The sequence below is a fragment of the Salipiger bermudensis genome, assembly GCF_017309175.1.
Taxonomy (GTDB): domain Bacteria; phylum Pseudomonadota; class Alphaproteobacteria; order Rhodobacterales; family Rhodobacteraceae; genus Salipiger; species Salipiger bermudensis.
The window spans coordinates 112,005-283,641 of record NZ_JAEKJV010000006.1 but is presented as its reverse complement, the minus strand read 5'-3'; the positions used below and the strand labels follow the sequence as shown (position 1 = coordinate 283,641).

Here is a 171,637-nt window from a genome sequence, read left to right as displayed (position 1 = left end):
GCTGGCCCGATACGGCTGCGCTGTGTGAGGGCTACACCGCATCGGGCCAGCTACCCGGGCGCTCCAAGGGGGTCATTTTTGGATGCCGATAGGGGGTCACGATTGGCTGCCGATTGACAGGCCGCGGCAAGCCGTGGCGGGCGCGCCGTGGTGATTGGCGGTGGCCTTCTTGGTTTGGAAGCCGCCGCCGGTCTAAAGGCGCAGGGCATGGACGTCACTGTCCTGCACCTGATGCCGACCCTGCTTGAGCGCCAGCTGGACCCGGCCGCAGGCTACCTGCTCCAGAAGGAACTGGAAGGTCGCGGGATCGACGTCCGCTGTGGCGCCAACACCAAGCTGATCCTCGGCATGGACAAGGTCGAAGGTGTCGAGCTGGAAGATGGCGAGGTCATCGACGCGTCCCTCGTCGTCATGGCTGTCGGCATCCGCCCGAACACCGCACTCGCCAAGGACAGCGGTCTTGAGGTCGGTCGGGGCATTGTCACCGACGCGCAGATGCGCACCTCCGATCCGGACATCCTGTCTGTCGGCGAATGCGTCGAGGTCGGCGGCATGGTCTACGGCCTGGTCGCACCGCTCTACCAGATGGCGAAGGTCGCCGCAGCGACCCTGACCGGGGAGGCCGCCGCCTTTGCCCATGCCGAGACGCCGACCAAGCTCAAGGTGACCGGCATCAACCTCTATTCCGTCGGCGATTTCGGCGACGGCCCGGACCGTGAAGATGTCGTCCTGCGTGACGCCGCACGCGGCAGCTACAAGCGGGTCATCCTGAAGGACAACCGCGTGATCGGTGCCGTGCTTTACGGCGATGTGGCCGATGGCATGTGGTTCAACGAGTTCCTGAAATCGGGCGAAGATGTCAGCGAGCTCCGCGATACGCTGATCTTCGGCCAGGCGCACCAGGGGGGCGGCGTTGCCGCCGATCCGCTGGCCGCCGTGGCCAACCTGTCGAGCGATGCGGAAATCTGCGGCTGCAACGGCATCTTCAAGGGAAAGATCGTCGATGCGATCAACGAGAAGGGCCTGACCTCGCTGGCCGAGGTTCGGGCACACACCAAGGCGTCTGCCTCCTGCGGAACCTGCACCGGTCTGGTCGAAAGCGTCATCGCGCTGACCCTTGGGGACAGCTTCGAGAAGAAAGCCGAAGGCATGTGCGGCTGCACGACACTTGGCCACGGCGAGGTTCGCCGCCTGATCGTCGCGAAGGGGCTGAAGTCGATCCCCGCGGTCATGCAGGAACTGGAATGGGCCACCGCCAACGGCTGCGCCAAGTGCCGCCCGGCGTTGAACTACTACCTGCTGTCCGACTGGCCGACCGAATACAGGGACGACCAGCAGTCGCGCTTCATCAACGAACGCGTGCACGCGAACATCCAGAAGGACGGCACCTATTCCGTCGTTCCGCGGATGTGGGGCGGGATGACCTCTGCCGACGAACTGCGCGCCATCGCCAATGTCGTCGACAAGTTCAACATCCCGGATGTGAAAGTCACGGGTGGCCAGCGGATCGACCTGCTGGGCGTCAAGAAGGAAGACCTGCCCGCCGTCTGGTCTGATCTGAACGACGCGGGCCTCGTTTCCGGCCACGCCTATGCCAAGGGTCTGCGCACGGTGAAGACCTGCGTCGGGTCGACCTGGTGCCGCTTCGGGACGCAGGACAGCACCGGCCTCGGCATCAAGCTCGAGAAGTTCCTCTGGGGATCGTGGACGCCCGCGAAGGTCAAGCTGGCCGTGACCGGCTGCCCGCGGAACTGCGCGGAAGCCACCTGCAAGGACATTGGCGTGATCTGCGTCGATAGCGGCTATCAGATCGTCTACGGCGGCGCGGCGGGCCTGCACATTCAGGGCACGACGGAGCTGGGCACCGTGAAGACCGAGGAAGAGGTCCTCGAGATCGCGGGCGCCCTGACCCAGATGTATCGCGAGCAGGGCTTCTACCTTGAGCGGGTCTACAAGTGGGCAGACCGCGTCGGCTACGACACCGTGAAGGCCGCGATCTTCGACGATCTCGCCTCGCGCCGCGCCTACTACGACCGCTTCGTCATCTCCCAGGAAAACTCCCAGACCGATCCCTGGTCCGAGCGCGTCTCTGGCGTCGACAAGCACGAGTTCAACCCGATGGCCGTCTTCGGCAAGCCCGCAACCACCAAGATGGAGCCCGCAGAATGAATGCCATGTCTCAAAATGATCTCGACTGGCGCCTGATCGGCACCATCGACGACATCCCGCAACAGGGCGCCCGCTGCGTCGAAAACGGCGACACCAAGATCGCCGTCTTCCGCACCGCCGCCGACGAAATCTTCGCTCTCGAAGACAACTGCCCGCACAAGAACGGGCCGCTTAGCCAGGGGATCGTGCACGACGGTTGCGTGACCTGCCCCCTGCACAACTGGGTCATCTCGCTCTCCACAGGTTCGGCGCAGGGCGCCGATGAGGGCCGGTCCGCAACCTTCCCCGTCCGTCTCGACGGTCGGGACATCTACTTGAACCTGAACACGTCCCTTTATTCTGGCGCCTGACCTCAGGTCCTGCAACTCTCTGAAAGGAATACGAGAAATGTCGTATGTTACCCCTAAGGAATTCGCGGTCAAAATGGTCGACGCCGGCGAATCCAAAATCTTCATGTCCACCAAGGACACCCTGATCCGCGCCTTCATGGCCGGCGCCATTCTGGCCCTCGCGGCAGCTTTCGCCGTGACCATCGCTGTCAACACCGGCAACTTCCTTGTGGCCTCGCTGCTCTTCCCGGTCGGCTTCTGCCTGCTCTACCTCATGGGCTTCGACCTGCTGACCGGCGTGTTCACCCTGGCCCCGCTGGCCGTCATCGCGAAGCGTCCGGGCTGCACCTGGGGCGGCGTGTTCCGCAACTGGGGCCTCGTCTTCACCGGCAACTTCGCCGGCGCAATGACTACCGCCATCCTGATGGCCGTTGTCTTCACCACCGGCTTCTCGGCTGAACCGAACGCCGTTGGTCAGAAGATCGGCACCATCGGCGAAGCCCGGACGCTCGGCTATGCCGCTGCCGGCGGCGCAGGCCTGCTGACCGTCTTCGTCCGCGCAATCCTGTGCAACTGGATGGTCTCCACCGGCGTCGTCGCCGCAATGATGTCGACCTCCACCTCGGGCAAGATCATGGCGATGTGGATGCCGATCCTGGTCTTCTTCTACCTCGGCTTCGAGCACTCGATCGTGAACATGTTCCTGTTCCCCTCGGGCATCATGCTGGGCGGCCAGTTCACCTGGGCAGACTACTTCATCTACAACGAGATCCCCGTCGTTCTGGGTAACCTCGTCGGTGGCCTGACCTTCGTGGGCGCCATGATCTACGCAACGCACTTCCGCGAAAGCCCGAAGCGCAATGCAAACCGCAACGACGACGTCGCAGGCGTCCCCGCGGAATAAACCTCCCTGTCCTGGCCCCGCGCAAGCGGGGCCATTTTCCGTTCCGGAGAGTGACATGCCCAAGGATACCAACGCCCCCGCGACCCTTGCGGTTACGATCGGCCAGTATTCCGATGCCGGCGCCAAACCGGAGAACCAGGATTTCCACGGCGCGCTGATCCCCGAGGGGTCAAGCCTCGCCCTGAAGGGCATCACCCTCGCCGTCGCCGACGGGATTTCATCCTCGAAGGTCAGCCGCGACGCGGCGGAGACCGCGGTCAAATCCCTCCTGACCGATTACTACGCGACCCCGGATGCATGGACGGTCAAAACCGCCGCAACCCGGGTGATCGCTGCCACCAACGCTTGGCTCCATGGGCAGAACACCTCGGTCGAGGATGTGAATGCGGGCCGCGTCTGCACCCTCTCGGCGCTGATCCTGAAGGGCCGCGAAGGCCACATCTGCCATGTCGGCGACAGCCGCATCAGTCGCCTCTCCGGCGCGAGCCTTGAGCCGCTGACCGAAGATCACCGTGTCACCCTGTCTGCGGATGAAAGCTATCTCGGCCGCGCTCTGGGAGCAGAGCAGACCGTCGATATAGACTACAGCCGCGTGCCGCTGAAGCCGGGGGACATCTTCCTCCTGACCACGGACGGCGTGCACGAGTTCATCACCGCCACCAAGCTGCGGCAGGCTCTGGAGGCGTCGACCCTCGACGAGGCTGCACGCTATCTCGCGGATGTAGCGCGCGTCGCTGGAAGCCAGGACAATCTCACGGTGCAGATCGTCCGTATCGACGGCCTGCCAACCGGTTCTGTCGATCTGGACATCGACGCGCCGCGCCTGCCGGTGCCGCCTCTGCCGAAGTCCGGGGACGTGATCGACGGCTTCCGCATCGAACGCCAGATTCACGCGACTGCGCGCAGTCATGTCTTTCTCGCCACCGCCCCCGACGGCCAACGGGTCGCGTTGAAGATCCCCGCGACCGATACCGCCCTCGACGTCGACTATCTGCGTCGCTTCGTGCTCGAGGAATGGATCGCCCGGCGGATCAGCTCATCACATGTGCTCCGCGCCGCCGACACGCCGGAGAGGCGCACCGCGCTCTACGTTGTGACAGAGTTCGCCCCCGGCGTGACCCTACGACAGTGGATGACGGACAACCCACGCCCGACGCTCGATCAGGTGCGCGACATCATCGGCCAGATCGCCGCCGGCCTGCGGGCTTTTCACCGGCGCGAGATGGTGCATCAGGACCTCCGGCCCGAGAACGTCATGATAGACGACATCGGCACCGTGAAGATCATCGACCTCGGCTCGACCTCCGTCGCCGGGGTGGAGGAAGCAATGCCAGGTATGCTGGGAGACCTTCCGGGCACCTACCAATATACCGCCCCGGAGTATTTCTCGGGCGATCCGATCAGCTGGCGTTCGGACCAATACGCCCTGGGCGCAATCGCCTACGAGATGCTGACCGGCCGGCTGCCCTATGGCACGCAGGTCGCACGCATCAGCAATCGCCGGGACCAGATGCGGCTGACCTATTCTCCGGCCCGTGACGACGACAGCCCTGTGCCCGCCTGGATGGACGAAGCCCTGCGCCGCGCCACCCATCCCGACCCCTTGCGCCGCTACGACGCACTGTCAGAGTTCGTGACCGACCTCACCCGCCCCGGCGCCACCTGGAGCGCCACGCGGCACGTGCCCCTGGCCGAACGCAATCCCGTCCGTTTCTGGCAGTCCGTCTCGGCGATCCTCGCCGTGCTCTGCCTCACCCTTGCCGCCCAACTGGTCGGCTGACCCAACCTCGGAGGACTATCATGAAAGACCTGTCACTGACCCAAGACCTCACCAAGGAAGACGTCACCGTCCTGATAATCCGCGCCAAGAAGAAGGCCGGGCTGACCTGGGAAGGCATCGCCGAGAAAATCGGGATGTCTCCGGTCTGGACGCATTCCGCCGCAATGGGAATGAACGCTTTCACCGAAGAGAAGGCCAAGGCGCTCGTCGTCCTGCTCGACCTGCCGGAAGAGGCCATCGACGCCATGGTCGAAAGCCCCACAAAGGTCTGGGAGCAGACCGTGCCGACCGACCCCTGCATCTACCGCCTCTACGAAATCGTCGGCGTCTATGGCCCCACTATCAAGGCGCTGATCCACGAGAAGTTCGGCGACGGCATCATGTCCGCGATCGACTTCGACATGACGGTCGAGCGGGTCGCGAACCCGAAAGGCGACCGGGTCAAGATCGAGATGTCCGGGAAATACCTCGGCTACAACGCCTGGTAGGACTGACCGCGGGCCGCTATCGCGGCCCGCTGATCCAGCGAACGGTGCCTTACCCGAACCTGGAGAGACGGCATCCAGAGATTTGGCCTTTTGTGCGGACGCAGCGAATGACAGCTTCCCACCCTTTTCTTCCAAATGGTAGCGAGGTCGCCGCAAGGCGTGAGGATGCGCGTCGCAAGGCAGGAAGCTCCTGCGCAACTGACGCGCGCAGCCAATGAGTGTATTCTGCCACTTCTCGTGAAAAGAGGGAAACTGCTGCGAGGAGCAACTGCGCTTCCATCCTCGCTGTGAAAAGAGTAGACTTCGGAAAGGATGAGGCACTACCAGTAGCGGTTGCGGGTGATGGTCTGACCGCGAAAACCTTTGTGCGTAGTCCACGAAATCCTTTGTGCGCAAAGGGTCATCTAATCCATTGAAATTATAAAGGCGACGGCGAAGCACTACGCGCGCGCCTACAGCCGGTTCCGAGCCGGAAATGCCAAGGGCCGCCCGGTTGGGCGGCCCTTTTGCGTGGTTTGATAAGAGCGAGAGCTCAGGATGCCTCGGTCTCGAGCGCGGCGCCCTGCCGCTCGATGCTGCCGGCGATCAGGGCCGGTGTGTCGGTCCAGGCGATGAAGGGCGGAAGCATCGGGCCGTCGAAGCCGGCGGCGGCGAGCGCGGCGGGCACATCGTCTTCCATGTGACCCGATTGCTGCGCGAAATAGGGCAGGCAGATCGCCTGACCGAGCCCTTGCGCCACGTCCTTGAGAAACGGCGGTTGTTCGATGAACCCGGTGCGTGTTGCGGTGAAGCCCATTCCAGAATGCAGCGCGCGCGCAAAGCCGTAGGCGCTGTCGGCGCTGGTGCGCGAGATCGCGCTGCCATGCGCGGCGACCACCAGCGCGGTCTCGGACGCCTCCCAGCCCTTCTGCGCGAGCTGCGCATGCAGCTCGGTCCGGGCGCAGGCGACAAGCCCGGGCTCGACACCGAACGGCTCCAGCATCCGCAGGCCGAGCTCGCGCGCCTTCTTGGCCAGCACCTGCCCGGTGAACCAGCCCCGCGCCATGAAGAACGGGTAGATCAGAGGCCTCCCGAGTTCGCCGATCTCGGCTTCGAGCCGGCCCTTCGCGGCCAGTGTCGCGCTGCCGATCCGCCAGCCGTCCATGTGGGCCTCGACGCTGCTCGCCAGAGCGCGGAGCGCCACCTCCTGCGACTCCGGGTCTGACGGGCTGCCATGCGCAACGATCACGGCGCTGCGGGGAACTGGGCTATGAGCCATGTTCTGTCGGTATCCTCTGTGCTGTAGGCCCGGCAGACCCTCCTCCGATCCACCGGTGAGTGGTCGATGCTAGACGATTCGATCCATTCCGTCGCCCTGCCGAAACTGAAATTTCCGCGAGACGGCCCGGCTTGCCTTTTCTCTGGGCAGGGGAACCGGCCTTAACCCGGGGCGTTAACCAACGGTTTCAAGTGGAGGTCACGGTGCCTGCCGTCCGCAACGTCTGTATCATTCTGAACGAACGCTCCGGCGATCATGCCGAGGGCGATCGGCGCGCCCGTCTCTCTGCCTTGCTCGACGAGGCTGGTATAGCCTCGAAAATCGCGGTACTGGAGAGTGGCGACGACATGGTCGCCTTCGCACGAAAGTCGCTCGAGGAGAGCGGCGCAGACATGCTGGTCGCGGCGGGGGGCGACGGCACCATCGCCGCTGTGGCAGCCGCCAGCCATGATGCGGGCGTGCCGATGGGGGTGATCCCGCAGGGCACCTTCAATTACTTCGCGCGTGGCCTCGACATTCCAGAGGACATGGAAGGCGCCATCGACGTGCTCGCCTCGGGGAGGTTGCACGACATGCCGCTGGGCGAGGTCAATGGCGAGGTCTTCCTCAACAATGCCAGCCTCGGAGTCTATCCGCTGATCCTGCATCGCCGCGAGAGCATCTACAATCGCTGGGGCCGGTCGCGGCTCGCGGCTTACTGGTCGGTGCTTCTGGCGTTGACCGGGTTCCGCCGCCCGCTGAAGCTCCGGCTGACGCTCGATGGTCGCGAGATGAAACTGCGCACACCGCTCGCCTTCGTGGCCAACAGCGCCTATCAGCTTGAGCGCTTCAACCTCGACGGGGCCGATGCGATCCGCGATGGGCGCTTCGCACTGTTCACCGCCAAGGGCGAGCGAAGCATTGATCTGGTGCGCACAGCCCTGAAACTGGCCGGCGGCGCGGCGCAGAAGGGCTCTGATTTCGATCTTCAAACCGCGCGTGACATCACCATCCACACCGGCCGCAAGCGCACGCTGGTGGCGCGGGATGGCGAAAAGGCCCTGATGGAGACACCGATCCGCATCCGTCTGCGCGATGCGCCGCTGCGGGTGATGGTGCCGGAGGGCCGGGCCACCGAATGACCCGTATCGTTCATATCTCCGACCTGCATTTCGGTCGCACCGATGTGGAATTGCTCGACCCTCTGGTCGATGCGGTCAACGCCACGCAGGCGGATCTCGTGGCGGTGACAGGCGATTTCACCCAGCGTGCGCGCAACAGCCAGTATCGCGACGCGCGCGCCTTCCTCGACCGGTTCGAGGCGCCCTGGCTGGCGGTGCCTGGCAATCACGACATCTCGCTCGACAATCTCTGGCTGCGCTTGATGCGGCCTTTCAGGCGGTACAGAGACCATATCTGCAACGACCTCTTCCCGGTTCATCGCGGCGACGGCTTTGTGGCGGTCGGGTTGAACACCGTCGATCAGTACCGTTGGCAGCGTGGACGGATCCGCTGGCGGCAGATGCGCAACGCATGCAAGATCTTCTCGGACAGCGACGAGGCGATCCGCGTGGTGCTGGCGCATCACCCGTTCGAGCAGGACCAGGACGTGAAGAAAAGCCTGATGCCCAAGGCCGAGAAGGCCATAGAGCAACTGGCGGAGTGCGGCGCGCATCTGGTGCTCTCGGGTCACCTTCACCGTTGGCGGGCCGAGCCCTTCCTGTCGCGCAAGCACGGTGCGCAGGTTCTGCAGATCCATGTCGGCACCGGACTGTCGACGCGCTTGCGCGGGCAGGAGAACGACTTCGCGGTGCTCGATCTTGACGCCGACGAGGCCAAGGTCACGCGCATGGTGGCGCGAGGCGAGCAGTTCGTTCCGGCTGGCTCCCGCAGTTTCCAGTTCGGCGAGGAAGGCTGGTGCGATTGCCAAGACGCGAGGTCACTCGGAACCGGCAGGGGGCTGTAAGGGTTTGTCTTGGAATACATTTCAAGAGGCCATTGGATGACCAAGCCAGACGCCGACATGAAAGACCCCCCGAGCCGTCCCCGTGATGTCCGCGCCGGCCCCGGTGATGCGGGTGCCAGCGACCGACCGGTTCACCGCGAGGAGACGCCGCAGGACCGCCGCGACGGAAATCGCGCCACGCGGTTGTTCCTTTGGCTTGTCGGAGTCGGGTTCATCACCGTGTTCGTTCTGAACATCGTCGCGCTGGTCTGACGCTGCCAGGCGTCTCTATTCTGGCAGATTCGTCTCTATATCGCCCCGATCACGCCGACCGGCACCAGCGCAGCCGTTGCAATCGCGATGCTGCCAAGCAGGGCGAACAGGCCATCTCGGGCCAGCATCGCGGTGGCGAGCAGCGTCACGGCGCTGCCGAGCAGCGACGACGAGAACGGCACGATCTCGAGGAACGGCATCGCGAAACCACAGAGCATGCAGAGCAGCTGCAGCCATTTCCGCATTGGCGCCGTCAGGAAGACCGGAAGCCTGTGACGGCTGTGCCGGTCGATCCAGGCGCCGACCCCTCTCATCTTCTGCACAGCGGTCCGCGCCTTCGGCCCGTCGATCTTCATCCTCATCAGCATGTCGGGCAACCACAGGTGTTTGCGCGAGATCAGCATCTGGGCCGAGATGAAGGCGATGGTCAGGCCGCAGACCGATGAGAAAAGCGGAATTCCCGAAAGCGGCGAGACCACGAGCAGGGACGGAACCATCAGAGCGGGGAGGAACGAGCTCTCGCCGAATTCCTCGAACAGGTCGCGCAGCGAGACGTTGTCCCGCTTCACGACGGCATCAAGCCGGTCGACGATTTCGCCCACCGGCTGGTGTCCACTCTGCGCATCCATGCCTTCTGGCCCTTCCTGTTGCCGCATCCAACGCTTCGACAGCGCCCGCGGTTCCCCGCCGGGGCAGCGCTTTGCCGGCATCGTGCCGTTTCTGACGCTTCCAGCGGGCAGGACGAGATCGTATCGCGTCAATGTAGCGCGAAATACAGTCAGCCTGAAGGAACAAAGCCCGTCAGCCGAAGTTGTCCTCGCATGAAAAGGCCAGCCATCGTCTCCGACACCGTGCTGCGCGTCTCGACGGTGATCATGGCGTCTGGCGTGCTGCTATTTGGGCTCAAGGTAGCCCAAGACATCTTTGCGCCGCTGACGCTGGCCATCGTGACCGGGGTGATCTTTGCTCCGCTCGCGGACCGGCTGGAACGGCTGGGCCTGCCACGCGGGCTGGTGGCGATGGGGCTGATCATCGGCATCTTCTTTGCAATCGGCGCGCTCGCCTATCTGGTCGAGCCCTACATCACCACGTTGATCGACCGGTTGCCCTCGATCAAGTACGAGATCCGCAAGCTGTTCATCGAATACCAGGGCCTGATCCAGGGCTTCGACGAGATGAACAAGGAGGTCGAGGCGGCGCTTGGCAGCGGTGGCGAGCAGAAGGAGGCCGCCGACATCCCGGGCCTGACGGATGCCATGTTCCTGGCCCCGCAGATCCTCGCGCAGATGCTGATCTTCCTCGGCGGGCTATTTTTCTTCCTGCTCACCCGCAACGAGATCTACCGATACATTTCGGCCAAGATCGGCACTGGCATGGATACGCCCAAGCTGCTCGAGCGGTTTTGCGATGCCGAGGCGATGGTGTCGAAGTATTTTGCCGCCATCTCGGTGGTCAATGCCGGGCTTGGCATCGCCGTTGGCACCGCGCTGATGCTGCTCGGCCTGCCCGGGGCGGTGGTCTGGGGCATCGCCGCGATGCTGCTGAACTTCGTGCTCTATCTCGGACCGGCGGCGCTCGCTGCGGGGCTGCTGCTGGCGGGTGTGGTCAACTATGATGGCCTGATGACCTTTGCGCCGATGGCGATCTACCTGTGCTGCAACATGACCGAGGCGCAGTTCGTGACGCCGACGCTGATCGGCCGGCATGTGCAGATCAACCCATTCCTGATCTTCGTGTCGCTGATCTTCTGGCTCTGGTTCTGGGGCCCGCTGGGTGGCATCGTCGCCATCCCGGTCACGCTGATCCTGCTGCGCCTGTTCGATATTCTGGGGGACACCTCCGTGTCCGCCAAGCCGATCTTCGGACAGGCCTGAAACGGCCTCACCGGCGACCACGGTTCACCCGTCGGGCCATTGCCCGTCGGGTTTTTTCGTGTCCGGGCATCGGGCGAAGAAAAACCCCGCTCTCCGGGGGGAGAGCGGGGCGGGGACAGGTGCGGGCCGCTTGGGATAGTCGGGACAGGGACACGGCCCGCGAAGGGACAGGACGAAACAGGCGTCCTTGAGAACAGAACGCCGACCCTCTGGGGTTGTTCCGCGAGGACTAGGAAATTTCAGCGTTTTTCTTGCGGCGCTTGTCGAGTTCGCCGTTCAGCTGGGCGCCAAGCAACGTGACCAGCGCGCTGACATAGAACCACAGCAGCAGCGCCACCACCGCACCGAGCGAGCCATAGACCTCGTTGAGGCGGTCCACGTTGCGCATGTAGATCGTCAGCGCCACCGATCCCGCCGCCCAGGAGAGCAACGCCAGAAGCGCGCCGGGGGTGAACCAGCGCATGCGCCGGCTGCGGCGGTTGGGGCCGTAGCGATAGAGCAGAGCGATGGCGAAGAACACCACCGCCAGCAGGATCAGCCATTTGACCAGGCTCACGGCGATCTCCACATGCATCGGCAGGCCGATGAAGGCGATCGCTGCCGGGAGGATCACCACGGCGGCAAAGGCGACCAGCGCGGTGAAGACCAGCAGCACCGTGAGCAGGAAGGCCACCGCGATGCGGCGGATGGCGTTCTCGCGGTGCGGCGCTTCGCTGACCGCGTTCAGCCCACGGATCAGCGCGGCGATCGAGGCGCGCGATGACCAGAGGGCCACGACGATCGAGATGATCGAGGCCCATTGCAGGGTCGAGCGATTGGCCGAGATAAGCTGGGTGATCTGGGTCTCGAGCAGCACATAGGCCTGTTCGGGCATCATCTCGCGCAGCAGCTCCATCTGCTCGGAGATCGCCACCGGATCGGCCCAGTAGCCCCAGATCGCGATCACCGCAGAGATGGCGGGGAACAGCGACAGGAAGGCGTAGAACGCCACCCCGGCCGAGATCAGACCGAGATTGCGCTCGTCCATGCGCTGCCACGTGCCCCAGAGCGCGTGCAGCCAGTCATGCAGGCTGAGCTTTTCCCGTTGCGGAGGCGCCGCGGGAGCGGTGTCGGTCAGTGTCTCGCTCATGCCGACAGCTTGTGCGCGTTGCGCAGCGATCGTCAATGTGCGCGCGGCTGTGGCCGGGGTTTCCGTCCCGGAGCGCGGCAAAATCGTCTCTCAACCGGTTCTTAAACCGAATCCGGGAGACCTCTGGCGACGCCCTCGCAAAGGATTCTCCGCCATGACCGGTCTCTTCGGCCCGATGCTATCCGTTCTCACGCTCCTTGCGGGCCTGCTCGCGGCGATGCCGGGTCAGGCCGCGCCGCAACACGCCGCCTATGCCGGGCCCGTGCGGGTGGTGGGCGATGACGGCGGCGGGCGGCTGCGACCTCGGCTGGCCGAGGTGCGTCAGCTGCGTGCCAGCGGGGTGCGGGTCGAGATCCGGGGCGACTACTGCCTCTCGTCTTGCACGCTGTATCTCGGTGCCGGGAATGTCTGCGTGCGGTCCGGAACGTCGTTCGGCTTTCACGGTCCGACCTATCTCTACGAACCGATCCGCTATGATCGGTTCGACTACTGGTCGCGTCGCATGGCGGCACATTACCCGCCCCAGCTGCGCCATTGGTTCCTGAGCCGGGCGCGTTTTGTCACTCACGGCTATGTCACGCTCAGCGGGGCGGATCTCATCCGCATGGGGGTGCCACGCTGCCGTGGCTAGGCCGGCGTCGCTTCGGGATCAGTTGTCGCTCGGCGCTGGGGCCTCGGTCTCGTCCGTCTCGCCGGTCTCGTCCGGCGCATCGGTCTGAACCGGGGTCGCCGTGGTCAGGACGCCGTTGATCCAGTTGCCCTCGGCCTGCTCGCCGGTGGCATAGCGCAGAACGCCTTCGCCCTGCCGCTTGCCGTCCCTGAACATGCCCTCGTAGACGTCCCCGTTGGCATAGGTGGCAATGCCCTCGCCCTCGAAACTGCCGTTCATCCACTGGCCCTCGTAGCGGAAGCCGTCGGGCATCACGATGGTGCCTTGCCCGTGGCGCTGGTCCTCGCGGAAATCGCCGGTATAGACCGCGCCGTCGGCATAGGTGGCCGTGCCCTCGCCGTGGCGCTGGTTGTCCTGCCAGTCGCCCTCGTAGGTGTAGCCGTCAGGATAGGTGATCTTGCCCGTTCCGTTGTAGCGCGCGTTGCTGAACTCACCCTCGTAGACCACGCCGTTGGGATAGGTGGCCCGGCCGCTGCCCTCGATCACGCCATCGACCCAGTCGCCCTCGTAGGTCGAGCCGTCCGGATAGGTGGTCTTGCCGCGCCCGTTGGCGAGGTCGCCACGGATCTCGCCTTCGTAGACCGAGCCGTCGGGATAGGTCACGCGGCCGTCCCCCTCGATCTGGCCCGCCACCCAGTTGCCCTCGAGCCGGTAGCCGTCGGCCCCGGTGAAGCTGCCATAGCCCTGCCGCTGGTCGTTGTTGAATTCGCCCTCGTACACGTCGCCGTTGGCATAGGTCTCCTTGCCCTGCCCCTCGCGGCGGCCATCGACCAGCTCGCCCTCGTAGACATCGCCATTGGGCAGGCTGAGCTTGCCCTGACCGTCCTGCTGGCCGTCGCGCCACATGCCCTCGTAGACCAGCCCGTCCGCCATCGTCAGCGTGCCCTGGCCGGACCGCTTGCCGTTGGCGACCCGACCCTCGTAGACCGAGCCGTCCGGATAGGTGATCGAGGCGTTGCCTTCCTCGATTCCGTTCACCCAGTCGCCCTCGTAGCGATAGCCGTCCGGCGTGGTCATCACGCCGCGCCCGTGGTGCAGCGCATTGCGGAACGAGCCCTCGTAGCGGGCACCGTTGGCGTAGCGGATCACGCCCTTGCCGGTGATCTTGCCGTCGAGCCACGAGCCCTCGTAGACGCTGCCGTCACCCAGCACGATGCGACCGACGCCCTCGGGCTTGCCCTTGGCGAACTGGCCCTCGTAGACCGCGCCGCTGGGATAGCGGGCGGTACCCTCGCCGGTGATCTCGCCCTCGACCCAAGCGCCGGAATACTCGAATCCGTTGGGCAGGCGGTAGGTGCCGGAGCCGTGGCGCAGCCCGTCGCGGAAGGTGCCCTCGTAGACCCCGCCATCGTCGAACTGCTTGGTGATGATCTCGTCGCTGTCCTGCGCCAGCGCGGTTCCGGCGAACGCCAGAATGGCGGCGACGGCAGCGAGTTTTCTGCCTGCGCGTGTCATGTGTCGTACCCTGCCGGATGGCCCCCTTGATCTGCCCGAACCGTATCCAAGCCCCTGCAACGTGACAATCTCTTTTGCCCGGCCCGCTTTTCCTCCGGCGTGGTTCTGCTATGTCGGCACGAGGATGTGACTGAAAGGAACAGGGCACATGGCCGATCGCTTCCGCCTGACCATCGCGCAGCTGAACCCCACCATGGGAGACCTCGCCGGCAACGCCGCGCAGGCGAAGGACGCCTGGGAGCAGGCCAAGGCCGCCGGGGCCGACATGGTGGCGCTGCCCGAGATGTTCATCGCCGGCTACAACGCGCAGGACCTGCCGATGAAGCACGCCTTCACGCTCGACTGCATGGCGGCGGTCAAGGCGCTGGCGGAAGACTGCGCCGACGGTCCGAGCCTCGGCATCGGGTGCCCATGGGTCGAGGGCACCGAGCTTTACAACGCCTACATCATCTGCCGCGGCGGCAAGATGGTGACGCAGGTCTTCAAGCATCACCTTCCGAACTACAACGTGTTCGATGAGCTGCGGATCTTCGACAGCGGCCCGATTGGCGGCCCCTACGCGGTGGGCAACACCCGCATCGGCTCGCCGATCTGCGAGGACGCGTGGTACGAGGACGTGGCCGAGACGCTGGCCGAGACCGGGGCCGAGTTCCTGCTGGTCCCCAACGGCTCGCCCTATTTCCGCAACAAGTACGAGACCCGGCTCAACAAGATGATCGCCCGCGTGGTCGAGACCGGCCTGCCGCTGATCTACCTCAACATGGTGGGCGGGCAGGACGACCAGATCTTCGACGGCGGCTCCTTCGTGCTGAACCCGCACGGTGCGGTGGCGCTGCAGCTTCCGGTCTTCGAGGAGGCCATCGCGCACGTCGATCTCGAGCGCACCGAGGATGGCTGGCGTGCGCTCGAGGGCGATTTCACCACCCATCCCGACGCAATGGAGCAGGATTACCACGCCATGGTGCTGGCCCTGCGTGACTATTGCCGCAAGACCGGCTTCGGCAAGGTGCTCTTGGGCATGTCGGGCGGCGTCGACTCGGCGCTGGTGGCGACCATCGCTGTGGATGCGCTGGGGGCCGAAAACGTGCGCTGCGTGATGCTGCCGTCGGAATACACCTCGGAGCATTCGCTCGAGGATGCCAAGGCCTGCGCAGAAAACCTCGGCTGCCATTACGATTTCGTTCCGATTACCCCGGGCCGCGACGCCATCACCGAGACGCTTGCGCCGCTCTTCGAGGGCCGCGATGCCGACCTCACCGAGGAGAATATCCAGTCGCGCCTGCGCGGGCTGCTACTGATGGCGATGTCGAACAAGTTCGGAGAGATGCTGCTGACCACCGGCAACAAGTCCGAGGTGGCGGTGGGCTATGCCACGATCTACGGCGACATGTCGGGCGGCTACAACCCGATCAAGGATCTCTACAAGACCCGCGTCTTCGATATCTGCCGCTGGCGCAATGCCAATGCGCGACCGTGGATGATGGGCCCCGAGGCGGCGCCGATCCCCGAGCGCATCATCACCAAGCCACCCTCGGCCGAGCTGCGCGACGACCAGAAGGACAGCGACTCGCTGCCCGACTACCCGGTGCTCGACGGCATTCTGCAGATCCTTGTCGACGATGACGGCTCGATCGCCGATTGCGTCGCGGCGGGTTATGACCGCGCCGATGCCAAGAAGGTCGAGCACCTGCTCTACATCTCGGAATACAAGCGCTTCCAGTCGGCCCCCGGCGCGCGCCTGTCGAAGCGGGCGTTCTGGCTCGACCGGCGCTATCCCATCGTCAACCGCTGGCGCGATCCGAGCTGAGGTGGCGGTCGGGGCGCGGGTTACACCAAGGTTAAAGTTTCACGAGGGTTAAAGGGCCGCGCTGGCGGGCGTGCCCGGCATGGCCACCGGATGCCGCGGTCGGGATCACTTCGCGACCCGACCCTGCGCACGGCGCGCCCGCGCTGGGACGCGGGTGGCGATCATGCATCAAGCATGGCCACCGGGTGCCGCGGTCGGGATCGCTTCGCGACCCGACCCTGCGCACGGCGCGCCCGCGCTGGGACGCGGGCGCTGGGCTCGGCCCGCTCGCATCTCAAACGCTTCCCCGGAGCCTTTGCCGGGCTTTGCCCGGGCCGATGCTCACTCCCACCACCGGTCGATCGTGGCGATGTCGTCGTCAGACCAGCCGAAGTGATGCGCGAACTCGTGCACGGTGACATGGATCACCAGATCCTCGAGCGCGATATCGCCGCGGTCGCGCCATTCCGCGAGAATCGGTTCGCGGAACAGCCAGACGCGGTCCGGCCAGGGCGAGGGATCGCTCACCGAGCGCTCGGTCAGCGGGATGCCCTCGTAAAGCCCCGTCAGATCGAGAGGGTTGTCGACCTCCATCTCGGTCAGCACGTCTTCGGGCGGCCAGTCGACAACCTCCACGAGCACCTCCGCCGCGCTCCTGCGGAACGGTTCGGGAAAACTCTCGATGGCGCGCTGGGCCATCTCTTCGAAGGCGGCGAGGTCGGATCTGCTCATGCCCGTGGGTATGGCCTTGCGGCGGACGAAGGAAAAGGTCGCATTTCGCCCGTCCTGTCGCGAATGGCGCAGATCGCGGCCGGCGGCGCGCTAGAGCAGGCGCTTGTTCAGCCAAAGGCCCCGCCCATGCTCACCGTTCACCGGATTCCCGCCGCCTTTTCCGAGATCGACTGCGACCGCATCATCGACCTGTCCCGCACTGCGCACAGCGCTGATGCACGGCTCGTGGGCCGCAATCAGGATCACAACCTGCGCCGCGCCGATCTGGTCTGGCTCGACGACGTCGCCGGCGCCGAGTGGGTGATGGAAAAGATCATCGAGCTGGTGCGTCAGGCCAACCGCGCGGTCTATGGCTTCGACCTTGATGCCTTCGACGAGAGCGCGCAGGTGGCGCGTTACGGGGCCGAGCGGCAGGGCCATTTCAGCTGGCATTCCGATGTCGGTGACGGCCGGCTTGCCGCGCGCCGCAAGCTGACCATGGTGGTGCAGCTCTCCGAGCCCGGGGCCTATCGCGGCGGCGCGCTCGAGGTGATGCCATCGGCGCACACCGTCGAGGCCGAGCGCGCGCGGGGCAGCGCCACGCTGTTTCCCTCATACCTGTTGCACCGGGTGACCCCGGTCGAGGCCGGCGAGCGCCACTCGATGACGATCTGGGCGCACGGGCCGGCCTTCCGCTAGATCCGCCATGACATGCATGTTCCGCCGCCGGCGACAGGCGCGATGCGCAGATCCGAAGCCTAGAACCCGATCAGGTTGGCCTCGGTGATCGCCTTGCGGACAAAGGCGGCGCGGTCGGTCTCGGGCACCCAGTCGAGCATCGCCTTCGGCTTGTCGTTGGCGAAGGGGGAGAAATGCGCCCGGCTCTTCCAGTCAGCCAGCGACGGGCGCACCACGCCGTGCTTGCGCAGGGCGTATTTCTTCAGCCCGTACTTCACCGCGTCCGACAGGTAGAAGGCGGTGAGGTTGCCGCTGCTCACCCGGATGCGGGCGCCAAGTGCCTCGTGGATGGCCGCGAAATAGCCGCGCGCCGAGAGCATCGGCTCGCCGATCAGGTTGAAGCTCTCACCCACCGCCGAGGGCCGCGCCGCCATCCGCACCAGCCCGTCGGCCACGTCATCGATCAGCACGAAGGGCAGGATGTTGTCGCCCGGCCCCCAGATCCGCACCGCGCCGGCACCGTGCCAGCGCCCGATGCCCCAATGCTGCAGCGGGCCGCCATGGCCCACCACGATGCCGGGCCGCGCGATGGTCAGCGGCAGGCCGCGCTCGCGATGGAGTTTCATCAGCTGGCGCTCGCACTCGGCCTTGGAGCGGGCATAGAGGTTGCGGTCGGTCATGTCGTCGGGGAAGGTCGTGTCCTCGGTGATGGTCTGGCTGCCATCCGACATGTCGTAGCTCGCGATGGTGCCGGTATAGACCAGACGCTTCACGCCGGCCTTTTCGCAGGCCATGCCGATGCGCGTGGCGACGCCCACGTCGTTGATCAGCGCCTCCGACCAGGTCTTGTCCATCGACTTGGCGAGGTTGAAGACCACGTCGATGCCCTGCATCGCCTCCGTGAGCCCGTCGAGATCGTGCAGCGAGACGCCCACCGTCTCGACCTGATCGGGCAGGTCGGGGAAGGGGCCGGAGCGACCGCGAGAGAGCACCCGCACGTCATGGCCGTCGGCCACCAGCCGCCGGGTCAGCGCGCGCCCGATGAAGCCGGTGCCGCCGATCACCATGGCCGTGGGTTTCGGCTGGCGGGTCTGCACCGCCGGGGCCTTCACCGCCAGCGTCTCGGGCGGCAGCAGCGCCAGCGCGTCGTCGAGCGCCTGCATCACCGTGACCGCGCTTTCGCCGCTGAACCGGGCGTCCTGCGCCTTGCTCATGTCCTGGTAAAGCGCCGCGTCCATGCCGCGGAAGCTCAGCGCGTAGGGACCTTTCTGGTTCAGCGAGACCGCCTGCCGCCAGGCGTTGACGCTGCCCTCGCGCAGGTGCTGCCAGCCGAGGTCGAGCTGCTTGCGCAGCGGGTTCACGATCAGGTCGGAGCTGTTTTCGCGCTCGAGGATCAGCACATCCGAGGCGAAGTCGAGCCGCGCCCGCCCCGAGGAGCCGCGCAGCGTCACCGAGCGATCGTCCTGCGTCTCGACCAGCGAGACGGTGAGGGTGATCTCGACCTCGCCGGCGCGGGCGAGGATGCGGAAGGCCTGCGGGCGCGGATCATTGCCGGGCAGGTCGACCGGCTTGCTGGCCTCGGCAAAGGTGATCTCGGGCGTGCCGAAGAGATCGACGGCGAAGGCCATCAGGTGCGGACCGACCTCGAGCAGTAGGTTTTTCGGCGCGCGCAGAAGCCACAGGTTGAACGGGCCCGAGCGCAGCGGCGACAGCGGCAGCGCATAGCTGATCTCGCAGGCCGAGACCCGGCCCAGATCGCCATGCAGCATCATCTCCTTGAGTCGCACGTAGGACGGCAGGCCGAGGAAGTTGTGCCCGGCATGGAAGCGCTTGTCTGCGGCCTGGGCGGCGGCAAGGATCTCGCGCGTGTCTTCGGCGCTTTCCGCCACCGGCTTCTCAACCAGCACGTGCAGCCCGGCCTCGAGGCACTGGATCGCCAGCGGCTTGTGAAGCTGTGGCGGGGTGAGGATGTGCACCGCCTCGCAGAGCCCGCTCTCGATCAGCGCCTCGACGCTGGTGAAGGGCTGGGCGCCATAGGCCTCGGCCATGCCGCGGGCGGCGGGCTCGGACAAATCGCAGACCGCCGCGACGGTGGCGGAGGGCGTGGCGGCAAGCGCATCGGCGTGCCAGGTTGCGATATAGCCGGCCCCGATCAGGCCGACGCGGAGAGGTTCGGACATGGAAACGTGCCTCACTTGTACTCGATGATGCGCATCTGCGCGTTGCGGCGGCGGCGCCAGTGATAGGTCGCCATGCCGATCACGTTCGGAATCTTCGACAGCGTCAGCAGGACGCTGTGCCGGTAGGCCTCGCGCCTTGGCAGCCCCTCCCGGATCAGGCCGCGCGCGGTGCGATGGTAGTTCAGCGCGTAGACGCAGAGCCCGGCCACCGGAAAGCCCCACCAGATCAGCGCGCCCAGCAGGATGAAGAGCGGTAGCGCAAACCCGTAGACCAACGCCCGCTGACGCTCGCGCCGGAAATACTCGGGATGCAGGTGACCCACCTGGGCAAAGCCGTGGCCGGTGCGCACGGCGCGGGTCCACCACTGGCCGAAGCGATGGGTGTCGGCGTCGTGGCGGGTCATCTCTTCGGGGATGCGCTCGAGCCGCCAGCCGGCCTTGCGCAGCCGGGTGCAGAACTCGTCATCCTCGGCGGCGATCACGGTCGGGTCGAAGCCGCCCACGGCGCGGAAGGCCTCGGCCCGGACCAGCATGTCGCCGCCACAGGCAAGAATCTCGCCCGCCGGGCGGCGCCATTCGAAATCGGCAAGCTGGTTGTAGAGCGAGGCGTCGCGGTGGATCTCGGCGCGCCAGCCGGTGACCATGCCAAGCCGGGGATTGGACCTGAGAAAAGCGCGGGCGCGGTCGAGATAGCCCGCCACCAGCGTGCAGTCGCCATCGATGAACTGCACGAATTGTGGATCCCCGAGCGCCTCGAACCCGGCATTGCGGGCGCGCGCGGCGGTAAAGGGCGTGGCGAGGTCGAGCTCGACCACCGTGGCGCCCGCCTTGCGCGCCGCGGCCACGCTGTCATCGGTGGAGCCGCTGTCGACATAGACCACCTGCCGCGCCTGCCCGGTCACAGAGGCCAGCGCCGCCACCAGCCGCGCGCCCTCGTTGCGCCCGATCAGCACCACGTCGACCGGGGGCATCTCCGGGGTCATTCCAGCACCTCGCGCTTGGCCGGGCTGTCGCCCTCGGCATAGGCGGTGAAGAGATGCGACAGCCGCGCGGCCTCGATATGGATGTTGAACTCGGACTCGACGGTGGCGCGGCCCACCGCGCCCATCACGCGGCGCTGGTCCGGGCTGGCAAGGAGCTGCTCGATGGCCTGCGCCAGCGCGGGCGCATCGCCCGGGGGCACCAGCACACCGTTCTCCCATTGCGTCACCAGCTCGGGGATGCCGGCGATCTGCGTGGCGACCACCGGCACGCCCGCCGCCATCGCCTCCATCAGCACCACGGGCACGCCTTCGGCAAAGCTCGGCAGCACGAAGACATCGCTTTGCGACAGCGCCTCGGCCACCTCGGACTGGCCTTGGTAGCCGAGAAACACCACCGTCTCGCCCAGCGGCTTGGCCCGTTCTTCCAGTACCGCGCGCTCGGGGCCGTCGCCGATCAGCGCAAGCCGCAGTTGCGGGTGGCGCGCCTTCAGCGTGGCCACCGCGTCGAGCAGGATCGGCACGCCCTTCACGCCTGCCAGCCGGCCCACGAAGAGCAGCGTCTGTCCGGTATGCGGCGCGGTGTCGTAGCGCACCGGGTCGATGCCGCAATGCACGATATGAAGCTTGTCCCAATGCGCCGCGTCGGCAAAGCACATGAGTTGCGAGCGGCAGTATTCCGAGATGCAGGCGACAAAGCGCGCCCGCGCGGTCTTTTCGTCGATGCGCCAGTGGTGCGGCTCGAAGAAGATGTCGGGGCCGTGGATGGTGAAACTGTATGGGATGCCGGAGAGCTCGCTGGCCAGCATCGCCACGGTGCAGGACGCCTTGGCGATGTGGTTGTGCAGATGCGCGACGCCTTCGCGCTTGAGGCGGTCGGCCAGCACCGCCGCCTCGAGGAAGTAGATCAGGTTGTAGAGCCGACCCTTGAAGCCCTTGGGGGCTGTCCGCCACGCCAGCCGCAGCGCGCCGAGGTAGCGCCCGGGGCGCAGGGCGCAGCCGAGATGCGCCTTGAGCAGGCGCAGCGGGTTCTTCGCCGCGCCGATGACCTTGAAGGTGCTCGCGTGCTCTGCGCGCTGTTCGGGGCCGACCAGATGCTCGGCGCCGGTGGTGCGGATCGAGCAGGTCAGCACCTCGTGGCCGAGATCGCGCAGCGCCGCCACCTCGCGCTGGATGAAGGTGTCCGAGGCGCGGGGATATTCCCCGGTCAGGTAGGCGAGCTTGGGCAGGCTCATGTCTCGCTCTCCAGCGTGTGCTGCAACAGCGCCTCGAAAGGCGCGTCGTCTCGGCCGCCAAGGCTCGCACGAAGCGCGGTGTTGGGCCAGCGCAGCGGCATGATGCGGGCGCGCAGCACCGGCTCGCGCAGCAGGCCGGGCAGGCGGCGTTCGAAGCGTTTCAGCGTTCGCGTGAGGGTCAGCCACAGCGTCCACGGCACGTCGATGGCGGCCCTGGGCCAGCCCGCCGCCTGGCGGTGGGCGGTGACGAACCGCGCCCGCGTTGGCAGATCGTCGTCGATCACGTTGAGCGCGGTCATGCCCTGCGGATCGGTGAGGGCGGCCGAGACCAGCGCGCGCGCCACGTGTTTCACGTGAACCAGCGGCAGCGCGCCGTCGGAGGCCAGCGTGACCTGCAGCGGCCCGGCCCAGAAGCCGTTGAGCGCGTGCCACGTCCGGCCCGGTCCCCAGACCGCGCCCGGCCGCATCAGCCAGAGCGGCTGCAGCGCGCCCTGACAAAGCACCTCCTGCGCCAGCTTCGACTCGGCATAGCTGTCCTGTGCGTGGCCCGGGCGGTTGAGCGGGCTGCGCTCGGTCACCGTGTCGCCCGGGGCGAGCTTGCTCATGTCGTAGACCGCGATGGAGCTGACGAGCACCAGCCGGATCTCCTTGGGCAATGCTGCGAGCAGGTGGCGGCTGGCCGCCAGAGTGTCGGCCTCGATCGCCGCGCCGTCGCCGCCCAGATGTGCTGCCGCGTGGATCACCGCGTCGCAGCCCCTGAGCGCGCGGCGCAGGGGCATCAGCGACGACGGCTCAGACAGATCCGCTTCCACCACGGTCACGCCGTCATCGTCGGCCCATTCGGGGGCGACGCTCTTGCGCACCAGTGCCACCACATCGAGCCCGCGCGCGCGGGCCTCGGCCACAGTGGCGCGCCCGATGAAGCCGCCTGCGCCGGTGATCAGGATGCGGCACGCCTCGCCCTTCACCTCGCCCATGGCATCGGCTCCATCGGATCGCAGCGCGTGGTCATGCGCTGGGCGCCGCTCGTCTCGCCGGCGTTCTGCATCGCCAGCGTGACCTCGGTCATGTGCAGGGCGAACGCTGTCGACAGGCGGCAGGGGCGGTCCTGCTCAAGCGCCTCGAGCATCTCGGCCGGACCCAGCATGAAGTTCATCGCCGCGGCCCCCCAGCGCTTGACCTTGGGGTGGGTCGCCCGCCCCAGTTTCACCCGGCGTGGGAAGGGGCTCTCGACCAGTTTCCGGCGCAGGTTCATGCGCTTGGCATAGGTCACCTTGGCGCTGTTGTCCCACGCGGCGTCACAGCGTAGCACGCCGCTGTCACCGATGATCCTGATCGAGTGATCATGCGGCGCGACGATCGAGCAGGTCAGCCGCGTCACCGGGCCGGTCTCGAAGAACAGCGTGGCAATGCTCAGGTCGGGCGCCATCGGGCCGGTGCCGGTCTTGTCGGGGATGGTCTCGGCGCTGGCCGCGACCACCGTGCGCACCGAGCCGAACCACGAGATCAGCCAGCTCAGGTAGTAGCCCGCGTGCTCGAGCGTGCAGCCGGTGCGGAACTCGTCCTCGTAAGGCCAGGGCGCGCCGGTCTCGGAGAGCCACTTGCGATAGGCGGCTTGCGGTACGAAGCCGTCGTCGAGCTCGGCATAGATCGCACGCGGCGTGCCGGCGATGCCCTTGCGCAGCGCGTAGCCGAGGGTCTGCGCCGTCTCGCCCAGCACCGAGCAGGGCGCCGAGGCCAGCAGCAGGCCGCGCTTGGTGGCCAGCGCACAGAGCGCCTTGGCTTCGTCCAGCTCCATCGCCAGCGGTTTTTCCGAATACACGTGATGCCCGGCCTCGAGACAGGCGCGGTTCAGCTCGTAGTGGGCCGAAGGGTTGGTGAGGTTCAGGATCACCCCACCCTCTGGCGCATCGGCAAGAAACGCGGTCAGCGAGGTCTTCTTCGGGAGACGCCAGTGGGCGCAGAAGCGATCCAGCCGGGCGGCATCGCGGTCATAGACGCCGACGACCTCGATGCCCTCCATTGCCTGCAGCGAGCGCAGGTAGAGGTCGGCCACGAACCCGCAGCCGAGGATCGAGATCCGTCGGGTCATGGGGCGCGCCCACGGTCGGGCGCGTCGAGGATGGCCCCGCAGGGGCGGGGAGGGGAAAGAACGGACATCAAAATGCTACTCACGACTCCTGAACAGGCCGGTTGTTTCCGTTGAACAGACAATTTTGACGATAATTCGGCAGGTCCCGTGGATATGCCGGCAAAGCGCACCGCAGATGGAAAACCTCGCCGCGTGCGACCCGCGAGACACGGTTCACGGGAATTCGCCACAATATGGGCCTCCGCCAGCCACAGTTATGCGGTATGACAGAGGGCAGGGTGTGTATTGGATGCGACGATTTATGGATTTCAAGGTGTCCGGCGAGAGGGTTTCGGTCAATGTCCCGACCTGGGCCGTGTTGCAGGCCCGCGTGACCGAGCGTCTTGCCCAACGTCAGGGCTTCGCCCTTGCCACGATCAATCTCGACCATCTTGTGAAACTGCGCCAATCACCGCAGTTCCGGCGCGCCTACGCGGCGCAGGATTTCGTCACCGCCGACGGCAACCCGATCGTCTGGATGTCGTGGCTGGCCAAGCGCCCGGTCGAGCTGATCCCGGGCTCGGACGCGCTGTTTCCGATCGCGCGCATCGCCGCCAAGCAGGGCGTGAGCGTGGCGCTGGTGGGCAGCACGCAGCCGGCGCTTGCTGCCGCCAAGAGCTATCTCGAACGCGAAGTGCGCGATCTCGAGGTGGTGGCCACCGTCGCGCCTCCGATGGGGTTCGACCCGACCGGCGCACAGGCCGACGCGATCTTCGAGCAGATCGGCGCCTCGGGCGCGGGGCTGTGCTTCATCGCGCTGGGCGCCCCCAAGCAGGAAATCTTCGCGGCCGCCGGACGCCGCAAGCTGCCGCATATGGGCTTCGCTTCGATTGGTGCGGGGGTCGATTTCCTTGCCGGCACCCAGACGCGGGCGCCGGAATGGGCGCGGCGTTTCGCGGTGGAGTGGCTGTGGCGCGCGCTGAGCAGCCCGAAACGATTGCTGCCGCGCTACGTGAAATGTCTGGCGATCCTGCCGGGGCAGGTGTTCGCGGCGATGCTGCAGCGCTTCCGCACGCCGCAGCACTGAAGCGCCTCAGACCAGGCGGCGCGGCCTGCGCCGCCGCAGCAGAAGCAGATCCTTCAGCTTGCCCTTGAGGCCGCGCGGCGGCAGCACCTCGGTCTCCTGCTCGAACACGGCTCCGGCCCCATGGAGGAAGACCCGCCGCTGGCCCTTGAAGGCGCGTGATATGGCGCGGCGGAAGGTGCGGCGCCGTGGCAGAAGCTCGGGTGATAGGTGTATTCGACCGACAAGAGCCCGGGACGAGCGGGGTCGTAGGTCACGCGGTTTTCGGCATAGGGCAGATCCTCCATCAACCCGTTGCGCTCGGCCCGGTTGACGGCACGCCCTGCTCGAGGAACAGCACCTTTTATCCGGCCTCGGCAAGCGCCCGCCCCACCGTCCCGCCACCGATGCCGGTGCCGATGACGTCCCAATTGCCCTCCAGCGCGCTCACGAGCCGGTGCCGCGGTCGCCGGAAAAGACCGGCGCGAAGAGGTCCCGCAACGCCAGCGCGGCGGCGTTGGTGAGGTGGTTGTTGTCGAAGTAATAGCCCGTGTCGCCGTTCAGCGCGTGGCAGGCACCCTCGTCGCAAAGCCGCGGCCAGGGGTCGATCCAGCGGATCGCGCCGTCCTCGGCCATGGCGCGCCACGGTGCCTCGGCAGGGGCGATGCGCTGGGCAAGGGCGGTGCGCGAGATGCTGGTCTGCGTGACCGCCTCGCGCGCCAGCGGCCAGCCCTCATGCGCTGCCTCGCGCGCGGCGAGGCGGCTGTCGTATTGCGCGATCTCGGGCGGCTGGCGCAGCACCACCACCTCGTCGAACGGGTCGAGCAGCCGGGCGACTGTGGCCTTGGCCGCCGCGGCGACGATGTCGGATTGCCGGGCGTCGAGCCGGGTGGGCGCTTCGAGCGGGTGCACGGCGATGGTGTTCCCGGCGTCGCGCCCGATGCCGGTGCCGTTGGCATAGTAGCTCCAGCGGCCGATCAGCAGCACGGTTTCGAGGCTCGGCAGGCGCTGGAAGCTCTGGCCGATCTGCAGGTTGGCATTGGTGCAGGCGGTGTCCTGCGCCAGGGTCGCCGCGCTCTCGACCTTGCGAATGCCGAAGAGCGGCGGGCAGCCGGCGCGCCAGATGATCAGGCCGGGGCGGCCGGCCTCATGCGCGGCGAGGTCGAGCCCCTCCTTGACCGCACGCACGTGGCTGTCGCCCCAGACCAGCACCTCCGGATCGCCCTCGGGGCCGATGGGGCAGACCTCCAGCCCCATCAGAGGACCTTCGGAGGGGGTGCGGCATCGGCTCCAGTCCTGCAGGAAGTCGCCCGAGGCCGCGATATGGATGCGGGTCTCGGGGCCGAAGCGGTTCGGCAGCCCGTCATTGACATAGAGCCACGCGCCAAGCGCCAGCGTGGCGGCCGAGGCCGTCGCGGTGCCGCCGAGGATCACGAAGCCCGGCACCCGCGCGCGGCGCACCGGTGTCTCGACATAGCGCCATGACAGCCACGCCAGCCCCACCGACAGCGCCATCCACAGCACCGCCTCCCACAGCCCGGCATATGCGCCACGGAGGTAGAGCGACAGCACCAGCACCGGCCAGTGCCAGAGGTAGAGCGAGTAGGAGATCTTGCCGAAGAACACCGCCTCGCGCGTCGAGAGCATCCGGTTGACCGGGTTCTGCCCGCGGCCATTGGCAAGCAGGAGCACCGTCCCGAGCACGGGAAGCAGCGCCAGCAGATCGGGGAACAGCGGCCCGGCGGGGATCAGCAGGATCGAGCCCGCGACCAGCATCAGCCCGGCCAGGCTCAGCACCGTGTGGCCGCGCCAGCGCCGCCCGCTCTCACAGCCCCAGATCGCCAGAAGCACACCGCTCAGCAGCTCCCACGCACGGAACGGGAAGAGGTAGAAGGTGGCGGTCTGGTAGGGCGGGGTGAGCCAGGCGCAGGCAAGGAACGAGGCGATCCAGCAGCCCACCAGCGCCGCCAGCAGGGCGCGGCGGTTGCGCGACAACAGCAGTATGAGCAGCGGCAGAAAGATGTAGAACTGCTCTTCGACCGCGAGCGACCAGGTGTGCAGCAGGGCCTTTTCGTCCGAGGCGGTGTCGAAATAGCCGGCCTGACCGAAGAACAGCACGTTCGAGAGATAGATCGTCGCGGCAATGAGCTGCTTGCCCAGCTCGCGGAACTCGAACGGCAGCAGCAGTGCCCAGCTCAGGACGGCGGTGACCAGCACCATGGTGAAGAAGGCCGGGGCGAGGCGGCGGCAGCGGCGGATGTAGAAGTGGCGCAGCCAGATGCGCCCGGTGGCATCATATTCACGCCAGAGGATGCCGCCGATCAGGAAGCCGGAGATCACGAAGAAGATGTCGACCCCGACGAAGCCGCCCTCGAGACCCGGAACGCCGAAGTGATAGAGCACCACGGCCAGCACGGCGATGGCGCGCAGACCGTCGATATCGCTGCGATAGGGCAGCGATCCGGGGCTTCGGTCTTCACGGTCCGATGCGTCTTGCATGGGTGCGGACTGTTTCATCACTCGAAATCCGGGTTCTCCGGGAACACTGGCACAACGACACGTGTGGGTCGCGCCCTTGGCTGCCTATCAAGGGCAACTGGGGCGAAATAAAGGCGCGGCCGCACCGGGACGGACGCTAGGGCGCAAAGGTTGCGCTTTGGTCAACGCCGTCCGGCCCTAGAAAACCTTCGGCGCGGGGGCTGGCCGCCCGCTGCACACCCAGTCATAGACCTGCGCCACCTGCGCGGCCTTGCGCGCCCACGTGAAGTGGCTGGCGACGCGCGCCTGTGCCGCCGTGGCCATCGCCGGCAGGCCGGAGGGGTCGTCTGCCAGCCGCGCCAGTTCGGTCGCGAAGCCGGCGATGATCTCGGCGCGGGTGCCGCAAGCCACCTTGAGCCCGGTGCCCGGCACCACGAGCTCTGCGGGGCCGGCATAATCGACGATCAGCGGCACCACACCCAGCGCCATCGCCTCGAGCACCACGCCGCCGCCGAATTCGCGGATCGAGGGGAAGGAGAGCAGGTGGCAGCCGGCCATGATGTCCTGCACCTCCTCGTGCGGCTTCCAGCCGTGGAAGGTGACCGCGCCGCCGGCGCCGAGCGCTTCGGCCTGCGACACGAGATCGGGCATCATCGGGCCGTCGCCGATGATCTCGAGCTGCATCCGGCCGTCGCGAAGCAGCGGCGCGGCGGCCTCGAGCAGCATGTCCGGCCCCTTGTAGGGGACCAGCCGTCCGACGAAGCAGGCGCGCAGCCCCTCGGGCGCGGGCGTGGCGGTGCGATTGAATCGCGCCGGATCGATACCGTTTTCCGGGAGGTAGAGGGTCTTGGCACGGTGCTTCGACGGAATCTCGCTCTCGGTGTGCCGCGAGCCCACGAGGATGGCGGCGGCGTGTTCGAGCGTCGCGCCGCGGGCCGGCAGCAGCTTGTAGGCCGAGCGCAGGTAACTCAGCCATTCCTTCTCGCGCCGTCGCTCGGCCTCGAAGCCCTTGGGCCACGGGACGCCACCGTTCAGAGGGCCTAGCACGAAGGGCACACCGGCGCGCGCGCAGCGCTTCGCCAGAGTGGAGGAAATCGTCGGCGACAGCGGCGTGATGCGGTGCATGATATCCCAGCTGCCGGCATTGATCTCGGCGCCGAAGCGCTTCCAGACCAGCCGCTCGAAATGCGGATAGCTGAGGGCGTTGATCGCCTGCACCATGGTCCAGCCCTTGCCCTCGCCCATGCGGAGCCTTTCGGCGAGCTGCCACATCGGGCGCGCGAAGGCCTCGGAATCGATGGCGGTGAAGTCGGTGCCCTCGGTCAGACCCGCGCGCAGAAAGGCGTCGCGGTTGCGGATCTGGGTGACGATATGCACGTCGGCCACCGCGCGCAGGGCCGAGGCCAGCGACCAGCCGACCAGCGGCACGCTCACCCATTCGGGGTTGGCCGCCTCGGCGATGGCGAGGACGCGGGGTCGGGAAGTCTCAGCCATGCGTGGGCCTCACAGGATGGATTGCCATTCGAGCTTGCGCCTCGAGGTCGTTCGCGCCAGACGCCGCATGGACTTCATGCGCTCGGCATAGCCGGTCAGCGCCCCGGCAAGCAGCCATGTCAGGGGTGTCAGGGTGGCGTTGGGGATCAGGTCCGCGACGTTGACGGCCAGCATCAGCGACAGCGGCGCGATGAAGGGCGAGATATGGTCGGCGCCGCCGTTGCGGCTTTCGCGCCAGAGCAGGAAGATCGGCAGCACCAGCAGTCCGAACTCGGCAAGGAAACCGATCCAGCCATAGACCCCGATGATGATGACCCAGCGCCCGTCGGCGACAGTGAGAATGACGCCCGAGACCGGATCGAGGATGTGGTTGCGCCCCCAGCTGCCCCAGCCGGACACCGGTTTCTCGGTCGCCCGGTCGAGCAGGATCCGCTCCTGCCCGAAGCGGAACTCGAGCGAGCGCGCACGGTCTTCGTCGAAGCTGGCGGCGGCGGCGAGGATGCGGTCCTCGGGGATGATGTTGGCGCCTTTCATGACCGGGTAGGCGATGGCCAGAAGGCCGAGCAGCAGGGCGATGCGGATCTGCATCTGCCGGCTCAGGAACAGCAGGCAGGGCAGGGCGGCGGAGGCGAGAAGCAGCGCGCCCAGCGATTTCGACGCCACCAGCACGAGCAGCAGGTAGAGCGCGCAAAGCAGGGTTCTGAGGGTGTTCAGCCGGCTGTCCTGCCGCCACAGGGCGAAGGCCGCGATGGCGGCGGTCATGATGAAGAACGAGACCCAGAGCCCGTGATAGAGGAACACCACCGGGCGGTAGCCGCCGCCGCGGACCGACTGGGCGAAGGAGTGCTGATAATAGCCGTAGATCCAGTTGTTGAGCTGCGGCGACAGCCGCAGTTCCACCAGCATGGGCAGCGAGTAGATCAGCCCGCAGACCATCAGCGCGACGAGGAAATAGCGTTGCGAGCCGCCGTCGGCGAGGTACTGGCGCGCCATCAGGAAGGGCATCACAAGCATAGCCTGTTGCAGCATCAGGGCGATGGCGTCCTTGATGCCGAGGCCGGGCAGGCCGACCTGGCCGTAAAACACCGGCTCGGTATTGGTCAGGGTGGTCAGGATCGGGATGAAGATGAACACGCCAAGCAGCACGCGCGCCAGTCGGGATTGCGGGATCAGCAGGCCCTGCGGTCCGAACTTGACCAGACAGATCATGAAGGCGGCGAGCGCGGGGATGGTGTGCTTCGACATCGGCGGCATCAGCGGCAGGTCGAAGGCGGCGGGCGGTTCGGGCAGGAACAGGTAGCCGAGCATCAGCGACAGGATCAGCGCCCGATCCGCCGGCAGGCGTCGGAACAGGGCGATCGTCACCACCGGCCAGAGGGCCAGCATGAGGTAGGCGAGAGGGTTCGGCATACTCGTGCTTCGCAGATCGTTACGCGGCGCTCCGTGACCCCCACATGCCCCGGATTGCAGGGCGACCATAGCAGCGGGGCCGGCGCTTGTCGCCCTCCGGGATGGCGGCGAGGCAGCGGGCTGGCAGATATGGCACAGCCGGTCAGATGCTACGCAATGGTCCATGACGCGACACCTTTCGGCCAGATTGCACCGGCATCTGCCAAGGTGGTATGAGAGAGACCCGGGAGGTCAGTGGTGAGTGAGCAGCGTTTGAAGATCGCCTATCTCTGCGATTTTTCCCCGCTCGACAGGTTCATGTATTCGGGCGGCAACGCCCACATGTACCATGCGCTGCAGCGCCATGCCGGCGAGGTGACGATCCTCTCCAGCAGCTGGGGATTGGCCGAGCCGGTGCGGCGCGGGATCGCGCGCCTGTCCTACCCGATGCAGATGCGGCTGCGCTGGCGGCTGCATCTGGCGCTGGCCCCGGTGATCGCCCGCAAGGTCCGGTCAGAGCTGTCGCGTGGGCGCTATGATGTGCTTTTCGGCACCTACGCGTTTCACGCGCTGCATCGGGTAAGACCGCCCTATCCGCTGGTCACCGCGTTTTCCTCGGATGCGACTCAGACGATCTACCGGAAGTCCGAGATCGGGGCACAGTTCGAGTCCAGGTATCCGGGCGGACGGGCGCTCGACAGCTGGGTCGAGCGCTGCGAGGCCGAGGTGTTTCGCAGCACCGATTTGATGTTCTGGCCCTCGCAATGGCTCAAGACCGCTGCCGACGACCGCTACGGGCTCGATCCGGAACGATCGCTCATGGTGCCGTGGGGCGCCGGGATCAAGACCGTGCCGTCGGTCCGCCCGTCGACCTTGGGGCGCGGCTTGCCGCTGCGGCTGCTGCTGATCGGGCGGGACTGGTTCGCCAAGGGCGGACCGATCGCCTTCGATACGATGAAGCTCCTGCGCGGGCGCGGCGTCGATGCGCGCCTGACGGTGATCGGCTGCGAACCGCCGGACTTCCATCGCAACGAATGGGTCACGGTGTATCCGCAGCTCGACAAGGCCAAGCCCGACGAGATGTCGGTGTTCGAGCAGGTCTTTGCCGAGGCGCATTTCCTTGTCCAGCCGTCCTACGAAAGCTACGGGTTCGCCTTCTGCGAGGCGTCGGCCTACAAACTCCCATCGCTCTGCCTGAACGTCGGCGGCGTGCCGGTGCGCGACGGTGTCAACGGTCACGCGCTGCCGCCAAAGAGCGGACCGCCGGAGTTCGCGGCGCTGATCGAGCGCTATCTCGAGGCGCCGGAGGAGTACGATGCGCTGGCGCGGAGCGCGCGGCAGGAATTCGAGGACCATCTCAACTGGGACGCGTGGGGCCGGACCGTGGCAGAGCATCTGCGCGCAGGCGTCGCGCGGCTGCGCGGGCAGGGAGCGGACAGCGAGCGCAGCTCTGCAACGCAAGGCGCGGCGGTCGATGCGGCGCGCGCGGGGGCAGGTGGACCCGATCGCCGCACGGCGCAGGGTGGGCGCGGCGGCTGAGCCCGGCGCCGACTGTGGCATCGACGCCGCAGCCCGTGTCCGCAATGCCACTGGTCAGGGTGCGAGCGCTGGCCTAGCTTTCCCGCAAGGAGAGCAGCCAGCGGATGAGCGACCAGCCGACCATCGACCTGAGCCCGCAGATCTCGGACGAGGTGCGCCAGACCACCTGCTACATGTGCGCCTGCCGTTGCGGCATCAACGTGCACCTCAAAGAGGGGCGGCTCACCTACATCGAAGGCAACCGCGACCACCCGATCAATCGCGGCGTGCTCTGCGCCAAGGGCGCCGCCGGGATCAGGCAGGTGATGTCACCGGCCCGCCTGCGTGCGCCGCTGCGCCGGGTCGGGCCACGCGGCTCGGGGGACTTCGAAGAGATCAGCTGGGAAGAGGCGTTGGAGACCGCGGTGTCGTGGCTGAAGCCCCTGCGCGAAAGCGCGCCGGAAAAGCTTGCCTTCTTCACCGGGCGCGATCAGTCGCAAAGCTTCACCGGCTGGTGGGCGCAGCAGTTCGGCACGCCGAATTTTGCCGCGCATGGCGGATTCTGCTCGGTCAACATGGCGGCGGCGGGGATCTACACGCTGGGTGGATCGTTCTGGGAGTTTGGCGCGCCCGACTGGGAGCACGCCAAGCTGCTGCTGCTCTTCGGGGTGGCCGAGGATCACGACAGCAACCCGATCAAGCTCGGGCTGGCCAAGCTCAAGGCGCGCGGGGCGAAGATCGTCGGCGTGAACCCGATCCGCTCGGGCTACAACGCGACCGCCGATGAATGGGTCGGCATCACCCCGGGCACCGACGGCCTGTTCATCCTGTCGCTGGTGCACGAGCTGTTGCGCGCCGGCAAGATCGACCTCGACTTCCTCGCCCGCTTCACCAACGCGCCGGTGCTGCTCGACAGTGACCCGCGATCCGAGACGCATGGCCTCTTCCTGCGCGACACCGAGGGGCGTCCGCTTGTCCTCGACCGGCGCACCGGCAAGCCCGCGCCGTGGGATGGAGAGGGGGTAGAGCCAGACCTGCGCGGGCGTCTGCGCCGCGCCGGGGTCACCCATCGCTCGGTGATGCACGAGTTGGCCGAGCGCTATCTCGATCCCGCCTACGCGCCCGAGAAAGTGGCGGAGCGCTGCGGCGTTTCTGCCGCGCAGATCCGGCGTGTGGCGGCGGAGCTGGCGCGTGCCGCCTTTGACGATCCGGTGGTGCTTGACCGGCCGTGGACCGATTTCCGCGGCGTCGAACACCAGACCATGCCGGGCCGCCCTGTGGCGGTGCACGCCATGCGTGGCATCTCGGCCCATGCCAACGGCTTCCAGACCGCCCGCGCGCTGCACCTGCTGCAAAGCCTGCTGGGCGCCGTCGAGACCCCCGGCAGCTTCCGCTTCAAGCCGCCCTATCCCAAGCCCGCAGAGGCGCACCCGCGCCCGCAGTTCCGCGCCACCCCCGGCCAGCCGCTGGAGGGCCCGCATTTGGGCTACCCGCAGGGGCCGGAGGATCTGGCGCTGCAGGACGACGGCAGCGCGGCGCGGATCGACAAGGCCTTCACCTGGGAGAACCCGCTCTCGCCGCACGGGCTCATGCACATGGTGATCTCGAACGCCGCTGCGGGCGATCCCTACCGCATCGACACGCTATTTCTCTACATGGCCAACATGGCGTGGAACTCGGCGATGAACACGCGCGGCACCATGGAGATGCTCACCGCGCAGGACGAGGACGGCGACTACATCATCCCGCGCATCATCTACTCCGACGCCTACAGCTCGGAGATGGTGGCCTATGCCGACCTGATCCTGCCCGACACCACCTATCTCGAGCGCCACGACTGCATTTCTCTGCTTGATAGGCCGATCTCGGAGCCCGACGCAGCGGCGGACGCGATCCGCTGGCCGGTGCTGACGCCCGACCGTGACGTGCGGCCCTTCCAGTCGGTGCTGCTCGACCTTGGCGCGCGGCTGGGCCTTCCGGGCATGACCGAGCCGGATGGCTCGGCCCGCTATGCCGATTACGCCGACTACATCACCAACCACGAGCGCAAGCCCGGCATCGGGCCGCTGGCCGGATGGCGCATGGGGCCGACCGGGCTGACCCACGGGCGTGGAGAGCCGAACGCGGCGCAGCTCGAGAGCTACATCGCCAATGGTGGCTTCTTCACCGCGCATGTCCCGCCGGAGGCCGCCTATTACAAGCCTTGGAACCGTGCCTACCAAGACTGGGCGGTGGAATTCGGCCTCGCGGAGACACCGCAGCCCTACCTGATCCAGCTCTGGTGCGAGCCGCTGCGGCGCTTCCAGCTGGCCGCAGAGGGGCACGGGCCTCAGCAGCCGCCCGAGCACCTGCGGGGGCGCATCTGCGCCACGCTCGACCCTCTGCCGATCTGGTACGCGCCGCTCTCGGATGCAGTCGAGGATCCGGCCGAGTTCCCCGTCCATGCGCTGACCCAGCGCCCGATGGCGATGTATCATTCCTGGGGCAGCCAGAACGCGTGGCTGCGCCAGATCCACGGCCAGAACCCGCTCTACCTGCCGACCTACTGGTGGCAGAAGCTCGGGCTGCAGGATGGCGACTGGGTACGCGTCACCTCGAGCCATGGCGGCATCACCGTGCCGGCGGCGCACATGGCAGCGCTCAACCCCAGCACGGTCTGGACGTGGAACGCCATCGGCAAGCGCAAGGGGGCGTGGGCGCTCGATCCAGATGCGCCCGAGGCCACCAGGGGCTTCCTGCTCAACCACCTGATCCACGAATTGCTGCCCGAGCGCGGCGATGGGCTGCGCTGGGCCAATTCCGACCCGGTGACCGGGCAGGCGGCGTGGTTCGACCTGAGGGTGAAACTGGAAAAGTCGGCCGCACCAGAGGAAAGCCAGCCGGCTTTCGGCCCAATGCACTCTCCGATCCGCCGCCATACGGGGGATTGTTGATGTCTTCGTGTGCCTGTGCCCTCTCATTTGCGCATTGTTTCGAAATTAAGGCCAAACTTCCGCCGCAATTTCCATGCAACTTCCCCGTGCAAAGACGGCAGGGCAGAGCAGATGAACGAACAGGATACACACCCCACCGGGCATCGGACCGGCGCCTATACCGGCGAGGGGATCTGGTCCTACTGTCCATTTCGCGAACAGGCGCGCGAGCTCTCCGTGGCCCCGGCGCTTGCGGCGCAGCTTCAGCGGGCCGAGGATTTCTGCCGCGACCGTCTTCCCGATCTTTTCGAGCACACCGGACTCTCGGCCCCGGGCGGTATGTGGCAGGTGTTTCCCGACCGCCAGCTCTTCAAGCTCACCACTGTCTCGGGGCGCAGCTGGTACGCACGTTATGCACTGCTCGCCTCGTGGCGGGCCGCAAGCCACAGCTGGCTCTGGAGCTGGGCCTTCCCGCCCGCGTGGAACACCCAGCCGGAGCTGCTTTCAGTGGCGCAGCGGATGCGGCTGGAGGGCGCGCGCGAGGGCTGGGATCTGCTGACCGAGCCGTCGCTTCTGGCCAACGAGGACGAAGCCTGGCGCCTTGGCGCGCTGGCGGCTCAGAGCGCCGGAAAGCCGCTGGTCTATTGCGCCGGGGTCGGAGGCGGCATGACCCATGTCTACGCCATCGACACCCCCTCCTGGATGAGCTGACCTCGCGCGCGCGGGGCGTGGCATGACCGCGTTGCCCGAAAAAACCGAGCGCACGCTCGGGCTGGTGATCGACCTCGACACCTGCGTCGGCTGTCACGCCTGCGTTGTCGCCTGCAAGGGCTGGAACGATCAGGGCTATGGCGCGCCGCTGTCGGATCAGGACCCGCAGGGCGCGGCGCCGCAGGGCACCTTCCTCAACCGCGTGCACAGCTACGAGGTGCTGCCCGAGAGCGGCCCGGCACAGCACGTGCATTTTCCCAAGTCCTGCCTGCATTGCGACGATGCGCCCTGCGTCACGGTCTGCCCCACGGGCGCCAGCTACAAGCGGGTCGAGGACGGCATTGTTCTGGTCGAGGAAGAGGCCTGCATCGGCTGTGGCCTCTGCGCCTGGGCCTGCCCCTATGGCGCGCGCGAGCTCGATCTCGCCGCCGGGGTGATGAAGAAATGCACCCTCTGCGTCGACCGCATCTACAACGAGGCCCTGCCCGAGGAAGATCGCGTGCCCGCCTGCGTGCGCACCTGCCCGGCCGAGGCGCGTCATTTCGGCGACCTTGCCGACCCGGAGAGCGATGTGTCGCAACTGGTCGCGGCGCGCGGCGGCCTTGATCTGATGCCCGAGCAGGGGACGAAACCGGTCAACAAGTACCTGCCCCCACGACCGCGCGATGGCTGGGGCGAGGACACCGACGTCCTGGCGCCCTTCCTCGAGCCGGTGGCCGAGGAGCCGCAGGGCTTTCTGGGCTGGCTCGACCGCACGCTGGGGAAGCTCTGATGCACCCGGCGCCGTCGATCATCCTGTTCACCACGCTCTCGGGGCTTGGCTTCGGGCTCTTGATCTGGCTTGGCGTCGATCCGACGCCGCTCACGGGCTGGGTGGCCTTCGTTTTCTACGCCATCGCCTATGCTCTGGCGCTGTCGGGCCTCGCCGCCTCGAGCTTCCATCTCGGTCGGCGCGACCGGGCGTTCAAGGCGTTCCGCCAGTGGCGCACCAGCTGGCTCTCGCGCGAGGCCTGGCTCGCGGCGCTGGCGCTGGGCGTCTCCGGGCTCCATGCGCTGGGCCTGCTCTTCGGGATCGCGCAGTTGCCGCTCGGCTGGCTGAGCGCGGCGCTGTCGCTGGCCACGGTCGCGGCAACGGCGATGATCTATGCCCAGCTCCGCACGGTGCCGCGCTGGTACCACTGGTCGACCCCGATCTTGTTCATCGCGCTGTCGCTGAGCGGGGGTGCGCTGCTCTCGGGCCGGGTGGAGATTGCCAGCGGCCTGCTGCTGCTGACCGGGGCATTGCAGTTCTGGGTCTGGTATGACGGCGACCGCCGCTTTGCGCGCTCGGGCACCACGCTTGCCAGCGCCACAGGCCTCGGTGAGCAGGGCGTGCCACGGTCGCTCTTCCCGCCGCACACGGGCAGCAACTACCTGCTCGACGAGATGGTCTACGTGGTGGCCCGCCGCCACGCGCTGAAGCTGCGCTCCATCGCGCTGGTTTTTATGGTGCTGTTGCCGGTGCTGTTGCTGCAACTGCCGATGCCGCATCTCTTCGGCCTGCTGGCGCTTGCGTGTCACCTTGCGGGGGTACTCACCGCGCGCTGGCTGTTCTTTGCAGAGGCCGAGCACGTGGTCGGCCTCTACTACGGCAAGCGCTGAGGCTCAGCCCTTGCGGCGGAAGAAGCCCTTGAGGCGGCCGCCGGCCTCGTCGAGATTGTCGCCCATGTCGTCGAGCACCGGGTCGATGCGCGCCTGGCGGAAGCGCCGCCAGCGCACGTAGAGCGCCCAGACCACCGCGACGAGCAGGGTCAGGAGGATGATGTTGAGCCACGGGATGATGCGCACGTCGGGCCCGTCCACCGGGCGCAGGCTCACCACGTTCGGGTAGACCGAGAGGAACTCGTTGCGCCAGCCGTAATGCCGGATCACCACCCATTGCGGCGCGGCGGCGGTGGAGCGCAAATCGGCGGCCTCGGCCTGCAGGTTCGCTGTGTCGAACTTGAAATAGGGCGGCCAGCCCCAGCCGGTATCCTCGTTGCGGTAGACCATCACGTCGTCATCGTTCAGCCGGGTCTGGATGAAGAACACGTCGCGGCCGGTGACGTTGAGGGTCTCACCGGTGGCGGCGTTCGACCAGAACAGGCTGTTCTCGCCCGGATCGATGCGCTTCTCGTAGGTGTCACTGATCCGCGCGATGTCGTGCTGCGGCAGGGTGTAGTGCAGGAAGGCCGCGACCAGCGCCCAGAACAGCACGATGATGGACCATTTCACGTAGCGCATGACGACCTCCTAGTGGAAATTGGTCAGATAGACGATCAGCCCAATAAGGCAAAGCGGAACGACATACACCCCCAGGATCAGTTTGCGCCGCAGGGATTGATCGTATTCCGCGAGCCCGGCCTCGACGAAGGCCGCGCGCCCGCCCGGGCCTTGCGCCTCATCCCACTCGGCCTCGAGCTTGCGACGCCGAACACGGCGCGACCAGAGCGACAGGGCGGCATAGATCACCGTCAGCACGACGAAGCCGATTCCCAACAATCGCAACAGTGCCAGCATGGCAGGATCCTCCGGCGGGCCTCGCGCGGCCTGCCTCACCTGACCTGCCGGGGGCGTGAAAATCAACCGTCGCTGTGCCGGCCTGGCCCCGGTCGGGAAATCCGCATCTTGCCAGACGGGCCGCTGGCGGGGCACCTTTGCGCCGTTCGCAATTCCATTTCAGGCCAAGATATCATGATCCGCACCTTTCTTTTCGCGCTTCCTGCGAGCCTCGCGCTGCTCGCTGCCCCGGCCTCCGCCGACGAGATCGCCGAAACGCTGCAATCGGCACTCGACGCCTACCAGGAGGGCGATGTGCAATACGCGCTGGAAGAGCTCGACTACGCCCGCTCGAAGCTTCTGGAGATGAAGACCGACGCGCTGGGCGCCTTCCTGCCCGAGGCCCCCGAGGGCTGGACACGCGAGGTCGACACCGAGGCCAACGCGGCGATGGCGATGATGGGGGGCGGCGTGGCGGCCGAGGCCGAGTACAACTCGCCGGAAGGAGAAAACTACACGGTGCAGATGTTCGCCGACAATCCGATGGTCGCGAGCATGTCCGCGATGATCATGAATGCTGGCGCCATGGGCCTGAAGACCGAGCGCATCGGGCGCCAGAAATTCGCCCATCAGGACAGCCAGACCATGGGCCTGATCGAAAACCGGATCCTTCTGCAGGTCGAGGGCCCCGAGGCCGGCACCCGCAAGATGCTGCTCGAGGCGATGGATTTCGACGCCATGGCCAATTTCGGCGGCTGACCAGCCGGCCCGCGCCGCCGTGCCCGGGCGTCTCTGCTCCCGCCCGGGTGGCCCGAGCCATCGCGATATCGCGGGACGGCGCCCGGCCGCAGCGGTCGGCCTGCCTCCGGCGGGAGTATTTTTGACGAAGAGAAGCCAGGGGCGCTCTCCCCCGGGCCTCTTCTGGCTGAAAATATCCCGGGGGAGTCCGCGCCGCGCGCGGACGGGGGCAGCGCCCCAGATCCTGCTTCAGCCGACCACGTTGAACGCCGGCCCATAGGGATAGCCGGTGATATTGTCGTTGCCGTCCTCGGTGATCACGAGGATGTCGTGCTCGCGGTAGCCGCCGGCGCCGGGCTGGCCTTCGGGAAGGGTCAGCATCGGCTCCATCGAGATCACCATGCCCGGCTCGAGCACCGTGTCGATGTCCTCGCGCAGCTCCAGTCCCGCCTCGCGACCGTAGTAATGCGACAGCACGCCGAAGGAGTGGCCATAGCCGAAGGTGCGGTATTGCAGCAGGTCGCGCTCGGCAAAGAAGGCGTTGATCGCCTGCGTGACCTCGGCGCAGCTCGCCTCGGGCCTCAAGAGCGACATGCCGTATTCATGCGCCGCCACGTTCGCCTCCCAGATCTCGCGCGAGGCGTCGTCGACTTCGCCCACGAACAGCGTGCGTTCCAGAGCGGTGTAGTAGCCCGAGATCATCGGGAAGGTGTTGAGCGACAAGATGTCGCCACGTCTCAGCGCCCGCGACGTCACCGGGTTGTGGGCGCCGTCGGTGTTGATGCCCGACTGGAACCAGACCCAGGTGTCGCGGTACTCGGCGTCGGGGAAGCGCTTGGCGATCTCCAGCTCCATCGCGTCGCGGCCGGCCATGGCGATGTCGATCTCGCGCGCGCCTTCGCGGATCGCGTCGCGGATGGCGTAGCCGCCGACATCGGCGACCTGCGCACCCTGCCGGATCAGGGCGATCTCGGCGGCGGACTTGTGCATCCGCTGGCGCATCGTGGCAGGCGCGATATCCAGCGTCTCCGAGGGCTTGAGGAACGCGTCCAGCAGGTCGCGCTGAACCAGTGTCAGGTGATCGCCCTCGAAGCCGATGGCGGCGCCCTCGCCGGTCACTGAGCGGATCGCGCGCCAGTAGTTGTTCCGGGCCCAGTCGGTATAGGTGATGTTGTCGCCATGGCTGCGCCGCCAGGGCTGTGCTGCGTCGATGCCGGCGCTGATCGTGACGCTGTCGGTTTCGGTGACCACCAGCGCGTAGGGGCGGCCAAAGCTGCAATAGAGGAAGCCCGAGTAATAGGCGATGTTGTGCATCGAGGTGAAGACGCAGGCGGTCAGGCCTGCGGCCTGCATGCTGGCGCGCAGCCCCTTGAGGCGCGCGTCATACTCTTCGGATGCGAATGGCAGGACGCGGTCGCCCTGATGGAAACGGTAGAATGCGGGGCGGTCCATGTGAGGCCCTCCTTTGAAGTCGCGGAGGGTCGGACCCGACCCTGCCGCGGTGGCAAAGCAAGGTCCCGGCGTGCAGGACGGATGATGATGCGGGCGTGCCTCGGCGGCACCGGCGACGCCATCGCCTGCCCGGGGGCGAAGATGCTGCGGGGCGACGGGTTTGGCAAGCAGAATTGCGGGAGCGCAGCGCCGGGCACGAAAAAGGGCGCCCGCAGGCGCCCTTTCATCAGTGCGAAGCGTGCGGCCTCACTCCTGTGGGATGACCCGCAGCGACAGCTCCATGAGCTGATCCGAGCTCGGCTCGGAGGGGGCCTGCATCATCAGGTCCTCGGCGCGCTGGTTCATCGGGAACATGATGACCTCGCGGATGTTCGAGGTGCCGGCCAGCAGCATCACGATGCGGTCGATGCCGGCGGCGCAGCCACCGTGCGGCGGGGCGCCGTACTGGAACGCGGTGTAGAGGCCGGCGAAGCGCTTCTTGACTTCGTCCTCACCGTAGCCGGCAATCTCGAAGGCCTTCAGCATGACCTCGGGCTTGTGGTTCCGGATCGCGCCCGAGACCAGCTCGTAGCCGTTGCAGGCGAGGTCGTACTGGAAGCCCTTGACCGCCAGCGGATCGCCGTCCAGCGCCTCGGCACCGCCCTGCGGCATCGAGAACGGGTTGTGCTCGAAATCGATCGCGCCGGTCTCCTCGTCCTTCTCGTAGATCGGGAAGTCGACGATCCAGGCGAAGGCGAAGCGGTTCTTGTCGGTGAGGTTCAGCTCTTCGCCGATCACATCGCGCGCCTTGCCGGCCACGCGCTGGAAGCCCGCGGGCTTGCCGCCGAGGAAGAACGCCGCATCGCCCACGTCGAGGCCGAGCTGCTGGCGGATCGCCTCGGTGCGCTCGGGGCCGATGTTCTTGGCAAGCGGACCTGCGGCCTCGAGGCCGTTGCCCTGATCGCGCCAGAAGATATAGCCCATGCCGGGCAGACCCTCTTTCTGGGCGAAGGCATTCATCCGGTCGCAGAACTTGCGCGAGCCGCCGGTGGGGGCGGGGATGGCGCGGATCTCGGTGCCGTCCTGCTCGAGCAGCTTGGCGAAGATCGCGAAGCCCGAGCCGCGGAAATGTTCGGAGACGTCCTGCATCTCGATCGGGTTGCGCAGGTCCGGCTTGTCGGTGCCGTATTTCAGCGCCGCCTCGTGATAGGGGATCTGCGGCCAGCTCGCCGGATCGTCGACCTTGGCGCCTTTGCCGAACTCTTCAAAGATGCCCGCGATCACCGGCGAGATCGTGTCGAACACGTCCTGCTGGGAGACGAAGCTCATCTCCATGTCGAGCTGGTAGAAGTCGGTGGGCGAGCGGTCGGCGCGCGGGTCCTCGTCGCGGAAGCAGGGTGCGATCTGGAAGTACTTGTCGAAGCCCGACACCATGATCAGCTGCTTGAACAGCTGCGGCGCCTGCGGCAGCGCGTAGAACTTGCCCGGGTGCAGACGGCTCGGCACCAGGAAGTCGCGCGCGCCCTCTGGCGAGGAGGCGGTGATGATCGGGGTCTGGTACTCGCGGAAGCCCTTGTCCCACATGCGGCGGCGCATCGACGAGACCACGTCCGAGCGCAGCGTCATGGCGCGCTGCATCTCTTCGCGGCGCAGGTCGAGGTAGCGATAGCGCAGGCGGGTTTCCTCGGGATACTCCTGCTCGCCGAAGACCATCAGCGGCAGTTCCTTCGCGGTGCCGAGCACCTCGATGTCGCGCACGAAGACCTCGATCTCGCCGGTCGGGAGCTTCGGGTTCACCAGATCGGCGTCGCGTGCCTTGACCACGCCATCGATGCGGATGCACCACTCTGCGCGCACCTTCTCGACCTCGGCAAAGACCGGGCTGTCGGGATCGCAGAGCACCTGCGTCATGCCATAGTGGTCGCGCAGGTCGATGAACAGGATACCGCCGTGATCGCGGATGCGGTGGACCCAGCCCGAGAGACGGACGGTCTCGCCGACGTTCTCCTTGGTCAGCGCGGCGCAGGTGTGCGTGCGGTAGGCGTGCATATCGGGAGCCCTTTGGAAGCTGCTGGAAAGTTAGGCGCCGATACACCGCGCGAAGGGCCGGAAGTCAAGCGAATGGGGCCGGTATCTTGCCGAAAAGGCGGCAGGCGTTAACCTTGGTTAATGCCCGCGGTGCGTTTCCCCGCGTGAGGCTTGGCTGAATTCATTGCAAAAAAGGGGGTCCGGTATGTGGAGAACCGTCCTCGACAAGATGTTGGCAAAACTCGTTGTGACGGGCCGTCTGGGCGTCACATGGCCCGATGGAAGCATCACCGTCTACGGGCCGGGCGGCGATCTCGAGGCCAAGGTGCGGCTCACCGAGGAGAGCATCGTGCGCGAGCTTGGCCAGCGCCCGGTGCTGGCGCTGGGTGAAGGCTACATGGATGGCCGCATCGACGTGTCGCCAGAGCAGCTCTATCCGTTCATGGCGCTGCTGATCCGCAACCAGCAATCGGGCGCGATGCCCAGGTGGTTCGATACGGTGCAGGCGCTGCGCGGCTGGACCCGCGGCATCGAGCAGCGCAACAATCCGCTGCGGTCGCAGAAGAACGTGCAGCATCACTACGATATCTCCGACGATCTCTACCGCCTCTTCCTCGACGAGGACATGCAGTACAGCTGCGCTTATTTCGCCCGCCCGGACATGACGCTCGAGGCGGCGCAGGCGGCGAAGAAGGATCTTATCGCCCGCAAGCTGCGGATCACGCCGGGGATGAGGGTGCTGGATATCGGCTGTGGCTGGGGCGGCATGGCGCTGACGCTGGCGCGTGATTACGGCGCGCGGGTTGTGGGGGTGACGCTGTCGGAGAACCAGCTCGCCACGGCGCAGGCCCGGGCCGAGGAGGCGGGGCTCTCGGACAAGGTGGAGTTCCGGCTGCTTGATTATCGAAAGGTTGGTGAAACCTTCGACCGGATCGTCAGCGTGGGCATGCTCGAGCATGTCGGCTTCCCGCATCTCGATTCCTATTTCGCGAAGGTCGACGAGCTGCTCGCCGAGGATGGAATCGCCCTGATTCACACCATCGGCCACCTGTCTGAACCGCAGCCCACGTCGATGTGGCTCGACAAGTACATCTTCCCCGGCGGCTATGTCCCTTCGCTCTCGGAGGTCTCGGCCTCGGTCGAGAAGACCGGACTCTGGGCCACCGATGTCGAGGTGCTGCGCGGCCATTACGGCCCGACCCTGCACCACTGGCGGGCGCGGTTCGAGGCGGCACTGCCCAAGGTGCGCGAGATGTACGACGAGACCTTCGTGCGCATGTGGCGCTTCTATCTCGTTGCTTGTGAAGCGACTTTCGAGGAGATGTATCAGGGCGTCTTCCACCTCCAGCTCGCCCACAGGCAGGACGCGGTGCCGGTGACCCGTGACTACCTTTCTCGCGGTCAAGGCGATGGCCGGATGATGCAGGCCGCCCAGTAGCGCGGACCGCGACGGCCCCCACGTCAGGCACGGAGAATTTTCGTCCGAAAATTCTTCGCCCGAAGGCGTGTCAGCGCGAACGGTATGGGGTTGCAGCGCGCCTTCCGATGTCTATAACGCACGACAATTTGCGGGCAGCTGCGACTCCTCCGCACGTCGTCGCATGCCTGCAGAAAACGCCCGGAACACGCCCCAAGTCAGAGGTCGAGACATGCCCAAAAGAACCGATATCAAATCCATCATGATCATCGGCGCAGGGCCCATCATCATCGGCCAGGCGTGCGAGTTCGACTATTCCGGCGCACAGGCCTGCAAGGCCCTGCGCGAAGAAGGCTACCGGGTCATTCTGGTGAACTCGAATCCGGCCACGATCATGACCGACCCCGAGCTCGCCGACGCCACCTATATCGAGCCGATCACCCCCGAGGTCGTCGCCAAGATCATCGAGAAGGAGCGCCCCGACGCGCTTCTGCCGACGATGGGCGGGCAGACCGGCCTCAACACCTCGCTCAAGCTCGAGGAAATGGGCGTGCTCGAGAAGTTCGGCGTGGAGATGATCGGCGCCAAGCGCGAGGCCATCGAGATGGCCGAGGACCGCGCGCTGTTCCGCGAGGCGATGGACCGCATCGGCCTCGAGAACCCGGCCGCCACCATTGTCACGGCCCCCACCAAGCCGGACGGCAAGGCCGATCTCGACGCAGGCGTCGCGCAGGCGCTTGAGGCGCTTGAAACCGTCGGGCTGCCGGCGATCATCCGACCCGCCTTCACCCTGGGCGGCACCGGCGGCGGCGTGGCCTACAACCGCGAGGACTATATCCACTATTGCCGCTCGGGCATGGATGCCTCGCCGGTGAACCAGATCCTCGTCGACGAGTCGCTGCTCGGCTGGAAGGAATTCGAGATGGAGGTGGTCCGCGACAAGGCGGACAACGCCATCATCGTCTGCGCCATCGAGAACGTCGATCCGATGGGGGTGCACACCGGCGACTCGATCACCGTGGCCCCGGCGCTGACCCTGACCGACAAGGAATACCAGATCATGCGCAACGGCTCGATCGCCGTGCTGCGCGAGATCGGCGTCGAGACCGGCGGCTCCAACGTGCAATGGGCGGTGAACCCGGAAAACGGCCGCATGGTGGTGATCGAGATGAACCCGCGCGTGTCGCGCTCTTCGGCGCTGGCCTCCAAGGCCACCGGCTTCCCGATCGCGAAGATCGCCGCGAAGCTGGCGGTGGGCTACACGCTCGACGAGCTCGACAACGACATCACCAAGGTGACCCCGGCGAGCTTCGAGCCGACCATCGACTACGTCGTCACCAAGATCCCGAAATTCGCCTTCGAGAAGTTCGCGGGGGCCGAGCCCTACCTCACCACCGCGATGAAGTCGGTGGGCGAGGCGATGTCGATCGGCCGCACGATCCACGAGTCGATGCAGAAGGCGCTGGCGTCGATGGAATCCGGCCTCACCGGCTTTGACGAGATCGAGATCGAGGGCGCGCCGGAGAAATCCGCCGTCATCAAGGCGATCAGCCAGCAGACCCCGGACCGGCTCCGCACCATCGCGCAGGCCATGCGCCACGGGCTTTCGAATGATGAGATCCACGGCGTCACCATGTTCGACCCGTGGTTCCTCGACCGCATCCGCGAGATCGTCGAGGCCGAGGAGGAGGTGCGCGCCAACGGTCTGCCGCAGACCGAAGAGGGCATGCGCCAGCTCAAGATGATGGGCTTCACCGATGCCCGCCTCGCCAAGCTCACCGGCTTCTCCGAGAAGGACGTGCGCAGCCGCCGCACCGGGCTTGGCGTGACGGCCGTGTTCAAGCGTATCGACACCTGCGCCGCCGAGTTCGAGGCCCAGACGCCCTACATGTACTCCACCTACGAAGAGCCGATGATGGGCGAGGTGGAATGCGAGGCGCGGCCCTCTGACAAGAAGAAGGTCGTCATCCTCGGCGGTGGTCCGAACCGGATCGGTCAGGGCATCGAGTTCGACTACTGCTGCTGTCACGCCTGCTTCGCGCTCACCGCCGCGGGCTACGAGACCATCATGATCAACTGCAACCCCGAGACCGTGTCGACCGACTACGACACCTCGGACCGGCTGTATTTCGAGCCGCTCACCTTCGAGCACGTGATGGAGATCCTGCGGGTCGAGCAGTCCAACGGCACCCTGCACGGCGTCATCGTGCAGTTCGGCGGCCAGACGCCGCTGAAGCTTGCCAACGCGCTCGAGGCCGAGGGCATCCCGATCCTCGGCACCACGCCCGACGCCATCGACCTCGCCGAGGACCGCGAGCGCTTCCAGGCGCTGGTGAACGAGCTCGAGCTCAAGCAGCCGAAGAATGGCATCGCCTCGACCGACGCGCAGGCGCTGGCCATCGCCGACAGCATCGGCTTCCCGCTGGTGATCCGCCCGTCCTACGTGCTGGGCGGCCGGGCGATGGAGATCGTCCGCGACATGGCCCATCTCGAGCGCTACATCAAAGAGGCCGTGGTGGTCTCGGGCGACAGCCCGGTGCTGCTCGACAGCTATCTCGACGGTGCCGTCGAGCTCGACGTGGATGCGCTCTGCGACGGCGAGGCGGTGCACGTGGCGGGCATCATGCAGCACATCGAGGAGGCCGGCGTGCACTCGGGCGACAGTGCCTGCTCGCTGCCGCCCTACTCGCTCTCCGATGACGTGATCGCCCGGGTCAAGGTGCAGACCGAGGCGCTGGCCAAGGCGCTCAACGTGGTCGGCCTGATGAACGTGCAGTTCGCCGTCAAGGATGACGAGATCTACCTCATCGAGGTCAACCCGCGTGCCTCGCGCACCGTGCCCTTCGTCGCCAAGGCGACCGACTCGGCCATCGCCTCGATCGCCGCGCGCATCATGGCGGGCGAGAAGCTCTCGGCCTTCCCGATGCGCGAGGGCTACGCCGCCTATACCGACTATGACAGCGACGTGCCGATCGCCGACCAGATGACCCTGGCCGACCCGAACATGCCGTGGTTCTCAGTGAAGGAAGCAGTGCTGCCCTTCGCCCGATTCCCCGGCGTCGACACCATCCTCGGGCCCGAGATGCGCTCGACCGGCGAGGTCATGGGCTGGGACCGCTCCTTCCCGCGCGCCTTCCTCAAGGCGCAGATGGGCGCCGGCACCGATCTGCCGACCGAGGGCGCGGTGTTCGTGTCGATCAAGGACGCGGACAAGACCGAGCAGATGCTCGAGGCCGCCCGCGTGCTGGTCGAGATGGGCTTCACCCTGATCGCCACCGGTGGCACGGCGACGTTCCTCGAGGCGGCGGGCATCGCCTGCGAGCGGGTCAAGAAGGTCTATGAGGGACGCCCGAACGTGGTCGACCTGATGAAGGACGGCGGCATCCAGCTGGTGCTGAACACCACCGAGGGCACCGCCGCGGTCGAGGACAGCCGCGAGATCCGTTCGGTCGCGCTCTACGACAAGATCCCCTACTTCACCACTGCCGCCGGCGCCCACGCCGCGGTGATGGCGATGAAGGCCCGCGAGGAGGGGGAGATCGTGGTGAAGTCGCTGCAGGGGTGAGGCTCTGAACGCAGACTGGGGGAAGCGCGCCACCAAGACGGGGCGCTTCATGGATCGGAAGACCTCGAGCAAGGCGCCTTTCAAGGGCATTCACGAGAAATAGGATCCAGGCGGGGCGGAGACGTCCCGCCTTGTTCGCGTCTGGACAATGCCCCGGCGCGGAATCAAGCCCGAAGGGCGCCGCGCCAGCGCCGGACCGTCCCGGCGGTCTGGCGCTTTGGTGACATCAACGCCGCGTGTCGAGGTCCTTCGGACTTGGCCGGGATAAATCGAGAGGTTCGAAGGGATGAGCGCCAGCCCACGGTCCGGCGCTTGCGCGGCTTGCTCTGTTGATCGGACCTTGGCCATAGGCGAGAGCGCTACAGGCGCACATCCGGAAGGCTCGTCCCGCCGCTTGCGCGGCCCGTGCTTCCGACCTGAGCTCGGCAAAACGCTATTGCCGGAAAGACCATCCCGACCGCGCGGCGCTGCGTCCTCTCCACATCCCTCGTCAACCCTGCTAAGCCTGCCCTGACCGCATCAGGAGGGCCTCCCACATGACCACGCCGAAACCCGTTGTCCTGACCATTCTCGACGGCTGGGGCCTGCGCGAGGAGGAGGCGTTCAACGCGCCGAAGCTCGCCAAGACCCCCACCATGGACGGGCTCTACGCCTCCTGCCCGCACGCCACGCTGGTGACCTTCGGACCGGATGTGGGGCTGCCGTCGGGGCAGATGGGCAACTCGGAAGTCGGCCACACCAATATCGGCGCGGGCCGGGTCGTGGCGATGGATCTCGGCCAGATCGACCTCGCCATTGAGGACGGCTCGTTCTTCGACAACGGCGCCATCAAGGCCTTCGCTGCCAAGGTCCTTGACGCTGGCGGCACCGCGCATGTGATGGGCGTGGTCTCGGATGGCGGCGTGCATGGCCATATCGAACACATCAAGGCCGGCGTGAAGATGCTCACCGACCTAGGCTGCAACGTCATCATCCACGCCATCACCGATGGCCGCGACGTGGCACCGAAATCCGGCGAGGCCTTCGTGAAGGACCTCGCCGACAGCCTGCCCGAAGGCGCCTCCATCGGCACCGTCATCGGCCGCTACTACGCCATGGACCGAGACGACCGCTGGGAGCGGGTCCAGCAGGCCTATGACGCGATGATCCTCGCCAAGGGCGAGACCGCGCCCGACCCGGTGACGGCCGTCAGCCAGAGCTACGCCAAGGACAAGACCGACGAGTTCATCCCGGCCACGGTGATCGACGGCTACGCGGGGCTGGACGCGGGCGACGGCTTTTTCTGCATGAACTTCCGCGCCGACCGTGCCCGCGAGATCCTCAAGGCGATCGGCGCGCCGGACTTCGACGGGTTCGAGCGCGACAAGCCCGAGCTCTCGGCGCTGCTCGGCATGGTCGAGTATTCCGACGATCACAACGCCTACATGACCACCGCCTATCCCAAGCGCGAGATCGTCAACACGCTGGGCGAATGGGTGGCCAAGCACGGGCGGCGGCAGTTCCGCCTCGCCGAGACCGAGAAATACCCGCACGTGACCTTCTTCCTCAACGGCGGCAAGGAGACCCCGGAGGAGGGCGAGGACCGCTTCATGCCCAAATCGCCCAAGGTGGCGACCTACGACATGCAGCCCGAGATGTCCGAGCCCGAAGTGGCCGAGAAGTTCGTCGAGGCCATCGAGGCCGGCTACGACCTGATCGTGACCAACTTCGCCAACCCGGACATGGTCGGGCACACCGGCGATCTCGAGGCCGCGATCAAGGCTTGCGAGGCGGTCGATGACGGCCTCGGCAAGGTCGTCTCGGCGCTCGAGAAGGCCGGCGGCGCCATGGTGGTGATCGCCGATCACGGCAATTGCGAGACCATGTGGGACGACGCCACCAACGGTCCGCACACCGCCCACACCACCAATCTCGTGCCGGTGATCCTGTTCGGCGGGCCTGCGGGCGCGACGCTGCATGACGGTCGGCTCGCCGACGTGGCGCCAACGCTGCTGCAGCTCATGGGACTCGACCAGCCGGAAGAGATGACCGGGACGAGTCTCATCGACTGATGCTGCGGCTGACGCTGATCCTGTCGCTGCTCGCCGCCCCGGTCCTGGCGCAGGATCCGGGCGCTGCCGCGCGCGAGGCCGCCCGGGCGCTCGAGGAGGCTTCGGAGCAGCTCGACCGGGCCGAGAGCGCGCGCGACCGCGTGCGGGCGCTGACCACCACGGTGAAGGCCTACGAGGCGGGCCTTGCCGCGATGCGCGACGGGCTGCGCGAGGCGGCCATCCGCGAGACCGAGCTGAGCCGCCGCCTGCAGGGGCAGGAGGCCGAGATCGCCCAGCTTCTGGGCGTCTTGTCGAGCATGGGCGGGCGCGCCGCACCGGGCGCCATGCTGCATCCCGACGGCCCGGTGGGCGCTGCGCGCGCGGGCATGATGCTGGCGGCGGTGACGCCGGGGCTGAACGCGCAGGCCGAAGCGCTGCGCTCGGATCTCGAGGAGGTCACCGCGCTTCGGACGCTGCAGCAGAGCGCCGCCCAGACGCTCCAGCAGGGGCTCACCGGCGTGCAGGAGGCCCGCACCGAGCTCAGCCAGGCGGTGGCCGACCGCACCGACCTGCCCAAGCGCTTCACCGAGGACCCGATCCGCACCGCGATCCTGATTTCCTCGACCGAGACGCTGCAGGGCTTTGCCAGCGGGCTGTCGCAGATCACCGAGGACGAGACCCGCACCCAGCTGCCGCCCATCGACGACCGCAAGGGCGCGCTCGGGATGCCGGTGCAGGGCGAGATCCTGCGGCGCGCCGGAGAGGCCGATGCCGCCGGCGTCACCCGCCCCGGAATCGTGGTCGCGACCCTGCCCGAGGCGCTCGTGACCACGCCCACCGCGGCCACCGTGCGCTATAGCGGACCGCTGCTCGACTACGGTCTGGTGACGATTCTCGAGCCCCAGCCCGACCTGCTTTTCGTGCTTGCCGGGCTCGACGTGGTCTATGGCCAGACCGGCGAAGTGCTGCCCGCGGGCAGCCCTGTGGGGCTGATGGGCGGCCGCGCTGCGGGACGCGACCCGTCACCATCTGTTGAAGGGGGTGGCGCTGGACGCACGGAAACGCTCTATATAGAGGTCAGACAGGGCGACAGGCCCGTGGACCCGCTCACGTGGTTCGCAAGCGACAAGGGATGATATGGGCATGAACAAGTTTCTGATGGCCGCGCTCGGTGGCACGGTCGCCGGCGTCGTCGCGACAACGCAGTTTGTCGGGCCGCTCCTGGCGCAGGAGAGCGAGAAGTCCGGCAGTGTCTACGAACAGCTCGACCTGTTCGGCGACATCTTCGAGCGCATCCGCGCGCAATATGTCGAAGAGGTCGACGAGGGCGACCTGATCGAGGCCGCGATCAACGGGATGCTGACCTCGCTCGACCCGCATTCGAGCTACCTCCCCCCCGATGACGCCGAGGACATGCGGGTGCAGACCCGCGGCGAGTTCGGCGGCCTCGGCATCGAGGTGACGCAGGAAGACGGCTTCGTGAAGGTGGTGTCGCCGATCGACGACACGCCCGCCTTCGAGGCCGGCATTGAGGCCGGCGACTTCATCACCCATGTCGATGGCGAGAGCGTGCTGGGCATGACGCTGGACGAGGCGGTCGACCTGATGCGCGGCCCGGTTGGGTCCGACATCGTGATCACCGTTGCGCGCGAGGGCGAGGAAGAGCCCTTCGACGTGACCATCACCCGCGACACCATCACGCTCACCGCCGTGCGCACCCGTCTCGAGGGCGACACCGTGGTGCTGCGCGTCACCACCTTCAACGACCAGACCTTCCCGAACCTGTCGGAAGGGCTTGCCGAGCGCATCGAAGAGGCCGGCGGCCTCGATGAGGTGAACGGCGTGGTGCTCGACCTGCGCAACAACCCCGGCGGCCTGCTGACCCAGGCGATCAAGGTTTCGGACGCGTTCCTCAACAAGGGCGAAATCGTCTCGACCCGCGGCCGCGACCCGCAGGATGGCGACCGCTACAACGCCAGCGAAGGCGATCTGGCCAGCGGCAAGCCGATGGTCGTGCTGATCAACGGCGGTTCTGCCTCGGCTTCGGAAATCGTTGCCGGCGCGCTGCAGGATCACCGCCGCGCGGTCGTGGTGGGCACCAAGAGCTTCGGCAAGGGCTCGGTCCAGACCGTGATGCCGGTGCGCGGCGACGGCGCCATGCGCCTGACCACCGCGCGCTACTACACGCCGTCGGGCCGCTCGATCCAGGCGCTTGGTGTGTCGCCCGACATCGTCGTGGAACAGCCGCGCCCGCGCCCGGATGACGGCGAGGAGGAGGCGGCGAACCCGTTCAGCCGCTCCGAGGCCGACCTGCGTGGCCGTCTCGACAATGACAGCCTCAGCGAAGAGGAAATCCGCCAGATCGAGCAGGAACGCGAGCAGGCCGAGCAGGCCGCCGCGCTGCGCGAAGAGGATTACCAGCTCGCCTACGCGATCGACATCCTCAAGGGGCTGACGGTGCTCGAAACCGAGAACCTCGAGTGATAGGGGAAAGGGCGGGGAATTCCCCGCCCTTCTTCTTTCAGCACAAGGCCGCCACATGACGCCCGAAGACATCGCCAAGCTTCCCTACCGCCCCTGCGTCGGCGTGATGCTCGTGAATGCCGATAACGAGGTCTTTGTCGGCCAGCGCATCGACAGCGAGGTGCCGGCCTGGCAGATGCCGCAGGGCGGTGTCGACAAGGGCGAGGCCCCGCGCAACGCGGCCCTGCGCGAGCTCTGGGAAGAGACCGGCGTGGCCCCGGAGCTGGTGAGCGTCGAGGCCGAGACCGAGGAGTGGCTGCCCTACGACCTGCCGCATGACATCGTGCCGCGGATCTGGAAGGGGCGCTATCGCGGGCAGGAGCAGAAGTGGTTCCTGCTGCGCTTCCACGGCAGTGACGATCAGGTGAACATCGCCACCGAGCATCCCGAGTTCTCGACTTGGCGCTGGCTGGCGGCGGACGAGGTCGTGGGCCAGATCGTGCCGTTCAAGCGCGACGTCTACGAGAAGGTACTGAGCGCGTTCCGGGGCCATCTCTGACGCTGGTCGCCGCCTGCACCTGTCACCTCGCGGTCGGCGGGTTCGCGGCGCCCAGGAATGCCTTCGGACAAGGGGACCCTGCGAGCGATATCGCAGGGTCTTGTTTTGCCGACTGAGGCGCGGGCGGCCTCAGGCGAAGCGGCCCTCGCGGGCCAGCACTTCGATCTGGTAGCCGTCGGGATCGGCTACGAAGAAGAACTTCGCCACCACCTCGCCCGCCGGGGCGAACTCCACCAGCTTGCGCGGGTTGAGGCCTTCGGCGGTGAAGCGGGCGTGCTCGGCCTCGAGATCATCGACCGACACCGCGAGGTGGCCGTAGCCGTCGCCCAGGTCGTAGGGCTCGGTGCGGTCCTTGTTCACCGTGAGTTCGAGTTCGAACCCGGTCTCGGCGTTCGAGAGATAGACCAGCGTGAACTCGGGGAAGTCGAGCCGGTCCGCCACGGTGAGCCCGAAGGCGGTCTCGTAGAAGGCCAGCGAACGCGCTTCGTCGAGCACCCGGATCATGCTGTGGATTGCCTTGGCCATGCGTCTCATCCTTTCCTGCGAAGGGCGACCTCGGGATGCGTTGCCGTAAGGCGGGCCGCCCGTTATAGGGCTGGAAACCGGATCGCACGAGGAGACACAGATGTCCAACGCACAGCTCGAAGCCGCCATCGAAGCCGCCTGGGAGGCGCGCGACACCATCACCCCGTCGACCGGGGGCGAAACCCGAGAGGCCATCGAGGCCACGCTCCACGCGCTTGACAGCGGCACGCTGCGCGTCGCGGAAAAGCTGGATGACGGCAACTGGCACGTCAACCAGTGGGCCAAGAAGGCGGTTCTGCTCGGCTTCCGCATCAAGGACATGGAGATGCAGGACGGCGGCCCGCAGGGCAGCGGCTGGTGGGACAAGGTCGACAGCAAGTTCAAGGGCTGGGGCGACAGCGAATGGAAGGCCGCGGGCTTCCGCGCGGTGCCGAACTGCGTGGTGCGCAAGTCGGCCTATATCGCGCCGGGCGTGGTGCTGATGCCGTCCTTCGTGAACCTCGGCGCCTATGTCGACGAGGGCACCATGGTCGACACCTGGGCCACCGTCGGCTCCTGCGCGCAGATCGGCAAGGGCGTGCACCTGTCGGGCGGCGTCGGCATCGGTGGCGTGCTCGAGCCCATGCAGGCCGGCCCGACCATCATCGAGGACAACTGTTTCATCGGCGCCCGCTCCGAGGTGGTCGAGGGCGTGATCGTGCGCGAGGGCTCGGTGCTCGGCATGGGCGTCTTCCTCGGCCAGTCGACCAAGATCGTCGACCGCGAGACCGGCGAAGTGTTCTACGGCGAAGTGCCGCCCTACTCGGTGGTCGTCGCAGGCACCATGCCGTCGAAGAACGGCGTGAACCTCTACTGCGCGGTGATCGTCAAGCGCGTCGACGAGAAGACCCGCTCCAAGACCGGCATCAACGAGCTGCTGCGCGACTGATCGCGGCACGACATCGCCAAGCCTTCCGCGCGGCGGTCCTTCGGGGTCGCCGCGTTGCATTTCAGCGGTCCGGGCGACGCAAATCCGATCCGAGGCTCCCGCTGCGGAACCTTCCGGCGCGCCGCATGTTCCCTTTCTGTGAACTGGAACTGACAGGGGTATATCTCATGGGTCTCGGCCTGATTGCATCCATCATCGTCGGCGGGCTGGCCGGCTGGATCGCCAGCATGATCATGAAGGCCGATACCGGCATTCTGATGAACGTCATCCTCGGCATCGTCGGCGCGGTGGTGCTCAACTTCGTGCTGTCGCTGCTCGGCATCTACGCGGCCAACACCTGGGTGCCGCAGCTCATTGTCGGCATCATCGGCGCCAGCGCGCTGATCTGGGTCGTGCGCAAAGTTCGAAGCTGACCTCTTGATGCAGGATCTTTCGCTCCCGCTCCTGCTAGGGATTTTCGCCCTCGCAGGAGCCATTGTCGTGGCCGCGTCCATCCGCGCCACGACCCTTGCGGACCTGATTGCCGACCGGACCAAGCTTGGCGAAGCGATGGCCGGCGGCATCCTGCTCGGCGGCGCCACCTCGCTGTCGGGCGTGGTGGTGTCGGTCACGGCGGCCTATGGCGGCGACGCCAGCTTCGCGGTGTCGAACGCCGTTGGCGGCATAGCGGCGCAGACGTTGTTCCTCGGACTGGCGGACCTGTTCTACAAGCGCGTGAATCTCGAACACGCCGCCGCAGAGCCGGCGAACCTGTTCCAGGCGGTCATGCTGCTGATCCTGCTGTCAATGCCGATCGCCGCCATGGCCGGTCCGGATATCGCCTATTTCGGGGTCTCGCCGGTCTCGCTGGTGATGTTCCTCGGCTATCTCTGGGGGGTGCGGCTGTCCTCGATCGTCGGCGAGCGCCCGATGTGGCGCCCGGTCGAGACCTCTGACACCCGCAAGGACGAGCCGGACGCGGAAAACGACCCCAACGCCCCGGTGCTGCGCCCGGCGATGATCTTCGTCGGGCTGGTCGCCATCATGGGCCTGTCGGGCTGGGTCATCAGCCAGGTGGCCGGAACGTTCATCACCCGCTACGAGCTGTCCTCCAGTCTGGTCGGCGCTCTGATCACCGCGATCATCACCTCGCTGCCCGAACTGGTCACGACCCTTGTCGCCGTGCGTCGTGGCGCACTGCAGCTGGCGGTTGGTGGGATCATCGGGGGCAACACGTTCGACACGCTCTTTCTGGTGTTCTCGGACGTGGCCTATCGCGACGGCTCGATCTTTCAGGCGGTGGGCGAGACCGATCTCTACTGGCTGGCGACCGGCATGCTGATGACCGCCATCCTGCTCGGCGGCCTGATCCTGCGTCAGCGCGAAGGTCCGGCGCGGATCGGCATCGAGTCGGTGCTTCTCATCCTGATCTACTGCTGCGCCGTGGCGGTCGAGCTCTTCGCGCCCTGAGGCTCGGTCCGAGCAGGGCTTGACTCGCGGCCATGCCTGCCGCATCCCGCCCGAAACGCGGGAGACGTCAGGCATGGCCAGCAAGAAACCATCGAGACAGCAGGTCTACACCCTTTTGGTCGAGGTCGGCCGCAAGGCCGGCGACGGCCTGCCCGACAAGTCCACCGGGGCTGCGCTGATGTGCTACGCCAGCGGAGTCGATGAGGCCGAGGCGGTGCGCGAGACCGTTGCGATCCTCAAGCAGGCCGATCTGTCGCCGCTCGATGTGACCGGCTACGGCACCGAGGAAGAGCGCCGGGCGCAGGGCCACGAGATCGAGGCTGACGAGCAGGAACTCATGGCGCGCGCGCTCGAGGAGAATTCCGTCATCGTCGCGCAGGTCACCCCGTTCTTCGACAAGGCTTGAGGTCGCCCAAGATTTTTCGGACGAAAAATCTTCTGCCCGCGCCGATCAGGCCACCCGCGCCTGGGCCAGCGTGATCGCCTCGAACGGGTGCAGCACCTGGTAGCCCTTGCGATGTTGCTCGGGCAGAAGCCCGGTCGGGCAATCGGCCAGCAGAGAGGCCCCAAGATGCGGCCGCGAGCGCCGCAGACGCCCGATATAGAGGCTCTCGAGCGCCGCACCGCCGGCCATCACCGCATCATGCGCCGGCAGCAGGAGTTGATGGTAGCGCAGCGTCATCGCGCCCTCCTCGCGCACCGCCGCAAAGCCGTTCACAAGGCTCAGCGCCGGCACCAGAACCGCCTCGCGCCCGAACAGGTATTCCACCTCGGACCCGCCGATCACCAGCCGCTGGTGCGGTGACACGACGAGATCGCGGCTCAGGCCAAAATAGGGCGCGCGCAGCCGCACCGGCGTGAAGGAGCCAAGCGCCGGCACCACCCGGCTCAGCCGCTGCAACACCGGGGCGAGCTCGCCACAGCGGGTCCGAACGGTGTCGCCGCTCTGCAACTCGGCCACCGGCCGGGGCCCATCGGGCGTCTCGACCGGCACCCGGCCGGTGAGCGAGGGCATTGGCCCCACGGGCTCGACCTCGTCGGACACGGCGAAGAAGATCAGGTCGGGGTCAGTGCGGCAGAGCTGAGGCCGGCGCACCATGCTGAACAGGTCCTCGAGCAGAAGCGGCGGCGGGGGCGGGGTCTCGCGCAGGGCGGTGCGATCGCTTTCGGGTCGCTCCAGCGCCAGCTGGCCCCAGCGCGCAGTCGAATCCCAGCTGAAAGTCACGCGCAGGATGTCGGTGCGGGCATCGTCGGGATATTGCAGCAGCGTGTGGAAGGCGTCGTCGCCTTGGCTCATCACCAGCACGATGCTGCCATTGGGCAGCGCCTGAAGCGAGAGCCCCCCGGGCCACGGGTGATGACGTTCGAAGGCCAGCAGGGTCTGCGGTCGGCCATCGGCCGAAAGCCGGGTCTCGATCAGCAGCGAGCCCTTGGCCAACAGCGCATCGCGCGGACGCAGCGCGGCCTCGAAGACGCGGTCATCGGTCCAGCGGCGGCCCTCGCCCGAAATGGCGATCCAGCTCATGCGGCGCCTTGCCCTGCGCGGCGATGACGTGAAGAAACCCCTGCCGTACCCATGCCTGTCACATTGCCCGTCGCGCGGCACGCGCGCACTGTTCCTTTGTGGCACGCCCGCATTGTTATTCTTGCGGCCCTCGCGCGCTGTCCTTGTGCGCCTGCCCGGATCTTCCGTGTGGCGTCGTTTGACACAGGGTTCCGCAAGATCCCAAGCGCCGCCGCGCTGCGGGCATTTTTCCCTTGTTATGCATCGAGCCCTAGCACGAGCCGCCCTGACAGGCCAGTTCGATTGTCCTGTGACATAGCTGCGCGGCCGTCCCGACCTGTCCCGAGGCAGGGTTTGCCCTCGCGCGTCCATCGCGGTAGCCAAAGCGCAGACACAGCAAGGAACCGTGCCATGACGACCGATCCCGTCGCCCTCACCGCCGATCTCATCCGCTGCCCCTCGGTCACGCCCGAGGAGGGCGGGGCGCTGGTGCTGCTGCAGGGGCTGCTCGAGGAGGCGGGGTTTGCCTGCACCCGGGTGGACCGGAACGGCACCTCGAACCTCTATGCCCGCTGGGGCGACAAGGGCCATGCGCGCAGCTTCGGCTTCAACGGGCATACCGATGTGGTCCCGGTGGGCGATGCCGCGGCCTGGAGCTGCGATCCCTTCGGAGCTGAAATCCGCGACGGCGTGATGTTCGGCCGAGGCGCGACCGACATGAAATCCGGCGTCGCGGCCTTTGCCGCCGCCGCGATGGATTTCGTCACCGATACGCCCCCGGACGGCGCCATCGTTCTGGCGATCACCGGTGACGAGGAGGGCGACGCGACCGATGGCACCGTGGCGCTGCTCGACTGGATGGCCGAGCAGGACGAGCGCATGTCGGTCTGCCTCGTGGGCGAGCCGACCTGCCCGTCCGAGATGGGCGACATGATGAAGATCGGCCGCCGCGGTTCGCTCTCGGCGTGGTTCACGGTGACCGGCACGCAGGGCCACGCCGCCTATCCGCACCGGGCGCTGAACCCGATGCCGGCGATGGCGCGGCTGATGGACCGGCTGGCCTCGCACGAGCTCGACACCGGCACCGATCATTTCGACGCCTCGACGCTGGCGGTGGTGACCATCGACACCGGCAACCCGGCGACCAACGTGATCCCGGCGCAGAGCCGCGGCACGGTCAACATCCGCTTCAATGACATCCATACCGGCGCGGCGCTGTCGGACTGGCTGCGCGAGGAGGCCGCGAAGGTCGACGCCGCGTTCGGCACCACCACCGAGGTCAAGATCAAGATCTCCGGCGAGAGCTTCCTGACCCCGCCGGGGCCGCTCTCGGATCTGGTCGCCGCGGCGGTCGAGGCCGAGACCGGGCGCACGCCGGAGCTCTCGACCTCGGGCGGCACCTCGGATGCGCGTTTCGTCAAGGATCACTGCCCGGTGGTCGAATTCGGGCTGGTCGGCAAGACCATGCATCAGGTCGACGAGAACGTGCCTGTGGACCAGATCGCGCGGCTCAAGGAGATCTACAGTCGCATCCTGCGCGACTATTTCGCCAGCTGATCCGCGTCACGCCGCCGCGCGCCGGGAACCTCTGCCGGACACCGCCGGTTGATCGTCTGTAGCGATTGACCGGCGGGGCCGGGGGAAGGGAAAGCGATGGCGGATCTTACATGCGACGTAGCAATCATCGGGGCCGGGACTGCCGGTCTTGCGGCAGAGCGCAACGCCCGCAAGCACGGCGCCAAGACGCTGCTGATCGATCCGAGCTTCGCCGGCACCACCTGCGCCACGGTGGGCTGCATGCCCTCCAAGCTGCTGATCGCCGCCGCCCGCAGCGCGCATGGCGCGCGGCAGTCGGGGGTCTTTGGTGTCGAGACTGGCGAGGTCACGATCGACGGCCCCGCCGTGCTGCGCCGGGTGCGCGAGCACCGCGACCGCTTTGCGCAGGCCACTCGCGACAGCATCATGGACCTCCCCGAGGAAATCCGGGTGCAGGCGCGGGCGCGCTTCACCTCCGCCACCACGCTCACACTCGATGACGGGCGCACGGTCGCGGCGAATGCGGTGATCATCGCCACCGGCTCGAGCCCGATGGTGCCGGGGCCCTTCGCCGATCTTGGCGATCTGGCACTGACCAACGAGACGATCTTCGAGCTCGACGACCTGCCCGAGAGCCTCGCGGTGATCGGTGGCGGGGTCATCGGGCTCGAGCTGGCGCAGGCGATGGCACGGCTTGGCGTGCGGGTGGCGCTGTTCGACCAGCAGGAGACGCTGGCGCAGGTGCGCTGCGCCAAGGTCCACGCCGCGCTGCAAGAGGCCATGGCCCGGGAGATGGACCTGCATCTCGGCACCGACCCGCAGCCGTCCGAGCAGGATGGCCGCGTGCGCATCGACTGGGGCAGTCAGAGCGAGACCTTCGACAAGGTGCTCGTGTCGACGGGGCGTCCGCCCAACGTTCAGGGCCTCGGGCTCGAGACCACCGGTCTCACGCTTGACGACAAGGGCATGCCCGAGATCGATCCCGAGACCATGCAGTGCGGCGACGCGCCGATCTTCATGGCCGGGGACTCGAATGCCGGCCGCCCGGTGCTGCACGAGGCCTCGGACGAGGGGGCAATCGCGGGGCGCAACGCCGTGGCCTATCCGGCGCTGGTGCGCTCGGACCGCAAGGTGAACTTCGCCATCACCTTCACCGAGCCGCCGCTGGTGATGCTGGGTGACAGCCCCGATGACAGCGCCAAGATCGGCAGCGCGGACTACACCGATCAGGGCCGTGCCAAGGTGGATGCCGAAAATACAGGTCTCGCCCGGCTCTACGCAGCCGCGCCCGACGGGCGCCTGATCGGGGCGGATCTGTTCTGCCCCGGCGCCGATCACATGGGCCACCTGCTGGCGTTGGCGATTGGCCAGAAGATCACAGCCGGAGACCTGCTCGACATGCCGTTCTACCACCCGACGCTCGAGGAAGGGCTGAAGGGCGCGCTGCGCGAGATCTGCCACGCGGTGCCGCTGAACGTGCCGGGCGATCACGACACCGGCAACCCGCCGGGCGTCTAGGCGGTAAATTCCTCGCGGCCCCCGTCCTTGCGCCACGAAACGCCAGAATCGCCATGACGGGGGCGGTGCGCCGTGCTAGCTCAGGGCCATGAGCAAACTGCCGACCAAACCGGATATCCTCGACTGGATCGCCGCCAACCCGACCCTCACCTCCAAGCGCGACATTGCCAAGGCTTTCGGCATCAAGGGCGCGGCGCGGATCGACCTCAAGCGCCTGCTCAAGGAGCTGGAGCACGAGGGCCATCTGGAAAAGCGCAAGAAGACTTATCGCGACCCGGACCGCCTGCCGCCCGTCACGGTGCTGCAGATGAAAGCCGCCGACGAGAACGGCGACCAGTTCGCGCAGCCGCTGGAATGGCATGGCGAAGGGGTCGAGCCGACGGTGCTCTTCGTGCCCCGCGCCACCGATCCGGCGCTTGGCGACGGCGACCGCATCCTTGCGCGGCTGCAAGTGGTGCACGAGGCCGATCACAATTATGAGGCCCGGCTGATCCGCCGCATCGGGGCCAGCCCGCTCAAGGTCGTGGGGATTTTCCGCAAGGGCGCCGAGGGCGGCCGCATTCTGCCAATCGACAAGGGCTCGGACAAGGAATGGACGGTGGCGCACGATGCCACCCACGGCGCGCAGGATGGCGAACTGGTCGAGGCCGAGCAGGCCGGCCCGCGCGCCACCCGCATGGGCCTGCCGCGGGCGCGCATCGTGATGCGCCTCGGCGATCCCACTGCGCCCAGGGCGGTGTCGCTCATCGCGATCCACCAGCACGGCATCCCCGACGACTTCCCCGAGAAGGTGCTGGCCGAGGCCGACGCGATGAAGCCCGCCGGGCTCAAGGGCCGCACCGATCTGCGCGAGCTGCCGCTGGTCACCATCGACCCGTGGGATGCGCGCGACCACGACGATGCCTGTTTCGCCGAGCCTGACGAGGATCCCAAGAACCAAGGCGGTCACGTGATCTGGGTCGCCATCGCCGACGTGGCGCATTACGTGCGCCCCGGCTCGGAGCTGGATCGAGAGGCTAGGAAGCGCGGCAATTCGAGCTATTTCCCCGACCGGGTGGTGCCGATGCTGCCCGACCGGCTTTCGGGCGATCTGTGCTCGCTGCACGAGGGCGTGCCGCGCGCCTGCCTCGCGGTGCGCATGGTGATCGATGCGGAGGGCAACAAGAAATCGCACAAGTTCGTACGGGGCCTGATGCGCTCGCCCGCCTCGCTGAACTACCAGGAGGTGCAGGCGGCATTCGACGGCGAGCCCAATGACAAGACCGGCCCGTTGCTCGAGCCGGTGATCCAGCCGCTCTATGCCGCTTACGCCGCGCTGCGCGACGCCCGCGCCCGGCGCGAACCGCTGGATCTCGACCTGCCAGAGCGCAAGGTGGTGCTGAGCGACGAGGGCAAGGTGACCTCGGTGAACTTCGTCGAGCGGCTCGACGCGCACAAGCTGATCGAGGAGTTCATGATCCTCGCCAATGTCTGTGCCGCCGAGACCCTGATCGCCAAGCGCACGCCGCTGCTGTTCCGGGTCCACGAGGAGCCGCCGGCGGACAAGCTCGAGAGCCTGCGCGAGACCGCCGACGCGGCGGGGCTGACGCTGGCGAAGGGGCAGGTTCTGAAGACCGCGCATCTCAACAAGCTGCTGCACGACGCCGCCGGCAAGGAAGAGGCGGAGCTGATCAACATCGCCACGCTGCGCAGCATGACGCAGGCCTATTACAGCCCGAAGAACTTCGGACATTTCGGCCTCGCGCTGCAGAACTACGCGCATTTCACCTCGCCGATCCGGCGCTATTCGGACCTCATCGTACATCGCGGCCTGATCAAGGCGCATGGTTGGGGCGATGACGGGCTGAGCGAGCACGAGATCGAGACGCTGGAGACGACCGCGCAGCACATCTCGGACACCGAGCGGCGCTCGATGATGGCCGAGCGCGACACCAATGATCGTTACCTCGCGGCGTTCCTCTCGGATCGGATCGGGGCCGAGTTCGGCGGCCGGATCAGTGGCATCGCCAAGTTCGGCATCTTCGTGAAGCTCGACGAGACCGGCGCCGACGGGCTGGTTCCGATGCGCAATATCGGCAACGAGTATTTCCATTTCGACCGTGAGGCCGGAACGCTTATGGGCGCGGACACCGGTACCATCATTACGCTCGGGCAGCGGGTGCGGGTGAAGCTTGTCGAGGCCGCACCGGTCACCGGCGGCATTGCGCTGGACCTGCTCGAGCTCGAGGATGCCGAGATGCCGCAGGGCCGTGGCTCGGGCCGGCCCGGGCGTGGCCGGGCGCGTGGCCCCGGTGGCCGAGGCCGCCCCGGCGGACCGCCGCGCCGAAAGGAGGCCAAGGCAAAGCGCAAGGACTCCAAGGTCAAGCGCAAGGTCACGCGGCGGCGCAACACCAAGAGCTGAGGCCGCCGCGGCCTGCGAGCGCCATGCGTTCCGGCGGTGCCGGGACGCACCGGGCGGGCCGTCGGGGCAGGGCGTCTCGCGGCGGTGGACAGTGCTGCCGCAGGGGCCGGGCAAGCGGGGTTGTTTCCGCACCGAACGCCGCTGCCTCTTGCGGAATCGAATCGTGGAGCGTATATGCCCTTTCAACAGCGGCACGTCGGGTCTCTCCCGAGGTTCCACCGGGAAAGATCGACGGGCCGCGCGCCCGTTTTTTTGTGCTCAACCGGACCCGGACTCATGACCGACCTGATCGCCAAATCCGCCATCGACCGGCGCCTCGCCGAGATCGTCACCCCGGTCATCGAAGACCTCGGGTTCGAACTCGTGCGCCTGCGCCTGATGAGCGGGAAGACCGCCACGCTGCAGATCATGGCCGAACGTCCCGAGGGCGGCATCGAGGTCGACGAGTGCGCCGATATCTCGACCGCCGTGTCGGCGGTGCTTGACGTCGAGGACCCGATCATCGACGCCTACGCGCTCGAGGTTTCGAGCCCCGGCATCGACCGGCCGCTGACCCGACTCAAGGACTTCGACACCTACGAGGGCTACGAGGCAAAGATCGAGACCCAGGAGATGATCGACGGCCGCAAGCGCTGGCGCGGCGTTCTCGCCGGGATCGAGGGCAGCGAAGTTCTGTTCAACATCGAGGGCGAGGGCGGCGAAGAGCAGACCATCGGCCTGCAGTTCGACTGGCTCAGCGACGCCAAGCTGATCCTCACCGACGACCTGATCCGCGACATGCTGCGTGCCCGCAAGGCGCAGGAAGTGGACGAAGACCAATTCGACGAAATCCAGGCCGACGACGCGGCCGCTCAGGAGGAGTAAGAAGAAAATGGCAATCACCTCTGCCAACCAGCTTGAGCTTCTGCAAACGGCCGAGGCCGTCGCCCGCGAGAAGATGATCGACCCCGCCCTCGTGATCGAGGCGATGGAAGAGAGCCTCGCGCGCGCCGCCAAGTCGCGCTACGGCTCCGAGATGGACATCCGCGTGAAGATCGACCGCAAGACCGGTCGCGCCACCTTCACCCGCGTGCGCACCGTCGTCGAGGACGAAGAGCTCGAGAACTACCAGGCGGAGATGACCGTCAAGCAGGCCAAGCAGTACATGGCCGACCCTCAGGTGGGCGACCAGTATGTCGAGGAAGTGCCCCCCGTGGACATGGGCCGGATCGCGGCGCAGTCGGCCAAGCAGGTGATCCTGCAGAAGGTCCGCGAAGCCGAGCGTGATCGCCAGTACGACGAGTTCAAGGACCGCAACGGCACCATCATCAACGGCACCGTCAAGCGCGAGGAATACGGCAACGTCATCGTCGATATCGGCCGTGGCGAGGGCATCCTGCGCCGCAACGAGAAGATCGGCCGCGAGGCCTATCGCCCCGGTGACCGCATCCGCTGCTACATCAAGGACGTGCGCCGCGAGGCCCGCGGCCCGCAGATCTTCCTCAGCCGCACCGCGCCGGAATTCATGGCCGAGCTGTTCAAGATGGAAGTGCCGGAAATCTACGACGGCATCATCGAGATCAAGGCCGTGGCCCGTGACCCGGGCTCGCGCGCCAAGATCGGCGTGATCTCCTATGACGGCTCTATCGACCCCGTGGGCGCCTGCGTCGGTATGCGCGGCAGCCGCGTTCAGGCCGTCGTGAACGAGCTTCAGGGCGAGAAGATCGACATCATCCCGTGGAACGAGGACATGCCGACCTTCCTCGTCAACGCGCTGCAGCCGGCCGAAGTGTCGAAGGTGGTGCTTGACGAAGATGCCGAGCGCATCGAGGTCGTGGTGCCCGACGAGCAGCTGTCGCTGGCCATCGGCCGCCGCGGTCAGAACGTGCGTCTGGCCTCGCAGCTGACCGGTCTCGACATCGATATCATGACCGAGGAAGAAGAGTCGGCACGCCGTCAGAAGGAATTCGAAGAGCGCACCAAGCTGTTCATGGACACGCTTGATCTCGACGAGTTCTTCGCCCAGCTGCTGGTTGCCGAAGGCTTCACCAACCTCGAGGAGGTCGCCTATGTCGAGCTCGACGAGCTGCTGGTGATCGACGGCGTCGACGACGACACCGCGCAGGAGCTGCAGACCCGCGCCCGCGAATTCCTCGAGGAGCAGGCGCGCAAGGCGCTTGCGCATGCCCGCGAACTGGGTGCCGAGGACAGCCTTATTGAATTCGACGGCCTGACACCCCAAATGGTAGAGGCACTGGCGGAAGACGGCGTGAAGACGCTGGAAGACTTCGCCACCTGCGCCGACTGGGAACTGGCCGGAGGCTGGACCACGGTGAATGGCGAGCGCGTCAAGGATGACGGTCTGCTCGAGAAGTTCGATGTCGATCTCGCCGAGGCACAGAACCTCATCATGACCGCGCGCGTCCTGCTTGGCTGGGTCGATCCCGAAGAGTTGGTGGCCGAGGCCGAAGAAGAGGTCGAGGGCGAAGGCGACGAGTCCGAGACCGAGGAAGAGGTCTGATCCGATGAGTCGGGGCGGCCGGGATAAGGACCGGGCCGATGGCCCGGAGCGGCGCTGCATCGCCACCGGCGAGACGCAGCCCGCCAGCGGACTGATCCGCTTCGTGATCGGGCCGGACAATCAGGTCGTGCCCGATCTCGCAGGCAAGCTGCCCGGGCGCGGCATCTGGGTGGCGTCGGACAAGGCGGCACTCGAAAAAGCTGCAGGCAAAGGGCTTTTTGCCCGCGCCGCGCGGGCGCCGGTGACGGTGCCCGACGATTTGCCCAATCTGGTCGAGCAGATGCTCGCCCGTCGGGTGGTCGAACTGCTGAGCCTCGCCCGCAAGTCGGGGGGCGCGGTTTCGGGCTACGAGAAGGTCAAGGACTGGCTCGGCAAGGAGGAGGCCGACGTGCTGCTTCAGGCCGAGGATGGATCGGCTCGAGGCAAGACCAAGCTGTCTACCCCGCAATGGGGATCGTATATCGGCTGGCTTACGGCGGACGAGCTGGGGCTGGCCTTCGGAAGGGAAAAGGTGATACACGCCGCGCTTGGCGCTGGTGGACTCACGAAACGTGTTGTAGAGGAAGCCCAACGACTGAAGGGGCTGCGCGTCGGAAGGGCCGACGCGGCGACGGCAGCAGGGGCTGCCGGGGGCGGCAGGGGCCGCCGGAAAGGATAAGAGCTGAATGAGCGATAACGACGGCAAGAAGACTTTGGGTGTTCGTGGCGGGGGTCCCCGTTCGGGATCCGTGAAGCAGAGCTTCAGCCACGGGCGGACCAAGAACGTCGTGGTGGAGACCAAGCGCAAGCGCGTGGTCGTGCCCAAGCCCGGCGCCGGTGGTGCCAAGGGCTCCGGCGGCGTGCCGGGCGGGTCGGGTGGCAAGCGCCCGGCCGGGATCTCCGACGCGGAGATGGAACGTCGCCTGAAGGCGCTGCAGGCCGCCAAGGCCCGCGAGGCCGAGGAGCAGGCGCAGCGCGAGGCGCTGGAGAAGGCTCGCGCCGAAGAGCGTGAGCGCATGCGCGCCGAGAAGGAACAGAAAGAGCGCGAGCAGCGCGAGGCCGAAGAGCGTGCCAAGGCGAAAGCCGAGGAAGAGGCGCGCAAGGCCCGCGAAGCTGCCGAAGCTGCCAAGAAGGCCGAAGCCGCAGCGGCGGCCCCGGCCGCCGATCCGGCGGCAGCCGGTCAGCAGGCCCGTGGCGGCGCCAAGCCGGCCGCAGGTGCTCCGGCAGGTGGCCCCGCAGGCCAGACGCAGCAGCGCAAGGCCGACCGCGAGCGCGAAGAGCGCGGCCGCGGTGGTCGTGGTCGCGGTGGCGATGGCGGCAACCGCCGGTCCGGCAAGCTGACCCTGAACCAGGCGCTTGGCGGCGAGGGCGGCCGGCAGAAATCCATGGCCGCGATGAAGCGCAAGCAGGAGCGTGCGCGTCAGAAGGCGATGGGTGGCAGCCAGCAGCGCGAGAAGATCGTGCGCGACGTTCAGCTTCCCGAGGCGATCACCGTTGCGGAACTGGCCAACCGTATGGCCGAGCGTGTCGCGGATGTGGTCAAGGCGCTGATGCAGAGCGGCATCATGGCGACCCAGAACCAGTCGATCGACGCCGACACCGCGGAACTGATCATCGAGGAATTCGGCCACCGCGTGACCCGCGTGTCCGATGCCGACGTCGAGGACGTGATCAAGACCGTGGACGACAAGCCGGAAGACCTCCTGCCGCGTCCGCCGGTCATCACGATCATGGGCCACGTCGACCACGGCAAGACCTCGCTGCTCGACAAGATCCGCGAAGCCAACGTCACCTCCGGCGAAGCCGGCGGCATCACCCAGCACATCGGCGCCTACCAGGTGACGACCAAGGGTGGCGACGTTCTGACCTTCCTCGACACGCCCGGCCACGCGGCGTTCACCTCGATGCGCTCGCGTGGTGCTCAGGTGACCGACATCGTGGTGCTGGTGGTGGCGGCTGACGACGCGGTGATGCCGCAGACCGTCGAAGCCATCAGCCACGCCAAGGCCGCCGGTGTTCCGATGATCGTCGCGATCAACAAGGTCGACAAGCCCGAGGCGAACCCGACCAAGGTGCGCACCGACCTGCTGCAACACGAGGTGATCGTGGAGCAGATGTCCGGTGACGTGCAGGATGTCGAGGTCTCGGCCCATACCGGGCAGGGTCTGGACGAACTGCTCGAAGCCATCGCGCTGCAGGCCGAGGTTCTCGAACTGAACGCCAACCCGAACCGCGCCGCCGAAGGTGCCGTGATCGAAGCCCAGCTCGACGTGGGCCGTGGCCCGGTCGCGACGGTTCTGGTGCAGAACGGCACCCTGAAGCAGGGCGACATCTTCGTCGTGGGCGAGCAGTACGGCAAGGTCCGTGCGCTGATCAACGACAAGGGTGAGCGCGTGAAGGAAGCCGGCCCGTCGGTGCCGGTCGAGGTGCTTGGCCTCAACGGCACGCCCGAAGCCGGTGACGTTCTCAACGTGACCTCTACCGAGGCGCAGGCCCGCGAGATCGCCGAATACCGCGAACACGCCGCCAAGGAGAAGCGCGCCGCCGCCGGTGCCGCGACGACCCTTGAGCAGCTGATGATGAAGGCGAAGGACGACGAGAACGTCTCCGAGCTGCCCATCGTGGTGAAGGCCGACGTGCAGGGCTCTGCCGAGGCCATCGTCCAGGCGCTGGAGAAGGTCGGCAACGACGAGGTCCGCGTGCGGGTCATCCACTACGGTGTGGGTGCCATCACCGAGACCGATATCGGCCTTGCCGAAGCGTCGGGCTGCCCGGTCATCGGCTTCAACGTCCGTGCCAACGCACCGGCCCGCAACAGCGCCAACCAGAAGGGCGTGGAGATCCGCTACTACTCGGTGATCTACGACCTCGTGGACGATGTGAAGGCGGCGGCTTCCGGCCTGCTGTCGAACGAGATCCGCGAGAACTTCATCGGCTATGCCGAGATCAAGGAGGTCTTCAAGGTCTCCAACGTCGGCAAGGTCGCCGGCTGTCTCGTCACCGAGGGTGTTGCCCGCCGCTCTGCAGGCGTTCGCCTGCTGCGCGACAACGTAGTGATCCACGAAGGCACGCTGAAGACGCTGAAGCGCTTCAAGGACGAGGTCTCCGAGGTCCAGTCGGGCCAGGAGTGCGGCATGGCCTTCGAGAATTACGACGATGTCCGCCCGCAGGACGTCATCGAGATCTTCGAGCGCGAGGAGATCGAGCGCTCGCTCTGATCCTTGCCCGATCGTCGAAACAGGAACACCCGGAGGGAAACCTCCGGGTGTTTTCATTTTCGTGAAACTGGGGTTCCCGCATGCGTTGAGTTACCCCATGGAGGCCCACGGAAATGGAAAAGCCCGGAGCAGGTGCTCCGGGCTTTTCACGAGAAATCAGAACTTGTCGTTCGGTTCAGGCAGCCACCGGGTTCCCGGTAAAGACCTGATTTCCGACACGAACGGCAATGCGACCGTCAGGGAGACTCTTCTCGAGAATGCCCTGAACCGAGACGCAGCTGCCAAGGATGATGGTACGCAGCATTTCAGTGTTCCTCGATACGGATATTACAGATTTATGAATACCGGCGAATCGTTAACGGAACCAGAACAAATTTTGTCAACTACGCCTAATTACCTAGCATTCAGGTCATTTTCGGCGATTTTCTTTCGCCGCAGCGCAGAAAGTTCTGGACATGACCCGCGTCAGAGCCAGTCCCGCAGGATCGGGATCAGCGGGATGTCGGCGGGCGGCATCGGGTAATCGCGCAGGTCGCGGGCGTGGACCCACTTCAGCGCCTGCCCTTCCTTCGACTGCGGCGTGCCCTCCCATTTTCGGCAGGCAAAGAGCGGCATCAGCAGGTGGAAGCTCTCATAGGCATGCGAGGCGAAGGTCAGAGGCGCAAGGCAGCTTTCCCAGGTGTCGATGCCGAGTTCTTCCTGCAACTCGCGGATGAGCGCGACCTCGGGGCTCTCGCCGGGCTCGACCTTGCCACCAGGGAACTCCCAGAGCCCGGCCATGGACTTGCCCTCCGGGCGCTGCGCCAGAAGGATGCGGCCGTCGGTGTCGATGAGCGCGACGGCGGAGACGAGGATGATCTTCGACATGAGGGGTCTCCCGGCCCCGGGGTCAGGCCGGCGAGGGGCGCTGCCCCTCGCGCTCCCCGAGGTATTTCAGAACCAGAGAAGGGGTGGGGTCAGGACCGGTAATCGGCGTTGATCGAGATGTAGCCGTGGGTCAGGTCACAGGTCCAGACCGTCGCCTTGCCGGCGCCGAGGCCGATATCGACCGAGATGGTGATTTCGGGCTGCTTCATCAGCGCAGCGCCGTCCTCTTCCTTGTAGGAAGGGGCGACCCAGCCGTTCTCCGCCACCAGCACGTCGCCGAAGCGGATGGTCAGCCTGTCGCGGTCGGCGGCGGCGCCGGACTTACCCACAGCCATGACGATGCGCCCCCAGTTCGGATCCTCACCGGCGACGGCGGTCTTGACGAGCGGCGAGTTGGCGATGGCCAGCGCGTGGGTGCGGGCGTCGGCGTCGGTTTTCGCGCCGGTGACGTTGACGGTGACGAACTTGGTCGCGCCCTCGCCATCCTTGACCACCTGGTGGGCGAGATCGAGGAACACGCCCTCGAGGGCCTGAGCGAAATCGCTGTCGGCCAGGGTGACCTCGACGCCGGAGGCGCCGGTGGCCCCCATCAGCAGCGTGTCCGAGGTCGAGGTGTCGCTGTCGACGGTGATGCAGTTGAAGCTGCGGTCGTTGATCTCGGAGACCATCGTCTGCAGGTCGGCGCGCGACACCTTGGCGTCGGTGAAGATGTAGACCAGCATCGTCGCCATGTCGGGGGCGATCATCCCCGAGCCCTTGGCGAAACCGGCGATCTTCACCTCGCCGCCGGGCAGCGCCACGGTGGCGCAGGCCCCCTTGGGGAAAGTGTCGGTGGTCATGATGGCGCGGGCCGCCTCGTCGCCCTTGCCGGGTTCGAGCGACGCCACCAGGTCGTCGACCTTGGCGATGATGCGGTCATGCGGCAGGCGCTCACCGATCACGCCGGTGGAACTGGTGAAGACGCGCGTCTCAGGCAGGCCGGTGGCCTTGGCAACGGCGGCGCAGATCGCGGCCACCGAGCCGTCGCCGGCCTTGCCGGTGAAGGCGTTGGAATTGCCCGAGTTGACGATGATCGCCGCTCCCGCGTCGCTGTCGCTGCCGATTTTCGACTGGCAGTCGAGCACGTTGGCCGAACGAGTCGCGGAGCGGGTAAAGACCCCGGCAACGGTGCTGCCGGGATCGAGCAGGGTCAGCATCACGTCGGTTCGCCCGGCATATCGGACCCCCGCGGCGACCGAAGCGAAGCGGACCCCGTCGATCACCGGAAGCTCCGGGAAGGCGGCGGGGGCGAGGGGCGAAACGGACGTGATCTTGGCCAATTAGTCCTCCAGGAGCTGCATGTTCGAAAGCGCCGAGACGTCGGCCTCGGACTTGTCCATGCGGGTGACTTCCGCCGACGCGAGAGTTTCGTCAATATATTTCTCGACCGCCTGCTGCTGCAGCGACATCTCGATCTCGCCACGCACCTCGTCGAGCGCCGGGGCTTCCTTGGCGCGGGTCTCGTTGAGCTTGATCACGTGCCAGCCGAACTGGGTCTGCACCGGCTCGGAGACCGCGCCGACCTCGAGGGTCTCGACCGCGTCCTGGAACGGCTCGACCATCATGCCGGCGGCAAACCAGCCGAGCTCGCCACCGTTGGGGCCCGAGGGGCCGGTCGATTTCTCGCGCGCCAGCTCTGCGAAATCGGCGCCGCCTTCGAGCTCCTCGACCAGCGCCTGCGCGTCTTCCTCGGTTTCCACGAGAATGTGCGACGCGTTGAACTCCTTGCCCATTTCGGCATCGGTGTAATCGGCCTCGTAGGCGGCCTGAACGGCCTCGTCGCTGACCGAGGTCTCGGCGATCGCCTTGACCACTTCGCCGGCCAGCAGGGCGCGGCGCTCGTTGTCGATCGACAGCGTCACGCGCTTGGTCTCGACGGCGTTCTCGTCCTGTGCGAGGGCGGCCTGACGGACCAGCTGGTCGAGGATGCCGTCCCAGAGCACATCGTCGCCAAGCTGTTGATACTGCTCGGGAAGAGTGGTCCGGACCATCAGCATGTGGCCAAGCGTGATGTCTTCGCCATTGACGGTCGCCACGACGGTGTCGAGCTCCATCTCCTCGGCCTGGTCCTGAGCCTGTGCCGGCATCGCCATGGTGACGGCCAGGGCGGCGGCGGAGAGCGTGGTGAGGGTTTTGCGCATCGAATAAGGTCCTTTCGGGTCCTTCGTGGGCTGCCCGCGAGGGCAACGTTGACACTTTCTGAGCCGAGCCTTACATGCCCATAAGGCTCTGCAAGGCCGGTCGTTCCCCTGTGTCATATGGGCTGTGTTCGAGGCGGGCAAGCGGATGCCACGACGAGAACACGACTTTGTCAGACAGGAACGGGCAGGTATGCTGGGTATCGGAACTATCGCGCGGAAGGTGTTTGGAACGCCGAACGACCGCAAGATCAAGGCGACACGCCCGCTGGTCGCAAAGATCAACGCGCTGGAGCCCGAGTTCGAGGCGCTCGATGATGCCGGCCTGATCGCCAAGACCGAAGAGCTCAAGAAGCGCATCGCCGATGGCGAAAAGCTCGACGCGCTGCTGCCGGAGGCTTTCGCCAACTGCCGCGAGGGCGCCAAGCGGGCGCTTGGCCTGCGCGCCTTCGACACCCAGCTGATGGGCGGCATCTTCCTGCACCAGGGCAACATCTCGGAGATGAAGACCGGTGAGGGCAAGACGCTGGTCGCCACCTTCCCGGCCTATCTCAATGCGCTGACCGGCAAGGGCGTGCACATCGTCACCGTGAACGACTACCTCGCCCGCCGTGACGCCGAGTGGATGAGCAAGGTCTACGGCGCGCTCGGCCTGACCACCGGCGTGGTCTACCCGCAGCAGCCCGAGGACGAGAAGAAGAGCGCCTACGCCGCCGACGTCACCTATGCCACGAACAACGAGCTGGGCTTCGACTACCTGCGCGACAACATGAAGTCCGAGCTGAACCAGATGATGCAGCGCGGGCATTATTTCGCCGTGGTCGACGAGGTCGACAGCATCCTGATCGACGAGGCGCGGACGCCGCTGATCATCTCGGGGCCGAGTCAGGACCGCTCGGATCTCTACATGGCGGTTGACCGGCTGATCCCGCAGCTCTCGGACGACGCCTACACGATCGACGAAAAAACCCGCAACGTCAGCTTCACCGACGAGGGCAACGAGGCGCTTGAAGAGATCCTTCACCTGCGCGGCGTGCTCCCCGAGGGGCAGACGCTCTACGACCCGGAGAGCACCACCGTGGTGCACCACGTCAACCAGGGTCTGCGGGCACACAAGCTCTATACCCGCGACAAGGACTATATCGTCCGCGACGGGCAGGTCGTTCTGATCGATGAGTTCACCGGCCGCATGATGGTTGGCCGGCGCCTGTCCGACGGGCTGCATCAGGCCATCGAGGCGAAGGAGGGCTGCAGCATTCAGCCCGAGAACGTGACCCTCGCGCAGGTGACCTTCCAGAACTACTTCCGCCTCTACGACAAGCTTTCGGGCATGACCGGCACCGCCGCGACCGAGGCCGAGGAATTCATGGAGATCTACGGTCTCGGCGTGGTCGAGGTTCCGACCAACCGCCCGATCGCCCGGATCGACGAGGACGACAAGGTCTACCGCACGGGTGTCGAGAAATACGAGGCCATCGCCGAGGAAATCAAGGCGGCGCACGAGAAGGGCCAGCCGGTCCTCGTGGGCACCACCTCGATCGAGAAATCCGAGATGCTGTCGCAGCTCCTGACCAAGGCCGGCCTGAAGCACAACGTGCTGAACGCGCGCCAGCACGAGCAGGAAGCGCAGATCGTTGCCGACGCCGGCAAGCTCGGCGCCATCACCATCGCCACCAACATGGCCGGCCGTGGCACCGACATCAAACTCGGTGGCAACGTCGACTTCAAGGTGATGGAAGCGCTCGAGGCGGAGCCCGAGGGCGATCCCGAGGAGATCCGGCAACGGATCGAGGAGGCGCACGCCGCCGACGAAGAGGCCGTGAAGCAGGCCGGCGGTCTCTACGTGCTTGCCACCGAGCGCCACGAGAGCCGCCGCATCGACAACCAGCTGCGCGGCCGATCGGGCCGTCAGGGTGACCCGGGCCGCAGCTCGTTCTACCTTTCGCTCGAAGATGACCTGATGCGCATCTTCGGCTCCGAGCGGCTCGACAAGATGCTGTCGAAGCTTGGCATGAAGGAAGGCGAGGCGATCATTCACCCGTGGGTGAACAAGTCGCTCGAGCGCGCGCAGGCGAAGGTCGAGGGCCGCAACTTCGACATCCGCAAACAGCTGCTCAAGTTCGACGACGTGATGAACGACCAGCGCAAGGTGATCTTTGCCCAGCGTCTCGAGATCATGGAGGCCGAGGACGTCTCCGAGGTCACCGAGGACATGCGCCACGAGGTCATCGACGAGCTGGTCGACACCTATGTCCCGCCCAAGACCTATGCCGACCAGTGGGACACGCAGGGGCTCTACGCCGCCGCGCTCGAGAAGCTCGGAATCGACGTGCCGGTGATGGCATGGGGTGAGGAAGAGGGCGTCGACGCAGACATCATCCGCGAGCGCATGGAAGAGGCGTCCGACAAATTCATGGCCGAGAAGGCCGAGGCCTTCGGACCCGAGACAATGCGCCAGATCGAGAAGCAGGTGCTGCTTCAGACCATCGACACCAAGTGGCGCGAGCACCTGCTGACGCTCGAGCACCTGCGCTCGGTGGTGGGCTTCCGCGGCTATGCGCAGCGCGATCCGCTCAACGAGTACAAGACCGAGGCGTTCCAGCTCTTCGAGACCATGCTCGAGTCGCTGCGCGAGCAGGTCACCGAGCAGCTCAGCCGCGTCCGCCCGATGAGCGAGGACGAGCAGCGCAAGATGATGGAGCAGCTCGCCCAGCAGCAGGCCCAGCTTCGCCGTCAGGCCGAGGCCGCCACCGCCGGTCACGAGCCCGCCGCCGCGGCGCCGCCTCCCGGTGAGCCCGGTGCTCCCGAGTCGCCCGACGCACCGCTGGTCGAGGGCTTCGACGAATCGGATCCGACCACCTGGGGCAACCCGTCGCGCAACGACGCATGCCCCTGCGGCTCCGGCAAGAAGTTCAAGCACTGCCACGGCCGGCTGGCCTGACCACAAGATCTCTGTCAGGTCCGGCAAATTTCTGTCGGACCTGACGAATTGACTCCTTCCTTGCGCCCCACGGGCGCCTCTTTTCAGCGCGATAGATCGTCCCCAAGGGAACGGGTTGAAAACGAGCGGAGGGTGCAATGGCACGGCTCAACAAGACATATCTCCTCGCGGCAGCGACGGTCGGCGCGGCGCTGGCGATCGGCTTCGTGATGCAGAACGGGGGCTACCTCCGGAGCGCGGACCGAGCGCCCGAAACCGGAATCGTCGTCAGCGACATCACCGATACGTCGTCCGCGGCGATGCCGCGTCTGCCGGTCGAGGCGGCGCTCGCGCCCGATCTCGACGATGGCCTTGACCTGCTCGAACCCGCCGCCGCCACCGACGAGACGGATGTGGAAGCGACCCCCGCCGTCGTCGCGGTGCAATCTGAGCCCCAACCGGACAGTCTTGCCGCGGCGCCGGACTGCACCGTGCGGCTCACCGCCGAGCCCCGCGCCGGCGCCATGGTGGCGCTGTCGCTGCGGGCGCCGTGCTACGCCTCCGAACAGGTCACGATCCACCATCAGGGCCTCATGTTCACCGAGTTCACCGGCCCCGAGGGACAGCTGGCGATCGACGTGCCGGCGCTGGCGCAGAAGGCGCTGTTCATCGCGGCCTTCGACAATGACGATGGTGCCACCGCCATCGCCGAGGTCCCGGCGCTGCCGTTCTACGATCGCGTTGCCCTGCAATGGCGCGGCGACAGCGGCTTGCAGCTGCACGCCCGCGAATTCGGTGCCGACTATTTCTCCGAGGGTCATGTCTGGGCCGCCGCCAACGGTGACATGGGCCGCACCGCCAAGGGGGTGGGCGGCTTCCTGACCCGCCTCGGGAACCCCGACACACTGACCCCGCGCATGGCCGAGATCTACAGCTTCCCCGCCGGCGCGGCCCGGAAGACCGGCGCGGTCGCCGTCAGCGTCGAGGCCGAACTGACGGATGCCAATTGCGGAAACGCCGTGGAGGCGCAGACCCTCGAGCTGCGGGGCGAGGCCGGGCTGCAAGTGCATGATCTCAGCCTCGAGATGCCGGACTGCGACAGCGTCGGTGACTTTCTGGTGTTGAAAAACCTCATCGAAGACCTGAAGATCGCCAGCAACTGACGGGCTATCGGGGTCACCTCATGGGACTGCTTCGTGCGGCGATCTTCGCCGCACTTTTCATTGCCGGCGCACCACTCTGGGCACAGGACATCGCGCTCCGCTCCCGGGATGGCGGGATCGAGCTCACCGGCACGCTGCTCGGCTTCGACGGGGAATTCTACCGCATCGAAACGCGCTATGGCGAACTGACCGTCGACGCCTCGGGCGTGCTCTGCGACGGTCCGGGCTGCCCGTCGCTCACCGATTTCGTCGCCGAGATGCGGGTGTCGGGCTCAGCCACCATCGGTGAGGTGCTGATGCCCGCGCTGATCGAGGGCTTTGCCCTGCGCAACGGCCTGAGCGCCGAGCGCGAACTGCTTGGCGACCGCCGTTTCCGCTACACGCTCAGCGATCCGGCCGAGGGGCGCGTGGTCGGGCGGTTCCATTTCCACCTGACGAGCACCGATGGCGGGTTCAACGACCTGCTCGACGATGAGGCCGATATCGTCATGGCGCTGCGCGAGATCCGCCCCGATGAACGCAGCGCGGCGCGAGAGGCCGGGCTCGGCGACCTGTCGGAAGTCAATCGCAGCCGGGTTCTGGCGCTTGATGCGATGATCCCGGTGGTGGCGCAGACCAACCCGGTCGATGCGATTTCTCTGGCGGCGCTGGCCGAGGTACTGTCGGGGCAGGCCGAGAGCTGGAGCGCCCTTGGTGGTCCCGATGCGCCGGTGGTTCTGCATTTGCGCAATGCGACCTCGGGGCTGTCGCAGGGCATCGAGGACCGGTTGCTGCGGCCCTCGGGGCTTGTGCTCGGGGGCGAGATCAAGCGTCACCGCGGCAATGCCGAGCTGTCCGAGGCGGTGGCCCGCGATCCCCTGGGCATCGGCATGGCGAGCTATTCCGAGATCGGAAATACCAAGCCGCTGCGCCTCACCGGCAGTTGCGGCTTCGAATTGCGCGGACACCGCGCGTCGATCAAGACCGAGGACTATCCGCTCACAGCGCCGATGTTCCTTTACCTTCCCGCGCGACGCCTGCCGGCGCTGGCGCGGGACTTCCTCGCCTATACCCGCAGCGCACCGGCGCAGATTGTCATCCGTCGCGCCGGGTTCGTGGACCAGATGCCCGAGGAAATCGCGCTGGCCCGACAGGGCGACCGGCTCGCCAACGCGATCATCGTGGCCGAGGGCGATCAGGGGCTGACCGGGTTGCAGCGTCTGGTGGCGACGCTGGCGCCGATGCGGCGGCTGACCACGTCGTTTCGCTTCGAGGCGGGCGAGACTGGGCTCGACGCGCAGTCGCGTTCAAACGTGCAGCAGTTGGCGAGGGCGCTGGAGGCGGGGGAGTATGACGGGCGCGAGCTTGTCTTCGTGGGCTTCTCCGACGCGCAAGGGCCGGCAGAGGCCAATCTCGAAATCGCTTATGAGCGGGCCGAGGCGGTACGCGCGGCAGTGCTGAACGCGGCCGAAGCGGCGGATTTGCGGCGGCTTGAGCTCGGGGTCGAGGCCTTTGGCGAGGCGATGCCGATGGCCTGCGACGACACGGTCTGGGGGCGGCAGGTGAACCGGCGGGTCGAGGTCTGGCTGCGCTGAACGAGGAGGCCGACCGGGGCGGACAAGGCTCTGCTCAAGCCGTTGCGCGCTTTCCTTCAGGATCTCAGAGCAGCCCCTCGGCGCGGAAACTCAATTCGCGGGACCGACCGATCACGAGGTGATCGTGTAGAGTGATGCCGAGTGCCTCGGCGGCGATGCGGATCTGCTCGGTCATCTCGATATCGGCACCGCTCGGGGTGGGATCGCCAGAGGGGTGGTTGTGGACGAGGATCAGCGCGCTTGCGTTGAGCTCGAGCGCGCGCTTCACCACCTCGCGCGGATAGACCGGCACGTGATCCACCGTGCCACGGGCCTGCGCCTCATCGGCGATCAGCACGTTCTTTCGGTCGAGAAACAGGATGCGGAACTGTTCCGTTTCGCGATGAGCCATCGCGGTCTGGCAATAGCTGAGCAAGGCGTCCCACGAGCTGACCACCGGGCGTTGCAGCACCCGCGATCGCGCGAGCCTGTGCGCCGCCGCTTCCACCAGTTTCAGTTCGGTGATCACCGATTCGCCGACCCCCGCGACGGCGGCCAATCGTCGCTCCGGCGCCGAGACAACCGCGTTGAAATCCCCGAACGTGTCGAGCAGCGCGCGCGCCAGAGGCTTCACATCGCGCCGGGGAATGGCCCGGAACAGCAGCAGTTCAAGCATCTCGTAATCGGGCAAGGCATCGGCGCCACCTTCGCGGAACCTCTGTCGAAGCCGTGCCCGGTGGTCGCGCAGGTAGGACGGTGCCGGCGCGTCGCGCGGTACAGGAACCTCGTCCCCGCCGAACAGCGAGGCCTGACCATCGGCGAAATGCGATCTCTCTGCCATGGCCGTCAGCCTGACGGGCGTTAGGTTACAGAAAGGTTAAAGGTTCAGGTCAATCGCTGCCCTTGCGGCGCATCCGGCGGCCATAGGTCGCCACGCGCCAGAGATAGGTGCCGACCAGCGCCAGAACCACCACGGTCGACACGGGGTTCAGCCAGGCGCTGACCGCCTCGTAGCCGCCTTCGAGCCAATAGCCAGCAAGCGTGAGCAACGATGTCCAGGCCACGGTGCCGAGCGCGCTGAGGCCGAGGAACCAGCCGCGCGACATGCGTCTGACGCCCGCCGGGACCGAGATGAAGGTGCGGACGGTGGGGATGACGCGACCGAACAGCACAGCGCTACCGCCGTGGCGGTCGAACCAGCCGTTGGCGCGGTCGAATTCGTCGGGCGACACCGAAAGCCACCGGCCATGGCGCTGCGACAGGTGGCAGAGCCGCTCAAAGCCGATCCGCCGCCCGATCCAGTACCAGAGATAGGCCCCGGCCAGCGAGCCGGCGCTGCCGGCGAGGATCACCAGCGGCAGGGACATGGTGTTGCGTGCCGCGTTGAACCCGGCCAGCGGCATGATCAGCTCCGAGGGGATCGGAGGGAAGACGTTTTCAAGGAACATCAGCAGCGCGACGCCGAACGCGCCCATGCTGTCGATGAGATTTGTGATCCAGTCGAACATCGGTTTCGGCTCGCAATAAGGAAAGGGCCCGGGGAATGAACCCGGGCCCTGTCGTGAATGTTCCGTTCGGTGTCGGACGTGACGCGCAGAGCACCTCTGTCCGTGATCGCTTCGGCCCGTCTGGAGCGTTTGCCGGCCCCAACCGGGGCCGGACAGGCGATCAGCCCTTCATCGAGTCCCAGAAGTTGCGGACCGAAGAGAAGAAGCTGTGCGATTCCGGATTGTTGTCCTCGCTCAGCTCCTCGAATTCGCGCAGAAGCTCTTTCTGGCGCGACGTCAGGTTCACCGGGGTCTCGACCGCGAGCTCGATGAACATGTCCCCGGCGGAGCCGCCACGCAGGGCGGGCATGCCCTTGCCACGCAGGCGCATCTGCCGGCCCGACTGGCTGCCGGAGGGAATCTTCACCCGGCTGCGGCCGCCGTCGATTGTCGGAACCTCGATGTCGCCACCCAGGGCCGCCGTCGCCATCGACACCGGAACGCGACAATGCAGCTCGCTGCCTTCGCGCTCGAAGATCTCGTGCTTCTGCACGTCGATAAAGATGTAGAGATCGCCCGGAGGTCCGCCGCGCATCCCGGCCTCGCCCTCACCGGCAAGCCGGATGCGGGTGCCGGTCTCGACACCGGCGGGAATGTTGACCGAAAGCGCCCGCTCGCGCTGCACGCGGCCCTGACCGCCGCACTTGGAGCAGGGGTTCTTGATGATCTGGCCAAGGCCCGAGCAGGTCGGACAGGTGCGCTCCACAGTGAAGAAGCCCTGCGTCGCCCGCACCTTGCCCATTCCCGAACAGGTCGGACAGGTCACCGGTTCAGCGCCGCCTTCGGCACCCGAGCCGTTGCACTCGTCGCATTGCACCGAACTCGGCACGTTGATCGTCTTCTGCAGGCCGTTATAGGCCTCCTCGAGCGTCACGCGAAGGTTGTAGCGCAGGTCGGCCCCGCGCGCGGCGCGCTGCCGCCCGCCGCCGCCCTGGCGCCCGCCCATGAAGTCGCCGAAGAGATCGTCGAACACGTCGGAGAACGCGCTGGCGAAATCGCCCTGGCCCTGGAAGCCGCCGCCGGGACGGCCACCGCCGCCACCGCCCATGCCGCCTTCGAAGGCCGCATGGCCGAAGCGGTCATAGGCCGCCTTCTTCTCCGGGTCCTTCAGGACGTCGTAGGCCTCGTTGGCCTCCTTGAAGAGGTTCTCGGCATCGGGGTTGTCGGCGTTCCGGTCGGGGTGGAGTTCCTTGGCCTTCTTGCGATAGCCCTTCTTGATCTCGTCCGCGGAGGCACCTTTGCTGACACCGAGCACGTCGTAATAGTCACGCTTGGACATTCATGCCCTCCTGTATCCCGGAACGGAGAGGGGCCGGCCCGGCATCCGGACCGGCCCCCGCTCTGTTCCTACGCGCGGCCTCAGCTGCGCTTGTCGTTGCCAAGGTCCTCGAAATCGGCATCGACGATATCGTCGTCACCGGCGTTCGAGTTGCTGTCGTCGGCGGCCTGGGGCTCTTCCGCGCCATCACCGGCGTCGGCCTGTGCCTTGTAGATCGCCTCGCCCAGCTTCATGGCGGACTCGGTGACGTTCTGGATGCCGGCCTTGATCTTGTCGGCCTTCACGTCGTCCTTCTCGAGGTCTTCCTTCAGCGCGGCAACGGCCAGCTCGATCGCTTCGATGGTCGTCGGATCGACCTTGTCGCTGTGCTCTTCCATCGACTTCTCGGTCGAGTGGATGAGGCTCTCGGCCTGGTTGCGGGCCTCGACGAGCTCGCGACGCTCCTTGTCCTTCTCGGAGTTCTCTTCGGCTTCCTGGACCATCTTTTCGATGTCCTCGTCCGAAAGGCCACCGGAGGCCTGGATGGTGATCTTCTGCTCTTTGTTCGTGCCCTTGTCCTTGGCGGACACGGAGACGATGCCGTTGGCGTCGATGTCGAAGGTCACCTCGATCTGCGGCAGGCCGCGCGGGGCCGGCGGGATCTGCTCGAGATTGAACTGGCCGAGCAGCTTGTTGTCTGCTGCCATCTCGCGCTCACCCTGGAAGACGCGGATCGTCACGGCCGACTGGTTGTCCTCGGCGGTGGAGAAGATCTGCGACTTCTTGGTCGGGATCGTGGTGTTGCGGTCGATCAGGCGGGTGAACACGCCACCCAGCGTCTCGATGCCCAGCGACAGCGGGGTCACATCGAGCAGGACCACGTCCTTCACGTCACCCTGCAGAACACCGGCCTGGATGGCGGCGCCCATGGCGACAACCTCGTCCGGGTTCACGCCCTTGTGCGGCTCCTTGCCGAAGAACTTGGTCACCTCTTCGATGACCTTCGGCATCCGGGTCTGACCGCCGACCAGAACGATCTCGTCGATCTCGTCCTTCGACAGGCCGGCGTCCTTGAGGGCCGCCTGGCAGGGCTTGATCGAGTTCTTGATCAGGTCGCCGACGAGGCTTTCCAGCTTGGCGCGGGTCAGCTTCATGACCATGTGCAGCGGCTGGCCGCCCGAGCCCATCGAGATGAACGGCTGGTTGATCTCGGTCTGGGTCGCGCTCGACAGCTCGATCTTGGCCTTTTCAGCAGCTTCCTTGAGACGCTGCAGGGCCATCTTGTCCTTGGTCAGGTCGACCTGGTGCTCTTTCTTGAACTCGTCCGCCAGGTAGTTGACGATCCGCATGTCGAAGTCTTCACCGCCGAGGAACGTGTCGCCGTTGGTCGACTTGACCTCGAACAGGCCATCGTCGATCTCGAGGATGGTCACGTCGAAGGTGCCGCCGCCGAGGTCATATACGGCGATGGTCTTGGTCTCTTTCTTGTCGAGACCATAGGCCAGAGCGGCCGCGGTCGGCTCGTTGATGATGCGCAGGACTTCGAGACCGGCAATCTTGCCGGCGTCCTTGGTGGCCTGACGCTGGGCGTCGTTGAAATAGGCCGGCACGGTGATGACCGCCTGGGTCACCTCTTCGCCGAGATAGCTTTCGGCGGTTTCCTTCATCTTGCCGAGGATGAAGGCGGAAATCTGCGAAGGCGAATACTTGTCGCCCTTGGCTTCCACCCACGCGTCGCCATTGCCGCCGTCAACGATCTTGTAGGGCACGATGCCCTGATCCTTGGTCACCTCGGCGTCGGTGGTGCGACGGCCGATCAAGCGCTTGACGGCAAAGATGGTGGCTTCCGGGTTGGTGACGGCCTGGCGCTTTGCGGGCTGGCCGACGAGGCGTTCATCGTCGGCAAATGCGACGATGGAGGGGGTGGTGCGGGTGCCTTCGGCGTTTTCGATCACGCGCGCCTGGCTGCCGTCCATGATGGCGACGCAGGAGTTCGTGGTGCCGAGGTCGATACCGATAACTTTACCCATACTTCGATCCCTTTCCAATTCAAGGCGATGACACGAGGCGTCGGACCCGATTACGGCATCCAGCCCCGCTGATTGCGATGCCGTTTGGCCGGGGCCTCGCGGCTTCGGACGGTATATAAGGAGGGGGTTTCAGCGCTGCAAGCGCCCTGCAGCCGCTGAATCCGGCGAATCCGGGGATTTTCTTTGCGACGCGCCGTCCTTTGCGGAAGAAAGTGGCCATGGCACATCACATCGAACAGCGCGGCTTCCGGATCTACCCGGACCACCTTGACCGCTCCGCGCAGGAGGCGCTGATAGAGCGTTTGCGCGATTGTCTGCGCGTCGCACCGCTTTACCAGCCGGTGACCCCGCGCGGGCAGAAGATGTCGGTGCGGATGTCTGCGGCGGGCCGCTTCGGCTGGGTCACCGACCGGCGCGGCTACCGCTACGAGCCGCGCCATCCCGAGGGCATGGACTGGCCGCCGATCCCCGAGGAGGTGCTGGCGATCTGGCGCGACGTATCGGGCTGCGCCCGAGAGCCCGAGTGCTGCCTGATCAACTGGTACGGCGAGGGCGCCCGCATGGGGCTGCATCAGGACAAGGACGAGGCGGATTTCGCCTGCCCGGTGGTGTCGGTCTCGCTTGGCGATGACGGGCTCTTCCGCATGGGCAACACCGAGCGCGGCGGCAAGACCGAGTCGGTCTGGCTGGGCTCGGGCGCGGTGGTGGTCATGGGCGGCGACGCGCGGTTGCGCCATCACGGCGTCGACCGCATCCGCTTCGGCTCTTCGACGCTGCTGCCGCAGGGCGGGCGCATCAACCTGACGCTGCGCGTGGTGACCTGAGAGGGGCCGCCTGCGGGCCGTCCCGAGATAGTGGCGAGCGCGGAATGCGCTGGCTGTGCGCATTGGAAGATCCCCCGGACGCGCCTGCCCGGAGGGCGCTGCCCCTTATTTCTTGTCCGGCGGATCGGTCAGCAGGTTGATCAGCGTCGCGCCGATGATCCAGATCGCCAGCGCGCCGAACACGGCGACCGAGGCCGGGTAAAGCTGGCCGACGAAGCCGCCCAGCCCGACGGCCAGTCCGACCGCGCCGTTCAGCCCCTGCAACTCTCTGCGCTTTGATTTCAGGCGCACGGGTGTCCTCCTCCTGCCTCCATTGTCCCGCATCATGGCAGCCGGGCGAAGGGTGCTCGTTGATGATGATCAAGGTGAGGGGCTTCGATCCCGCGCGGCATGACGCCCGGCACGCTGTCGCGCCGCGCGGGGCCTGCAGAGGTCGGCAATGCGCGCCCGTTCAGGCGCGGGTATGCCGGGGCAGGGCATCAGCTGCGAAACGGAGAAGGGCGGACCAGATGGCCCGCCCCCTCCAAATCTTCTGATGGATCGGGCTGCGATCACTCGAGCTCGAAGGACCAGAAGAAGGTCTCGCCGGAGCTGTCATCGACGCCGTCATTGTCGGTCGAGACATAGACGGTGCCGGCATCGGTGATCGCGAGGCCTTCGACCTTGTCGACCACGTAGCCGCCCCAGCCTTTCAGGTCGGGGATCAGGTCGCGCACCTCTTCCTTGCTCACCACCGGCAGCTCGCCGCCCAGTGCGGCGGGCTGCATCTCGGACAGGGCAATGCGGTAGACCTTCTTGGTCACGGCATTGGCGCCGATCTGGTTGTCACGCTCCACGACATAGACGTGATCGCCATGCGCGGTGATCTCGGACAGGCCGACCCAGCCGGTCTCGGGCGTCGCCTTGGGATAGAGCACGGCACCCCACTCCTCGGTCTCGGGGGTGTAGGACACGAGCTTGACGTGATCTGCCGGATCGTCGCCCCATTCGCGCTGCACTGCCATCCACAGCGTGCCGTCGATCATGGTGACGCCCTCGAAGCCGAAACGCTTCTCGACCGCCAGCAGCTCGGCCGGCAGCGAGACCTCGTCCTCGATCTCGCCCTCGGCATTCACGTGGTAGAGCGCATGCGGCACGAGCCGGTCGGTGCGGCCCTCGGAGGCCAGCCAGAAGCCGCCCTCGCCATCGGTTGTGATGCCCTCGAGGTCGAGCTTCTGGGCGTTGCGGCCCTTCCGGGTCACGTCGGTCGCAGCGACGATGCGCGCCGGGCTCTGCGACGGGTCGATGGTGAAGATGCGCGGCTGGTAGCCGTAGAAGCTGTCGTTGACGGCGTAGATCATGCCGTCCTCACCGGCCACCATGCCCGAGATCGCACCCCAGCCGATCAGCTCGTCTGCACCTTCCGAGGTCAGCGTCGGGTACTGCGCCTCGCCTTCGGCATATTCGTAGATCATCACATGCGCGCGCACGCCGCCATCCTCGACGAGGTCTTCCTCGTTGGCGGTGACGAAGAGGTTGCGCTGCGGGATCGCGACGGCGCCCTCGGGGGCGATGCCCGACGGCAGCAGCTGCTTCAGAACCGGCGCGGCCGGGTCGGTCATGTCGTAGACGCCGACCATCGAGGCGCGCTCGGCCAGCAGGAAGAGATACGGCGTGTCGCCGAAGCTGGCGAATTCCATGCCTTCGGGCTCCACGCCCTTGGCGTCAGACCGCTTGTCCGGGTAGTGGCCGGCCCGGATCACCGCCTGCTCGAAGGAGGTGCCGCTCTCGAAGACCTCGGTGCCGTCCTTGTGGAACACGGTGAACCCGCGCGAGCCGCCATCCATGTCGCCCTCGTTGGCGATGGCGAAATGCTCGTCGTCGATCCACTGCACGCCGTCGGGCTCGCGCACGCGGCCTTCCTGGCTTTCGGTGAAGAGCAGCGCGCCGCGCTCGTCGGTGGCGTCGATGCCGGTCAGGTCGACCGCCCCGGCAGAGAAGTGCGACAGCACCTCGCCCGACTTGTTCAGCACCACGATGTGGTTGTTTTCCTGCAGCGTCACGACGATCTCGCCGGCGCCGTTCACGTCGACGAACTCGGGTTCGGGATCTTCCGGCGCGATCTCGGCAAGGCCGGTCACGTCGGCTTTCACCAGACTGTCGCAGTCGGCCATGCCATCCACCACGTCGAGGATCGCCACATAGCCCGCGGGCATCTGCGGCACGCGGCCGTCGCCCAGATCCTCGTCACGCTCGTTCTCGATGGCCACGGTAACGAAGCTGCCATCCTGCGCCATGGCGGTGCTGTCGGGCTGGCCGCCAAGATCGCATTCGCCCAGAAGCTCGCCCGAGGTCGCGTCGATCATCGCCAGCTTGCCCGACGGATCGGTGTAGCTCTCGGAGGTGTTGACGCCAGCGAAGATGGTGTTGCCATGCACGTAGACCGAGGTCGGCTCGCCATCGACCGACACGTTGCCCAGCGGCTGCGGGTTCGAGGGCTCGGTGATGTCGATGCGGCCGATCACGCCCAGCGGGCTGTCGGTATAGACCAGCGTGTTGCCGTCTTCGGTGGCATAGATGATCTCGGCCGAGGTGACCTGCGACCGGTCCTCGCCCTCGGCCATGTTGTCCGGCGTGGCGAAGGAGGCGATGCGGTTGAAGGTCATCTCGGCGGCGGCGGCGGTTGCCGTCAGCGCGATCACCGAGGTGAGGCAGAGCGTGCGGAAATGCATGGAGGGTCCCCTGTCTTGGTCCGGCAACGCCATGCGCCCGCCGCGTAACGGCAGCGTGACAGGACGGTTACGGATTTGCGAAACGCAGGGGAATACGGCCCGAGACGCGCCCCGAGAGGGGCCGCCGAGGCGCTAGCCGAGCAAGTGCGCGGTGATCGCAGCCTCGGGCTCGGCCAGCCCGTCGATGACGTCGAAATGATGCTTTTCGTCATCCACCACCACCGGGCAGGACCACGCCTCGCCCAGCCAGCGTGACTGCTCGAGAAACACCGGCCGCTCCGCCGCGCCGACCCAGACCGTCACCGGCACCTGCGGTGGCGCCAGGGCGATCGGGCTCTCGGCCCAGGCCTCGTCGGCGTCGAGCTGCAGCCTCTCGTTCATGCCGGTCTGCATCAGCGGACGCAGGTCCGAGAGCGGCGAGATCGGCATGACGTGCGCAATCCGCGCGGCGACTTCCTCGGGCAGCATCGCCGGCGCCAGCATCCGCGCCACGAGGTGCCCGCCCGCCGAGTGCCCGGCAAGCCGGATCGGCCCGTCGACCTCGCCCGCGGCGCGGGTCACGGCGGCGGCGATCTGCCGGGTGATGTCGGAGATCCGCACCCTGGGGCAGAGATCGTAGGACGGCAGCGCCACCGCCCAGCCTCGCGCCACCGCGCCTGCCGCCAGATGCGACCACGTCTCGCGCCCGAAGGCCATCCAGTAGCCGCCATGCACGAAGACCACGAGCCCCTGCGGTGCGCCCTCGGGCAGGACCAGGTCGAGCGCCTCGCGGGGACCGTCTCCGTAGGTCAGCCCCGCTTTCAGCCGGTCTTCGGCGGCCATCTCGGCGCGGAACGCAGCGGCCGCCGCGTTCCAGCGCGGAGGGTAGTCCTCGGCCTGCGCAATATATGGCCCGTTGGCATACGCGTCGCTCAGGTCCATGGTTTTTCTCCCGGCTTAGACTAGACTTTCATGCAAGCAGATGCTCTGCCATGCCGCAACGTAAGACCATCCCCAAGGAGGATACCATGCTGGATCAGACCGCAACCAATCTCCCCTCGCTTCTCGACGATCCGAGCCTCCTGCAGACCAAGGCCTACGTTAACGGTGAGTGGATCACCGGCGCCGAGGGCGAGTTCGAGGTCACCAACCCGGCCCGCGGCGACGTCATCGCCAAGGTTGCCAATCTCAGCCGCGCGCAGGTCGCGGGTGCCATCGACGGCGCCTATCTGGCGCAGAAGGACTGGGCGGCATCGACCGCCAAGGAGCGCTCGACCGTGATGCGCAAGTGGTTCGACCTGATCATGGCGAACCAGAAGGACCTCGCCACCATCCTCACCGCCGAGATGGGCAAGCCGGTCACCGAGGCTGCGGGCGAGATCGCCTATGGTGCCAGCTTCATCGAGTTCTACGCCGAGGAGGCCAAGCGCATCTACGGCGAGACCATCCCCGGCCACCAGCGCGACAAGCGCATCATGGTGATGAAGCAGCCGATCGGCGTGGCCGCCTCGATCACGCCGTGGAACTTCCCCAACGCGATGATCACCCGCAAGGTCGCCCCGGCGCTGGCCGCGGGCTGTTCCTTCGTCGCCCGCCCTGCCTCCGAGACGCCGCTTTCGGCGCTGGCGCTGGCGGTGCTGGCCGAGCGCGCAGGCATCCCGGCGGGCGTGCTCAACGTGCTGCCCTCGGACAGTGCCTCCGAGGTCGGCAAGGAGTTCTGCGAGAACCCCAAGGTGCGCAAGCTGACCTTCACCGGCTCGACCCAGGTGGGCCGCATCCTGCTTGGCCAGGCCGCCGACCAGGTGATGAAATGCTCGATGGAGCTGGGCGGCAACGCGCCGTTCATCGTGTTCGACGACGCCGATCTCGACGCGGCGGTGCAGGGCGCGATCATGTGCAAGTTCCGCAACAACGGCCAGACCTGCGTCTGCGCCAACCGCATCTACGTGCAGGCCGGCGTCTATGATGCCTTCGCCGCCAAGCTCAAGGACGCGGTCGCCAACATGAAGGTCGGCGACGGCCTCGAGGACGGCACCGACCTTGGCCCGCTGATCACCGCGAAGGCCATCGAGAAGGTTCAGGACCACATCGCCGACGCCAAGTCGAAGGGCGCCGAGGTCATCCTCGGCGGCGGCGAGACGCTGCAGGGGCCGGGCTACTTCATCGAGCCCACCATCGTCACCGGTGCCACCCGCGATATGAAGTTCTCCACCGACGAGACCTTCGGCCCGCTGGCACCGCTGTTCAAGTTCGAGAACGAGGACGACGTGATCGAGATGGCCAACGACACCATCTTCGGGCTCGCCTCCTATTTCTACGCCAAGGACCTGAGCCGCGTGTACAAGGTCGCCGAGGCGCTGGAATACGGCATCGTCGGCGTCAACACCGGCATCATCTCGACCGAGGTGGCCCCGTTCGGCGGCGTGAAGCAGTCCGGCCTCGGCCGCGAGGGCTCGCATCACGGCATCGAGGATTACCTCGAGATGAAATACGTCTGCCTCAGCGTATGACGACAGGACGCAGGCGCGGGGGGCCTCTCCCCGCGCCGCACCAGCTCCCGACCCCGGCGGATCTGGAAGACTGGCGTGCGGCGGCCCATACCGGTGCCGGCAGCCCGTGGCTGCCCGTGGATCTCGCCGAGGCGCTGGTGCGCTACGGGCTTTATCACGGTGAAGGGCTGCGGATGATGGAGGCCGCTTCGCTGATGCTGCACGAGCCGCCCCGCGACGTGGCGTGGGAGATCATCGGCGCCGACAGTCCCGGCGAGAACTGGGACGATCACCGGGATCCCGAACGCGCGTTCCGCCTGTTCCGCGCAAAGCTGCGCAAGGCGCAGGGCGACGGGGCGCGGCTGCAATACAAGATCTGGCTCGGCCGCCGCGACGGCTGAGCCGTCCTGCCGTCAGCCCTCTTCCGCCAACCCCTGCAGGATCGGGCAATCGGGCCGATGATCGCCGTGGCAGGCCTCGACCAGCTTTGCCAGCGTGGCGTGCATCTCGCGCAGCTGGGCGATCTTTTCCTCGATCTGGACGAGATGCTCGGTGGCGAGCGCCTTGACGTCGGCGCTCTCGCGCGCCTCGTCCTCGTACAGCCCCAGCAGGGTGCGGCAATCCTCGATGGTGAAGCCCAGTGCCCGGGCCCGGGCGAGGAAGGCGAGCTTGTGCAGGTCCTGCTCTGAGAAGGCGCGATAGCCGTTCTCCGAGCGTTGCGGCCGCACCAGCCCGATATCCTCGTAATAGCGGATCGTCTTGGCGGGAAGGCCCGCCCGCTCTGCCACTTGACCGATGTTCATTCCGCCGCCTCCAGTGTCATCGGCTTGGTCTGCGCCCGCTCGCGCGCCGGGGTCATCACCGGTGCCAGACGCCGCAGGCGCAGCGCGTTGCTCAGCACGAAGACCGAGGACAGCGCCATGGCGCCTGCCGCCAGCATCGGCGACAGCAGCAGTCCGAAGGCCGGATAGAGCATGCCCGCCGCCACCGGGATCAGCGCCACGTTATAGCCGAAGGCCCAGAACAGGTTCTGCCGGATGTTGCGCAGCACCGCGCCGCTGACGTGGAACGCCTCGACCACGCCCGCAAGCTCGCCCGAGACCAGCACGATGTCGGCGCTCTCGATGGCCACGTCGGTGCCGGTGCCGATGGCGATGCCGACCTCGGCCTCGGCCAGCGCCGGGGCGTCGTTGATGCCGTCGCCGACAAAGGCGACGGGGCCAAAGCGCTCGCGCAGCGCCTTCACCGCGGCAAGCTTGCCCTCGGGCAGCACCTCGGCCTCGACGTGGTCGATGCCCAGCTCGCCCGCGATGGCCTGCGCCGTGGCGCGCGTGTCGCCGGTGATCATCGCCACCTTGATGCCCTGTGCGTGCAGCGCCTCGACCGCTGCCCTTGCGCCGGGCTTGACCCGGTCGGCCACCGCGAAGACCCCGGCAATGGCACCATCCACGGCGACCAGAACCGGCGTCTGCCCGGCGGCGGCGATGTCGTCATTGGTGGCTTCCAGCGGTCCGAGCGCGATGCCCTCGCGCGTCATCAGACGCTTTGCCCCCACCAGCAGTGCGCGCCCCTCGACCGTGGCGGACAGGCCGTGGCCGGCAATCGCCTCGCTGTCCTCGGGCTGGCTCAGCGCGCCTTGAGCGGCGGCTTCCAGCGCGCGGGCAATCGGGTGCTCCGAGCCTTGCTCGGCGCTTGCAGCGAGGCGCAGCACCTCGGCGGGCGCGATCCCCGGAGCGGCCTCCGAGCGCACCAGCGCCGGCTTGCCCTCGGTCAGGGTGCCGGTCTTGTCGAAAGCAACCACCCGGCTGCCCTCCACCGTCTGCAGCGCGTCGCCCTTGCGGAACAGCACGCCGAGCTCGGCGGCGCGGCCGGTGCCGACCATGATCGAGGTCGGTGTGGCAAGCCCCATGGCACAGGGGCAGGCGATGATCAGCACCGAGACCCCGGCCACCAGCGCGTAGGTCAGCGCCGGGGAGGGGCCGAAGAGCATCCACGCGAGGAAGGTCAGCGCGGCGGCGGCGATCACCGCCGGCACGAACCAGATCACCACCTTGTCGGCCAGCGCCTGGATCGGCAGCTTGGCGCCCTGCGCGTCCTCGACCATGGCGATGATCCGCGCCAGCATGGTGTCGCGTCCCACGGCGGTGGCTTTGAAGCTCAGCGCGCTCGCGCCGTTCACCGTGCCGCCCACAACCGTGTCGCCGGGGCCCTTGCCGACCGGGACCGGCTCGCCGGTGATCATGCTCTCGTCGATATAGCTGCTGCCGGTGATCAGGGTCCCGTCCACCGCGATGCGCTCGCCGGGGCGCACGTGCACCTCGTCGCCGAGCTGCACCTCGTCGATGGCGATTTCGGTGATCCGGCCCTCGCGCTCGACCCGCGCGGTGGCGGGGCGCAAACCGACCAGTCGCTTGATTGCGGCACCTGTGCGGCCCTTGGCGCGCGCCTCGAGGAAGCGGCCCAGCAGGATCAGCGTGACGATGACGCCGGCGGCCTCGAAATAGACCGCGCGGCTGGCCTCGGGCAGGAGACCCGGCAGGAACAGCGCCACGGTGGAATAGCCCCAGGCCGCCAGCGTGCCGAGCGCGACCAGCGAATTCATGTCGGGCGCGCCCTTGGCCAGCAGCGGCAGCCCGACGCGGTAGAAACGGCGACCGGGGACGGCCAGCACGGCGGTGATCAGCACGAATTGCAGCAGCCACGAGGCCTGCATGCCGATGCTGTTCATCACCAGCGCGTGGAAGCCGGGGATCAGGTGGCCGCCCATCTCGATGACGAAGACCGGCAGGGTGAGGGCCGCGGCCACGATCAGGTCGCGCTTGAGCGCCCGATGCTCCGCTGCCTTGCGCGCTTCATGAGCGGCGCTGTCGTCCCCGGCGGGGCGCGCGGCATAGCCCGCCTCCGAGACGACCCGCGCGAGATCGGCGCTGTCCGCGCTGCCGGCAAGCAGGGTCACGTCGGCGGTTTCGCTGGCGAGGTTGACGCTGGCCGAGAGCACGCCCGGAACCTCGCTCAGCGCCGTCTCGACGCGGTTCACGCAGGAGGCACAGCTCATGCCCTCGATGGCGAGCTTCACCTGCGCCTCGCGGGCCGGGTATCCGGCCGAGGACAGCGCTTCGCGCAGCGCCTGCACGCCCGCCGAGCCCTCGACTGTCGCCATGCGGTTGGCGAGGTTGACGCTCGCCTCCTCGACGCCGGGCACACCGGAGAGCGCCTTCTGCGCACGCCCGGCACAGCCGCCGCAATTCAGCTTGGTGACTTCGAAACGGATGGGTTCCACGGCCATGACAGACTCCTTTCGTCTGGTCTGGACCGGGATATAATGCTTCCAGTCACTGGAAGGTCAAGGCCCGCGCAGCGGCTTGCGTCAGTTCAGCACGCAGCGCTGCCGCAACCGGCATTCACCGCAAAGCAGCGGCAGCCCGACGCGCTCGGCGGTATTGACCAGCGTCAGCACATGCACCGGAGTGACCAGCATGGTGGCTTCTAGAAGCGCCTGTTCGCGATCCTGCTCGGTGGCGGTCAGCACGAAGCGGGCGATGGCGCGCTCGTCCTCGCTGCTGCTGGCGGCCCCTTGCTGTAGAATCAGCGGGCTGTGCCAGCCGTGCCGGGTCAGCAGGTCGGCCAGCTCGCCAAAGGCACGCAGGCAGGCGCGGGCGCGGGTGAAGCCAAGTGCATCGCGCAGCAAGAGCTGTGCTGCGGCCTCGTCATCGTCGCGCCAGAGGCGCAGAAGCTCGATGAGCCAGCGCTCGGCGGGCCGCAGGTCGACCCGGTCGAACCGTTCATGTCGCATGGAAACTCTCCCAGCCAGTGGCGTCGCGCGTCCGGGCTGCCCGGAGGCGGGCTGGCTGGGTGAGTTAATCCTGATCGTTTAAGTCAGAAAAGTCAAGCGGCGCCGCTCGCCCCGGTTTCGGCGGCGATCTGGGCGCGCGACTTGCGGGCGCGCTCGGTGGCGGATTTGAGCTGACCACAGGCGGCCATGATGTCCTCGCCGCGCGGGGTGCGGATCGGCGAGGCGTAGCCGGCCTTGTAGACGATATCGGCAAAGCGCTCGATCCGCTCCCAGTCCGAGCGCTCGTAGGGCGCGCCGGGCCATTCGTTGAACGGGATCAGGTTGATCTTGGCCGGGATGCCCTTGATCAGGTTGACCAGACGGCGGGCGTCGGCGTCGCTGTCGTTCACGTCCTTGAGCATCACGTATTCAAAGGTGATGCGCTCGGAGTTCGACAGGCGCGGGTAGTCGCGCAGCGCGTTCAGCAGCGTCTCGATGTTCCAGCGCTTGTTGATCGGCACCAGCTTGTTGCGCACCTCGTCGGTGGTGGCGTGGAAGCTCACCGCCATCAGGCAGCCGATTTCCTCGGCGCATTTGGCGATCTCGGGCACCACACCCGAGGTCGACAGCGTGATGCGCCGGCGCGACAGGGCGATGCCCTCGCCATCCATGGCGATCTTCATCGCGTCGCGCACGTTGTCGAAATTGTAGAGCGGCTCGCCCATGCCCATCAGCACGATGTTCGACAGCAGGCGCGGGCCGCCCTCGCCGGTGCCGGTGCCCGGCTCGGGCCACTCGTCGAGATCGTCGCGGGCCAGCATGATCTGGCCGACGATTTCGCCCGCGGTCAGGTTGCGGACCAGCTTCTGGGTGCCGGTGTGGCAGAACGAACAGGTCAGCGTGCAGCCGACCTGGCTCGAGATGCAGAGCGTGCCGCGGCCTTCCTCGGGTATGTAGACCACCTCGACCTCGTGGCCGCCGGCGATGCGGACGAGGTACTTGCGGGTGCCGTCGACCGAGACGTTCTTCGAGACGATCTCGGGCAGGAGGATCTCGAAATGGGCGTCGAGCTTGGCGCGGTATTCCTTGGCGAGATTGGTCATCTCGGCAAAGTCGCGCACGCCCCAGTGATAGACCCACTGCCAGATCTGGTTGACGCGCATCTTGGCCTGCTTTTCCGGCGTGCCCATCTCGATCAGGGCAGCACGAAGCGCCTCGCGGGTCAGGCCCACGAGGTTCAGCTTGCCGCTCTCGGGCAGCTTGCGGGGCATCGTCATCACGTCCTGCGTGATCGGCGCATCTGCGGCCATCTCGGTCATCCTCTGTCTGAAGAAGACGCCCCTATACAGGATTCGGTGAAAAAAACAAAGGCCGCGCTTGCCGGGCAGGCGGGGCGCCTCACGCCGACTTGAAGCGTGGCCTAGCGCAACGGGTGGAAGCAGGCGACCTGCCCTGTCTCGCCTTCGAGCTGCGGCACCTCTTCGGCGCAGCGCGGGCCCGCGTTGGGGCACCGGGCGCGGAAGGCGCAGCCCTTGGGCGGGTTCAGCGGATCGGGCAGCTCGGTCTCGCGGCTCTCGGGCGGGCTCAGCGCCCGGCCCACCACCGGCGCGCTGTCGGCCAGCAGCTTGGTGTAGGGGTGGCGCGGCGCCGAGAACACGTCCTCGGCGCGTCCGACCTCGACCACCGAGCCGAAATAGAGCACCGCCACGCGGTCGCTCACCGCCTCGACGACCGCCAGATCGTGCGAGATGAACAGGTAGGTCAGCCCCAGCCGTGCCTTCAGATCCGCCAGCAGGTTCAGCACCTGCGCCTGCACCGACACGTCGAGCGCCGAGACCGGCTCGTCGAGGATCAGGATCCGCGCCTCCGCCGCCAGCGCCCGCGCGATGCCGATGCGCTGCGCCTGACCGCCGGAGAACTCGTGCGGGTAGCGCTCGAGGAACTCCTCGCGCAGGTTCACCTGGGCGAAGATCTCCGAAATGCGCTTGTCCCGTGCCGCGCGGTCCATGCCGTGCAGGCGCTTCAGGGACACCTCCATGATCTGCCGGATGGTCTTGCGCGGGTTGAGTGAGCTGATCGGGTCCTGAAAGACGTACTGGATGCGCTTGCCGAACTCGGCCGGATCGGCGGTGTCGAGCGGCTGCCCCTCGATCTCGATATGCCCGCCCGAGGGGGCGAGCAGACCGACCAGCATCCGCGCCAGCGTGGACTTGCCGCAGCCCGACTCGCCGACGATGCCCAGCGTCTCGCCCTCGGGCACGTCCAGCGTCACCGGGTGCACCGCGTGCACATGCCCCTTGGGCGCGCCGAACAGCCGCTTGCCCACGGCAAAACTCTTCGACAGGTTCTCAAGCCGCAATGCGAGGCTCATGCGGTGCCCTCCAGCTCGGTCTCGGGATAGAGGCAGCGCAGCCTGCGCGGGCCGTAGGCGTCGAGCGCGATCTCACCCTGCCGGCAGGCCGGTTGCGCCTTGTCGCAGCGCGGCGCGAAGGCGCAGCCCGGCGGCAGGTCATTGACCGCCGGCGGCAGGCCGGGGATGGCGTGCAGCCTACGCTTGCCCTCGCCAAGCTCTGGCACGCAGGCGATCAGCCGCCTCGTGTAGGGGTGCGCCGGTGCCTCGAGCAGGGCGCGGGTCGGGCCTTCCTCGACGATGCGCCCGGCATACATCACCGCCACACGGTCGCAGAGCTGCGCCACCACGCCGAAATCATGGGTGATGAAGACGATGGCCAGCCCCTTCTCGCGCCGCAGCGTGTCGAGCAGCGACAGGATCTGCGCCTGCACCGTGACGTCGAGCGCGGTGGTCGGCTCATCGGCGATGATCACCTCGGGACCGTTGGCCAGCGCCATGGCGATGCCCACCCGCTGCCGCATCCCGCCGGAGAGCTCGTGCGGGAAACTGTCGAGTCGGCTCTCGGCGTTGGGGATGCGCACGTCGCGCAGCAGGCCGAGCGCGCGTGCCCGCGCCTCGCTGTCGGAGATTGCGTGATGCACCCGGATCGCCTCGACCAGCTGGTCGCCGACCTTGTAGAGCGGGTGCAGCGTCGCCAGCGGATCCTGGAAGATATAGGCCACCTCGCGCCCGCGCAGGTCGCGCAGCCGGCCATAGGGCGCGCCCACGAGATCCTCGCCCTGGTAATGCACGGCCCCGCCGGTGATCACGCCGGGCGGCGAGGCGACCAGCCCCATCACCGACAGCGCCGTCACCGACTTGCCCGAGCCGCTCTCGCCGATGATGCCCAGGCATTCGCCGGGCTTTACGCCAAGGCTCACCCCGCCCACCGCGCGGTAGATGCGGTGCTTCACGTGGAACTGTGTCTGCAGATCGCGCAGGCTCAGAACGTCGTCGCCCTGCGGCTCGGGCGCCGGGTCCTCGCGCCGCACCAGCGTCGCCGCCATCGGCCGGGTCAGCGCCCCCGACCGCAGCCGCGGGTCGAGCGCGTCGCGCACGCCGTCGCCCAGCAGGTTGATCGCCATGACGATGATCAGGATCATCGCGCCGGGCACCACCGAGGTGTGCGGGCTGGTGATCAGCGCCGCCCGGGCCTCGCCCAGCATCGAGCCGAGATCGGCCTGCGGTGGCTGGCTGCCCAGTCCGAGGAACGACAGCCCGGCGGTCTCGAGGATCATCCACCCCACGGTGGTCGACATGGCGATGACGATCACCGGGATCACGTTGGGCAGCACCTCGCTCAGGATGATGCGCGCATCATTCATGCCGGCCAGCCGGGCGGCATCGACGAATTCCCTGTTGGCAATGCCCACGGTGATGCCGCGGATGTTGCGGGCGAAGAACGGGATGTTGACGGCGGCCACCGCGATCAAGGCGTTGAGCAGGCCGGGCCCGAGGGCTGCCACGATGGCCAGCGCCAGCAGGATGTAGGGAAACGCCATCAGCATGTCGACGCCGCGCATGATCAGGTTGTCGACCCGGCCGCCGTAATAGCCCGCGATGATCCCCACCGCCGCGCCCAGAACCGCGGCGATCGTCGCGGCGGCAAAGCCCACCGCGAGGCTCAGCCGCGTGCCCCAGAGCAGCCGCGACAGCTGGTCCCGGCCAAGATGGTCTGTGCCCAGAAGCGCGCCCTCGGAGAACGGTGGCAGGAAGCGGTTGCCGGTGTCGGTCACGTCCGGATCCGGCAGCGGCAGCAACGGTGTGACGAGCGCCAGCAGCACCACCAGCCCCATGACGATCAGCCCGGCCAGCGCCAGGCGGTTGCGGGCAAGAAGGGCCAGCGTGCTCATGTCTTGATCCTCGGGTCGAGCAGGCTCTGCGCCACGTCCACCACGATGTTGAACATCACGTAGCAGGCCGCCACCAGCACCACGCCGCCCTGCACCAGAAGGATGTCGCGCTTGAGGATGGCGTCGACCAGCATCCGCCCGACGCCGGGCCACTGGAACACCATCTCGATATAGACCGCGCCCGACAGCACGAAGCCCGCCTGGATGCCCAGCACCGGCAGGATGCTGACCATCGCCGCGCGCAGGGCGTGGCGCCAGATCACCCCGCGCTCGGGCACGCCCTTGGCGCGGGCGGTGCGGATGTAGTCCTGCCGCAGCACCTCGAGCATCGCCGAGCGCGACAGCCGTGCCACCACCCCGGTGGCCACCACGGCGAGCGCCAGCGCCGGCATGGTCAGATGCGTCACCAGAACCGGAAGCGTCCGGTCGCCATAGATCGGCCACATGCCCGAGGCCGGGAACCAGCGCAGCTGCACGGCGAAGATCAGGATCATCATCATGCCGAGAAAGAAGGACGGGATCGAGATCCCCAGCAGCACCGCGAAGGTGATCGCCTTGTCCGCCGGCCCGTATTGCCGTGCCGCCGAGACCACGCCCGCCGCCACGCCGATCACCGAGCACAGCACGAAGGACGTGCCCGCCAGCACCAGCGTGGCCCCGAACCGGTCGAGCACCTCGTCGAGCACCGGACGGTTGAGCGAGAACGAGCGTCCGAAATCGCCCTGCACCATGTTCCACAGCCAGATGAAATAGCGCTGCACTGCCGGCTTATCGAGCCCGAGATCCCGGTTCAGCTTCTCGACATTCTCCGGCGTGGCATAGCTGCCGAGGATCGCGGTCGCCGGATCGCCGGGGATCATCGCCATGATGGCGAAGACGATCACCGTGATGCCCAGAAGCACCGGCACCGCCGAGACCAGCCGTTTCAGAATATAGCGACCCAAACGGCCTCCTTCCTGACCCTGCGCGGCCCATCCTCTCCGCGCGACCCTGCATCTTCTCTACGTTCCAAATACTCCGGGGTGAATGCGCGCAAGCGCAGAGGGGCAGCGCCCCTTCGTCTCGCGGGCCGCAGGTCCGCAACCTCTCTCGTCGGGCCACAGGCCCGCCCCCGTCTCTCGCGGGCCGCAGGCCCGCGCCGGTCGGACCGGGCAACGCCCGGTCCGAAACCCCTCGGAACAGGCTCAGTCCTTGCTCACATCGTCCAGCAGCAGGAAGAACGACGGCTGCAGCTCGAACCCCTCGACACGGTCATTTGTCACCGCGTTCTGTTTCCAGTTCGCCACGAAGACCCAGGGCGCGTCCTCTTGCACGATCTCCTGCATCTGCTTGTAGAGCGCCGCGCGCTCGTCCTGATCGGTCGCCACGCGGGCCTTCTCGAGCAGCTCATCGACCTCCGGGTTGGAATAGTAGCCCGAGTTGAAGCCGCCCTTGTCGGGCCAGGCTTCGGTGCGCAGGGCGAGGAAGGGCAGGGTGTCGGGATCGTTGGTCATCCAGGCCATCTCGGCCATGTCCGCCTTGCCCTCGAGCCCGGGGTTCACCTGCCCGAGGAAGGTGTTCCACTCGTAGGTCTCGATCGTCGTGTCGAGCCCCACGGCGTTGAGATCGGCCTGGATCGCGGTGCCCATGGCCACCGGGTCGAGCATCCCCGAGCCGCCCTCGGTCACGTAGAAGGTCAGCTCCGCGCCCTCGGCGCCGGCCTCGGCGATCAGCTCTTTCGCCTTCTCCGGGTCGTACGGGTAGGGTTCGAGCGCCTCGTTATAGGCCCAGGCAAAGGCTGGCGGGGTCGGGCCGGCGGCGACCTCGGCGGTGCCCTCGAGCACGTCGTTGACCAGCGCCTCCTTGTTGATGGCGTAGTTCGCCGCCTGCCGCACGCGCTTGTCTGCGAAGGGGCCTTCCTTGGCGTTGAGGATCAGGAACCAGACATGCGGCCCGGCCTGTTCGAAGACCTGGAAGGCGTCGTCCTGGAACTGCGACAGCGCCACCGGGGGCACCTCGACCATCATGTCGATGCCGCCCGCCAGCATCTCGGCTGTGCGGGTGTTGGCGTCGGTGATCGGGCGGAAGACCACCGCCTGCAGCTCCGGTGCGCCGTCCCAGTAATCGGGGTTGGCTTCGACCACCACAGCCTCGTTGCTGCGCCACTCGGCGAAGGTGAACGCGCCGGTCCCCGAGGGGTTGCGACCGAAATCGGCGCCGTGCTGCTCGACCGCTGCCGGCGAGACGATCAGCCCGGTCGGGTAGGCGAGGTTCGACAGGAACGGCGCGTAGGGCTCCGAGAGGGTGAATTTCACCGTCAGGTCGTCCACCGCCTCGACGCTGGAGACCGAGGAAAAGAAGAAGGCCAGCGGGAACGGGCCGGTGTCGTGATAGGGGTGATCCTCGTTCAGCATGCGCTCGAAGTTGAACACCACCGCCTCGGCATTGAACGGGCTGCCGTCGTGGAAGGTGACGCCCTCGCGCAGGGTGAAGGTGTATTCCGTGCCGTCCTCGCTGATCTCCCACGCGGTGGCGAGCGCCGGTTCGACCTCAAGCGTGCCGGACTTGTAGCGCACCAGCCCGTCATAGACGTTCATCAGGATGCGGAAATCGTTCACCGCGGTCACCGCCGCCGGGTCGAGCGCCTTGGGCTCGGCGATCTGGCCGACGATCAGCACGCCGGGCGGGGTCTGCGCGGTTGCGGGCAGGCCAAGGCCGAAACTCAGGGCAAGCGCGGTGCCGGTGGCCAGCAGGCCTCTGCGGGTCCAGGTCAGCAAGTGCATCTTTTCATCCTCTCCGTTGGCTCTGTGCGGCAATTTATCATGATCAATTGAAGCAGGCCAAATTATCGTGATAAATTCAACGATGAATTTCGACGGAGTCTCCCATGACCTTCTCGCTTCTCGCTCATGACCACGAAACCGGCACATATGGCGGCGCGGCGGCGACGGGCAGCCTCTGTGTCGGCGGCTGGGTGCTGCGCGGCGAGCTCGATTCGGGTCTCTCTGCCAGTCAGGGGACCGCGCCTTCCACCTTCTGGGGGGAGGATGTGCTGCGCGCCATGCGCGATGGATGCACCGCCGAACAGGCGGTGGCCGAGATCACCGGCGCCGATCCGGGGCGCGGGCATCGCCAGCTGAGCGCGCTCGATCTCGCGGGGCAGAGTGCGGGGTTCACCGGCGATGCGAGTGTCCCCCATGCCAGCCACATCGCCGAACCGGGGCTCGTGGTGGCGGGCAACATGCTGGGCGGGGAGCGGGTGCTGCCGGCGCTGCGGCAAGGGTATCTCGATGCGGCGGGCGGCATGGCCGAGCGGCTGCTCGCGGCGCTGCGCGCGGCGGATGCGGATGCGTCCGACAGGCGCGGACTCAAATCGGCGGCGCTTCTGGTGCTGAACCCCGAAGCTCCGCCGCTGACCTTGCGCATCGATTATGCCGAGGCGCCGCTCGACGCGCTCGAGGCGTTGCTCGCGCGGGCCACCGGCGCGCCTTATGCCGACTGGCTCGACGTGGTGCCGGTGGCGGTGGATCGCACCCGCGCGCCGGAAAAGGCACCGGACGTCTGAGGTCGCGCGTCGCTCACTCCGCGATGAAGCGGCGCAGCACCTCGGCCTCCTGCGCCTGCATCTGTGTCTCGGCGCCTTCCATGTGATCGCGCATCACCCGGCGCGCGGTCTCGGCGTCCCCCGCGCGCAGCGCCTCGATCAACTGCAGCTGGTGCCGGCGCCCAGCCTCCCAGAGCGTGGGATTGGGCGGCTCGTAGAGCCGGCGCCAGACGGTCAGCTCGGTCAGCATGCGCGCCATGAATCGCACCAGGAAGGCCAGCAGGTCGTTGTCGGAATAGGAGGCGAGCAAGGCGTGGAACTGCAGCGACGAGACATGCTGCGCGCGCTCTTCCTCGACGGTCTCCGCAGGCGCGGAATATTCCGCCACCACCGCCTCGAGCGCGGCGAGCTGTTCGTCGCTGAGCTTGCCGGCGAGGGTGGCGGCGACTTCGGGCTCGAGCAGCTTGCGGATCTGGTAGATGTCCTTGATCGACAGGTCGCGGAAATAGAAGAAATTCGCCAGCAGCGACTGCGCGCGGTCGGGCGAGACCTCGGCCACGAAACTGCCGCCGCCGGGGCCGGTGCGGGTCTCGACCAGGCCCTGAGCCTCGAGAATGCGCATCGCCTCGCGCACCGTGCCCTTGGAGCGGCCATGGCTTTCGATCAGCTCGGCCTCTCCCGGCAGGCGGTCACCGGCCTTGAGCTGGTGCTCCACGACCCATTCCTTGATCGTGTCGGCAAGCTGCACCGGGCGCGAGCGTCGGGGCGGGAATTTCCTGGATCGTTGCGGCACGAGCTCCTCCGGGATCCTGTCGCCGGCCGGCGGGCAGGTCGGCGCGGGGGATCGTGTCATCCTTACGCTGGCAGGGTGCCATGGGCCAGCGCCGCGGCGCGGGTCTTGGCGCGAAAGGGATGAAAAAAACTCCGCCGCGCGGGGCGCGGCGGAGTATGCTTGCGAGGGTGCAGCCCTCAGGCTCAGTCAGCAGTGAGAAGCGGCGGCTTCTTCGAGGACAGGCGCAGCTTGTCCGGCCCCTCGATCGACAGCGAGAGCTTGTCGTCCTTGACGCCAACCTTGACCACGCCGCCCTTGGTGAGCTTGCCGAAGAGCAGCTCCTCGGCGAGCGGCTTCTTGAGGTTCTCCTGGATCACGCGGCCCAGCGGGCGCGCGCCCATGCGGTCGTCGTAGCCCTTGTCGGCCAGCCATTCGGCCGCCGGCTTGGTGAGCTCGATGGTGACGTTGCGGTCCATGAGCTGGGCTTCGAGCTGCAGCACGAACTTCTCGACCACCGACAGGATGACCTCCTTGGGCAGCGGCTGGAAGCTGATGACCGCGTCGAGACGGTTGCGGAATTCCGGCGTGAAGGTGCGCTCGATGGCGGCGGTGTCCTCGCCCTCGCGGCGGTCGCGCCCGAAACCGATGGCCGCCTTGGCCTGCTCGGCGGCGCCGGCGTTCGAGGTCATGATCAGGATCACGTTGCGGAAATCCACCGTCCGGCCGTTGTGGTCGGTCAGCGAGCCGTGGTCCATCACCTGTAGCAGGATGTTGTAGACATCCGGGTGCGCCTTCTCGATCTCGTCGAGCAAGAGCACGCAATGCGGGTGCTGGTCCACGCCGTCGGTGAGCTGGCCACCCTGGTCGAAGCCGACATAACCCGGAGGCGCCCCGATCAGGCGCGAGACCGCGTGTTTCTCCATGTACTCGGACATGTCGAAGCGCAGCAGTTCGACGCCCAGCGTGCTGGCGAGCTGCTTGGCCACCTCGGTCTTGCCGACGCCGGTGGGGCCGGCGAACAGGTAGTTGCCGATCGGCTTTTCCGGTTCGCGCAGGCCGGCACGGGCCAGCTTGATCGCCGAGCTGAGCGCCTCGATCGCGGTGTCCTGACCGAACACGACACGCTTGAGGGTCTTTTCGAGATCCTTGAGCACCTCGGCATCGTCCTTGGAGACGTTCTTCGGCGGGATGCGCGCGATCTTGGCGACCACGGCCTCGATCTCCTTGGCGCCGATGGTCTTGCGACGCTTGGATTCGGCCACCAGGTGCTGTGCCGCGCCGGCCTCGTCGATCACGTCGATCGCCTTGTCGGGCAGCTTGCGGTCATTGATGTAGCGCGCCGAGAGCTCGACCGCCGACTTGATGGCGTCGGCCGTGTACTTGATCGAGTGGTGCTCCTCGAAATAGGGCTTGAGGCCCTTGAGGATCTTGACCGTGTCGTCGACCGAGGGCTCGCTCACGTCGATCTTCTGGAACCGGCGGCTGAGCGCGCGGTCCTTCTCGAAGTGCTGGCGGAACTCCTTGTAGGTGGTGGAGCCCATGGTGCGCAGCTTGCCGCCCTGAAGCGCGGGCTTCAGGAGGTTCGAGGCATCCATTGCGCCGCCCGAGGTGGCGCCGGCGCCGATCACGGTGTGGATCTCGTCGATGAACAGCACCGCGTCGGGATGTTCCTCGAGCTCGGTCACCACGGCCTTGAGCCGCTCTTCGAAATCGCCGCGGTAGCGGGTGCCGGCCAGCAGCGCGCCCATGTCGAGCGAGTAGATCGTGGTGTTCGACAGCACCTCTGGGGTGTCGCCGTTGACGATCTTGCGCGCCAGGCCTTCGGCGATGGCGGTCTTGCCGACGCCGGGATCACCGACCAGCAGCGGGTTGTTCTTGCGCCGCCGGCACAGCACCTGGATGGCGCGCTCGACCTCGTGCTCGCGGCCGATCAGCGGATCGACATCGCCCTTGCGGGACTTGGCGTTGAGATCGACGCAATACTTGCCGAGTGCCGATTCCTTGTTGTCGCCGGCAGGCTCCTGCGTTTGCGCCTTGGCCTCTTCCTCGGCCTCGGTCGCGCCCTGAACGGGGCGCGATTCGCCGTAGGCGGGGTTCTTGGCCACGCCATGCGCGATGAAGTTCACCGCGTCGTAACGGGTCATGTCCTGCTCCTGCAGGAAATAGGCCGCGTTCGACTCGCGCTCGGCGAAGATCGCCACGAGCACGTTGGCGCCGGTCACCTCGGTGCGGCCCGAGGACTGCACGTGGATTGCGGCGCGCTGGATCACGCGCTGGAATGCTGCGGTCGGCACCGCCTCGGAGCCCTCGATATCGGTGACGAGATTCGAGAGGTCTTCGTCGATGAACTCCACCAGGGTGGTCCGCAGCTCCTCGGTGTCCACGGAGCAGGCCTTCATCACGCGGGCAGCATCGGGTTCGTCAATCAGGGCGAGCAGGAGATGTTCCAGCGTCGCGAATTCATGGCTGCGCGAGTTCGCGAGCGCCAGAGCTGCGTGAATGGCCTGTTCCAGGGTATTCGAGAAAGACGGCACGGCGGCGCTCCTCTTTGTCTGCGTCGGGCTCGGGACCCGACTTTGCCTTCTACAGTTTAAAGTTTGGTCGATACCGACCACGCTTCAAGAGAATTCTCGACCCGCAGCGCTCACAATTGAAGTGATCCCTGCAATGCGGCGTGAAAAGCGGCGGGTCAGAAACTGTCCTTTCGGGCCCGAACCTCGGCGAAAACCGCCGCGTCGGGTGCGTCATTCATGCCCAGTCGATCGCGGATCTCGGGGGATGCGGGACGCAGGAAAGGGTTCGTGGCCAGTTCCTCGGACAGCTTGCAGGTGGCAGTGGCGCGCCCCTCTGTCCGGGCTTTGGCAATGGCGTCAGATCTCAATTTAAGCGCCTCGTTGCCGGGTTCAATAGTCAAGGCGAAGCGGGCGTTCGCGCTTGTGTACTCGTGACCCGAGCAAACCAGGGTTTCGGGCGGTAGCGCAATCAGTTTCGACAGGCTCTCCCACATCATGTCGGGCGTGCCCTCGAAGATGCGGCCGCAGCCAAGCGCCATCAGGCTGTCGGCGGTGAACACGGCCTGTGCTTCGGGGAAATGGAAGGCGACATGGCCCAGCGTGTGGCCGGGCACGAAGATCACCTCGACCGGGGTGCCGGCGACCTGCAGCGTGTCGCCCCCGTCGACCGCGGTGTCGAGCGGCGGGAGCTTGGCCTCCTCGGCCTTGGGGCCGACGACGGTGCAGCCGTATCTCTCGCGCAGTTCGGCGACGCCGCCGACATGGTCGTGGTGGTGGTGGGTGATGAGCAGCGTATCGAGCTCCCAGCCGCGGCTTTCGAGCGCCTCGATGATCGGACCCGCCTCGGGGGCGTCGATCAGACAGACGCCATCGGGCGCCTTCACCAGATAGGCGTAATTGTCGCTGAGGCAGGGAACGGTGACGATCTCCATGGTCTTTCCTTATCGGCTTTGCCAGAGTGGCCCCCAACTTGGAGGATCAACGAGAGCGCCGCAATGCACCTTGATGTGCATAATCTGAGGGACTTCTATTACCGCAGCGCGCTGGGGCGTGCAGCGCAACGGGCCGTGCGCGATCAGGTGCAGCGCTATTGGCCCACGGGCAAGGGCCATACCATGGTGGGCTACGGCTTTGCCGTGCCCCTGCTGCGTCCCTACCTGCCCGATGCCCGCCGGGTGATCGGGCTGATGCCCGGCCCGCAGGGCGTGCTGCCCTGGCCGCAGGGGCAGCTCAATGTCACCGTGCTCTGCGAAGAGACGCTCTGGCCGCTCGAGACCGGCCATGTCGACCGGCTGGTGATGATGCACGGGCTCGAGACCTCCGACAGCCCGTCCGAGCTGCTCGACGAATGCTACCGGGTGCTGGGGCCGGGTGGCGAGGCGCTGTTCATCGTGCCCAACCGCTCGGGTCTCTGGGCGCGCTCGGATGCCACGCCTTTCGGCTACGGCCGTCCCTACTCTCTGAGCCAGCTCGACAGCCAGCTCAAGCGCCACGACTTCATTCGACAGAGCCACGTCTCGGTGCTGTACCAGCCGCCGTCGAGCCGGCGTTTCTGGATGCGCACCGGCCCGGCGTGGGAGCGCATCGGCCGGGCGATTCCGGCTCTGGTGGCCGGAGGGGTGCTGATCGTGCGGGCGTCGAAGCGCTACCCTCCGAAGCGCACCGGGCTGGGCGACAAGGTGCGGGTGCCCAACCCGCTCGACGTGCTGACACCGTCTCCGAAGAAGGAGCCGAAGGCGATCTGACCTGGGTTGAGCCAGAGGGGCAGTGGCTCGACCCGGGCGAAGAATCGGTCACCGGGACGTGACTCGCTCCGTCTTGACCGTGTCGCCGGTTGCGATAACACCGTCCGCCTGAGGAACGCCGAAGCTCCGACTTTTGTCGGTCGCGACAGGTGGTTGCGCTGCAGCGCGGCAACGGTTTTTCCGCGTTTGCGCTATCGCTTCCAGCAGCTTCGAAGTTTGAAGGAGCGACCCTCCGGCACGACCGGATTAATGAAAAATCCACTGTTTCCAAAAGCCTGCCGTGTTCTCGTCTCGCGAAAATGCGCAAGTACTTGGAAAAAGGCGGGTTCCAGTCCGTCCCAAAGCCGCCTAAGCATGTTGCGAGGGCGGGGAGGCTCTGCTACATCCGCGCTGATTTCGACGCCACGGGACCTCCCGGGGCAGGGACAACGCCTCCGGACACCGGGAGACACCCGTGTGTCGCGGGGGCCTCATATCGGAAGGGTGGACGTGTCAGAACCAGCTTCGATCTCCAGCGGCATCGCGGCACGCTATGCCACGGCGATCTTCGACATCGCCAAAGAGAACAACTCCGTCGGAAAGCTCGAGAGCGATACCGACGACCTCGCTCAAGCGCTGGCTGACAGCCCCGACCTGCGCGACATGATCTCCTCGCCGGTCTATCCGCGCCAGGCACAGAAGGACGGCATCCTTGCCGTGTCTTCGAAGATGGGCCTCGACAAGGCACTGCACAACGCGCTTGGCCTGATGGCCGAAAAGCGCCGCCTGTTCGTGCTGCCCCACCTGGTGGCGCAGCTGCGCGAGATGATCGCCGTCGAGAAGGGTGAAGTGACTGCCGAGGTGACCTCGGCGACCGCACTCAGCGATGCGCAGGCCAGCAAGCTGGCCGAGACACTGAAAAGCAGCGTCGGCAAGGACGTGAAGATCAAGTCGACCGTTGATGAATCCCTCATCGGTGGTCTCGTCGTTAAGGTGGGCTCGAAGATGATCGACACGTCGGTCCGTGCCAAGCTCAACTCCCTCCAGAATGCAATGAAAGAGGTCGGATAAATGGGTATCCAAGCAGCCGAGATTTCTGCGATCCTAAAGGACCAGATCAAGAACTTCGGTCAGGAGGCCGAAGTCGCCGAAGTGGGTCGCGTGCTCTCCGTCGGCGACGGTATTGCCCGCGTGCACGGCCTCGACTCCGTGAAGGCCGGCGAAATGGTCGAGTTCCCGGGCGGCATCATGGGGATGGCCCTGAACCTCGAGCGTGACAACGTCGGTATCGTGATCTTCGGCTCCGACCGCGACATCAAGGAAGGTGACGTCGTCAAGCGCACCAACTCGATCGTGGACGTGCCCGCGGGCCCCGGCCTGCTTGGCCGCGTGGTCGACGCGCTCGGCAACCCGATCGACGGCAAGGGGCCGATCGAGGCCGCGGAGCGCCGCGTCGCGGACGTGAAGGCACCGGGCATCATCCCGCGTAAATCGGTGCACGAGCCGATGGCAACCGGCCTCAAGTCGGTCGACGCGATGATCCCGATCGGCCGTGGCCAGCGTGAGCTGATCATTGGCGACCGTCAGACCGGCAAGACCGCCATCGCTCTCGACGCGATCCTGAACCAGAAATCCTACAACGACGCCGCCGGCGACGACGACAGCAAGAAGCTGTACTGCGTCTACGTGGCCGTCGGCCAGAAGCGCTCGACCGTGGCGCAGCTGGTGAAGCGCCTCGAAGCCTCCGGCGCCATCGACTACTCCATCGTCGTGGCCGCCACCGCGTCCGACCCGGCGCCGATGCAGTTCCTCGCGCCCTACGCCGCGACCGCGATGGCCGAGTACTTCCGCGACAACGGCAAGCACGCGCTCATCATCTATGATGACCTGTCCAAGCAGGCCGTGTCCTACCGCCAGATGTCGCTGCTGCTGCGCCGTCCGCCGGGCCGCGAAGCCTACCCGGGCGACGTGTTCTACCTTCACTCGCGCCTGCTCGAGCGTTCGGCCAAGCTGAACGAGGATCACGGTGCCGGCTCGCTGACCGCGCTGCCGATCATCGAGACCCAGGGCGGCGACGTGTCGGCCTTCATTCCGACCAACGTGATCTCGATCACCGACGGCCAGATCTTCCTCGAGACCGAGCTGTTCTTCCAGGGCATCCGCCCGGCCGTGAACACCGGTCTGTCGGTGTCGCGCGTCGGCTCCTCGGCCCAGACCAAGGCGATGTCCTCGGTTGCCGGCCCGGTGAAGCTGTCGCTGGCCCAGTATCGTGAAATGGCGGCCTTCGCCCAGTTCGGCTCGGACCTCGACGCCGCAACTCAGAAGCTGCTGAACCGCGGTGCGCGTCTGACCGAGCTGATGAAGCAGCCGCAGTATTCGCCGCTCACCAACGCCGAGATCGTGTGCATCATCTTCGCCGGCACCAACGGCTACCTGGACGATGTCCCGGTCCGTGAAGTGGGCAAGTTCGAATCCGCCCTGCTGTCCTTCCTGCGCGGCCAGCGCAAGGACATCCTCGAGTGGATCGAGAGCGAAGACCCGAAGATCAAGGGTGAACCCGCTGACAAGCTGAAGGCTGCGCTCGACGAATTCGCCGCGACCTACGCCTGAGCGCCCTGAAAGGACAGGATTATGCCTAGCCTCAAGGACCTCAAGACCAGGATCTCCTCGGTCAAGTCGACCCGGAAGATCACCAAGGCCATGCAGATGGTGGCCGCCGCGAAACTGCGGCGGGCACAGGACGCGGCCGAGATGGCACGCCCGTATTCCGAGCGCTTCAATGCGGTGCTCGGATCGCTGGCGGCGTCGGTGGGCGGCAGCCCGACCGCGCCGAAGCTGCTGTCCGGCACCGGCAAGGACGACGTGCACATGCTCGTCGTGATGACCGCCGAGCGCGGCCTTTGCGGGGGCTTCAACAGCTCCATCGTGAAGGCGGCGCGCGCCGCGATCGCCAAGCTGAAGGCCGAGGGCAAGACGGTGAAGATCCTCACCGTCGGGAAGAAGGGCCGTGAACAGCTTTCCCGTGAGCACGGGTCGCTGTTCGTGGGTCACGTGGACCTCAGCGAGGTCAAGAAGATCGGCTATGCGGATGCGCAGTCGATCGCCAAGGACCTGCTCAACCGTTTCGACGAGGGCGAGTTCGACGTGGCGACCATCTTCTATGCGAAGTTCGAGACCGTGATTTCGCAGGTCCCGACCGCCCAGCAGATCATCCCGGCCCAGTTCGACGCGGCCGAAGGTGACGACGCCGGTGCGTCCCCGCTCTATGAATACGAGCCCGGCGAGGAAGCCATCCTTGCCGATCTCCTTCCCCGGGGTGTCTCTACCCAGATCTTCTCGGCTCTGCTGGAGAACGCCGCCTCGGAACAGGGGGCTCGGATGAGCGCCATGGACAACGCCACGCGCAACGCGGGCGAGATGATCGACAAGCTGACCATCGAGTACAACCGCTCGCGTCAGGCGGTCATCACCAACGAACTGATCGAAATCATCTCGGGCGCCGAGGCGCTCTAAGAACCGGAGACGATAAATGGCAAACGCAAAAGGCAAAGTGACCCAGGTCATCGGCGCCGTGGTCGACGTGCAGTTCGACGACCACCTGCCCGAGATCCTGAACGCGCTGACCACCACCAACGACGGCAAGACCCTGGTTCTTGAAGTTGCACAGCACCTGGGTGAGAGCACCGTCCGCACCATCGCGATGGACTCGACCGAAGGTCTCGTCCGTGGCCAGGAAGTGGTCGACACCGACAAGCCGATCTCGGTCCCGGTGGGCAACGCCACCCTGGGCCGCATCCTCAACGTCGTGGGCGAGCCCGTCGACGAGCAGGGCCCGGTCGAGGCGGAAGAGTACCGCGCGATCCACCAGCCCGCTCCCGAGTTCGACGAGCAGGCGACCGACACCGAGATCCTCGTGACCGGCATCAAGGTCATCGACCTTCTCGCGCCCTACTCCAAGGGCGGCAAGATCGGCCTGTTCGGCGGCGCCGGCGTGGGCAAGACCGTTCTCATCATGGAACTGATCAACAACATCGCAAAGGTGCACTCGGGCTTCTCCGTGTTCGCCGGTGTTGGCGAGCGGACCCGTGAGGGCAACGACCTCTACCACGAGATGATCGAATCCAACGTCATCAAGCCCGACAACCTGTCGGACTCGCAGGTGGCTCTGGTCTACGGCCAGATGAACGAACCGCCGGGGGCCCGTGCCCGCGTCGCGCTGACCGGCCTGACCCTGGCCGAGCAGTTCCGTGACCAGTCCGGCACCGACGTTCTGTTCTTCGTCGACAACATCTTCCGCTTCACGCAGGCCGGTTCCGAGGTGTCCGCACTTCTCGGCCGTATCCCGTCCGCCGTGGGTTACCAGCCGACGCTGGCCACCGACATGGGCGCGATGCAGGAGCGGATTACCTCGACCAAGAACGGCTCGATCACCTCGATCCAGGCCGTCTACGTTCCCGCGGACGACCTGACCGACCCGGCGCCCGCCACGACCTTTGCCCACCTCGATGCGACCACGGTTCTCAACCGTGCGATCTCGGAGCTCGGCATCTACCCGGCCGTGGACCCGCTCGACTCGAACAGCCGGATCCTCGACCCGCAGGTCGTGGGCCAGGAGCATTACGACGTGGCGCGCGAAGTGCAGGGCATCCTGCAGCGCTACAAGTCGCTCCAGGACATCATCGCGATCCTCGGCATGGACGAACTGTCGGAAGAGGACAAGCTGACCGTTCAGCGTGCCCGGAAGATCCAGCGCTTCCTGTCGCAGCCGTTCGACGTGGCGAAGGTCTTCACCGGCTCCGACGGTGTGCAGGTTCCGCTCGAGGACACCATCTCCTCCTTCAAGGCAGTGGTGAACGGCGAGTACGACCACTTCCCCGAGGCAGCCTTCTACATGGTCGGCGGCATCGAGGAAGTGAAGGCCAAGGCCGAGAAGCTGGCCGCGGAAGCTGCCTGATGACTGCCGGGGGGCCTTTGTGCCCCCCATTACCAACCGGAGGCCCTAATGGCTGATACGATGCAATTCGATCTGGTGAGCCCCGAGCGGAGCCTTCTGTCGACTCAGGCCAAGACCGTGTCGATTCCGGGCACCGACGGTGACATGACGGCAGGCCCCGGCCACGCCGCGGTGATCACCACGCTGCGCCCCGGCATCCTCAAGGTCGAGACCGAGACGGGCACCGAGGAATTCGTGGTCACCGGTGGTTTCGCCGAGATCGGCACCACCATGAGCGTGCTTGCCGAGCGTGCCGTTCCCTACGCCGACATGACGCAGGAGACCTATGAGGATCTCGTGCGTGAGGCGCAGGCCTACTACAAGAAGGTCGTCGAAGAGACCGAGAACGAGCCGGGCCCGGTCGACGACGCGGCCAAGCTTCTGCAGGACATGGTTGCCGTCGGTGGTCACATCGGCCTCGACCCGAAGCAGCCGAACTTCTGACGCAGGCCACATCGCAAGACAGAACAGAAACCCCGCCCTTGGCGGGGTTTCTTGCGTCTAGGCGGGGCGCAACAAACGTGACGCCAATGCGCAACGCTGCGCTTTGTGGTTGATTTCAGGCCCTTTCCAACCCGCGAAACTTGGCGGATGATGCCGACGGGGACGAATGAGGACAGAATGCGTCGACTGAATGCCAGCCTGATCGGCATCGATCAGGGCAATGTGGAAGTGTTTTCCGAGTTCGCCAATGGCGGCGACATGTGGACCGGCCGCGGTGCGCGCGAGCGTCGCAAGGAGATCCGCTTCTCGGAACCGTTCCGGGCCCCTCCCACGGTCCAGGTGTCGCTGTCCTTGTGGGACATGGATCAGGGCGCCAATGTCCGCGCGGATCTGCTGGCGGAGAACATCACCGAGACCGGGTTCGAACTGGTGTTCCGGACCTGGTCCGACACGCGGGTCGCGCGGGTGCGCATGTCGTGGCTGGCGATCGGCGAGGTCACAAGCGAGGATGACTGGCAGCTCTACTGAGGAAGAGCGCCCGACGTCGCGAGGCGCCGTAGCGCCGGACTGCGTCCTCCCCCCCGGCAAGAAAAAGGGGGCGCTGCCCCCCTCTTGGCCTGCGGCCAATTCACCCCCGAGGTATTTTCGAACCAGAGAAGGGCGGGGGTGCGCCCTTCTCCGGATCTGGTCTCAGAGGATGCCTTCGTAGATCGGGCCGAGCGTGTCGGTCTCGAACAGCGAGGACACCGAGGTGCCGTTCCAGATGTTGAGGATCGCCTGGGCAAACATCGGGGCGGTCGGCACCACGCGGATGTTCGGCGCGGCGGCAACGGCGTCGGTGGCGGCGATCGAGTCGGTGATGACCAGCGACTTCATCACCGAGTTGGTCACGCGCTCGACCGCGGGGCCGGAGAGCACGCCGTGGGTGATGTAGGCATGCACCTCGGTTGCGCCGTGGTTCATCAGGATCTCGGCCGCCTTGCACAGCGTGCCGGCAGTGTCGCAGATGTCATCGACGATGATGCACTTCTTGCCGGTGACGTCACCGATGACGGTCATCTCGGCGATCTCGCCGGGCTTCTCGCGGCGCTTGTCGACGATCGAGAGCGGGGCGTTGATGCGCTTGGCCAGCTCGCGGGCGCGGGCCACGCCGCCGACGTCGGGCGACACAACCATCACGTCCTCGAGCTCGCCCTCGAAATGCTTCATGATGTCGAGCGCGAAGACCGGCGAGGCGTAGAGGTTGTCCACGGGGATGTCGAAGAAGCCCTGGATCTGGGTGGCGTGCAGATCCATGGTCAGCACCCGCTCGATGCCGGCCTCGGCGATCATGTTGGCCACCAGCTTGGCGGTGATCGGGGTCCGGGCCTTGGTGCGGCGATCCTGGCGGGCATAGCCGAAATAGGGGATCACGGCGGTGATGCGGGCGGCCGAGGAGCGGCGCAGCGCGTCGGCCATGATCAGCAGCTCCATCAGGTTGTCGTTCGCCGGGCGGGAGGTCGACTGCAGGATGAACATGTCCTCGCCGCGGACGTTCTCGTAGACCTCGACGAAGATCTCCTGGTCGTTGAAGCGCTCGACGCGCGCATCGACGAGCCCCACGGACATGCCGCGATAGAGGGACATCCGGCGGGCGATGGCAGTGGCCAGCGGTTTGTTGGCATTGCCCGCGATAAGCTTGGGCTCGATGACGGTGGGCATGGGAGGCGGCTCCGGCAGCAGAATGACAGATTCGTGACGTTGCCGGTCGCTTAGCATGCAGGTAGCGTGGCGCAAAGACGCACTCCGTAACGAGGGACGACATGGCGCATCTGGATTACTATTTTTCCGTTCTTTCCCCTTACGCCTACCTGGCCGGGAACCGGTTGGAAGAGATTGTTGCGCGCCACGGCGTCAGCGTGACCTACAAGCCGCTCGACATCATGGCGCTGTTCCCGCGCACTGGCGGCGCCGCGCCGAAGGACCGGCACCCGTCGCGCCTCGCCTACAGGGCGCAGGAACTGCCGCGGCAGGCGAAGAAGGCCGGGATGGAGCTGAACTTCAAGCCCGCGCATTGGCCGACCAACCAGGCCCCGGCGTCCTATGCGATCATCGCGGCGCAGAAGGCGGGCGGCGGCGATCTTGGCGGGCTGGTGCAGTCGATCCTGCGCGCGGTCTGGGTCGAGGACAAGGACATCGCCGAGGATGCCGTGGTGCAGGCGTGCCTGACTGCGGCGGGCTTCGATCCGTCGCTGACCTTCAGCGGCATGCTGACCGGGGCGGAGATCTACGCGGCCAATCTCGAGGACGCGGTCAATGCGGGGGTTTTCGGCGCGCCGTTCTACGTGCTCGACGACGGTGCGATGTTCTGGGGGCAGGACAGGCTAGAAGATCTCGATCTGCATCTCTCGGGCAAGCTCTGAGCGGCAGGCCCCAAGACCGGCGCGGCGCCGTCAGGCCTGCTTGTTCAGGCCGACCGACGGCGTGACCGGCTTCTCGGCCACGGGGAGCCGTCCGAACCACCAGATCGCCACGCCGTTCAGGGCAAACAGTCCTGCGACACAGGCTGCCATGAGAAGAATGGTGACGATCGCGCTCATCGGGGGTGGCTCCTTTTGCTTTGTAAGCCAATCCCGTGTCGTAGAGAAAGTTCCCTGCCGGCTCTAGCCTGAGAGGGGCTCGGGGCGAATCAGAACAGCGAAAGTTGCCGCCCGGCCACACCGGCGGTGGTGGCCTCGTGCTGCAGCAGCCAGGTCTTGGTATCGAGCCCGCCGCCAAACCCGGTAAGCGCGCCGCCTTTTCCGATAACCCGATGACATGGAAGGATAATTGGAAGCGGGTTCGCACCATTCGCGGCGCCCACCGCGCGGCTTGCGCCGGGGCTGCCGAGGGTCCGGGCGATCTCGCCGTAGCTGCGGGTTTCGGCATAGGGAATGGCGGTGAGCAGAGCCCAGATTTTCTTTTGAAACTCCGTGCCATGGATGTCGAGCGGAACACTGAACGCGCGAAGATCTCCGCAAAAATACGCGTCAAGCTGGTGGCGCACCGCATCGAACGCGGTGCGATCGGGCTGCCAGTCCTCCTGTGGCGCAACGGCCTTGTGGCCCGAGGGGAAGCTCAGCAGACGTAGCGCCGTTCCGTCGCCCGCCAGGAGCAGTGGTCCGACGGGGCTGTCATGGTGGCAGTAGCGCAGGCTCATGGGGCGGGCTTTCGCAGCGAGGAGGGCGGGCGCCCATAGAGCGCCGAGACCGCGGCGTTGAAGCGGCGCAGGCTGCCGAAGCCCGCGCGGGAGGCGATCTCGGTCATCGGCAGGTCGCTGTCGTTCAGCAGCCGCTTGGCGTGCTGCACGCGCCGGGTCTGGGCCACCTGCAGGGGCGAGGCGCCGACCTGCTCGGCGAAAAGCCGGGCAAGGTGGCGCGGGCCGATGCCGAGCCGGGCGGCGAGCTCCGTCACGGTGCCGGTGTCGAGCGCGCCGGCCTCGATCAGCCGCAGGGCGCGGGCGACGGTGGTGCGGGTGCCGTTCCACGCCGGCGAGAACGGCGCTGTCTCGGGGCGGCAGCGCAGGCAGGGACGATAGCCGGCGCGCTCGGCGCTGGCGGCGCTGGGGAAGAAGGACACGTTCTTGGTCAGCGGCGGGCGCACCGGGCAGACCGGGCGACAATAGATGCCGGTGGTGCGCACGGCGGTGAAGAACGCGCCGTCATAGGCGGGGTCGCGGCGCAGCCTTGCGGCGTTGCATGTGTCGAAATCCAGCATGGGCCAAGCATAGCGCGATGGCCGCCCCGGATCGAGCCTGCGCCGGCAATGAGGTCCGGAAACGGCGAGTGCGATTCAGCCGGTCTTCTTCTTGCCGATGCGCGGCTCGGTGCCGGTGCGCAGGCGGGCGATGTTGCTGCGGTGGCGCCAGAAGATCACGATGGTCAGCGCCACGGTCAGCGCGGTCAGCTCGTATTCGCGCATCAGGACCATCCACGCGGTCGACATCAGCGCCGCGACGAGCGCGCCGACGCTGGAAATGCTCGACAGTGCCGCCGCCGCGAGCCAGGTGGCGCAGCACATCAGGCCCACAGGCCAGCTCAGCGCCAGCATCAGGCCGAGGAAGGTGGCGACCCCCTTGCCGCCCTTGAAGCGCAGCCAGACCGGGTAGCAATGGCCAAGGAAGGCGGCAAGACCGGCGAGCTGCGCCGCGTCCTCTCCGGCGAGCCAGCGGGCCAGAAGCACCGCCACGGCACCCTTGCCGCCATCAAGCAGCAGCGTGCCCGCGGCGGCGGCCTTGTTGCCGGTGCGCAGCACGTTGGTGGCGCCGATATTGCCCGAGCCGATGCTGCGCAGGTCGCCGAGCTTCATGGCGCGGGTGAGCAGCATGCCGAACGGGATCGAGCCGAGCAGGTAGCCGATGACGGCCCAGAGCAGCAGCGGGAACGGGTCGGTGGTGAGGTCGGGCAGCATCAGGCGCTCCGGTAGACGGCGGTTCCGGCGACGAAGGTCGCGAGGACCTTACCCTGAAGCCGGGCGCCATCAAACGGTGTATTCTTCGACTTCGACTGCAGCTTGAAGCGGTCGAGCACGAAGGGCTTGTCGGCGTCGAACAGCACCAGATCGGCTGGCGCGCCCTTGGCCATGCGGCCCGAGGCGAGGCCAAGCCGCTTGGCGGGGTTGAGCGACAGCGCGCGGAACAGCGTCGGCAGCTCGAGCTCGCCGGAATGGTAGAGCCGAAGCAGCACCGGCAGCATGGTCTCGAGTCCGACCGCGCCCGACGCCGCCTCCTCGAAGGGCAGGCGCTTGGACTCTTCGTCCTGCGGCGTGTGGAAGCTGCCGATGATGTCGATCAGCCCCGAGCGCACCGCCTCGACCGTGGCCTGCCGGTCCTCCTCGGAGCGCAACGGCGGCTTGACCTTGAAGAAGGTGCGGTAGTCGGAGACGTCGAGCTCGTTGAGCGTCAGGTGGTGCATCGAGGTGCCGGCGGTGACGTCGAAGCCGTTCCTCTTGGCGCGCTCCAGCGCCGGAAGGGCGCGGGCGGTGGTGATCTGGTCGGCGTGGTAGCGCACGCCGGTCATCTCGACGAGCGCGATGTCGCGGTCGAGCCCCATGCGCTCGGCCATGGACGAGACCGCGGGCAGGCCGCGCAGCGAGGCGAACTTGCCGGAGGTGGCGGCGCCACCCTTCGACAGGCCGGGTTCCTGCGGGTGGCAGATCACCAATGCGCCGAGCGAGCGGGCATAGGTCAGGGCGCGCGACAGCACCTTGGTGTCGGTGGCCACGTGGTCGCAATCGGTGAAGGCCACGGCGCCGGCATCGAGCAGGAAACCGAGCTCGGTCATCTCGCGCCCGGCCCGGCCCTTGGTCAGCGCCGCCATGGGCAGCACGTTGACCGGGGCGTCGTCTTCGGCGCGGTCGCGGATGAACTCGAGCACCTCGGGGGTGTCGATCGCCGGGTCGGTGTCGGGGCGGGTGACGATCGTGGTGACGCCACCGGCCGCTGCCGCGAGCCCGGCGGTCTTGTAGCTTTCCTTGTGCCGGTCGCCCGGTTCGCCGACCTTGACGCCGATATCGACGATGCCCGGCGCGAGGAAGGCGCCGCCCGCGTCGATGCGGTCGGCATCGGCGACCTGCGGGTCGGGCTGGTCGAAGATCTCGGCGATGAGGCCGTCGCGCAGCAGCACGGCGCCGTCGGTGACGGTATCGGCGGCCGGGTCGATCAGGCGGGCATTGGTGAGGAGCGTTGCGGTCATGCGATGCGGTTCCCGGTCAGTCTCTGCGGTTGGCGGCGTCTGCCCGCGCAGGGGTGGAGTAGTGCAAGAGCGGCGAAAGGGAAAGGGTCATACGGTCTCCGCGCGGGGCCGTGCGGCCTCGATCCGCGCCACCACCGCCGCCGGCTCGGGTTGGAACTTGATCAGGTGCTTGTCGCCCGTCCGGGTGATGAGCTGCACGGCCGAGCCGATCCTGCGGACCTTGGAAAGATCGGCAAGCGCCACGTGGCGCTGCGCCGGGCCGTGCAGGGCGTCGCCGGTCATCTCCCAGACGTGCCCCAGCTCTTCGGACATCAGGTAACAGCCCCGCGCCGCCACCGCGGCCAGCGCGCCGACCGCGCCGGTCCAGACATGCGGCGTGTCGGTGAGCCAGAGCAGGATCATCGCGGCGGGCATGGCGAGCACCGCCAGCGTCACGTGGCTTTGTACATAGGTGGCGCGATCGGGCGCGAAGCGGGCCGCGGGGGCGCCGCCGCCGGTCATGTCAGCCCCAGAGCGAGCCAGCCGAGCACCAGCGCCGCCAGCACGCCGAGCCCGATCATCGCGAGCCGCGGCATCCGTCCCGCTGCCGGTGCCGTGCCGGCGGTGTCTCCGGCGGGGCGGCTGCGCGCGGCCTTGCTGCGGGGCGTGGGGCCGCGGCCGCGGGCGGCCTCTTCGCGGAAGGTGCCGACCCAGCGCAGCGGGCTGGCCACGGTCAGATCCTGCGTGACATGGTCGAAGGCCTGGTTGGGCAGCACGACCACGTGGCCTTTCAGCGCGTCGATGCGCGGGCGCATCTCGCGGAAATCGGCCCCCGCGAGCTGGTAGGCTTCGGCGAGATAGGCCGACAGGCTCATGTCGCCGAGATCGCGGATCGCCACCACGTCGACGAAGGCAGGGCGCAGGCGCTCGGCCCCGAGCCCGTATTGCAGAGGGTACTCGCCGGTGCCGGCCTGCGTGGTGTAGCGCTCGATCGCCTCTGGTGGCAGGTCGAGATGGAAGAGGCGCACGGTCCCGGTTTCGGAACCGTTGATCTGCATCTTCGTCATGCGGAGAGTTCCGTGGGCCGGGCGCGGAGATTGCGCGCCAGAAGGTCCATCGCCGCCATGCGCACCGCGACGCCCATCTCGACCTGTTCCTGGATCACCGAGCGGTTGATGTCGTCGGCGATGGTGCCGTCGATCTCGACGCCGCGGTTCATCGGGCCCGGGTGCATGACGATGGCGTCGGGCTTGGCATGGGAGAGCTTGTCGGCGTCGAGCCCCCAGCGGTGGTAGTATTCGCGTTCGGAGGGGATGAAGCCGCCATCCATGCGTTCCTTCTGCAGACGCAGCATCATCACCACGTCGACATCCTCGAGCCCCTTGCGCATGTCGTCGTAGATCTCGACGCCGAACTCGGACATGCCGGCGGGGATCAGGGTCGAGGGGCCGACGAGGCGGACGCGGTTTTCCATCTTCTGCAGCAGCAGGATGTTGGAGCGCGCCACGCGGGAATGGGCGATGTCGCCGCAGATCGCGATGTTGAGCCGGTGCAGGCGGCCCTTGGCGCGGCGGATGGTGAGCGCGTCGAGCAGCGCCTGGGTCGGGTGCTCATGGCGGCCGTCGCCGGCGTTGAGCACGGCGCAGTTGACCTTCTGGGCCAGCAGATCGACGGCGCCGGAATGCGGGTGGCGCACCACCAGCAGGTCGGGATGCATGGCGTTCAGCGTCAGCGCGGTGTCGATCAGGGTCTCGCCCTTCTTGATCGAGCTGGCCTGCATCGCCATGTTCATCACGTCCGCGCCGAGGCGCTGGCCGGCGATCTCGAAGCTGGCCTGCGTGCGGGTGGAGTTCTCGAAGAACATGTTGATCTGGGTCAGGCCGGAGAGCACGTTGGAGTGCTTCTCGCGCCGCCGCGACAGGGTCACGTACTGTTCGGCGAGGTCGAGCAACGTGGTGATTTCGTCGGGGCGCAGGGGCTCGATGCCCAGAAGGTGACGCTGGTCGAAACGCATGGCGAAGCTCCGTGAAAGATTGCCTGCGTGTATAAGAACCGTGAGGGGGCGCGACAAGTGGCAGCCCCGCATCCCGGGCACACTCCCGCCCACCCACCCCGTGCGCCCGGGATGCGGGGCGGCGGTGCACCTCGTGGCGGAGGCCGGATCGTGAGTATTTGAAACATGAAGAAGACGGCAGGGATTTCCGTCGTCGCGCGCTGGCTCTAAGATCGCCCGCATGGATTCGGGACTGGACTGGCATTACGCCCGCGCGGCGCTGGAGTGGCAGCTTGAGCTGGGCGCCGACGAGGCGATCGGCGAGACGGCGGTCGACCGCTTTGCCGCGGAGGTCGAGCTGCAGGCAGCTCGGGAAGCCGCCGCCGTGGCGCAGGCTCCGGCCAGGGGCGGCGCGATGCCGCCACCGAAGATTGACGAGGGGCCGGACCCGGTGGCCGTGGCGCAGCAGGCCGCGGCGGCGGCGGCCACGCTCGACGATCTGCGCGAGGCGATGGCGGCGTTCGAGCATTGCGAGCTCAGGCGCGGTGCCCGCAACCTCGTGTTCAGCGACGGCGTGGCGCAGGCGCGGGTGATGATCGTGGGCGAAGCGCCCGGGCGCGACGAGGACCTGCAGGGCAAGCCCTTCGTGGGCCGGGCCGGGCAGTTGCTCGACCGCATGCTCGGGGCCATCGGCCTGTCGCGGTCGGAGAACGTCTATATCACCAACGTGCTGCCCTGGCGCCCGCCGCAGAACCGCGACCCCAAGCCCGACGAGATCGCCATGCTGACGCCATTTCTGGCCCGGCACATCGCGCTGGTCGCGCCAGAGGTGCTGGTGGTGATGGGCAACATCTCCTGCGATGCACTTCTTGGCCGGCGCGGCATCACCCGGCTGCGCGGCAAATGGGCCGAGGCGCAGGGCCTGCCGGCGCTGCCGATGTTCCATCCCGCCTACCTGCTGCGCCAGCCGCAGATGAAGCGCGAGGCCTGGGCCGACCTGCTGGAGCTCAAGGCAAAGCTCCGGGCCGGGGCGTGAGCCGGCTTTGCGCCGCGTGTCTTGCGGTGGCGCTTGCATCCGGCCCGGCCCTTGCCGAGGCGCCGGGCTTCACCATCGACTACGACCGGCTCTTCGCGCGCGAGGCTGACGCGGTGCAGCGCCCGTCGCCGGGGACGGAATATCTCGAGTTGCCGGGGCCGGTGATCGTCGAGCGGCGCGGGGCGCGGGTGCGCGCCACCGACCAGAGCGGCTGGGGCCCGGCAGGCTGCGCCCTCGGGCGACTGGTGACGGCCGCGGCGGCGGTGCTGAGCTGCCCGGACCTGTTCTCGGAACGGCAGCGCGACCGGGTGGCGGGGCAGCTCCTGCGCGGGGTGGCGTTCTTTGCGGCCAACACGGTTCCGGCGATGGATCAGGCGCAGGCCCGCCGCGCGATGCAGGCGGCGTTGGCGCGGGAACGCTCCAAGCTCGCGCTCTCGTGTGCTGCCCGCGACGCCACGCCGCTGGCATTTGCCGCGCATATCGCCGAGGATCCGTCCCTGCGGCGCTTCGGCAAGATCTTCGAGACGCCGCGCCTGCCCGTGACCGCCCCTTGCCACTGAGAAGTCTTCGGAAGCCCGGAATGTCCCGTATCGACGAAACCAAGCAATTCATCCCCGTCCGCATCGCCGTGCTCACCGTCAGCGACACGCGCTCGCTTGCCGAGGACCGCTCCGGCGACACGCTGGTGCAGCGGCTGACCGAGGCCGGGCACGACCTGGCGGCGCGGGCGATCTGTACCGACGACCGCGACAAGATCGCCGCGCAGCTGCGCGCCTGGGTCGCCGACAGCGAGATCGACGTGATCCTGTCGACCGGCGGCACCGGGCTCACCGGGCGCGACGTGACCGTCGAGGCGCATCGCGATGTCTACGAGAAGGAGATCGAGGCCTTCGGGACGGTCTTCACCATCGTGTCGATGAAGAAGATCGGCACCAGCGCGGTGCAGAGCCGCGCCACCGGTGGCGTGGCGGGCGGCACCTATCTCTTTGCGCTGCCCGGCAGCACCGGCGCCTGCAAGGATGCCTGGGACGAGATCCTCGCCTTCCAGCTCGATTACCGGCATCGGCCCTGCAATTTTGTCGAGATTTTTCCTCGTCTCGACGAACATCAGCGACGGAAGTGATCATCTGGCGCGTATGAATACGGTGGCGCGCGGCTGCGACCGCACACATATGATATCCTGAAAGGGTCTTCAGAACCCGACACAACGGGAAGTTACGGTATGCGTTTCCTTCGTCAGAGCCTCGTCGGGCTCTTTCTGCTCTCTCTCACGCTCGGCATTCTGGTCTATGCCGGGGCGTTGGTGCGTGATGCGGTCGAGGCGCGGCTGAACGACGAGCCGCGCGTGCCAGAGGCGCGCGAGCGGGTCTTCGCGGTCAACGTCACACCGGCGCACTTCGAGACGGTGACGCCGGTCCTGACCGCCTTTGGCGAGGTGCAGAGCCGCCGCACGCTGGAGCTGCGCAGCGCCATTGAGGGCACGTTGATCGATCTGGCCCCGGATTTCGTCGAGGGGGGACGTGTCGCGGCGGGCGAGGTGCTGGCGCGCATCGATCCGGCCGACATGGAAGCCGAGCTGGCGCGCACCGAGAGCGCCGTGGTCGATGCCGAGGCCGAGCTGCGCGAGGCGCGCCGGGCGGTGGCGCTCGAGCAGGATGCGCTGACGGCGGCCCGGGAGCAGGCGGCGCTGAGGCAACGCGCCTTCGAGCGCCAGACCGATCTCGCGGCGCGCGACGTGGGCACAGCCGCGGCGGTCGAAGAGGCCGAACTCACAGCCTCGTCGGCGCGGCAGGCGGTGGTCACGGCGCGGCAGTCTCTGGCGCTGGCCGAGGCGCGGGTGGATCAGGCGCAGACCAGCCTGACCCGCGCACGGATCGCCCGGGACGACGCCCAACGCCGGGTCGACGAGACCGAGATCCGCGCCGAGTTCGCGGCCCAGCTCAGCGACGTGGCGGTGGTGGCCGGGCGGCGGGTCTCGGCCAACGAGCAGCTCGCGGTGATGATCGACCCCGACGCGCTCGAGGTCGCCTTCCGGGTCTCGACCCTGCAATATGCGCGGCTGCTCGACGACAGCGGACGGCTGCGGCGGGTGCCGGTGACGGCACGGCTTGAGCTCTACGGCGGGAACCTCGTGGCCACGGGAACGCTCTCGCGCGAGGGCGCGGCGGTGGGCGAGGGCCAGACCGGCCGGGTGCTCTATGCCACGCTCGATCAGGCGGCGGGGTTCAAGCCCGGTGATTTCGTCACTGTCGACGTGACCGAGCCGGCGCTCGAGCGGGTGGTGCGTCTGCCCGCAACGGCGCTGGCCCCGTCAGGCGCGGTGCTGGTGGTCGGTGACGACGACCGGCTCGAAAGCGTGCCGGTCACGCTAGTCCGGCGTCAGGGTGACGACGTGCTCCTGCGCGGCGAGGCGCTCGAGGGGCGCGACGTGGTGATGCAGCGCACGCCGCTTCTGGGCGCCGGCATCAAGGTCCGGCCGTTGCGCGGCGCCGCGGCACCCGAAGCGCCGCCGTCGCAGGCCGAGATGCTCGAGCTGACCGATGATCGGCGGGCGCGCCTCATGGCCTTTGTCGAGGGGGCGAACGGCATGCCGGACGGTGACAAGGAGCGCATCCTTGCCCAGCTGTCGCAGGACCGGGTTCCGGCGCAGGTGGTGCAGCGCATCGAAGCCCGGATGGGAGGCTGACCGATGCGCCAGATCCCCGGACAGGCCAGCGGCATCCTCAGTTATTTCACCCGCCACCCGACCGTCGCGAACCTGCTTCTGGTGATCCTCGTGGCTGCTGGGCTGCTTGCCGGTCCGAACATGCGGGCGCAGTTCTTTCCCGATGTGATCGACGACGATGTCACGGTGAACGTGAGCTGGGACGGAGCCGGGGCCGAGGATGTGGATTCCGGCATCGTGCAGTTGCTCGAGCCGACGCTGCTGGCAGTCGAGGGGGTGGTCGACACCACCAGCCTGTCGCGTGAGGGCAGCGCCCGGATCGACCTCGAGTTCGAGCCGGGCTACGACATGATGAAGGCGGTCGACGATGTCGAGACCGCCATCGACACGGTCACCGACCTGCCCGAAGATGCCGACGACCCGACGATCCGCAGCGGCGGCTGGCGCGACCGGGTGACCGACGTGGTGATCACCGGTCCGGTGGCGGTCGATCAGCTCGGCCGCTTTGCCGATGAATTCGTGATCCGCCTCTTTGCCGAGGGCGTCACCCGCACCACGATCCGCGGCGTCGCCGCGCCGCAGGTTATCGTCGAGGTGCCGTCCCGGAATCTCATCGGCCATGACGTGACCATGCAGGAAATCTCGGACGCCATCGCCGGCGAGGTCAACGCCAACCCGGCCGGTGACGTGAGCGGTGCCAATGCCCGCGTGCGCACCGGGGTCGAGACACGCAGCGCCGAGGCCATCGAGGCGATCGTGCTGCGTTCGGAGGCCGATGGCACCAAGCTCACCGTGGGCGACGTGGCGCACGTGCGGCGCGAGGGGATCGACCGGGCGCGGACCTATTTCGTCGGCGACAACCCGGCGATCTCGGTGCGGGTCGACCGCTCGGCGCAGGGCGATGCCATCGAGATCCAGCGCCAGGTCGAAGAGGTCGCGCGCGACTTTCAGGCCTCGCTGCCCGAGGGCACGCGGGTCGACCTGATCCGCACCCGCGCCGAGGCGATCTCGGGGCGGCTCAACATCCTGCTCGACAACGGCGCCATGGGGTTGGTGCTGGTGGTGGTGCTGCTGTTCCTGTTCCTGAACGCGCGCATCGCGATCTGGGTGGCGGCGGGCATTCCCACCGCCATGCTGGCAGCGCTGGCGCTGATGTATGCCTCGGGGCTGACGATCAACATGATCTCGCTCTTCGCGCTGATCATCACGCTGGGCATCGTGGTCGACGACGCCATCGTGGTGGGCGAGCACGCCGATCACATGTCGCGGCACGGGCTGGGCCCGGTGCAGGCGGCGGAGACCGCGGCGCAGCGCATGGCGCTGCCGGTGTTCTCCTCGACGCTCACCACGATCATCGCCTTCTTCGGCCTGACCGCGATTGGCGGGCGCTTCGGCGACATGATCCAGGACATTCCCTTCACCGTCATCATGGTGCTGATCGCCTCGTTGGTGGAATGCTTCCTGATCCTGCCCAACCACATGGCCCATGCCATCGCCTCGGCCAAGAAGGAGCACTGGTACGACCTGCCCTCGCGGCTGGTGAACCGCGGCTTCCGCTGGGTGCGCGAGCGGCTGTTCCGGCCGCTCATGGCGGGGGTCATTCGGGGGCGCTACGTGGTGCTGGCGCTCGCGGTGCTGGCCTTCGCCTCGCAGGCGGCGCTGTTCATCCGAGGCGACGTGCAGTGGCGTTTCTTCAACTCGCCCGAGCAGCCCTCGGTCACCGGCAACTACGCCATGGCGCCCGGCGCCACGCGCGAGGACACGCTGGCCCAGATGCGTCTGCTGCAACAAAGCGCCGAGGCGCTGGGGCGGGAGTACGAGGAGCGCTACGGGCTCGACCCGATCGACTACATGATCGCCGAAATCGGCGGCAGCGCCGGGCGCGGCCTTGCCGGAACCGAAAGCAAGGACGAGGATCAGCTCGGGGCGATCTCGATCGAGCTGATCGACGCCGACCTGCGGCCCTATTCCAGTTTTGCCTTCGTGGGCGAGCTGCAGGAGCGGGTCGAGCGACACCCGCTGCTCGAGGTGGTCAGCTTCCGCGGCTGGCGCTCGGGCCCGGGCGGCGATGCGCTCGACGTGCAGTTCTTCGGCGCCGACTCCGACACGCTCAAGGGGGCCTCTCTGGACCTGCAGGAGGAGCTTCTGCGCTTCCCCGAGGTCTCGGCGGTCGAGGACAACCTGTCCTACGACATGGACGAGCTGGTGCTCGAACTGACGCCGCAGGGCAAGGCGCTGGGCTTCACCATCGATGAGCTGGGCCGGGTGCTGCGAAACCGCGTGGCCGGTATCGAGGCGGCGACCTATCCTGACGGTCCGCGCAGCGCCGCGATCCGGGTCGAACTGCCTGAGGGCGAGCAGACCGCGGATTTCCTCGAGCGGATGCAGATGCGCACCCCCGACGGGGCCTACGTGCCGCTGGCCGATATCGTCAGCGTCTCGCGCACCACGGGTTTCTCCACGGTCCGGCGCGAGAACGGATTGCGGGTGATCTCGGTCACAGGCGATATCTCCGAGGACGATCCGGCGCGCGCCACCGAGGTCATGCAGGCGCTCGAGCAGGAGATCCTGCCCGAGATCGCCGCCACCCGGCAGGTGGAATGGCGGCTTGCGGGGCTCTCCGAGCAGGAAGACGCTTTCCTTTCCGACGCCTTGACCGGGCTGGTGCTGGTGTTGCTGGGGATCTACCTCGTGCTGTCATGGGTTTTTGCCAGCTGGACACGACCGCTGGTGGTGATGTCGATCATTCCCTTCGGGCTGGTCGGGACGATCTACGGCCACGCCGCGTGGGATGTGCCTCTGTCGATGTTCACGGTGGTCGGCCTGCTGGGCATGACCGGCATCATCATCAACGACTCCATCGTGCTGGTGACGCAGATCGACGAATACGCGCCCGACCGCGGCATCCTTCAGGCCATCATCGATGGCGCCGCCGATCGTCTGCGTCCGGTGTTCCTGACCACCGCCACCACCGTGCTCGGCCTTGCGCCTCTGCTCTACGAGCGCTCGGCCGACGCGCAGTTCCTAAAGCCCACGGTGATCACGCTGTGCTACGGGCTGGGCTTCGGCATGGTGCTGGTGCTGCTGGTGGTGCCGGCTCTGATCGCCGTGCAGCACGATATCGCGCGCCACATCGCCGCCTACCGGCGCGGCCTGCGCTTCCGCCACGGGCGGGTGCGCGCCCTGATGCTGATGGCGTTCGCGGGTGTTCTGGGCTGGCTGGCCGCCACCATGGGTTATGTCGCGGTCAACGGGGCGCTCTGGAGGCCACTGGCGCTGCCGGCGCTGGAGATGCTCTCACCGATGATGGCGGGGTTCCTGCTCTTCGCGGGCGGTGTCGGCGCGGCGGTGCTTGTGATCTGGGCCATCGCTGCGCTGGCCTTCGCGCTCAGCCGGCGCTCCCGGGCGGCCTGAGGCCGGGCCTGGAAGGCTTGAGCATCGGAGCGGCGCCCCGGCTCGGTCCGCTCAGCTGTCGCAGCCCTGGATATCGACCGCGTGGCTCTTGCCCAGCACGGTGATGCGCAAGCGCGAGCGGTCGAGCATGAAGGGCTTGCCGTCCATGTGCATGAGCTTGGTCTCGGTGACCAGCGTGCCGCCCTCGCGATAGGTCTCTGGCTCGGCGGCCCAGACCGTCGGCTGACCGCTCTCGACCACCGCCTCTTCGCGACCGCCCGCACCGGGCATGTCGATCTCGGCGCGCAGCTTGAGGCCGCGCTTGGCGGGGCTGACGGTGCAGCGCACCGCGCGGACCGAGGCCTCGGCCTCGGAGAACGGCGCCGAGGCCATGGCGGCGGCAATGCGGGGGTCGGGCTTGCCACCCGCAGGCAGCGTGGCGTCGATCTTGAGCGTGTGCGGCAGGCAGATGTCCTTGCACAGGCCAAGCTGCATCTCGGTTTTCAGCGCGATCTGGCCGTCGCCGCGCGGCGTGATGCGCAGCGGCAGCACGAGCTCGTCCTTGTAGCCGACCGAGCGCATGCCGGATTGCCAGAACACGTGCGGGGTCGGCCAGAGCACATCGATCCGCCCGGCATTCTGGGAGCCGGCCCAGTCGAAGGAGGGCGGGATGCCGGCATCGCCCGGGGCGCGCCAGTAGGTCTTCCAGCCCGGCGCAAGCGCAAGATGCAGTGCCGCCACGTGGTCGCCATTGGCCAGCCGCCAACCGGGCAGCAACTGTGCCTCAACCGGCTCCTGCGCGAGGGCAGGGGCGGTGGGCAGGGCGAGGGCCAGACAGGTGGCAAAGGCTGAGGTCAGGCGGCGCAACATGCTAAATCACATGGCGAGTCCGGACTGAAATGCCAAGTCACATTGAGTCGAGCCTGCCGTGTCCGTTTCGATCTGTTGCACCTCCTCCCTTGCCTCGCGCGGGGGCGGGGGCCATGTTGAGTGCAGACACTGCACGGAAAGCCCCTCTCATGGACAGCGCCTCTGAGCCGACCGATCTCACCGGTAAGATCCTCATCGCCATGCCCGGCATGGGGGATCCGCGCTTCGAGCATTCGGTGATCTATCTCTGTGCCCATTCCGAGGAAGGGGCGATGGGGCTGATCGTGAACAAGCCCTCCGCGGATGTGAGCATGGCGGCGCTGCTCGAACAGCTCTCGATCACCCCATCGCCGGGGCTCGGGCCGCGCCAGGTGCATTTCGGCGGCCCGGTGGAGATGGGGCGCGGCTTCGTGCTGCACTCGCCCGACTACATGTCCGGGCTGACCACGCTGCAGGTCAATGACGGCTTCTCGATGACCGGCACGCTGGACGTGCTCGAGACCATCGCGAGGGGCGACGGACCGGCCAACTGGATGGCGATGCTGGGCTATGCTGGCTGGGGGCCGGGGCAGCTCGAGGAAGAGCTGACAGCGAATGGCTGGTTGGTCTGCGATGCCACGCCCGAACTGGTCTTCGAGACCGCGGATGCCTCGAAATGGGAGGCGGCGCTGAACTCCATGGGGGTCTCGGCGCACCTGCTGTCGGCCGAGGGCGGCCGAGCCTGAGAGTGCCGGACAATTCGGGAGCGATGACCGGGGGGCTGGGGGCGCTGCCCCCGCCCGCGCTGGCGCGCGGACTCCCCCGAGGTATTTTTGAACCAGAGAAGATCAGGCACAACGCCCCTGTCTTCTTCTGGCCTCAAATATCCCCGCCGGAGGCCGGCCGGACATTGCGGCCGGGCGCCGGGTCGGGGAGGGAAGCGCGAAGGGCTGTGCCGCGTCAGTCGCGCGGCGCGGCGGCGCGGCTGAGGCGGTCGTTGATCGCGATGCCAAGGCCCACATGGGGCACGGGCATGACCGCGATCGTCTCGGCGCCGTCAGCATCGAGTCGGTGCAGGTATTCGAAGAGATTCGCCGCCGCCTCGACCAGATCGCCCGAGGGCGACAGGTTCAGATCGCAATCGCCCTCCGTCTGGCCGAAGCCGAGCCGGGCCTCGCCCTCCTGCCACTCGGCGGCATTGAGCCGCACCCGCGCGCGCGGCGCGTAATGCGAGCTGAGCTGGCCGGGGGCCGAGATCTGTTCGCGGTCCTTGCGCTCCATCACCGGCCGGCCCAGCACCTGAGACAGCGCGTCGATGCCGATGCGGCCGGGGCGCAGCAGGGTCGGCTTGCCGGCAAGGCCGAGGATGGTCGATTCGAGGCCCACGTCGCAGCGCCCGCCGTCGAGCACGCCCTCGATGCGGCCGTCGAGCGTGTCGAGCACGTGCTCGGCGCGGGTCGGGCTGATGCGGCCCGAGCGATTGGCAGACGGCGCCGCCACTGGGCCGCCGAACTCGGCCAGCAGTGCGCGCGCCACCGGGTTGGCGGGCATCCGCACCGCGAGCGAGTCGAGCCCGGCGGTGACCAGCTTCGACACCTTCGCGCTCTCGCGCAGCGGCAGCACCATGGTGAGCGGGCCGGGCCAGAACGCCGCGGCGGCCGCTTCGGCCAGGTCGGACCAGACCACAAGCGCCTTCACCGCGTCGAGATCGGCGAGGTGCACGATCAGCGGGTTGAATGAAGGCCGGCCCTTGGCCTCGTAGATCCGCGCCACCGCGCGGTCGTTGCAGGCATCGCCGCCGAGGCCGTAGACCGTCTCGGTCGGGAAGGCGAGCAGGCCGCCGCTGCGGAGGATCCCGGCCCCGCGGGCAAGCCCCTCGGGATCGGCCTGAAGGCGCTGGGTTGCGATCTCGCTCATGGACTTATGACGCCGCGTTTTGGTTGGACAGGGGCGCGGGGGCCAGTAGGCTCCCGGGCAAGAATTTGACGCTCTGACTATCGGAGCGCCGTGCCATTGCCAACCGGGATTGGACCCTGACCATGCCATATCGCGCCCCCGTCTCCGAATTCAGCTTCCTCCTCGACAAGGTCATCGGCTTCAAGGCCGTGCAGGAAACCGAGCGCTTCGCCGAGGCGAGCCCCGACATGGTGAGCGCGGTGCTGACCGAGGCAGGCCGGATGTGCGACGAGGTCATGGCGCCGCTGCAGCGCAACGGCGATCTGCACCCGGCGGTGCTCGAGAACGGCGTGGTGCGCAGTTCCAAGGGCTACGACGAGGGCTACAAGGCGATCGCGGAGGGCGGCTGGGTGGCGATCACCGCGGATCCCGAGCATGGCGGCATGGGTCTGCCGCTCACCGTGGCCACGGCGGTCAACGAGATGATGTCGGGCGCCTGCCTGTCGCTGCAGCTCAATCCGCTGCTGACCCAGGGCCAGATCGAGGCGCTGGAGCACCACGCCTCCGACGAGATGAAAGCGCTCTACCTGCCCAAGCTGATCTCGGGCGAGTGGTCCGGCACGATGAACCTGACCGAGCCGCAGGCGGGCTCGGATGTGGGCGCGCTGTCGTCGAAGGCCGAGCCCAACGGCGACGGCACCTACGCCATCACCGGCCAGAAGATCTATATCTCGTGGGGCGACTCGGACCTCGTGGAGAATGTCTGCCACCTCGTGCTGGCGCGTCTGCCCGACGCGGCACCGGGGACCAAGGGCATCAGCCTGTTCATGGTGCCGAAGTTCCTGCCCGACGAGGCCGGCAACCCGGGCGTGGCCAACACGCTCAAGGTGGTCAGCCTCGAGCACAAGATGGGCCTGCATGGCAGCCCGACCTGCGTGATGTCCTATGAGGGCGCCACGGGCTGGATCGTCGGCGAGCCCGGCGGTGGCATGAAGGCGATGTTCACCATGATGAACAATGCCCGGCTTGGCGTCGGCGGGCAGGGCGTGGGGGCTGCGGAAGGTGCCTACCAGCACGCGCTGGCCTTCGCCAACGAGCGCAAGCAGGGCAAGAACCCGCATGACACCATCATCGGCCATGCCGATGTGCGACGGATGCTGGCCACGATGAAGGCCGAGATCCTCGCCGCGCGCGCCATCGCGCTCGATTGCGCGGTGTCGATCGACATGGGGCGCGCCACCGGCGCGCCCGAGTGGACGGCGCGCGCCGCCTTCCTGACCCCGATCGCCAAGGCCTTCGGCACCGATATCGGTTGCGAGGTCTCGGAGATGGGCGTGCAGGTGCATGGCGGCATGGGCTATGTCGAGGAAAGCGGCGCGGCGCAGTTCTATCGCGACGTGCGCGTGACGGCGATCTACGAGGGCACCAACGGCATTCAGGCGATGGACATGGTCGGCCGCAAGCTGATGGATGGCGGCGAGGCAGCGACCCGTCTGCTCGACGAGATCGAGGCCGAGGCCGAGGCCGCCAAGGGCACCATGCCCGAGCTGGCCGGGGCGGTCTGGGAGGCCGCCGAGACCCTGCGGGAGACCACCGAGTGGCTGGTGGCGCAGGCGATGCCGGCGCGGTTCGGCACCGCGGTGCCCTATCTCCGGGCCTTTGCTCGGGTGCTGGGCGGGCATTACCACCTGCGCGCGGCGATGGCCGATCCGGATGGCAGTCACGGCAAGCTGGCGCGGTTCTACATCACCCGCCTCCTGCCCGAGCACGCGGGCCTGCTGGCGCATGTGCGCTCCGACGACTCGGACCTGATGGACATTTCGCCCGACGATCTCGCGGCCTGAGCCAATGACCACCGGCATCCGCTACCCGTTCGAGGCGCCGCCCGAGCATGGCGCTGCCATCGAGGTGGCGGAGGGCGTGCTGTGGATGCGGCTGCCTTTGCCGATGGCGCTCGATCACGTCAATGTCTATGCGCTCGACGACGGCGACGGCTGGACGGTGATCGACACCGGGTTCTCCGCCCCCCGCAGCCGCGCGCTCTGGGAGGCGCTGCTGTCGGGGCCGCTCAAGGGCAAGCCGGTGCGGCGGGTGCTCGTGACCCATCACCATCCGGACCATGTAGGTCTGGCGGGCTGGTTCCAGGAGCGCGGGGCGGAGTTGCTCACCACCCGCACCGCATGGCTCTTCGCGCGGATGCTGACGCTCGACGAGGAGGACCGTCCTTCGCCTGCGCAGCTCGATTACTGGCGGCGCTGTGGCATGGCCGCGGACATGCTTGAAAAACGCGCCGACGAGCGTCCGTTCAACTTCTGCGACTGCGTGTGGCCGATGCCGCTGGGCTTCACCCGAATCCAGCAGGACGACCGGCTCGAGATCGGTGGCCGGACATGGGACGTGCATATCGGCGACGGCCACGCGCCCGAGCACGCGACGCTCTGGTCGCGCGATGACAACCTCGTGCTGGCCGGGGATCAGATCCTGTCGACCATCAGCTCGAATCTCGGCGTCTACGCCACCGAGCCCGAGGCAGACCCGGTGGCGGAGTGGCTCGAATCCTGCGAACGGCTGTCGGAGCTGGCGCGCCCGGAGCATCTCGTGCTGGGGGGCCACAAGCTGCCCTTTACCGGCCTTCCGTTCCGCATGGCGCAGCTGATCGAGAACCACCACTCGGCGCTCGACCGTCTGCACGGCTACCTCGCAGAGCCCAAGGCGGCGGGCGAGTGCTTTCCGGTGCTGTTCAAGCGCCGCATCGGTGAGCCCGAATACGGGCTCGCGCTGGTCGAGGCGATGGCGCATTGCCTGCATCTCTGGCACGAGGGCCGCGCCACCCGCGAGATCCGAGGGCATGGCGCGTGGATCTGGCAGGCGGTCTGATCCTGCCTCGATGTCGAAAGATACCTGCAAGCTGCGGCTTTTGGGCAGGTGACAGGGGCCGGGAAATCCGCTAGTCAAAACAGCGACAACAGGAATGCCACAGGGACGGATCTGGAGATGGCTGAGCACAAGCTGGGAACCATGGACATCACCGAACAGGAAAAGACTTTCCACGGGTTCATCAAGTTCACCATTCGCACACTTTACGTGATCTTCGCGATCCTGGTCATCCTGATGATCTTCGGCGCCTGAGGCGCCTACGTTCCCCACCACCTCAGGAGCACGCTCGGATGACGTTCAGAGCCGCCACTCTCGCCGGTCTGGCGGCGCTGTCGCTTGCCGGCTGCACGACGCCGAGCGCGCACACGCCCAACGCCACAGAGGCCGAGATCGCCGAGGCCGCCTATCGACATGACGGGCCGCCGGCGATCACGCTCTACACCATGATCAACAACCGCAGCGATGCCGGCGCGCATTCGAGCATGATGATCAACGCCCCCTCGCAGCGGGTGATCTTTGATCCTGCGGGCTCGGTGCGGGCAAGCTGGCTGGTCGAGGCCGATGACGTGATCTACGGCATCACGCCGAAGATTGCCGAGGTCTACGAAGGCGCCCATGCGCGCGAGACCTACCGCGTCCGGGTGCAGCGAATCGAAGTGCCGCCCGAGGTGGCCGAGCAGGCGCTGCGCCTGGTGCAGGGCTATGGCGCGGTTTCGCAATCGCAATGCACCGTCGCCACCTCAGGCGTGCTCAAGCAGCTGCCGGGATTCGAGCAGGTCAGCAGCACCTGGTTCCCGAACAAGCTCGCCGATCAGTTGGCGGGGATGCCGGGGCTCGAGGATCGCGTCGTGCGCGACACCGATGCCGATGACAAGCGGCTGGCCATCGCGGCCTATGGCGAGGAACTCGGCGCGTCCGGCCGGACGCAGGCGAACCGGGCTCAGGCGAACCAGTAAAGTCCGCCCACCAGCGTCAGCCCGCCCATCACCATCGCAAGCAAGGGGTTCTTGAAGTAGAACCCAACCCCCAACGCCACGACGGCCGCCGTCAGCCGCACCGGCTCGGGCTGGCCGTCATTGGCGGCGGGAAAGACGATCAGCGGCATGATCAGCGCCGGCAGCACCGACACCGCGGTGTAGCGCAGATGGCGCATCAGCCAGGCCGGAATCGGGCGGTCTCCGACCAGCCCGAGGAAGGCGAAGCGCAGGCCGAAGCTGCCCAGCCCCAGCCCGATGATGACGATCCAAAGCTCGGTACGGTCGATCATGCGGCCTCTCTACGGCGTTCGATCTCGGCACCGGCCATCATGCCGAGCAGCGCCGCGACCAGCAGGCCGAGATTGTAGGGAAGGAAGGCGAAGATCAGCGCCGAGACCGAGGCCACCAGCGCCGCCGCGCCATGCGCGCCGGTGCGCAGGGCGGGGCCGATCAGCGCGAGGAACGCGATCGGCATGGCAAAGTCGAGCCCGTTCTCGATCGAGATCTGCGCGCCCACCACAGCACCCACAACGGTGAAGCCGTACCAGAGCGGGCAGAGCGGTGTGATCGTCCCGAGGAAATAGGCGAATCGTTCGCCATTCGTCATCTCGGGGTCGCGCTCGTATTTCACGATCCCCAGCGCGTAGGCCTGATCCACCAGAAGGTAGGCCACCACGCCGCGCTTCCACAGCGGCAGGTGGCCGAGATGCGGTGTCAGCGAGGCCGAGTACATCGCCATGCGCAGGTTGACCGCCAGTGCCGAGGCCAGCACCACCAGCGTCGGGGCCTGGTCCTGCATCAACTGCAGCGCGGTGAATTGCGCCGCCCCGGCGATCACCGCGACCGAGAAGGCCAGAGCCTCGAGCACATTGAGCCCAGCGCTCTTGGAGAGCACGCCGAACACCGTGGCGAAGGGCACGATGACGAGGACGAACGGCGCCCCGTCGCGCAGACCTGTGAGATAGCTTGACCGAAGGTCGCCCGTGTCCATCGCGGGTCTCCGTTTTGGGGGAACACTCCTGACCTAACGAAGCGCGGGATGAGATGCAATCGCGCTGCCCCGGTGGTTGCGCAGACTCGATTGTGCACAAACGCAGGGCACTGGCGGGCAAGCAGGGCCGTGCACAGGGCCGCGAAAGGGATTTCGGCCAGTCGGGCAATGCCGACCGGGAGGGGAGGGCGCCTCAGTCGAAGGTGCCTGCGACCCGGCCAAGCAGCATGAAGGCGCGCGAGGAGCGGGTGTTGGCCAGTTCGGTGATCTCGGCGTCACTGGCCTCGGGGGTGAACCGCGCCACGCCCTTGTCGAACAGCCGCAGGAAGTGATGCGCCGCGTCGCGGAAGATCGGATCCTGCTTCATTCGTGCCGTGGTCAGAGTCAGCGACGACCGGTCGCGCACGCCTCCGATGGACGCAATCGCGCGGCCGCGGGTGCCCTCCGCAAAGGCGCGCCAGAGCTCGGGGCGGGCAAGGTCCGGGCGCAGGTCATCCATGTAGATGCCGTCCTGGCTCAGGAGCGTCAGCACGTCCTGCGCCGCCTGGATCAGCTGGGCGGCCTGACGATCCTTTAGGGCGCGGCGCAGGGCGGCGAAGCCCTCCTCGTCCTCGGCGGTCTCGGGGAAATTCAGCGCACGGATGAAGTCGGCATTGGCCACCGGCGGCTGCAGCGCCTCGGCGGGCGTGCCGAGCGACAGCCGGGGCTGGTCGTCCGCGGCCGCCGGTTCGGGTTGCGGCGCCGGTGCCAGAGTCGGCTGGCCGGACGCTCCCTGCGAAACGGCAAAGCGCGCCAGCGCGGTCTCGGTCTTGCGTTGCGCTGCGGCGATCTCGTCGAGCTTCTTGGTGATCGAGCCCGCACCAGCCTCTTTCCGCCCGGCCTGCGCCTGCGAGATATAGGCGTTGCGGATCGCGTCGATGGCCGATTGCAGCCGTGCGCTTTCCTCGCGCATGACCCGGCTGGCCCGGGCCGCGGTGGCCGCGACCCAGATCATCGCCACCGGCATGAACATCACCATCATCGACAGGATGAAGCGCAGACCATCCGCGCCCTCGCCGCCGAAATAGAGGAAGAACACGCCCGACAACACCAGCCATCCGAGGCTGAGTGCAATCGCCGCGATCTCGATTCCGGTGATGCCGGGCGCGCGCGGCCGGTCGTAGATCCCCAACGGGGTTGCGCGGCTGTCTTTGCTGTCGGCCATCTGGCGCGGACCTTACTTGTAGTCGATGCTGAGGATCTCGTAGCTCTTCTCGCCACCGGGCGTGCGCACTTCGACGCTGTCGCCTTCCTCCTTGCCGATCAGGGCGCGGGCAATCGGCGATTTGATGTTGAGCAGGCCCTTGTCGATATTGGCCTCGTGCTCGCCGACGATCTGCCAGGTCTTCTCCTCGTCGGTGTCCTCGTCGACGACCTTGACGGTGGCGCCGAACTTGACCGCGCCGCTGAGCTTGGTCGGGTCGATGACCTCGGCGAGGCTCATCACCGCCTCGATCTCCTTGATCCGGCCTTCGATGAAGCCCTGCTTTTCGCGGGCCGAGTGATATTCGGCATTCTCTTTCAGATCGCCGAGCTCGCGCGCTTCCGCGATCGCCTGGATCACGGCGGGCCGCTCTTTGCTCTTGAGCGTCTTCAATTCGGTTTCGAGCGCGGTAAAGCCCGCGCGGGTGATCAGTATCTTTTCCAAGGAGGGGGCTCCTGAACGTACGGTTCGTGCATTCCAGTCTGAGTATGGCACATAACGTGCCTGACGCCCCCCAAGTCAAGTGGTGAGGCGGCTCACCGGCGGCGGTTTGCGCCGCAACCGGGCGGATCGGTGCCGTCAAGAGGGGCAGGACAACTGCGACAAACGCCTTGTAGCCCGGCGGCAATAGCCTCTGCCAATAGTCGCGACGCCGTGTTTTTATTGACCTTTGCTGCACTGCCGCGCTACCTCGTTGCGCAAGAAAATTTCAAATACAGCCAGCGGAGGGGTCGGCATGGCCGAGATCGAGCGCGAGTCTATGGAATACGATGTGGTGATCGTGGGGGCGGGGCCGGCAGGCCTGTCCGCGGCGATCCGCCTGAAGCAGCTGGATGCCGATCTCGAGGTCGTTGTGCTCGAGAAAGGCTCGGAGGTGGGCGCCCATATCCTGTCCGGCGCGGTGCTCGATCCCTGTGGTCTCGACGCGCTGATCCCGGACTGGAAGGACAAGGGCGCGCCGGTCAACGTGCCGGTGATCGAGGACAAGTTCTACGTGCTCGGCGAGGCCGGCAAGGTGGGCATTCCGCACTGGCCGATGCCGCCGTTCATGTCGAACCACGGCAACTACATCGTTTCCATGGGCAATGTCTGCCGCTGGATGGCAGAGCAGGCCGAGGCGCTGGGCGTCGAGATCTTCCCGGGCATGTCGTGCTCGGAACTGGTCTATGGCGACAATGGCGAGGTGAAGGGCGTGATCGCCGGCGAGTTCGGCAAGAACCCAGACGGCACCGCCGGCCCGGGCTACGAGCCGGGGATGGAACTGCACGGCAAGTACGTGTTCCTCTCCGAGGGCGTGCGCGGCTCGCTCTCCAAGGAGGTGATCGCCAAGTACAACCTCTCCGACGGCAAGGAGCCGCAGAAATTCGGCCTCGGGATGAAGGAGATCTGGGAGATCGACCCCGCCAAGCACAAGGAAGGCCGGGTCGAGCACACCATGGGCTGGCCGCTGGGCGGCAATGCCGGCGGCGGTGCCTTCATCTACCACATCGAGAACAACCAGGTGTATGTCGGCTTCGTGGTGCACCTGAACTACAAGAACCCGCACCTCTTCCCCTACATGGAATTCCAGCGCTTCAAGCATCACCCGCACGTGGCGGCGCTGCTCGAGGGCGGCAAGCGCGTGGCCTACGGCGCGCGGGCGATCTCGGAGGGCGGCTACCAGTCGATGCCGAAGATGGTTGCGCCCGGCGTGGCGCTGCTGGGCTGCTCTGTGGGCATGGTCAACGTGCCGCGCATCAAGGGCAACCACAACGCCATGCTCTCGGGCAAGGCGGCGGCCGAGGCGGCCTATGAGGCGCTGCAGGCGGGCCGCGCGTCCGACGAGCTGAGCGCCTACGAGACCGAGGTGCGCGATGGTGCCATCGGCAAGGATCTGTGGAAGGTGCGCAACGTCAAGCCGATGTGGTCGAAATGGGGGATGGTCTCGTCGCTTGCGATGGGCGGTCTTGACATGTGGACCAACCAGTTCGGCTTCTCTGTGTTCGGCACCATGGGCCACGGCAAGACCGATGCGGCCTCGACCGAACCGGCGAGCCATCACAAGCCGATCGACTATCCCAAGCCCGACGGCAAGCTGAGCTTCGACCGCCTGACCAACGTGTCGTTCTCGTTCACCAACCACGAGGAAAGCCAGCCCTGCCACCTGCGTCTGAAGGACGAGGATGTGCCGGTGGCGGTGGATTACACGAGCTATGCCGGCCCGTCGCAGCGCTACTGCCCGGCCGGGGTCTACGAGTTCGTCGAGGACGAGGGCAAGCCGCGCTTCGTGATCAACTTCCAGAACTGCGTGCACTGCAAGACCTGCGACATCAAGGATCCGGCCCAGAACATCAACTGGACGGTCCCGCAGGGCGGCGACGGCCCGAACTATCCCAACATGTGACGGCGCTTTTCCCGCGTTGCGCATGGCAGAGCCCCGGACATTGTCCGGGGCTTTGTCTTATCGGGGTTTTGCCCCTTGCAACGGGGTTGGGAGTTCCGCTAAAGGGGTCGGCGGAGAGGTGGCCGAGTGGTCGAAGGCGCACGCCTGGAAAGTGTGTAGGCGGGAAACCGTCTCGAGGGTTCGAATCCCTTCCTCTCCGCCACAACCCCAGATCTTCGTACAGTCTCCCTAACGGTGGAACGTGCAGGCGTACTCGACGCAGAGTGCTCGCAGTCCCAACGCTTCGGGCCAAGCCTTCCCCGTTCTCAATCTTCAAACCAAGCGCGCTCGAGCGGCAGGGGGAGTTTCCTGCTCTGAGGTGGCGTGATGGTCTCAACCTCGGGTCGCCAGTGTGGGGCCTGCGGTCCTGCACAGGGGGCGATCTGGCCTTGCTGACAGCGCCGAGATGTCGGGCTTCGGAGCCCGCGAAGTCGCGTTGCGTGCGGTGACGGAGCGGCCTTCGGGCGACTGCTTGATCTTCCCGGATAAACCCGCGCCACCGCTGTCCGCTTTCTGGGAGCGTGACGCAGAGGCCTGGTGGTCGCTTTGGGGAGTTGACTTCGTACCGATTCCGCGAAGGCCTGTTCGGGTCACGGTGTCGAGGCCATGTCTCTTGGTCGAGCGTCCCAGCAGTCGGGCCAGGAGGGGGCGCCAGCCGCAGAGCGGCGGACCTCTGGGGCGCGGCTGGGTCCCATAAAACAAGAAAACCCCGGAGAGTCATGAGCCATGACAATCCGGGGTTTTCCATGGTGCCCAGGAGAGGACTCGAACCTCCACGGCCGTTAAGCCACTGGTACCTGAAACCAGCGCGTCTACCAATTCCGCCACCTGGGCACAGGTGGTGTGAGGAGGGCGTTTAAGGGTCATGCCAGTCGCCGTCAAGCAGGTTTTTTCGGTTTGTTTTCCATCGCGCTGTCGCGCACCTTGCCGGGCCTTGCCCGGGTCGGTATTCAGGGCTGGAAACCCTGGCAGCAGGAGCATGGCCAATGAGCAAACTCGTCACCATTTACGGCGGATCCGGGTTCGTGGGGCGCTACATCGCGCGGCGCATGGCCAAGCTCGGCTGGCGGGTCCGCGTGGCGGTACGCCGGCCCAACGAGGCGATCTTCGTAAAGCCCTACGGCGTGGTCGGTCAGGTCGAGCCGGTGCTGTGCAACATCCGCAACGACGAGTCGGTGCGCATGGTCATGCAGGGCGCGGACGCGGTGGTGAACTGCGTCGGCACTTTCGATGCCCGCGGCAAGAACAACTTTGACGCCATCCAGGCCGAGGGCGCGGAGCGCGTCGCGCGCATCGCGGCCGAGCAGGGCGTCGCCCGGATGGTGCAGATCTCGGCCATCGGCGCCGATGCCGAGAGCAACAGCGATTATGCCCGCACCAAGGGCGAGGGCGAAGCGGCGGTGCTGAGCCACATGCCGGACGCGGTGATCCTGCGCCCGTCGGTGATCTTCGGCGCCGAGGACCAGTTCTTCAACCGCTTCGCCGGCATGTCCCGCATGGGGCCGGTGCTGCCGCTGGTCGGGGCCGACACGAACTTCCAGCCGGTCTATGTCGACGATGTGGCGCAGGCCGCGGTCATGGGCGCGACCGGCGAGGCCGCTCCGGGCGTCTACGAGCTTGGCGGGCCGGATCGCGAGAGCTTCCGCGACCTGATCGGCGAGATGCTCAGCGTGATCCGCCGCCGCCGCTTCATCGTGAACATTCCCTTCGGCATCGCCTCGGGAATGGGCTGGGCATTCGAATGGATCCAGCGCCTGACCGGCGGGCTGTTTCCGGCACAGATCACCCGCGACCAGGTGAAGTCGCTGCGTCACGACAATGTCGTCTCGGAAGGCGCGAAGGGCTTTGCCGAGTTGGGAATCACGCCGACCTCGCTCGAGGCGGTTCTGCCCGACTATCTCTGGCGCTTCCGCCCCTCGGGCCAGTACGACGCGATCAAGGAATCGGCACGGGGCTTGCGCTCCGAGTGAGATCTCGGGCGCGGCGCCGAGCGGCCGCGACCGGGAGGATGTGCCGAACGCTGCGGCAGCGCTTCCCGGTTCTCACGCGCACCCGGCCCGACCGGCCACAGCACGTCGCGGAGCTTGCGCGCGCCGGCATCCGGCGCGCCGCCCCCTTTCAGTGCGGTTTCTTGAGCCGGCAGAGCAGCACGCCGTTGCAGCAACCCGGAGGCGGTGTGCTGGAGGGGCCGGTCTGGCTCCCCAACCAGTGCTCGCAGGCCTCGACCAGTGCGCAGCCGCGGCAGCAGGTCACCATCTCGGCATATTGATCCGGCTCCAGCCGGCCGCTCCGTATCGCCTCTGACAGGTTGAGGCCCATCACACGGGCCACGCTGCGGGTCATCCAGAAATGACGGGCGGGATCTCCCAGCGTCTGTGGCATCGCTCTACTCTTTCATTCCGTCCTGCAACGCCGCGAAGTGGTGCCGGTTCACGCAGCCTTCTGGGGTCTCCCGCAGTTCGGTCTCCGGGTGTGACAGCCAGCGTTTGCAGCCTTCGGCCCACTTGCAGGCGCGGCAGCGATGCACCATCGCGGCCCAGTCGTCCTGACTCAGCGTGCCGTCTTCGGCGGCGCCCACCAGGTCGGTTCCGTTGGCCCGCGCCATGCGCTGCACGAGCCAGTAATGGTCCTTGGTCTCACCAAGCGGCTGGTTGGGCCGGGTGTCGAACATCTTTCCGTCCTTCGTCATGAGCTCAGGTGTCGCGGAGCGCGTCGAACAGGGCCACGTTGCGGCAATAGCCGGGGGCCTCGGGCGCGGTCTCGGTCTGGGCAGAGAGCCAGGCGTCGCAGGCACAGGGCTGGGTGCAGCCGGTGCAGCTGAGCACCGCGTCGTCGATCTGCGAGGCGGTGACCTTGCCACGCATCATCTGTTCGTCGAGATCGATTCCGAGCGTGCCGGCCATGTGGTCGACAAGCCGGGCATGGCGTGTGTAGTCGGTGCGGCTAGGCATCGTCATATCTCCCGGAAGTTGCACAGTTGGACTGCAACAAGCCTAGCAGCGCAGGGCAGACCTGCCCTTGATGCATGTCAACGGCCGGGCGTTGGGATCAGTTGGTGGCGTAGGCCGCGGCGGTGCGCCTGACGATGGCGATGCGGGCGGCGTTGGGCGGGTGGCTGCCGAGGAACTTCTCGCCCGGGTCGGGGATCCGCATGAAGAATTCTGCCCCGAGAACGGGATCGTAGCCCGCGCGCATGGTCAGGATGGTGCCGAGTTGGTCCGCCTCGAGCTCATATTCCTTGGAAAAACTGCGCGCACCGACGCTGGCCCCGAATTCCTCGGCCGAGCGCACCGTCGCGGCGTCGGCGCCGGACATTTCGGCCAGACCCGAGAAGATGATCGCGCCGATGGCGGCATCCTCTTCGACTCGCGCCAGATGGCCGAGAATGTGGTGAGATGCCTCATGACCCATGACAAAGGCCAGCTCGTCGGCATTCTCGACCGAGGCGATGAGCGCGAGGTTGAAGGCGATGATCGGCCGGCCCTGCCGGTCGAGCGTCTGGAAGGCGTTGGCCTCCTGCCCGGGCCGGTCGTCAACCACGATCAGGTAATCGCAGTTCAGCCGCGGCGCGGACCGGCGGCATTCGGCCTCGGCGATCGGCTCGATCCGGCTGGCAACATCGACGAACTGTCGCGTGGCGCGCTCTGCCTCGGCGCGGGTCGCGGCTTGCTCCGGGCTCATGGTGACCGGGGCCACCTCGCAGGCGGCGAGCAGGAAGAGAAGGGCTGGAAGCAGGCGGCGAAGGATCAAGAGGGGGCTCCGATCGCAGAGGGGTTTCGATCACCATAGGTGCCGCGCGCCGGCAGCGCCAGTGGCTCGCTGTCGCGGCGGCGGGCGCGTGGCTTTTCGGGATAGGCAGCGGATTCCGGCTGGGCTAGGCTGATGCCATGTTTAGCATCGAGCACGAATTCGACGCCACGGTCGTCACCCTTGTCGACGAGGGCAGCAGCTATCTCCAGGAAGACGTGATCGTCATGGGGTTCGAGGACTGCATCACCGTCGAGCAATACGATCCACGCACCGACAAGGTGCAAAAGATCACCCTCTCCATGACCCAGATGCGCGACCTCGCGGCCGCGATCAGCCTGCCCGAAGGCGTCTACGTGCGCGACGAGGATGGCGAAGGGGAGCAGGACGGCGACGAGGAGGCGTGAGGCTCAGGCCTCGATCCGGAACGCCTTGTCGCGCGAGGTTGCCCCACGCACCAGCACCAGCCGCGATTTCGGCAGCCCCAGTGCCTTGGCGAGCAGCTTCTGCACGGCGGCATTGGCCTTGCCGTCCTCGGGCACCGTGGTGACGTAGACCCGGAGCGTGCCCCCCTCTTCGCGGATCTCGTTGCGCGACGCCTTGGGCGTCACGCGCAGCTCGAGCGTGGCGCCGGGGGTTGCCAGATGGGCCAGCGTGGCCTTGGCCATGTGCGTCGTCCTTCCTCGCCGGGGTGTCTTTCGCTTAGCAGCCGCCTTGACCGCGGGCAACGCGGGCGGTTGAAACCCGCGGGACAAAGCCTGACATAGGGGCGGACCGTCAAGGAGATGCCGATGCCCACACCCAACCCCGCTGCGATGGACTTCCTGCTGAGCCGCCGTTCGCGCCCGGCCAAGACGCTGACCGGCCCGGCCCCCGACCGCGCGGCGCTGATGCCGATTCTCACCGCCGCAGCGCGCAGCCCCGATCACGGCAAGCTCGAGCCGTGGCGCTTCATCGTGCTGCAAGGCGCGGCCCTGCAGCGGCTGGCCGCGGCGGCAGCCGCGCGTGGTGCCGCTCTGGGCTACGAGCCGGCACAGGCGGACAAGGCGCGTGCCCAGTTCGCCGACAGCCCGCTCTGCGTGGCGGTGGTCGAATCGCCGAAGGACAGCCCCAAGGTGCCGGCGATCGAGCAGACCTATTCCGCCGGCGCGGTCTGCCTGGCGCTGCTGAACGCGGCGCTGGCCAGCGGCTGGGGCGCCAACTGGCTCTCGGGTTGGATCGCCGAGGACCGTCCCTTCCTCGAAGAGACGCTGGGGCTTGCGCCGCAGGAGCGGATCGCGGGCTTCCTGCATATCGGCACCGAGAGCTCGGCGCCGCCCGAGCGTCCGCGACCGGATCTCGACGCGATCACGGCCTGGGTGTCGGAATGATCCCGGCCGCCTCCTTTCTCGCCGCCATCGGCCAGCTTGGCGACCGCCGGTTCCAAGCGGTGCTGGCCAAGGGGCTGGGCATCACCGTGGCGATCTTCGTGGCGTTCTACGTGGTCTTCGTGCAGGTGGTGGGCTGGTTCCTCGGCGACAACGTGTCGCTGCCGTGGATCGGCACCGTGACCTGGGTCGACGACGCGATCAGCTGGGGCGCCATTCCGCTGATGCTGCTGCTGTCGGTCTTCCTGATGGTGCCGGTGGCCTCTGCGATCACCGGCATCTTCCTCGATGACGTGGCACAGGCCGTCGAAGACCGGCACTACCCGGCGCTCGGCCCCGCGAACGAGCTGTCGCTGATGGACAACATCCGAGATTCGCTGGCCTTTCTCGGGGTGCTGATCGGCGCCAACATCATCGCGCTGGTGCTCTACATCTTCCTCGCGCCGCTGGCGCCGTTCATCTTCTGGGGCCTCAACGGGTTCCTGCTGGGGCGGGAATATTTCACCCTCGCGGCGATCCGCCGGGTCGGGCGCGACGGTGCCGCGCAGCTGCGCAAGCGCTACTTCGTGACGATCTGGATCGCAGGCGTTCTGATGGTCGTGCCGCTGACCATCCCGCTGGTGAACCTGCTGGTGCCGATTCTCGGTGCAGCCACCTTCACCCACCTGTTCCACCGGCTCGAGGCCAAACGCCTCCGGGCCTGATCTTTACGGGCCTGACGCTGCAAAGCGGAGCGGCGCGCCAAGGGCGCGCCGCACAGGTTGTCTCGCCGCAAGGCGGCTCGGGCCCTTTGGCGGGCCTGACGCGATTTACAGACCCGAAGGCGGGCCCATGCGGTTGAACATCCAGCTGTCGAGCTCGCGCACGGTGATCCAGCCCGAGATGATGATGCCGGCGATCACCGCCCAGAGGACCAGCGCGATCAGCGTGGTGATCAGCGCCTTGCGCTTGAGATTGTGCACCTCGGGACTGCTGGCATGCGTCCCCTCGACCACCTCGCCGCGATCGCCCTGGGTCTCGAGCCGGAACGGGATCACGATCAGGAAGGTCATGAACCAGATGACGGCGTAGAGCACGAGTGCGGATGTAAGTCCCATGAAAGGCCTCCCTTTGCGCCCGAGATAGGCTCAGACCTGCTCGAGTTCCACGAGCGTGCCCTGAAAATCCTTCGGATGCAGGAACAGCACCGGCTTGCCATGGGCGCCGATCTTGGGCTCGCCATTGCCCAGCACCCGGGCGCCGCTCTGCTTCAGGTGGTCCCGCGCCGCGAGGATGTCGTCGACCTCGTAGCAGACATGGTGGATGCCGCCCGAGGGATTCTTGTCGAGGAAGCCCTGGATCGGGGAATTCTCCCCCAGCGGGTAGAGCAGCTCGATCTTGGTGTTCGGCAGTTCGATGAAGATCACCGTGACGCCGTGATCGGGCTCGTCCTGCGGGGCGCCCACCGTGGCGCCTAGCGTGTTGCGGTATTGCGCTGCCGCGGCCTCGAGGTCGGGCACGGCGATGGCGACATGGTTCAGACGGCCGATCATGGCGGGTCTCCTCTCTCAGATCGCGATGGTTATCGCCCGCGCGGGGCAGAGTTCGCAAGATGCTGCGAGCGTTAACCAGCCGTTAGGGGCAACCGGCAATCCTGACCTTAGTGCCAGATGGAGGATCAGAATGACCGACTCGGATGTGCAGACCCACCTGCCGCGCCCCACCGCCACACGGCCGCTGCTGGGCATGACGGTGCTTGTCGTCGAGGACAGCCGCTTTGCCAGCGACGCCATGCGCCTGCTCTGCCTGCGCAGCGGCGCGCGGATTCGTCGCGCCGATTGCCTGCTCTCGGCGCGCCGTCATCTCAACGTCTACCGCCCCAGCGCGGCAATCGTCGATCTTGGCCTGCCCGATGGCTGCGGGGCCGAGCTGATCTCGGAGATGGTGTCGGCGGTGCCCCGTGTCGGGGTGATCCTCGGCACCAGCGGCGACAGCTTCGCCGAGGATGTTGCGCTGGCCGCCGGGGCAGACGGCTTCCTCGCGAAACCGGTGGAAAGCGTGCTGCGCTTCCAGTCCGAGATCATCGCGCACCTGCCGCCGGAACGGCGCCCCGGCGGGGTGCGCATGGCCTCGGAAGAGCCGGTCTGCCCGGATCCGCTGGCCTATCGCGACGACATGGCGCTGGCGGCGGATGTGCTGGGCGATGACGGCGACGAGCGGATGCTCGATTACGTCACCCAGTTCTTGCGCGGAGTGGCGGTAAGCGCCGGTGACATCGCACTGCAGCGCGCCGCCGAGGGGCTGGCCGAGGCCCGGTTCGAGGGACGCCCGACCAAGGCCGACATCGCCCGGGTCGCGGGACTGGTTCAGGACCGGCTGGCGGATCGCGTGGCGATCTGAGCCCTAGGGCAGGGCGAAGAGCAGCAGAAGCAGCGCCGTCAGCGCCATGGTGCGGCGGTAGAGCGTCAGCCCGCGGGCCAGCGTCTTTGCGTCCGGGTCGGGCGCCGTGCCGTTGACCCAAGGCTCGTCGGCGATCACGTCGCCATAGACCCGCGGCCCCGAAAGTCGCACCGGCAGCGCGCCCGCCATCGCCGCCTCGGGCCAGCCGGCATTGGGAGAGCGATGCTGGCGCGCGTCGCGTCGCATCACGCGGATTGCGCGGCGCGGCCGGCCCGAGGCCAACGCGAAGAGCAGCCCGGTAAGCCGCGCCGGCAGCCAGTTCACGAGGTCGTCAAGCCTTGCTGCGGCCTTGCCGAAGTCCTCGTAGCGCTGGTTGCGATGGCCGATCATGGAATCCATCGTGTTGATCGCCTTGTAGGCGGCGATCCCGGGCAAGCCGCCGATCACGCCCCAGAACAGCGGTGCCACGATGCCGTCCGAGCTGTTCTCGGCAAGGCTCTCGAGCGCGGCGCGCGCCACGCCCTCCTGTCCGAGCCTCTCGGGATCGCGCCCGACGATCATCGCCACCGCCCGCCGCGCGGCAAACAGATCGCCCCGGGCCAGCGGCTTCGCCACCGCGGCCACGTGGTCGTGCATCGACCGCACCGCCAGCAGCGGCCAGGCCAGCACCCCACCAAGGACCAGCCCCGCCATCCCGTCCGGCAGCGCCAGCTGCAGCAACAGCGCCGGGATCAGAACCGCGTTCAGCACGAGGATGACCGTCAGACCGCCCATTGCGCGGCGCCGGGCCGCTTGCCCCGCGTTCAATCGCCCCTCCAGTGCCGAGATCAGCCCCCCGATCCACACAACCGGGTGCCTCAGCACGGCGAAAACCGCCCGAGGCCAGCCGAACGCGCTGTCGATCGCGAAGGCCACCATCATCATGCCGGCAAACATCATGCGCCCGGTCCCGTCCAGTTGGTCGCGATGATCGAGAGCCCGCCCTCGTGGCAGCGCAGCCGCGTGACCGAGAGGGGGGCAATCTCGAAACCGAGCCCCACCGAAGGCACCTCGAGGGCCAGTCCAAGCGCCGCCCGCGCGGTGCCCGCATGCGCCACCACCGCGACCGGCCCTCCGGCGCGGGCCCGACCTGCCAACGCCGTCAGCGCCGGCGCGGCCCGTGTCGCCATCGCGGCGAAACTCTCGCCGCCCGGGGGACAATGCGCCGCCAATGTCTCGCGATCGAGCACGCCAAGATCCGGCAGCTCGGAGAAACGCACCCCGTCATGGTCGCCGAAATCCTGCTCCCAGAGCCGGTCATCGGTGACGACAGAACGCTCCGGAAACAGCGCGCCGGCGGTTTGAAGGCAGCGTTTGGCCGGGCTGCTCACCACGCTGGAACAGCTGGACAGCCAGCCGCGCAGCGGGATGAGCTCAGGATCGGACGGCAGCAGAGCCGGCACGTCGCTGCGCCCGCAGAGCCGCCCTCCGTGAGCGGCGGGGGCGTGGCGGATCAGCAGCAACTCGTTGGTCTCGGGCGGTCTCATGCGGTCTTCCCAAATCGCGCGGAACCTGCTTTGTCACGGCCCCATGGGAAAGTCGATCCTCATCACCGGCGGCGTGCGCTCGGGCAAGAGCCGGCTGGCCGAGCGCATGACGCTCGCGCTGGGCAGTCCGGCAATCTACATCGCCACCGCCGAGGCGCATGACGCCGAGATGACTGAGCGCATCGCCCGCCATCGGGCCCGGCGCGGCCCCGAGTGGCACACGATCTCCGAGCCGACCAAGCTTGTGCAAGCGCTGCAGGACAGTGACGGCGATGCGCCTCGGCTCGTCGATTGCCTGACGCTCTGGCTGTCGAACCTGATGCTGGCCGAGCAGGACTGGCAGGGGGACGCCGAGGCCCTGGCGGCGATCCTGCCAGAGCAGCGCGCCCCGGTGGTCTTTGTCACCAACGAGGTCGGCGCCGGGATCGTGCCCGAAAACGCGCTCGCCCGCGCCTTCCGCGACGCGGCGGGGCTGGTGAACCAGACAATTGCCGCCGCCAGCGACGAGCTCTGGCTCAGCGTCGCGGGCTACCCATTGAAGGTGAAATGACAATGACCGACCCGCTGCCGCTCGCCACGCTCGCGGACGCCGCCACGCTCGAGCTGCCGTCCTATGACGATGCCGCCGCCGAGGCTGCAAGCGCCCGCCAGATGGAGCTCACCAAGCCGCCGGGCTCGCTCGGGCGGCTCGAGGATCTGGCGGTATTCCTTGCTGGCTGGCAGGGCCGGGCCCGGCCCGACATCGGCAAGGCGCAGGCGCTGGTCTTTGCCGGCAATCACGGCGTCTGCGCGCAGGGGGTGAACCCGTTCCCGCAGAAGGTCACCGCGCAGATGGTGGCAAATTTCGAGCATGGCGGCGCGGCGATCAACCAGCTCTGCGCGCTCAACGGCGCGGCGCTCTCGGTGGTGGCGCTCGATCTCGACCGCCCGACAGAAGATATCACGCAAGCGCCCGCCATGACCGAGGCCGAAACCCTCGACGCCATGCGCCGGGGGGCCGCGGCGGTCGACCCGACGGCCGACGTGCTGATCCTCGGAGAGATGGGCATCGGCAACTCGACCATCGCCGCGGCGCTGGCGCATGCCGTGTTCGGTGGGGCGGCGCGCGACTGGGTCGGGCGCGGCACCGGCTCGGACACGCCCGCCATCGCCCACAAGGCCGAGGTGGTCGCGCGCGCCGTGGCCTTGCACGAGCGCGCGAAAGGCCTGCAAATCCTTGCGGCCCTCGGCGGGCGCGAGCAGGCGGCGATCTGCGGCGCGGTGATCGCGGCGCGGCTGGCGCGCATCCCGGTGCTGCTCGACGGCTTCATCTGCACCGCCGCGGTGGCACCGCTTCACGCGGCGCGGCCCGCGCTTCTCGATCACTGCCTGATTGGCCACGCCAGCGCCGAGCCCGGTCATCGCGGCATGACGGAGGCCATGGGCAAGCGCCCGATCCTCGATCTCGGCATGGCGCTGGGCGAGGGCTCTGGCGCGGCGCTGGCGCTTGGCGTGCTGCGCGGGGCGCTGGCCTGTCACAACGGCATGGCGACCTTTGCCGAGGCCGGGGTCTCGGACGGGTGAGGCGGCGGCGCCTCCCCGAGATACGGCTTGCGCTGATGCTGCTGACGCGCCTGCCGGTCGGGCAGTTCGCGGGAACGCCGCCCGAGATCACCCATGCCCGCTGGGCCTTTCCGTTGGTCGGGCTGCCACTGGCGCTGATCGCGTGGGCGGTGCTGGCGGGCGCCGCCGCGCTGGGCCTGCCGCCCATGGTCGGCGGGGTACTTGCGGTGATCGCGCTGGTGCTGGGCACCGGTGGGCTGCACCATGACGGGCTGGCGGATTTCGCCGATGGCATGGGCGGGCGCGATCCCGAGCAACGCCTCGCCATCATGCGCGACAGCCGGGTCGGCAGCTACGGCGTGCTGGCGCTGATCCTTGCGGTGGTGCTGGGCGCGGCGGCGCTCGCAGCATTTCCCACGGGCGGGGCAGGGCTTCTGGCGCTGACGCTCTGCGCCGTGGTCAGCCGGCTGGCGATCCTGATGGTGATGGAATGGCTGCCGCCAGCCCGTGAGGACGGGCTCGGCCACCTTGCCGCCAGCGCCGGCAAGGGGAATATCCGCTGGTTTCCCGGCGGCCTTCTGGCGCTGCTGATCGCGCCCTTCTTCGGCCTGCCGGGCATGGTGGCGCTGCTGGTGATGGCCGCCGCCGCATGGCTCGTCGGGCGGCGTGCCAAGGCGCTGCTCGGAGGCCAGACCGGCGACGTGCTGGGCACGGTGCAGCTCTGCTCCGAGATCGCCGGCTGGGTGGTGCTCAGCGCCGCGCTCTAAGAGGGATCAGCCCAGCGGGTCGGGCGCGATGTTGCCGCCGCAGACCAGCACCGCCACCCGCTCGCCCGGCTCAGGCACGTAGGCGCCCGAGCGCAGCGCCGCGAGCGCCGTGGCACCGGCGGGCTCGACCAGCAGCCGGTGGCTCTGCCAGAGCGCGGTCTGGGCCTCGGTGATGGCCTCGTCAGGGACCAGCACCGAGGCCCCGAGATGCGCCTGCGCCAACTCATGGCAGATGCTGCCCACCCGACGCGCGCCGAGCGCGTTGGCGGCCACGCCGGAGACCTGCACATCGACCGGCTCACCGGCGGCGAGGCCCGCGTGCAGCGCGCAGGAGGTTTCGGGCTCGACCGCGATAACCTTGCGCGCGCCTTGCAGCCAGGCCAGCGATCCGGCGATCAGTCCGCCGCCGCCGACCGCGATCAGCACCGTGTCGGCCTGCAGCCCCTGTTCTTCCCATTCGCGCATCAGCGTACCCTGACCGGCGACCGTGCCGGGGGCGTCATAGGCGTGGACCTGCATCGCGCCGCTCTCGGCCTCGTAGGCGCGGGCCGCCTCGAGCGCGTTGGCGTATTCGCCCGGCACGACGGTCAGCGCCGCACCCGTGCGCTCGATCAGTGCGATCTTGGCAGGGCCGGCCATCTCGGGAACGAAGATCTGCGCCTTGTGGCCAAGCCGGGTTGCGGCATAGGCCACCGCCGCGCCGTGATTGCCGCCGGAGGCCGCGACCACGCCGGCCTCCGGCACTGGTTCGGAGAGCAGCGTGTTGAACGCGCCGCGGGCCTTGAAGCTGCCGGTGTGCTGGAGCTGTTCGAGCTTGAGCTCGACCGGGCGCTCCCAGAGCGTGGCGGTTGTCATCACGGGGGTGATCTGAGCGTGGCCCTCGATGCGGGCAGCGGCGCTCGAGATTGAATGTTTCCAGTCCATTTCCGGTCTTCCGATAGTGTCGCGGCAGATCGGCACGCTATAGTCAGTCTGATGGCAGGACAAGGATACCCCAGAGCATGAACGACGAACGCCATTCCATCTTTCGCGACGCGGGGCGCGACCGGAAGACCGCCGAGGACATCCCCGACACGCCGCAGACCCGCGCGCCCTCCTACCGGCTTGCCTTTGCCGATGAGGAGTTCCTCTGCCGGGAAGAGCTGCGCCCGGTGCGGCTTCAGTTGGAGCTGCTGAAACCGCAGCTTCTGATGGACGAGCACCAGATCGACTCGACCGTGGTGCTGTTCGGCGGCGCGCGCATCCCGTCGCCCGCCGAGAAGGCCGGGGCGCGCACCCAGACGCTCGCGGATCTGTCGCATTTCTACGAAGAGGCACGTCTTTTCGCGCACAAGATGACAGAGAAGTCGGTGGCCTCCGGCAACCGCGAGTTCGTCGTCGCCACCGGCGGCGGCCCGGGCGTGATGGAGGCGGGCAACCTTGGCGCGCAGGAGGCCGGCGGCGTGTCGATCGGTCTCAACATCGTGCTGCCGCACGAGCAGGCGCCGAACGAATACGTGACCCCGGACCTGTGCTTCAACTTCCACTACTTCGCGATCCGCAAGATGCATTTCCTGATGCGGGCGCGGGCGATCTGCGTCTTCCCCGGCGGCTTCGGTACGCTGGACGAGATGTTCGAAGCACTCACTCTGATCCAGACCGGGCGCATGGAACGGGTTCCGTTCCTGCTGTTCGGTCGGGCGTTCTGGGAGAAGATCATCAACTGGGAAGCGCTCGAGGACGCTGGCACCATCAGCCCCGAGGATCTCGACCTGTTTCGCTTCGTCGAGAGTGCCGACGAGGCGGCGGCGATCATCGAGGAATGGGATCCCGCCCCGGCGCGCGACGACATTCCCGGACGCTGAGCACCGCGCCCAGAAACAAGAAAGGGAGGCCGTGGGCCTCCCGTTTTCTGCGTTGGCTCCGGTGGGGACGAGGCTCAGATGCGCTGCTTTTCCCCGGCCGTCTCTTCGTCTTCATGACGCTCCACCCAGCGTGAAATGATCCCGCGGGCCATGACTTCGTCGAGCGTGCCGATGGCCTGCCGCAGGTCCTTGAGGGCGGTGGCGATCTCGAATTCGGACAGGTAGCTTTCCTGCGCGCGCATGATCTTGTGGTGCGGCGTGGTCAGCATGTCGGAGGAGATCAGGAGCTCCTCGTGCAGCTTCTCGCCCTTACGCAGACCGGTGACCTGGATCTCGATATCGCCGTCGGGATTGCTGGCATTGCGCACGCTGTAGCCGGCGCCTTCGATCATCTGCCGGGCGAGCTTGTGGATCGGCACCGGGTCGCCCATGTCGAGCACGAAGACATCGCCGCCACGGGCGAAAGAGCCGGCCAGCAGGACCAGCCGGGCGGCCTCGGAAATGGTCATGAAATAGCGGGTCACCTTCTCGTCGGTAAGGGTGACCGGACCGCCGCGGGCAATCTGTTCCTCGAAGAGCGGGATGACCGAGCCGGAGGAACCGAGCACGTTGCCGAAGCGCACCATCGAGAAGCGGGTGCCGCTGCTGCGGGTGGCGAGATCCTGCACGATCAGCTCGGCCAGCCGCTTGGAGGCCCCCATCACGTTGGTCGGGCGCACCGCCTTGTCCGAGGAGACGAGGATGAAGCGCTCGACCCCGGCCTCGCGCGCCGCCTCGGCCAGAACCTTGGTGCCGATGACGTTGTTGTTGAGTCCCGAGAGCACATTGCATTCGACGAGCGGCAGGTGCTTGTAGGCGGCGGCGTGCAGAACCACCTCGATCTCGTGCTCGCGCATGAGATCCGTCATCAGCGTTTCGTCGAGCACCGAGCCCAGCACCGGCACGATGGTCATGTTGCCGGCGAGGTCGCGCAGTTCCTTGTCGATGTTGTAGAGGCTGAGCTCGGCATGATCGACCAGCACGACGCAATCGGGCTTGCACGCGATGAGTTGGCGGCAGAGCTCGGAGCCGATCGAGCCGCCGGCGCCGGTTACCAGAATGCGGCGGCCGCTATAGGCGTGGCTGACGCCGGGAAGCTCGGACTCGAGGCGGTTGCGGCCGAGCAGATCGTCGAGCGACACCGGCGCGACGCGCTTGCGCAGCTCGCCCTCGCCCACCAGTTCGGCAAAGGAGGGCAGGGCGTGCACTTCGCAGCCGATCTGGCGCAGGCGATGGGCGATGCGGGCCAGCTGAGGCGGGCTGATCGAGGGCATGGCCAGCACGACGCGGTCGATATGCTTGCGGCTCACCAGATCGCCGATTGCGGACGGGGCATGGACTTTCAGCCCGGCGACCATCTTGCTCTGCAGCGTCGGGTTGTCGTCGACGAAGAGCACCGGCTCGACCGCGTGATCATGGCGCAGCGCTGCGACCAGCTGTTGGCCAGTCTGTCCGGCGCCGTAGATCAGCACCCGCATCCGGGTCTGTCCGCGGCGATAGATCTCGATCAGGAAGTGACGGAGGACGATGCGCCAGCTGGCGCAGAAAACCAGCAGCAGCAGCGAAAAGTTCAGGAACACGGGCATCGGCAGGCCCGGCCCGATCAGAGCGTCGAGCCCGGCGCCGAGTACGCCGCAGATCGCCGCGAAGGCTGCGGTGCGGGTGATTCCGCGGATGTCGTAGGCGTTGAGGGTGAAGAGCGGCAGACCGATCCACCAGGACGCAACACTGCCGGCCGCGACGACCACCGCGAGCATCGGAGCGATCTGGAGTGCCGAGGGAAGATCCGGTGTCATCTGTCCGGTCAGCATCAGCGCCGCGAAGAACGCGACCGCGATCGCCGCCGAATCCATGAGGAGGAAGAGAATTTGCTTTTGCGCTCGCGTCAGGGTCGTGACGATCTTGTAGAGCTTCTGCAGCATGTCTTCCTGTCCTTCACGAACAAAGTTCGCTTAATTCGTGCATTCAAGCGGTCGGAGGCTCAAAATGTTGCCGGTCTCGTCGGTCGGCCCGGTTTGTGCCCAACTCGTCATCAAATACAGTTCTCGTTTACGCGACTGCTCATTCTCTAGACAAGTCAGATTTGCTGCAACTGCGAGAATTGGCGGGATTTCACCGATGGGTCCTCGCTCACTGCCCCCAAAAGCGGCGGACGCCACTGCATGCGGCAGAACCGGCAGGCGCCCGGAGAGCGGGTTTCACGGTCATCGCTGCCATGCCCCCTTTCGCTGAAGGGGGGCATGGGGTATCACGCGCGCCAATCCGACGTGCCGCGGGAGCCGTGCGCACGCGAATTGCAATCGAAGGAGAGCCAGATGGGCTATAAGGTCGTTGTCGCTGGCGCCACGGGCAACGTGGGCCGTGAAATGCTGAACATCCTCGCCGAGCGCGAGTTCCCGGTGGACGAGATCGCGGTGCTGGCATCGCGCCGCTCGCTCGGCACCGAAGTGAGCTTCGGCGACAAGACACTCAAGACCCAGGACCTCGCCACGTTCGATTTCACCGGCTGGGACATGGCGCTCTTCGCCATCGGGTCGGACGCGACGAAGGAATACGCCCCCAAGGCCGCCGCCGCGGGCTGCGTGGTGATCGACAACTCGTCGCTCTATCGCTACGACCCGGACGTGCCGCTGGTCGTGCCGGAGGTGAACGCCGACGCGGTTCTGGGCTATTCCAAGAAGAACATCATCGCCAACCCGAACTGCTCGACCGCGCAGATGGTCGTGGCGCTCAAGCCGCTGCATGACCGCGCCAAGATCAAGCGCGTCGTGGTCTCGACCTACCAGTCGGTCTCGGGTTCGGGCAAGGAAGGCATGGACGAGCTCTGGGATCAGACCAAGTCGGTCTACAACCCGGTGACCGAGGTGCCGCCGAAGAAATATCCCAAGCAGATCGCCTTCAACGTCATCCCGCATATCGACGTCTTCATGGAAGACGGCTCGACCAAGGAAGAGTGGAAGATGGTCGCCGAGACCAAGAAGATCGTCGACCCGTCGATCAAGGTCACCGCGACCTGTGTGCGGGTGCCGGTCTTCGTCGGCCACGCCGAGGCGATCAACATCGAGACCGAGGATTTCCTCGACGAAGACGAGGCCCGCGACATCCTGCGCGAGGCGCCGGGCATCATGGTCGTCGACAAGCGCGAGGACGGCGGCTACGTCACCCCCGTGGAATGCGTCGGCGATTTTGCCACCTTCATCAGCCGTATCCGCCAGGACTCGACGATCGAGAACGGTCTGAACTTCTGGTGCGTCTCGGACAACCTGCGCAAGGGCGCGGCGCTGAACGCGGTGCAGATCGCCGAGGTTCTGGGCCAGAAGGTCCTGAAGAAGGGCTGAGCGTCCTGCCTTGCAGCCGAGTTGAACAAGACGGGGCCCGGCGGGCCCCGTTTTTGTTTCATTTCAGGGCAGGTGTCGGTGGCGGGCTCTCCGATCGGATAGGGGGGCTCGTCCGTTGGTCTCCGGGCCTAGCCGTCGGCCCGCTGGAGCGTCTCGGGCGAGGGAGGTAGAACAGGGATGAGGCGGAGATCCCGCCGTGTCCAAGGCCAGAACGGCACCCGTCCAATGCAGGAGCCCGGCCATGACCACTGATTTTCTCGCCCTTGCCCGTGATCGTCGCATCGAAGCGCTGACCGCCCGCAGCCTGCTGCTCTGCAGTCGGCACCGGCGTCCGTCACCGCGGGTCTTTGCGCGCTGGCTGCGCCGGCTGGTCTTCCGCGGCACGGCCCGTGCCCTCATCGCGCCCCGTTCGCCCGATCTCTCTCTCGCTCTCTCCGGGGCGGCGGGGCGCGCCATGTCCGGTCGCCGGTTCGGCTGACCGGACACCGTTCAATGAGTTCGCCATCCTGTCCCCGCCGTTTCGCGGGGTCGGTAGAGCGGCTCGGACAGCCCTAGGGTGAAAATCGCGTCTCTCATACGCGCAAGTCTTGCGCGCTCAAGGTTAACAGTAGGTTACAAGTTTCAGGGAACGCTCTGTTTCCCTAACGGCAACCTGACGCCATAATTCGGACCAATTCGAGGCGCATTTTCATCAAATTGGTAAGGAGATGACAGATGCGTAACGAGTCCCGCGCCACCGTCGGCGCTGCCCCCCTGACCACCCAACTCGACTGCGAGACCGCGGCCCTGCTTCGGCAAGTCCTGCTGCCGATCCTCGAGGCCGCCACCGACTGGTCGGGTCTCGCCGGGGCCCTCGCCCGCAAAGGCTATGCCCTGACCTTCCGCAGCGGTCGCATGGTGATCGTGCAGTCCGAAACCGGCCGGCCCCTCAGCACCGGCCGGGGGCTCGGCATGCCGCTATCGGTGCTCGCGGCACGTCTTGGCCGCCCGGCGCTGCGGCTCAACCGGGACGGATCCTCGGCTGAACTGCACGCCTGAGCCCGGCTCAGATCTCCTCGAAGCGGCCGAGCTTCGGGTCGAAGACCTCGATGCTGCCCTTGCCGATCTCGTGCCAGAGACCGTGCAGGGTCAGCTCTTCGTTCTCCACTGCTTCGCGCACGAAGGGGAAGGTCATCAGGTTCTCGAGCGAGGTCAGCACCGCCTGGTGCTCCAGCGCCTTCGAGACCTTGTCCTCGGGCAGGTCCTTCACCTTCTCGTAGCCAGGGCGGAGGATGTCCATCCAGCGGCCGACGAAGCTGGATTTCTCCTCCAGCGCCGGCGCCCGGCCAGAGCACATGTCGAGGCAGCCCTTCACGCCGCCGCAGCTCGAGTGGCCCATGACGATGACATGCGCCACCTTGAGCGCCGTCACCGCGTATTCCACCGTCGCCGAGGTGCCGTGGTGATCGCCATCGGGTTCGTAGGGCGGCACCAGGTTCGCGATGTTGCGGTGGATGAAGAACTCGCCGGTATCGGCCCCAAAGATCGAGGTCACGTGCACCCGGCTGTCGCAGCAGGAGATGATCATGGCGCGGGGATGCTGACCCTCCGAGGCCAGTCGTTTGAACCAGGCATGGTTCTCGGCATAGCTCGTCGCCTTCCAGCCATGGAAGCGCTGCACGAGATATTGCGGAAGCGGCTTGGCGTCCTGCATGTCATCCTCCTGTTCACATCACGCACCGGCTCGGAAATACGCCGGATTCAGCGGGAATTCGAGAGAATAAATGCATCTGGCCTAACCTTTTGGGAACCCCGTGCGTCTATCTCCCCCCCTCGGTGGGGGCGGTGAAGCATGGAGGCCGCGGTGGATCAGGTCGCAAGACTGTCGCTCGCGGAACCGGCATCGGTCGATCCCGACCGCCTCGCGCAGCTCTACGAGCGTCTCGGCGCGCAGCGCGGCGAGGATCTGGTGTGCCGCGCGATGGAGGAACTGGCCTTCCGCCTTGGTCAGGCGGGACGTCTCTACGAGGCCGGAGACCGCCTTGAATTGCGCCGCTGCGCCGGGATCCTCGCCGCTCTGGCGGATGAGATCGGCATGACGGCGCTGCGTCGCGTCGCCGAAAGCGTCGCTCCCTGCATCGACAGCGCCGACGCGGTGGCGCTGTCGGCGGTGCTGGCGCGCATGGCGCGGGTCGGTGAACGCTCGCTCTACGCGATCTGGGATCTGCAGGACCTTACGATCTGACAGCCCGCCGAAACCGCCGCTAAGCGCTCAGCGCACAGCTGCTTGGCCCGCTGGGCCGCAACCCTTGGCGGGTGGGGACTCCGCTGCGGGGCGCACATGTCCCGGAGGGCCTTGCAGGTGCGGCCGGCTGCGCTAGGCTCGCGCCAATTGTCTTCCCTCCTAGAAAGGCCCCTCCCATGCCGTTCCGTTTCGCCGATCCCACGACCCCGTCTCTGCCGCTTCACCTGATCGAGGCCGAGGGGCTCGCGGGCTGGCTCGAGGGCCAGCCCGAGGCATGGCGTGGCTGGGTCGAGGCCAGCGGTTTCTCCGGCGCCATCGGCGAGGCGCTGATCCTGCCCGGCCCCGATGGTGCCCCCGCCGCGGCGCTCGCGGGATACGGCAGCGCCGCCGCCCGCCGCCGCGGGCGGTTCGCGCTGGCCGCTGCGGTGGCAAGGCTCGGCACCGGCACCTACCGCATCGCCAGCGGCCTGCCGGCGGGCGCCGCTGCCGAGGAGGCGCTTGGCTGGCTGCTCGCCGCCTACCGCTTCACCCGCTACGCCGGCAGCAACGGCACCGGCGCGCAGCTCGTCGCGCCGGAGGGCATCGACGCCGCTCGCGTCGAGATCCTTGCCGAAGCCGAGGCGCTGACCCGTGACCTCGTGAACACCCCGGCCTTCGACATGGGGCCGCAGGAGCTCGAAGACGCCGCCCGCGCGCTCGCCGAGGAGTTCTCCGCGCAGATCGAGGTGACCGCCGGCGCGGAACTGGAACAGGGCTTCCCGATGATCCATACGGTCGGCCGCGCCAGCACCCGTGCGCCGCGGCTGATCGACATGCGCTGGGGGAAGGCCGGCCCGACCCTGACGCTGGTCGGCAAGGGCGTCTGCTTCGACACCGGCGGGCTCAACCTCAAGCCCGGCGGCTCGATGGGGCTGATGAAGAAGGACATGGGCGGCGCCGCCAACGTGCTGGGGCTGGCCCGCGCGATCATGGCGCTGGGTCTGCCGCTGCGCCTGCGGGTGCTGATCCCGGCGGTCGAGAACGCGGTCGCGGGCGATGCCTTCCGCCCGCAGGACATCCTGACCTCGCGCAAGGGGCTGACCGTCGAGATCAACAACACCGATGCCGAGGGCCGGCTGGTGCTGGCCGACGCGCTGGCGTTGGCCGACGAGGAAACCCCGGATCTCATCGTCTCGATGGCGACGTTGACCGGCGCGGCACGGGTTGCGGTCGGGCCGGATCTCGCGCCGTTCTACACCGATGACGAGCCGCTGGCGGCGGCGCTGGCGGGCGCCGGTTCGGCGCAGGCCGACCCGCTCTGGCGGATGCCGTTCTGGGAGCCCTATGAGGCCAAGATCGAGCCGGGCATCGCCGATCTCGACAACGCGCCGGCGGGGGGTATGGCGGGCTCGATCACCGCGGCCCTGTTCCTGCGCCGCTTCGTGACCGACAGCCCGCGCTACGCGCATTTCGACATCTACGCCTGGAACCCGTCGGCGCTGCCGGCGCGGCCCAAGGGCGGCGTGGGGCAAGGCCCGCGCGCCATCCTCGCAGCCTTGCCGGAGGTGCTGGGGCTGTGAGCGACCGGCGCCTGACCGCCGCCAACGACCGGGTCGTCGCACGGACGTTGGCGGCGCAGTTCCCCGAGCTGACGCCGGTCGATCCGGTGCCGTCCTTCGTCTGCGAACCGGTGGTCGACCTGCTTGCCCGTCCCGGCGGACGGCGCGAGCGCCAGCTGCGCTACGGCGACGCGTTCGAATTGCTCGAGACCCGCGAGGGCATGGGCTTCGGCCTCGCGCCGGGAGCGGGCTACGCGGGCTGGGTCGCGTCCGATGCGCTGAAGCCCGCCACCGCACGCGGGACGCCGACCCATCGCGTCGGTCCGCGGCAGACCCATGTCTACCCGGCGCCCGACTTCAAGACGCACGAGAGCTGCGCCCTGTCGCAGCTTTCGTCTTTGGTGGTCACGGGCCGCGACGGGCGGTTCTGCGAGACCGAGCTTGGCTGGGTTCCGGCGATGCATTTGACCGAGGCGCTGGCGACCGATCCTGTGGCCGAGGCAGCGCGCTATCTCGATACACCCTATCTCTGGGGCGGCAATTCGGGCTTTGGCATCGATTGTTCGGGGCTGGTGCAGGCCGGGCTTTCGGCCTGCGGTCTCGCCTGCCCGGGCGATAGCGACCTGCAGGAGCAGGCGCTGGGCGAGACGCTGGCGCCGGGCAACCCGCCCCGGCGCGGGGACCTGTTGTTCTGGAAGGGCCACGTCGCGTGGGTCTCGGACCCGGAAACCATCCTGCATGCCAACGCCCATCACATGGCGGTGGCCTATGAGGGGCTGGCCGAGGCGGTGGCGCGGATCGAGGCGCAAGGTGATGGGCCGGTGACCCGGCACGCGCGACTTGGGTGAAACACGCCTATTCCGCGAGATGTGATGCGGACCAAGGGGCGAGCCGGTGTAGACTGGGTCGATGAAACAGCTTCTGCCCCTCCTGCTGCTCGCCGTGCCCGCGTTGGCCGACCCGCCCGACATTGTCGCCATCGAGGCCGTGCGTCAGGGCGATGACTGGCGCGTCTCGGTCACCTTGCTGCATCCCGATACCGGCTGGGAGCATTATGCCGACGGCTGGCGGGTCGAGGCGGAGGACGGCACCGTGCTCGGCACAAGGGTGCTGGTCCATCCGCATGAGAGCGAGCAACCCTTCACTCGCGCGCTCTCGGGCGTGTCGATCCCGGAGGGCACGACGCGGATCTTCATCCGCGCGCGTTGCCTCGTCGATGGCTGGAACGAGGATCGCATCGCTTACGATCTGCCCTAGCTGAACCGCTTGGCGCGTCCGAAGCAAAGCGTGATCTACCGTCGCCCCTCGCGCAGCCAAGCGCCGATGATGAAGCCCGAGGCCAGCAGCAGCGTCAGCCATGCTGGCAGCAGCGGGATCTGGCGCACGTCCATCGTCTCGTAGGCCTCGCGCGGGGTAAGGCCGATCCAGCCGCGCCCGGCGGCGGGGCGTCCGGCGCTGACCGCGCGGATGCTGGGCAGACCGTCCTCGAGCGGCATCACGCCGCCGCGCATGGTGTCGATCACCGGCTCGAGCGCGTCGCCGCTGGCGATGGTCTGCTCGAACTCGCGCGGGGCGGCGGGGCCGAGGCCGATCACCGCCTCTTCCTCGCCTTCCGACAGGCGATAAAGCCCGATCTCGGGCCCCTCGTAGAGCGCCTCGAAGCGGCCCGGAGAGACCTCCGACAGCGTCACCTCTTCGGTCTCGCCATCGGGGCGGGTCACGGTGACCGCGCCAACGTCCTCGCCCAGCGAGCGGCGGATGATGCGCATGGTCTGGCCGGTGGCCTCGGCCCATAGCGCCTCTTCCTCGAGTTCGGGCTCCTTCATCATCCAGTGCGCCAGGCGGCGCAGCAGGTCGAGCTGCGGGCCGCCACCCTCGTAGCCGCGCGACCAGAGCCAGGCCTGATCGGAGCCCAGAAGCGCTACGCGGCCCTCCCCGACCCGGTCGAGGACCAGAAGCGGGCGGTCGTCGACGCCGGACATCACCACGTCGCCGCCGATGGGATCGAGCTCGATCTGGCGCAGCCAGCGGCCCCAGCTTTCCGGATCGCCCATGCCGGCGGTGACCGGGTGGCGCTCGCCAAGCTCGGTGACGCGCGGACTGTAGCTCTCGTCGATGACGCGGGCGGTGGGTTCGGCGGGCAGGATCTCCGACAGTGGCGAGCGGTAGATCGAGTCGGCGCTGGCGAAATCGGGCCCGGCAGCGACCAGCACGGCGCCGCCGTTCTCGACATAGTTGCGCACGTTGTCGAGGTAGATCGCCGGCAGGATGCCCCGGCGCTTGTAGCGGTCGAAGATGATCAGGTCGAAATCGTCGATCTTCTCGAGGAACAGCTCGCGCGTAGGGAAGGCAATGAGCGACAGCTCGGTCACCGGCACGCCGTCCTGCTTTTCAGGCGGGCGCAGGATGGTGAAATGCACGAGGTCGACCGAACTGTCGGATTTCAGCAGGTTGCGCCACGTGCGGCCGCCGGCATGGGGTTCGCCCGAGACCAGCAGCACGCGCAGCCGGTCGCGCACGCCGTTGATCTGCACCAGCGCGGCGTTGTTGCGGTCGGTCAGCTCGCCCTCGGCCTCCGGGGTCGAGAAACGGATCACGTTGAGCCCGCCATGTGGCAGCTCGATCGGCAGCTCGACATCCTCTCCAATAGGCACGGAGAACTGCTGCGGCTCGGCGCCGTCGACCGAGATGTCGAGCCGTGTCTCGACCGCGCCCGGGGCGGCGCCGTCATCCTGCACCCGCAGCGTCAGCGTCACCGGCTCGCCGAGGATGGCAAAGGCCGGGGCGTTCTGCACGATCAGGCGGCGGTCCCAGTCGCTGTCGCGCCCGGTCATCAGCAGGTGCATGGGCGCGGGCAGGTTGGGCGCGCGCTCGAGATCATGAAGCCGCCCGTCCGAGAGCAGGAAGATCCCGGCGATACGCCCGCGCGGTTCCTCGGCCATGGCGGTGGAGAGCGCGGTCATCAGCTGGGTGCCGGTGTCACCCTCGCCGTCGCCGACCTCGATGCGTCGGATCTCGGTATTGGGGCGGGCCTCGATCCGGGCCTGAAGCGTGGCGGCGGCGTCTTCGGTGACCGAGAGGCGGTCGGCGAGGCGCTGCGAGGCGCTTTGATCCACCACCATCAGCACGATGTCCGAGAGCGGGGCACGGTCTTCTTCCTGAAAGGAAGGCTGGGTGAGCGCGGCGACGAGGATCAGCCCGGCGAAGAAGCGCAGCGGCCAGCCGGTGAGCCCGCGCCACAGCGCGAGGATCACGCCGGCAAGTGCCACCACGCCAAGTGCGATGATGGCCGCCCAGGGCAGCAGCGGGTCGAAGACGATCTGTCCGGTCATTGGCCAAGCCTGTCGAGCAATGCGGGCACGTGCACCTGGTCGGATTTGTAGTTGCCGGTGAGCACGTGCATCACGAGGTTGACCCCGAAGCGATAGGCGATCTCGCGCTGGCGCTCGCCGGCGAAGCCCGAGCCAATGCGCACCAGCGGGTTGCCGCGCTCGTCCATCGCCCAGGCGGCGGCCCAGTCGTTGCCGCCGATCACCACGGGGGTCACGTTGTCATTGAGGTTGCGGAACGGCATGCCCTCGATCAGCTCCGCATCCGGTGCTGCGGCCTCGACCCAGACGTCGCGGCTGGCATAGCGGCCGGGGAAATCCTGCAGCAGGTAGAAGGTGCGGGTGAGCACGTGGTCCTGCGGGATCGGCTCCAGCGGCGGGATGTCGAGCGGGGCGGCCAGCTCCTGCAGTTTGCGGCCCTCGGTGCTCGAGGCGCCGAAGCCTGCCACGTCGGAATCGCGGGTGTCGAACAGGATCATGCCGCCCGAGCGCAGATAGTCGTTGAGCTTGGCGTATGCGGCGTCCGACGGGACCGGCTGGCCGGCGGTGACCGGCCAGTAGAGCATCGGGAAGAAGGCCAGCTCGTCGGTCTCGAGATCGACGCCCATCGGGTCGGCGGGTTCGACCGAGGTGCGGAAGAACAGGATTTCCGACAGGCCGCGCAGGCCGGCCTGCGCAAGGTCGTCGAGCTGTCGGTCGCCGGTCAGCACGTGCGCCAGCGTCACCTCGGAGGCGGCGAGCATGGCGGCGGCCTCGTCGCCGGGGCTGGTACGGGTGCTGTCGGTGCTCTCCTGCGCGGAGGAGGGCACGGGCGTCAGGCTCAGCGCCAGCACGGCGAGAATTGCGGCTGTCCCGGCGCGCGGCCGGGCGCCGCCGAGGCGGCCCGACAGGGCGAGGGAGGCGAGGACATCGGCAAGCAGAAGGGCGATGGCGCCGGCAAGCAGCCAGCCGGCCAGCGGCGTTTCCGCCGGGCGCGACAGCCCCTCGACGGTGACGCGCTCGGGCCATGCAGCCGGTTCGAAGACGCTCTCGGCGGAGACCACGTTGCGCGCGAGGCTGCGGTCCTCGCCCTGATAGAGGCCGGGCATCAGGTCGGGGCCGAGCTCCGCGCTCAGCAGCGCCTCACCTTCGACGCCGGGCAGGTTGCCGGCATCGCCGACGCGGCCAAAGGCATCGAGCACCCGGAGCGGCTGCCAGATCGTTCCCTCGAGATCCTCGGGCGCGGGTGCGGCGGGCATCGACGACACCGCCAGCCGTTCGAGCATCTGCACGAACAGGCCCGACAGCGGCAGGCTCGACCATTCGGCATTGGCGGTGACGTGGAACAGCACGATCTGCCCCTGTCCCACGCGCTTGCGGGTCACCATCGGCGTGCCGTCGGTGAGCTGTGCGATCACTCGCGAGGCCAGCGTCGGGTCTGGCTGCGCCATGACCTGCGAGGTCACGGTCACGTCGTCGGGGATGTCGAGACCGAAAAATGGGCTCTCCTCGGCGAAGGGCGCGAGCGATTTCGGCTCACCCCAGCTCATGGCGCCGCCGACGCTGCGCCCACCGGCGCGCAGGCGCACCGGCATCAGCGGGTCTTCCTCGCTGCGGCTGACGTCGCTGGCCGCAAGGCGCGGACCGGCAAAGCGCAGAAGCGTGCCGCCGGACTCGAGCCATTCGAGCACGCCAGCCTCTTCGCCGGGCGACAGCGTCGCGACATCTGCCAGCACGATCACATCCGGGTTCGCGGGCAGCACCTCTTCGAGCGTGCCGTCGAGCAGGTCGGCGGTCGGCTCGAGGGCGCGGTCTAGGAAATGCAGCGGTGAGAGCAGTTCGAGCCCCTCGCGGTTCTCGTTGCCTGCGATCAGCGCGACCTCGCGGCGGCGCAGGCTGTCGTCGGGCAGGGTCACCGCGCCGGCGCTGCGGGCGCCTTCGATCTCGAAGCGGGTAATTCGCGCGCGCAGCTCGGCGGGCAGGTTCAGCTCAAGCTCGGCATCGGTGGCGGATTGCTCGAAGATCACCGGGTTGCGGACCAGAACCGCCGGGTTGCCGGCCGGATCGAGCCCGTGGCCGGCAATGGTGACCTCGGCCTCGGGGCCGGGGCGGAGCCGGTGCAGGGAGAGACGGACATGTCCATCCTCGAAGCGGGCCGGCGCCAGCGTGTAATGGGCGCGGGGGCTTTCGAACACGGTCACGTCGCCACGCGATTCCAGTGCCGCGAGCAGCGGCGCGCGGCTGTCGCGAGCCAGCCCGTCCGACATCCAGTAGCTGTCGAAATCCTGCTCCGGCAGCATCTCGATGGCGCGCTCGACGCGCTCGGCATCGGGCTGCCACGGCTCGGGCAGGATGCCGGTGAGGCGTGATTGCAGCACGCCGGCGGATTGAAACTGCGGCTCTTCGGGGGCCGTCAGCCGCAGCAGTGCCACCGGGCGCGCCTCGCGCTCGGCACGGGCGAGCAGGGTGTCGAGCGCGTCCTGCCGCTGGCGCCAGTCCGAGGCGCTCGACCAGCTGGCATCCATCACCACCAGAAGCGGGCCCGAGCCCGCCTCGGCGCCGCTCTGCTCCTGCGGGTTCAGCACCGGGCCGGCGAGGCCGATGATCACCGCGGCCACGGCCAGCATCCGCATCAGCAGGAGCCACCACGGCGTGCGGTCGGTGACCTGCTCCTCGTCCTTCAGGCCGAGCAGCAGCACCACGCCGGGAAACATCCGGCGGATCGGTGCCGGCGGCACCGCGCGCAGGATGATCCACAGCACCGGCAGCGCCAGAAGCCCGAGAAGCAACCAGGGCGCGGTAAACCCGAGGGGGCCGAGCATGGTCATCAGTGGCCTCCATCCATCGCACGATATACCCACAGCAGCGCCGACTGGGCGCTGTCGGAGGTATGATGGCACATGTATTGCCAGCCCGTTAACCGCGACAATCGGTCGAGCCGGTCCTTGCGCTCGGCCAGCCGCTCGAGATAGCGCGTGCGCAGGTCGCCGGCCTTCAGCGTCTCATGCGCGACGCTGCCGCCGACACTTTGAAAGATGGTGCGGCCCTTGAACGGGAAACTCTCCTCGGTCGGGTCGAGCACTTGCAGCAGCACTCCGCGGACACCGCGATCGGCGGCCTTGGTCAGCGCGGCCTCGACGGGATCGAGATCGCCGAGGAAATCCGACACGAACATCGCCCGTGCATGCGGGATCATGCCGCGCGCCTCGGGCTCGGAATAGTCGTCCTCGCCATCGTCCGAGAGCGCCTCGGCCAGCCGCAGCACCTGCACGTCGCCATTGCGCGGCGGCAACTGCCAGCCGGTGAAGCCCACCCGCTCGCCGCCCCGGATCAGCAGGATCGCGGTGGCCAGCGCAACCAGCCGGGCGCGGTCGCCCTTTTGCGGCAGGTTCTGATCCGAGCTGAAGCGCATCGACGCACCGCCATCGACCCAGAGCTGTACGCTCTGGGCGATCTGCCATTCGCGCTCGCGCACGAATTGCTCGTCGCCGCGGCCGGAGCGGCGCCAGTCGATGTTGCGATAGCTGTCGCCCGAGCGCAGCGGGCGGTACTGCCAGAAATCGTCTCCCATGCCCGAGCGCCGCCGGCCATGTTCGCCCAGCAGCACGGTGCCGGCGAGATGCTCGGCGCGCGCCAGAAGCGCCGGGAAGCGGCTAGCTTCGAGCTGCGCGTCGCGACGGAGATAGGTGACGGTGTCGGTCAAGCCGCCGCCTCGGTGCGGGTCAGACCGCCCGCGATATCGTCGATAATGGCGCCGAGATCCTCGCCCCGGGCGCGCGCCGAGAAGGTCAGCGCCATGCGGTGCACCAGCACCGGGCGGGCCATGTCGATCACGTCGGCAGGCGAGGGGGCGAGCCGGCCCTGCAGCAGGGCGCGGGCCCGCACGGTCATCATCAGCGCCTGCGCGGCGCGCGGGCCGGGGCCCCAGGCTACGGTCTCGCGCACCCGGTCGGAGGCGGCGGGATCATTGGGGCGGAAGGCGCGGACGAGATCGAGGATCATCTCGACCACCGCGTCGCCCACCGGCATCCGGCGCAGAAGCGTCTGGGCGGCCATCAGCGTCTCGGGATCGAAGACCTGATGCGCCTGCGCGTCCTCGGTGCCGGTGGTGGCGAGCAGGATGTCCTTCTCGGTCTTGCGGTCCGGATAGGCCACGTCGATCTGCACCAAGAAGCGGTCGAGCTGGGCTTCGGGCAGCGGGTAGGTGCCCTCCTGCTCGATCGGGTTCTGGGTGGCCAGCACGTGGAAGGGCAGCTCGAGCGGGCGGGTCTCGCCGGCCACGGTCACCTCTTTCTCCTGCATCGCTTGCAGCAGCGCCGACTGGGTCCGCGGCGAGGCGCGGTTGATCTCGTCGGCCATCAGGAGCTGACAGAAGATCGGGCCGGGGATGAACTTGAAGGCGCGGGAGCCGTCGCTGCCGGTCTCGAGCACCTCCGAGCCGAGGATGTCGGCGGGCATCAGGTCGGGGGTGAACTGGATGCGGTTGCCGTTGAGGCCCATCACCGTCGACAGCGTCTCGACCAGCCGGGTCTTGCCGAGGCCGGGCAGGCCGATGAGCAGCGCGTGGCCGCCGCAGAGCAGCGAGGCCAGCGTCAGCTCGACCACCCGTTCCTGCCCGATGAAGCGGCTGTTGATGGCGCGCTTGGCTTCGGCAAGCTTCTCTTCGAGCGCTTCGATCTCGGCGACCAGATCTTCGGCCATGCGCTGACTCCCTTGAAATCCCGTGTTTACGATTCAACTCTATCCCGGGGTTGGAAAATGGCAAAAGCAATGACGGCACAAAATTCCGTGACACCATCTGCAGACGGGCTGGCTGCCTCCGCGCGCGCCATAAAGGAGCGTGGTTTGCCCCCCGTGCACAAATGGAACCCGCCCTTTCTGGGCGATATCGACATGCGCATCGCCCGTGACGGGACGTGGTATTACCTCGGCTCGCCGATCAAGCGGCTCGCGATGGTCAAGCTGTTCTCGTCGATCCTGCGCAAGGATGGCGACGATTACGTGCTCGTCACCCCGGTCGAGAAGGTGGGAATCACCGTCGAGGTTGCGCCCTTCGTCGCCACCGATTTCGAGGTCTCGGGCCAGGGCGAGGCGCAGGTGCTGACCTTCCACACCCACGTGGGGGACGAGGCCGTCGCGGGCCCTGATCACCCGATCCGTGTCGCCATCGACCCCGAAGGCGGCGAGCCGTCGCCCTACGTTCTCGTGCGGGCCAATCTCGAGGCGCTGATCGACCGCAAGAGCTTTTACCGGCTGGTCGAACTGGGTGCCGAGCGCGAAATCGATGGCGAAGGCTGGTTCGGCGTATGGTCGTCGGGAGAGTTCTTTCCCATCGCCCCGACCGACGCGCTGGGCTGAGCGCGCCTAGTCGCCAAGCTTGGCGTGCACCTCGTCGAGGTCGATCTCGCCGATGGGCATCTTGTTGGCCGGGTTGTCGAAATCGTATTTGAAGAGCTCGAAGTCGCGTTTGTAGATCTCGTAGATCAGATGCATCGACAGGTCGTCGAAATAATCCTCGACCGGGTGCAGCCGCTTCGGCCCGTGGCCCTCGGATTCGTTGAAGCGGGGGATGCTGGAAAGATCGACCGCGTGCGGCGTCTGGATATGGTCGAGCACGTCCTGCATGCCGTCGTTGAATTGCTCGGTCCAGAAGATCTTGTTGTAGCGCCCGCCGTTGAAGATGAAGGTCGAGACATGCCCCGAGATCGCCGACCAGTGGATGTCGGGCTCCATCGGGCGGCGCCAGCGGATGGTGTCGCGCACGAAGAGCAGGAAGCGGCGGAAGCTGCGGATCTGGTCGAACTCGTCCTTGCCATCGTCGCCGCCAACCTCGATGCCGTATTTCTGGATCAGCAGCGGTACGAGGTTGCCACGGTAGCGCTTGCCGTTGCGTTGGATGCCGCAGATCTTGTCGAAGAAGCTCGACAGCACGCGGGTGTAGGGGTTGCGCACGCAGGTGAAGGCATAGGAGGCGCGGGTCTTCACATTGGCCTTGATGATCGGCTGGCTGTCGTCGCGGGCCCATTTGTGCAGGCCCTGCTGCGCATCATGAATGTCGCCGTCATAGAACACGCCGTGATCGGAGTAGTACATGATCTGGCCAATCGTCGAGCAGGCGCATTTCGGCACCACCCGGTACACCATGCTCTCGCTCTCGGTCATCCACGTGCCCGGAAACCCCATTTTCCCTGTCTCCCGAAAATGCGCCTGCCCGGCGCCTCTTGTCCTGACGGCGCGTGATTAATTGTTATGCGCCTGATATCGCAAAAAATCAGACAAACCCGGTTTCTTCAACGCCCGTTCGTCTCTATCAACGGAATGGAGTGGGCAAAATTAGGGCAGACGGTTTCCTGAATGGCAAAGATTGCCTTCATCCTCCTGTGTCACAAGGATCCTGACGCCGTCATCAAGCAGGCGCAGAGCCTGACCGCCGTGGGCGATTACATGGCGATCCATTTCGACGCCCGCGCCCCGAAGGGCGCCTATGACAAAATCCGCAAGGCGCTCGCCGACAACCCCAACGTGGCCTTCGCGAAGCGGCGGGTGAAATGCGGCTGGGGCGAATGGAGCCTCGTTCAGGCGACCTTGAACGCGGTCGAGACCGCGGTGGAGGCGTTTCCGCGCGCCTCGCATTTCTACATGCTCTCGGGCGATTGCATGGCGATCAAATCGGCGGAATATGCTCATGCCTTTCTCGACCAGCGCGATGCCGATTACATCGAAAGCTTCGATTATTTCCATTCCGACTGGATCAAGACCGGCTGGAAGGAAGAGCGGCTGATCTACCGCCACTGGTTCAACGAACGCACCCAGAAGAAACGCTTTTACGCGATGTTCAACCTGCAGAAGCGGCTCGGGATGACGCGCGAGATCCCGGGGGATCTCGAAGTGATGATCGGCTCGCAATGGTGGTGCCTGCGCCGCCGCACGGTGGAATGGATCCTCGAGTTCTGCCGCACGCGGCCCGACGTGCTGCGCTTCTTCCGCACCACCTGGATCCCGGACGAGACCTTCTTCCAGACGCTGGTACGTCACCTCGTGCCCGAGCACGAGATCGAGAGCCGCGCGCTGACCTTCCTGATGTTCACCGATTACGGCATGCCGGTGGTGTTCTACAACGACCACTACGATCTGCTGCTGGCGCAGGATTTTCTCTTCGCCCGCAAGATCAGCCCCGAGGCGCGCGAGCTGAAGCGTCGGCTAGGCGTGCTCTACGCCTCGGAAGGGGTACGGTTCCAGATCTCCAACGAGGGCCAGTCGCTGTTCCGCTTCCTGACCGGCAAGGGACGTATCGGACGCCGCTTCGCGCCGCGGTTCTGGGAGGCCGAAAGCTCGCTCGGGCGCGAGCGCGAGCTGCTCATCGTGTTGTGCAAGAAGTGGCACGTGGCCAAGCGCCTGACCGCGCGCATCCGTGCGCTTACCAACATTCCCTGCATCGAGTATCTGTTCAACGAAGCCGGCTGCGATCTGCCAGATCTTGGCGGCATCCAGTCGAGCATGAGCAAGCGCCACCGCCACCGGCGGGCGCTGATGCGGATGCTGTTCGAGTATTACGACACCGAACGGCTGGTGATCTGCCTCGATCCGCAGAATCTCGACCTGCTGGAGGATTTCTGCCGCGACCGCTCGGTTTCGCGGCTGCTCGAGATCGAGTGCCAGTTCACGGATGCCTATCTCGGCGGGCACGCGATGCGGGTCGGGCTGGCCGGCGAGCGTACGCCGAAGGAGACGCTGAACCGCTTGCTGCCGACGATCCGCAACGACATGGTGCACGAGAGCGACCGCATTCGCGACGCGCAGTTCGACAATCACCTGAGGATCCGCGAGATCGATCCGCCCGACGTCAACGCGCGCGCGCTCGCGGCCTTCCTGAGCTTGCCCGAAGACATCGCCCGCGAGCTTGCCAATACCGATCACCTGTTCGCCGATTGAGGATAGAATGGCCTACACCTACGACACCGAGAACATCTTCGCCAAGATCCTGCGGGGCGAGATCCCCAACGACACGGTGCTCGAGACCGAGCACAGCCTTGCGTTCAACGACATCCGCCCGCAGGCGCCAATCCACGTGCTGGTGATCCCCCGGGGCGCCTACGTGAACTACGACGATTTCGCCTCCAACGCCTCGGATGCGGAGATCGTCGACTACACCCGCGCCATTGCCAAGGTCTGCGAGATGAAGGGGGTCGAGGCCGACGGATTCCGGATGATCTCGAACGCTGGAGAGCACGGGGTGCAGGAGGTGCCGCACCTCCACGTGCACATCCTCGGCGGCCGTGGCCTCGGCCGGATGCTGGAAAAGGGGTGACCCTGCCCGGGAGTCAGGCGGCCAGGCCGTCTGGCTCCACCATCGCTCCGGCTGCCTTGCGCCGCGTCTGCAGCGCGCTGACCGCACACCAGACGCACGCTACGAAGAGCGCCGAGACATAGCCGTCCAGCGCATAGTGCCAGCCAAGATAGACCGAGCCGAACTGGATGCAGAGCGCAAAGCAGCCGAGCACTGCACCTAGGATCCGCGAGACCGAGAACGCCGCGAGCGTCTGCACGGTGGCCACCGCGACATGCATGCTCGGCATCGCCGAGATGCCCGTGCCGAAGCTGTTGCTGCCGGTGGTGTAGGTGGTCCACAGATAGGTGCTTACGCCCTTCACCTGTCCGCCCGGGCCGCTGGCAAAGATCGCCGCCGTCAGATCGGAATAGCGCGGATCGCCGTAGACGGCCTCGTAGTAGATTGGGCCGACCGAACTCAGCGCCGTGGCCAGAACAGTCCCGAGACCGAACAGGCTCAGGGCGCAGGTCCACCAATAGCGGCGCCGCAGCTGCCGGTCGCCATAGACGGCAACCGCGAAGAAGCCGCCCACCCAGACCACCGCCCAGAGCGGCCCGTAGACAAGCGTGAGCGGCCATTCCAGCACTTCCGGCAACAGCTTGTGCAGCACCAGCCCGGGCTGCGCCCCGTGCAGCATCGCATCGAGATCGGCGAGCACCGGATCAAGATAGAATGGCACGACGCCCGGGATCGCCAGCTTGAACGTCGTGAAGGCCGAAAAGCCCAGACACATGAACAGGGCCGGCCAGAACACCTTAAGCGCAGCTTGCGCCAGCAGGGGGCACAGCGCTCCTTCGCTCCGGTAGCGGGCGATCATGACCGAGAGCAGCGCGAGGAAGCCGATGAGCGGGCTCAAGACCACCAGCTTGCGGACATACATCGGGAAGATGTCCATGAAGACGCCGGGATGCAGCACCGCGGCGCTGGACGCATAGGCAAGGACGAACAGCGCAAGGGCATTGCGGCGCAGGAATGGCGTGACGGTCGACATGGGGGCGCTCATGGTTAATGGCGTCTTCAACCCGCAAACGACCCGGCTAGTGCGGCGCGAATATGACCCGGCAACGCTTGTCAGGCGCCGGATTCAGGGCGATTTCATGTCAGACCGGAAGGCCGTGCCGCGCATTGTCACGCGGCAGCCCCCCTCAGGCGGCGGGACGCGAGCGGGTCAGTTCGAGGAACACGTCCTCGAGATCGGCCTGCTCGGTGCGGACGTCCTGGATCCGGATACCGGCGTTGCGCACCAGCTCGAGCACGTCCTCGGCGGTGGTGTCGGTGGCGCGGTAGCTCAGGGCGATGAGCCCGCCCTCGCGGCGCTCGGCGGTGATGCCGGGGGCTTCGGGGAGGGTTTCGGGCATACTGTCGGGCTGGATCACCATGGTCTTGGCATCGATCTGGCCGAGCAGGTTGGCGGTGCTGTCGCGCGCCACCACCGAACCCTGGTTGATGATGGCGATCTCGTCGCACATCTCCTCGGCCTCCTCGAGGTAGTGGGTGGTGAGGATGATCGTCATGCCGCGCTCGCGGTTCAGGCGGCGCACGTTCTGCCACAGCATCTGGCGCAGCTCGATATCGACGCCTGCGGTGGGCTCGTCGAGCACGAGGATGCGCGGATGGTGCACCAGCGCCTTGCCGAGCAGCAGCCTCCGGCGCATGCCGCCCGAGAGCGTGCGGGCATAGGCCTCGGCCTTGTCCGTGAGCCCCACCATCTCGAGGATCTCGTCGCTGCGGCGGTCGCGCTTGGCCACGCCGTAGAGCCCGGCCTGCACCTCGAGCGCGTCGCGCGGGGTGAAGAACGGGTCGAGGTTGAGTTCCTGCGGCATCACCCCGATCGAGGCGCGGCTCTGGCGCGGGTTGCGGTCCTGGTCCCAGCCCCAGATCGACACCTTGCCCGAGCTCTTCAGCACCAGACCGGCGAGGATGTTGATCAGCGTCGACTTGCCCGCCCCGTTGGGGCCGAGCAGGCCGAAGATCGAGCCCGTGGGCACCGTGAGATCGACGCCCTTGAGGGCCTCCTTGCCGCCTGCGTATGTCTTGCGCAGCGCCTCGATGCGGATCGCGTCTCCACTCATGCCGAGCCTTGCTCCTGTTCTGGTCTTCGCCCATAACGCAGTTAGTGCAGGTGTGACGAAAAGGAAACCGCAGCGATGGCGACCGAAGCCCCGGAAATCAAGATCGTCGACAGCCACCGCATCGCCTGTGACGGCGGTGAGGGGGCGCTGGGCCACCCGCGTGTCTGGCTGATGATCCCGCCCGAAGAGGGCTTTGTGGAATGCCCCTATTGCGACGCGAAATACGTGCATCGCGATTTCGAAGGCAAGGTCTGAGCCAAGCCAACCGGGCGGCAGACACCCGCCGAATCTGACGGGGTGACATGCTCGCCATCTTTCTCAAGACCGTTCCGTTCTTTGCCCTGATCGGGCTGGGCTACGGCGCCGCGCGCATCCGCTTCTTCCCCGAGGCGGCGACGGCAGCGCTGACCAAGTTCGTGTTCTACTTCGCCCTCTCGGCGATGCTGTTCCGCTTCTCGGCCTCGCTGTCGATCTCGGCGATCTTCGATGCAAGGCTCGCGGCGGCCTATCTCGCGGGCACGCTGGCGGTCTATCTGGTGGCCACCGGCGTGGCGTTCCTGCGCCGGCAGGACCTGCAGACCGCCGCCATCGAGGCGCAGACCGCCAGTATCGGCAATACCGGCTTTCTCGGTCTGCCCATGCTGGCCCTGCTGCTTGGCGAGGCGGCGGTGGCGCCGATCATCCTCATGCTGAGCATCGACCTGATCGTTTTCGCCTCGCTGCTGGTGATCCTGGTGACCGTGGCGCGCGAGGGCAGGATGTCGCTGGGGATCTTCGCCACCATCGGCGCCGGGCTGGTGAAGAACCCGATGATCGTGTCGATCGTTGCGGGGCTCGCCGTGTCCTCCTCCGGGCAGTCGCTGCCCACGGTGGTGGACGAGTTCGTCACCCTGCTCGGCAATGCCGCGACGCCTTGCGCACTCTTTGCCATCGGCGCCTCGCTGGCGTCGAAATCCGCCGAGCGGCTGGCGGTGTCGGGCTGGCTGAGCTTTGCCAAGCTGGTGCTGCATCCGCTCTTCGTGGCCGGCGGGGTCTACCTGCTGTTCCCGGTGCCGCCCTTCCAGGCGGCGGTGGCGGTGGCCACGGCGGCGCTTCCGGTGGCGGGCAATGTCTACATGCTGGCACAGCATTACGGCATCGCGCCGCAGCGGGTCTCGGCGGCGATCCTGATCTCGACCGCGTTCAGCATCCTCACCGTGAGCACGGTGATCGCGCTGGTGAACCCGTGAGCGCGCTGTATATCGACGCCGACGCCTGCCCGGTAAAGGCCGAGGCCGAGCGCGTTGCCACCCGCCACAAGATCCGCATGTTCGTGGTCTCGAATGGCGGGCTCCGGCCCTCGCAGAACCCGCTGGTGGAGACGGTGATCGTGCCCGAGGGGCCGGACGTGGCCGACATGTGGATCGCAGAGCGCTGCGGGCCGGGCGACGTGGTGGTGACCGGAGACATCCCGCTGGCCTCGAAATGCATCGCCGCCGGCGCGGCGGTTCTGCGCCACAATGGCGAGCGCTTCACCGAGGCCAATATCGGCCAGCAACTGGCGATGCGCGACCTGATGGCCGATCTGCGCGCCGCCAACCCGCTGAACCAGGGGGGCGGCGGCAAGGGGTTCACCAAGGCCGACCGCTCGCGCTTTCTCAACGCGCTGGAGCGCGAGATCCGGCAGGCGAAAGGCTAGGCCCATGGCGATCCAGGCGGTGATCTTCGATATCGGCAACGTGCTGTTGCGCTGGCAGCCCGAGCTCCATTACGACGCCCTGATCGGCGAGGCGCGGCGGCGCGAGATGTTCGCCGAGGTCGACCTGCATGGCATGAACGAACGTATCGACGCGGGCGAGGACTTCCGCGCCGTGGTCTACGACACTGCCGCAGCCCATCCCCGCTGGGCCGAGCAGATCCGCCACTGGCACGATCGCTGGCCGGAACTGGCCGCGCCGGAGATCCCCGAGAGCGGCGAGACGCTGCGGGAGTTGCGCCGCAATGGTGTTCCGGTCTTTGCACTGAGCAATATCGGCGAGGCCACCATGGCGCTTGCCGAGGCGGCCTACCCGGTGCTGAAGGACTTCGACCGGCGCTACGTGTCGGGTCTCATGGGGGTGACGAAGCCCGACCCGCGGATTTACGAGATGGTCGAGGCGGATTGCGGGCTGGCCCCCGAGACGCTGCTCTTCACCGACGACCGAGCCGACAACATCGCCGCCGCCGCCGCGCGCGGCTGGCAGACGCATCTTTTCGAGGGGCCCGAGGGCTGGGCCGCGTGCCTGCGCGCACACGGGCTGCTGAGCGAAGGAGACGACACATGACCACCCCCGCATT

Annotated in this window: 160 protein-coding genes, 2 tRNA genes and 1 pseudogene (1 of these 163 running past the window's edge); 87 read left to right on the top strand and 76 right to left on the bottom strand. The window is 67.1% G+C overall.

Features of this window, described 5'->3' with window-relative positions; genetic code table 11:
- Positions 1-123 precede the first annotated feature (123 nt).
- From nirB to cynS, 5 genes and pseudogenes are all read left to right on the top strand, one after another.
- Positions 124-2,169 (top strand): annotated as a pseudogene (gene nirB, locus JF542_RS10720) (nitrite reductase large subunit NirB); the annotation flags it as partial.
- 5 nt (positions 2,170-2,174) lie between these two features.
- Complete coding sequence (gene nirD / locus JF542_RS10715; RefSeq protein ID WP_242533711.1) at positions 2,175-2,519, top strand: nitrite reductase small subunit NirD; 345 nt, start codon at positions 2,175-2,177, stop codon at positions 2,517-2,519.
- Positions 2,520-2,556: 37 nt separating this feature from the next.
- Positions 2,557-3,402 carry a formate/nitrite transporter family protein gene (locus JF542_RS10710; RefSeq protein ID WP_207075829.1) on the top strand — a complete coding sequence of 282 codons (846 nt, stop codon included), beginning with the start codon at positions 2,557-2,559 and terminating at the stop codon, positions 3,400-3,402.
- A 55-nt stretch (positions 3,403-3,457) separates the two neighbouring features.
- Complete coding sequence (locus JF542_RS10705) at positions 3,458-5,182, top strand: bifunctional protein-serine/threonine kinase/phosphatase (protein WP_207075828.1); 1,725 nt, start codon at positions 3,458-3,460, stop codon at positions 5,180-5,182.
- A 20-nt stretch (positions 5,183-5,202) separates the two neighbouring features.
- Positions 5,203-5,670 (top strand): cyanase, encoded by a 468-nt coding sequence (gene cynS / locus JF542_RS10700; protein WP_207075827.1) that lies wholly within the window; start codon positions 5,203-5,205, stop codon positions 5,668-5,670.
- A 532-nt stretch (positions 5,671-6,202) separates the two neighbouring features.
- Here the strand turns inward: cynS and JF542_RS10695 are convergent.
- Entirely contained in the window at positions 6,203-6,928 is a 726-nt protein-coding gene (locus JF542_RS10695; protein WP_207075826.1) for a CbiX/SirB N-terminal domain-containing protein, read from the bottom strand.
- Between the two features lie 203 nt (positions 6,929-7,131).
- Between JF542_RS10695 and JF542_RS10690 the strand changes: the two genes are divergently transcribed.
- The 3 genes from JF542_RS10690 to JF542_RS10680 are packed head-to-tail and all read left to right on the top strand — an operon-like array spanning position 7,132 to position 9,125.
- Positions 7,132-8,049, top strand: a complete 918-nt coding sequence (locus JF542_RS10690; protein WP_340689153.1) for a diacylglycerol/lipid kinase family protein — start codon at positions 7,132-7,134, stop codon at positions 8,047-8,049.
- Positions 8,046-8,873: a metallophosphoesterase family protein gene (locus JF542_RS10685; protein WP_207075824.1), complete on the top strand. Its 828-nt coding sequence runs from the start codon at positions 8,046-8,048 to the stop codon at positions 8,871-8,873. The genes JF542_RS10690 and JF542_RS10685 overlap by 4 nt, the downstream gene beginning before the upstream one ends.
- 36 nt (positions 8,874-8,909) lie before the next feature.
- Positions 8,910-9,125, top strand: a complete 216-nt coding sequence (locus JF542_RS10680) for a hypothetical protein (protein WP_007795462.1) — start codon at positions 8,910-8,912, stop codon at positions 9,123-9,125.
- Positions 9,126-9,160: 35 nt separating this feature from the next.
- Here the strand turns inward: JF542_RS10680 and JF542_RS10675 are convergent, their stop codons facing one another.
- A complete protein-coding gene (locus JF542_RS10675) occupies positions 9,161-9,754 on the bottom strand; it encodes an exopolysaccharide biosynthesis protein (protein ID WP_007795459.1) in 594 nt (197 codons plus the stop codon).
- 192 nt (positions 9,755-9,946) lie between these two features.
- On the opposite strand from JF542_RS10675, the gene JF542_RS10670 reads away from it, so the two are divergent.
- Positions 9,947-10,999, top strand: coding sequence for an AI-2E family transporter (locus JF542_RS10670; RefSeq protein WP_207075823.1), 1,053 nt, complete (start codon positions 9,947-9,949; stop codon positions 10,997-10,999).
- A 229-nt stretch (positions 11,000-11,228) separates the two neighbouring features.
- Here the strand turns inward: JF542_RS10670 and JF542_RS10665 are convergent, their stop codons facing one another.
- A complete protein-coding gene (locus tag JF542_RS10665) occupies positions 11,229-12,128 on the bottom strand; it encodes a YihY/virulence factor BrkB family protein (protein ID WP_207075822.1) in 900 nt (299 codons plus the stop codon).
- A 154-nt stretch (positions 12,129-12,282) separates the two neighbouring features.
- On the opposite strand from JF542_RS10665, the gene JF542_RS10660 reads away from it, so the two are divergent.
- Positions 12,283-12,759: a hypothetical protein gene (locus JF542_RS10660; protein WP_207075821.1), complete on the top strand. Its 477-nt coding sequence runs from the start codon at positions 12,283-12,285 to the stop codon at positions 12,757-12,759.
- Between the two features lie 18 nt (positions 12,760-12,777).
- Here JF542_RS10660 and JF542_RS10655 read toward each other — a convergent pair whose 3' ends face one another.
- Positions 12,778-14,253 carry an MORN repeat-containing protein gene (locus JF542_RS10655; RefSeq protein ID WP_207075820.1) on the bottom strand — a complete coding sequence of 492 codons (1,476 nt, stop codon included), beginning with the start codon at positions 14,251-14,253 and terminating at the stop codon, positions 12,778-12,780.
- A 148-nt stretch (positions 14,254-14,401) separates the two neighbouring features.
- Here JF542_RS10655 and JF542_RS10650 point away from each other — a divergent pair, with 148 nt between their 5' ends.
- A complete protein-coding gene (locus JF542_RS10650; RefSeq protein ID WP_007795445.1) occupies positions 14,402-16,060 on the top strand; it encodes an NAD+ synthase in 1,659 nt (552 codons plus the stop codon).
- Between the two features lie 321 nt (positions 16,061-16,381).
- Here JF542_RS10650 and JF542_RS10645 read toward each other — a convergent pair whose 3' ends face one another.
- Positions 16,382-16,771, bottom strand: a complete 390-nt coding sequence (locus tag JF542_RS10645) for a metallopeptidase family protein (RefSeq protein WP_207075819.1) — start codon at positions 16,769-16,771, stop codon at positions 16,382-16,384.
- Positions 16,772-16,897: 126 nt separating this feature from the next.
- Between JF542_RS10645 and JF542_RS10640 the strand changes: the two genes are divergently transcribed.
- Entirely contained in the window at positions 16,898-17,449 is a 552-nt protein-coding gene (locus tag JF542_RS10640; RefSeq protein WP_207075818.1) for a 2OG-Fe(II) oxygenase, read from the top strand.
- Between the two features lie 59 nt (positions 17,450-17,508).
- Here the strand turns inward: JF542_RS10640 and JF542_RS10635 are convergent, their stop codons facing one another.
- The 5 genes from JF542_RS10635 to JF542_RS10615 are packed head-to-tail and all read right to left on the bottom strand — an operon-like array spanning position 17,509 to position 23,915.
- On the bottom strand, positions 17,509-19,608 hold the full coding sequence (locus tag JF542_RS10635; RefSeq protein WP_207075817.1) for an NAD-dependent epimerase/dehydratase family protein: 2,100 nt from the start codon (positions 19,606-19,608) through the stop codon (positions 17,509-17,511).
- A gap of 11 nt (positions 19,609-19,619) precedes the next feature.
- A complete protein-coding gene (locus JF542_RS10630; protein ID WP_207075838.1) occupies positions 19,620-20,579 on the bottom strand; it encodes a glycosyltransferase family 2 protein in 960 nt (319 codons plus the stop codon).
- Between the two features lie 8 nt (positions 20,580-20,587).
- The gene (locus tag JF542_RS10625) at positions 20,588-21,823 is read right to left on the bottom strand and encodes a glycosyltransferase family 4 protein (RefSeq protein ID WP_207075816.1); all 1,236 of its coding nucleotides are present in this window, start codon (positions 21,821-21,823) and stop codon (positions 20,588-20,590) included.
- Positions 21,820-22,800: an NAD-dependent epimerase/dehydratase family protein gene (locus JF542_RS10620; protein ID WP_207075815.1), complete on the bottom strand. Its 981-nt coding sequence runs from the start codon at positions 22,798-22,800 to the stop codon at positions 21,820-21,822. Before JF542_RS10620 ends, JF542_RS10625 begins: the two co-directional genes overlap by 4 nt.
- Positions 22,788-23,915, bottom strand: a complete 1,128-nt coding sequence (locus JF542_RS10615) for a Gfo/Idh/MocA family protein (protein WP_207075814.1) — start codon at positions 23,913-23,915, stop codon at positions 22,788-22,790. The genes JF542_RS10620 and JF542_RS10615 overlap by 13 nt, the downstream gene beginning before the upstream one ends.
- A 301-nt stretch (positions 23,916-24,216) precedes the next feature.
- Here JF542_RS10615 and JF542_RS10610 point away from each other — a divergent pair, with 301 nt between their 5' ends.
- A complete protein-coding gene (locus JF542_RS10610; protein ID WP_007795420.1) occupies positions 24,217-24,981 on the top strand; it encodes a WecB/TagA/CpsF family glycosyltransferase in 765 nt (254 codons plus the stop codon).
- A gap of 423 nt (positions 24,982-25,404) precedes the next feature.
- Here the strand turns inward: JF542_RS10610 and JF542_RS10600 are convergent, their stop codons facing one another.
- The 3 genes from JF542_RS10600 to JF542_RS10590 form a co-directional block, all read right to left on the bottom strand.
- A complete protein-coding gene (locus tag JF542_RS10600; protein WP_207075813.1) occupies positions 25,405-27,456 on the bottom strand; it encodes an acyltransferase family protein in 2,052 nt (683 codons plus the stop codon).
- Positions 27,457-27,633: 177 nt separating this feature from the next.
- Entirely contained in the window at positions 27,634-28,929 is a 1,296-nt protein-coding gene (locus JF542_RS10595; protein WP_207075812.1) for a glycosyltransferase family 4 protein, read from the bottom strand.
- A 9-nt stretch (positions 28,930-28,938) separates the two neighbouring features.
- Complete coding sequence (locus tag JF542_RS10590) at positions 28,939-30,339, bottom strand: hypothetical protein (protein ID WP_207075811.1); 1,401 nt, start codon at positions 30,337-30,339, stop codon at positions 28,939-28,941.
- Between the two features lie 237 nt (positions 30,340-30,576).
- Between JF542_RS10590 and JF542_RS10585 the strand changes: the two genes are divergently transcribed.
- The 5 genes from JF542_RS10585 to JF542_RS10565 all read left to right on the top strand — a co-directional run bounded on the left by JF542_RS10585 (position 30,577) and on the right by JF542_RS10565 (position 37,100).
- Positions 30,577-31,857 carry a glycosyltransferase family 4 protein gene (locus tag JF542_RS10585; protein WP_340689152.1) on the top strand — a complete coding sequence of 427 codons (1,281 nt, stop codon included), beginning with the start codon at positions 30,577-30,579 and terminating at the stop codon, positions 31,855-31,857.
- Between the two features lie 104 nt (positions 31,858-31,961).
- A complete protein-coding gene (locus JF542_RS10580; RefSeq protein WP_207075810.1) occupies positions 31,962-34,769 on the top strand; it encodes a molybdopterin oxidoreductase family protein in 2,808 nt (935 codons plus the stop codon).
- Between the two features lie 111 nt (positions 34,770-34,880).
- Complete coding sequence (locus tag JF542_RS10575; protein ID WP_207075809.1) at positions 34,881-35,459, top strand: DUF6882 domain-containing protein; 579 nt, start codon at positions 34,881-34,883, stop codon at positions 35,457-35,459.
- Positions 35,460-35,481: 22 nt separating this feature from the next.
- Entirely contained in the window at positions 35,482-36,231 is a 750-nt protein-coding gene (locus JF542_RS10570) for a 4Fe-4S dicluster domain-containing protein (protein WP_207075808.1), read from the top strand.
- Complete coding sequence (locus JF542_RS10565; protein ID WP_207075807.1) at positions 36,231-37,100, top strand: dimethyl sulfoxide reductase anchor subunit family protein; 870 nt, start codon at positions 36,231-36,233, stop codon at positions 37,098-37,100. Before JF542_RS10570 ends, JF542_RS10565 begins: the two co-directional genes overlap by 1 nt.
- A 3-nt stretch (positions 37,101-37,103) precedes the next feature.
- On the opposite strand, the gene JF542_RS10560 is transcribed toward JF542_RS10565, so the two are convergent.
- Together JF542_RS10560 and JF542_RS10555 are read right to left on the bottom strand one after the other, a co-directional pair.
- Positions 37,104-37,721: a DUF1523 family protein gene (locus JF542_RS10560; protein ID WP_007795396.1), complete on the bottom strand. Its 618-nt coding sequence runs from the start codon at positions 37,719-37,721 to the stop codon at positions 37,104-37,106.
- A 9-nt stretch (positions 37,722-37,730) separates the two neighbouring features.
- A complete protein-coding gene (locus tag JF542_RS10555) occupies positions 37,731-37,997 on the bottom strand; it encodes a hypothetical protein (RefSeq protein WP_007795393.1) in 267 nt (88 codons plus the stop codon).
- Between the two features lie 174 nt (positions 37,998-38,171).
- Here JF542_RS10555 and JF542_RS10550 point away from each other — a divergent pair, with 174 nt between their 5' ends.
- Positions 38,172-38,735 (top strand): hypothetical protein, encoded by a 564-nt coding sequence (locus JF542_RS10550; RefSeq protein ID WP_207075806.1) that lies wholly within the window; start codon positions 38,172-38,174, stop codon positions 38,733-38,735.
- A gap of 228 nt (positions 38,736-38,963) precedes the next feature.
- Here JF542_RS10550 and JF542_RS10545 read toward each other — a convergent pair whose 3' ends face one another.
- On the bottom strand, positions 38,964-40,166 hold the full coding sequence (locus tag JF542_RS10545; protein WP_207075805.1) for an aminopeptidase P family protein: 1,203 nt from the start codon (positions 40,164-40,166) through the stop codon (positions 38,964-38,966).
- A 246-nt stretch (positions 40,167-40,412) separates the two neighbouring features.
- The gene (gene aspS, locus JF542_RS10540; RefSeq protein ID WP_207075804.1) at positions 40,413-42,194 is read right to left on the bottom strand and encodes an aspartate--tRNA ligase; all 1,782 of its coding nucleotides are present in this window, start codon (positions 42,192-42,194) and stop codon (positions 40,413-40,415) included.
- A 184-nt stretch (positions 42,195-42,378) separates the two neighbouring features.
- On the opposite strand from aspS, the gene JF542_RS10535 reads away from it, so the two are divergent.
- The 6 genes from JF542_RS10535 (at position 42,379) to JF542_RS10510 (ending at position 52,207) form a co-directional block, all read left to right on the top strand.
- The gene (locus JF542_RS10535) at positions 42,379-43,611 is read left to right on the top strand and encodes an SAM-dependent methyltransferase (protein WP_207075803.1); all 1,233 of its coding nucleotides are present in this window, start codon (positions 42,379-42,381) and stop codon (positions 43,609-43,611) included.
- Between the two features lie 211 nt (positions 43,612-43,822).
- The gene (carB, locus tag JF542_RS10530) at positions 43,823-47,155 is read left to right on the top strand and encodes a carbamoyl-phosphate synthase large subunit (RefSeq protein WP_207075802.1); all 3,333 of its coding nucleotides are present in this window, start codon (positions 43,823-43,825) and stop codon (positions 47,153-47,155) included.
- A gap of 536 nt (positions 47,156-47,691) precedes the next feature.
- Complete coding sequence (gene gpmI / locus JF542_RS10525; protein WP_207075801.1) at positions 47,692-49,206, top strand: 2,3-bisphosphoglycerate-independent phosphoglycerate mutase; 1,515 nt, start codon at positions 47,692-47,694, stop codon at positions 49,204-49,206.
- Complete coding sequence (locus tag JF542_RS10520) at positions 49,206-50,321, top strand: murein hydrolase activator EnvC family protein (RefSeq protein ID WP_207075800.1); 1,116 nt, start codon at positions 49,206-49,208, stop codon at positions 50,319-50,321. Before gpmI ends, JF542_RS10520 begins: the two co-directional genes overlap by 1 nt.
- Before the next feature lie 7 nt (positions 50,322-50,328).
- The gene (locus JF542_RS10515; RefSeq protein ID WP_040545186.1) at positions 50,329-51,669 is read left to right on the top strand and encodes a S41 family peptidase; all 1,341 of its coding nucleotides are present in this window, start codon (positions 50,329-50,331) and stop codon (positions 51,667-51,669) included.
- A gap of 55 nt (positions 51,670-51,724) precedes the next feature.
- Positions 51,725-52,207: an RNA pyrophosphohydrolase gene (locus JF542_RS10510; RefSeq protein WP_207075799.1), complete on the top strand. Its 483-nt coding sequence runs from the start codon at positions 51,725-51,727 to the stop codon at positions 52,205-52,207.
- Between the two features lie 129 nt (positions 52,208-52,336).
- On the opposite strand, the gene JF542_RS10505 is transcribed toward JF542_RS10510, so the two are convergent.
- Positions 52,337-52,732 (bottom strand): VOC family protein, encoded by a 396-nt coding sequence (locus tag JF542_RS10505; RefSeq protein WP_207075798.1) that lies wholly within the window; start codon positions 52,730-52,732, stop codon positions 52,337-52,339.
- A gap of 100 nt (positions 52,733-52,832) precedes the next feature.
- On the opposite strand from JF542_RS10505, the gene dapD reads away from it, so the two are divergent.
- The 4 genes from dapD (at position 52,833) to JF542_RS10485 (ending at position 55,515) form a co-directional block, all read left to right on the top strand.
- The gene (gene dapD / locus JF542_RS10500) at positions 52,833-53,660 is read left to right on the top strand and encodes a 2,3,4,5-tetrahydropyridine-2,6-dicarboxylate N-succinyltransferase (protein WP_007795358.1); all 828 of its coding nucleotides are present in this window, start codon (positions 52,833-52,835) and stop codon (positions 53,658-53,660) included.
- Positions 53,661-53,827: 167 nt separating this feature from the next.
- On the top strand, positions 53,828-54,073 hold the full coding sequence (locus tag JF542_RS10495) for a GlsB/YeaQ/YmgE family stress response membrane protein (protein WP_007795355.1): 246 nt from the start codon (positions 53,828-53,830) through the stop codon (positions 54,071-54,073).
- 4 nt (positions 54,074-54,077) lie between these two features.
- Entirely contained in the window at positions 54,078-55,109 is a 1,032-nt protein-coding gene (locus tag JF542_RS10490) for a sodium:calcium antiporter (protein ID WP_207075797.1), read from the top strand.
- 73 nt (positions 55,110-55,182) lie between these two features.
- The gene (locus JF542_RS10485) at positions 55,183-55,515 is read left to right on the top strand and encodes a hypothetical protein (protein WP_007795348.1); all 333 of its coding nucleotides are present in this window, start codon (positions 55,183-55,185) and stop codon (positions 55,513-55,515) included.
- Positions 55,516-55,560: 45 nt separating this feature from the next.
- On the opposite strand, the gene JF542_RS10480 is transcribed toward JF542_RS10485, so the two are convergent.
- A complete protein-coding gene (locus JF542_RS10480) occupies positions 55,561-56,634 on the bottom strand; it encodes a Hint domain-containing protein (protein WP_207075796.1) in 1,074 nt (357 codons plus the stop codon).
- 390 nt (positions 56,635-57,024) lie between these two features.
- Here JF542_RS10480 and dapE point away from each other — a divergent pair, with 390 nt between their 5' ends.
- The 7 genes from dapE (at position 57,025) to infB (ending at position 67,765) form a co-directional block, all read left to right on the top strand.
- A complete protein-coding gene (gene dapE / locus JF542_RS10475; RefSeq protein ID WP_207075795.1) occupies positions 57,025-58,170 on the top strand; it encodes a succinyl-diaminopimelate desuccinylase in 1,146 nt (381 codons plus the stop codon).
- 96 nt (positions 58,171-58,266) lie between these two features.
- Positions 58,267-59,667 (top strand): dihydrolipoyl dehydrogenase, encoded by a 1,401-nt coding sequence (locus JF542_RS10470; protein ID WP_207075794.1) that lies wholly within the window; start codon positions 58,267-58,269, stop codon positions 59,665-59,667.
- A gap of 88 nt (positions 59,668-59,755) precedes the next feature.
- Positions 59,756-62,068, top strand: a complete 2,313-nt coding sequence (rnr, locus tag JF542_RS10465; protein ID WP_207075793.1) for a ribonuclease R — start codon at positions 59,756-59,758, stop codon at positions 62,066-62,068.
- A 276-nt stretch (positions 62,069-62,344) separates the two neighbouring features.
- On the top strand, positions 62,345-62,932 hold the full coding sequence (rimP, locus tag JF542_RS10460) for a ribosome maturation factor RimP (RefSeq protein ID WP_007795333.1): 588 nt from the start codon (positions 62,345-62,347) through the stop codon (positions 62,930-62,932).
- A gap of 7 nt (positions 62,933-62,939) precedes the next feature.
- Positions 62,940-64,568, top strand: coding sequence for a transcription termination factor NusA (nusA, locus tag JF542_RS10455; protein ID WP_007795331.1), 1,629 nt, complete (start codon positions 62,940-62,942; stop codon positions 64,566-64,568).
- Positions 64,569-64,572: 4 nt separating this feature from the next.
- Positions 64,573-65,226: an RNA-binding protein gene (locus tag JF542_RS10450; protein ID WP_007795328.1), complete on the top strand. Its 654-nt coding sequence runs from the start codon at positions 64,573-64,575 to the stop codon at positions 65,224-65,226.
- 7 nt (positions 65,227-65,233) lie between these two features.
- Entirely contained in the window at positions 65,234-67,765 is a 2,532-nt protein-coding gene (gene infB / locus JF542_RS10445) for a translation initiation factor IF-2 (protein WP_040544417.1), read from the top strand.
- 175 nt (positions 67,766-67,940) lie between these two features.
- On the opposite strand, the gene JF542_RS24525 is transcribed toward infB, so the two are convergent.
- The 4 genes from JF542_RS24525 to JF542_RS10430 all read right to left on the bottom strand — a co-directional run bounded on the left by JF542_RS24525 (position 67,941) and on the right by JF542_RS10430 (position 70,812).
- A complete protein-coding gene (locus JF542_RS24525; protein ID WP_007795323.1) occupies positions 67,941-68,069 on the bottom strand; it encodes a hypothetical protein in 129 nt (42 codons plus the stop codon).
- Positions 68,070-68,230: 161 nt separating this feature from the next.
- The gene (gene mutT, locus JF542_RS10440) at positions 68,231-68,632 is read right to left on the bottom strand and encodes an 8-oxo-dGTP diphosphatase MutT (protein ID WP_007795320.1); all 402 of its coding nucleotides are present in this window, start codon (positions 68,630-68,632) and stop codon (positions 68,231-68,233) included.
- An 89-nt stretch (positions 68,633-68,721) separates the two neighbouring features.
- Positions 68,722-69,951, bottom strand: a complete 1,230-nt coding sequence (argJ, locus tag JF542_RS10435) for a bifunctional glutamate N-acetyltransferase/amino-acid acetyltransferase ArgJ (protein WP_207075792.1) — start codon at positions 69,949-69,951, stop codon at positions 68,722-68,724.
- The gene (locus tag JF542_RS10430; protein ID WP_207075791.1) at positions 69,952-70,812 is read right to left on the bottom strand and encodes a peptidylprolyl isomerase; all 861 of its coding nucleotides are present in this window, start codon (positions 70,810-70,812) and stop codon (positions 69,952-69,954) included.
- 190 nt (positions 70,813-71,002) lie between these two features.
- On the opposite strand from JF542_RS10430, the gene secA reads away from it, so the two are divergent.
- The 3 genes from secA to JF542_RS10415 all read left to right on the top strand — a co-directional run bounded on the left by secA (position 71,003) and on the right by JF542_RS10415 (position 76,466).
- The gene (secA, locus tag JF542_RS10425; RefSeq protein ID WP_207075790.1) at positions 71,003-73,750 is read left to right on the top strand and encodes a preprotein translocase subunit SecA; all 2,748 of its coding nucleotides are present in this window, start codon (positions 71,003-71,005) and stop codon (positions 73,748-73,750) included.
- 137 nt (positions 73,751-73,887) lie between these two features.
- A complete protein-coding gene (locus JF542_RS10420; RefSeq protein WP_207075789.1) occupies positions 73,888-74,892 on the top strand; it encodes a translocase in 1,005 nt (334 codons plus the stop codon).
- A 20-nt stretch (positions 74,893-74,912) separates the two neighbouring features.
- A complete protein-coding gene (locus tag JF542_RS10415; RefSeq protein ID WP_207075788.1) occupies positions 74,913-76,466 on the top strand; it encodes a substrate-binding domain-containing protein in 1,554 nt (517 codons plus the stop codon).
- A 64-nt stretch (positions 76,467-76,530) separates the two neighbouring features.
- Here the strand turns inward: JF542_RS10415 and radC are convergent, their stop codons facing one another.
- The 4 genes from radC to dnaK form a co-directional block, all read right to left on the bottom strand.
- A complete protein-coding gene (gene radC / locus JF542_RS10410; RefSeq protein WP_207075787.1) occupies positions 76,531-77,286 on the bottom strand; it encodes a RadC family protein in 756 nt (251 codons plus the stop codon).
- Between the two features lie 49 nt (positions 77,287-77,335).
- Complete coding sequence (locus JF542_RS10405) at positions 77,336-77,953, bottom strand: DedA family protein (protein ID WP_207075786.1); 618 nt, start codon at positions 77,951-77,953, stop codon at positions 77,336-77,338.
- 160 nt (positions 77,954-78,113) lie between these two features.
- Positions 78,114-79,271: a molecular chaperone DnaJ gene (dnaJ, locus tag JF542_RS10400; protein ID WP_007795298.1), complete on the bottom strand. Its 1,158-nt coding sequence runs from the start codon at positions 79,269-79,271 to the stop codon at positions 78,114-78,116.
- 80 nt (positions 79,272-79,351) lie between these two features.
- Positions 79,352-81,280 carry a molecular chaperone DnaK gene (gene dnaK, locus JF542_RS10395; RefSeq protein WP_207075785.1) on the bottom strand — a complete coding sequence of 643 codons (1,929 nt, stop codon included), beginning with the start codon at positions 81,278-81,280 and terminating at the stop codon, positions 79,352-79,354.
- A 218-nt stretch (positions 81,281-81,498) separates the two neighbouring features.
- Here dnaK and JF542_RS10390 point away from each other — a divergent pair, with 218 nt between their 5' ends.
- Entirely contained in the window at positions 81,499-82,104 is a 606-nt protein-coding gene (locus JF542_RS10390) for an alpha-ketoglutarate-dependent dioxygenase AlkB family protein (protein WP_207075784.1), read from the top strand.
- Between the two features lie 105 nt (positions 82,105-82,209).
- Here JF542_RS10390 and JF542_RS10385 read toward each other — a convergent pair whose 3' ends face one another.
- The 3 genes from JF542_RS10385 to JF542_RS10375 form a co-directional block, all read right to left on the bottom strand.
- Positions 82,210-82,395 (bottom strand): hypothetical protein, encoded by a 186-nt coding sequence (locus tag JF542_RS10385; protein WP_144266897.1) that lies wholly within the window; start codon positions 82,393-82,395, stop codon positions 82,210-82,212.
- A gap of 260 nt (positions 82,396-82,655) precedes the next feature.
- Positions 82,656-84,815: an esterase-like activity of phytase family protein gene (locus JF542_RS10380; protein WP_207075783.1), complete on the bottom strand. Its 2,160-nt coding sequence runs from the start codon at positions 84,813-84,815 to the stop codon at positions 82,656-82,658.
- A 132-nt stretch (positions 84,816-84,947) separates the two neighbouring features.
- Positions 84,948-85,736, bottom strand: a complete 789-nt coding sequence (locus JF542_RS10375; RefSeq protein WP_207075782.1) for an alpha/beta hydrolase — start codon at positions 85,734-85,736, stop codon at positions 84,948-84,950.
- 86 nt (positions 85,737-85,822) lie between these two features.
- Between JF542_RS10375 and JF542_RS10370 the strand changes: the two genes are divergently transcribed.
- Together JF542_RS10370 and JF542_RS10365 are read left to right on the top strand one after the other, a co-directional pair.
- Positions 85,823-87,304: an NAD-dependent succinate-semialdehyde dehydrogenase gene (locus JF542_RS10370; RefSeq protein ID WP_207075781.1), complete on the top strand. Its 1,482-nt coding sequence runs from the start codon at positions 85,823-85,825 to the stop codon at positions 87,302-87,304.
- Positions 87,301-87,684 carry a hypothetical protein gene (locus JF542_RS10365; protein ID WP_007795272.1) on the top strand — a complete coding sequence of 128 codons (384 nt, stop codon included), beginning with the start codon at positions 87,301-87,303 and terminating at the stop codon, positions 87,682-87,684. Before JF542_RS10370 ends, JF542_RS10365 begins: the two co-directional genes overlap by 4 nt.
- Positions 87,685-87,696: 12 nt before the next feature.
- On the opposite strand, the gene cueR is transcribed toward JF542_RS10365, so the two are convergent.
- The 8 genes from cueR to JF542_RS10325 form a co-directional block, all read right to left on the bottom strand.
- On the bottom strand, positions 87,697-88,086 hold the full coding sequence (gene cueR / locus JF542_RS10360) for a Cu(I)-responsive transcriptional regulator (RefSeq protein WP_207075780.1): 390 nt from the start codon (positions 88,084-88,086) through the stop codon (positions 87,697-87,699).
- Complete coding sequence (locus tag JF542_RS10355; RefSeq protein ID WP_207075779.1) at positions 88,083-90,569, bottom strand: heavy metal translocating P-type ATPase; 2,487 nt, start codon at positions 90,567-90,569, stop codon at positions 88,083-88,085. Before JF542_RS10355 ends, cueR begins: the two co-directional genes overlap by 4 nt.
- An 81-nt stretch (positions 90,570-90,650) precedes the next feature.
- Positions 90,651-91,076: a hypothetical protein gene (locus tag JF542_RS10350; protein ID WP_207075778.1), complete on the bottom strand. Its 426-nt coding sequence runs from the start codon at positions 91,074-91,076 to the stop codon at positions 90,651-90,653.
- Positions 91,077-91,168: 92 nt separating this feature from the next.
- Entirely contained in the window at positions 91,169-92,365 is a 1,197-nt protein-coding gene (gene rlmN / locus JF542_RS10345; RefSeq protein ID WP_207075777.1) for a dual-specificity RNA methyltransferase RlmN, read from the bottom strand.
- Between the two features lie 110 nt (positions 92,366-92,475).
- Positions 92,476-93,426: an ABC transporter ATP-binding protein gene (locus JF542_RS10340; RefSeq protein ID WP_207075776.1), complete on the bottom strand. Its 951-nt coding sequence runs from the start codon at positions 93,424-93,426 to the stop codon at positions 92,476-92,478.
- Positions 93,423-95,300: a dipeptide/oligopeptide/nickel ABC transporter permease/ATP-binding protein gene (locus JF542_RS10335; RefSeq protein WP_207075775.1), complete on the bottom strand. Its 1,878-nt coding sequence runs from the start codon at positions 95,298-95,300 to the stop codon at positions 93,423-93,425. The genes JF542_RS10340 and JF542_RS10335 overlap by 4 nt, the downstream gene beginning before the upstream one ends.
- Positions 95,297-96,244, bottom strand: coding sequence for an ABC transporter permease (locus JF542_RS10330; protein ID WP_207075774.1), 948 nt, complete (start codon positions 96,242-96,244; stop codon positions 95,297-95,299). Before JF542_RS10330 ends, JF542_RS10335 begins: the two co-directional genes overlap by 4 nt.
- 240 nt (positions 96,245-96,484) lie before the next feature.
- On the bottom strand, positions 96,485-98,062 hold the full coding sequence (locus JF542_RS10325) for an ABC transporter substrate-binding protein (RefSeq protein WP_207075773.1): 1,578 nt from the start codon (positions 98,060-98,062) through the stop codon (positions 96,485-96,487).
- 104 nt (positions 98,063-98,166) lie between these two features.
- Here JF542_RS10325 and JF542_RS10320 point away from each other — a divergent pair, with 104 nt between their 5' ends.
- Positions 98,167-98,844, top strand: a complete 678-nt coding sequence (locus JF542_RS10320) for a DUF1028 domain-containing protein (protein ID WP_207075772.1) — start codon at positions 98,167-98,169, stop codon at positions 98,842-98,844.
- A 13-nt stretch (positions 98,845-98,857) separates the two neighbouring features.
- Here the strand turns inward: JF542_RS10320 and JF542_RS10315 are convergent, their stop codons facing one another.
- The 3 genes from JF542_RS10315 to gloB all read right to left on the bottom strand — a co-directional run bounded on the left by JF542_RS10315 (position 98,858) and on the right by gloB (position 103,040).
- On the bottom strand, positions 98,858-99,571 hold the full coding sequence (locus JF542_RS10315) for a FadR/GntR family transcriptional regulator (protein WP_007795237.1): 714 nt from the start codon (positions 99,569-99,571) through the stop codon (positions 98,858-98,860).
- A 227-nt stretch (positions 99,572-99,798) separates the two neighbouring features.
- Positions 99,799-102,129, bottom strand: coding sequence for an ATP-dependent Clp protease ATP-binding subunit ClpA (gene clpA / locus JF542_RS10310; RefSeq protein ID WP_007795234.1), 2,331 nt, complete (start codon positions 102,127-102,129; stop codon positions 99,799-99,801).
- 155 nt (positions 102,130-102,284) lie between these two features.
- The gene (gene gloB, locus JF542_RS10305) at positions 102,285-103,040 is read right to left on the bottom strand and encodes a hydroxyacylglutathione hydrolase (protein WP_207075770.1); all 756 of its coding nucleotides are present in this window, start codon (positions 103,038-103,040) and stop codon (positions 102,285-102,287) included.
- A gap of 63 nt (positions 103,041-103,103) precedes the next feature.
- Here gloB and JF542_RS10300 point away from each other — a divergent pair, with 63 nt between their 5' ends.
- From JF542_RS10300 to JF542_RS10270, 7 genes are all read left to right on the top strand, one after another.
- Positions 103,104-103,853, top strand: coding sequence for a methyltransferase domain-containing protein (locus JF542_RS10300; RefSeq protein ID WP_007795228.1), 750 nt, complete (start codon positions 103,104-103,106; stop codon positions 103,851-103,853).
- A gap of 483 nt (positions 103,854-104,336) precedes the next feature.
- Positions 104,337-104,903, top strand: coding sequence for a F0F1 ATP synthase subunit delta (locus JF542_RS10295; RefSeq protein ID WP_110739996.1), 567 nt, complete (start codon positions 104,337-104,339; stop codon positions 104,901-104,903).
- Complete coding sequence (gene atpA, locus JF542_RS10290) at positions 104,904-106,442, top strand: F0F1 ATP synthase subunit alpha (RefSeq protein WP_207075769.1); 1,539 nt, start codon at positions 104,904-104,906, stop codon at positions 106,440-106,442.
- 21 nt (positions 106,443-106,463) lie between these two features.
- Positions 106,464-107,345 carry a F0F1 ATP synthase subunit gamma gene (locus JF542_RS10285; protein ID WP_207075768.1) on the top strand — a complete coding sequence of 294 codons (882 nt, stop codon included), beginning with the start codon at positions 106,464-106,466 and terminating at the stop codon, positions 107,343-107,345.
- A 16-nt stretch (positions 107,346-107,361) separates the two neighbouring features.
- On the top strand, positions 107,362-108,786 hold the full coding sequence (atpD, locus tag JF542_RS10280) for a F0F1 ATP synthase subunit beta (RefSeq protein WP_007795218.1): 1,425 nt from the start codon (positions 107,362-107,364) through the stop codon (positions 108,784-108,786).
- 48 nt (positions 108,787-108,834) lie between these two features.
- Entirely contained in the window at positions 108,835-109,269 is a 435-nt protein-coding gene (locus JF542_RS10275) for a F0F1 ATP synthase subunit epsilon (RefSeq protein ID WP_007795214.1), read from the top strand.
- A gap of 177 nt (positions 109,270-109,446) precedes the next feature.
- Positions 109,447-109,797, top strand: coding sequence for an H-type lectin domain-containing protein (locus JF542_RS10270; RefSeq protein ID WP_007795212.1), 351 nt, complete (start codon positions 109,447-109,449; stop codon positions 109,795-109,797).
- Positions 109,798-109,959: 162 nt separating this feature from the next.
- On the opposite strand, the gene JF542_RS10265 is transcribed toward JF542_RS10270, so the two are convergent.
- Positions 109,960-110,970: a ribose-phosphate pyrophosphokinase gene (locus tag JF542_RS10265; RefSeq protein ID WP_007795209.1), complete on the bottom strand. Its 1,011-nt coding sequence runs from the start codon at positions 110,968-110,970 to the stop codon at positions 109,960-109,962.
- A 101-nt stretch (positions 110,971-111,071) separates the two neighbouring features.
- Here JF542_RS10265 and JF542_RS10260 point away from each other — a divergent pair, with 101 nt between their 5' ends.
- Entirely contained in the window at positions 111,072-111,671 is a 600-nt protein-coding gene (locus JF542_RS10260) for a 2-hydroxychromene-2-carboxylate isomerase (protein WP_207075767.1), read from the top strand.
- Between the two features lie 30 nt (positions 111,672-111,701).
- On the opposite strand, the gene JF542_RS10255 is transcribed toward JF542_RS10260, so the two are convergent.
- The 8 genes from JF542_RS10255 to JF542_RS10220 form a co-directional block, all read right to left on the bottom strand.
- Positions 111,702-111,848 carry a hypothetical protein gene (locus JF542_RS10255; protein ID WP_007795203.1) on the bottom strand — a complete coding sequence of 49 codons (147 nt, stop codon included), beginning with the start codon at positions 111,846-111,848 and terminating at the stop codon, positions 111,702-111,704.
- An 89-nt stretch (positions 111,849-111,937) separates the two neighbouring features.
- Entirely contained in the window at positions 111,938-112,447 is a 510-nt protein-coding gene (locus JF542_RS10250) for a methylated-DNA--[protein]-cysteine S-methyltransferase (RefSeq protein ID WP_207075766.1), read from the bottom strand.
- Positions 112,444-113,004, bottom strand: a complete 561-nt coding sequence (locus JF542_RS10245; protein ID WP_207075765.1) for a bifunctional transcriptional activator/DNA repair enzyme AdaA — start codon at positions 113,002-113,004, stop codon at positions 112,444-112,446. The genes JF542_RS10250 and JF542_RS10245 overlap by 4 nt, the downstream gene beginning before the upstream one ends.
- A 75-nt stretch (positions 113,005-113,079) precedes the next feature.
- Positions 113,080-113,697, bottom strand: a complete 618-nt coding sequence (gene plsY, locus JF542_RS10240) for a glycerol-3-phosphate 1-O-acyltransferase PlsY (protein ID WP_207075764.1) — start codon at positions 113,695-113,697, stop codon at positions 113,080-113,082.
- Positions 113,697-114,980, bottom strand: coding sequence for a dihydroorotase (gene pyrC, locus JF542_RS10235; protein ID WP_207075763.1), 1,284 nt, complete (start codon positions 114,978-114,980; stop codon positions 113,697-113,699). The genes plsY and pyrC overlap by 1 nt, the downstream gene beginning before the upstream one ends.
- An 87-nt stretch (positions 114,981-115,067) precedes the next feature.
- Positions 115,068-115,481, bottom strand: coding sequence for a hypothetical protein (locus tag JF542_RS10230; RefSeq protein ID WP_207075762.1), 414 nt, complete (start codon positions 115,479-115,481; stop codon positions 115,068-115,070).
- A complete protein-coding gene (locus tag JF542_RS10225; RefSeq protein WP_007795185.1) occupies positions 115,478-116,026 on the bottom strand; it encodes a hypothetical protein in 549 nt (182 codons plus the stop codon). The genes JF542_RS10230 and JF542_RS10225 overlap by 4 nt, the downstream gene beginning before the upstream one ends.
- The gene (locus JF542_RS10220) at positions 116,023-116,973 is read right to left on the bottom strand and encodes an aspartate carbamoyltransferase catalytic subunit (RefSeq protein WP_007795182.1); all 951 of its coding nucleotides are present in this window, start codon (positions 116,971-116,973) and stop codon (positions 116,023-116,025) included. Before JF542_RS10220 ends, JF542_RS10225 begins: the two co-directional genes overlap by 4 nt.
- A 220-nt stretch (positions 116,974-117,193) precedes the next feature.
- On the opposite strand from JF542_RS10220, the gene JF542_RS10215 reads away from it, so the two are divergent.
- From JF542_RS10215 to JF542_RS10195, 5 genes are all read left to right on the top strand, one after another.
- Positions 117,194-117,988 carry a uracil-DNA glycosylase gene (locus JF542_RS10215; RefSeq protein ID WP_207075761.1) on the top strand — a complete coding sequence of 265 codons (795 nt, stop codon included), beginning with the start codon at positions 117,194-117,196 and terminating at the stop codon, positions 117,986-117,988.
- A 26-nt stretch (positions 117,989-118,014) separates the two neighbouring features.
- Positions 118,015-118,548, top strand: a complete 534-nt coding sequence (locus JF542_RS10210; protein WP_207075760.1) for a hypothetical protein — start codon at positions 118,015-118,017, stop codon at positions 118,546-118,548.
- Positions 118,549-118,568: 20 nt separating this feature from the next.
- Positions 118,569-119,111: a molybdenum cofactor biosynthesis protein B gene (moaB, locus tag JF542_RS10205; protein ID WP_207075759.1), complete on the top strand. Its 543-nt coding sequence runs from the start codon at positions 118,569-118,571 to the stop codon at positions 119,109-119,111.
- A gap of 99 nt (positions 119,112-119,210) precedes the next feature.
- On the top strand, positions 119,211-120,674 hold the full coding sequence (locus tag JF542_RS10200; RefSeq protein WP_207075758.1) for an efflux RND transporter periplasmic adaptor subunit: 1,464 nt from the start codon (positions 119,211-119,213) through the stop codon (positions 120,672-120,674).
- Between the two features lie 3 nt (positions 120,675-120,677).
- Positions 120,678-124,067 carry an efflux RND transporter permease subunit gene (locus JF542_RS10195; RefSeq protein WP_207075757.1) on the top strand — a complete coding sequence of 1,130 codons (3,390 nt, stop codon included), beginning with the start codon at positions 120,678-120,680 and terminating at the stop codon, positions 124,065-124,067.
- 51 nt (positions 124,068-124,118) lie between these two features.
- On the opposite strand, the gene JF542_RS10190 is transcribed toward JF542_RS10195, so the two are convergent.
- Positions 124,119-124,916: a protein-disulfide reductase DsbD domain-containing protein gene (locus JF542_RS10190; protein WP_207075756.1), complete on the bottom strand. Its 798-nt coding sequence runs from the start codon at positions 124,914-124,916 to the stop codon at positions 124,119-124,121.
- A 149-nt stretch (positions 124,917-125,065) separates the two neighbouring features.
- Here JF542_RS10190 and JF542_RS10185 point away from each other — a divergent pair, with 149 nt between their 5' ends.
- Complete coding sequence (locus JF542_RS10185; RefSeq protein WP_207075755.1) at positions 125,066-125,641, top strand: YqgE/AlgH family protein; 576 nt, start codon at positions 125,066-125,068, stop codon at positions 125,639-125,641.
- A gap of 214 nt (positions 125,642-125,855) precedes the next feature.
- On the opposite strand, the gene JF542_RS10180 is transcribed toward JF542_RS10185, so the two are convergent.
- Positions 125,856-126,812 (bottom strand): L-threonylcarbamoyladenylate synthase, encoded by a 957-nt coding sequence (locus JF542_RS10180; protein WP_007795155.1) that lies wholly within the window; start codon positions 126,810-126,812, stop codon positions 125,856-125,858.
- A gap of 122 nt (positions 126,813-126,934) precedes the next feature.
- On the opposite strand from JF542_RS10180, the gene JF542_RS10175 reads away from it, so the two are divergent.
- From JF542_RS10175 to JF542_RS10160, 4 genes are all read left to right on the top strand, one after another.
- Positions 126,935-128,635: an acyl-CoA dehydrogenase family protein gene (locus JF542_RS10175; protein ID WP_007795152.1), complete on the top strand. Its 1,701-nt coding sequence runs from the start codon at positions 126,935-126,937 to the stop codon at positions 128,633-128,635.
- 4 nt (positions 128,636-128,639) lie between these two features.
- Positions 128,640-129,668 carry an MBL fold metallo-hydrolase gene (locus JF542_RS10170; protein ID WP_207075754.1) on the top strand — a complete coding sequence of 343 codons (1,029 nt, stop codon included), beginning with the start codon at positions 128,640-128,642 and terminating at the stop codon, positions 129,666-129,668.
- Positions 129,669-129,785: 117 nt separating this feature from the next.
- Positions 129,786-129,920, top strand: coding sequence for an aa3-type cytochrome c oxidase subunit IV (locus JF542_RS10165; protein ID WP_207075753.1), 135 nt, complete (start codon positions 129,786-129,788; stop codon positions 129,918-129,920).
- Positions 129,921-129,958: 38 nt separating this feature from the next.
- Positions 129,959-130,624, top strand: coding sequence for a hypothetical protein (locus tag JF542_RS10160; RefSeq protein WP_207075752.1), 666 nt, complete (start codon positions 129,959-129,961; stop codon positions 130,622-130,624).
- Here JF542_RS10160 and JF542_RS10155 read toward each other — a convergent pair.
- The 4 genes from JF542_RS10155 to greA form a co-directional block, all read right to left on the bottom strand.
- Positions 130,609-130,935, bottom strand: a complete 327-nt coding sequence (locus JF542_RS10155; RefSeq protein ID WP_007795142.1) for an AzlD domain-containing protein — start codon at positions 130,933-130,935, stop codon at positions 130,609-130,611. The genes JF542_RS10160 and JF542_RS10155 overlap by 16 nt on opposite strands.
- Positions 130,932-131,636 carry an AzlC family ABC transporter permease gene (locus tag JF542_RS10150; RefSeq protein ID WP_207075751.1) on the bottom strand — a complete coding sequence of 235 codons (705 nt, stop codon included), beginning with the start codon at positions 131,634-131,636 and terminating at the stop codon, positions 130,932-130,934. The genes JF542_RS10155 and JF542_RS10150 overlap by 4 nt, the downstream gene beginning before the upstream one ends.
- Positions 131,637-131,829: 193 nt before the next feature.
- On the bottom strand, positions 131,830-132,840 hold the full coding sequence (locus JF542_RS10145) for a hypothetical protein (protein ID WP_207075750.1): 1,011 nt from the start codon (positions 132,838-132,840) through the stop codon (positions 131,830-131,832).
- A 12-nt stretch (positions 132,841-132,852) separates the two neighbouring features.
- Positions 132,853-133,323 carry a transcription elongation factor GreA gene (gene greA, locus JF542_RS10140; protein WP_007795133.1) on the bottom strand — a complete coding sequence of 157 codons (471 nt, stop codon included), beginning with the start codon at positions 133,321-133,323 and terminating at the stop codon, positions 132,853-132,855.
- A gap of 292 nt (positions 133,324-133,615) precedes the next feature.
- Here greA and JF542_RS10135 point away from each other — a divergent pair, with 292 nt between their 5' ends.
- Positions 133,616-135,262, top strand: a complete 1,647-nt coding sequence (locus JF542_RS10135; protein ID WP_207075749.1) for an electron transfer flavoprotein-ubiquinone oxidoreductase — start codon at positions 133,616-133,618, stop codon at positions 135,260-135,262.
- 112 nt (positions 135,263-135,374) lie between these two features.
- A tRNA-Ser gene (locus JF542_RS10130) sits at positions 135,375-135,464 on the top strand.
- A gap of 584 nt (positions 135,465-136,048) precedes the next feature.
- On the opposite strand, the gene JF542_RS10125 is transcribed toward JF542_RS10130, so the two are convergent.
- Positions 136,049-136,135 (bottom strand) — tRNA-Leu (locus JF542_RS10125).
- A 152-nt stretch (positions 136,136-136,287) separates the two neighbouring features.
- On the opposite strand from JF542_RS10125, the gene JF542_RS10120 reads away from it, so the two are divergent.
- Complete coding sequence (locus JF542_RS10120; protein ID WP_207075748.1) at positions 136,288-137,271, top strand: complex I NDUFA9 subunit family protein; 984 nt, start codon at positions 136,288-136,290, stop codon at positions 137,269-137,271.
- Between the two features lie 148 nt (positions 137,272-137,419).
- Here the strand turns inward: JF542_RS10120 and JF542_RS10115 are convergent, their stop codons facing one another.
- The 4 genes from JF542_RS10115 to JF542_RS10100 all read right to left on the bottom strand — a co-directional run bounded on the left by JF542_RS10115 (position 137,420) and on the right by JF542_RS10100 (position 139,051).
- Complete coding sequence (locus JF542_RS10115) at positions 137,420-137,683, bottom strand: DUF6455 family protein (RefSeq protein WP_007795114.1); 264 nt, start codon at positions 137,681-137,683, stop codon at positions 137,420-137,422.
- A 4-nt stretch (positions 137,684-137,687) separates the two neighbouring features.
- The gene (locus JF542_RS10110; RefSeq protein WP_207075747.1) at positions 137,688-137,972 is read right to left on the bottom strand and encodes a DUF6455 family protein; all 285 of its coding nucleotides are present in this window, start codon (positions 137,970-137,972) and stop codon (positions 137,688-137,690) included.
- Positions 137,973-137,994: 22 nt separating this feature from the next.
- On the bottom strand, positions 137,995-138,252 hold the full coding sequence (locus JF542_RS10105; RefSeq protein WP_040545181.1) for a DUF6455 family protein: 258 nt from the start codon (positions 138,250-138,252) through the stop codon (positions 137,995-137,997).
- Between the two features lie 97 nt (positions 138,253-138,349).
- Complete coding sequence (locus JF542_RS10100; RefSeq protein WP_007795108.1) at positions 138,350-139,051, bottom strand: M48 family metallopeptidase; 702 nt, start codon at positions 139,049-139,051, stop codon at positions 138,350-138,352.
- A 137-nt stretch (positions 139,052-139,188) separates the two neighbouring features.
- Here JF542_RS10100 and JF542_RS10095 point away from each other — a divergent pair, with 137 nt between their 5' ends.
- Entirely contained in the window at positions 139,189-139,455 is a 267-nt protein-coding gene (locus tag JF542_RS10095) for a hypothetical protein (protein ID WP_007795099.1), read from the top strand.
- A gap of 3 nt (positions 139,456-139,458) precedes the next feature.
- Here the strand turns inward: JF542_RS10095 and JF542_RS10090 are convergent, their stop codons facing one another.
- Positions 139,459-139,716, bottom strand: a complete 258-nt coding sequence (locus JF542_RS10090) for a DUF167 domain-containing protein (RefSeq protein ID WP_207075746.1) — start codon at positions 139,714-139,716, stop codon at positions 139,459-139,461.
- Between the two features lie 123 nt (positions 139,717-139,839).
- Between JF542_RS10090 and JF542_RS10085 the strand changes: the two genes are divergently transcribed.
- Positions 139,840-140,418 carry a nitroreductase family protein gene (locus tag JF542_RS10085; RefSeq protein ID WP_207075745.1) on the top strand — a complete coding sequence of 193 codons (579 nt, stop codon included), beginning with the start codon at positions 139,840-139,842 and terminating at the stop codon, positions 140,416-140,418.
- The gene (locus tag JF542_RS10080; protein WP_207075744.1) at positions 140,415-141,119 is read left to right on the top strand and encodes an EI24 domain-containing protein; all 705 of its coding nucleotides are present in this window, start codon (positions 140,415-140,417) and stop codon (positions 141,117-141,119) included. Before JF542_RS10085 ends, JF542_RS10080 begins: the two co-directional genes overlap by 4 nt.
- 105 nt (positions 141,120-141,224) lie before the next feature.
- On the opposite strand, the gene JF542_RS10075 is transcribed toward JF542_RS10080, so the two are convergent.
- Both JF542_RS10075 and mce read right to left on the bottom strand, forming a co-directional pair.
- Positions 141,225-141,512, bottom strand: coding sequence for a DUF1467 family protein (locus JF542_RS10075; RefSeq protein ID WP_007795086.1), 288 nt, complete (start codon positions 141,510-141,512; stop codon positions 141,225-141,227).
- A gap of 30 nt (positions 141,513-141,542) precedes the next feature.
- A complete protein-coding gene (mce, locus tag JF542_RS10070; RefSeq protein WP_007795083.1) occupies positions 141,543-141,947 on the bottom strand; it encodes a methylmalonyl-CoA epimerase in 405 nt (134 codons plus the stop codon).
- 130 nt (positions 141,948-142,077) lie between these two features.
- Between mce and JF542_RS10065 the strand changes: the two genes are divergently transcribed.
- The gene (locus tag JF542_RS10065; RefSeq protein ID WP_007795080.1) at positions 142,078-142,794 is read left to right on the top strand and encodes a response regulator; all 717 of its coding nucleotides are present in this window, start codon (positions 142,078-142,080) and stop codon (positions 142,792-142,794) included.
- A 3-nt stretch (positions 142,795-142,797) separates the two neighbouring features.
- Here JF542_RS10065 and cbiB read toward each other — a convergent pair whose 3' ends face one another.
- Both cbiB and JF542_RS10055 read right to left on the bottom strand, forming a co-directional pair.
- Positions 142,798-143,733, bottom strand: a complete 936-nt coding sequence (gene cbiB, locus JF542_RS10060) for an adenosylcobinamide-phosphate synthase CbiB (RefSeq protein ID WP_207075743.1) — start codon at positions 143,731-143,733, stop codon at positions 142,798-142,800.
- Positions 143,730-144,320, bottom strand: coding sequence for a histidine phosphatase family protein (locus JF542_RS10055; RefSeq protein ID WP_207075742.1), 591 nt, complete (start codon positions 144,318-144,320; stop codon positions 143,730-143,732). Before JF542_RS10055 ends, cbiB begins: the two co-directional genes overlap by 4 nt.
- 43 nt (positions 144,321-144,363) lie before the next feature.
- On the opposite strand from JF542_RS10055, the gene cobU reads away from it, so the two are divergent.
- From cobU to cobS, 3 genes are read left to right on the top strand one after another with little or no spacing between them, the layout of a single operon-like run.
- Entirely contained in the window at positions 144,364-144,870 is a 507-nt protein-coding gene (cobU, locus tag JF542_RS10050; protein ID WP_207075836.1) for a bifunctional adenosylcobinamide kinase/adenosylcobinamide-phosphate guanylyltransferase, read from the top strand.
- 2 nt (positions 144,871-144,872) lie between these two features.
- Positions 144,873-145,883 (top strand): nicotinate-nucleotide--dimethylbenzimidazole phosphoribosyltransferase, encoded by a 1,011-nt coding sequence (gene cobT, locus JF542_RS10045; RefSeq protein ID WP_207075741.1) that lies wholly within the window; start codon positions 144,873-144,875, stop codon positions 145,881-145,883.
- Positions 145,880-146,629 carry an adenosylcobinamide-GDP ribazoletransferase gene (cobS, locus tag JF542_RS10040; protein ID WP_207075740.1) on the top strand — a complete coding sequence of 250 codons (750 nt, stop codon included), beginning with the start codon at positions 145,880-145,882 and terminating at the stop codon, positions 146,627-146,629. The genes cobT and cobS overlap by 4 nt, the downstream gene beginning before the upstream one ends.
- Before the next feature lie 6 nt (positions 146,630-146,635).
- Here the strand turns inward: cobS and JF542_RS10035 are convergent, their stop codons facing one another.
- Entirely contained in the window at positions 146,636-147,553 is a 918-nt protein-coding gene (locus JF542_RS10035; RefSeq protein WP_207075739.1) for a threonine/serine dehydratase, read from the bottom strand.
- 77 nt (positions 147,554-147,630) lie between these two features.
- On the opposite strand from JF542_RS10035, the gene JF542_RS10030 reads away from it, so the two are divergent.
- A complete protein-coding gene (locus JF542_RS10030) occupies positions 147,631-148,473 on the top strand; it encodes an LOG family protein (RefSeq protein ID WP_207075738.1) in 843 nt (280 codons plus the stop codon).
- A 74-nt stretch (positions 148,474-148,547) separates the two neighbouring features.
- Here JF542_RS10030 and JF542_RS10025 read toward each other — a convergent pair whose 3' ends face one another.
- The gene (locus tag JF542_RS10025) at positions 148,548-150,434 is read right to left on the bottom strand and encodes a polysaccharide biosynthesis protein (RefSeq protein WP_207075737.1); all 1,887 of its coding nucleotides are present in this window, start codon (positions 150,432-150,434) and stop codon (positions 148,548-148,550) included.
- 393 nt (positions 150,435-150,827) lie between these two features.
- Between JF542_RS10025 and JF542_RS10020 the strand changes: the two genes are divergently transcribed.
- The 3 genes from JF542_RS10020 to JF542_RS10010 all read left to right on the top strand — a co-directional run bounded on the left by JF542_RS10020 (position 150,828) and on the right by JF542_RS10010 (position 152,888).
- Positions 150,828-151,850 (top strand): aspartate-semialdehyde dehydrogenase, encoded by a 1,023-nt coding sequence (locus JF542_RS10020; protein ID WP_007795054.1) that lies wholly within the window; start codon positions 150,828-150,830, stop codon positions 151,848-151,850.
- Positions 151,851-152,091: 241 nt separating this feature from the next.
- Positions 152,092-152,328 carry a hypothetical protein gene (locus JF542_RS10015; RefSeq protein ID WP_007795049.1) on the top strand — a complete coding sequence of 79 codons (237 nt, stop codon included), beginning with the start codon at positions 152,092-152,094 and terminating at the stop codon, positions 152,326-152,328.
- Between the two features lie 236 nt (positions 152,329-152,564).
- On the top strand, positions 152,565-152,888 hold the full coding sequence (locus JF542_RS10010; RefSeq protein WP_207075736.1) for a hypothetical protein: 324 nt from the start codon (positions 152,565-152,567) through the stop codon (positions 152,886-152,888).
- A gap of 7 nt (positions 152,889-152,895) precedes the next feature.
- On the opposite strand, the gene JF542_RS10005 is transcribed toward JF542_RS10010, so the two are convergent.
- Positions 152,896-153,543, bottom strand: a complete 648-nt coding sequence (locus JF542_RS10005) for a carbonic anhydrase (protein ID WP_007795044.1) — start codon at positions 153,541-153,543, stop codon at positions 152,896-152,898.
- A 138-nt stretch (positions 153,544-153,681) separates the two neighbouring features.
- Here JF542_RS10005 and JF542_RS10000 point away from each other — a divergent pair, with 138 nt between their 5' ends.
- The 4 genes from JF542_RS10000 (at position 153,682) to JF542_RS09985 (ending at position 156,869) form a co-directional block, all read left to right on the top strand.
- Positions 153,682-154,074: a hypothetical protein gene (locus tag JF542_RS10000; protein ID WP_207075735.1), complete on the top strand. Its 393-nt coding sequence runs from the start codon at positions 153,682-153,684 to the stop codon at positions 154,072-154,074.
- 176 nt (positions 154,075-154,250) lie between these two features.
- Positions 154,251-155,633, top strand: a complete 1,383-nt coding sequence (locus JF542_RS09995) for a leucyl aminopeptidase family protein (RefSeq protein WP_207075734.1) — start codon at positions 154,251-154,253, stop codon at positions 155,631-155,633.
- The gene (locus JF542_RS09990; protein WP_207075733.1) at positions 155,630-156,460 is read left to right on the top strand and encodes an NlpC/P60 family protein; all 831 of its coding nucleotides are present in this window, start codon (positions 155,630-155,632) and stop codon (positions 156,458-156,460) included. Before JF542_RS09995 ends, JF542_RS09990 begins: the two co-directional genes overlap by 4 nt.
- Positions 156,461-156,521: 61 nt before the next feature.
- Positions 156,522-156,869, top strand: coding sequence for a hypothetical protein (locus JF542_RS09985; protein ID WP_207075732.1), 348 nt, complete (start codon positions 156,522-156,524; stop codon positions 156,867-156,869).
- Positions 156,870-156,904: 35 nt separating this feature from the next.
- Here the strand turns inward: JF542_RS09985 and JF542_RS09980 are convergent, their stop codons facing one another.
- From JF542_RS09980 to JF542_RS09965, 4 genes are read right to left on the bottom strand one after another with little or no spacing between them, the layout of a single operon-like run.
- Positions 156,905-158,944 carry a hypothetical protein gene (locus tag JF542_RS09980; RefSeq protein ID WP_207075731.1) on the bottom strand — a complete coding sequence of 680 codons (2,040 nt, stop codon included), beginning with the start codon at positions 158,942-158,944 and terminating at the stop codon, positions 156,905-156,907.
- A complete protein-coding gene (locus tag JF542_RS09975; RefSeq protein ID WP_207075730.1) occupies positions 158,941-161,748 on the bottom strand; it encodes a DUF4159 domain-containing protein in 2,808 nt (935 codons plus the stop codon). The genes JF542_RS09980 and JF542_RS09975 overlap by 4 nt, the downstream gene beginning before the upstream one ends.
- Complete coding sequence (locus tag JF542_RS09970; protein WP_207075729.1) at positions 161,748-162,623, bottom strand: DUF58 domain-containing protein; 876 nt, start codon at positions 162,621-162,623, stop codon at positions 161,748-161,750. The genes JF542_RS09975 and JF542_RS09970 overlap by 1 nt, the downstream gene beginning before the upstream one ends.
- Positions 162,620-163,621 (bottom strand): AAA family ATPase, encoded by a 1,002-nt coding sequence (locus tag JF542_RS09965; RefSeq protein WP_007795023.1) that lies wholly within the window; start codon positions 163,619-163,621, stop codon positions 162,620-162,622. Before JF542_RS09965 ends, JF542_RS09970 begins: the two co-directional genes overlap by 4 nt.
- Before the next feature lie 69 nt (positions 163,622-163,690).
- Between JF542_RS09965 and JF542_RS09960 the strand changes: the two genes are divergently transcribed.
- Positions 163,691-164,278, top strand: coding sequence for a DUF1285 domain-containing protein (locus JF542_RS09960; RefSeq protein WP_207075835.1), 588 nt, complete (start codon positions 163,691-163,693; stop codon positions 164,276-164,278).
- A gap of 6 nt (positions 164,279-164,284) precedes the next feature.
- Here JF542_RS09960 and JF542_RS09955 read toward each other — a convergent pair whose 3' ends face one another.
- Positions 164,285-165,103 (bottom strand): sulfotransferase family protein, encoded by an 819-nt coding sequence (locus tag JF542_RS09955; RefSeq protein ID WP_207075728.1) that lies wholly within the window; start codon positions 165,101-165,103, stop codon positions 164,285-164,287.
- 171 nt (positions 165,104-165,274) lie between these two features.
- Between JF542_RS09955 and JF542_RS09950 the strand changes: the two genes are divergently transcribed.
- Positions 165,275-166,852: a DUF5928 domain-containing protein gene (locus JF542_RS09950; RefSeq protein ID WP_207075727.1), complete on the top strand. Its 1,578-nt coding sequence runs from the start codon at positions 165,275-165,277 to the stop codon at positions 166,850-166,852.
- 7 nt (positions 166,853-166,859) lie between these two features.
- Positions 166,860-167,228, top strand: coding sequence for a histidine triad nucleotide-binding protein (locus tag JF542_RS09945; protein WP_007795012.1), 369 nt, complete (start codon positions 166,860-166,862; stop codon positions 167,226-167,228).
- 13 nt (positions 167,229-167,241) lie between these two features.
- On the opposite strand, the gene JF542_RS09940 is transcribed toward JF542_RS09945, so the two are convergent.
- Both JF542_RS09940 and JF542_RS09935 read right to left on the bottom strand, forming a co-directional pair.
- A complete protein-coding gene (locus JF542_RS09940; protein ID WP_207075726.1) occupies positions 167,242-168,252 on the bottom strand; it encodes a phosphatase PAP2 family protein in 1,011 nt (336 codons plus the stop codon).
- A gap of 142 nt (positions 168,253-168,394) precedes the next feature.
- Complete coding sequence (locus JF542_RS09935; protein ID WP_007795007.1) at positions 168,395-169,321, bottom strand: ABC transporter ATP-binding protein; 927 nt, start codon at positions 169,319-169,321, stop codon at positions 168,395-168,397.
- A 75-nt stretch (positions 169,322-169,396) separates the two neighbouring features.
- Between JF542_RS09935 and JF542_RS09930 the strand changes: the two genes are divergently transcribed.
- The 5 genes in view from JF542_RS09930 to JF542_RS09910 are tightly spaced (at most 47 nt apart) and all read left to right on the top strand, a layout consistent with a single transcriptional unit that may run on beyond the window.
- Complete coding sequence (locus JF542_RS09930; RefSeq protein WP_007795004.1) at positions 169,397-169,576, top strand: zinc-finger domain-containing protein; 180 nt, start codon at positions 169,397-169,399, stop codon at positions 169,574-169,576.
- A gap of 47 nt (positions 169,577-169,623) precedes the next feature.
- Complete coding sequence (locus JF542_RS09925) at positions 169,624-170,550, top strand: AEC family transporter (protein WP_007795001.1); 927 nt, start codon at positions 169,624-169,626, stop codon at positions 170,548-170,550.
- Positions 170,547-170,999 carry a YaiI/YqxD family protein gene (locus tag JF542_RS09920; protein ID WP_007794996.1) on the top strand — a complete coding sequence of 151 codons (453 nt, stop codon included), beginning with the start codon at positions 170,547-170,549 and terminating at the stop codon, positions 170,997-170,999. The genes JF542_RS09925 and JF542_RS09920 overlap by 4 nt, the downstream gene beginning before the upstream one ends.
- 4 nt (positions 171,000-171,003) lie before the next feature.
- Positions 171,004-171,624, top strand: a complete 621-nt coding sequence (locus tag JF542_RS09915) for an HAD family hydrolase (protein WP_207075725.1) — start codon at positions 171,004-171,006, stop codon at positions 171,622-171,624.
- Positions 171,621-171,637, top strand: partial view of an ornithine cyclodeaminase family protein gene (locus JF542_RS09910; RefSeq protein WP_207075724.1) — the 5' end (the start) only. Its footprint extends 895 nt past the window's final position; 17 of the gene's 912 nt are visible here — the first part of the coding sequence; its start codon is at positions 171,621-171,623; its stop codon lies beyond the right edge, outside the window. The genes JF542_RS09915 and JF542_RS09910 overlap by 4 nt, the downstream gene beginning before the upstream one ends.

Excerpts from the sequence above, each read along its gene's own strand:
- nirD (WP_242533711.1), top strand. The coding sequence starts at position 2,175 with ATGTCTCAAAATGATCTCGACTGGCGCCTGATCGGCACCATCGACGAC.
- JF542_RS10710 (WP_207075829.1), top strand. The coding sequence starts at position 2,557 with ATGTCGTATGTTACCCCTAAGGAATTCGCGGTCAAAATGGTCGACGCC.
- JF542_RS10705 (WP_207075828.1), top strand. The coding sequence starts at position 3,458 with ATGCCCAAGGATACCAACGCCCCCGCGACCCTTGCGGTTACGATCGGC.
- cynS (WP_207075827.1), top strand. The coding sequence starts at position 5,203 with ATGAAAGACCTGTCACTGACCCAAGACCTCACCAAGGAAGACGTCACC.
- JF542_RS10695 (WP_207075826.1), bottom strand. The coding sequence starts at position 6,928 with ATGGCTCATAGCCCAGTTCCCCGCAGCGCCGTGATCGTTGCGCATGGC.
- JF542_RS10685 (WP_207075824.1), top strand. The coding sequence starts at position 8,046 with ATGACCCGTATCGTTCATATCTCCGACCTGCATTTCGGTCGCACCGAT.
- JF542_RS10680 (WP_007795462.1), top strand. The coding sequence starts at position 8,910 with ATGACCAAGCCAGACGCCGACATGAAAGACCCCCCGAGCCGTCCCCGT.
- JF542_RS10675 (WP_007795459.1), bottom strand. The coding sequence starts at position 9,754 with ATGGATGCGCAGAGTGGACACCAGCCGGTGGGCGAAATCGTCGACCGG.
- JF542_RS10670 (WP_207075823.1), top strand. The coding sequence starts at position 9,947 with ATGAAAAGGCCAGCCATCGTCTCCGACACCGTGCTGCGCGTCTCGACG.
- JF542_RS10665 (WP_207075822.1), bottom strand. The coding sequence starts at position 12,128 with ATGAGCGAGACACTGACCGACACCGCTCCCGCGGCGCCTCCGCAACGG.
- JF542_RS10660 (WP_207075821.1), top strand. The coding sequence starts at position 12,283 with ATGACCGGTCTCTTCGGCCCGATGCTATCCGTTCTCACGCTCCTTGCG.
- JF542_RS10655 (WP_207075820.1), bottom strand. The coding sequence starts at position 14,253 with ATGACACGCGCAGGCAGAAAACTCGCTGCCGTCGCCGCCATTCTGGCG.
- JF542_RS10650 (WP_007795445.1), top strand. The coding sequence starts at position 14,402 with ATGGCCGATCGCTTCCGCCTGACCATCGCGCAGCTGAACCCCACCATG.
- JF542_RS10645 (WP_207075819.1), bottom strand. The coding sequence starts at position 16,771 with ATGAGCAGATCCGACCTCGCCGCCTTCGAAGAGATGGCCCAGCGCGCC.
- JF542_RS10640 (WP_207075818.1), top strand. The coding sequence starts at position 16,898 with ATGCTCACCGTTCACCGGATTCCCGCCGCCTTTTCCGAGATCGACTGC.
- JF542_RS10635 (WP_207075817.1), bottom strand. The coding sequence starts at position 19,608 with ATGTCCGAACCTCTCCGCGTCGGCCTGATCGGGGCCGGCTATATCGCA.
- JF542_RS10630 (WP_207075838.1), bottom strand. The coding sequence starts at position 20,579 with ATGCCCCCGGTCGACGTGGTGCTGATCGGGCGCAACGAGGGCGCGCGG.
- JF542_RS10625 (WP_207075816.1), bottom strand. The coding sequence starts at position 21,823 with ATGAGCCTGCCCAAGCTCGCCTACCTGACCGGGGAATATCCCCGCGCC.
- JF542_RS10620 (WP_207075815.1), bottom strand. The coding sequence starts at position 22,800 with ATGGGCGAGGTGAAGGGCGAGGCGTGCCGCATCCTGATCACCGGCGCA.
- JF542_RS10615 (WP_207075814.1), bottom strand. The coding sequence starts at position 23,915 with ATGACCCGACGGATCTCGATCCTCGGCTGCGGGTTCGTGGCCGACCTC.
- JF542_RS10610 (WP_007795420.1), top strand. The coding sequence starts at position 24,217 with ATGGATTTCAAGGTGTCCGGCGAGAGGGTTTCGGTCAATGTCCCGACC.
- JF542_RS10600 (WP_207075813.1), bottom strand. The coding sequence starts at position 27,456 with ATGCAAGACGCATCGGACCGTGAAGACCGAAGCCCCGGATCGCTGCCC.
- JF542_RS10595 (WP_207075812.1), bottom strand. The coding sequence starts at position 28,929 with ATGGCTGAGACTTCCCGACCCCGCGTCCTCGCCATCGCCGAGGCGGCC.
- JF542_RS10590 (WP_207075811.1), bottom strand. The coding sequence starts at position 30,339 with ATGCCGAACCCTCTCGCCTACCTCATGCTGGCCCTCTGGCCGGTGGTG.
- JF542_RS10580 (WP_207075810.1), top strand. The coding sequence starts at position 31,962 with ATGAGCGACCAGCCGACCATCGACCTGAGCCCGCAGATCTCGGACGAG.
- JF542_RS10575 (WP_207075809.1), top strand. The coding sequence starts at position 34,881 with ATGAACGAACAGGATACACACCCCACCGGGCATCGGACCGGCGCCTAT.
- JF542_RS10570 (WP_207075808.1), top strand. The coding sequence starts at position 35,482 with ATGACCGCGTTGCCCGAAAAAACCGAGCGCACGCTCGGGCTGGTGATC.
- JF542_RS10565 (WP_207075807.1), top strand. The coding sequence starts at position 36,231 with ATGCACCCGGCGCCGTCGATCATCCTGTTCACCACGCTCTCGGGGCTT.
- JF542_RS10560 (WP_007795396.1), bottom strand. The coding sequence starts at position 37,721 with ATGCGCTACGTGAAATGGTCCATCATCGTGCTGTTCTGGGCGCTGGTC.
- JF542_RS10555 (WP_007795393.1), bottom strand. The coding sequence starts at position 37,997 with ATGCTGGCACTGTTGCGATTGTTGGGAATCGGCTTCGTCGTGCTGACG.
- JF542_RS10550 (WP_207075806.1), top strand. The coding sequence starts at position 38,172 with ATGATCCGCACCTTTCTTTTCGCGCTTCCTGCGAGCCTCGCGCTGCTC.
- JF542_RS10545 (WP_207075805.1), bottom strand. The coding sequence starts at position 40,166 with ATGGACCGCCCCGCATTCTACCGTTTCCATCAGGGCGACCGCGTCCTG.
- aspS (WP_207075804.1), bottom strand. The coding sequence starts at position 42,194 with ATGCACGCCTACCGCACGCACACCTGCGCCGCGCTGACCAAGGAGAAC.
- JF542_RS10535 (WP_207075803.1), top strand. The coding sequence starts at position 42,379 with ATGTGGAGAACCGTCCTCGACAAGATGTTGGCAAAACTCGTTGTGACG.
- carB (WP_207075802.1), top strand. The coding sequence starts at position 43,823 with ATGCCCAAAAGAACCGATATCAAATCCATCATGATCATCGGCGCAGGG.
- gpmI (WP_207075801.1), top strand. The coding sequence starts at position 47,692 with ATGACCACGCCGAAACCCGTTGTCCTGACCATTCTCGACGGCTGGGGC.
- JF542_RS10520 (WP_207075800.1), top strand. The coding sequence starts at position 49,206 with ATGCTGCGGCTGACGCTGATCCTGTCGCTGCTCGCCGCCCCGGTCCTG.
- JF542_RS10515 (WP_040545186.1), top strand. The coding sequence starts at position 50,329 with ATGAACAAGTTTCTGATGGCCGCGCTCGGTGGCACGGTCGCCGGCGTC.
- JF542_RS10510 (WP_207075799.1), top strand. The coding sequence starts at position 51,725 with ATGACGCCCGAAGACATCGCCAAGCTTCCCTACCGCCCCTGCGTCGGC.
- JF542_RS10505 (WP_207075798.1), bottom strand. The coding sequence starts at position 52,732 with ATGGCCAAGGCAATCCACAGCATGATCCGGGTGCTCGACGAAGCGCGT.
- dapD (WP_007795358.1), top strand. The coding sequence starts at position 52,833 with ATGTCCAACGCACAGCTCGAAGCCGCCATCGAAGCCGCCTGGGAGGCG.
- JF542_RS10495 (WP_007795355.1), top strand. The coding sequence starts at position 53,828 with ATGGGTCTCGGCCTGATTGCATCCATCATCGTCGGCGGGCTGGCCGGC.
- JF542_RS10485 (WP_007795348.1), top strand. The coding sequence starts at position 55,183 with ATGGCCAGCAAGAAACCATCGAGACAGCAGGTCTACACCCTTTTGGTC.
- JF542_RS10480 (WP_207075796.1), bottom strand. The coding sequence starts at position 56,634 with ATGAGCTGGATCGCCATTTCGGGCGAGGGCCGCCGCTGGACCGATGAC.
- dapE (WP_207075795.1), top strand. The coding sequence starts at position 57,025 with ATGACGACCGATCCCGTCGCCCTCACCGCCGATCTCATCCGCTGCCCC.
- JF542_RS10470 (WP_207075794.1), top strand. The coding sequence starts at position 58,267 with ATGGCGGATCTTACATGCGACGTAGCAATCATCGGGGCCGGGACTGCC.
- rnr (WP_207075793.1), top strand. The coding sequence starts at position 59,756 with ATGAGCAAACTGCCGACCAAACCGGATATCCTCGACTGGATCGCCGCC.
- rimP (WP_007795333.1), top strand. The coding sequence starts at position 62,345 with ATGACCGACCTGATCGCCAAATCCGCCATCGACCGGCGCCTCGCCGAG.
- nusA (WP_007795331.1), top strand. The coding sequence starts at position 62,940 with ATGGCAATCACCTCTGCCAACCAGCTTGAGCTTCTGCAAACGGCCGAG.
- JF542_RS10450 (WP_007795328.1), top strand. The coding sequence starts at position 64,573 with ATGAGTCGGGGCGGCCGGGATAAGGACCGGGCCGATGGCCCGGAGCGG.
- infB (WP_040544417.1), top strand. The coding sequence starts at position 65,234 with ATGAGCGATAACGACGGCAAGAAGACTTTGGGTGTTCGTGGCGGGGGT.
- JF542_RS24525 (WP_007795323.1), bottom strand. The coding sequence starts at position 68,069 with ATGCTGCGTACCATCATCCTTGGCAGCTGCGTCTCGGTTCAGGGCATT.
- mutT (WP_007795320.1), bottom strand. The coding sequence starts at position 68,632 with ATGTCGAAGATCATCCTCGTCTCCGCCGTCGCGCTCATCGACACCGAC.
- JF542_RS10430 (WP_207075791.1), bottom strand. The coding sequence starts at position 70,812 with ATGCGCAAAACCCTCACCACGCTCTCCGCCGCCGCCCTGGCCGTCACC.
- secA (WP_207075790.1), top strand. The coding sequence starts at position 71,003 with ATGCTGGGTATCGGAACTATCGCGCGGAAGGTGTTTGGAACGCCGAAC.
- JF542_RS10420 (WP_207075789.1), top strand. The coding sequence starts at position 73,888 with ATGGCACGGCTCAACAAGACATATCTCCTCGCGGCAGCGACGGTCGGC.
- JF542_RS10415 (WP_207075788.1), top strand. The coding sequence starts at position 74,913 with ATGGGACTGCTTCGTGCGGCGATCTTCGCCGCACTTTTCATTGCCGGC.
- radC (WP_207075787.1), bottom strand. The coding sequence starts at position 77,286 with ATGGCAGAGAGATCGCATTTCGCCGATGGTCAGGCCTCGCTGTTCGGC.
- JF542_RS10405 (WP_207075786.1), bottom strand. The coding sequence starts at position 77,953 with ATGTTCGACTGGATCACAAATCTCATCGACAGCATGGGCGCGTTCGGC.
- dnaJ (WP_007795298.1), bottom strand. The coding sequence starts at position 79,271 with ATGTCCAAGCGTGACTATTACGACGTGCTCGGTGTCAGCAAAGGTGCC.
- dnaK (WP_207075785.1), bottom strand. The coding sequence starts at position 81,280 with ATGGGTAAAGTTATCGGTATCGACCTCGGCACCACGAACTCCTGCGTC.
- JF542_RS10390 (WP_207075784.1), top strand. The coding sequence starts at position 81,499 with ATGGCACATCACATCGAACAGCGCGGCTTCCGGATCTACCCGGACCAC.
- JF542_RS10380 (WP_207075783.1), bottom strand. The coding sequence starts at position 84,815 with ATGCATTTCCGCACGCTCTGCCTCACCTCGGTGATCGCGCTGACGGCA.
- JF542_RS10375 (WP_207075782.1), bottom strand. The coding sequence starts at position 85,736 with ATGGACCTGAGCGACGCGTATGCCAACGGGCCATATATTGCGCAGGCC.
- JF542_RS10370 (WP_207075781.1), top strand. The coding sequence starts at position 85,823 with ATGCTGGATCAGACCGCAACCAATCTCCCCTCGCTTCTCGACGATCCG.
- JF542_RS10365 (WP_007795272.1), top strand. The coding sequence starts at position 87,301 with ATGACGACAGGACGCAGGCGCGGGGGGCCTCTCCCCGCGCCGCACCAG.
- cueR (WP_207075780.1), bottom strand. The coding sequence starts at position 88,086 with ATGAACATCGGTCAAGTGGCAGAGCGGGCGGGCCTTCCCGCCAAGACG.
- JF542_RS10355 (WP_207075779.1), bottom strand. The coding sequence starts at position 90,569 with ATGGCCGTGGAACCCATCCGTTTCGAAGTCACCAAGCTGAATTGCGGC.
- JF542_RS10350 (WP_207075778.1), bottom strand. The coding sequence starts at position 91,076 with ATGCGACATGAACGGTTCGACCGGGTCGACCTGCGGCCCGCCGAGCGC.
- rlmN (WP_207075777.1), bottom strand. The coding sequence starts at position 92,365 with ATGGCCGCAGATGCGCCGATCACGCAGGACGTGATGACGATGCCCCGC.
- JF542_RS10340 (WP_207075776.1), bottom strand. The coding sequence starts at position 93,426 with ATGAGCCTCGCATTGCGGCTTGAGAACCTGTCGAAGAGTTTTGCCGTG.
- JF542_RS10335 (WP_207075775.1), bottom strand. The coding sequence starts at position 95,300 with ATGAGCACGCTGGCCCTTCTTGCCCGCAACCGCCTGGCGCTGGCCGGG.
- JF542_RS10325 (WP_207075773.1), bottom strand. The coding sequence starts at position 98,062 with ATGCACTTGCTGACCTGGACCCGCAGAGGCCTGCTGGCCACCGGCACC.
- JF542_RS10320 (WP_207075772.1), top strand. The coding sequence starts at position 98,167 with ATGACCTTCTCGCTTCTCGCTCATGACCACGAAACCGGCACATATGGC.
- gloB (WP_207075770.1), bottom strand. The coding sequence starts at position 103,040 with ATGGAGATCGTCACCGTTCCCTGCCTCAGCGACAATTACGCCTATCTG.
- JF542_RS10300 (WP_007795228.1), top strand. The coding sequence starts at position 103,104 with ATGCACCTTGATGTGCATAATCTGAGGGACTTCTATTACCGCAGCGCG.
- atpA (WP_207075769.1), top strand. The coding sequence starts at position 104,904 with ATGGGTATCCAAGCAGCCGAGATTTCTGCGATCCTAAAGGACCAGATC.
- JF542_RS10285 (WP_207075768.1), top strand. The coding sequence starts at position 106,464 with ATGCCTAGCCTCAAGGACCTCAAGACCAGGATCTCCTCGGTCAAGTCG.
- atpD (WP_007795218.1), top strand. The coding sequence starts at position 107,362 with ATGGCAAACGCAAAAGGCAAAGTGACCCAGGTCATCGGCGCCGTGGTC.
- JF542_RS10275 (WP_007795214.1), top strand. The coding sequence starts at position 108,835 with ATGGCTGATACGATGCAATTCGATCTGGTGAGCCCCGAGCGGAGCCTT.
- JF542_RS10270 (WP_007795212.1), top strand. The coding sequence starts at position 109,447 with ATGCGTCGACTGAATGCCAGCCTGATCGGCATCGATCAGGGCAATGTG.
- JF542_RS10265 (WP_007795209.1), bottom strand. The coding sequence starts at position 110,970 with ATGCCCACCGTCATCGAGCCCAAGCTTATCGCGGGCAATGCCAACAAA.
- JF542_RS10260 (WP_207075767.1), top strand. The coding sequence starts at position 111,072 with ATGGCGCATCTGGATTACTATTTTTCCGTTCTTTCCCCTTACGCCTAC.
- JF542_RS10255 (WP_007795203.1), bottom strand. The coding sequence starts at position 111,848 with ATGAGCGCGATCGTCACCATTCTTCTCATGGCAGCCTGTGTCGCAGGA.
- JF542_RS10250 (WP_207075766.1), bottom strand. The coding sequence starts at position 112,447 with ATGAGCCTGCGCTACTGCCACCATGACAGCCCCGTCGGACCACTGCTC.
- JF542_RS10245 (WP_207075765.1), bottom strand. The coding sequence starts at position 113,004 with ATGCTGGATTTCGACACATGCAACGCCGCAAGGCTGCGCCGCGACCCC.
- plsY (WP_207075764.1), bottom strand. The coding sequence starts at position 113,697 with ATGCTGCCCGACCTCACCACCGACCCGTTCCCGCTGCTGCTCTGGGCC.
- pyrC (WP_207075763.1), bottom strand. The coding sequence starts at position 114,980 with ATGACCGCAACGCTCCTCACCAATGCCCGCCTGATCGACCCGGCCGCC.
- JF542_RS10230 (WP_207075762.1), bottom strand. The coding sequence starts at position 115,481 with ATGACCGGCGGCGGCGCCCCCGCGGCCCGCTTCGCGCCCGATCGCGCC.
- JF542_RS10225 (WP_007795185.1), bottom strand. The coding sequence starts at position 116,026 with ATGACGAAGATGCAGATCAACGGTTCCGAAACCGGGACCGTGCGCCTC.
- JF542_RS10220 (WP_007795182.1), bottom strand. The coding sequence starts at position 116,973 with ATGCGTTTCGACCAGCGTCACCTTCTGGGCATCGAGCCCCTGCGCCCC.
- JF542_RS10215 (WP_207075761.1), top strand. The coding sequence starts at position 117,194 with ATGGATTCGGGACTGGACTGGCATTACGCCCGCGCGGCGCTGGAGTGG.
- moaB (WP_207075759.1), top strand. The coding sequence starts at position 118,569 with ATGTCCCGTATCGACGAAACCAAGCAATTCATCCCCGTCCGCATCGCC.
- JF542_RS10200 (WP_207075758.1), top strand. The coding sequence starts at position 119,211 with ATGCGTTTCCTTCGTCAGAGCCTCGTCGGGCTCTTTCTGCTCTCTCTC.
- JF542_RS10195 (WP_207075757.1), top strand. The coding sequence starts at position 120,678 with ATGCGCCAGATCCCCGGACAGGCCAGCGGCATCCTCAGTTATTTCACC.
- JF542_RS10190 (WP_207075756.1), bottom strand. The coding sequence starts at position 124,916 with ATGTTGCGCCGCCTGACCTCAGCCTTTGCCACCTGTCTGGCCCTCGCC.
- JF542_RS10185 (WP_207075755.1), top strand. The coding sequence starts at position 125,066 with ATGGACAGCGCCTCTGAGCCGACCGATCTCACCGGTAAGATCCTCATC.
- JF542_RS10180 (WP_007795155.1), bottom strand. The coding sequence starts at position 126,812 with ATGAGCGAGATCGCAACCCAGCGCCTTCAGGCCGATCCCGAGGGGCTT.
- JF542_RS10175 (WP_007795152.1), top strand. The coding sequence starts at position 126,935 with ATGCCATATCGCGCCCCCGTCTCCGAATTCAGCTTCCTCCTCGACAAG.
- JF542_RS10170 (WP_207075754.1), top strand. The coding sequence starts at position 128,640 with ATGACCACCGGCATCCGCTACCCGTTCGAGGCGCCGCCCGAGCATGGC.
- JF542_RS10165 (WP_207075753.1), top strand. The coding sequence starts at position 129,786 with ATGGCTGAGCACAAGCTGGGAACCATGGACATCACCGAACAGGAAAAG.
- JF542_RS10160 (WP_207075752.1), top strand. The coding sequence starts at position 129,959 with ATGACGTTCAGAGCCGCCACTCTCGCCGGTCTGGCGGCGCTGTCGCTT.
- JF542_RS10155 (WP_007795142.1), bottom strand. The coding sequence starts at position 130,935 with ATGATCGACCGTACCGAGCTTTGGATCGTCATCATCGGGCTGGGGCTG.
- JF542_RS10150 (WP_207075751.1), bottom strand. The coding sequence starts at position 131,636 with ATGGACACGGGCGACCTTCGGTCAAGCTATCTCACAGGTCTGCGCGAC.
- JF542_RS10145 (WP_207075750.1), bottom strand. The coding sequence starts at position 132,840 with ATGGCCGACAGCAAAGACAGCCGCGCAACCCCGTTGGGGATCTACGAC.
- JF542_RS10135 (WP_207075749.1), top strand. The coding sequence starts at position 133,616 with ATGGCCGAGATCGAGCGCGAGTCTATGGAATACGATGTGGTGATCGTG.
- JF542_RS10120 (WP_207075748.1), top strand. The coding sequence starts at position 136,288 with ATGAGCAAACTCGTCACCATTTACGGCGGATCCGGGTTCGTGGGGCGC.
- JF542_RS10115 (WP_007795114.1), bottom strand. The coding sequence starts at position 137,683 with ATGCCACAGACGCTGGGAGATCCCGCCCGTCATTTCTGGATGACCCGC.
- JF542_RS10110 (WP_207075747.1), bottom strand. The coding sequence starts at position 137,972 with ATGTTCGACACCCGGCCCAACCAGCCGCTTGGTGAGACCAAGGACCAT.
- JF542_RS10105 (WP_040545181.1), bottom strand. The coding sequence starts at position 138,252 with ATGCCTAGCCGCACCGACTACACACGCCATGCCCGGCTTGTCGACCAC.
- JF542_RS10095 (WP_007795099.1), top strand. The coding sequence starts at position 139,189 with ATGTTTAGCATCGAGCACGAATTCGACGCCACGGTCGTCACCCTTGTC.
- JF542_RS10090 (WP_207075746.1), bottom strand. The coding sequence starts at position 139,716 with ATGGCCAAGGCCACGCTGGCCCATCTGGCAACCCCCGGCGCCACGCTC.
- JF542_RS10085 (WP_207075745.1), top strand. The coding sequence starts at position 139,840 with ATGCCCACACCCAACCCCGCTGCGATGGACTTCCTGCTGAGCCGCCGT.
- JF542_RS10080 (WP_207075744.1), top strand. The coding sequence starts at position 140,415 with ATGATCCCGGCCGCCTCCTTTCTCGCCGCCATCGGCCAGCTTGGCGAC.
- JF542_RS10075 (WP_007795086.1), bottom strand. The coding sequence starts at position 141,512 with ATGGGACTTACATCCGCACTCGTGCTCTACGCCGTCATCTGGTTCATG.
- mce (WP_007795083.1), bottom strand. The coding sequence starts at position 141,947 with ATGATCGGCCGTCTGAACCATGTCGCCATCGCCGTGCCCGACCTCGAG.
- JF542_RS10065 (WP_007795080.1), top strand. The coding sequence starts at position 142,078 with ATGACCGACTCGGATGTGCAGACCCACCTGCCGCGCCCCACCGCCACA.
- cbiB (WP_207075743.1), bottom strand. The coding sequence starts at position 143,733 with ATGATGTTTGCCGGCATGATGATGGTGGCCTTCGCGATCGACAGCGCG.
- JF542_RS10055 (WP_207075742.1), bottom strand. The coding sequence starts at position 144,320 with ATGAGACCGCCCGAGACCAACGAGTTGCTGCTGATCCGCCACGCCCCC.
- cobU (WP_207075836.1), top strand. The coding sequence starts at position 144,364 with ATGGGAAAGTCGATCCTCATCACCGGCGGCGTGCGCTCGGGCAAGAGC.
- cobT (WP_207075741.1), top strand. The coding sequence starts at position 144,873 with ATGACCGACCCGCTGCCGCTCGCCACGCTCGCGGACGCCGCCACGCTC.
- JF542_RS10035 (WP_207075739.1), bottom strand. The coding sequence starts at position 147,553 with ATGGACTGGAAACATTCAATCTCGAGCGCCGCTGCCCGCATCGAGGGC.
- JF542_RS10030 (WP_207075738.1), top strand. The coding sequence starts at position 147,631 with ATGAACGACGAACGCCATTCCATCTTTCGCGACGCGGGGCGCGACCGG.
- JF542_RS10025 (WP_207075737.1), bottom strand. The coding sequence starts at position 150,434 with ATGCTGCAGAAGCTCTACAAGATCGTCACGACCCTGACGCGAGCGCAA.
- JF542_RS10020 (WP_007795054.1), top strand. The coding sequence starts at position 150,828 with ATGGGCTATAAGGTCGTTGTCGCTGGCGCCACGGGCAACGTGGGCCGT.
- JF542_RS10015 (WP_007795049.1), top strand. The coding sequence starts at position 152,092 with ATGACCACTGATTTTCTCGCCCTTGCCCGTGATCGTCGCATCGAAGCG.
- JF542_RS10010 (WP_207075736.1), top strand. The coding sequence starts at position 152,565 with ATGCGTAACGAGTCCCGCGCCACCGTCGGCGCTGCCCCCCTGACCACC.
- JF542_RS10005 (WP_007795044.1), bottom strand. The coding sequence starts at position 153,543 with ATGCAGGACGCCAAGCCGCTTCCGCAATATCTCGTGCAGCGCTTCCAT.
- JF542_RS10000 (WP_207075735.1), top strand. The coding sequence starts at position 153,682 with ATGGAGGCCGCGGTGGATCAGGTCGCAAGACTGTCGCTCGCGGAACCG.
- JF542_RS09995 (WP_207075734.1), top strand. The coding sequence starts at position 154,251 with ATGCCGTTCCGTTTCGCCGATCCCACGACCCCGTCTCTGCCGCTTCAC.
- JF542_RS09985 (WP_207075732.1), top strand. The coding sequence starts at position 156,522 with ATGAAACAGCTTCTGCCCCTCCTGCTGCTCGCCGTGCCCGCGTTGGCC.
- JF542_RS09980 (WP_207075731.1), bottom strand. The coding sequence starts at position 158,944 with ATGACCGGACAGATCGTCTTCGACCCGCTGCTGCCCTGGGCGGCCATC.
- JF542_RS09975 (WP_207075730.1), bottom strand. The coding sequence starts at position 161,748 with ATGACCATGCTCGGCCCCCTCGGGTTTACCGCGCCCTGGTTGCTTCTC.
- JF542_RS09965 (WP_007795023.1), bottom strand. The coding sequence starts at position 163,621 with ATGGCCGAAGATCTGGTCGCCGAGATCGAAGCGCTCGAAGAGAAGCTT.
- JF542_RS09960 (WP_207075835.1), top strand. The coding sequence starts at position 163,691 with ATGACGGCACAAAATTCCGTGACACCATCTGCAGACGGGCTGGCTGCC.
- JF542_RS09955 (WP_207075728.1), bottom strand. The coding sequence starts at position 165,103 with ATGGGGTTTCCGGGCACGTGGATGACCGAGAGCGAGAGCATGGTGTAC.
- JF542_RS09950 (WP_207075727.1), top strand. The coding sequence starts at position 165,275 with ATGGCAAAGATTGCCTTCATCCTCCTGTGTCACAAGGATCCTGACGCC.
- JF542_RS09945 (WP_007795012.1), top strand. The coding sequence starts at position 166,860 with ATGGCCTACACCTACGACACCGAGAACATCTTCGCCAAGATCCTGCGG.
- JF542_RS09940 (WP_207075726.1), bottom strand. The coding sequence starts at position 168,252 with ATGAGCGCCCCCATGTCGACCGTCACGCCATTCCTGCGCCGCAATGCC.
- JF542_RS09935 (WP_007795007.1), bottom strand. The coding sequence starts at position 169,321 with ATGAGTGGAGACGCGATCCGCATCGAGGCGCTGCGCAAGACATACGCA.
- JF542_RS09930 (WP_007795004.1), top strand. The coding sequence starts at position 169,397 with ATGGCGACCGAAGCCCCGGAAATCAAGATCGTCGACAGCCACCGCATC.
- JF542_RS09925 (WP_007795001.1), top strand. The coding sequence starts at position 169,624 with ATGCTCGCCATCTTTCTCAAGACCGTTCCGTTCTTTGCCCTGATCGGG.
- JF542_RS09915 (WP_207075725.1), top strand. The coding sequence starts at position 171,004 with ATGGCGATCCAGGCGGTGATCTTCGATATCGGCAACGTGCTGTTGCGC.